This window comes from Duganella dendranthematis (assembly GCF_012849375.1).
Classification (GTDB): Bacteria; Pseudomonadota; Gammaproteobacteria; order Burkholderiales; family Burkholderiaceae_D; genus Rugamonas; species Rugamonas dendranthematis.
In genome coordinates this window covers 3,938,674-4,165,347 of sequence record NZ_CP051684.1, presented here as the reverse complement: position 1 = coordinate 4,165,347, position 226,674 = coordinate 3,938,674, and the positions used below count along the sequence as shown (strand labels likewise).

224 protein-coding genes, 2 tRNA genes, 1 other RNA gene and 3 pseudogenes (2 of these 230 cut by a window edge) are annotated in these 226,674 nt (G+C 62.3%); 96 read left to right on the top strand and 134 right to left on the bottom strand.

The window, feature by feature from the left end:
* The 16 genes from HH213_RS19075 to gyrA all read right to left on the bottom strand — a co-directional run.
* Nucleotides 1–413 carry the beginning of an MBL fold metallo-hydrolase gene (locus tag HH213_RS19075; RefSeq protein ID WP_169113275.1) on the bottom strand. The gene continues 898 nt to the left of window position 1, outside the view, so the window shows 413 of its 1,311 coding nt (coding positions 1–413); the start codon lies at nt 411–413; the stop codon falls past the left edge of the window.
* 55 nt (nt 414–468) lie between these two features.
* Nucleotides 469–789: a ComEA family DNA-binding protein gene (locus HH213_RS19070; RefSeq protein WP_169113274.1), complete on the bottom strand. Its 321-nt coding sequence runs from the start codon at nt 787–789 to the stop codon at nt 469–471.
* Between the two features lie 105 nt (nt 790–894).
* Nucleotides 895–1,761 carry a hypothetical protein gene (locus HH213_RS19065; RefSeq protein WP_169113273.1) on the bottom strand — a complete coding sequence of 289 codons (867 nt, stop codon included), beginning with the start codon at nt 1,759–1,761 and terminating at the stop codon, nt 895–897.
* Nucleotides 1,762–1,860: 99 nt separating this feature from the next.
* Nucleotides 1,861–2,784 carry a D-glycero-beta-D-manno-heptose-7-phosphate kinase gene (rfaE1, locus tag HH213_RS19060; protein WP_255458128.1) on the bottom strand — a complete coding sequence of 308 codons (924 nt, stop codon included), beginning with the start codon at nt 2,782–2,784 and terminating at the stop codon, nt 1,861–1,863.
* Between the two features lie 12 nt (nt 2,785–2,796).
* On the bottom strand, nt 2,797–4,164 hold the full coding sequence (locus HH213_RS19055; RefSeq protein WP_169113272.1) for a UDP-glucose dehydrogenase family protein: 1,368 nt from the start codon (nt 4,162–4,164) through the stop codon (nt 2,797–2,799).
* 83 nt (nt 4,165–4,247) lie between these two features.
* Nucleotides 4,248–5,423: a lipopolysaccharide assembly protein LapB gene (lapB, locus tag HH213_RS19050; RefSeq protein WP_110846855.1), complete on the bottom strand. Its 1,176-nt coding sequence runs from the start codon at nt 5,421–5,423 to the stop codon at nt 4,248–4,250.
* Nucleotides 5,424–5,447: 24 nt separating this feature from the next.
* Nucleotides 5,448–5,750: a LapA family protein gene (locus HH213_RS19045; protein WP_169113271.1), complete on the bottom strand. Its 303-nt coding sequence runs from the start codon at nt 5,748–5,750 to the stop codon at nt 5,448–5,450.
* Nucleotides 5,751–5,858: 108 nt separating this feature from the next.
* The gene (locus HH213_RS19040; protein WP_072787195.1) at nt 5,859–6,164 is read right to left on the bottom strand and encodes an integration host factor subunit beta; all 306 of its coding nucleotides are present in this window, start codon (nt 6,162–6,164) and stop codon (nt 5,859–5,861) included.
* Nucleotides 6,165–6,174: 10 nt separating this feature from the next.
* On the bottom strand, nt 6,175–7,851 hold the full coding sequence (rpsA, locus tag HH213_RS19035; protein ID WP_110846857.1) for a 30S ribosomal protein S1: 1,677 nt from the start codon (nt 7,849–7,851) through the stop codon (nt 6,175–6,177).
* 76 nt (nt 7,852–7,927) lie between these two features.
* Nucleotides 7,928–8,596, bottom strand: coding sequence for a (d)CMP kinase (cmk, locus tag HH213_RS19030; protein ID WP_169113270.1), 669 nt, complete (start codon nt 8,594–8,596; stop codon nt 7,928–7,930).
* A 5-nt stretch (nt 8,597–8,601) separates the two neighbouring features.
* Nucleotides 8,602–9,915, bottom strand: coding sequence for a 3-phosphoshikimate 1-carboxyvinyltransferase (aroA, locus tag HH213_RS19025; RefSeq protein WP_169113269.1), 1,314 nt, complete (start codon nt 9,913–9,915; stop codon nt 8,602–8,604).
* Between the two features lie 107 nt (nt 9,916–10,022).
* A complete protein-coding gene (locus HH213_RS19020; protein ID WP_174864418.1) occupies nt 10,023–10,937 on the bottom strand; it encodes a prephenate dehydrogenase in 915 nt (304 codons plus the stop codon).
* Nucleotides 10,938–12,047 carry a histidinol-phosphate transaminase gene (hisC, locus tag HH213_RS19015; protein ID WP_169113268.1) on the bottom strand — a complete coding sequence of 370 codons (1,110 nt, stop codon included), beginning with the start codon at nt 12,045–12,047 and terminating at the stop codon, nt 10,938–10,940.
* A gap of 17 nt (nt 12,048–12,064) precedes the next feature.
* Entirely contained in the window at nt 12,065–13,138 is a 1,074-nt protein-coding gene (gene pheA / locus HH213_RS19010; RefSeq protein ID WP_169113267.1) for a prephenate dehydratase, read from the bottom strand.
* 4 nt (nt 13,139–13,142) lie between these two features.
* The gene (serC, locus tag HH213_RS19005; protein ID WP_217363453.1) at nt 13,143–14,240 is read right to left on the bottom strand and encodes a 3-phosphoserine/phosphohydroxythreonine transaminase; all 1,098 of its coding nucleotides are present in this window, start codon (nt 14,238–14,240) and stop codon (nt 13,143–13,145) included.
* Nucleotides 14,241–14,396: 156 nt separating this feature from the next.
* Complete coding sequence (gyrA, locus tag HH213_RS19000; RefSeq protein WP_169113265.1) at nt 14,397–17,027, bottom strand: DNA gyrase subunit A; 2,631 nt, start codon at nt 17,025–17,027, stop codon at nt 14,397–14,399.
* Between the two features lie 403 nt (nt 17,028–17,430).
* Between gyrA and ompA the strand changes: the two genes are divergently transcribed.
* The 5 genes from ompA (at nt 17,431) to HH213_RS18975 (ending at nt 22,117) form a co-directional block, all read left to right on the top strand.
* On the top strand, nt 17,431–18,144 hold the full coding sequence (gene ompA, locus HH213_RS18995) for an outer membrane protein OmpA (RefSeq protein ID WP_110846864.1): 714 nt from the start codon (nt 17,431–17,433) through the stop codon (nt 18,142–18,144).
* Between the two features lie 154 nt (nt 18,145–18,298).
* The gene (gene ubiG, locus HH213_RS18990; protein ID WP_161057884.1) at nt 18,299–18,994 is read left to right on the top strand and encodes a bifunctional 2-polyprenyl-6-hydroxyphenol methylase/3-demethylubiquinol 3-O-methyltransferase UbiG; all 696 of its coding nucleotides are present in this window, start codon (nt 18,299–18,301) and stop codon (nt 18,992–18,994) included.
* A gap of 14 nt (nt 18,995–19,008) precedes the next feature.
* Nucleotides 19,009–19,698 (top strand): HAD family hydrolase, encoded by a 690-nt coding sequence (locus tag HH213_RS18985; protein ID WP_169113264.1) that lies wholly within the window; start codon nt 19,009–19,011, stop codon nt 19,696–19,698.
* 228 nt (nt 19,699–19,926) lie between these two features.
* Nucleotides 19,927–20,916 carry a hypothetical protein gene (locus HH213_RS18980; protein ID WP_229263062.1) on the top strand — a complete coding sequence of 330 codons (990 nt, stop codon included), beginning with the start codon at nt 19,927–19,929 and terminating at the stop codon, nt 20,914–20,916.
* 106 nt (nt 20,917–21,022) lie between these two features.
* The gene (locus HH213_RS18975) at nt 21,023–22,117 is read left to right on the top strand and encodes a hypothetical protein (protein ID WP_169113262.1); all 1,095 of its coding nucleotides are present in this window, start codon (nt 21,023–21,025) and stop codon (nt 22,115–22,117) included.
* A 3-nt stretch (nt 22,118–22,120) separates the two neighbouring features.
* Here the strand turns inward: HH213_RS18975 and HH213_RS18970 are convergent.
* A pseudogene (locus tag HH213_RS18970) lies at nt 22,121–23,391 on the bottom strand (O-acetylhomoserine aminocarboxypropyltransferase/cysteine synthase family protein).
* A 136-nt stretch (nt 23,392–23,527) separates the two neighbouring features.
* Between HH213_RS18970 and HH213_RS18965 the strand changes: the two are divergent.
* The 3 genes from HH213_RS18965 to HH213_RS18955 all read left to right on the top strand — a co-directional run bounded on the left by HH213_RS18965 (nt 23,528) and on the right by HH213_RS18955 (nt 25,448).
* A complete protein-coding gene (locus tag HH213_RS18965) occupies nt 23,528–24,400 on the top strand; it encodes an RNA polymerase sigma-70 factor (RefSeq protein WP_169115256.1) in 873 nt (290 codons plus the stop codon).
* A gap of 87 nt (nt 24,401–24,487) precedes the next feature.
* On the top strand, nt 24,488–24,952 hold the full coding sequence (locus tag HH213_RS18960) for a carboxymuconolactone decarboxylase family protein (RefSeq protein ID WP_169113261.1): 465 nt from the start codon (nt 24,488–24,490) through the stop codon (nt 24,950–24,952).
* Nucleotides 24,953–24,974: 22 nt separating this feature from the next.
* A complete protein-coding gene (locus tag HH213_RS18955) occupies nt 24,975–25,448 on the top strand; it encodes a hypothetical protein (RefSeq protein ID WP_169113260.1) in 474 nt (157 codons plus the stop codon).
* A 354-nt stretch (nt 25,449–25,802) separates the two neighbouring features.
* Here the strand turns inward: HH213_RS18955 and ssrA are convergent.
* Both ssrA and HH213_RS18945 read right to left on the bottom strand, forming a co-directional pair.
* Nucleotides 25,803–26,162, bottom strand: a transfer-messenger RNA (tmRNA) gene (gene ssrA / locus HH213_RS18950).
* Nucleotides 26,163–26,330: 168 nt separating this feature from the next.
* Nucleotides 26,331–26,828, bottom strand: coding sequence for a hypothetical protein (locus HH213_RS18945; protein WP_169113259.1), 498 nt, complete (start codon nt 26,826–26,828; stop codon nt 26,331–26,333).
* Nucleotides 26,829–26,998: 170 nt separating this feature from the next.
* On the opposite strand from HH213_RS18945, the gene HH213_RS18940 reads away from it, so the two are divergent.
* From HH213_RS18940 to HH213_RS18930, 3 genes are read left to right on the top strand one after another with little or no spacing between them, the layout of a single operon-like run.
* Nucleotides 26,999–27,643 carry a TetR/AcrR family transcriptional regulator gene (locus tag HH213_RS18940; RefSeq protein ID WP_110846871.1) on the top strand — a complete coding sequence of 215 codons (645 nt, stop codon included), beginning with the start codon at nt 26,999–27,001 and terminating at the stop codon, nt 27,641–27,643.
* 26 nt (nt 27,644–27,669) lie between these two features.
* Nucleotides 27,670–27,969, top strand: a complete 300-nt coding sequence (locus HH213_RS18935) for an antibiotic biosynthesis monooxygenase family protein (RefSeq protein WP_169113258.1) — start codon at nt 27,670–27,672, stop codon at nt 27,967–27,969.
* 20 nt (nt 27,970–27,989) lie between these two features.
* The gene (locus HH213_RS18930) at nt 27,990–28,298 is read left to right on the top strand and encodes a hypothetical protein (protein ID WP_169113257.1); all 309 of its coding nucleotides are present in this window, start codon (nt 27,990–27,992) and stop codon (nt 28,296–28,298) included.
* Between the two features lie 6 nt (nt 28,299–28,304).
* Here the strand turns inward: HH213_RS18930 and pncB are convergent, their stop codons facing one another.
* The 3 genes from pncB to HH213_RS18915 all read right to left on the bottom strand — a co-directional run bounded on the left by pncB (nt 28,305) and on the right by HH213_RS18915 (nt 31,099).
* Complete coding sequence (gene pncB, locus HH213_RS18925) at nt 28,305–29,507, bottom strand: nicotinate phosphoribosyltransferase (RefSeq protein ID WP_169113256.1); 1,203 nt, start codon at nt 29,505–29,507, stop codon at nt 28,305–28,307.
* A complete protein-coding gene (locus HH213_RS18920) occupies nt 29,504–30,403 on the bottom strand; it encodes a cysteine hydrolase family protein (RefSeq protein WP_169113255.1) in 900 nt (299 codons plus the stop codon). Before HH213_RS18920 ends, pncB begins: the two co-directional genes overlap by 4 nt.
* Nucleotides 30,404–30,487: 84 nt before the next feature.
* Nucleotides 30,488–31,099: an FMN-dependent NADH-azoreductase gene (locus tag HH213_RS18915; RefSeq protein WP_110846876.1), complete on the bottom strand. Its 612-nt coding sequence runs from the start codon at nt 31,097–31,099 to the stop codon at nt 30,488–30,490.
* Between the two features lie 100 nt (nt 31,100–31,199).
* Here HH213_RS18915 and HH213_RS18910 point away from each other — a divergent pair, with 100 nt between their 5' ends.
* Nucleotides 31,200–32,336, top strand: coding sequence for a LysR family transcriptional regulator (locus HH213_RS18910; protein ID WP_169113254.1), 1,137 nt, complete (start codon nt 31,200–31,202; stop codon nt 32,334–32,336).
* On the opposite strand, the gene HH213_RS18905 is transcribed toward HH213_RS18910, so the two are convergent.
* The 5 genes from HH213_RS18905 to HH213_RS18890 form a co-directional block, all read right to left on the bottom strand.
* Nucleotides 32,314–32,631, bottom strand: a complete 318-nt coding sequence (locus tag HH213_RS18905; RefSeq protein WP_169113253.1) for a chaperone modulator CbpM — start codon at nt 32,629–32,631, stop codon at nt 32,314–32,316. The genes HH213_RS18910 and HH213_RS18905 overlap by 23 nt on opposite strands.
* Before the next feature lie 2 nt (nt 32,632–32,633).
* Nucleotides 32,634–33,590, bottom strand: a complete 957-nt coding sequence (locus HH213_RS18900; RefSeq protein WP_169113252.1) for a DnaJ C-terminal domain-containing protein — start codon at nt 33,588–33,590, stop codon at nt 32,634–32,636.
* A gap of 89 nt (nt 33,591–33,679) precedes the next feature.
* On the bottom strand, nt 33,680–34,300 hold the full coding sequence (locus HH213_RS18895) for a reverse transcriptase family protein (RefSeq protein WP_229263477.1): 621 nt from the start codon (nt 34,298–34,300) through the stop codon (nt 33,680–33,682).
* Nucleotides 34,252–35,064, bottom strand: coding sequence for an RNA-dependent RNA polymerase family protein (locus tag HH213_RS30205; RefSeq protein WP_229263061.1), 813 nt, complete (start codon nt 35,062–35,064; stop codon nt 34,252–34,254). The genes HH213_RS18895 and HH213_RS30205 overlap by 49 nt, the downstream gene beginning before the upstream one ends.
* 218 nt (nt 35,065–35,282) lie before the next feature.
* Nucleotides 35,283–35,624, bottom strand: a complete 342-nt coding sequence (locus HH213_RS18890; RefSeq protein WP_169113250.1) for a beta/gamma crystallin-related protein — start codon at nt 35,622–35,624, stop codon at nt 35,283–35,285.
* Between the two features lie 102 nt (nt 35,625–35,726).
* Here HH213_RS18890 and HH213_RS18885 point away from each other — a divergent pair, with 102 nt between their 5' ends.
* Nucleotides 35,727–37,091 carry an MATE family efflux transporter gene (locus HH213_RS18885; RefSeq protein ID WP_169113249.1) on the top strand — a complete coding sequence of 455 codons (1,365 nt, stop codon included), beginning with the start codon at nt 35,727–35,729 and terminating at the stop codon, nt 37,089–37,091.
* Between the two features lie 126 nt (nt 37,092–37,217).
* A complete protein-coding gene (locus HH213_RS18880) occupies nt 37,218–39,434 on the top strand; it encodes a S9 family peptidase (RefSeq protein WP_169113248.1) in 2,217 nt (738 codons plus the stop codon).
* A gap of 63 nt (nt 39,435–39,497) precedes the next feature.
* Here HH213_RS18880 and HH213_RS18875 read toward each other — a convergent pair whose 3' ends face one another.
* The gene (locus tag HH213_RS18875) at nt 39,498–39,698 is read right to left on the bottom strand and encodes a CsbD family protein (RefSeq protein WP_110846884.1); all 201 of its coding nucleotides are present in this window, start codon (nt 39,696–39,698) and stop codon (nt 39,498–39,500) included.
* Nucleotides 39,699–39,763: 65 nt separating this feature from the next.
* The gene (locus HH213_RS18870; protein WP_169113247.1) at nt 39,764–40,399 is read right to left on the bottom strand and encodes a class I SAM-dependent methyltransferase; all 636 of its coding nucleotides are present in this window, start codon (nt 40,397–40,399) and stop codon (nt 39,764–39,766) included.
* A gap of 117 nt (nt 40,400–40,516) precedes the next feature.
* Between HH213_RS18870 and HH213_RS18865 the strand changes: the two genes are divergently transcribed.
* Both HH213_RS18865 and HH213_RS18860 read left to right on the top strand, forming a co-directional pair.
* Nucleotides 40,517–41,344 (top strand): HDOD domain-containing protein, encoded by an 828-nt coding sequence (locus tag HH213_RS18865; RefSeq protein ID WP_110846886.1) that lies wholly within the window; start codon nt 40,517–40,519, stop codon nt 41,342–41,344.
* Nucleotides 41,345–41,487: 143 nt separating this feature from the next.
* Entirely contained in the window at nt 41,488–41,766 is a 279-nt protein-coding gene (locus tag HH213_RS18860; RefSeq protein ID WP_110846887.1) for a flagellar protein FliT, read from the top strand.
* A gap of 52 nt (nt 41,767–41,818) precedes the next feature.
* Here the strand turns inward: HH213_RS18860 and HH213_RS18855 are convergent, their stop codons facing one another.
* Both HH213_RS18855 and HH213_RS18850 read right to left on the bottom strand, forming a co-directional pair.
* On the bottom strand, nt 41,819–43,024 hold the full coding sequence (locus HH213_RS18855; RefSeq protein ID WP_169113246.1) for an aspartate aminotransferase type Ic: 1,206 nt from the start codon (nt 43,022–43,024) through the stop codon (nt 41,819–41,821).
* 99 nt (nt 43,025–43,123) lie between these two features.
* Complete coding sequence (locus HH213_RS18850; RefSeq protein ID WP_169113245.1) at nt 43,124–44,827, bottom strand: type IV pilus assembly protein FimV; 1,704 nt, start codon at nt 44,825–44,827, stop codon at nt 43,124–43,126.
* A gap of 153 nt (nt 44,828–44,980) precedes the next feature.
* Between HH213_RS18850 and fumC the strand changes: the two genes are divergently transcribed.
* Nucleotides 44,981–46,378 carry a class II fumarate hydratase gene (gene fumC, locus HH213_RS18845; RefSeq protein WP_169113244.1) on the top strand — a complete coding sequence of 466 codons (1,398 nt, stop codon included), beginning with the start codon at nt 44,981–44,983 and terminating at the stop codon, nt 46,376–46,378.
* Here fumC and HH213_RS18840 read toward each other — a convergent pair.
* Nucleotides 46,375–47,286 carry a hypothetical protein gene (locus HH213_RS18840; protein ID WP_169113243.1) on the bottom strand — a complete coding sequence of 304 codons (912 nt, stop codon included), beginning with the start codon at nt 47,284–47,286 and terminating at the stop codon, nt 46,375–46,377. The genes fumC and HH213_RS18840 overlap by 4 nt on opposite strands.
* A gap of 193 nt (nt 47,287–47,479) precedes the next feature.
* Between HH213_RS18840 and HH213_RS18835 the strand changes: the two genes are divergently transcribed.
* Nucleotides 47,480–47,698, top strand: a complete 219-nt coding sequence (locus HH213_RS18835; RefSeq protein ID WP_110846892.1) for an RNA-binding S4 domain-containing protein — start codon at nt 47,480–47,482, stop codon at nt 47,696–47,698.
* A 140-nt stretch (nt 47,699–47,838) separates the two neighbouring features.
* Nucleotides 47,839–48,132, top strand: a complete 294-nt coding sequence (locus tag HH213_RS18830; RefSeq protein ID WP_169113242.1) for a hypothetical protein — start codon at nt 47,839–47,841, stop codon at nt 48,130–48,132.
* A gap of 15 nt (nt 48,133–48,147) precedes the next feature.
* Here HH213_RS18830 and bufB read toward each other — a convergent pair whose 3' ends face one another.
* The 6 genes from bufB to HH213_RS18800 all read right to left on the bottom strand — a co-directional run bounded on the left by bufB (nt 48,148) and on the right by HH213_RS18800 (nt 52,091).
* The gene (bufB, locus tag HH213_RS18825; RefSeq protein WP_169113241.1) at nt 48,148–49,869 is read right to left on the bottom strand and encodes an MNIO family bufferin maturase; all 1,722 of its coding nucleotides are present in this window, start codon (nt 49,867–49,869) and stop codon (nt 48,148–48,150) included.
* Between the two features lie 23 nt (nt 49,870–49,892).
* On the bottom strand, nt 49,893–50,144 hold the full coding sequence (locus HH213_RS18820; RefSeq protein ID WP_169113240.1) for a BufA1 family periplasmic bufferin-type metallophore: 252 nt from the start codon (nt 50,142–50,144) through the stop codon (nt 49,893–49,895).
* Nucleotides 50,145–50,310: 166 nt separating this feature from the next.
* Nucleotides 50,311–50,502 (bottom strand): YjfB family protein, encoded by a 192-nt coding sequence (locus tag HH213_RS18815; RefSeq protein ID WP_110846895.1) that lies wholly within the window; start codon nt 50,500–50,502, stop codon nt 50,311–50,313.
* A 52-nt stretch (nt 50,503–50,554) separates the two neighbouring features.
* On the bottom strand, nt 50,555–51,100 hold the full coding sequence (mobB, locus tag HH213_RS18810) for a molybdopterin-guanine dinucleotide biosynthesis protein B (RefSeq protein WP_169113239.1): 546 nt from the start codon (nt 51,098–51,100) through the stop codon (nt 50,555–50,557).
* Nucleotides 51,101–51,171: 71 nt separating this feature from the next.
* Nucleotides 51,172–51,351: a hypothetical protein gene (locus tag HH213_RS18805; RefSeq protein WP_169113238.1), complete on the bottom strand. Its 180-nt coding sequence runs from the start codon at nt 51,349–51,351 to the stop codon at nt 51,172–51,174.
* 68 nt (nt 51,352–51,419) lie between these two features.
* Nucleotides 51,420–52,091: a general secretion pathway protein GspB gene (locus HH213_RS18800; protein ID WP_169113237.1), complete on the bottom strand. Its 672-nt coding sequence runs from the start codon at nt 52,089–52,091 to the stop codon at nt 51,420–51,422.
* Between the two features lie 84 nt (nt 52,092–52,175).
* Here HH213_RS18800 and HH213_RS18795 point away from each other — a divergent pair, with 84 nt between their 5' ends.
* The 3 genes from HH213_RS18795 to HH213_RS18785 are packed head-to-tail and all read left to right on the top strand — an operon-like array spanning nt 52,176 to nt 53,292.
* Nucleotides 52,176–52,601, top strand: coding sequence for an ArsR/SmtB family transcription factor (locus HH213_RS18795; protein WP_110846899.1), 426 nt, complete (start codon nt 52,176–52,178; stop codon nt 52,599–52,601).
* Nucleotides 52,508–52,948: an SRPBCC family protein gene (locus HH213_RS18790; RefSeq protein ID WP_169113236.1), complete on the top strand. Its 441-nt coding sequence runs from the start codon at nt 52,508–52,510 to the stop codon at nt 52,946–52,948. The genes HH213_RS18795 and HH213_RS18790 overlap by 94 nt, the downstream gene beginning before the upstream one ends.
* Nucleotides 52,945–53,292 carry a GFA family protein gene (locus HH213_RS18785; protein ID WP_169113235.1) on the top strand — a complete coding sequence of 116 codons (348 nt, stop codon included), beginning with the start codon at nt 52,945–52,947 and terminating at the stop codon, nt 53,290–53,292. Before HH213_RS18790 ends, HH213_RS18785 begins: the two co-directional genes overlap by 4 nt.
* A gap of 3 nt (nt 53,293–53,295) precedes the next feature.
* Here the strand turns inward: HH213_RS18785 and HH213_RS18780 are convergent, their stop codons facing one another.
* The 3 genes from HH213_RS18780 to HH213_RS18770 are packed head-to-tail and all read right to left on the bottom strand — an operon-like array spanning nt 53,296 to nt 55,626.
* The gene (locus HH213_RS18780) at nt 53,296–54,909 is read right to left on the bottom strand and encodes an ExeA family protein (RefSeq protein WP_169113234.1); all 1,614 of its coding nucleotides are present in this window, start codon (nt 54,907–54,909) and stop codon (nt 53,296–53,298) included.
* Between the two features lie 25 nt (nt 54,910–54,934).
* Complete coding sequence (locus tag HH213_RS18775; protein WP_229263060.1) at nt 54,935–55,459, bottom strand: hypothetical protein; 525 nt, start codon at nt 55,457–55,459, stop codon at nt 54,935–54,937.
* A complete protein-coding gene (locus HH213_RS18770) occupies nt 55,441–55,626 on the bottom strand; it encodes a hypothetical protein (protein ID WP_169113233.1) in 186 nt (61 codons plus the stop codon). The genes HH213_RS18775 and HH213_RS18770 overlap by 19 nt, the downstream gene beginning before the upstream one ends.
* A 258-nt stretch (nt 55,627–55,884) precedes the next feature.
* Between HH213_RS18770 and HH213_RS18765 the strand changes: the two genes are divergently transcribed.
* From HH213_RS18765 to HH213_RS18715, 11 genes are all read left to right on the top strand, one after another.
* Nucleotides 55,885–56,982 (top strand): GIN domain-containing protein, encoded by a 1,098-nt coding sequence (locus HH213_RS18765; protein ID WP_169113232.1) that lies wholly within the window; start codon nt 55,885–55,887, stop codon nt 56,980–56,982.
* A 210-nt stretch (nt 56,983–57,192) separates the two neighbouring features.
* Nucleotides 57,193–58,062, top strand: a complete 870-nt coding sequence (locus HH213_RS18760) for a glucosamine kinase nucleotide-binding domain-containing protein (protein WP_169113231.1) — start codon at nt 57,193–57,195, stop codon at nt 58,060–58,062.
* Between the two features lie 4 nt (nt 58,063–58,066).
* A complete protein-coding gene (nagA, locus tag HH213_RS18755; protein ID WP_110846906.1) occupies nt 58,067–59,164 on the top strand; it encodes an N-acetylglucosamine-6-phosphate deacetylase in 1,098 nt (365 codons plus the stop codon).
* A gap of 5 nt (nt 59,165–59,169) precedes the next feature.
* Nucleotides 59,170–60,183: an SIS domain-containing protein gene (locus HH213_RS18750; protein ID WP_110846907.1), complete on the top strand. Its 1,014-nt coding sequence runs from the start codon at nt 59,170–59,172 to the stop codon at nt 60,181–60,183.
* 158 nt (nt 60,184–60,341) lie between these two features.
* A complete protein-coding gene (locus HH213_RS18745) occupies nt 60,342–61,505 on the top strand; it encodes an ABC transporter substrate-binding protein (protein WP_229263059.1) in 1,164 nt (387 codons plus the stop codon).
* Entirely contained in the window at nt 61,505–62,359 is an 855-nt protein-coding gene (locus HH213_RS18740) for a carbohydrate ABC transporter permease (RefSeq protein ID WP_169113230.1), read from the top strand. Before HH213_RS18745 ends, HH213_RS18740 begins: the two co-directional genes overlap by 1 nt.
* Nucleotides 62,356–63,159, top strand: a complete 804-nt coding sequence (locus HH213_RS18735; RefSeq protein ID WP_169113229.1) for a carbohydrate ABC transporter permease — start codon at nt 62,356–62,358, stop codon at nt 63,157–63,159. Before HH213_RS18740 ends, HH213_RS18735 begins: the two co-directional genes overlap by 4 nt.
* A complete protein-coding gene (nagZ, locus tag HH213_RS18730; protein ID WP_169113228.1) occupies nt 63,156–64,673 on the top strand; it encodes a beta-N-acetylhexosaminidase in 1,518 nt (505 codons plus the stop codon). The genes HH213_RS18735 and nagZ overlap by 4 nt, the downstream gene beginning before the upstream one ends.
* A 92-nt stretch (nt 64,674–64,765) precedes the next feature.
* A complete protein-coding gene (locus HH213_RS18725; protein ID WP_169113227.1) occupies nt 64,766–66,061 on the top strand; it encodes an MFS transporter in 1,296 nt (431 codons plus the stop codon).
* A gap of 4 nt (nt 66,062–66,065) precedes the next feature.
* Complete coding sequence (locus tag HH213_RS18720; protein ID WP_169113226.1) at nt 66,066–67,193, top strand: ABC transporter ATP-binding protein; 1,128 nt, start codon at nt 66,066–66,068, stop codon at nt 67,191–67,193.
* Nucleotides 67,194–67,239: 46 nt separating this feature from the next.
* Nucleotides 67,240–68,547 carry a tetratricopeptide repeat protein gene (locus HH213_RS18715; RefSeq protein ID WP_169113225.1) on the top strand — a complete coding sequence of 436 codons (1,308 nt, stop codon included), beginning with the start codon at nt 67,240–67,242 and terminating at the stop codon, nt 68,545–68,547.
* A 76-nt stretch (nt 68,548–68,623) separates the two neighbouring features.
* Here HH213_RS18715 and HH213_RS18710 read toward each other — a convergent pair whose 3' ends face one another.
* Together HH213_RS18710 and HH213_RS18705 are read right to left on the bottom strand one after the other, a co-directional pair.
* Entirely contained in the window at nt 68,624–69,814 is a 1,191-nt protein-coding gene (locus HH213_RS18710; protein WP_229263058.1) for a glycoside hydrolase family 18 protein, read from the bottom strand.
* A gap of 19 nt (nt 69,815–69,833) precedes the next feature.
* Nucleotides 69,834–70,589, bottom strand: coding sequence for a GntR family transcriptional regulator (locus tag HH213_RS18705; protein ID WP_110846915.1), 756 nt, complete (start codon nt 70,587–70,589; stop codon nt 69,834–69,836).
* A 364-nt stretch (nt 70,590–70,953) separates the two neighbouring features.
* Between HH213_RS18705 and HH213_RS18700 the strand changes: the two genes are divergently transcribed.
* Both HH213_RS18700 and HH213_RS18695 read left to right on the top strand, forming a co-directional pair.
* Nucleotides 70,954–73,722: a TonB-dependent receptor gene (locus HH213_RS18700; protein ID WP_229263057.1), complete on the top strand. Its 2,769-nt coding sequence runs from the start codon at nt 70,954–70,956 to the stop codon at nt 73,720–73,722.
* 90 nt (nt 73,723–73,812) lie between these two features.
* Nucleotides 73,813–74,649, top strand: coding sequence for a cupin-like domain-containing protein (locus HH213_RS18695; protein ID WP_110846916.1), 837 nt, complete (start codon nt 73,813–73,815; stop codon nt 74,647–74,649).
* Here the strand turns inward: HH213_RS18695 and HH213_RS18690 are convergent.
* Nucleotides 74,646–75,500, bottom strand: a complete 855-nt coding sequence (locus HH213_RS18690; protein ID WP_169113223.1) for an NAD(P)-dependent oxidoreductase — start codon at nt 75,498–75,500, stop codon at nt 74,646–74,648. The genes HH213_RS18695 and HH213_RS18690 overlap by 4 nt on opposite strands.
* 95 nt (nt 75,501–75,595) lie before the next feature.
* Here HH213_RS18690 and HH213_RS18685 point away from each other — a divergent pair, with 95 nt between their 5' ends.
* Complete coding sequence (locus tag HH213_RS18685; protein ID WP_174864417.1) at nt 75,596–76,516, top strand: LysR family transcriptional regulator; 921 nt, start codon at nt 75,596–75,598, stop codon at nt 76,514–76,516.
* A gap of 2 nt (nt 76,517–76,518) precedes the next feature.
* Here the strand turns inward: HH213_RS18685 and HH213_RS18680 are convergent, their stop codons facing one another.
* Both HH213_RS18680 and HH213_RS18675 read right to left on the bottom strand, forming a co-directional pair.
* Nucleotides 76,519–77,427: an NAD(P)/FAD-dependent oxidoreductase gene (locus HH213_RS18680; RefSeq protein WP_169113221.1), complete on the bottom strand. Its 909-nt coding sequence runs from the start codon at nt 77,425–77,427 to the stop codon at nt 76,519–76,521.
* A complete protein-coding gene (locus tag HH213_RS18675) occupies nt 77,403–77,855 on the bottom strand; it encodes an Rrf2 family transcriptional regulator (protein ID WP_169113220.1) in 453 nt (150 codons plus the stop codon). The genes HH213_RS18680 and HH213_RS18675 overlap by 25 nt, the downstream gene beginning before the upstream one ends.
* 98 nt (nt 77,856–77,953) lie before the next feature.
* Between HH213_RS18675 and HH213_RS18670 the strand changes: the two genes are divergently transcribed.
* A complete protein-coding gene (locus HH213_RS18670) occupies nt 77,954–78,913 on the top strand; it encodes a glycosyl hydrolase (RefSeq protein ID WP_169113219.1) in 960 nt (319 codons plus the stop codon).
* Between the two features lie 3 nt (nt 78,914–78,916).
* Here the strand turns inward: HH213_RS18670 and HH213_RS18665 are convergent, their stop codons facing one another.
* The 8 genes and pseudogenes from HH213_RS18665 to rpsP form a co-directional block, all read right to left on the bottom strand.
* Complete coding sequence (locus HH213_RS18665) at nt 78,917–81,691, bottom strand: M16 family metallopeptidase (RefSeq protein ID WP_169113218.1); 2,775 nt, start codon at nt 81,689–81,691, stop codon at nt 78,917–78,919.
* A gap of 88 nt (nt 81,692–81,779) precedes the next feature.
* Nucleotides 81,780–82,109 carry a DUF3579 domain-containing protein gene (locus tag HH213_RS18660; RefSeq protein ID WP_110846923.1) on the bottom strand — a complete coding sequence of 110 codons (330 nt, stop codon included), beginning with the start codon at nt 82,107–82,109 and terminating at the stop codon, nt 81,780–81,782.
* A 164-nt stretch (nt 82,110–82,273) separates the two neighbouring features.
* Nucleotides 82,274–83,239, bottom strand: coding sequence for a CobD/CbiB family protein (locus tag HH213_RS18655; RefSeq protein ID WP_110846924.1), 966 nt, complete (start codon nt 83,237–83,239; stop codon nt 82,274–82,276).
* A gap of 54 nt (nt 83,240–83,293) precedes the next feature.
* Nucleotides 83,294–83,964, bottom strand: a pseudogene (locus tag HH213_RS18650) (CoA pyrophosphatase).
* An 82-nt stretch (nt 83,965–84,046) separates the two neighbouring features.
* The gene (rplS, locus tag HH213_RS18645; protein ID WP_110846926.1) at nt 84,047–84,430 is read right to left on the bottom strand and encodes a 50S ribosomal protein L19; all 384 of its coding nucleotides are present in this window, start codon (nt 84,428–84,430) and stop codon (nt 84,047–84,049) included.
* A gap of 87 nt (nt 84,431–84,517) precedes the next feature.
* On the bottom strand, nt 84,518–85,264 hold the full coding sequence (trmD, locus tag HH213_RS18640; RefSeq protein WP_110846927.1) for a tRNA (guanosine(37)-N1)-methyltransferase TrmD: 747 nt from the start codon (nt 85,262–85,264) through the stop codon (nt 84,518–84,520).
* Between the two features lie 29 nt (nt 85,265–85,293).
* Nucleotides 85,294–85,857, bottom strand: a complete 564-nt coding sequence (rimM, locus tag HH213_RS18635) for a ribosome maturation factor RimM (protein WP_169113217.1) — start codon at nt 85,855–85,857, stop codon at nt 85,294–85,296.
* 18 nt (nt 85,858–85,875) lie between these two features.
* Nucleotides 85,876–86,124, bottom strand: a complete 249-nt coding sequence (rpsP, locus tag HH213_RS18630; protein WP_072787273.1) for a 30S ribosomal protein S16 — start codon at nt 86,122–86,124, stop codon at nt 85,876–85,878.
* A 221-nt stretch (nt 86,125–86,345) separates the two neighbouring features.
* On the opposite strand from rpsP, the gene HH213_RS18625 reads away from it, so the two are divergent.
* Complete coding sequence (locus HH213_RS18625) at nt 86,346–86,774, top strand: NINE protein (protein WP_169113216.1); 429 nt, start codon at nt 86,346–86,348, stop codon at nt 86,772–86,774.
* 27 nt (nt 86,775–86,801) lie between these two features.
* Nucleotides 86,802–87,746, top strand: a complete 945-nt coding sequence (gene panE / locus HH213_RS18620) for a 2-dehydropantoate 2-reductase (protein WP_169113215.1) — start codon at nt 86,802–86,804, stop codon at nt 87,744–87,746.
* On the opposite strand, the gene HH213_RS18615 is transcribed toward panE, so the two are convergent.
* Nucleotides 87,729–87,947: a hypothetical protein gene (locus HH213_RS18615; RefSeq protein WP_169113214.1), complete on the bottom strand. Its 219-nt coding sequence runs from the start codon at nt 87,945–87,947 to the stop codon at nt 87,729–87,731. The two genes, panE and HH213_RS18615, sit on opposite strands and share 18 nt — an antisense overlap.
* Before the next feature lie 79 nt (nt 87,948–88,026).
* Between HH213_RS18615 and HH213_RS18610 the strand changes: the two genes are divergently transcribed.
* Nucleotides 88,027–88,614, top strand: a complete 588-nt coding sequence (locus HH213_RS18610; RefSeq protein WP_169113213.1) for a glycine zipper 2TM domain-containing protein — start codon at nt 88,027–88,029, stop codon at nt 88,612–88,614.
* A gap of 39 nt (nt 88,615–88,653) precedes the next feature.
* Here HH213_RS18610 and HH213_RS18605 read toward each other — a convergent pair whose 3' ends face one another.
* The 8 genes from HH213_RS18605 to ugpQ all read right to left on the bottom strand — a co-directional run bounded on the left by HH213_RS18605 (nt 88,654) and on the right by ugpQ (nt 97,537).
* Nucleotides 88,654–90,444 (bottom strand): acyl-CoA dehydrogenase, encoded by a 1,791-nt coding sequence (locus HH213_RS18605; protein WP_169113212.1) that lies wholly within the window; start codon nt 90,442–90,444, stop codon nt 88,654–88,656.
* A gap of 76 nt (nt 90,445–90,520) precedes the next feature.
* Nucleotides 90,521–91,453, bottom strand: a complete 933-nt coding sequence (locus HH213_RS18600; protein WP_110846934.1) for an electron transfer flavoprotein subunit alpha/FixB family protein — start codon at nt 91,451–91,453, stop codon at nt 90,521–90,523.
* Between the two features lie 12 nt (nt 91,454–91,465).
* Nucleotides 91,466–92,215 (bottom strand): electron transfer flavoprotein subunit beta/FixA family protein, encoded by a 750-nt coding sequence (locus HH213_RS18595; protein WP_110846935.1) that lies wholly within the window; start codon nt 92,213–92,215, stop codon nt 91,466–91,468.
* 173 nt (nt 92,216–92,388) lie between these two features.
* Nucleotides 92,389–92,646: a sulfurtransferase TusA family protein gene (locus HH213_RS18590; RefSeq protein WP_110846936.1), complete on the bottom strand. Its 258-nt coding sequence runs from the start codon at nt 92,644–92,646 to the stop codon at nt 92,389–92,391.
* Nucleotides 92,647–92,858: 212 nt separating this feature from the next.
* Nucleotides 92,859–95,468: an alanine--tRNA ligase gene (alaS, locus tag HH213_RS18585; protein ID WP_169113211.1), complete on the bottom strand. Its 2,610-nt coding sequence runs from the start codon at nt 95,466–95,468 to the stop codon at nt 92,859–92,861.
* 71 nt (nt 95,469–95,539) lie between these two features.
* The gene (locus HH213_RS18580) at nt 95,540–95,962 is read right to left on the bottom strand and encodes a hypothetical protein (RefSeq protein ID WP_169113210.1); all 423 of its coding nucleotides are present in this window, start codon (nt 95,960–95,962) and stop codon (nt 95,540–95,542) included.
* 94 nt (nt 95,963–96,056) lie between these two features.
* Nucleotides 96,057–96,689 carry a helix-turn-helix transcriptional regulator gene (locus tag HH213_RS18575; RefSeq protein ID WP_169113209.1) on the bottom strand — a complete coding sequence of 211 codons (633 nt, stop codon included), beginning with the start codon at nt 96,687–96,689 and terminating at the stop codon, nt 96,057–96,059.
* A 95-nt stretch (nt 96,690–96,784) separates the two neighbouring features.
* Entirely contained in the window at nt 96,785–97,537 is a 753-nt protein-coding gene (gene ugpQ / locus HH213_RS18570; RefSeq protein ID WP_169113208.1) for a glycerophosphodiester phosphodiesterase, read from the bottom strand.
* 25 nt (nt 97,538–97,562) lie between these two features.
* On the opposite strand from ugpQ, the gene HH213_RS18565 reads away from it, so the two are divergent.
* The gene (locus HH213_RS18565; RefSeq protein WP_169113207.1) at nt 97,563–98,291 is read left to right on the top strand and encodes a M48 family metalloprotease; all 729 of its coding nucleotides are present in this window, start codon (nt 97,563–97,565) and stop codon (nt 98,289–98,291) included.
* A gap of 50 nt (nt 98,292–98,341) precedes the next feature.
* Nucleotides 98,342–99,571: a CaiB/BaiF CoA transferase family protein gene (locus HH213_RS18560; protein ID WP_169113206.1), complete on the top strand. Its 1,230-nt coding sequence runs from the start codon at nt 98,342–98,344 to the stop codon at nt 99,569–99,571.
* 105 nt (nt 99,572–99,676) lie between these two features.
* Here HH213_RS18560 and HH213_RS18555 read toward each other — a convergent pair whose 3' ends face one another.
* Nucleotides 99,677–100,006 (bottom strand): hypothetical protein, encoded by a 330-nt coding sequence (locus tag HH213_RS18555; RefSeq protein ID WP_169113205.1) that lies wholly within the window; start codon nt 100,004–100,006, stop codon nt 99,677–99,679.
* A 208-nt stretch (nt 100,007–100,214) separates the two neighbouring features.
* Here HH213_RS18555 and HH213_RS18550 point away from each other — a divergent pair, with 208 nt between their 5' ends.
* Nucleotides 100,215–102,674: a sensor domain-containing protein gene (locus tag HH213_RS18550; RefSeq protein ID WP_169113204.1), complete on the top strand. Its 2,460-nt coding sequence runs from the start codon at nt 100,215–100,217 to the stop codon at nt 102,672–102,674.
* A 15-nt stretch (nt 102,675–102,689) separates the two neighbouring features.
* Here the strand turns inward: HH213_RS18550 and HH213_RS18545 are convergent, their stop codons facing one another.
* Entirely contained in the window at nt 102,690–103,904 is a 1,215-nt protein-coding gene (locus tag HH213_RS18545; RefSeq protein WP_169113203.1) for an MFS transporter, read from the bottom strand.
* A 94-nt stretch (nt 103,905–103,998) separates the two neighbouring features.
* Between HH213_RS18545 and HH213_RS18540 the strand changes: the two genes are divergently transcribed.
* Complete coding sequence (locus tag HH213_RS18540) at nt 103,999–104,913, top strand: LysR substrate-binding domain-containing protein (protein ID WP_110846949.1); 915 nt, start codon at nt 103,999–104,001, stop codon at nt 104,911–104,913.
* A gap of 45 nt (nt 104,914–104,958) precedes the next feature.
* Here the strand turns inward: HH213_RS18540 and HH213_RS18535 are convergent, their stop codons facing one another.
* From HH213_RS18535 to HH213_RS18520, 4 genes are read right to left on the bottom strand one after another with little or no spacing between them, the layout of a single operon-like run.
* Nucleotides 104,959–105,831 carry a hypothetical protein gene (locus HH213_RS18535; protein WP_110846950.1) on the bottom strand — a complete coding sequence of 291 codons (873 nt, stop codon included), beginning with the start codon at nt 105,829–105,831 and terminating at the stop codon, nt 104,959–104,961.
* 14 nt (nt 105,832–105,845) lie between these two features.
* Nucleotides 105,846–106,616: a hypothetical protein gene (locus HH213_RS18530; RefSeq protein ID WP_169113202.1), complete on the bottom strand. Its 771-nt coding sequence runs from the start codon at nt 106,614–106,616 to the stop codon at nt 105,846–105,848.
* Between the two features lie 2 nt (nt 106,617–106,618).
* Nucleotides 106,619–107,119, bottom strand: a complete 501-nt coding sequence (locus HH213_RS18525; RefSeq protein WP_110846952.1) for a hypothetical protein — start codon at nt 107,117–107,119, stop codon at nt 106,619–106,621.
* A gap of 26 nt (nt 107,120–107,145) precedes the next feature.
* Entirely contained in the window at nt 107,146–107,439 is a 294-nt protein-coding gene (locus tag HH213_RS18520) for a DnaJ domain-containing protein (protein ID WP_110846953.1), read from the bottom strand.
* Between the two features lie 134 nt (nt 107,440–107,573).
* Between HH213_RS18520 and HH213_RS18515 the strand changes: the two genes are divergently transcribed.
* From HH213_RS18515 to HH213_RS18500, 4 genes are all read left to right on the top strand, one after another.
* Nucleotides 107,574–109,340 (top strand): glutamine--tRNA ligase/YqeY domain fusion protein, encoded by a 1,767-nt coding sequence (locus HH213_RS18515; protein ID WP_169113201.1) that lies wholly within the window; start codon nt 107,574–107,576, stop codon nt 109,338–109,340.
* Between the two features lie 138 nt (nt 109,341–109,478).
* Nucleotides 109,479–111,305, top strand: coding sequence for a CHASE domain-containing protein (locus HH213_RS18510; protein WP_110846955.1), 1,827 nt, complete (start codon nt 109,479–109,481; stop codon nt 111,303–111,305).
* Between the two features lie 109 nt (nt 111,306–111,414).
* Nucleotides 111,415–112,074 (top strand): glycine-rich domain-containing protein, encoded by a 660-nt coding sequence (locus HH213_RS18505; RefSeq protein WP_169113200.1) that lies wholly within the window; start codon nt 111,415–111,417, stop codon nt 112,072–112,074.
* Between the two features lie 70 nt (nt 112,075–112,144).
* Nucleotides 112,145–112,351, top strand: coding sequence for a hypothetical protein (locus tag HH213_RS18500; protein WP_161053940.1), 207 nt, complete (start codon nt 112,145–112,147; stop codon nt 112,349–112,351).
* A 69-nt stretch (nt 112,352–112,420) separates the two neighbouring features.
* Here HH213_RS18500 and HH213_RS18495 read toward each other — a convergent pair whose 3' ends face one another.
* From HH213_RS18495 to HH213_RS18485, 3 genes are all read right to left on the bottom strand, one after another.
* Complete coding sequence (locus tag HH213_RS18495; protein ID WP_092278423.1) at nt 112,421–112,660, bottom strand: hypothetical protein; 240 nt, start codon at nt 112,658–112,660, stop codon at nt 112,421–112,423.
* Nucleotides 112,661–112,921: 261 nt separating this feature from the next.
* Nucleotides 112,922–113,173 (bottom strand): hypothetical protein, encoded by a 252-nt coding sequence (locus HH213_RS18490; RefSeq protein WP_169113199.1) that lies wholly within the window; start codon nt 113,171–113,173, stop codon nt 112,922–112,924.
* 140 nt (nt 113,174–113,313) lie between these two features.
* Complete coding sequence (locus tag HH213_RS18485) at nt 113,314–114,201, bottom strand: NAD-dependent epimerase/dehydratase family protein (RefSeq protein WP_110846959.1); 888 nt, start codon at nt 114,199–114,201, stop codon at nt 113,314–113,316.
* A gap of 135 nt (nt 114,202–114,336) precedes the next feature.
* Between HH213_RS18485 and HH213_RS18480 the strand changes: the two genes are divergently transcribed.
* The 5 genes from HH213_RS18480 to HH213_RS18460 all read left to right on the top strand — a co-directional run bounded on the left by HH213_RS18480 (nt 114,337) and on the right by HH213_RS18460 (nt 119,345).
* A complete protein-coding gene (locus tag HH213_RS18480) occupies nt 114,337–115,362 on the top strand; it encodes a CDP-6-deoxy-delta-3,4-glucoseen reductase (RefSeq protein WP_169113198.1) in 1,026 nt (341 codons plus the stop codon).
* Nucleotides 115,363–115,427: 65 nt separating this feature from the next.
* Nucleotides 115,428–116,666: an MFS transporter gene (locus HH213_RS18475; RefSeq protein WP_110846961.1), complete on the top strand. Its 1,239-nt coding sequence runs from the start codon at nt 115,428–115,430 to the stop codon at nt 116,664–116,666.
* Complete coding sequence (locus tag HH213_RS18470; protein ID WP_169113197.1) at nt 116,663–117,328, top strand: DUF1345 domain-containing protein; 666 nt, start codon at nt 116,663–116,665, stop codon at nt 117,326–117,328. The genes HH213_RS18475 and HH213_RS18470 overlap by 4 nt, the downstream gene beginning before the upstream one ends.
* 7 nt (nt 117,329–117,335) lie before the next feature.
* A complete protein-coding gene (locus tag HH213_RS18465; RefSeq protein ID WP_169113196.1) occupies nt 117,336–118,877 on the top strand; it encodes a dienelactone hydrolase family protein in 1,542 nt (513 codons plus the stop codon).
* Nucleotides 118,878–118,967: 90 nt separating this feature from the next.
* The gene (locus tag HH213_RS18460) at nt 118,968–119,345 is read left to right on the top strand and encodes an HPF/RaiA family ribosome-associated protein (RefSeq protein WP_110846963.1); all 378 of its coding nucleotides are present in this window, start codon (nt 118,968–118,970) and stop codon (nt 119,343–119,345) included.
* A gap of 21 nt (nt 119,346–119,366) precedes the next feature.
* Here the strand turns inward: HH213_RS18460 and HH213_RS18455 are convergent, their stop codons facing one another.
* Nucleotides 119,367–120,146, bottom strand: a complete 780-nt coding sequence (locus HH213_RS18455) for a helical backbone metal receptor (RefSeq protein WP_169113195.1) — start codon at nt 120,144–120,146, stop codon at nt 119,367–119,369.
* A 107-nt stretch (nt 120,147–120,253) separates the two neighbouring features.
* On the opposite strand from HH213_RS18455, the pseudogene HH213_RS18450 reads away from it, so the two are divergent.
* Nucleotides 120,254–121,221: pseudogene (locus tag HH213_RS18450) on the top strand (GGDEF domain-containing protein).
* A 5-nt stretch (nt 121,222–121,226) separates the two neighbouring features.
* Here the strand turns inward: HH213_RS18450 and HH213_RS18445 are convergent.
* Nucleotides 121,227–121,844 (bottom strand): DUF5610 domain-containing protein, encoded by a 618-nt coding sequence (locus HH213_RS18445; protein WP_110846966.1) that lies wholly within the window; start codon nt 121,842–121,844, stop codon nt 121,227–121,229.
* A gap of 63 nt (nt 121,845–121,907) precedes the next feature.
* Here HH213_RS18445 and sbcB point away from each other — a divergent pair, with 63 nt between their 5' ends.
* Nucleotides 121,908–123,350 (top strand): exodeoxyribonuclease I, encoded by a 1,443-nt coding sequence (sbcB, locus tag HH213_RS18440; protein WP_110846967.1) that lies wholly within the window; start codon nt 121,908–121,910, stop codon nt 123,348–123,350.
* A gap of 121 nt (nt 123,351–123,471) precedes the next feature.
* A complete protein-coding gene (locus HH213_RS18435; protein ID WP_169113194.1) occupies nt 123,472–124,857 on the top strand; it encodes a serine hydrolase domain-containing protein in 1,386 nt (461 codons plus the stop codon).
* Nucleotides 124,858–124,866: 9 nt separating this feature from the next.
* Here the strand turns inward: HH213_RS18435 and pyrF are convergent, their stop codons facing one another.
* Complete coding sequence (gene pyrF / locus HH213_RS18430; RefSeq protein ID WP_110846969.1) at nt 124,867–125,688, bottom strand: orotidine-5'-phosphate decarboxylase; 822 nt, start codon at nt 125,686–125,688, stop codon at nt 124,867–124,869.
* A 108-nt stretch (nt 125,689–125,796) separates the two neighbouring features.
* Here pyrF and HH213_RS18425 point away from each other — a divergent pair, with 108 nt between their 5' ends.
* Together HH213_RS18425 and HH213_RS18420 are read left to right on the top strand one after the other, a co-directional pair.
* On the top strand, nt 125,797–126,558 hold the full coding sequence (locus tag HH213_RS18425) for an SDR family NAD(P)-dependent oxidoreductase (RefSeq protein ID WP_110846970.1): 762 nt from the start codon (nt 125,797–125,799) through the stop codon (nt 126,556–126,558).
* Between the two features lie 303 nt (nt 126,559–126,861).
* Nucleotides 126,862–127,254: a VanZ family protein gene (locus tag HH213_RS18420; RefSeq protein WP_110846971.1), complete on the top strand. Its 393-nt coding sequence runs from the start codon at nt 126,862–126,864 to the stop codon at nt 127,252–127,254.
* Here HH213_RS18420 and HH213_RS18415 read toward each other — a convergent pair.
* On the bottom strand, nt 127,208–127,423 hold the full coding sequence (locus tag HH213_RS18415; protein WP_146235912.1) for a hypothetical protein: 216 nt from the start codon (nt 127,421–127,423) through the stop codon (nt 127,208–127,210). The two genes, HH213_RS18420 and HH213_RS18415, sit on opposite strands and share 47 nt — an antisense overlap.
* Before the next feature lie 138 nt (nt 127,424–127,561).
* Here HH213_RS18415 and HH213_RS18410 point away from each other — a divergent pair, with 138 nt between their 5' ends.
* On the top strand, nt 127,562–127,957 hold the full coding sequence (locus HH213_RS18410) for a hypothetical protein (protein ID WP_169113193.1): 396 nt from the start codon (nt 127,562–127,564) through the stop codon (nt 127,955–127,957).
* A 6-nt stretch (nt 127,958–127,963) separates the two neighbouring features.
* Here HH213_RS18410 and HH213_RS18405 read toward each other — a convergent pair whose 3' ends face one another.
* Entirely contained in the window at nt 127,964–128,866 is a 903-nt protein-coding gene (locus HH213_RS18405) for a TraB/GumN family protein (protein WP_169113192.1), read from the bottom strand.
* Nucleotides 128,867–128,980: 114 nt separating this feature from the next.
* Nucleotides 128,981–129,820: a substrate-binding periplasmic protein gene (locus tag HH213_RS18400; protein WP_169113191.1), complete on the bottom strand. Its 840-nt coding sequence runs from the start codon at nt 129,818–129,820 to the stop codon at nt 128,981–128,983.
* Here HH213_RS18400 and HH213_RS18395 point away from each other — a divergent pair.
* Nucleotides 129,811–130,818, top strand: coding sequence for an LLM class flavin-dependent oxidoreductase (locus tag HH213_RS18395; protein WP_169113190.1), 1,008 nt, complete (start codon nt 129,811–129,813; stop codon nt 130,816–130,818). The two genes, HH213_RS18400 and HH213_RS18395, sit on opposite strands and share 10 nt — an antisense overlap.
* Nucleotides 130,819–130,928: 110 nt before the next feature.
* Nucleotides 130,929–132,074, top strand: coding sequence for an MFS transporter (locus HH213_RS18390; RefSeq protein ID WP_110846975.1), 1,146 nt, complete (start codon nt 130,929–130,931; stop codon nt 132,072–132,074).
* On the opposite strand, the gene HH213_RS18385 is transcribed toward HH213_RS18390, so the two are convergent.
* The 5 genes from HH213_RS18385 to HH213_RS18365 all read right to left on the bottom strand — a co-directional run bounded on the left by HH213_RS18385 (nt 132,071) and on the right by HH213_RS18365 (nt 135,343).
* Nucleotides 132,071–132,520, bottom strand: a complete 450-nt coding sequence (locus HH213_RS18385; protein WP_229263056.1) for a hypothetical protein — start codon at nt 132,518–132,520, stop codon at nt 132,071–132,073. The genes HH213_RS18390 and HH213_RS18385 overlap by 4 nt on opposite strands.
* A gap of 8 nt (nt 132,521–132,528) precedes the next feature.
* The gene (locus HH213_RS18380) at nt 132,529–133,353 is read right to left on the bottom strand and encodes a hypothetical protein (RefSeq protein ID WP_169113188.1); all 825 of its coding nucleotides are present in this window, start codon (nt 133,351–133,353) and stop codon (nt 132,529–132,531) included.
* Nucleotides 133,353–134,144, bottom strand: coding sequence for a hypothetical protein (locus tag HH213_RS18375; RefSeq protein ID WP_229263055.1), 792 nt, complete (start codon nt 134,142–134,144; stop codon nt 133,353–133,355). Before HH213_RS18375 ends, HH213_RS18380 begins: the two co-directional genes overlap by 1 nt.
* A 48-nt stretch (nt 134,145–134,192) precedes the next feature.
* Entirely contained in the window at nt 134,193–134,702 is a 510-nt protein-coding gene (locus HH213_RS18370) for a DUF6160 family protein (RefSeq protein WP_110846978.1), read from the bottom strand.
* Nucleotides 134,703–134,833: 131 nt separating this feature from the next.
* Nucleotides 134,834–135,343 carry a DUF6160 family protein gene (locus HH213_RS18365; protein WP_110846979.1) on the bottom strand — a complete coding sequence of 170 codons (510 nt, stop codon included), beginning with the start codon at nt 135,341–135,343 and terminating at the stop codon, nt 134,834–134,836.
* Between the two features lie 436 nt (nt 135,344–135,779).
* On the opposite strand from HH213_RS18365, the gene HH213_RS18360 reads away from it, so the two are divergent.
* The 6 genes from HH213_RS18360 to HH213_RS18335 are packed head-to-tail and all read left to right on the top strand — an operon-like array spanning nt 135,780 to nt 141,379.
* Nucleotides 135,780–136,547: a C39 family peptidase gene (locus tag HH213_RS18360; RefSeq protein ID WP_110846980.1), complete on the top strand. Its 768-nt coding sequence runs from the start codon at nt 135,780–135,782 to the stop codon at nt 136,545–136,547.
* A gap of 38 nt (nt 136,548–136,585) precedes the next feature.
* Complete coding sequence (locus tag HH213_RS18355) at nt 136,586–137,596, top strand: transporter (RefSeq protein ID WP_169113187.1); 1,011 nt, start codon at nt 136,586–136,588, stop codon at nt 137,594–137,596.
* The gene (locus HH213_RS18350) at nt 137,596–139,194 is read left to right on the top strand and encodes an OmpP1/FadL family transporter (protein ID WP_169113186.1); all 1,599 of its coding nucleotides are present in this window, start codon (nt 137,596–137,598) and stop codon (nt 139,192–139,194) included. The genes HH213_RS18355 and HH213_RS18350 overlap by 1 nt, the downstream gene beginning before the upstream one ends.
* 16 nt (nt 139,195–139,210) lie before the next feature.
* On the top strand, nt 139,211–139,753 hold the full coding sequence (locus HH213_RS18345) for a DUF2059 domain-containing protein (protein WP_169113185.1): 543 nt from the start codon (nt 139,211–139,213) through the stop codon (nt 139,751–139,753).
* Nucleotides 139,750–140,730 (top strand): AraC family transcriptional regulator, encoded by a 981-nt coding sequence (locus tag HH213_RS18340; RefSeq protein ID WP_169113184.1) that lies wholly within the window; start codon nt 139,750–139,752, stop codon nt 140,728–140,730. The genes HH213_RS18345 and HH213_RS18340 overlap by 4 nt, the downstream gene beginning before the upstream one ends.
* A complete protein-coding gene (locus HH213_RS18335; RefSeq protein WP_169113183.1) occupies nt 140,702–141,379 on the top strand; it encodes a cyclic di-GMP-binding domain-containing protein, MshE-related in 678 nt (225 codons plus the stop codon). Before HH213_RS18340 ends, HH213_RS18335 begins: the two co-directional genes overlap by 29 nt.
* On the opposite strand, the gene HH213_RS18330 is transcribed toward HH213_RS18335, so the two are convergent.
* On the bottom strand, nt 141,360–141,602 hold the full coding sequence (locus tag HH213_RS18330) for a transcriptional regulator (RefSeq protein ID WP_169113182.1): 243 nt from the start codon (nt 141,600–141,602) through the stop codon (nt 141,360–141,362). The genes HH213_RS18335 and HH213_RS18330 overlap by 20 nt on opposite strands.
* Nucleotides 141,603–141,914: 312 nt before the next feature.
* Nucleotides 141,915–143,537 (bottom strand): M28 family peptidase, encoded by a 1,623-nt coding sequence (locus tag HH213_RS18325; protein ID WP_169113181.1) that lies wholly within the window; start codon nt 143,535–143,537, stop codon nt 141,915–141,917.
* Between the two features lie 96 nt (nt 143,538–143,633).
* Here HH213_RS18325 and gluQRS point away from each other — a divergent pair, with 96 nt between their 5' ends.
* On the top strand, nt 143,634–144,545 hold the full coding sequence (gluQRS, locus tag HH213_RS18320; RefSeq protein WP_169113180.1) for a tRNA glutamyl-Q(34) synthetase GluQRS: 912 nt from the start codon (nt 143,634–143,636) through the stop codon (nt 144,543–144,545).
* A 42-nt stretch (nt 144,546–144,587) separates the two neighbouring features.
* On the top strand, nt 144,588–146,081 hold the full coding sequence (locus HH213_RS18315; RefSeq protein ID WP_169113179.1) for a CYTH and CHAD domain-containing protein: 1,494 nt from the start codon (nt 144,588–144,590) through the stop codon (nt 146,079–146,081).
* A 1-nt stretch (nt 146,082) separates the two neighbouring features.
* On the opposite strand, the gene HH213_RS18310 is transcribed toward HH213_RS18315, so the two are convergent.
* The 3 genes from HH213_RS18310 to HH213_RS18300 form a co-directional block, all read right to left on the bottom strand.
* Nucleotides 146,083–146,475, bottom strand: a complete 393-nt coding sequence (locus tag HH213_RS18310) for a hypothetical protein (RefSeq protein WP_169113178.1) — start codon at nt 146,473–146,475, stop codon at nt 146,083–146,085.
* A 36-nt stretch (nt 146,476–146,511) separates the two neighbouring features.
* Nucleotides 146,512–147,108, bottom strand: a complete 597-nt coding sequence (locus HH213_RS18305; RefSeq protein ID WP_169113177.1) for a LysE family translocator — start codon at nt 147,106–147,108, stop codon at nt 146,512–146,514.
* A gap of 101 nt (nt 147,109–147,209) precedes the next feature.
* On the bottom strand, nt 147,210–148,166 hold the full coding sequence (locus tag HH213_RS18300; protein ID WP_110846991.1) for a LysR substrate-binding domain-containing protein: 957 nt from the start codon (nt 148,164–148,166) through the stop codon (nt 147,210–147,212).
* Nucleotides 148,167–148,263: 97 nt separating this feature from the next.
* On the opposite strand from HH213_RS18300, the gene HH213_RS18295 reads away from it, so the two are divergent.
* Genes HH213_RS18295 through HH213_RS18280 form a run of 4 tightly spaced genes read left to right on the top strand, consistent with a single transcriptional unit; the run spans nt 148,264 to nt 152,472 of the window.
* Entirely contained in the window at nt 148,264–148,974 is a 711-nt protein-coding gene (locus HH213_RS18295; RefSeq protein ID WP_169113176.1) for an HAD family hydrolase, read from the top strand.
* A gap of 54 nt (nt 148,975–149,028) precedes the next feature.
* Nucleotides 149,029–150,570, top strand: coding sequence for a hypothetical protein (locus HH213_RS18290; protein WP_169113175.1), 1,542 nt, complete (start codon nt 149,029–149,031; stop codon nt 150,568–150,570).
* On the top strand, nt 150,567–151,112 hold the full coding sequence (locus HH213_RS18285) for a DinB family protein (RefSeq protein ID WP_110846994.1): 546 nt from the start codon (nt 150,567–150,569) through the stop codon (nt 151,110–151,112). The genes HH213_RS18290 and HH213_RS18285 overlap by 4 nt, the downstream gene beginning before the upstream one ends.
* 16 nt (nt 151,113–151,128) lie before the next feature.
* Entirely contained in the window at nt 151,129–152,472 is a 1,344-nt protein-coding gene (locus HH213_RS18280) for a DUF3422 family protein (RefSeq protein ID WP_169113174.1), read from the top strand.
* Here the strand turns inward: HH213_RS18280 and HH213_RS18275 are convergent.
* Nucleotides 152,462–153,295 carry an alpha/beta hydrolase gene (locus HH213_RS18275; RefSeq protein WP_169113173.1) on the bottom strand — a complete coding sequence of 278 codons (834 nt, stop codon included), beginning with the start codon at nt 153,293–153,295 and terminating at the stop codon, nt 152,462–152,464. The genes HH213_RS18280 and HH213_RS18275 overlap by 11 nt on opposite strands.
* 195 nt (nt 153,296–153,490) lie before the next feature.
* On the opposite strand from HH213_RS18275, the gene HH213_RS18270 reads away from it, so the two are divergent.
* Both HH213_RS18270 and HH213_RS18265 read left to right on the top strand, forming a co-directional pair.
* A complete protein-coding gene (locus tag HH213_RS18270; protein WP_229263054.1) occupies nt 153,491–154,237 on the top strand; it encodes an alpha/beta fold hydrolase in 747 nt (248 codons plus the stop codon).
* On the top strand, nt 154,234–155,076 hold the full coding sequence (locus HH213_RS18265; protein WP_169113171.1) for an alpha/beta hydrolase family protein: 843 nt from the start codon (nt 154,234–154,236) through the stop codon (nt 155,074–155,076). The genes HH213_RS18270 and HH213_RS18265 overlap by 4 nt, the downstream gene beginning before the upstream one ends.
* 6 nt (nt 155,077–155,082) lie before the next feature.
* Here HH213_RS18265 and HH213_RS18260 read toward each other — a convergent pair whose 3' ends face one another.
* A complete protein-coding gene (locus HH213_RS18260; RefSeq protein WP_110847527.1) occupies nt 155,083–155,454 on the bottom strand; it encodes a MerR family transcriptional regulator in 372 nt (123 codons plus the stop codon).
* Nucleotides 155,455–155,523: 69 nt separating this feature from the next.
* Between HH213_RS18260 and HH213_RS18255 the strand changes: the two genes are divergently transcribed.
* Complete coding sequence (locus HH213_RS18255) at nt 155,524–156,768, top strand: NADH:flavin oxidoreductase/NADH oxidase family protein (RefSeq protein ID WP_110846999.1); 1,245 nt, start codon at nt 155,524–155,526, stop codon at nt 156,766–156,768.
* A 9-nt stretch (nt 156,769–156,777) separates the two neighbouring features.
* On the opposite strand, the gene HH213_RS18250 is transcribed toward HH213_RS18255, so the two are convergent.
* The 12 genes from HH213_RS18250 to HH213_RS29900 all read right to left on the bottom strand — a co-directional run bounded on the left by HH213_RS18250 (nt 156,778) and on the right by HH213_RS29900 (nt 177,901).
* Nucleotides 156,778–159,096 (bottom strand): glycoside hydrolase family 95 protein, encoded by a 2,319-nt coding sequence (locus HH213_RS18250; RefSeq protein ID WP_169113170.1) that lies wholly within the window; start codon nt 159,094–159,096, stop codon nt 156,778–156,780.
* Nucleotides 159,093–160,640 carry a GH39 family glycosyl hydrolase gene (locus HH213_RS18245; RefSeq protein WP_110847001.1) on the bottom strand — a complete coding sequence of 516 codons (1,548 nt, stop codon included), beginning with the start codon at nt 160,638–160,640 and terminating at the stop codon, nt 159,093–159,095. The genes HH213_RS18250 and HH213_RS18245 overlap by 4 nt, the downstream gene beginning before the upstream one ends.
* Before the next feature lie 2 nt (nt 160,641–160,642).
* A complete protein-coding gene (locus tag HH213_RS18240) occupies nt 160,643–163,504 on the bottom strand; it encodes a glycoside hydrolase family 31 protein (RefSeq protein ID WP_169113169.1) in 2,862 nt (953 codons plus the stop codon).
* A 19-nt stretch (nt 163,505–163,523) separates the two neighbouring features.
* Nucleotides 163,524–165,173: a GH35 family beta-galactosidase gene (locus HH213_RS18235; RefSeq protein WP_169113168.1), complete on the bottom strand. Its 1,650-nt coding sequence runs from the start codon at nt 165,171–165,173 to the stop codon at nt 163,524–163,526.
* 23 nt (nt 165,174–165,196) lie between these two features.
* Nucleotides 165,197–168,184 (bottom strand): TonB-dependent receptor, encoded by a 2,988-nt coding sequence (locus HH213_RS18230; protein ID WP_169113167.1) that lies wholly within the window; start codon nt 168,182–168,184, stop codon nt 165,197–165,199.
* Between the two features lie 347 nt (nt 168,185–168,531).
* Nucleotides 168,532–169,674, bottom strand: coding sequence for a sugar ABC transporter permease (locus HH213_RS18225; RefSeq protein ID WP_169113166.1), 1,143 nt, complete (start codon nt 169,672–169,674; stop codon nt 168,532–168,534).
* Complete coding sequence (xylG, locus tag HH213_RS18220; protein WP_169113165.1) at nt 169,671–171,191, bottom strand: D-xylose ABC transporter ATP-binding protein; 1,521 nt, start codon at nt 171,189–171,191, stop codon at nt 169,671–169,673. Before xylG ends, HH213_RS18225 begins: the two co-directional genes overlap by 4 nt.
* A gap of 112 nt (nt 171,192–171,303) precedes the next feature.
* On the bottom strand, nt 171,304–172,308 hold the full coding sequence (xylF, locus tag HH213_RS18215) for a D-xylose ABC transporter substrate-binding protein (RefSeq protein WP_169113164.1): 1,005 nt from the start codon (nt 172,306–172,308) through the stop codon (nt 171,304–171,306).
* A gap of 77 nt (nt 172,309–172,385) precedes the next feature.
* Nucleotides 172,386–173,165: a D-xylose 1-dehydrogenase gene (gene xylB / locus HH213_RS18210; RefSeq protein ID WP_229263053.1), complete on the bottom strand. Its 780-nt coding sequence runs from the start codon at nt 173,163–173,165 to the stop codon at nt 172,386–172,388.
* An 85-nt stretch (nt 173,166–173,250) separates the two neighbouring features.
* Nucleotides 173,251–174,465, bottom strand: a complete 1,215-nt coding sequence (locus tag HH213_RS18205; protein WP_110847528.1) for a XylR family transcriptional regulator — start codon at nt 174,463–174,465, stop codon at nt 173,251–173,253.
* Between the two features lie 125 nt (nt 174,466–174,590).
* On the bottom strand, nt 174,591–176,471 hold the full coding sequence (locus HH213_RS29905) for a WD40/YVTN/BNR-like repeat-containing protein (RefSeq protein ID WP_217363452.1): 1,881 nt from the start codon (nt 176,469–176,471) through the stop codon (nt 174,591–174,593).
* The gene (locus HH213_RS29900) at nt 176,471–177,901 is read right to left on the bottom strand and encodes a GDSL-type esterase/lipase family protein (RefSeq protein ID WP_217363451.1); all 1,431 of its coding nucleotides are present in this window, start codon (nt 177,899–177,901) and stop codon (nt 176,471–176,473) included. Before HH213_RS29900 ends, HH213_RS29905 begins: the two co-directional genes overlap by 1 nt.
* Before the next feature lie 141 nt (nt 177,902–178,042).
* On the opposite strand from HH213_RS29900, the gene HH213_RS18195 reads away from it, so the two are divergent.
* Entirely contained in the window at nt 178,043–178,291 is a 249-nt protein-coding gene (locus HH213_RS18195) for a hypothetical protein (protein WP_169113162.1), read from the top strand.
* Here the strand turns inward: HH213_RS18195 and HH213_RS18190 are convergent.
* Together HH213_RS18190 and HH213_RS18185 are read right to left on the bottom strand one after the other, a co-directional pair.
* Entirely contained in the window at nt 178,269–179,903 is a 1,635-nt protein-coding gene (locus tag HH213_RS18190) for a glycoside hydrolase family 43 protein (RefSeq protein WP_169113161.1), read from the bottom strand. The genes HH213_RS18195 and HH213_RS18190 overlap by 23 nt on opposite strands.
* Entirely contained in the window at nt 179,900–181,141 is a 1,242-nt protein-coding gene (locus tag HH213_RS18185; protein WP_229263052.1) for an MFS transporter, read from the bottom strand. The genes HH213_RS18190 and HH213_RS18185 overlap by 4 nt, the downstream gene beginning before the upstream one ends.
* 163 nt (nt 181,142–181,304) lie before the next feature.
* On the opposite strand from HH213_RS18185, the gene HH213_RS30200 reads away from it, so the two are divergent.
* Nucleotides 181,305–181,856: a PEP-CTERM sorting domain-containing protein gene (locus tag HH213_RS30200; protein WP_169113160.1), complete on the top strand. Its 552-nt coding sequence runs from the start codon at nt 181,305–181,307 to the stop codon at nt 181,854–181,856.
* Here the strand turns inward: HH213_RS30200 and HH213_RS18175 are convergent.
* The 6 genes from HH213_RS18175 to HH213_RS18150 form a co-directional block, all read right to left on the bottom strand.
* Nucleotides 181,833–182,486 (bottom strand): NrsF family protein, encoded by a 654-nt coding sequence (locus HH213_RS18175; RefSeq protein ID WP_169113159.1) that lies wholly within the window; start codon nt 182,484–182,486, stop codon nt 181,833–181,835. The two genes, HH213_RS30200 and HH213_RS18175, sit on opposite strands and share 24 nt — an antisense overlap.
* Complete coding sequence (locus tag HH213_RS18170; protein ID WP_217363450.1) at nt 182,479–183,063, bottom strand: sigma-70 family RNA polymerase sigma factor; 585 nt, start codon at nt 183,061–183,063, stop codon at nt 182,479–182,481. Before HH213_RS18170 ends, HH213_RS18175 begins: the two co-directional genes overlap by 8 nt.
* Nucleotides 183,064–183,082: 19 nt before the next feature.
* Nucleotides 183,083–184,336 carry a protein-disulfide reductase DsbD family protein gene (locus HH213_RS18165; RefSeq protein WP_217363449.1) on the bottom strand — a complete coding sequence of 418 codons (1,254 nt, stop codon included), beginning with the start codon at nt 184,334–184,336 and terminating at the stop codon, nt 183,083–183,085.
* Nucleotides 184,333–184,893, bottom strand: coding sequence for a peroxiredoxin (locus HH213_RS18160; protein ID WP_110847015.1), 561 nt, complete (start codon nt 184,891–184,893; stop codon nt 184,333–184,335). The genes HH213_RS18165 and HH213_RS18160 overlap by 4 nt, the downstream gene beginning before the upstream one ends.
* Before the next feature lie 419 nt (nt 184,894–185,312).
* Entirely contained in the window at nt 185,313–185,678 is a 366-nt protein-coding gene (locus HH213_RS18155) for a hypothetical protein (protein WP_169113158.1), read from the bottom strand.
* Nucleotides 185,679–185,688: 10 nt separating this feature from the next.
* On the bottom strand, nt 185,689–186,387 hold the full coding sequence (locus HH213_RS18150) for a hypothetical protein (RefSeq protein ID WP_169113157.1): 699 nt from the start codon (nt 186,385–186,387) through the stop codon (nt 185,689–185,691).
* A 154-nt stretch (nt 186,388–186,541) separates the two neighbouring features.
* Between HH213_RS18150 and udk the strand changes: the two genes are divergently transcribed.
* The 10 genes from udk to HH213_RS18100 all read left to right on the top strand — a co-directional run bounded on the left by udk (nt 186,542) and on the right by HH213_RS18100 (nt 198,281).
* Nucleotides 186,542–187,183: a uridine kinase gene (udk, locus tag HH213_RS18145; RefSeq protein WP_110847018.1), complete on the top strand. Its 642-nt coding sequence runs from the start codon at nt 186,542–186,544 to the stop codon at nt 187,181–187,183.
* A gap of 253 nt (nt 187,184–187,436) precedes the next feature.
* Nucleotides 187,437–189,893: a TonB-dependent receptor gene (locus HH213_RS18140; RefSeq protein ID WP_169113156.1), complete on the top strand. Its 2,457-nt coding sequence runs from the start codon at nt 187,437–187,439 to the stop codon at nt 189,891–189,893.
* A gap of 25 nt (nt 189,894–189,918) precedes the next feature.
* Nucleotides 189,919–190,956 carry a LacI family DNA-binding transcriptional regulator gene (locus tag HH213_RS18135; RefSeq protein ID WP_110847020.1) on the top strand — a complete coding sequence of 346 codons (1,038 nt, stop codon included), beginning with the start codon at nt 189,919–189,921 and terminating at the stop codon, nt 190,954–190,956.
* Nucleotides 190,957–190,989: 33 nt separating this feature from the next.
* Complete coding sequence (locus HH213_RS18130; protein WP_169113155.1) at nt 190,990–191,745, top strand: SDR family NAD(P)-dependent oxidoreductase; 756 nt, start codon at nt 190,990–190,992, stop codon at nt 191,743–191,745.
* Between the two features lie 19 nt (nt 191,746–191,764).
* Nucleotides 191,765–193,759 (top strand): DUF4962 domain-containing protein, encoded by a 1,995-nt coding sequence (locus tag HH213_RS18125; protein ID WP_169113154.1) that lies wholly within the window; start codon nt 191,765–191,767, stop codon nt 193,757–193,759.
* Nucleotides 193,760–193,771: 12 nt separating this feature from the next.
* A complete protein-coding gene (locus HH213_RS18120; RefSeq protein WP_169113153.1) occupies nt 193,772–194,716 on the top strand; it encodes a sugar kinase in 945 nt (314 codons plus the stop codon).
* A gap of 35 nt (nt 194,717–194,751) precedes the next feature.
* The gene (locus HH213_RS18115; protein WP_110847024.1) at nt 194,752–196,023 is read left to right on the top strand and encodes an MFS transporter; all 1,272 of its coding nucleotides are present in this window, start codon (nt 194,752–194,754) and stop codon (nt 196,021–196,023) included.
* 13 nt (nt 196,024–196,036) lie between these two features.
* Nucleotides 196,037–196,789 (top strand): GDSL-type esterase/lipase family protein, encoded by a 753-nt coding sequence (locus HH213_RS18110; RefSeq protein WP_169113152.1) that lies wholly within the window; start codon nt 196,037–196,039, stop codon nt 196,787–196,789.
* Nucleotides 196,786–197,556, top strand: a complete 771-nt coding sequence (locus HH213_RS18105; RefSeq protein WP_169113151.1) for a polysaccharide lyase family 7 protein — start codon at nt 196,786–196,788, stop codon at nt 197,554–197,556. The genes HH213_RS18110 and HH213_RS18105 overlap by 4 nt, the downstream gene beginning before the upstream one ends.
* Nucleotides 197,553–198,281 carry a ribonuclease activity regulator RraA gene (locus tag HH213_RS18100; protein ID WP_169113150.1) on the top strand — a complete coding sequence of 243 codons (729 nt, stop codon included), beginning with the start codon at nt 197,553–197,555 and terminating at the stop codon, nt 198,279–198,281. The genes HH213_RS18105 and HH213_RS18100 overlap by 4 nt, the downstream gene beginning before the upstream one ends.
* Before the next feature lie 412 nt (nt 198,282–198,693).
* Here the strand turns inward: HH213_RS18100 and HH213_RS18095 are convergent, their stop codons facing one another.
* The 3 genes from HH213_RS18095 to acs form a co-directional block, all read right to left on the bottom strand.
* Nucleotides 198,694–199,359, bottom strand: a complete 666-nt coding sequence (locus HH213_RS18095) for a hypothetical protein (RefSeq protein WP_169113149.1) — start codon at nt 199,357–199,359, stop codon at nt 198,694–198,696.
* 2,163 nt (nt 199,360–201,522) lie between these two features.
* Nucleotides 201,523–201,612: transfer RNA gene (locus HH213_RS18090), tRNA-Ser, on the bottom strand.
* 119 nt (nt 201,613–201,731) lie between these two features.
* Nucleotides 201,732–203,720, bottom strand: coding sequence for an acetate--CoA ligase (gene acs / locus HH213_RS18085; protein ID WP_169113148.1), 1,989 nt, complete (start codon nt 203,718–203,720; stop codon nt 201,732–201,734).
* Nucleotides 203,721–203,928: 208 nt separating this feature from the next.
* Between acs and HH213_RS18080 the strand changes: the two genes are divergently transcribed.
* The 5 genes from HH213_RS18080 to HH213_RS18060 all read left to right on the top strand — a co-directional run bounded on the left by HH213_RS18080 (nt 203,929) and on the right by HH213_RS18060 (nt 207,958).
* Entirely contained in the window at nt 203,929–204,546 is a 618-nt protein-coding gene (locus HH213_RS18080; RefSeq protein ID WP_169113147.1) for a TIGR00645 family protein, read from the top strand.
* 16 nt (nt 204,547–204,562) lie between these two features.
* Nucleotides 204,563–206,092, top strand: coding sequence for a fumarate hydratase (locus tag HH213_RS18075; protein WP_161043769.1), 1,530 nt, complete (start codon nt 204,563–204,565; stop codon nt 206,090–206,092).
* Complete coding sequence (murI, locus tag HH213_RS18070) at nt 206,092–206,919, top strand: glutamate racemase (RefSeq protein ID WP_169113146.1); 828 nt, start codon at nt 206,092–206,094, stop codon at nt 206,917–206,919. The genes HH213_RS18075 and murI overlap by 1 nt, the downstream gene beginning before the upstream one ends.
* 107 nt (nt 206,920–207,026) lie before the next feature.
* Nucleotides 207,027–207,102 (top strand) — tRNA-His (locus HH213_RS18065).
* Between the two features lie 280 nt (nt 207,103–207,382).
* The gene (locus HH213_RS18060) at nt 207,383–207,958 is read left to right on the top strand and encodes a Panacea domain-containing protein (RefSeq protein ID WP_169113145.1); all 576 of its coding nucleotides are present in this window, start codon (nt 207,383–207,385) and stop codon (nt 207,956–207,958) included.
* Between the two features lie 505 nt (nt 207,959–208,463).
* Here the strand turns inward: HH213_RS18060 and HH213_RS18055 are convergent.
* Both HH213_RS18055 and HH213_RS18050 read right to left on the bottom strand, forming a co-directional pair.
* Entirely contained in the window at nt 208,464–209,198 is a 735-nt protein-coding gene (locus tag HH213_RS18055; protein ID WP_169113144.1) for a hypothetical protein, read from the bottom strand.
* Between the two features lie 87 nt (nt 209,199–209,285).
* Nucleotides 209,286–209,690, bottom strand: coding sequence for a hypothetical protein (locus HH213_RS18050; RefSeq protein WP_169113143.1), 405 nt, complete (start codon nt 209,688–209,690; stop codon nt 209,286–209,288).
* A gap of 186 nt (nt 209,691–209,876) precedes the next feature.
* Here HH213_RS18050 and HH213_RS18045 point away from each other — a divergent pair, with 186 nt between their 5' ends.
* A complete protein-coding gene (locus tag HH213_RS18045) occupies nt 209,877–210,053 on the top strand; it encodes a type II toxin-antitoxin system HicA family toxin (protein WP_169113142.1) in 177 nt (58 codons plus the stop codon).
* 68 nt (nt 210,054–210,121) lie between these two features.
* Nucleotides 210,122–210,538 (top strand): type II toxin-antitoxin system HicB family antitoxin, encoded by a 417-nt coding sequence (locus HH213_RS18040; RefSeq protein WP_169113141.1) that lies wholly within the window; start codon nt 210,122–210,124, stop codon nt 210,536–210,538.
* 875 nt (nt 210,539–211,413) lie between these two features.
* On the opposite strand, the gene HH213_RS18035 is transcribed toward HH213_RS18040, so the two are convergent.
* The gene (locus tag HH213_RS18035) at nt 211,414–212,202 is read right to left on the bottom strand and encodes a DNA adenine methylase (protein ID WP_174864460.1); all 789 of its coding nucleotides are present in this window, start codon (nt 212,200–212,202) and stop codon (nt 211,414–211,416) included.
* Nucleotides 212,203–212,389: 187 nt separating this feature from the next.
* Here HH213_RS18035 and HH213_RS18030 point away from each other — a divergent pair, with 187 nt between their 5' ends.
* Nucleotides 212,390–212,779 (top strand): hypothetical protein, encoded by a 390-nt coding sequence (locus HH213_RS18030; RefSeq protein ID WP_169113139.1) that lies wholly within the window; start codon nt 212,390–212,392, stop codon nt 212,777–212,779.
* 19 nt (nt 212,780–212,798) lie between these two features.
* On the opposite strand, the gene HH213_RS18025 is transcribed toward HH213_RS18030, so the two are convergent.
* From HH213_RS18025 to HH213_RS17940, 18 genes are all read right to left on the bottom strand, one after another.
* Nucleotides 212,799–213,224 (bottom strand): DUF1353 domain-containing protein, encoded by a 426-nt coding sequence (locus HH213_RS18025; RefSeq protein WP_169113138.1) that lies wholly within the window; start codon nt 213,222–213,224, stop codon nt 212,799–212,801.
* Nucleotides 213,221–213,928 (bottom strand): hypothetical protein, encoded by a 708-nt coding sequence (locus HH213_RS18020; protein WP_169113137.1) that lies wholly within the window; start codon nt 213,926–213,928, stop codon nt 213,221–213,223. The genes HH213_RS18025 and HH213_RS18020 overlap by 4 nt, the downstream gene beginning before the upstream one ends.
* Before the next feature lie 61 nt (nt 213,929–213,989).
* Entirely contained in the window at nt 213,990–214,514 is a 525-nt protein-coding gene (locus HH213_RS18015; protein WP_169113136.1) for a glycoside hydrolase family 73 protein, read from the bottom strand.
* Nucleotides 214,511–214,906: a hypothetical protein gene (locus HH213_RS18010; RefSeq protein WP_169113135.1), complete on the bottom strand. Its 396-nt coding sequence runs from the start codon at nt 214,904–214,906 to the stop codon at nt 214,511–214,513. Before HH213_RS18010 ends, HH213_RS18015 begins: the two co-directional genes overlap by 4 nt.
* A 60-nt stretch (nt 214,907–214,966) precedes the next feature.
* Nucleotides 214,967–215,425, bottom strand: coding sequence for a hypothetical protein (locus HH213_RS18005; RefSeq protein ID WP_169113134.1), 459 nt, complete (start codon nt 215,423–215,425; stop codon nt 214,967–214,969).
* Nucleotides 215,426–215,600: 175 nt separating this feature from the next.
* On the bottom strand, nt 215,601–216,614 hold the full coding sequence (locus tag HH213_RS18000; protein ID WP_169113133.1) for a hypothetical protein: 1,014 nt from the start codon (nt 216,612–216,614) through the stop codon (nt 215,601–215,603).
* Between the two features lie 12 nt (nt 216,615–216,626).
* Complete coding sequence (locus tag HH213_RS17995) at nt 216,627–216,929, bottom strand: hypothetical protein (protein WP_169113132.1); 303 nt, start codon at nt 216,927–216,929, stop codon at nt 216,627–216,629.
* 9 nt (nt 216,930–216,938) lie between these two features.
* Nucleotides 216,939–217,577, bottom strand: coding sequence for a hypothetical protein (locus HH213_RS17990; RefSeq protein WP_169113131.1), 639 nt, complete (start codon nt 217,575–217,577; stop codon nt 216,939–216,941).
* An 8-nt stretch (nt 217,578–217,585) separates the two neighbouring features.
* Nucleotides 217,586–218,149: a YmfQ family protein gene (locus HH213_RS17985; protein ID WP_169113130.1), complete on the bottom strand. Its 564-nt coding sequence runs from the start codon at nt 218,147–218,149 to the stop codon at nt 217,586–217,588.
* Between the two features lie 2 nt (nt 218,150–218,151).
* Nucleotides 218,152–219,267: a baseplate J/gp47 family protein gene (locus tag HH213_RS17980; RefSeq protein WP_169113129.1), complete on the bottom strand. Its 1,116-nt coding sequence runs from the start codon at nt 219,265–219,267 to the stop codon at nt 218,152–218,154.
* Between the two features lies 1 nt (nt 219,268).
* Nucleotides 219,269–219,703, bottom strand: a complete 435-nt coding sequence (locus HH213_RS17975; protein WP_169113128.1) for a phage GP46 family protein — start codon at nt 219,701–219,703, stop codon at nt 219,269–219,271.
* The gene (locus HH213_RS17970) at nt 219,700–220,353 is read right to left on the bottom strand and encodes a phage baseplate assembly protein domain-containing protein (protein WP_169113127.1); all 654 of its coding nucleotides are present in this window, start codon (nt 220,351–220,353) and stop codon (nt 219,700–219,702) included. The genes HH213_RS17975 and HH213_RS17970 overlap by 4 nt, the downstream gene beginning before the upstream one ends.
* Nucleotides 220,354–220,362: 9 nt before the next feature.
* The gene (locus tag HH213_RS17965) at nt 220,363–221,424 is read right to left on the bottom strand and encodes a phage baseplate assembly protein (RefSeq protein WP_169113126.1); all 1,062 of its coding nucleotides are present in this window, start codon (nt 221,422–221,424) and stop codon (nt 220,363–220,365) included.
* Nucleotides 221,425–221,459: 35 nt separating this feature from the next.
* Nucleotides 221,460–223,001, bottom strand: a complete 1,542-nt coding sequence (locus HH213_RS17960) for a DNA circularization protein (RefSeq protein ID WP_169113125.1) — start codon at nt 222,999–223,001, stop codon at nt 221,460–221,462.
* Nucleotides 222,998–225,328 carry a hypothetical protein gene (locus HH213_RS17955; protein WP_169113124.1) on the bottom strand — a complete coding sequence of 777 codons (2,331 nt, stop codon included), beginning with the start codon at nt 225,326–225,328 and terminating at the stop codon, nt 222,998–223,000. The genes HH213_RS17960 and HH213_RS17955 overlap by 4 nt, the downstream gene beginning before the upstream one ends.
* A 102-nt stretch (nt 225,329–225,430) precedes the next feature.
* Nucleotides 225,431–225,778 (bottom strand): phage tail assembly protein, encoded by a 348-nt coding sequence (locus HH213_RS17950; protein WP_169113123.1) that lies wholly within the window; start codon nt 225,776–225,778, stop codon nt 225,431–225,433.
* A 2-nt stretch (nt 225,779–225,780) separates the two neighbouring features.
* Complete coding sequence (locus HH213_RS17945; protein WP_169113121.1) at nt 225,781–226,149, bottom strand: phage tail tube protein; 369 nt, start codon at nt 226,147–226,149, stop codon at nt 225,781–225,783.
* 59 nt (nt 226,150–226,208) lie between these two features.
* Nucleotides 226,209–226,674 carry the 3' end of a phage tail sheath subtilisin-like domain-containing protein gene (locus tag HH213_RS17940; RefSeq protein WP_169113119.1) on the bottom strand. It continues 1,016 nt past the right edge of the window, so 466 of the gene's 1,482 nt are visible here — the last part of the coding sequence; its start codon lies beyond the right edge, outside the window — the gene reads right to left on this strand; the stop codon is at nt 226,209–226,211.

Below are 226,674 nucleotides of genomic sequence, written 5' to 3'. Positions count from 1 at the left end.
TTCAGGCCTTCGGCGCGGATCTGGAACATGGAGTCGACATCGGCGTCCAGCGCGCGGCGTGGGATTACTTCGAAGGCGCCAATGCTGACCGGCGTATCCACCGCCAGCGGCTGCACGTCGGCAAAGCCTAGCGCGCGTATCATCGCGAACAGTTCGTCGAATACGCAGTACAGGTAAATCGGCGTGGCGCGGTCCAGCAGGTCCAGGCTCTCCATCGAGCAGTGGTCGTCGTGGAAGTGGGAGATGAAAACCGCGTCCGGCCGCAGCTGGCGCACCTGCGCCAGGTCGAAGCGCGCGTCCGGAAACGCGTGGCAATTCCGGCTGAACGGATTTTCAAACACCGGATCGAACAGGATCTGCGTGGCGCCGCTTTCAAAGACGTAGCCGGCGTGGAGGATGCGGGAGATTTTCATAGCCCGCATCATCTCATGTGCCGCGCCCGGCGTCATCCGGTGCGCGGCCTGGCTGTTACTTGGTAGACTTGGCGGGGGCGCTGGTGGCGGCCTTGGCCGGGGCGCCGTCCTTCGATTTGCCATTCACCTGCAAGCCAGCTTCCGACAGGCGGATGGCGCTCTTCTCGCCGACGCCTTTGACGCGCTGCTCAAAGTCGGCCCAGTCCTTGAATTCGCCTTTCTTGCGCTCTTCCAGGATGGCCTTGGTCTTGGCCGGTCCCAGACCGCGGATGCTGTCCAGCGCGGCCTCGTCGGCCTTGTTGACGTCGACCTGGGCCCAGGCCAGCGTGATGCTGGCCGCCAGCGCGGCCACCGCCAGTATCAGTTGCTTGATCATGATGTCTCCTTGGTTATCTGCAAGCGCGACCATCGCAGCTTGCACCGACCATAACGGCAGCGCCACGCCAGCGTTGACGCGCCCGCCTGAGCCAGATCAAGCCGCTTATTTTTCAAACGTATAGCCGCCCGCCATATACGGCGTGAACACGGCGTCGTTGACCTGGGTGTCGATCTTGACATCGGTCGCATGCATGCGCCAGCTCCTGGGATTGTCGTTGTCCAGCATCAATCCACCCATGCCGCCCACCTCGAACGCCTGGGCGGGAATGAACGATCCGCCGCTCGACATACAATAGGTGGAGTCGCTGCCCAGCGTGCCCATCTTCTGGCGCCAGACATCGCAGCTAGCGCCCTTGATCACGCGCCGTTCGCCGGTGCGGGTCGCCGTGACGCTTTCCATGATCTTCACCTGCGCGGCCATGGCGGGATTTTGCGCCATGCGCTTCATGATCTGCTCCAGGCTCTGGGTCGGCTTGGGCGGGATCGGCGCATCGGCCTGGCCGTTGCGGCCGCAGTCGCCCTTGGCGATTTTCTTCACCAGGTCGATCATGCAAATGCGGCCGGACGAGCGCAGCGTCGCATTCGACACCACTTCGCTCATCAGCGTGCAATCGCCCGGATGCACCAGAAAGGTGGCGCCCGTTTCATATTCAATGCGGCGGTTGGCGGTGGCGTAGACTTCCTGCCGGTGCGGCCACATCAGCACGGGCCATTCCGTCACCGGCTTGGCGGACGGATTGTGCCTGGCGCAATCCTGCACACTCTGTTTCAGCGAGGTGAGCAGCGCATCGTTGCCGTCGCCCAGGTTGGCGTAGCCATCCAGCCGCGCGTAGTGCACCGTCACCGGCTTGCCGCTACGGTAGGTCTGATGCGGCGAGGTGGCGGACGCAATCGTGCGCTCCTGCACGGTGTCGGCTAGCGCCTGCTGCGCCAGCAAGGCCCACAGCAGCAATATCCCAAAACGGCCCATCGCCTGCTCTCCTCTTGATGTTGGCAAATAATTATCACATCAAATAGAAAAAAGCCCCGCACGGTTCTCACCGCTGCGGGGCCTTGACTGCCAGACCGATCAGGACGCGAACAATTCCTCGCGCGTGACGGTGGCCGTGCCCAGCTTGCCGACCACGATGCCGCCCGCGCGGTTGGCGGTTTCCACCGCCTCCTGCCAGCCTGCGCCCGTGCCCAGCATGCAGGCCATGGTGGCGATCACGGTGTCGCCGGCGCCGGAGACGTCGAACACTTCGCGCGCCTGCGCCGGCATGTGGAACTGCGCGCCATCGGTGTACAGCGTCATGCCCTCTTCCGAGCGGGTCAGCAGCAGCGCGTCCAGCTTCAGCTCCTTGCGCATGGCTTGCGCCTTGGCGGTCAGCTGCTCTTCGGTGTTCCACGAACCGGCAATCAGCTTGAATTCCGATTTGTTCGGCGTCAGCACCGTGGCGCCGGCGTAGCGGGTAAAATCGTCGCCCTTCGGATCGACCATCACCACCTTGCCGGCGGCGCGCGCGGCGGCGATCATGTCGGCCACTGCCACCAGGCTGCCCTTGGCATAGTCCGACAGCACGATCACGTCGTAGTCCGGCAGCAGCGTCTTGAACTGTTCCAGCTTGTCGCGCAAGACGGTGTCGGTTGGCGCTTCCTCGAAGTCGATGCGCACCATCTGCTGCTGGCGGCCGATCACGCGCAGCTTGATGATGGTGGAAATCGCCGCGTCGCGTTTCAGGTAGCTGCGAATGCCGCCGCCTTCCAGCAGCTGCTGCACTTCGTCGCCCGCCTCGTCGGCGCCGACAATGCCCAACAGGCCGGCCTGCGCGCCCAGCGCGGCGGCATTGCGCGCCACGTTGGCGGCGCCGCCGAGACGCGCTTCGCGGCGGGCAATGCGCACCACCGGCACCGGTGCTTCCGGCGAAATGCGGCTGACATCACCGAACCAGTAACGGTCCAGCATGACGTCGCCCACCACCAGGATGCGTACTTTATCCAGATTCGTCGTCACATTACGCCTCGTTCAGCTGCGGGTCAGGATGGAACGGCCGATGCCGTGGTATTCAAAGCCCGCTTCCACCATGGCTTCCGGTGCGAACAGGTTGCGGCCGTCGAAAATCACCGCATGCTTGAGCAGCGTCTTGATCTTGACGAAGTCGGGGCTGCGGAACGCCTTCCACTCGGTGACGATCACCAGCGCCTCGGCGCCGCTCAGCGCGTCGATCGGACTGCTGGCAAAGCGCACGCGCGCCAGTTCGTCCGCGCTCAGGTCCAGCGCCAGTACGCGTTTGGCTTCTTCCATCGCCACCGGATCGTATACCGCCACCGTGGCGCCGGCGTCCAGCAGCTGGCGCACCAGCACGCGTGCCGGCGCTTCGCGCATGTCATCGGTATTCGGCTTGAAGGCCAGGCCCCAGATGGCGAAATGATGGCCGCTCAGGTCTTCGCCGAAGCGCTTGACGACCTTCTGGCCCAGCACCAGCTTCTGCTTGTCATTGACCGCTTCCACCGCGCGCAGGATCAGCAGATCCTGATCGTACTGGCGCGCCGTGCGCTCCAGCGCCTGCACGTCTTTCGGGAAGCAGGAACCGCCATAACCAGCGCCGGCGTACAGGAAGCTGTGGCCGATGCGCGGATCGGAGCCGATGCCGTGACGCACCGCTTCGATATCGACGCCGACGCGGTCGGCCAGGTTGGCCAGTTCGTTCATGAACGAGATGCGCGTGGCCAGCATCGAGTTGGCGGCGTACTTGGTGAATTCGGCCGAGCGCACGTCCATCCAGAAGGTGCGTTCGTGATTGCGGTTGAATGGCGCGTACAGCTTCTTCATCATCGCCGCAGCTTTTTGGCCTTCCGGCGTTTTGTCATGGCCGATGACGATGCGGTCCGGACGCATGAAGTCCTCGACCGCCGCGCCCTCTTTCAGGAATTCCGGATTCGACACCACCGAGAAGGTGGCAGCGACGCCGCGCGCGGTCAGCGCCTCTTGCAGCGCCGCCTTGACGCGGTCGCCGGTGCCGACCGGCACGGTGGACTTGTCGACGATGACCTTGAAGCCGGTCATGTGCTGGCCGATGTTGCGCGCGGCCGCCAGCACATATTGCAGGTCGGCCGAGCCATCTTCGTCGGGCGGCGTGCCGACTGCGATGAACTGCACATCGCCGTGCGCCACCGAAGCGGCGACGTCGGTCGAGAACTGGATGCGGCCGGCGGCACGGTTGCGCGCCACGACTTCCGCCAGGCCCGGTTCGTGGATCGGGATGCCGCCGCTGTTGAGCAGGTCGATTTTGCGCTGGTCGAGGTCCAGGCAAAACACATCGTTGCCCAGCTCCGCCAGGCAGGCGCCGGTGACCAGGCCGACGTAGCCGGTGCCGATAATCGTGATTTTCATAGTTTGCAGTCTTTCGTCACCGTCGTTCCCGCGTCGGCGGGAACCCATACAGAGCATGGATTCCCGCGTGCGCGGGAATGACGTCAGTTCATAACATTTAATTCTTCGGTGCGGCGCGGCGGGTAGGTCTCCCAGCGGCTGCAGCCAGGGCACTGCCAGTAGAACTGGCGCGCCTTGAAACCGCAATGGCTGCACTGATAGCGCGCCAGTTTCTGCGTATAGCTGTGCACCAGGTTCTTCACCATCGACAGCTCCGATACCAGGTTCGGCGGCGCATCCATCAGGCGCGCTTCGAGCAGCTTGTCGAGGCCCAGCAGCGTCGGCGTGCGGCGCAGCTCATTCGAAATCAGCTGCTTGGCTGCGTCCATGCCGTCCAGCTCCAGCACCGCCTTGTAGACCACCTCGATCAGATCGATCGACGAGGCCTGTTCCAGATAAGACTTCAGCAGGTTGACGCCTTCCTGCGGGCGGCCGACCTTGCGGTAGCCGTCCATCAGCCGCTGCGCCACCAGCGCTACGTGCGGCACGCTGATTTGCTCGACGCGGCGCCAGGTCATCAGCGCGCCTTCGACGTCGCCCTGCACCAGCTGCGCGTCGCCGGTCAGCATGGTGGCGCGGACGTTGACGCGGTCGGCCTGCAGCGACTTCTCCAGCAGCTCCAGCGCCTGTTCCGGATGCAGGTGCACCAGCGCGTCCTGCGCCAGCTCGCAGTAGAACTGCGCGATCTGCTTCTGGCGCGAACCGGCGCCGGCTTCCTGCAGACCGATGGCCGCTTCGATGGCGCGCGGCCATTCCTTCTCGCGCTGGAAGATCTCCAGCAGCGCGCGGCGCGCCTGCACGCCGTACTGCCCTTGCAGCATGGTGTTGAAGGTTTCTTCGGCGCGGTCCAGCAGGCCGGCCTTCAGGTAATCCATGCCCAGTTCATACTGCGCCTGCTCCTGCTGCAGCTGCGGCAGGTCGGGACGCGCCAGCAGATTCTGGTGCACGCGGATGGCGCGTTCGGTCTCGCCACGGCGGCGGAACAAGCTGCCCAGGGCGAAGTGCATGTCGGCCGATTCCGGGTCCAGCTGCATAATTTCGATGAAGGCGTCGACCGCCTTGTCCTGCTGGTCGTTGAGCAGGAAGTTCAGGCCCTTGTAATAGCCGCGCGGCAGCGTGCGCGACTCCGAAATCAATTGACGTATATCGACGCGTGCCGCCAGCCATCCGAGGGCGAAGAAGACCGGGATGCCCAGTAACCACCAGAGTTCAAATTCCATGTGCTTGTGATTGTGCGAGTGCTGTTATTCGGTAGTGACGCTGTCGGGCTGCGGCTGGCGGGTAACCTGCTGGGCCGAGCTTTGCAGCGTGTTGATGGTGGTTTTGTGTTTATTGGTTTCGCGGCGGTGGCGGAACACGGTCGGCGTCAGCGCCAACACACCCAGCGCGGCGCCGGACACGAAGAAACCGAGCAGCATCAGCACCAGCGGGCCGCGCAGCTCATAGTGCAGGAACAAATGCAGGTCGACTTCCTGCGTGTTCTTCAGCGCGAAGCCAAAAAACAGGATGAAGATGACAAAACCAATAAGGGTGGAGATGAATTTCATCAGCCGTTGTCCTGTGGAGTGGTGTACGAGGGTGCCAGTATCGCACCTCGGGCAACAAAAAAAAAGCGGCATCCATCGGACGCCGCTTTTACTTAACTATGGAATGCTTCAGTCCTCGATGATCGGTTGCCCGACCATCGCGTCAACCCGTTCACGCAACTGCTTGCCCGGTTTGAAGTGAGGCACCCTTTTCTCGGGCACCATCACTTTATCGCCCGACTTCGGATTGCGTCCGATGCGCGGTGGCCGGCTGTTGAGGGCAAAGCTGCCAAAACCGCGGATCTCGATGCGTTGACCAGTCGACAAAGCGTTGGTCATCGCATCTAGAATGGTCTTGACGGCATATTCCGCATCCTTGGCCACCAGCTGAGAATAACGCTCAGCCAGGCGGTTGATCAGTTCGGACTTAGTCATCGACTAGTTCTTAGTTCTTGTTGTCCAGCTTGGCTTTCAGCAGTGCGCCCAGGCTGGTGGTGCCCGAAGCGGCGCTGCTGTCCGAAGCGATCGATTTCATCGCTTCAGCGGTGTCAGCCGAGTCTTTCGCTTTGATCGACAGCTGGATCGAACGTGCTTTACGGTCGATGTTGATCACCAGAGCTTCGACGGAGTCGCCGACTTTCAGGTGGGTGCCAGCATCTTCCACGCGGTCACGCGAGATTTCCGAAGCGCGCAGGTAGCCTTCAACTTCTTCCGACAGTTGGATCACGGCGCCTTTAGGCTCAACCGATTTAACGGTACCGGTCACCAGCGAACCTTTGTCGTTCATGGCGGCGTAGTTGTTGAATGGATCGCCTTCCAGTTGCTTAACGCCCAGGGACACGCGCTCACGCTCAACGTCGATGGCCAGAACGATGGCTTCCAGTTCGTCACCTTTCTTGAACTTGCGTACGGCTTCTTCGCCGGACTCGGTCCACGACAGGTCGGACAGGTGCACCAGGCCGTCGATGTTGCCAGCCAGACCGATGAACACGCCGAAGTCGGTGATCGATTTGATCGCGCCGCGGACTTTGTCACCTTTCTTATGGGTCACGCCGAAGTCGTCCCATGGATTGGCTTTGCACTGTTTCATGCCCAGCGAAATACGACGACGCTCTTCGTCGATTTCCAGAACCATCACTTCTACTTCGTCGCCCAGTTGGACAACTTTGTTTGGAGCGACGTTCTTGTTGGTCCAGTCCATTTCGGAAACGTGTACCAGGCCTTCGATGCCTTGCTCGACTTCTACGAACGCGCCGTAGTCGGTCAGGTTCGTCACTTTACCGAACAGACGGGTGCCTTGTGGGTAACGACGGGACAGACCGGTCCAAGGATCGTCGCCCAGTTGTTTCACGCCCAGCGAAACACGGTTTTTCTCTTGATCGTACTTCAGGACCTTGGCGGTGATTTCCTGGCCAACGGTCAGCACTTCCGATGGGTGACGCACACGACGCCATGCCAGGTCGGTGATGTGCAGCAGGCCGTCGATGCCGCCCAGATCCACGAACGCGCCGTAGTCGGTGATGTTTTTCACGACGCCGGTTACCACGGTGCCTTCTTTCAGCGTTTCCATCAGTTTCTGACGCTCTTCGCCCATCGAAGCTTCGATGACGGCGCGACGCGACAGAACCACGTTGTTACGCTTGCGGTCCAGTTTGATAACTTTGAATTCGAGGGTCTTGCCTTCGAATGGGGTGGTGTCTTTGACCGGACGGGTGTCGACCAGCGAACCTGGCAGGAAGGCACGGATGCCGTTGGTCAGAACGGTCAGACCGCCCTTGACTTTGCCGTTCACGGTACCGACGACGATCTCGCCCGATTCCATTGCTTTTTCCAGTGCCAGCCACGAAGCCAGACGCTTGGCTTTGTCGCGCGACAGGATGGTATCGCCGAAACCATTTTCCAGCGATTCGATGGCCACGGAAACGAAGTCACCTACTTTGACTTCCAGTTCGCCTTGGTCATTTTTGAATTCTTCAACAGGGATGAAAGCTTCCGATTTCAGGCCTGCGTTGACGATCACGAAGTTGTGATCCAGACGAACGACTTCAGCCGAAATAACTTCGCCCGAACGCATGTCTTGACGCGACAGGGATTCCTCGAAGAGGGCTGCAAAACTTTCCATATTAGACATTGTATTTCCAGGTTACCAGTAAGGTACGCGGTATGCGCCTTCAACTGGGTTAGGTTAATAAAAGGTACTACTTGGTGCTACCGGCATACCATTTCAAGACCTGGGCGACCGCTTCATCAGCGTTCATTTCCGAGGTATCGAGCACGTAAGCCCCCTCCGCCGGGACCAGCGGCGCGATGCTCCGTTTCGTATCACGGTCGTCGCGGGCCTGCAAATCCATCAGGAGGTCTTCCATATTAGCAGAAAAACCCTTGTCTATCAATTGCTTATAACGGCGCCCCGCGCGCGCCGCAACGGACGCCGTCAAAAACACCTTCAACTGGGCGTGCGGAAAGATCACCGAGCCCATGTCGCGGCCGTCGGCGACCAGCCCCGGCGCCTTGCGAAAACCCAGTTGCAGCCCCGTCAGCGCATGGCGCACGGCCGGGAAGGTCGCGATCTTGGAGGCCGTGTTGCCGACCTCTTCCGCCCGGATCGCGTCGGTGACGTTTTCATGCGACAAAATGATGTCGCCGCCCTGGAAACTGCAATGCAGGTGCTCGGCCAGCTTGGCCAGCGCGTGCTCGTCGGCCAGGTCGGTGGCACGGCGCAGCGCCGACAACGCGGTCAGGCGGTACAGCGCACCGGAATCCAGATAATGGAAGCCGAGCTGGTCGGCAACGCGGTGAGCGACCGTGCCCTTGCCGGAAGCGGTCGGGCCGTCGATGGTGATGACTGGAATCTGGGAAGTTGGCATATCAGTTATTTTGCAATTTTCGCAAACGCGGTGAAATATTCAGGAAACGTCTTGTTCACGCATTTCGGATCGTTGATGCGGGTCAACGCCCCCTTGCGGGCAGCGCCGTCCAGCGACACCAGCGAGAAGCACATCGCCATGCGGTGGTCGTCGTAAGTGTCAATGGTAGCAGGCGACAGCGCGGCCGGCGGCGTGACCTTGATGTAGTCCGCGCCCTCTTCCACGATGGCGCCGACCTTGCGCAACTCGGTCGCCATGGCGGCGATGCGGTCGGTTTCCTTGACGCGCCAGCTGGCGATATTGCGCAGCGTCGACGGGCCGTCCGCATACAGCGCGGCGATGGCGATGGTCATGGCGGCATCGGGAATGTGATTGAAGTCGGCGTCGATGGCCTTCAGCGGGCCGTTGGCGCTGGCCTCGATCCAGTTGTCGCCCATGGTGATCTGCGCCCCCATCTGCGCCAGCGCGGCGGCGAAGCGGACGTCGCCCTGGATCGAGTTATTGCCCACGCCCTCGACCCGCACCGGACCGCCGCCGATCGCGCCGGCCGCCAGGAAGTAAGACGCTGACGACGCATCGCCCTCAACGTGGATGGTGCCGGGCGACTGGTAGACCTGGCCGGGCTGGATGGTGAACGATGCCCAGCCATCCTGCGCCACCTGCACGCCGAAGCGGCGGATCAGGTTCAGCGTGATTTCGATGTACGGCTTGGAAATCAGCTCGCCGATAACGTCGATGGTGATCGCGTGGTCCTTGGCCATCAACGGCGCCACCATCAACAGCGCGGTCAGGAACTGACTCGACACATCGCCGCGCACCGACAGGCGCTGGGTGGTGATCTTGCCCTGCTTGATGTGCAGCGGCGGGAAGCCTGGGTTGCCGGTGTATTCGACGTTGGTGCCGGCGGCGTTGAGCGCATCGACCAGATCGCCGATCGGACGCTCGTGCATGCGCGGCACGCCATGCAGCGTGTAGTCGCCGCCGATCACGGCCAGCGCGGCGGTCAGCGGACGGATCGCAGTGCCGGCGTTGCCCATGAACAGATCGGCCGATTTATTCGGCAGCACGCCGGCCACGCCGGTCACGTGGTGGATGGTGCCGGTGGCGGTCTGCTCTTCGGTCCATTGCACGCCGAGCGAGCGCAGGGCGGCCAGCATGACGGCGGTGTCGTCCGACGCCAGCAGATCGACGATGGCGACCTGCCCTTGCGACAGCGCCGACAACAGCAAGATGCGGTTGGAGATGGATTTCGAACCCGGCAAGCGCACCGTGCCTTCAACGTGGGCGACCGTTTGCAGGTCGAGGTATTCGTGAGTCATATTGTTCCTTTAGCGCCAGCACCGTCATTCCCGCGCGTGCGGGAATCCATGCTGAGCGCGCGTTCTGTAGGCTCCCGCCTGCGCGGGAGCGACGGCGGCTAACTTCTTTATCCTGCTTTATCCGGCGACTGCGGCGCCTCGGCGGCTTCTATCGCCGTGATCCATTGGTGACGCGCATGCTGAGCGTTGCTGTAAACACGCTCCAGCGCGGCTCCGTCGTGGGCAGCCAGGTGCGCGCGCAACTGCGTCAATTGTGCCATGTACGCGTCCAGCTCCGCCAATAAGGCCGGCTGGTTGGCCAGGCTGATGTCGCGCCACATCTCCGGCGACGAGCCGGCGATGCGCGTGAAATCGCGGAAGCCGCTGGCGGCGTACTGGAACAGCAAATCCGCATGCGGCTTGTTGGCCACATCGTCCACCAGCGCGTACGCCAGCAAATGCGGCAGATGACTCACCGCCGCAAACACCTTGTCATGCTCTTCGGGCGTCAGGCGATGGATCAGGGCACCGCAGGCACGCCACGCAGCGGCCACGCGCTCAATATCCGCCTCGCTGTTTTCTGCCAGCGCAGTCAGCACCACTTTCTTGCCGATGTACAGATGGTCGATGGCGGCGTCGGGACCATTGGTCTCGCGGCCGGCAATCGGATGGCCGGGCACAAACTGCGCGACTTTGTCACCCAGCGCCTGGCGCGCGGCAGCCACCACGTCCGACTTGGTGCTGCCGGCGTCCGTGACGATGGCGCCTGCCGCCAGATGTGGCGCAATCGTCGCCAGGATCGCTGCGGTTTGCGCCACCGGCGCGGCCAGCAGCACCAGGTCGGCGCCATGCAGCGCAGCGGCCAGCGATGGTTCGCCAGTGACGCCGATGCTGTCGATGATGCCCAGCTCCAGCGCCCGCGCCATCGACGCCGCCGAGCGGCCGACGCCGACAACCTGGCGCACCGCACCGGCTTTTTTCAGCGCCAGCGCAAACGAACCGCCAATCAGGCCTACGCCAAATATAACGACTTTGTTCAGCATTTACTCCGCCAACGCGACCGTCAGCGCCTCGATGAAAGCTTCGTTCTCTTCCGGCAGGCCGATGGACACGCGCAGCCACTCCGGCAAGCCATAGCCGCCTACCGGACGCACGATCACGCCCTGCTTCAGCAACGACAGATTCACGCGCGCGCCGGCGCCGGCGTCGTCGCCGACCTTGACCAGCACAAAGTTACCGAACGACGGCACGTACTGCAGTCCCAGCTTGTCGAACGCCGCCACGTATTGCTGGTAGCCGGCGGTGTTGTTCTCTGCACCCTTCTGCAGGAAGTCCTTGTCGTTCAGCGCCGCGATGGCCGCAGCCTGCGCCAGCGAGTTGACGTTGAACGGCTGGCGCACGCGGTTCAGCAGATCCGTCAGCGCCGGCTGCGCAATCGCAAAGCCCACGCGCAGACCGGCCAGGCCGTACGCCTTCGAGAAGGTGCGCGATACCAGCAGGTTGGGATACTTCTTGACCCACTCCGCCGACTCGAACTGGTCTTGCGGCGCCAGGAATTCGTTGTACGCCTCGTCCAGCACCACCACCACATGCGACGGCACCTTGGCCAGGAAGTCCTCGATCTCGGCGGCCGGAATAAAGGTGCCGGTCGGGTTGTTCGGGTTGGCGATGAACACCAGGCGCGTGTCGTCGCGGATCGCCGCCAGCATTGCCGCCAGATCGTGGCCATAGGCCTTGGCCGGCGTGACGACGTGCTGCGCGCCGACGCCCTGCGCCGCCAGCGCATAAATCGCGAACGAATACTGCGAGTAGACGATCGACTGGCCACGTTCCACCAGCGCGTGCGCGGCGATTTCCAGAATGTCGTTGGAACCGTTGCCCAGCGTGATCCAGTCCGCCGGCACGTCGTAGCGTTTGGACAGCGCGCCTTTCAGGTCGAAGCCGTTGGCGTCAGGGTAGCGACCCAGTTCCGCCACGGCGTCGGCCATGGCCTGTTTGGCCGATTCCGGTACGCCGAACGGATTTTCGTTCGAGGCCAGCTTGATGATGTTGGCTTCATTCAGGCCGAATTCACGCGCGACTTCCGCGATCGGTTTGCCGGCTTGGTAAGGAGCGATAGCGCGGATGTATTCCGGGCCGTAGTTCTTGGTCATGGTGTCTCTCTTTATTATCAGGTCAGGCTGACCGGGTAGGAACCCAGCACCTTGAAGAAGGCAGCGTTGCTCTGCAATTCGGCCAGCGCGCCGGCCACCGCAGGATCCTGCACATGGCCTTGCACGTCGACGTAGAAATAGTATTCCCAGGTGCCGGTGCGCGCCGGACGCGATTCAAAGCGCGTCATCGACACGCCGTGCTGCGCCAGCGATCCAAGCAGGCGGTAAATCGAACCCGCCTTGTGCGGCGCGGCCAGCGCCAGCGAGGTGCGGTCCTCACCCGACGGGCCGGCCTGCAGCGAACCAATCACCGCAAAGCGCGTGCGGTTGTGCGGGTCGTCCTGGATGTTGGCCTTGACGGTGCCCAGGCTGTAACGCACGCCGGCGCGTTCGCCGGCAATCGCCGCCAGCTTGTGGTCGTCGCGCGCCATGCGTGCCGCTTCGGCGTTGGAGGAAACGGCGATGCGTTCGAGGTCCGGGTAGTTATTGTTCAACCAGATCTGGCACTGCGCCAGCGCCTGCGCGTGGGCGCAGATGGCGGTCACGCCGTCCATATTGCCGCTGCCGGTCAGCAGGCTGTGACGCACGGCGATCGACACTTCGCCGCTGATGGTCAGCGGCGTATGCAGCAGCAGGTCGAGCGTGCGGCCGATCGCGCCTTCGGTCGAATTCTCGACCGGCACCACGCCGAATTCGGCGGTGCCGGCTTCGGTGGCGCGGAACACTTCGTCAATCGAGGCGCACGGCAGCACATCGACGGCGGTGCCGAATTGTTCGTACACCGCCTGTTCGCTGTAGGTGCCGGCCGGGCCGAGGAAGGCCACGGTGACGCGCTTTTCCAGCGAACGGCAGGCGGACATGATTTCGCGCCAGATGGTTTGCAGTTCGGCGTTGCCCATCGGGCCGGGATTGCGGTCGGCCACGCCGCGCAGCACCTGGGCTTCGCGCTCTGGACGGAACACCGGCGCGCCGGTTTCGGCTTTGACATGGCCCACTTCCTGCGCGACTTTGGCGCGCTGGTTCAGCAGGTCGAGGATTTGGGCGTCGATCGAATCGATCCGTTCGCGCAAGGGTTTGAGTTTATCGTTCATGGAATTATCGGCCAGCGAATTCGTTCAAGTAGTCTACGAGCGCTTGCACGCCCTCGATAGGCATCGCGTTGTAGATCGATGCGCGCATACCGCCGACGGACTTGTGGCCCTTCAGTTGCAGCAGCCCGCGCGCTTTGGCGCCGGCCAGGAATGCTTCGTTCTGGCTCTCGTCCTTCAGGTAGAAAGGCACGTTCATGCGCGAACGGTTGGGCAGCGCCACGCGATTCTGATAAAAATCGTCGACGTCCAGCGCGGCGTACAGCAGCTCGGCCTTGGCCTTGGCGCGGCGCTCCATCTCGGCCACGCCGCCCTGCGCTTTTAGCCACTGGAACACCAGGCCGGCGATGTAGATGCCATAGGTCGGCGGCGTGTTGTACATCGATTCGTTGTCGGCCACCAGCTTGAAGTCGAACGCCGACGGACAAGCCGGCAGCGCGTGGCCCAGCAGGTCATCGCGGATGATGACGATGGTGACGCCGGCCGGGCCGATGTTTTTCTGCGCGCCGGCGAAGATCACACCGTACTTGGCGACGTCGATCTCGCGCGACAAAATATGCGACGACATGTCGGCCACCAGCGGCACGCCGGCCAGGCGCGGGTCGGCCGCATCCGGCACGCCGCCGTCAAAGTCGTACTCGACGCCGTCGATGGTCTCGTTGGTGCACATATGCAGATAAGCCGCGCCGGGCGTCAGCTGCCACTTGCTCTGCGGCGGCACCGACGTCATCGACGACGCGGCGATGTTCACGTTGGCGTACTTGCCGGCTTCCTTGATGGACTTGCCCGACCACGAACCGGTGTGAATGAAATCGATGGTTGCGCCGGCGGGCTTGTGGCCCAGCAGGTTCAACGGGATCAGGGCGTTCTGCGACAGTCCGCCGCCCTGCATGAACAAGATCTTGTAATTGTCCGGTACTGCCAGCAGCTCGCGCAGATCGCGCTCGGCCGCCTTGTAAATCGACATAAACTCCGGTCCGCGGTGGCTCATCTCCATCACCGACATGCCGCTGCCGTGCCAGTCCAGCATTTCGGCGGCTGCTTGCGTCAGCACTTCCTTCGGCAGTACGGCTGGGCCGGCGGAAAAGTTATAGATGTGAGTCACGTTGCATTCCTTTTGCAGCCCGTCGTTCCCGCGCAGGCGGGGACCCATGCTGCGTATGGATTCCCGCCTGCGCGGGAATGACGGTATTAATAAAACGGGGCCAGTTCTATTGTCGCGCAATAGTCGTGGCCCCGCTGGCTACTCACAGAGTGAGTTTTACTCCGTCGCTGAATCCGGGCCTGGTTCCAGCTCGACTTCGTCGATGTCCGTCTCGACCACGCGCTGCAGGCCGGACAGCTTGGTGCCGTCTTCCACCGCGATCAGGGTCACACCCTGGGTCGCGCGGCCCATCTCGCGGATCTCCGATACGCGGGTGCGGATCAGGACGCCGCCGGTGGTGATCAGCATGATCTCATCGGTCGGTTCCACCAGCGTTGCCGCCACCACGCGACCATTCCGTTCGGAGGTCTGAATCGCGATCATGCCCTTGGTGCCGCGGCCATGACGGGTGTACTCGGTGATCGGGGTACGCTTGCCGAAGCCGTTCTCGGTGGCGGTCAGCACCGACTGCTGCTCGTTCTCGGCTACCAGCAGCGCAATCACGCGCTGGCCTTCGTCGAGGTTCATGCCACGCACGCCGCGGGCGTTACGGCCCATCGGACGCACGTCGTTCTCGTCGAAGCGTACGGCCTTGCCGGCGTCGGAGAACAGCATCACATCGTGCTCGCCATCGGTCAGCGCGGCGCCGATCAGGAAATCACCCTCGTCCAGGTCGACCGCGATGATGCCGGCCTTGCGTGGATTGCTGAAGTCTTTCAGCGGCGTTTTCTTCACGGTGCCCAGGCTGGTGGACATGAAGACGTAGTGGTCTTCCGGGAAGGTGCGGTTCTCGCCCGACAGCGGCAGAATCACGGTGATCTTCTCGTTGTCCGCCAATGGGAACATGTTGACGATCGGCTTGCCACGCGAGTTGCGCGAGCCTTGCGGCACTTCCCACACCTTCAGCCAGTACAGGCGGCCGCGGTTGGAGAAGCACAGGATGTAATCGTGCGTGTTGGCGATGAACAGCTGGTCGATCCAGTCCTCGTCCTTGGTGGCCATGGCCTGCTTGCCGCGACCGCCGCGTTTCTGCGCACGGTACTCGGAGATCGGCTGCGCCTTCATGTAGCCGGTGTGCGACAGGGTCACCACCATGTCCTGCGGCGTGATCAGGTCTTCCGTGTTCAGGTCGCTGGCGTTGTGCTCGATGTTGGAACGGCGCGGGTCCTTGGTCGGATCGCCGAATTCGCCCACGATCGACGTCATTTCGTCGGTGATGATGGTGGTCACGCGCGACGGCGTGGCCAGGATGTCCAGCAGGTCGGCGATTTCCGCCATCACGTCCTTGTACTCATTGACGATCTTGTCCTGTTCCAGGCCAGTCAGGCGTTGCAGGCGCATTTGCAGAATCTCTTGCGCCTGGTCGTCGGACAGCTTGTACATACCGTCGGCCTGGATGCCGTAGTGCTTCGGCAGATGTTCCGGACGGAACGCTTCGATACCGCCGACGGTGGTGCCTTCGCCGGTCCGGGCCAGCATCTCGCGCACCAGCGACGAATCCCACGAACGGTCCATCAGCGCCGATTTCGCCACCGGCGGGGTTGGCGCGGCCTTGATCAGGGCGATGAAATCATCGATATTGGCCAGCGCGACCGCCAGGCCTTCCAGCACGTGGCCGCGTTCGCGCGCCTTGCGCAGCTCGAACACGGTGCGGCGGGTGACCACTTCGCGGCGGTGCGACAGGAAGCACGACAGCATTTCCTTCAGGTTCAGCAGCTTGGGCTGGCCATCGACCAGCGCCACCATGTTCATGCCAAAGGTGTCTTGCAGCTGGGTTTGCTTGTACAGGTTGTTCAGCACCACTTCCGGCACTTCACCACGCTTCAGCTCGATAACCACGCGCATGCCCGATTTATCGGACTCGTCGCGGATGTCGCTGATGCCTTCCAGCTTCTTGTCGCGGACGTTTTCGGCGATGCGTTCCAGCAGCGATTTCTTGTTGACCTGGTACGGCAGTTCGTCAACGATGATGGCGGTGCGGCCGCCGTCCTTGCCGTACTCTTCGTAGTGGGTCTTGGCGCGCATCACCACGCGGCCACGGCCGGTGCGGTAACCGTCGCGCACGCCCGAGACGCCATAAATGGTGCCGCCGGTCGGGAAGTCCGGCGCCGGGATCAGTTCGATCAGCTCGTCGATCGAGCATTCCGGATTGTTCAGCACGTGCAGCGCGCCGGCAATCACTTCATGCAGATTGTGCGGCGGGATGTTGGTGGCCATACCCACGGCGATACCCGACGAGCCGTTGATCAGCAGGTTGGGAATGCGGGTCGGCAGGACGGTCGGTTCTTTTTCCTTGCCGTCGTAGTTGGGCTGGAAGTCGACCGTGTCCTTGTCGATATCGGCCAGCAGTTCGCTGGAAATCTTGTCGAGACGGCACTCGGTGTAACGCATCGCCGCCGCGCCGTCGCCATCGACCGAGCCGAAGTTACCCTGGCCGTCAACCAGCATATAGCGCAGCGAGAAGTGCTGCGCCATGCGCACCAGCGTGTCGTAAATCGAGGCGTCGCCGTGCGGGTGATACTTACCCATGGTCTCGCCCACCACACGGGCGCACTTGACATAGGGGCGATTCCACACGTTGTTCATTTCGTGCATCGAGTACAGGACGCGGCGGTGTACAGGCTTGAGGCCGTCACGCACATCCGGCAAGGCGCGGCCCACGATCACGCTCATGGCGTAATCGAGGTAGCTCTTGCGCATCTCTTCTTCGAGGGAAATAGGGATTGTTTCTTTTGCGAATTGATCCATTGGCCGGTCGTTTACTGTGGTTTATTAAGCCTCTCCCAAGAGACAGGCAAGCGGTCGATTTTAGCATGCGCGCAAGGCAACTAGCGCATTTCCGCGCCGAGGCCGTATTCATGCGGTGTAGCGCACACTGCGCGCACGTAACAAGTTGTAATATTCATGACACATTACTCAATTATTATCGACAATCACGTTGCAACAAAACAACATTTTGGTCGAACGCGAAAAGCCGCCATGTTGGAGCTTTTTTTACGACCCAAGTCGCTTGTGGCAAAATGGACGAGAAGTCAATTGCTTGATTCGCAAGCGGGAAATGAGTGTGACGCCCCTGCGTGGTAGAATTCTTCCCACGCAACACAAAGTCGCGCAGTTTTCTGCGGATATCACCCCCGAAAGGAAGAAAAATATGAAAAAACTGATTTCGATGCTGGCTATTTCGGCTGCATTTGCCGGCTCGGCTATCGCGCAAACTGCGCCGACCGCCCCTCCGTACGCGCCAGTGACCCAGGACATCAAAGCGTCGACGCCGAAGAGCGCCTACGTACAAGATGCCCGCGGCATCATCGCCCGTGACCCGTTCGGCCTGTGCTGGCGCACCGGCTACTGGACCCCGGCTGATGCCGTGCCAGGTTGCGATCTGCCACTGTGCGTTGAGCCAGAGAAGCTGGAAAACGGCAAGTGCGTCGCACCTCCGCCACCAGTTGCACCAGCCCCTGCGCCAGCACCGGCCGCTACCCCAGCACCAGTGCCAGTACCAGTGCCAACCGCACAAAAAGTCAGCTTCGCAGCGGATGCGTTCTTCGACTTCGACAAGGCCGTCCTGAAACCAGAAGGCAAAGCCAAGCTGGACGACGTGACCTCGAAACTGGGTTCGATCAACCTGGAAGTCATCATCGCTGTCGGTCACACCGACTCGGTGGGTTCGGACGAGTACAACCAGAAGCTGTCGGTACGCCGCGCTGAAGCTGTCAAAGCCTACATCATCTCCAAAGGCGTTGAAGCTAACCGCGTGTACACCGAAGGTAAAGGCGAGAAACAGCCAGTTGCAGACAACAAAACTGCAGAAGGCCGCGCTAAAAACCGTCGCGTAGAAATCGAAGTAGTCGGCACCAGCAAGTAATCGCTGACCGCCGCAAGGAAAGCCCCGCTCCGGCGGGGCTTTTTTTTCGCCCCTAACGCAGAAAGCGCAGAAAGGGGTCTGACCCCGTACGGGGTCAGACCCCGGCCAAGCGCAGTGCGGGGTAAAATAGCGCATCCCATTTGCACACAAACACATGAACGCCGACCCATTAGAACTGCAAAAATTCGCCGAACTCGCCCACCGCTGGTGGGATCCGACCTCCGAGTTCCGCCCGCTGCACGAAATTAACCCGCTGCGCCTGGAATGGATCAACGCGCGCGCGTCGCTGGCCGGCAAGAACGTGATCGACATCGGCTGCGGCGGCGGCATTCTGACCGAATCGATGGCGCGCAAGGGCGCCACCGTCACCGGCATCGACCTCGGCGAAAAAGCCCTGAAAGTGGCCGACCTGCACTCGCTGGAATCCGGCGTGGCCGTCCGCTACAAGCTGATCGCTGCCGAAGACATGGCCGCGCAGGAGCCCGGCCAGTACGACGTGGTCACCTGCATGGAAATGCTGGAACACGTGCCGGACCCGGGCGCCATCGTGCGCGCCGCCGCCGCGCTGGTCAAACCGGGCGGCCACCTGTTCTTCTCCACGCTCAACCGCAATCCCAAGGCTTATCTGTTTGCCGTGATCGGCGCCGAATACCTCCTGCGCATGCTGCCCAAGGGCACCCACGATTACGACAAATTCATCACGCCGTCCGAGCTGTCGCAGTACATCCGCAGCGCCGGGCTGGAAGTGGCCGGCTTCAAGGGCATGGGCTACAACCCGCTGACCAAGATTTATTCGCTCAACGATGACACCAGCGTCAACTACCTGGTGGCCGCCCGCCGTCCGCTTTGATTGTTGATATGACCATGACCACACCTGCCGCGCCACGCGCCATCCTGTTCGACCTCGACGGCACGCTGGCCGACACCGCGCCCGACCTGGCCGCCGCCGTCAACCTGCTGCGCAGCACGCGCGGACTGGAACCGACCGCTTACGAGATCCTGCGTCCGACCGCCTCGGCCGGCGCGCGCGGCATGATCGGCGCCTCGTTCGGCCTGACGCCGGACGACGACGGCTACCTGGCGCTGCGCGATGAGTTCTTCAGCAATTACGAAGCCGCCATCGCGGTCCACAGCCGGCTGTTCGACGGCATCCCGGAACTGCTGGCAGGCATCGAGGCGGCCGGGCTGCAATGGGGCGTGGTCACCAACAAGTCGAAACGGTTTACCGACCCGCTGCTGCCGCAGATCGGCCTCGGCCACGCAGCCTGCGCGATTTCCGGCGACACCGCGGCGCACGCCAAGCCGCACCCGGCGCCGCTGCTGGAAGCAGCCAGCCGCCTCAAGCTGGCGCCCGAACAGTGCTGGTATGTCGGCGACGACCTGCGCGATATCCAGGCCGGCAAGGCCGCCAATATGCTGACCATCGCCTGCAGCTGGGGCTATTGCGGCACCACGTCGCCGGAAAGCTGGCAGGCCGATTACCTGTTCCGGCAGCCGGCCGAGCTGCTGGCGCTGATCCAGGCGGCGCTGGCCGGCGACGCATTGGCGGCCTGAACTGTTGGTTTGGCGCCGCCGCAGCGCAGCGCACCATTGATTTTTATTGCCGTACGGACATAGTTGGCGTAGTCTGCTGCCATGACTGCGTAGCACTACTTATTTCCTAAAAGCCAAGACCCCGCTGATCGGAAAAAGAGACAGTCGCCGACACTCAACTTTTTCCGATGGTGCAAAATGGATTTTCCTGAGCAGGCTGCCCAACTCCCGCAGCCCTATGCTGGTTCATTGACAGACTCCTTCGCCACCCTGCCGCAGCGCACCACCGCGCCGCAAAGCTGGATGGTCCGCGTGGCCGACGCCAAATATCACTGGTATGACCTGATTGCCGGCTTTGCCGAAAAGCCGGACATCCGCGATCCCATCGGCCGCTACATGCGCCGCATGCAGTTCGAGCTGGAGGCCACGGCGGAAAAGCGCCATGTGTTCTTCGCCGTCACCCGCCCGCGCGTGCGCTTCGACATCGCCGGCGTGGTGCAATGGGGCTTCTTCTCGCTCAAGCTGACCTTGCCGCTGCTGATGGGCGCCGAGCAGACCAAGGAATCCATCACGGTGGAACTGAAGGTGCCGTTCGCGGCCACCATGAAGAAGCCGACCGTGATCCTGACCGAGAACTTCATCAGCCTCAACTGGGGCGGCCTGGTCGAAGTGTTTTCCGTGCACGACTTGCTGCAAACTTACGCCCACACGCTCAAGCTGCCCAGCAAAGTCAGCTACGTCGGCCAGACCCGCGATCCGGACGGCCGTCTCGGCAAGGGCCGGCTGGGCGCCATGCACAAGCTGCGTGCCCAGTGCGGCATGGAGTACGACACGCTGATCCTGGTGCTGGGCGTCGAGGTCGAGGTCAATTGCGCCGACGGCGACCCGGCCGCGCTGCCGCACAATGAATACGCGCTGCCGGCCGACATCCTGCACGCCGAGCGCGTGGACGTGATCGAAGCGGCGCTGATCCGCTACTTCGAGGGCAGCGCGCCGCGCCTGCGCCCGCTGGACGAGCGCAAGGCCCGCAGCGAACGGCTGGCGGCGGTGCAGGTGGCCAACAATCTGGCGCAGTACACCATCGATCTGGAATTGCCGGAAACCGGCTTCTATAATTATGTAAGCTCGGAGTTTGTCACCTCGGCCAAGCGCCATATATTGAGCTGCTTCATCGCCGACGGCCAGGCCCAGGTTGCGTCGATGCCACTGCCGGCGCCAGTGAAAGGCGGCAAGTCCTGAGTAGTGTTACATTGGATAGATTCTTGATGCGCCGACACATTTCCGCATGGAAATATCAGATCGGAAGCACTATAATCACCGGACTATGACACCACGGAGCGCGCAAATGAGCAATGACGACGACGATTATCCCGATCCGTCGCCGGAAGAGCTGGGCATAGGCGCGCTGTTCGAGGAAGCTCCCGAACCCTTCCACGACCTGCTGGCGCCGCCGCCGGACGACATGGAAGAGCTGCTGCCGCTGATGCCGCAACGCACCGCCGCGCCGCAGACCTGGGTGGTCACCGTGGCCGACGCCAAATTCCACTGGTACGACCTGATCGCCGGCTTCCCGCCGGTGCCGGATATCCGCGACCCGGTTGGCCGCCATCTGCGCCGCATGCAGTTCGACCTGGAAGCCACCAGCGAAAAGCGGCTGCTGTATTTCGCCATCAGCCGCCCGCGCGTGCGCTTCGACCCGTCGCGCAATACCAGCTGGGGCTTCTTCTCGCTGAAGCTGACGGTGCCGCTGCTGGTGGGCACGGAAGAGAAAAAAGACACGCTGACCATCGAGCTGACGGTGCCGTTCGCCGCCACGCTGAAAAAGCCGACCGTGGTGCTGACCGACCAGTTCATCACGCTCAACTGGGGCGGCCTGATCGAGGCGCTGTCGATCCACGACCTGCTGCAGCAGTACGACAACCCGTACACCTTCGCCAGCGAAGTGCAGTACGTCGGCCAGACCAAGGACCCGCTGGGCCGGCTGGCGCGCGCGCGCCTGACGCCGGTGCAGCGCGTGCACCAGCGCCAGAGCGAAGACAACGACATGCTGCTGCTGATCCAGCGCATGAATGTGGAAGTGATGTCGGCCGACGGCGATCCAGCCGAGCTGGACGTCAACCAGAATCCGGTCGCCACCGACATGCTGCTGAAGGACCGCATCGACGTCATCGAATGTGCGCTGATCCGCTACTTCGAAGGGCCGGAAATGCACGGCCGCAGCGACAAGGAAGCCGATATCCGCAAGCAGCGCGTGGCCGAAGTGGCGCTCAGCAATAACCTGGAAAGCTTCCGCATCGACTTGCGGCTGGAAGAAGCCGGCAAGTACCATGACCTCCACTCGCGCCACACCAGCGTCTCGCGCAACCACGTGATTGATTGCCGGGTGGTCGACGGCAATGTCATCGTCGAGCGCGTGCCGGTGCCGGAAAAGAAGAGCTAAGGCTTACACCGCCGCCAGTGCCTGTTCCAGGTCGGCCAGCAGATCGTCGCTGTGCTCGATGCCGATCGACAGGCGCACCGTATCCACCGTCACGCCCGCCTTGGCCAGTTCTTCCTCGTTGAGCTGGCGGTGCGTGGTCGAGGCCGGATGACAGGCAAGCGACTTGGCATCGCCGATATTGACCAGCCGCGTGAACAGTTGCAACGCATCCTGAAAGCGCGCGCCGCCCTCCACGCCCCTTGCACGCCAAACGTCAGCACACCGGACGGCCGTCCGCCCAGATATTTGACGGCCAGCGCGTGGTCCCGGTGGTCTTCCAGCCCGGCGTAATTGACCCACTTGACCTTGCCATGCTGTCCAAGGAACTGCGCCACCTTGCGCGTGTTGTCGACAATCCGCTCCATGCGCAGTGCCAGCGTCTCGATGCCTTGCAGGATCAGGAAAGCGTTGAACGGTGACAGCGCCGCGCCGGTATTCCGCAGCGGCACCACGCGCGCGCGACCGATGTAGGCAGCCGGGCCCAGCGCCTCGGTGTAGACCACGCCGTGGTAGGACACGTCCGGTTCGTTGAGGCGCTTGAAACGCTCCTTGTGCTCGGTCCAAGGGAACTTGCCGGAATCGACAATCGCGCCGCCGATCGAGTTGCCGTGGCCGCCCAGGTATTTGGTCAGCGAATGCACCACGATGTCGGCGCCGTGCTCGATTGGCCGCAGCAGGTACGGCGTGGCGACCGTGTTGTCGACAATCAGCGGCACGCCGTGCGCGTGGGCGACCGCGGCGATGGCCGCGATATCGGTGATATTGCCCAGCGGGTTGCCGATCGATTCGATGAACACCGCCTTGGTGCGCGCGTCGATCAGCGCGCCGAACGAGGCCGGGTCGCGGGCGTCGGCGAAACGGGTGGTGATGCCGTACTGCGGCAGCGTGTGGGCGAACAGGTTGTAGGTGCCGCCATACAGCGTGGCGGCGGCGACGATGTTATCACCGGCTTCGGCAATGGTCTGGATCGCGTAGGTGACGGCGGCCTGGCCGGACGCCAGCGCCAGCGCCGCCACCCCGCCCTCGAGCGCGGCGACGCGCTGCTCCAGCACATCCTGGGTCGGATTCATGATGCGGGTGTAGATATTGCCCGGCACTTTCAGGTCGAACAGGTCGGCGCCGTGCTGGGTGTCGTCGAATGCATAGGCCACGGTCTGGTAGATCGGCACCGCGACGGCACGGGTGGTTGGATCAGGGCTGTAGCCGCCATGGACGGCGATGGTTTCGAGTTTCATATTGTCTCCTTAGTTGGCCTTCCCAAGGTAGCGCGAAGGCGGCGGCCTGACGACGAATGATTCCAAAAAAGCAAATGCGCATTCCGGATAAGGTAAGCTGTCACAGATTGACCGCCTGGCGCGTCTAAGGTTCATGATGACTGACTCCTCGCTATTTGCGGCACTGCGGCCGCGCCTGTTTTCCATCGCCTACCGCATGCTGGGCACCCGCGCCGACGCCGACGACGTGGTGCAGGACGCCTGGCTGCGCTGGCACGGCAGCGACCGTGCGCAAGTGCAATCGCCGGAAGCATGGCTGGTGACCATCGCCACCCGGCTGGCAGTCGACCGCCTGCGCGCGCGGCTGAGCGAACGCAGCACGTATGTGGGCTGGTGGCTGCCGGAGCCGATCGTCGAACTGGACGAGCGCACGCCAGAAAGCAGCGCCGAGCTGGCCAGTGAGGTGTCGATGGCGTTCATGTGGGTGCTGGAGCGTTTGTCGCCGGAGGAGCGGGCGGCGTTTCTGATGCGCCAGGTGTTTGAACACGAGTACGCCGATATCGCCGACATGCTGGGCAAGAGCGAAGCGGCGTGCCGGCAGATGGTGCACCGGGCGCAGCAGCGCGTGCAGCAGCAACAGCCGCGCTTTGCCGTGCCGAGGGAACAGCATCAGGCGCTGCTGGGACGCTTCATGGCCGCCGCCCAGAATGGCGATCGCGCCGCCATGAAGACCCTGCTGGCCGACGATGTGCAACTGGTGGCCGACGGCGGCGGCAAAGTCAATTCCTACCTGCGCGTGCTGCACGGCGCCGGCCGCGTGGCGGGATCGTTCTGGTCGCTGGAACATCAATATCCGCAGCAAGTGATGTACCGGCAGGCGCGCATCAACGGTGAACCTGGACTGCTGCGCTACGTCGGCGGCAAGCTGGAGTCGGCCCAGTCCTTCCTGATTGACAACGACCGCATCATCGCCGTCTTCATCGTCCGCAATCCGGACAAGCTGGCGGGTGTGCCGCAGACTATTTTCTAAAAGCTGTCACAAGCGGTGCAGGTGGCGCGTCTTACAGGATATGACAGGCGCATGGTGTGCCTGCCGCATACTGTGAAAGGCGTCATCATGACCCAAGCTGCCCGCATTCCCTTCTTCCAACTCGCCCCTGCCAATCTGCAGGCCATGATCGCGCTGTCGGCGTCGGTCAAGAAAAGTTCGCTGGGTGCCCGGCTGGTGGAACTGATCAACCTGCGCGTGTCGCAGCTCAACGGCTGCGGCGTGTGCATCGACATGCACTGGCGCGACCTGATCAAGCAAGGCGCCGAACCGCGCCACCTCAACGCCGTCGCCGGCTGGCGCGAAGCGCCGTTCTTCAGCGCACTGGAACGCGCCGCGCTGAACTGGGCCGAAGCCGTCAACGCCCTGCCCCATCGCCAGCCCAGCGACGCCGATTTCGCCGAACTGAAAGAACATTTCACCGACAACGAAATCGCCGAACTGAGCTACGCAATCGCCGTGATCCGGGGTTGGAACGTCATCAACGCCAGTCTGCACAATCAGATCCCGGAAGTGCCGGCGCCTGGGTTCTAATTGAGAGAATCAAGCTGTGGTTGTGACCGATCAAAACAACCCAACCGCAGCCTTTTACTATCAGTCGATGGACAAGACTCCTTGCTCGTTCGCTCTGGTAGCCGTCATGCAAAATTCTTGGGATTTCTCTGTGTATGACCCAAACTGTCCTCAGGTCAGTCCAGATATCTCCACGCCGTTCCGTTTAGCGGCGGTGCAATTTGAGGACGCCGTTCGTCATGACTTCAATGAGAACGGTGCCTTCTTCCGACCTGACGGCTCACTCATCTTTCGTAAAATTGGTACGCCAAGCAATGTTCTATTCTCGGCCAGCGAGCTAATTGGCGTCAACAACAGTGGTTTTTCCCACAATCATCCTGGGGGCCATTCTTTTTCAATGCAGGATGTGCGGCATGCAGTGGAACTCGACCTGATTGAATTGCGCGCCGTTGCACCGCACTGGCGCTATATCATGCATCCAGCCGAAGCATGGCCCGACTGGGAAGCAATCGAGTAGTCTGTCAAAGACGAGACGCCCTTTGCCATCGATGAAATCAACGCTATGCTGAAAGCAAACCAGCTCCGGCACCAGCATCTTCAGATTGAGTTACATCATCATTCCAGGCACAAGTTAAATGATTCCACTTTGGACTCAGGGCGCAAACCGCCTCCCGGCGGTTTTTGAGTCAGACGAATCGGAGAGGCTTTGCGCTTGCAAGCGCAAAGCCGCTTCGCGGGCGGCTCGCATGCGAGCCGAATTCCCCGCTACGCCCCGCGTCCCGCGGGTTCGATCCCCGCCGCATGCGCTAACGGCGGAATAAAAAATAAAAGGCCCGAGCGCAAGCGCGGGGCCTTTTGTTTTTTATCCGAGTGGTGGAGCCGGCGGGAATCGAACCCGCGTCCGCAAGCACTCTACAGACAGTTCTACATACTTAGCACTATCATTTAATTTAACCTGTACAGCACGGATGTGCACGTTCTGGACAAGCGATTCACCTTAGATTTAGCGCTGCTTCAAGTGACCCGTCACAGCGCGATTCCCTGTAAATGACTCCTTGACTTTTAACGGTCCGCCCCAGGGAAGAAGCGTTTAGGAGCTAACAGCCCTTAGGCTGCCAGTGCGTACGAGTTATCGTTTGCAGTTATTGATTTCTGGGTGTATTTACGAGGTAACCAGGCCTCGGTATGCCCTGCTCTGCTTTGCAACCCACGTCGAAACCAGGTCGGCCCCACAGAACTTCTATTCTACAGCACTTTGCAGTCCCCCGCCATGGACGTCAAACGCCCGTCATATTCGGGCGTTATGATGCACACAGTTCTCACATAGAACGACTTATTAGCGCCCTCGGGCTGCTACTACCGGCGCCGGCGGTCGGGAAATATACCGGCACCAACACTCCTAGATGACCTTGACCAGCAGCGTGGCGATGCCCAGCATGCTGGTCAACATCAAGCCAACCAGCCACCTGAAGTGCACATCGACATTGCTTCGCACTTGGTCGATCTTGGCTTCAATGAGCCGGAAATTCTCCTGTGTTTCGCGGCGCTGCGCCTCCAGGCGGTCCTCCAGGCGGTCGACGCGAGCGTTAACTTCGCGTCGCAATTCAGCGATGCGCTCGTTGACTTCCTTCCGAAATTCCGTAATGTTTTCAGTGGTTTGGCGACGTAATTCCGTAATATTTTCAGTCGTCTCCCTGCGCAATTCTGCAATGCTTTCATCAACCAAGCGATGCAACGCATCCATCCGCTGGTTGGATTCGCGGTACATGATGTCGATCCGGGCATTGGTCTCCCGGAATCCGTTGCCCATCTCGCTTCTAAGGGTGTCATTGGCGTTGTCCATGTCCTCATCCTCGCGAGCACGATTAAGGTTGTCAAGCTGAGCCGGTGCGTTCATGGCCTCTCTCCCTGGTCTAGCGTCGAGCTTAGGACGGCAATCTGCTCTGTGCCTGATCTAGCGCAAAGGTGCGATTGTTGTTGCATTGCAGCACACCGTAGCCGGATTTGTGAATCTGGCGTGCGCACTGGATTAGAATGACATTGTCATCACTTCAGCACACCACTGCCATGCCCGATGCCGCCGCGATCGCTGTTCCCAGTCCCAAGAAACGGGGCCGCCCGCAGAAAGGCGAAGGCGGCGGCCTGCGCGCGGAGCTGATCGAGAAGTCGGCGCTGCTGTTCCGCACCAAGGGCTATGACAACACCACGGTGCGCGATATCGCCGCCGCCGCCGGCATCCAGGCCGGCAGCTGGTTTTACCATTTCAAGAGCAAGCAGGAGATCCTGGCGGCGATCATGGAACAGGGCATGCAGCGCTCGCTGGCCGAAATCGAGGCCATCGCCGCCCTGCCGCTGGCACCCAGCGCCATGCTGCACCGGCTGGTCGAAGCCCATCTGCACACCTTGCTGGCGCCCGACCACCATTTCATCGCCGTGCTGCTGTACGAGTGGCGCTCGCTGGACGACGCCTCGCGCGAGCGCATCACGGCGCTGAAGGACCGCTACGAGGCGGTGTGGGACCGCGCCATCGCCGAACTCCACCATTCGGGCGACTGGGCAATGCCGTCGCAATTCGACCGGCTGCTGATTTTCGGCGCGCTCAACTGGACCGTGCAGTGGTACAAGCCCGGCAGTGGTGCCGATGTGCGTGAGCTGGCGCACCAGGCGATGCGTTTCATCCTGCGCACGCCTGCCGCAGTTCAGGCACAATAGGGCATCATCAACTGCCAGGACTGTCCATGATTTACGAGATCGCCGAGATCACCATCAAGCCCGATACCCACGCCGCGTTCGAGGCGGCCGTCACACAGGCGGTGCCGATTTTCAAGGCGGCCAGCGGCTGCCAGTCGATGCGCCTCGACAAGGGCATCGAAAGCCCGGATACCTATCATCTGGTGATCGGCTGGGCGACGCTGGAGCATCACACGGTGGAGTTTCGCGGCAGCCAGGGCTTTCAGGACTGGCGCGCGCTGGTCGGCGGTTTCTTCGCCCAGCCGCCCAAGGTTGAGCATTTCAGCACGGCAATCGCCGGTTTTTAAAACAATAACAGGAGGCCATTATGTCCCGCACGATTCATCGCAATTTCCCGCAAGTATCTGATGCCGAGAGCGCCCGCAGCGCCCTGCTGTCCAACGGTTTCCCCCAGTCCAGCGTGCAGCTGACCAAGCATACGCCGCTGCCGACTGACGTCGCCACCAGCATGGTCGGCAATCTGCTCGACTCGCTGACGCCCGGCGGTCCCGCCGCAGCCGCAGCCGCCCGTCAACACGCCGGCGCCGGCGCGATGCTGTCGATCGATGTCTACGACGATGATGAAAGCGCCAAGGCAGACAGCATCCTCAGCGGCTTTGGCGCCACCGAGGCCTGATCCAACTCACCCGGCAGGCGGCAGCGGGTGATGAAACACCTGGCGCAGGTAGGCCAGGAAGGTTTCATCCTTGCACAGCGTCTTGCCGGGGGAATCGGATAATTTGGCCACCGACTGGCCATTGGCCTGCACCAGCTTCATGACGATATTCAGCGGCGCCAGCCCGACGTCGTTGGTCAGATGGGTGCCGATGCCGAAGCCGGTCATGATGCGGTCGGCGAAATGACGGTACAGCGCAATCGCGCTATCCAGGTTGAGACCGTCCGAAAACACCAGCCGCTTGGTGCGCGCGTCAATGCGCAGCGCTGCATAGTGGGCGATGGCTTTTTCGCCCCACACCACCGGATCGCCCGAGTCGTGGCGCAAGCCGTCAAACAATTTTGCAAAATACAGGTCGAAGTCGTCGAGGAAGGCATCCATGCCGACCACGTCGGTCAACGCGATGCCAAGGTCGCCACGGTATTCCTGCACCCACGCCTCCAGCGAGGCTTTCTGGAAGTCGCGCAGCCGCACGCCAAACGCCTGGAACGATTGCATGTATTCATGCGCCATGGTGCCGATCGGGATCAGGCCGAACTTCATGGCCTGGTAGACGTTGGAGGTGCCTTTGAAATATTCCGGCACTTCGCGCGCCAGCCGCTGCACCACTTCGTCATGCCAGACGCCGGAAAAACGCCGGCGTGTGCCGAAGTCCGACAGTTCAAACGGGAAGTGGCGCGCCGGCTCGGCGCCGAAGGCTTTCAGCTTGGCGATCTTGGCGGTCAGCCGGGTCCGCCCTTCCGCCATCGCTGCGGCCTGGTCGAAGCGGCGGAAATACAGTTCGTTGACGATGTACAGCACGTAAATTTCAAAGCCCATCACGTGCACCTGCGGACCCGCGGCGTGGATGCTCAGCGTGTCGCCGTCGGCGCGCACGTCGATGAATTTGCGCTGGAAGCGGAACACGGTGAGGAAGTCGACGAAGTCGCTTTTCATGTAGCGCAGCGAACGCAGGTAGCTGAGTTCCTCATCGCGGAAACTCATCGAGCACAGGTGATCCAGTTCGCGCTCGATGTCTTCCACCAGCTCCGTCAGCGGAAAAGTTGGCGTGTTGCGGCAGACGAATTCGTATTCGGTGTGCGAGTTCGGATGGCCATGCAGCAGCGCCTGCCACATCGTGAATTTGTATAAGTCGGTTTCCAGCAGGCTGCGGACGATCGGCGCTTTCATGCAGACACCGCCTCGGCGCTGCCCGCGTTATCCAGCAGTTCCGGCAGCACGTCGGCGGCGGTCATCAGCTGCACGCCGCGCACCTGCATGGCCTGCAGGAAGGCCTGGTACTGGGCGTCGAAGCCGGTGACCGGGCTGATGCAGTCGGTGATCAGCACCAGCTTGGCCAGCGAAGCAGGGCCGTACTCGGCAGCAAAGTAATCGGCGATGTGCTCGACCGTGGCCTTGACGCAGTGACTGCCGGCCTCGCCCGCGACGTAGATGCGGTCGGCCTCGGCCAGGCCGCGCACAAAGCGGGTGTTGAACTGGGTGTCGGGATCGTCGGCGTCCGGCACTTCGGCCTGCACCGCCGAATAGTGTTCGGTCCACGGGTTGGAGCCCTTGGCCAGCTTGGCAACGATGCCCAGCGCCGCTTCTTCCCAGTGACCGTAGGCGGCGCGCACGTCGGCGTGGACATTGTGGCCCCAGCTGCCGATTTCGCAATGCACCGGCCATACCATCAGTTTGTAGCGGCCGGCCGCTTCCAGCCGGTCCAGGTAGTTCAGCGTGATCGGCAGGCCGCCCGGATGGCGCGGCAGGTAGCGCTGGGCGCGGACATCGGCGGCGCTGATTTCGGTGAACGGCGCCACCGGCGCGCCATCGGCGGCGATCCAGTAGGTCGGGTGGGCGATGTCGAAGCGGTGGTGCGAATCGAGCGTGACGCTGATGGCGCTCAGGCCGGCGCGGCCGCGATTGATCAGGCCGGCGACGCGCAGCATGTCCTGATGCGCGCCTGGCACCGGCAACGATGGCGCCAGCGGCTGGCGGCTGACCGGGTCGGTCGGCAGGTAGCCGGCGGGCAGGTCGCAAAAGTCGTTTTGCGGGTCGATCAGCAGCAGATGCAGATTGCGTTTCATGTAGGGCTCCAAGGCGAGAGGCCTTCATGATACAACAAGCCCCACGGCGCCGGGCGCGGTGGGGGCTTGTTGGGGAGACGACGCTTAAGCGGCGATAGCGTCGATCTCGGCGCGGTTCTTGGCCAGCGCGTTGGCGACGGCTTCTTCGCCCATTGCCACACCTTCAGCGACGATAAAGGTGACGTCGGTCAGGCCCAGGAAGCCCAGCACTGCACGCAGGTAGGTGGTGATGTGATCATAGGCGGCGGCAGGGCCTTCGCTGTAGACGCCGCCGCTGGCGACGAACACCACGACTTTTTTGCCGGTGACCAGACCTTCGATGCCGTTGGCGCCGTATTGGAAGGTGCGGCCAGCGCGCGCCACGTGGTCGATCCACGCCTTCAGGCCGGAGGTAACAGAGAAGTTGTACATCGGCGCGCCGATGACGATGGTGTCGGCAGCCAGCAGTTCGTCGACCAGTGCGTCCGAAGTCTTGATCGCGGCGGCCTGCTCGGCGTTGCGCTGCTCGGCCGGGGTGAAGTAGGCGCCGATGACTTGTTCGGTCAGGTGCGGCAGCGGATTGGCGGCCAGGTCACGGGTGACCACGGTGGCGGCCGGATTGGCGGCGGTCAGTTTGGCGATGTATTCGCCGCCCAGTTGGCGGGTCAGGGAACCGGTGCTGCGCACGCTGCTGTCGATGTGGAGGATGTTGGCCATGATGGTGTTTCCTTTGAGTGGGAGTTGCAGCCATCATAAAGCGATTATAATATCGATGAAATGCGGTTTATTTCAATCCTACTTATCGAGAAAATCGATTATGCGTGATCCCGGCCTTCCCTCCCTCGACCAGCTGCGCGTGTTTATTGCCGTCATCGACCATGGCGGTTTTGCCCATGCGGCGCGGGCGCTGCACCGTACCCAGTCGGTTATCAGTTATACCATCGCCAACCTGGAAGAGCAGCTGAATGTGGCGCTGCTGGACCGCAGCAAGCGCAAGCCGACGTTGACCGAGGCCGGCAAGGCGCTGCTGGCCGACGCCCGCGCGGTGTCGCTCAAGGTGGACGGCATGCGCGCCCGCGCCAAGGCGCTATCGGCCGGGCTGGAGGCCGAGGTGTCGCTGGTGGTCGATGTGATGTTCTCCACCTGCAAGCTGGTGCGCATCCTGCACGCGTTCCAGAAGGAGTTTCCGACCGTGTCGATGCGGCTACGCACCGAGGCGCTGGGCGCGGTGACCGAACTGGTGGCCGACGGGACCTGCCGCATCGGCATCAGCGGCTGGATGCCCGGCACGCCGGACGTGATCGAGCGCCAGGCTTGCGGTTTTGTGACCATGGTGCCGGTGGTGGCGCCCGACCATCCGCTGGCGCAGATCGAGGGCATCGTGCCGACCGCCGTGCTGCGCGAACACACGCAACTGGTGCTGACCGACCGCAGCACGCTGACCGCCGGCCAGGATTTCGGCGTGCTGGCGCTGCGCGACTGGCGCCTGGGCGATCTCAGCTCCAAGCATGCGCTGCTGCGCAACGGCATTGGCTGGGGCAATATGCCGGTCGAGTTCGTGCAGTGGGATCTGGACGCCGGCCGCCTGGTGCAGTTGCAAATCGCAGAGGGCAGTTCGTTCAGTTTCCCGCTGTATGTGATCCGCCGGGGCGACGAGGAGCCGGGCCCGGCCACGCGCTGGCTGATGCAACAATTCCTCGAACTGGACCAGCCCGGCATACCGGTGCCACTGAATGCGCGCGAGGCCGACGAGCTGGCTGCGGCGGCGGCTCATGCCGCACACACGCCCCACGGCGCCGGCGCCTACGTCGGCGGCGCGCCACATGCGTATCACGCGCTCGCCGACCGCCAGCCGCTGGCCGACCTGCCGCGCCCGCCCAACGCCGCAGCGCCGGCCGGCATGGCGGTGGCCGGCATGGCGGTGGCCGCGCCTATTGCACTCCGGCGGCGCTAAGCTTGCCGCGCAGGCGGCGGATTTCTTCCGACAGATCGACCACCAGCGCCGCCACATCGTCGTTGGCCTCAAACGCCCGTTCGATCTGGCATAGCCGGCGTGCCCGCACCAGGTCGGCGCTGGTGAAGCGCCAGACGGTGCTGTGCTCGGCGCTGGCGCGTTCGTCCAGCAAAATGCCGGTGCGCACCCGCGCCACCACCCAGTCCGGTTCCACGGCGCAGGCTTGCGCCAGTTCTTCCAGCGTCAGCGCGGCGTCGCCATCGATCACCACGGCTGTCACGATTGTGCTTGCCATGTTCATCCTCCCGCGCGCGGGTTGAAGGCCAGCTCGCGCGCCATCGTTTGATACAGTTCGCGGGCCTTGTCGCTGGTGGCCGGCGGCAGCACCACCTCCAGCAGCAGATACAGGTCGCCCGCTTCCTTGCCCGGCAGGCCGCGCGCGCGCAGCCGCAGCTTGCGTCCGCTCTGCGACGCCGCCGGCACCGTGACATTGACTTTGCCGGACGGTGTGGTCACCTCGATTTCGCCGCCCAATGCCAGTTCCCACGGCGCCACCGGCACCGTCTGGTAGACGTCGCGGCCGTCGAGGCGGTAGCGCGCATCGGCGCGGAACTGGATTTCCAGATACAGGTCGCCCGGCCCGGCGGCGCCCGGCTGACCCTGACCGCTGAGGCGCAATTGCTGCCCGGCGGTCACGCCTTTCGGGATGTTGACGCTGAGGTTGCGCTCGCGGGTGACGATGCGGTCCTGGGCGTCGCGCTCGGCCACCATCAGGCTGATGGTGCGGGTCGCGCCCTGGTAGCTGTCGCTCAGGTCGATGGTCAGGGTGGCGTGGCTGTCCTCGCCGCGCTGCGGCGCCTGCTGGCGCCGGCGGCCACCGCCACCGCCGCCGAAGTTGGCGAACAGGTCGGAGAAAAAGTCGCTGTCGACGCCGCCGAAGCCGCCCTGCCCCGCACCGCCGGGACCACCTGCGCCGCCACCGCCAAAGCCACGGCCCCAATCCGGCGGCGGACGGAATTCCTGACCAGCGCGGTATTGATGACCACGGCCCAGTTCGTCATAAGCGCTGCGCTTTTCGGCATCGCCCAGCACGCCGTAGGCTTCGTTGATTTCCTGCGTTTTGGCCTGGGCGTCCGATTCCTTGCTGACGTCCGGATGGTATTTACGGACCAGCTTGCGGTAAGCCTTCTTGATCTCGTCCTCGCTGGCCGTTTTGGCCACGCCCAGGGTCTGGTAATAATCCTTGTATTCCACGTTGCGCACTCCAGTTATCGCTTTAGCCTGAGTGTACCCGTAAACGCGCCACCGCCGCGCCTCTCTTCAGGTACACCCCGATGTGCCGCCTAGGACCAAACGATGGCGTCCGCCAGCCGCTGCAAGCGCGTTGCGCGGTTGGCGTTGACCATGTTGACATACGAAATCCGGCCGGCCAGGTAGGCGCGGAAGTCGGTGCGGCCTTCGCGGTTCTGTGACGCCGGTCCGTGCCGCACGCAGTTGGTCAGCGTAGCTTTCAGTTTATCGTACTCGTCGCGGGCAATGTTGGGATGGCGGTTGATGACGACGCCCGTCACCTGCTGGCGCGTGCCCTCGCGCATCAGCCGGGTCTTGCGGGTGTTGACGCGGAAACCTTCTTCCAGCGCGATGGCGGCGACCTGGATGTGAAAACGTTCCGCAGCGCGGGCGAAATCGTGATCGCCGGAAAACACCAGGTCGTCGGCGTAGCGGCTGTACGACGCGCCCAGCGATTGCGCCAGCGCTGTCAGGCGAATGTCCAGCCGGTAGGCGCACAGGTTGGCCAGCGCCGGCGAGCATGGCGAACCTTGTGGCAGGTGCGGCGATTTCAGCGCCTGGCGTTCGCTCCACGTCACGGCCTCGGCAACTTTGCGATCGCGCCACGCACCGTTCGGCGTGCGGTTCACGCACAGCCGCGCCAGCAGGCTGGCCACTTTATCCGGGTAGCCCAGTTTTTCAAACAGCGCGACGATGCGCGCATATTGGATACTGGGAAAAAACCCTTCAGGTCCATGCGGACGACGGTTTGGCGGCCGGCATGCAAGGCGGCGTGCGTGACGCTCGACCGGCCGCGCCGGAATCCGTGGGCGGCCGCATGCGGCGGCGCCAGGTCGAGGATCTGGCGCAGGATTGTTTGCTGGATGCGCCGCAGCCGCGCCTTGGGAATTTCGATCAGGCGCAGGCCGCCGCTGCGCTTGGGCACCCAGCGGTAGTGGTAGTGCTGAAGCCGAGTCTGCTCGTCGCGCGGCACCCGCCATTGGTCGGCCAGCCAGGCTAGTGCGCCGACCGGTTCGTCCAGCCACGCGGCCAGCGCACCGACGCTGTGCAGTGGCGGCAGGCCGAGCGCAGCCAGCCAGTCGGCTTGCGGCGGGCGAATTGGCGGATCGATGCAGTAGCGGCGCACCGGCGGCAGGTCGGTGACCAGCGGCGCGCTGTCGAAATCGGCATCGGCGTCGTCCTCGGCATCGTTGGCATCGGCGTCGCTTTGCGCGCGCGCTGGGACCAGCAATTGCAGCAGGATGTCGGCGATTTCCTGTCGGCTGAAGTAGTGAAAGTTGTCGCCGGTGCGTTCGAGCAGCGCCGCGCACACTTGCGGCGCCCATGGCTGCGGCGCGTCGAACACGCGGGTGCAGGCGGCAAGCTGGCTGGCCAGGCTGGCCTCGGCGGCGAGCATTGTGTCGGCCAGTGCCAGCAAAGTCAGTTTCTCAATGGCCATGCGCGGTAGTAGGGGCGGAGCGCCTTCAACGAGTCTCGTGATGCGTGAGCTATCTTGCGCGCTAGCGCAACGGGGCTCAGGCGGTGAAGTGCTGAACAATAAATATCCCACGGGGTAACCCCGCAGAGGCTGTTCCTGCACGCGGCAAGAACAGGCCGGCTTGAAAGATCCGCCCCGCCGCCACAGTAACGGAGATTTATTTAAAAATCAACAGCGCCTCAGCGGGCGCCCGCCTTGGCGCGCTTGGCGTCCACTTCGCGCACCGACGAGATCATGTTGTCGAAGCCCTTCAGCTCGGCGTATTCGCCTTCCGGCAAGATCCGGCATTGGCCCTTGTAGTGCTTTTCCGCGCAGACTTCCCAGGTGCCCTTGTGCACGATAACGCTGGAGGTTTTGTCGTTGAAACCTTGCAGATCGAGGTCCGGCACCGCCTCGTGCAGCGTGATCGCCGGCCCGCCCAGATTGGCCCGCGTGTACAGCGTGATGTCGCCGGCCCAGGCGGCCGCGCCGGCGGTGCAACAGGCAAGCACCACTGTGGCGGTGGCGAAATATGGGGGCATGGCGTCTCCGGAATCAGGCTGAGTGAACATGATAGCGCGCAAAAGTGTTGGCAACCCAGTAAAATTGTACGATTCTGTAACCTCTTTATTTCCTCCTCGCCGATGCCGCATACCTTTACCTTGTCCAATATCCGCCGCGAAAGCGCCGCCCTGTGGCAGCTGGCCTGGCCGGTATTGATCGGCCAGCTGGCCACGGTCGGCATGGGCGTGGCCGATGTCGCCATGACCGGCCACACCAGCGCCGACCAACTGGCGGCGGTGTCGCTCGGCGCCTCGGTGTGGGCCATCGTGCTGGTCACGGTCAGTGGCGTGATGATGGCGATTAACAGCATCGTCGCGCACGATGTTGGCGCCGGCGCGCTGGATAAAATCCCGCACGCGGTGCGGCAGTCGCTGTGGAAGGCGCTCGGCGTCGGCCTGGTGGCGATGCTGCTGGCCAATCTGGCGACGCTGGTGTTCGACTACCTGCGCCTGGCGCCGCATGTGCAGCGGCAGGCGGAGCTGTTCGTTCACATCATCAGTATCGGTCTGCCGCCGCTGGCCGCCTACCGCGCGCTCTACGGCTACAGCACCAGCATCAACGAAACCAAGCCGGTGATGGTGATCGCCATCCTCGGCCTGCTGTTCAATGTGTTGGTTAACTGGCTGCTGGTGTTCGGCCACTGGGGCTTGCCGGCGCTGGGCGGCCTCGGCTGCGCCGTATCGACCGGCCTGTGTATGTGGCTGATGCTGGGCGCCATGCTGCTGTGGATCCGCCGCGCGCCGGCCTACCGCGCCACTTATCCGTTCAGCCACTGGGAAGGCCCGCAATGGGCCGCGATCAAGCCGATGCTGCGCCTTGGCCTGCCGATCGGCATCACCTATTTTGCCGAAGTCAGCGCCTTTGGCCTGGTCAGCCTGCTGGTGGCGCGCTACGGCGTGGTGGAAATTTCCGCCAACCAGATCGCGCTGAATTTCAGTTCGCTGACCTTCATGGTGCCGCTCAGCTTTGGCATTGCGCTGATCACCCGCGTCGGCCAGGCGGTCGGTGAAGGTGATCCGGTGCGGGCGCGCTTTGTGGCGTGGGTCGGCGTAGGCATGTCGCTGGCGTTCGGCGTGCTGTCGGCGCTGCTGATGGTGACCTGGCGCCACCAGATCGCCGCCGCCTACACTTCCGACCTGGCGGTGCAGGCGCTGTGCGCGCATCTGCTGGTGTTCGCGGCGCTGTTCCAGTTGTCGGACGCCACCCAGGTGGCCACCTCCAGCGCGATTCGCGGCTACAAGGTGACGCGCCAGCCGATGCAGATCCAGTTGCTGGCGTTCTGGGGCTTCGCACTGCCGCTCGGCTGCTGGCTTGGACTGGCTCACGACATGGCGGCGGCCGGCTTCTGGATCGGCCTGACCATCGGCCTGACGGTGGCGGCGGTGCTGCTCAGCTGGTCGCTGCACCGCCTGTCGCTGGCGCGTGTCCGGGCAGCACGGTCCTAGCCGGCCGTCCAGGCGGCCCGACGCCGAAGGAAAAACGGTTTTCCGGCGCGGATTCCCAATCTTGCTGTCTCGCCACAGGCGTGTGCGTCTGGTATCGTCTTGGATTCTGCCAATTAGAGAGAGACCATGCGATTCATTCTTTGCTTCCTTGCCCTGCTGGCCGGCGCCAACGCCTCCGCAGAAAAACTGACCCTGGACCGCATACACAACGATCCGTCGTTGAGCGGCCCCGGCGTGCGCAACCTGAAAGTGTCGCCGGACGGCGCCCGCGTCACCTTCCTGCGCGGCCGTGACGACAACCAGTTCCAGCTGGATCTGTGGGAATACAACCTCAAGGACAAAACCACGCACCGCCTGGTCGACTCCAAAGTGCTGGTGCCGGAAGAAAACCTGTCGGACGCCGAGAAGGCCCGCCGCGAGCGCGCCCGCACCGCCAGCCTGAAAGGCATTCTGAGCTACAGCTGGTCGCCGGACGGCAAGCGCCTGCTGGTGCCGATCGCCGGCAACCTGTACCTGATCGATGTCGCCAAGCCGGACAGCGCGCGCATGGTCGCTTCCGGCAACGTGCTCGATCCGAAGATTTCACCGCTGGGCCGCTATGTGTCCTTCGTGCGCGACCAGAACCTGTTCGTCATCGATCTCAACACCGGCAAGGAAAAGCAGCTGACCAGCGACGGCAAGGGCACCATCCACAATGCCGAAGCCGAATTCGTGGCGCAGGAAGAAATGGCGCAGACCACCGGCTACTACTGGGCGCCGGACGATTCCGCCATCGCCTACAAACGCTACGACGAAGCACCGGTGCCAGTGGTGCGCCGCTTTGAAATCTTCGCCGACCGTACCGAAGTGGTCGAGCAGCGCTACCCGGCCGCCGGCGATCCGAACGTGCTGGTCGAGCTGAAAATTGTTTCGCCTGAAACCGGCGCGATCCGCGACGTCGAACTCGGCGCCAACAAGGACATCTACCTGGTGCGCGCCGACTGGAGCGCCAACAGCAAAGCCTTGCTGTTCCAGCGCCAGAGCCGCGACCAGAAGAAACTGGAACTGGTGTCGGTGGATGCCGCCACGCTGGCGCAAAAAGTGCTGATCACCGAAACCTCGCCGACCTGGGTCAGCATCTTCGACGACCTTCGCTTCCTGTCGGATAACAAGAGCTTCATCTGGTCGTCCGAACGCGACGGCTACAAGCACCTGTACTTGTACGACCTGGATGGCAAGCTGAAGCACGCCATCAGCAAAGGCAAGTGGGGCATCGACCGCCTGCTGGCGCTGGACGAGAAAAACGGCCGCGTGTTCGTGCAGTCCAACCGCGACGCTGTCATCGACAGCCAGACCTATGCGCTCAAGCTGGACGGCAGCACCGCCGACAAGCCGACCCGCGTGACGCAAGGCGACGGCTGGCACGATTCGTCCTTCGCCCGCAACGGCGAAGTGTTTGTCGACACCTATTCCAGCCCGGACACGCCGCCGCAAGTCAGCATCCGCAAGCCGGACGGCGCCATGATCGAATGGCTGGAACACAACGAACTGAACGCCAGCCATCCATACGCCAAGTATCAGGACGCGCACCTGAAAACCGAATACGGCACGCTGAAAGCCAAGGACGGCCAGACGCTGTACTACTCGATCATCAAGCCAAGCGGCTTTGACGCGTCGAAAAAATATCCAGTGTTCCTGTCGACCTACGGCGGCCCGCACTCGCAGCACGTGTCGCGTCGGTGGGGCAACTTCTTCGACCAGTACATGGCGCAGCAAGGCTTTGTGGTGTGGCGTCTGGATAACCGTGGTTCGTCACGTCGTGAGCGCGCCTTCACCGACGCCAACTACCACCAGTTGGGACGCGTGGAAGTGGAAGATCAGCTGACTGGCGTTGAGTGGCTGGGCAAGCAGAGCTTCGTGGATGCCAAGCGCATTGGCGTGTTCGGCTGGAGCTACGGCGGCTTCATGACCTTGCGCCTGCTGGCGGAAGCGTCGGACAAGATCGCCATGGGCGTATCGGTTGCTCCGGTGACCGACTGGTCGCTGTACGACACCCACTACACCGAGCAGTTCATGGGCACGCCGAAAGAAAACGCGGCTGGCTATGAATACAGCGGCGTGTACTCGCATCTGGATGGTCTGAAATCGCCGCTGTTGCTGATGCATGGCATGGCGGACGACAACGTGCTGTTCACCAACACCACGCGCATGATCGACGCGCTGGTCAAGCGTAACGTGCATTTCGATCTGATGACCTACCCAGGCGCCAAGCACGGCATCTCCGGCCGCGCGCCGCAGCGCCATGTGTACGGCAACATCGAGGCCTTCTTCAAGAAGAACTTGCAGCCCGAAACATCGAAGTAATCGTTAATAGCAAACAGAAAAAAGCCGCTGAGATCAGCGGCTTTTTTTTCATCGCAGGCCCGATTAACGGTTGCCCTTGTTGATGTCGTTCACGGTATCTTTGACGGCTTCTTTAGCGTCGCCGTAGCCCTTTTGGACTTTACCTTCAGCCTGTTTGTTCAGGCCCTTGGCTTGCTGCTCGGAGCTGCCGACCAGTTTACCGGCTTCTTCCTGAATTTTACCGCCGACGTCTTTCAGAGTACCTTTGACTTGATCCTTGTTCATGATGAACTCCTTCGTAGCTAGTGACACAACCCAGTGTTGTGTGCATGGGTTCTACTATAGGCTGCTCAAGTCGATGCTTCCGTGCGCTGACGAACGCAGCGCCACACACTGGCCAACCAAGGCTGTTGCTCACGCGGCAGACCACTTGGACGGTAGTAATGTTGGACCTCAGCAAAGCCTGCTTCGGTCAGGTAACGCAGCCAGGTTTCATAGTCGTAGTAGCTACCGTAGCGCGGGCCGTTCCAGCCTTCACTGTTATCTCCACGCGGATTCGAGCTGAACAACACGCCGCCGGTTTTCAACGACGCGTGCAAGTCACGCAGCACCTTGGGCAGCGCCGCGCTGGGCACGTGGAACAGCGAAGCATTGGCGTAGACGCCATCGAAAAACGCCGCCGGCAAATCGAGTTCAACAAAATCCTGCTGCCACACTTCGCAGCCACTGTAGCCGCGCGCCATCTCGACAAACTTGGCCGAGCCATCGATGCCGATCGGCTCATGCCCCATCGTCTTGAACGTCTTCAAATCGCGGCCTGGCCCGCAGCCCAGGTCCAGCAAGCGGTACGGTGCCGGCGCCTCGATCGCCTCCAGCAAAGCCGCAATGTTCTGACTCACATCATGATCGATGGTGCCAGCGAAGAACTGCTCGGCGGTCCGCTCGTAATGTCGCAGCGTGGTCTGGGTAATGGCTTCAATTTTCATTCGGCGAGTATACCGCCATACTGAAAAGCGACGAAAGCCGCCAAATCCCTTCTGCTATACGAAGTTTCCCTATATAGTTAGCTTATAGCAACGCAATTAACACCGAGGAGATTAAATATGAAACTTGATGCCCTGTTCCAGAATCCAACTGCGTTGCCGACCGCGCCTAAAGTCGTGGAAGAGCTGATCAGCAGTTTCGACAAGGCCAGCGTCTCGACCGAAGAGATCGCAAAGAAATTGTCGACGGACCCGGTACTGAGCGCCAAGCTGCTGCGTCTGGCCAACTCGGCCTACTACCACGTCTCGCGCAGCATCGGTACCGTCGAAGACGCCGTGCTGATGCTCGGCTTCGTCACCGTGCGCACGCTGGTCATCAGCTCCGGCCTGGTCAGTGGCTTCAAGACCGTGCCCGGCCTCGACCTGAAGCAATTCTGGCGCTACAGCCTGCACACTGCGGTGTCGGCTAAATGGATCGCCAAGAAAACCAAGGAAAACACCGACCTCGCCTTCACCATCGGCATGATGCACGCTATCGGCCAGCTGGTGATCCACTCGGCCGCGCCGGAACAGGCGATGGCGCTGGATAAAGTCGCCGGTCCGATGGACGCCCGCCGCCTGGACGCCGAGCGCGCCTCACTGGGCTACACCTTCGCCGACGTCGGCGCCGAACTGGCCAAGCGCTGGAAATTCCCGGTCGCGTTCTCGGAAACCATCGTGGCCTTCCCTGAACCACATCACAATGGCGAACTGAACCGCCTGGCCGCCGTGGTTTCGCTGGCCGCCTGGCGCGCGCGCGTGGCCCAGGCCGAACTGACCGACGAAGAGATCGCCGCCTGCTACCCAACCGACCTGGCTGAAGAACTGGGCCTGGACGACAACGCCCTGATCGACGACATGCCGCCGCCGGATGAATTGAGCGCCGGCCTGGAAGAACTGGTCAAATAAGTAAACTTTCGACATCAAAATCCGCCTGTTTAACCGCAGGCGGATTTTTTTTCACTTTTTTTTTCAAAAAGCCCTAAAGTTCCCGCTCAAGGCGACGTTAATCAGGACATGCGGTACTCCGCGCTAACTAGCCAGGTGGAATTATGACCTCTTCCGAAGTCCTCTCGATGTACGAAAACATTGCCGGTTTGACCAATCAAATGGCTGCCGCTGCACGCATGGGAGATATGGACCGCCTGAGCCAGCTGGAAGGTCAGTGCGCTACTGAAGCACGGGCTGCCAGCACCGGCGTGACGGCGCTGAACGGCGGCCAACGCCTGCGCAAGATCGATCTGCTGAAACAAATCCTGGCCAACGACCGCGAAATCCGCGACGTGACCGATCCATGGATGAACACCATCCCCGGCATGGCCCGCCAGTAAGCGTAGCCGCCGCCCCAATAAAAAAGCGCCTCGTAAGGCGCTTTTTTTATGCTCAGCTCGCTAACGCAAGCTTGAGCGACAATGCAATCCCCTGCGCCGCCTGGTTGATTTCCGCCAGCGACGGGAAGCTCGGCGCGATGCGGATATGACGGTCCAGCGGATCGAGGCCATACGGGAACGCCGCGCCAGCCGGCGTCAGCACGATGCCCGCCTCCTTGGCCAGCTCCACAGTGCGCTTAGCGGCGCCATCCGGCGTAATCAGATCGATGAAATAGCCGCCGTCCGGATGCGTCCACGACACGCCCGGCACGTCGCCCAGCAACGCCTGGAACTGCGCCAGCACGGCGTCAAACTTCGGCTTCAGCAGTTGGCGATGCTGTTCCATCAGCGCTTCCACCGTCGGCAGGTCTTTCAGGAAGCGCACATGGCGCAGCTGGTTGATCTTGTCCGGGCCGATGCTGCGGATGCCCGACAGCTTGGTCCACCAGGCGATATTGGCCGGCGAGGCTGCCAGCGCCGCCACGCCCGAACCTGCCCAGCTGATCTTGGACGACGACGCGAACACAATCGCCCGGTCCGGATTGCCGGCCGTCTCGCACGCCGCCAGGATATTGGCCACGGCCACATTTTTTTCACCCAGATGGTGGAAGCGGTAAGCGTCATCCCACAGCAGGCGGAAGTCCGGCGCCGCCGTCTTCATCGCCGCCAGGCGCTGCACCACCTGATCCGAGTACACCACGCCGCCCGGATTGCTGTACTTCGGCACAATCCACATGCCCTTGATGCTGGCGTCTTCCGCCACCAGCTTTTCCACCAGATCCATGTCCGGACCATCGGCATTCATCGGCACATTGATCATCTTGATGCCGCGCGCTTCGCAGATGGCGAAGTGACGGTCATAGCCCGGTACCGGGCACAGGAAGGTCACCGGATTCTGCACCCATGGCGCATGGCCGGGCACGCCGTTCAGCAGGCTGTAGACAATCACATCGTGCATCAACGACAGGCTGGCGCTGCTGTCAACTACGACTTGCGCGGCCGGCACGTCCAGCAGCTCGGCGAACAGCGCGCGCGCTTCCGGCAGGCCGATGGTGCCGCCGTAGTTACGGGCATCGGTGCCGTCGGCGGCTTTGTAAGTCGGCAGCGCTTCGGCCAGGGCGTTGGAAAGGTCCAGCTGCTCCGGCGCCGGCTTGCCGCGTGACATGTCGAGTTTGAGGCCGAGTTGCTTGAAGGCCTGATAGTGTTCTGCTGCGCTCATGGGACTCTTTCAATGGTGGGAAAATAGCGCCAAACACTATACCCCAGATCGTTTGAGTGAAGACAGAGCTTCCAGCAATAAGCTTATGCGTTTAACGCATTACGAAGCCACCGATTCGGCTGTCGGTGCATGCGCAGGCTCGGCGGCTGGCGCAGCGTCGGCTGGTTTCTTCTTGCGGAAGCCCTGCCAGATTTGCAGCGGGCCACGGCCGGATTTTTTCTTGCGCCACCAGAGGAAGCCCGCGCCCAGCAGCGCCAGTAGGCCGACCGCCCCGGCCACCAGCGGCATGGTGTAATCGGTCGGCGCCTCGGGCGGCTTTTCCTTTTTATACTTCAGCTTGGGCAACACGCGGATCTTCTTGACTGGCCCAGCCGGCACACTGGCTGCCTCGCTGGACGCGGCGGCCGAAGCAGCGGCCGATGCCGCCGCACTGCCCTCCGCCCCTGTAGCCGCCTGCGCCGCATTCATCTCCGTGCGACCCTGCGCCGACAAGCTGGCCGCCGCCGAAGCACCGTGCGACGCTGCGCCAGGCGGCGAAGACGTCGCCTTGATTGCCGGCTCGCCGTGCGCCGCCCCCGCAGTTGCGCCGGATGCCGCCAGCGCCGCCGACAGTGCAGGCGCCTTTGCCGCAGCCTGTGGCGCGCTTGCTGCCGTCGCAGGCGTTGTCGCCGCGCCATGCGCCGCAGCTGCCTTGCCCTGCTGCGCACCCGCGCTGATAGCTGCTGGTGACGCGCCACCCAGCGCACCCTGCAAGGCTTTCATCTTGCCTTCCAGCTCCAGCAGCTTGCTGGACAGCTCGGCGTTATGATTATCCAGCGCCACGCATTCCTTGGCACTGATGCCGCTCGGCGCGCAGGAAACCGGCGCCGGCCGCTTGACGCCTTTGGGCAACGGCAGCGGCGCCAACGGCAACAATGCCTGCGCCACACCGACCGGCACCTCGGCCACCTCCTCGCGTGGCGGCGTCTTCAGGACCTTACCATCCGCGCCGACCCACACGCCGGCGATCCGCCGCGCCTGCCCCGCTGCTTTAACCTCGCCCGGCACGCCAGTTTCCGACTCATGCACCGACGGCAACGGCGCCGGCTTGCTGCGATCCCGCGCTGGCGCACTCGACGCTGCACCGGCCACCGAATTGGCCGCCTGCCCGGCCACCTGCGCCGCAGCCGTCGACGCGCCGCTCGCGACACCGCTGGACACAGCCGCCTCGGCGCCGGCCGGCTTCGCCACGCTACCCGTCGCGGCCGAAGCCCCCGTCGTCGCGCTGGGGGCCGTCTGCGGCGCCGTCCGGGCCGCTCCGCTGCCCGCCAACCGCGCCGCCCTGGCTTGCGCCGTAATTTGCTCCGCCTGCGCCGGTGTCATCGCGCTGGCTGGCGGCACGGCAGGCGCAGGCGGCGCCACCACCACCGGCGCCGGCGGATTCGGATCCTTCTGCAACCACACCGTGGCCAGCCGCACATCCTGCTTGCCCGGCACGCCCAGCTCTACATACAAATGCACATAATCCGCATCCACCGCCCGCGTGGTCGTCACATGCAATACCGACCTGGTACCACGCCGCTCCACCTGCAAGCGCACCGACGCCAGCGCCGGATTCATGGTCACATTGGCGCCGCGATACACATTGCCGTCCGCCAGCCGCACCTGCAAACCCGCCACCTCCTCCGGCGTCAGCGCCACCAGGTCGATATCCACCGCCAGCGGCTGGCCGATATACGAGCGCGGCGCGATATCCCCCAGCTCGGCGGCAGAGACGCCCAGCGTGGCGCCGGCCACGGCCAGGGCGCAAATCGAAGTTAGCAAAGACTTAAGCGGCATCATCCAGGATCGCGGTCAGGCGAGAATTCAAAAGGTATAACAGCTATAACGGCGGAAATTCCCAATTTTGTAGCCCTCGGTTAATTTTTGCAAACTGCGCTACACTCAAATACCTTCTTTTACTACCAAGGATTCACCATGAGCACCCGTAGTGAACGTGACAGTTTCGGCCCGATCGACGTTCCCGACGCCCAACTGTGGGGCGCGCAAACCCAGCGCTCGCTGGAACATTTCCGCATCTCCACGGAGAAAATGCCGCTGGAACTGATTCACGCGCTGGCCAGCGTCAAACGCGCCGCCGCCCGCGTCAACCTCGACCTCGGCCTGCTGGACGGCCCGAAAGCCATCGCCATCACCCAGGCCGCCGACGAAGTGCTGGCCAACCGCCACCCTGGCGAATTCCCGCTGGCCGTGTGGCAAACCGGCTCCGGCACGCAGTCCAATATGAACATGAACGAAGTGCTGGCCAACCGCGGGTCCGAGCTGATGGGTGGCGTGCGCGGCGAAGAACGCAAGCTGCACCCGAATGACGACGTCAACAAGGGCCAGTCGTCCAACGACATCTTCCCCACCGCCATCCACGTCGCCGCCGCCCAGGCGCTGGCGCATAACGTGCTGCCGGCCATCAAGCAGTTGCGCGACAGCCTGCACGCCAAGGCCGAGGCCTTCGCCGACATCGTTAAAATCGGCCGCACCCACCTGCAGGACGCCACCCCGCTGACCTTGGGCCAGGAATTTTCCGGCTACGTCGCCCACCTCGACTTCGCCACCCACGCGATCGAAGCGGCGCTGCCCGGCGTGCTGCAACTGGCGGCCGGCGGCACAGCGGTCGGCACCGGTCTCAATTCGCATCCAGAGTACGCCACCCGCATCGCCGCCGAGCTGGATCATGCGTTAAAGCTGCCGTTCAAGACCGCCGACAACAAATTCGCCGCGCTGGCCGGCCACGACGCCCTGCTGTCCGCCCACGGCGCGCTGAAAACGCTGGCCGCCGCGCTGATGAAAATCGCCAACGACGTGCGCTGGATGGCGTCCGGCCCGCGCTCCGGCCTGGGCGAGATCAGCATCCCGGAAAACGAGCCGGGCAGCTCTATCATGCCGGGCAAGGTCAACCCGACCCAGTGCGAAGCGCTGACCATGCTGGCGTGCCAGGTATTCGGCAACGACGTTGCCATCACCATGGGCGGCGCCTCCGGCAACTTTGAGCTGAACGTGTACAAGCCGATGATCGCCCACAATTTCCTGCAAAGCGCGCGCCTGCTGGCCGACGGCATGCGCAGCTTCGAGGAACATTGCGTCCATGGCATCGAACCGAATCGCGGCCGCATCGAGGAATTGATGGAACGTTCGCTGATGCTGGTCACGGCGCTGGCGCCGCACATCGGCTACGACAAGGCCGCCACCATCGCCAAGCAAGCGCAGCATGAAGGCACGACCTTGAAAGAGGCGGCGCTGGCGCTGGGCTACGTCACCGCCGAGCAGTTCGAGCAGTGGATCGTGCCGCTGGCCATGACGCGGCCGGGCGCCAAAGGCTAAAAGCCGTAGGAGTAGCGCACGCCCATGAGCGCGTCCGCGGGCGCGTTGGCGTCATGACCGGGATTGACGCGCCACATCAGCGCCCCGGTCAGCCGCCCCTTGCTGCCCTCGCGCCCGAACAGGCGGGTGTAGCTGAATTCCAGGTCGCGCTCGGTGGCGGTAGGCCGCAGATTCAACACTGGCACACCCAGCGCCAGCGCGCCCGGCGCGGGCGCCAGATTGATCGCCGCGCCGCCGTATTCCAGCGTACCGGTGCGCACCCGCGCCGGAATCGATAAGGTAACCGCCAGCCGGTCGTTGTCGGCCAGCCACTGGCGCCGCACATAGCCGACGCTGTACGCCACCGTGCGCACCGACGACACCTGCGCCAGCAGGCTGTCCGGGCTGCCGATGCCCTCGGTCTTGCCATACGACGCCATCGCCATCAGCGCGCTGCGCGACGTCAGCGCATAGCCTAGCGACAGCGAGGTGAAGGTGGTGGTTGGACGCGTGTTCAGCATCATCGACATGCTCTGCTGCATGCCCGGTGCCCCGCCCGCCTCGCGCAGGATGCCGAGCGTCAGGATGCCAGTGCCGCGCCCCATTTTCTTCTCGAAGTCGGCGCTGCTGAGCCAGCGCTTGCCGCGCTCGTTGAGCACCGGTCCGAGCGGATCGAGCAAGCTCAGATTGTCCGGCAGCGCGCCGAAATGCAGCTGCGGCATGCCAGTCACCGCACTGAAACGGCGCGTGCCGGCCTGCTGCAAGGTCTCGGCCAGCGCCGTCTGGCGGTCGGCCGAGTCGAAAAGCAAAGTCGCGCTGGCGCGCGGTTCATACCAGGGGAAAGTGGATAGCGGCGTCAGCTGATCAGCCGCCAGAGCGTCGGCGCCGAGCAGGCTGGCTGTTGCCAAGGTCAAAGAGAACTTATTCATGATGCAACTCGCTGGAAGGTCGTTGCGCTCTGCCTGAAAAAGCAGCAGTTACCTCAGAATAGCAACTTCTTTTCTACCTAGCAATCGGATTGACGTTGCGTCGATAGGGTAAACTGCGCGCCTGTCGGAATGCCGCTACACTAGACTTAAGCGGGGGCAGCACCACCTTCACATCATGGCACCAGAGGATAAAATGCAGAAAGTAAGTTTCGAATTAAACGGCGAGTTTGTTGAGCTGAATCAGTTATTGAAACTGGTTGGCCTGTGCGACAGCGGTGGCGCCGGCAAGATGATCGTCGCCAGCGGCGACGTCAAAGTCGACGGCAAAAAGGAATTGCGCAAGACCGCGAAAATTCGCGCGGGCCAGCAAGTGCGCGTGGGCGACATCCATATTACTGTGGTTGCAACGTAATATTACTTGCATTATGGAAATTATGATGTAAGCTTTAAACTGCGCTGGCGCAGGCTTGATCTTGCGCAAGCCGGTTCGCCCCGGCCTCGCTATAGTAGGCGGGCTTGTCATTTCAACCAGTTCGCCTAAAGGGGGATGTCATGGACGGTCAGCAACCACTCAGCCCCACCCAGGAGAGCTTGCTGGGCGACTTGCGGCAAGTGATCGAAAATGCCGAAGAACTGCTGAAAAACACCGACCAGTACCATGGCACGCTGTACCAGGTGGCCCGCAATAAGCTGGCCGATGCGCTGCAAAATGCCACCGCCGAACTGGCCCGGTTCGAGGACGTGCACATCGACCGCATGATCGAACTGACCGCCGTGGCCGCCCGCCTGCACCGCGATCTGACCGGCGAAGCCCAGTTGCTGCGCGCCTTCAAGCGCGACACCTGACGCGGACAAACCGGACTAAGTCACCAGCACTGCTTGCGCCAGCCATTGCTGCAACGTAGCTGCCACATCAAACGCCTCGTCCAGTTCAAACGCTGCATCTAGCGCGGCGCCAAAAGTGCCGCCCTGCGCAAGTATCTGCAAGGCGGCGTGCGCCGCTGCGTCCAGCGGCAGCACGACGGACTGCCACTGCGGTCGCGCCACCAGCGCCTGGCTGGGGGCCGCCATTTCTTCCGGAAACGCCACATCGCTGCCCGGCTGGTGCGCCAGCCACAGCGGCACTATCGCCCACTTAGACGCCAGCAACTGCACTGCCGGATGCAGACGGAAGGTGGTCTCTTCGATTTGATCCGGCGCGATGGCCGCCAGTTGCGCGGCGCTGAGGCCGTCCGCCTGCGGTGCATAGTGCGCACGATGCAAGGCCCATTCCAGCGCGGCCAGGTCTGGCAGATACGGCAGCTGGGCCGCATGCGGGAAGTCGCGCAGGAAGGTGGCGAAGCGCGCGCCGAAGTGGTTCAGATCGGGATTGTCGGACGGTTGCGCGCGGCCATAAGCGCGCGCCAGGCCGCCGAAGAATTCGTCGCCCACCAGCGCCAGCACCACCGGATAGGTGGCCGCCAGCGTCTTGTACCAGGTGGCGCTCTGGTTGCCGCGATACAGCGCGAAGCGATGTTCGCTGTCGGCGGACTTGAACTGCGCCAGCGCCTGAGCACTCAAATCGTCGTCCAGCAGCGCGCCGGCAAACAATTGCTGCGCATCCGCCAGCATGCTGTTGCCGTCGCCAGCCTCGACAGCGGCGGCGGAACCAGCCAGGATGGCGGGCACAGTGGGCACGGTTGGCGGCGCTGCGGCGGCGGCCGGCGGTGCGGCAACCCCGCCCGGTAGCGTTGCCAGCGTGGCCGGTGATCTGGCCGGCGCGGCGGCGCGGGCATGCAACGCTGCGGCGCGGTCCGCCTCGGTCAACAGCACGTCCAGCGACGGCAGATCCGTATCCCACTCAATCAAGGTCGGCACGGCACCGAAACGCTGCAAAGCTGCCTCGTACAATTGCCAAACCGGCTCGGCCACCCGATCGCCATGGTGATCAATCACCGCCTGCGGCGTCACCAGATGCCCGGCCAGATGCATCTCGCCCACCACACCCGGTGGAATCGCCAGCATGGCCGCCAGCGCATCCTCACCGTGATTGCACTGATTCACATACAAATTATTAATATCCAACAACAGGCCACACCCAGTGCGCGCCGCCAGTGCTGCCAGAAACGCCGCCTCACTCATCGCATCCGCATGGAAGCGCACATACGTGGACACATTCTCTAGCAATACCTGCCGCCCCAACGCCTCCTGCAACTGGTCCACGCGCGCGCACATCAGCGCCAGCGCTGCCTGATCCAGCACCAGCGGCAGCAAGTCATTCAGCTGACGATCCGCCACCGCGCCCCAGCACAAATGCTCGGACACCAGCACCGGCTCAACCCGCTCAACCAGCGCCCGCACGCGCGCCAGATGCTCATCTGAAAAACCGCGCGCCGAGCCCAGCCCCAGGCCAACGCCATGCAAACTCACCGGATAATCGCGCCGCAGCTGCTCCAACACATGCCAGTCCCAGCCGCCCGCATCGAGATAATTCTCGCTATGCACCTCCAACCAGCCGGCGCGCGGCCGATGGTCGAGGAATTGCCGGTAATGCGGCGCCCGCAAACCGACGCCGACGCCCAGCGCGGCCGCTGCGCGCGCCATATCCGCCGACGCCGGCATCCGTCTTACTTGGCAGGCGGCGTGGTCTTGCCGCCGGCCTTCTCGCACGTACCCTTCGGCACATATTTCCACTCGCCCGGCGCGCTATCGGTCTTCGACTGGCCGGCGCAGGAATGCGCGCTGCTGGCGCAATCGTTTTGGCCAGCCTTGGCTACGCCGTAGCATTTTTCCTTGTCATCGGCCGCAGCAGCCGGGGCTACCTGCGCCGCGCACACCGTCGCCAGCGCCGCTGCGATCAAGGCTTGACGTTTGTTCATGCTGAATCTCCTGAATTAAAAATAAAAACACCAGCAGCCTACCAGCAATATGGCGGCTCCGCATCTGGATCATCACGAGGGAAAGAAGGCGTGCGCAAACACGCGCCGCGCAGCAGGATCTGCGCGGAACAACGAGGCGGCGCAGGACGCGTCCGCCGGCGGCCGGTCAGGCCTTGGTGTTAATCGTGTTGCCGAGGTGAGACGGCAGATTCGGCACAGGCGGAATCGCCTCGATCAGCGCGCTGGCGCTGGATGCCTGGATGTCCTGAGCTTTTTTCAATACAGCAACGCCGACCGCCTGCTTGGTGCCAGTGTCAGCCATCGTGGTTGAAAGTTGAGCAATACCGGTAACGTCCATACGTACCTCCATTAATAGCTATCCCTAATTAACGGAGGCCGCACCGGCAACTTTAGCCCTGCACTGAAGTTTTTTTCAGATGCGTTAGCAACCAGGCCAGCACCTCGGCCGGCTGATTCAGATCCAGCCACGCCAGGTTGGCGCGTAAGCCATCCGGACGCGGATGGTCGGCCGCCACCGCCACCACCCGCTCGTCGTGCGGATACAGCGGCGCCCGGCCGTTTTCCAGCCGGTGCACTTCCAGCTTGTCGATAGGATACGTCTTGAAGCCTTCCAGCAACGTCAGGTCGGCCGGCGACATGCGCGCCAGCTGTTCGTCCAGCGTCGGCTCGGGCGCGTCACGCAGCTCATGAATGATGGCGTAGCGGAACGGCGAGCCGACCATCACCTCGGCCGCGCCGGCGGTGCGCAGGCGCGCGCTGTCCTTGTGCGGCGGCTCGAACTGTAAATCGTGGTGGCTATGCTTGATGACATTGACCTTCAGACCCTGCGCCGCCAGTTGCGTCAGCAAATGTTCCAGCAGCGTGGTCTTGCCACTGCCCGATGTGCCGACCACTCCCAGCACCTTGCGCGCGAACGTGGGACTTACTTGATGCATTGCCTTACCTCACCATCCTATTGATGCTCGTCATTATACGCAGCAACAGTTGGCGGGCGCAGCAGGGCCGATTACTCCTCGACTTTGATGCTGCTAGGTTGGCGCGCGCCGGCCAGCACGATCAGGCCGAAGCAAATCAGCAGCAGACTGATGCTGCTGGGTTCAACCGACTGGACCACCTCGGCCGCGTGGGCGCGCGGCACGTAGGCCACGGCGGCGATCAGGAATGGCAGGCACTTCATTTGTTTCATGATTTTTCCTTTTGCTGAGTTCACAACAATAAGAAAATATCATTTTTTTATGACAGGCGGATTACGATTCAATAGGGAATGCGATAACGGTAGCCGCGGAAGTTGAAGACGGCCTCTTTCGGCTGCAATTTCTCCAGCAGCAGGCCGGGCGCGACTTCCTCGCCTTCATGGCGCAGAACCTTATCGACCAGCAATAAACGGTCGGCGGCGTTCTTGGAATAGATGTAGCCGCCCACCGCCACCGGCGGAATCGCGCGCTGGATCGGCTCCGGCAAGTCGCGCAGGTTGACGACCGGCTCGTCGGCGGCGGTCACCGCCACCGGCTTGGCCGGCGCCGCTGAGGACGTCGGCGGGATCGCGGCGGCCGCCGGAGGCGCCGTCACCTGCTGCTCAGGAACGGCCGCGCGCGCCAGGTTGGCGACCGACTGAGGCAAGTCCGCCGCCGGCGCCGGCAGCGGCGTGGGAGCGGCAGGCACAGCGATTGGCGCGGACGCTACCACCGGCAGCTGTGCAACGGCGGCCGCAGGCGACGCCGGTACCGGCGCAGACGGCCGCCACACCAGCACCAGCAGCACACCGATCAACACCGCCATACCCAACACCGTCCACAGCATTGGCTTGCTAAAGCGGGCAGGCGCCGCGCCCTCCGCCGACTGCAGGGTCGGCGCGTGCAGGGTCGGCGCGCTGCCCAGCTGGCGTTCAGCTTGCGCCTTCTTCAGCGCTTCCAAGATATAAGACATAGCAGTAACCGAGGTGAATATCGCACCATCTTAACGTAAGCCCGGCGCTTGACAAAGCCGCGCGGCCGGAGAATACTTAACCACATGGTTAAGCATAATGATCAACAACTCGATCTGGTGTTCGCCGCGCTGGCCGATGGCACACGGCGGCGCGTGCTGGCGCAGCTGGAACAGGGTAGCCACACCATCAGCGAACTGGCGCAGCAGCACGCGATGTCGTTGCCCGGCTTCATGAAGCATCTCGCGGTACTGGAAGCCGCCGGCCTGATTGCCCGCGCCAAAGAAGGCCGTATCGTCCGCTGCTCGCTGGAAACCAGCACCATGCAGCAGGCCGCGCAGTGGATTACCCATTACGACCGCTATTGGAACGCCCAACTGGACGCGCTGGGACGCTACCTATATCACCAGGAGGAAACATGCAAACAAGCACCGGAGAGGTCCGCATCGTCCGACACTACGCCGCCAGCGCCGACCAGATCTGGCGCGCCTGGACCGACCCGCAAGCGCTGATGCGCTGGTTCGGGCCGTCGCCGGAGACCATCGCCACCCTGGCGGAAATCGACCTGCGCGTGGGCGGCCGCTATCGCATTGCGTTTCAATCGCCAGACGGTGAACAGAATCAAGTGGCCGGTGAATATCTCGAAGTCCAGCCCCAGCAACGCCTGGTGTTCAACTGGGCATTTCATACCACGCCAGAGCGGGTGTCACGCGTGAGCATCACGCTGACCCCGGTAGCCGATGGCACCGAGCTGACATTTGTCCACGACCGATTCGTCGACAGCCAGGCGCGCGATAACCATGAACGCGGCTGGCGTGCATTCTTCCAGCAACTGCATCACTATATGGAGGCACTATGAAATACACCGGGAGCTGCCATTGCGGCAACATCAAATTCGAGGCGGAAGGCGAAATTGCCTCCGCCCTCGCCTGCAATTGCTCGATCTGCCAGCGCAAGGGATCGCTGCTGTGGTTCGTGCCGCGCACGCAGATGCAACTGCTCACGCCGGAAGAACATGCCAAGGCTTACCTGTTCAACCAGCACAAGATCGCACACCGCTTCTGCCCACACTGCGGCATTCACCCCTACGCCGAAGCGACTGCGCCGGACGGGACGCCGACGGCGGCTATCAACCTGCGCTGCATCGAGGGGATCGATCTGGCGGCCATTCCCGTACATCATCACGACGGCCGCGCAATCTGACCATTACCGCAGCCGGGGTTCCTGCACGCCGCCCAGCTGATACAGGCGGATAAAGGTCTTGGGCCCGGCCACGCCGTCGGCCTTCAGGCTCTGCGCGGTTTGGAACTCGGTCAGGCGCTTGCGCAAGTCCGCGTCCAACGGCTGGTTTTCCTGTGGTTTTTTCAGATCGTAAATCTGCGACAAGCGCTTGGCCAGCCAATCGACATCCGGCCCCTGGTCGCCGCTGCGCACCTCGTCGCGCCAGGCCTTGGGCGCGCGCCAGAAGGTGGCGAACTCGCCGTCATAGCGCGCCGCCAGGGCGTCAACGCTCAAGGTCTGCGGCTTGCCGCCTGCCGCGACGATGGTGGCGTTGCCCTCGTCCAGCGCAGTCAACAGCACGTAATTGGGCGCGGCGGGATCGTCGTGCAGCTTCAGCATCGTCGGACGGTCCAGCAAGCGCACGTCCTCGAGGCTGCCTTTCGCTTGCAGACAACGCAGATTGGCGCGCGCCGCCGTCTGGCACGGATCGCCGGTTGTCAGCGTCAGACCCCACAGCCCGGCCAACTGGCGCAACGCGGCGGCACTGTCGGTCCCAACCGGCGCGACCACGGCGACAGGCGCAGGCGGGACAGCCGCCGGCGCCACCGCCGGCGTCGCCGCCTGCGCATGCGCCAGCACGGAACGCGCCTCGCGCGACGCCAGTTGCCACGCCAGCGCGCTGATCACCACGCCGCCAAGCACGCCCGCCGCCACCAGCGGCCAGCGCGCGCCAGCGCCGGGACGCACGCCGGCGCCCATGCCGGCCGCCACCGCATCCGGCCCGGCAAACACCTCACTGGCGGCGCGCTTCAAAATCGTCCGCGTCACCTGCGGCTGGTTTTCCACGTATGCCCCCAGCAATGCCCGGTCGCACAGCAGATTAATCCTGCGCGGCACGCCCTTGGTCAGCGCATGCACCAGCCCCATCAGCTTGCGCGGAAACGGCGCAATCGCCGTTGCCCCCGCCACTGCCAGCCGGTGCTCGATGTACGTTCCGGTCTCCGCCTCCGACAGCGAACCCAGGTGATAACGCGCAATCACCCGCTGCGCCAGCTGCTCCAGCTCCGGCCGCGCCAGCATGGTGCGCAACTCCGGCTGGCCGATCAGAATAATCTGCAACAGCTTGCGCTCGCTAGTCTCCAGATTGGTAAGCAGCCGCAGCTGCTCCAGCACCTCGGCCGACAGATTCTGCGCCTCATCGATGATCAGCACATTGTTGCGGCCCTGCGCATGGCTCTCCAGCAGATACGCATTGATCGCATCCACATACGTCTTGACGCTGACCGCGCCCGCTCCCTGCGGTGGCAGCACCACGCCAAACTCGTCGCAGATCGATAGCAGCAACTCCTCCACCGACAACTTGGGATTGAAGATGTAGCCAAGCTTGCAATTGTCGGGAATCTGCTCCATGAAGCAGCGGCACACCGTCGTCTTGCCGGCACCGATCTCACCCGTCAGCAGCACAAAGCCGCCTCCCGAGCCGATGCCATACAACAAATGCGCCAGCGCCTCGCGATGGCGTTCGCTCATGAACAGATAACGGGGATCGGGCGCAATGGAAAACGGCGATTGCTTCAGATTGAAAAAATGCGTGTACATGAAAACCTTGGGAGTGCGCGGTTCCCTATTTTAGCTGTTGTCGGACCGGCGGCGGCTGCACCGGCGGCAACGGCTTGAATTTGGCGCAGTAAATTTTGGCCTTGGTATCGAAATACACGATGCGGCTGGCCGGCTTGGCCTCGCGCACCGGATTGGCCGACGTGTCGATCACCGTGTAATGCGTGCCGACTTGCTGGATGATGGCCTTTTCCAGGTTTTCCGGCGTGGCCTCGGCCACCGCGCCGACAAAGATATAGGTACTGGTATCGTCGCTGACCATCACCTCGGAAATTTCGGTGCCCCACAGCGAAGCGCCGGCGGTACGGAACCAGTAAGCGCCGCCCTCGTGCTTGTACCAGTTGCCAAAATGCTTGACCAGGTAATTGTAGTAGTACAGGTTATCGGTATGGTCGCGGCACAGCAGGCCGTTGCCGACGATGGTACCGAAGGTGGTCGGCACCGATTGCGCGCCGGCGGTCACGCACAGCAGCGCCAGCGCAAACGCCGGCAGCAGACGGCAGCCCCAGCGCATTACGTCTTGGACAGCCACGCGCGGTTGGCGCTGATGCGCGCCTTGGCCGTGGCCGGCAATGCTTCATAACAGCCGGGATACTGTTTCAAGGAATGCTCTTTGATTTCCTTCTGCAAGCCATTAATCAAAAAAACGTACAGCACACCACCATCGTTGGTACTTCGGGTTCCCAGGTATTTAATCATGTGTGCTCCTTTTTTCACCCGCGCACGCCGGTCTCATCGGCATATTGGTGCATCCATTATGACATTACGGCCGCAGCGGGGCCACACAAACAGTATCGGCCGTGCGCGCCAGATATTAAGCCGCAATGCGCGCTGCAGTTCAGCCCCGGATTTTTGCACCTGATCCCACGCTTTGGCGCATCCATCCCATGCAGCGCGACGGCGCCTGTCCTTTGTCATATTGTCCAGCCTTCACCACCTTACCCACCGAGACCACACATGAAGACGCTCCGACACGCCGCGCTGGCCAGCACCTTGCTCCTCACCGCTGTCACCGCCCCCGCCCTGGCCGCTGACAAGCAGGACAATAGCTACGGCACCGAAACCCGCACCGTGGCCGCGTTCAGCAACATCAACCTGATCGGCCCGTTCCGCGTAATCGTCACGCCCGACGCCGGCAACGGCATCGAACTGTCCGGCCTGCGCCGCCAGTTCGCCGAGATCGAAACCAGCGTCAACGGCGACACGCTGACCGTGCGTCAGCCGCGCCAGCAGCGCAACGGGTGGCACTTTAATTTCAGCTTCGGCAAGGACAACCAGCGCGAGATGACCATCCGCATCAGCGCCGCCAACCTGAAAAGCCTGCGCAACGCCGGCAGCGGTGACGTCGAGCTGCAACGCTTCCAGGGCCAGCAACTGACGCTGGTGTCGGACGGCCCCGGCGATATCCGCGCCAGTGGCAAGGTCGGTGGCCTGAGCGTGACCGCCAACGGCAGCGGCGACCTCGACTTGCGAGCGCTGCAGACCGGCAACCTCAATGTGCAAATGAACGGCCCCGGCGACGTCGAAGCCAGCGGCGTCACCCAGGACCTGAACGTGGTGGTCAACGGCTCCGGCGACCTCGACATCGGCGACATCCACGCCAACCGCGTCAGCGCGGCGCTGCACGGACCGGGCAACGTCGCCCTGCGCGGCAGCGCCCGGGAAATCCGCGCCGAAGTGCACGGTTCCGGCGACCTCGACGCCTGCACCCTGAGCACCGAATCCGCCAGCGCCGTGTTGCGCGGCCCGGGCGAAGCGTGCCTGGCCGGCCACATCAAGAAACTCGACGCCGAAGTGCACGGCTCGGGCGACCTCACCGTGCGCGGGCTGGAAGCGCAAAGCGTGCGCGCCCGCCTCACCGGCCCCGGCAACATGATGCTGTCCGGTGCCACCGCCACGCTGAGCGCGCAAGTCAGCGGTTCGGGCGACCTCGACGCGCGCCAACTGTCCGCCCGTCAGACCGACGTCAGCGTTAACGGTCCCGGCAACGCCGTGGTCGCGGTGGCCGACAAAGTCGACGCCACCCGTACCCATCTGGTTACCTACCAGCGCTAAATTGGCATGCCAAATGCCACACCGGCGGCAAGCGCGCAAAATCATTTTTAACGCGTAAAAACAACCACTTACCGGATAATTACAATAGAACAACAACAGTCCACTTCGATATTTTCTAATACCAGTTAAATACCTGTTGACAAGCTGGTTTTGGCTAACCTATAGTGCCCTCATCGCGGGCCACTCCGGCCACAGCTTTCTCAGGTAAACATGATCGAATTTTTCATCGGCGTTGATGGCGGCGGCAGCGGCACCCGGGTACGCCTGGCGGGCGCAGATGGGGTCCAACTCGCCGAGGGCGCCAGCGGCCCGTCCGGTCTGATGCACGGCATCGCCAAGGCCTGGAGCGCTGTCGCCGACGCCGCCGCGCAAGCCTTCCGCGCGGCCGGCCTCGACTTGCCAGAACCAGCGCGCATCGCCATCGGACTCGGCCTGGCGGGCGTGCATAACAGACAATGGGCGGCGGAATTCGTCGCCGCCAATCCCGGCTACGCCCGCGTAGCGCTGGAAAGCGACGGCCATACCACCGTGCTCGGCGCGCACGCCGGCCAGCCGGGCGCCATCATCGCGCTGGGCACCGGCAGCGTCGGCGAAATCAAACTGGCCGATGGCCGCCATGTGGAAGTGGGCGGCTGGGGCTTCCCGGCCGGCGACGAAGCCAGCGGCGCGTGGATGGGGCTGCGCGCCATCAACCACGTGCAGCAAGTGCTGGACGGCCGCCTGCCGGCCGACGCCTTCGCCACCGATGTCGCCCGCGCGTGCGGCGGCGAGCGGGACGCCATCCAGACCTGGCTGGCGCAAGCCACCCAAACCAATTACGCCCAACTGGCGCGCGTCGTCCTGCAACACGGCGACAGCAACGCCGTCGCCCGCGCCATCCTGCTGGCCGCCGGCCACGAAGTGGAACTGATGGCCAATGCGCTGGACGCCAGCGGCAAGCTGCCGATCGCCCTGTGTGGCGGCCTGGCGGCGCCGCTGCACCCGTACCTGCCTGCCGCGCTACTGCCGCGCCTCGTCGCGCCGCAGGGCGATTCGGCCGCCGGCGCGCTGCGCCTGATCCGCCAGCGCTTGAAGGACTGAGACCATGCACGACGCAATCAAAGGCAATATCCTCACGCCAGCCGGCTGGGTCCACGGTGAAATCACCTTCGACGAACGCATCGCCGCCATCATCGGCGGCAGCGTCGATCCGGCGCTGAATGAAGAACTGTATATCCTGCCTGGCTTTATCGACCTGCACGTGCACGGCGGCGGCGGCAAGGACGTGATGGAAGGCGGCGACGCCGTCCACACCATCGCCGCCATCCACGCCAGGCACGGCACCACCAGCATGCTGGCCACCACCATGACCGCGCCGGCGGAAGACATCGACCTGGCGCTGCGCGGCATCGGCAAGGCCGCCGTCCAGCGTGGCAAAGGCGAAGCGCGCGTATTGGGCGCCCATCTGGAAGGTCCGTTCATCAATTCCGGCAAGCTCGGAGCGCAGCCGCCGTACGCGCGCTCCGCCACGCTGGCCGATGTCGAAAAACTGGAACAACTGGCGCCGCTGCGCGTGATCACCGTGGCGCCGGAAATCGAAGGCCATCAGGGTCTGGTCAAAGAACTGTCGGACGCCGGCATGCGGGTGCAGATCGGCCACACGCTGGGCACCTACGAAGACGGCGTGGCCGCGCTGGCGCAAGGCGCGCGCAGCTTCACCCACCTGTTCAACGCCATGCCCGGCCTGCATCACCGCGAACCCGGCATGGTCGGTGCGGCGCTGGCGCACGGCACTTTCGCGGAGCTGATCCCCGACCTGCTGCACGTGCATCCGGGGGCGATCCGCACCGCGCTGCGCTGCATCCCGAATCTCTACTGCGTCACCGATTCCACATCCGCCACCGGCATGCCGGACGGCGAATATATGCTGGGCCGTCATAAAGTCATGAAGTGCATGGGCGGCGTGCGCCTGCCTGATGGCACGCTGGCCGGCAGTACGCTCACCATGGACCAGGCGCTGCGCAACCTGGTCGGACTCGGCCTCGATCTGGCGGATGCCTCGGCACGGGTCTCAACGTATGCGGCCGATTATCTCGGCCTGCAAGAGCGGGGCCGCCTGGCCCCCGGCGCATTCGCCGACTTTGTAGTGCTCGACCGTGACCTGAACCTCAAAGCCGTCTATATCGAAGGAGAATTGCTGTGACCTCAATGATGTTGAAAGAAGCCCTGTCCGCTGCGGATTGCGTCGCCACGCAACTGGCGCATGATGGCGAACAATACGCGGAGCTGGGCCGCAAATTGAGGAGCACTTCCTTCTCGACCGCGCTGACCATCGCGCGCGGCAGCTCGGACCACGCCTGCGCTTACGCGGCGTACCTGATCATGGCGCGTCTGGGACGCGTGGTGGCGTCGCTGCCGATGTCGCTGGTGACGCTGAACAAATCACCGCTGATCACGCGCGACACGCTGGCCATCTCGATCTCGCAATCCGGGCAGAGCCCGGACGTGGTGGAGCCGATCCGCTACTTCCGCGACGGCGGCGCAACCACCATCGCGCTGGTCAACGATATCGACTCGCCACTGGCGCAAGCGGCGGAATATGCGATGCCGCTGCGAGCCGGCAAAGAACAAAGCGTGGCAGCCACCAAGAGCTTCATCACCAGCCTGGTGGCCAGCGCACGCCTGGTCGCCGCATGGCAGAACGATCCTGAACTACTGGCCGGCCTGGAGGCCCTGCCAGAATCGCTGCGCGCAGCGACCACCGAAGACTGGACGCCGGCGATTGAAGTGCTGGCGCCGGCGCGCAACATCATGGTGGTGGGACGCGGCATCAGCTTCCCGGTGGCGCTGGAAGCGTCGCTGAAATTCAAGGAGACTTCGGCGCTGCAGGCGGAAGCGTTCAGCGGCGCGGAGATCAAGCACGGTCCGATGGCGCTGATTGAAGAAGGCTACCCGCTGGTGATCTTCGCCACGCGCGGCCCGACCCAGGCCAGCCTGCTGGCGCTGGCGACCGAGATGCGCGGCCGCGGCGCGCGCGTGCTGCTGGCGGCGCCGGCCGATGTGGCGGAACGCGACCTGACCTTGCCGATTGCAGCCACGCCGGATCTCGATCCGATCGTCGCGATCCAGGCGTTCTACGTGATGGCGGCAAAGCTGTCGGCCGCGCGCGGCATGGACCCGGACCAGCCGCGCCACCTGAGCAAAGTCACCAAGACCAACTGATGATTGCGTCCGGGCGACCCCGCAAGCAGAAGGGGTCTGACCCCGCACGGGGTCAGACCCCGGCATATCGCCGTGCGGGGTGGCTGCTGGCACTAGCAGGCCTCCTCGCAAACCCTGCAAACGCCGCCCCGCAAAAAATCGAATTCTGGACCTTCAGCATGAAGCCCAAATTCACCCCCTACTACGAAACGCTGGTGCGCAATTACGAAGCCGCCAATCCCGGCGTCAAAGTGGAATGGGTCGACTTTCCGTGGGATATCATCCAGACCAAACTGGTCACGCGCATTGTCGCCGGCACGCCGCCGGCGCTGGTCAACCTCAACGTCCCGTGGGCCGACGAATTCGCCCGCGACGGCCTGCTCGCGCCAGTCGACAAGCTGCTGGGAGAAGCCCGCCCGCGCTACCTCGCCAGCACGCTGCAAGACCTGACCTTCAACGGCAAGACCTACGGCTTCCCGATGTACAGCAACGTCGCCGTCATTGCTTACAACACGCAGATCTTCAAAGCCGCCGGTATTCCGCATGCGCCGCGCGAGCTGGACGAACAACTGCTGTTCGCCCGCCAGATCGCCGCCCGCACCGGCAAGGCGGGCCTGTGCCCTGCCCTGTCCAAGATCGACGGCCTCATGATGCAGCAAGGTCTGGCCGTCATCGCCAATGGCAAAGCGGTGTTCAACTCCCCCGGCCACGTGGCACTGATCCGCAAGCTGGCCGAGACCTATAAGGCCGGCGGCCTGCTGAAAGACGCGCTGTTCGCCGAAGATAACTTCCCCGCCGCGATCGACGCCTACAAGGGCGGCCGCCTCGGCATGCTGCTGGCGCCGCCCACCGCCGTCAAGCGCATCGAGAGCGACGCCAAGGACATCTATGCCATCACCGACGTCGCCCCCGCGCCACTCGGCCCGACCGGCATCGCCGATGGCGGCTGGCTGATTCACTACGCGGTGCCCAAGAACGTCGACGCCAAACTGCTGCCAGCCATCGGCAAATTCGCCCGCTACCTGACCAACGACGCCAATCAGCTGGCGTTTGCCAAACAGGCCAGCGTCTATCCGGCGATGGCGCAGGCGGCCAATGATCCATTTTTCACTACCGTACCGTCCAACGCCGGCGCAGCCGAGAAAGCCGTCGCCGCAGGCGCCGTCTCGATGCCGCATTCGCACACGCTGTATGTGGCCGGAATCACCGACTACGATGAACTGCGCCGCTATCTGGTGAAAGCCGTCGAAGCCGGCGTCACCGGAAAACAGGACATCCAGCAAGCGCTTGACCAGGCAGTCGCCATCTGGAACAAGAAACTCGCCGCACAGGGAATCCGCTGATGCGCAAGCTGACCGCATGGCTGTTCCTCGCGCCGGCGCTAATCCTGCTGGCCATCTTCTCCTTCTGGCCCGTCGCCTTCGGCTCCCTGCTGGCCTTCACCGACTACAGCCTGATACGCGAAACGCACTGGGTTGGCCTGGACAACTTTCGCTACATCTTCGACAACGAGATGTTCGTCACCGGCCTGAAAAATTCGCTGCTGTTCCTGCTGATGGTGCCCTTCGTGCAGATCGGCGCACTCAGTCTGGCGGTGCTGGTCAACAACCAGCTGCCCGGCATCCGCTACTTCCGCGCCGCTTTCTACGTGCCGGTGGTGACCACCGTCTCGGTGGTCGGCATCATGTGGGGCTTCATGTTCCACGAACAGGGCGCGCTTAATTACGTGCTGAGGGCCTGCCACCTGGTCGGCGCGCCGGTCGGCTGGCTGTCCAATGACACCCTCGCGCTGTTCGCCATCATGTTCGTCACGCTGTGGCGCGGCCTTGGCTGGTATATGGTGATGTACCTCGCCGCCCTGCAAGCCGTCCCCGCCGACATGCAGGAAGCCGCCATTCTCGACGGCGCCAACCGCTGGCAGCGATTCTGGAAAATCACCGTGCCGATGCTGCGCCCGACCATCATGATCTGCTCCGTCCTGTCGGTGCTGGCCGCGCTCAAGGCGTACCAGGAAGTCGACGTACTGACCCAGGGCGGCCCGATGAACTCCACCTTCACCGGCCTGTATTACGCCTACGACCAGGGCCTCAAGCACCTCAAGCTGCCGCGCGCACTGGCCGCCAGTTTCATCGTCTCGCTGTTCTGCATCGGCATCGCCCTGGTGTGCCTGCGCTATCTCAAACCCAAACACCGATGAAGACCATCGCCCACTACCTGCTGCTGTGCGCCATCGCGCTGGTATGCGTATTCCCGTTCTGGTGGACGCTGGTCACCGCGCTCTCCACCGAAGGGAATATCTTCGCCTTCCCGCCCACCTTCTGGCCGAAAGCGCCATCGCTGGACAACTTTATCGAAGTATTCCGCGCCATCCCAATGTGGAGCTTCTTCCGCAACTCGGTCTTCATCGCCGCCTGCACCGTGTTCTGGAAACTGCTGCTGTGCTCCGCCGCCGCTTATCCGCTGGCGCGCATGCAGTTCAAAGGCCGCAAGCTGATATTCGGCTTGATCCTGGCCACGCTGGTGCTGCCGTCGGAAGTCAACTTCCTGGTCAACTTCATCACCGTCACCAAACTCAGTCTGGTCGACACCTACGCCGGCGTGATCCTGCCCAATGTCGTCAACGCCGTCAGCATCCTGCTGCTCAAGCAGGCGTTCGAGGAAGTCCCGCAAGACCTGATCGACGCCGCCCGCGTGGATGGTGCGTCGGAATGGATCATCTTCAGTAAAATCATGCTGCCGCTGATCGCGCCATGGCTAGCCACGGTCGGCATCCTGACGGCGGTGGAAGCATGGAACGAATACATCTGGCCCTCGATCGTCATGAGCAAGCCGGATGAATTCCCGCTGTCGGTCGGGGTGCTGTATTTGCGCGGCACCTTCGGCAGCAGCACGCGCGTGATCGCCGCCGGCACCGTGCTGACCATCCTGCCCACGCTGGCAGCCTTTTTATTTACCCAACGATTCTTCATGCGCGGCATGGACGGAGCAGTGAAATGACAACTCAAAACGAACTCAGCGCAGTTAATCGCAAAATAGCCGGCCAACTGATCATGATCCGCTTCCCCGGCACCGTGCTGGATGCGGACACCGCCGACTTCCTCAAGGCGAACGGCATCCGCGCCGTCTGTCTCTTCCGCGGCAACATGACCGACTCCGAACAACTAGCCAAGCTGACCGCCGACCTGCGCGCCGTCATGGGCCAGGATGCGCTGATTGGCATCGACCAGGAAGGCGGCGCCGTGGTGCGCTCGACCTGGGTGCCGGCGCCGCCAGCCGCCATGGGCCTGGGTGCCGCCAACGACACCGACCTGGCCTATCGCACCGGCGCCGCCGTCGCGCGCGCCGTCAAGGCGCTGGGCTTCAACTGGAACTTCGCACCGGTGCTGGACCTGAACAACAACCCGCACAACCCGGTCATCGCCGAACGCTCTTTCGGCGCCGAGCCGCAGCGCGCCGCCGAACTGGCGATGGCGTGGATGGCTGGCAGCCATGCGGAAGGCGTGGCGTGCTGCGTCAAGCACTTCCCCGGCCACGGCGACACCAACGTCGACTCGCACCGCGACCTGCCGACCGTAAACAAGCCGGTCGAAGAACTGAACCGCCTGGAACTGGCGCCGTTCCGCATTGCCTCCGGCGCCGCACCGGCCATGATGACCGCGCACATCGTCTACCCGACGCTGGACGCCGACAATCCTGCCACCATGTCGCGCCGCATCCTCACTGGCCTGCTGCGCGATGAGTGGCAGTACAAGGGCATCGTCATCACCGACGGCATGGACATGCACGCCATCGCCGGCCGCTATGGCGTCGGCAACGCCGCCGTGCGCGCGCTGACCGCCGGCGCCGACATGGTGATGGCGTTGGGCACCACCGAAACGCAGAACGAAACGCTGGACGCCATCGCCGCCGCCATCGCCTCGGGCGAACTGTCGCAAGCGGACATCGCCACGCGCCTCGACCGCCTGTCGGCGCTGGCCCGCGCCTACCCGTGCAAGCCACGCTCGTACAAGGAAGACGCTGCTGACCGCGACATCATGGCCGAAGGCTGGCGCCGCAGCCTGACCGCCTACGACGGGCCATCCGGTGCGCCGCAACGTCCGGCCGCCGGCGACAAGGTGCGCCTGGTCGCGCGCCAGGACGTGGTGAGCGACGGCGTCTCGGAAGCCGGCGTGCCGGCCGGCGTAGTGGCCGATTCGCTGCGCAAACTGTACGACGTGGAGCTGGTCACCTTCGCCGACGCCGACACCTTCGACTGGAGCGCGCTGCCGCAGGACGGTCGCTACACCATGCTGGCTTCCACCTCGCGCCTGCGCTACGGCCAGCACGCGCGCGACACCTGGCGTCCGGACCTGCACCTGGCGCTGTGGAATCCGTATCAGGCGCTGGACATCGCCGCGCCGGCGCTGATGACCTACGGCTTCGCCCAGCCGGCGCTGGACGCCATCAACGGCTGGCTGTCCGGCGAGCTGCAAGCCACCGGCAACGCACCGGTGCCAGGCTTTACCAAATAAACCAACACCGTCGCTCCCGCGCAGGCGGGAGTCCATACTCAGCATGGATTCCCGCCTGCGCGGGAATGACGGGCTGGAGGAGATAACGCTTCATGAGCATCGATTCGATCCGCAATCCCAAGCTGTGGGTACCCAGCCTGTATCTCGCGCAAGGCCTGCCCTTCTTTGCCGTGGCCATCGTGGCCAACCAGATGTTGAAGAGCATGGGCGTGCCCAACGACGAGCTGAATCACTGGACTGGCTTGATCGGCTTTGCCTGGGTGTTCAAGCCGTTGTGGAGTCCCTTCCTGGAACTGGCGCCAAGCAAAAAACTGGTGGTGACCTTCTTCCAGGTCTTCGGCGGCTTGTGCCTGGGCGGCGTGGCATTGGCGCTGCAAGCGCCGTTCTGGTTCGCCGCCTGCATGGCGATGCTGGCACTGGTCGGCATTTCCGCCGCCACCCACGACATCGCGTGCGACGGTTTGTACATCACCAGCCTGGATGAAAAAGACCAGGCCAAGTACGCCGGCTGGACCGGCACCTTCTTCAACGCCGCCAAGTTCTTCACCACTGGCGCATTGCTGCTGCTGGCCGGGCACTTTGAAAAGACTATCGGCGTGGTGCCGGCATGGACCATCTGCTTCTGCATCCTGGGCGGCATGATGATCGCACTGGGTCTGTACAACAGCTGGTCGCTGCCGCTGGCGAGGAACACCGTCAGCGCCGGCACCAACGCCGCCTCCATCGCGCGCACGCTGCGCGAGGTCATCGTCGAATTCTTCAAGAAGCCCGGCATCTGGGTCTCGATCGTCTTCATCATCCTGTTCCGCGCCGGCGAGGCGCAGGTTCAGTCGATCGGCCCGCTGTTCCTGCGCGAGGCGCGCAATCTCGGCGGCCTGGGATTGAGCACCGCCGAAGTGGGTGCGGTGTACGGCACCGTCGGCACCGTGGCGTTCCTGGTCGGCTCCATCGCCGGCGGCTACTTCACCTCGTGGCTGAGCCTCAAGCGCGCCATCCTGTGGCTGATCCTCGCGGTCAACCTTCCGAATGTCGCCTTCTATCTGCTTTCCCACTACCAGCCGACCGACCTGTCCATCATCGCCACCGCGCTCAGTGTCGAAATGTTCGGCTACGGCTTCGGCTTCGTGGGCCTGATCCTGTACATGATGCAGGTGGTCGCGCCCGGCAAATACCAGACCGCGCATTACGCCTTCGCCACCGGCATCATGCAGCTTGGCCTTGTACTGTTTAAGCTGTTCAGCGGCGACATTCAGATCGCGCTGGGCTATCAGCACTTCTTCATCTGGGTGATGGTGTGCGCGATTCCGGTCGCGGTGCTGTCGCAGGTAATTCCAATGGCCGCGCGTCCGCAGCCCCCGGCCGCGCCGGCCGAAGGACAGGTGGTCTAAGCACATGGCCAGCGTCAGCCTCAAAGGCATCGTCAAGCACTACGACAAAACGCCGGTCATCCACGGCATCGACCTCGATATCGCCGACGGCGAATTCATGGTCTTCGTCGGCCCGTCCGGCTGCGGCAAGTCCACGCTGCTGCGCATGATCGCCGGCCTGGAAACCATCAGCGACGGTACGCTGCACATCGGCGGCGTGCTGGCCAACGACATCGCGCCGGCGCAACGCAAACTGGCCATGGTGTTCCAGTCCTACGCGCTCTACCCGCATATGACGGTGTTCGAGAACATGGCCTTCGCCCTCAAGCTGGCAGGCCGCAAACCGGGCGAAGTGCAGGCGGCCGTCGAACGCGCCGCCGCCATCCTGCAAATCACGCCGCTGCTGAAGCGCAAGCCGAAGGAACTGTCGGGCGGCCAGCGCCAGCGCGTGGCGATCGGCCGCGCCATCGTGCGCAAGCCGGAAGTATTCTTGTTCGACGAACCGCTGTCCAACCTCGACGCCAGCCTGCGCGTGCAGATGCGGGTGGAACTGAGCCGCCTGCACGGCGAACTGAAAACCACCATGATCTACGTTACCCACGACCAGGTGGAAGCAATGACGCTGGGCCAGCGCATCGTGGTGTTCAACGGCGGCCGCATCGAGCAAGTCGGCACGCCGCATGAACTGTACAACGCACCGGCCAACCTGTTCGTGGCCGGCTTCCTCGGCACACCGAAGATGAACTTTATCCCCGGCGAGATCGTCGCGGCGGACGACACCTACGCTTCGCTGCGTTTGTCCGGCGGCGGCGTGGTGAAGGTCGCGACGGTTCAAGGCGTGAGCGTCGGCGACCAGGTCACACTGGGCGTGCGCGCCGAACATCTGTCCATCGCCTCGCAGCAGCAGGACAACGTGATCGACGTCGGCATCGGCCATGTGGAGTACCTCGGCGACCAGTCGATTGCCTATGCCACGCTGGCCGGCCTGCCGGAGATGATCGCTGTCAAGCAGCCTGCCGAAGCCGCGCCGCTGCATGCCGGCGGCCGCGCGCGCGTACACCTGCCGCCAGCCCGTTGCCTGCTATTTAACAGCAGCGGCCAGGCGCTGCGCCGCGACACGGTTGAATTCGGAGTTTCAGCCGGTTTTGTGTAACAATACGCGGGTTTACATTCCCAATGTGTTTGATTGAAGGATAACCATGTCCCACTCCCGTCTTGCTCGTATTAGCCTGCTCCTGGCCGCCATCGGCCTGAACGCCGCTCCCGCCATCGTGGGCATGGCCCCAGTCCACGCCGCTGAAGAAAAGAAAGCGCCGGAAGCACCGAAAGACGCCGTTCGCCCTGAGATCTTCAAACTGATCGATCCAGCACAGATCAAGCCTCTGCTGGATGCCAAGAACTTCACCGAAGTCCAGACCCGCATCGACCAGTCGGCCGCCATGCCGAACATCACCCCATACGAAGACTTCGTGCTGAACCAGATGCGCGTGCAACTGGGCCAGGCATCGGGCAACCACGAGATGACTGTCAAGGGTCTGCAAGCGATGATCGAGTCGGGCCGCCTGAAGCCTGAAGACAAGCTGCGTTTCATCGACGCTGTCGCCGGCATCTACTACAGCAACCTGAAAGACTACGACAACGCCATCAAATGGTTTGAGCGTTATGGTACCGAATCGGGCGACAAGAACAAGCAGCGCCAGTTCATCGTCCGTTCGTACTTCCTGAAGAACGACTTTGCTGCCGCCAAGACCGAAGCGCTGAAGGATATCGAAGCCGCCAAGGCCGCTGGCACCGCGCCGTCGAAAGACACCCTGAACCTGCTGGGTAACGTCGGCATCAAGACCAAGGACACCGTCCTGTATCTGCAAGCCGTCGAAGAGCTGACCCGCTACTACCCGACCGAAGATTACTGGAACGATCTGCTGAACCGCACCCGCGGCAAGAAGACCTACAACAACCGTCTGGACCTGGACATGGACCGCATCAAGTCCGTGGTCGCACCGTCGAAGATGGAAACCGAAGACTATGTCGATCAGGCACAGTTGGCCGTGCTGGGCGGCTTCTTCACCGAAGCGAAAACCGCGATGGACAAGGCCTACCCAGGCGCCATCCCGGCCGGCAAGGACAAGAAGGAACTGGACAGCATCCGCGCCAGCGCCAACAAGGGTGCAGCGGACGATGCGAAAAACATCGAAAGCGGCATCGCAGCGGCGCAGAAGTCGAAAGACGGCGTTGGCCTGGTCAATCTGGGTTACATCTTCGTGACCATGGGCCAAGGCGATAAAGGCATCGACCTGATGAAGCAAGGTATCGCCAAAGGCGTGGCCAAGAATCCTGACGACGCCAAGCTGCGTCTGGGTTACGCCATGATCATCGCCGGCAAGAAGGACGAAGGCGTTGAAGTGCTGAAGCCACTGGCCACCGGCACCGATCCGCGCGCCGACCTGGCACGCTACTGGATCATGTACGCGACCGGCCCGAAAATCGCACCGGCCGAAGCCAAGTAAGCTTTTCCCCCAACCGCTGCGCAGCGGTTGGGGTCTGACCCCATGCGGGGTCAGACCCCGCGTGGCCCTTCGGGGTTCAACGCATGCCGTCCGATAGCGCTTGCAGCAACCGCCCGTCGCTATCGGCACTCAACTCCCAGAACATCGCACCGCGCAAGCCCTGCTGCTTGATATAGCGCGTCTTCTCCCCCAGTGACACCGGATCTTCATACGTGATCCACACCTGCTCCGCCGCGTTATACAGATACGGCACGCGCGCCGACGCATTCCAGTAGCGCTGATATCCCGCCCCACGCCGCAGCACCTGCCCATAGCCATACGAATTGCCGCCCTCGATGCCATCGGTCACGCCGCCCTGGCAAAGCTGATACTGCCCGTCGCCATCCGGCCCCGCCGCGCAGCCCTTCCAGCCGTAGCCGTAGAACGGCACGCCCAGCACCAGCTTATCCTTCGTTACGCCGGCGTCCAGATAGCGCTGCACAGAACGCGATGCATAAAAGCCGTTGGCCGTCGCCGGGTCCCTGGCGTCCGCGTACAGCGCCGCATGATGGCCGGTGCTTTTCTCCCATGGCATGTGATAGTCGTACGCCATGATATTGATCCAGTCCAGGCTCCGCGCCAGCTCCTTCACCCACGCGCCATCGCCGACATAATTGCCGTTGCCGCCAGCGGCGATGGTGATGGTGTAACGCTTGCCATCCTGCTTGCCCGCCTTGTCGAACGCCGCGCGCAGTTCGCGCGCCAGCACCACGAAGTTCTGTTTATCCTCAGGCCGCGCGCACACTTCGCCCGCCACGCAAGGCACGCCGGCCTCGCCGGGATATTCCCAATCGAGATCGACGCCATCCAGCCCATAGCGCCGCATCGCCTGCAATGACGACGCGATAAAGTTGGCGCGCGCCGGCGCCGATGCCGCTACGTTGGAAAAGCGGTTTGACCAGTTCCACCCGCCGACCGAAATCACCACCTTGAATTGCGGATGCTGCTGTTTCAGCGCCACCAGCGCGCGCAGGTTGGCGCCGTCGGCCGCTTCGTCGCGCCACGCCAGTGCGCCGTTGAGCGGCTGCTGGCACGGCGCCACATCGTTGATGGCTGGATCGGCATTGCCATGCTTGCCGTCCCAGCACAGGTCCACAAACGCATACAGCGCCATGGTCAGCTTGGCGGCATCCACCGACGACACCGGAAACGTCTCGTGCTTCCAGCCCGGATAGTAGCCGACGACTTCAGACGCCGCGACAGAAGTCACCGGCAACGCAGCCAGCATGGCCGCACTCAAAATCAAATTAGCTCGCATTCAGTTCCGCCACAAAGTCATACATATCGCCACGGAAGTAGGAGCGGCAGAATTCCACCGCGCGTCCGTCGCGCAAAAAGCCCAGGCGTTCCACCGCCAGGCCGGCATCGCCCTCCTTCGCCTGCAACAGCGTGGCCTGCTCGGCGTTCAGCAGCAGTGCCGACAAACGCTGCAACGCCCGCACCGGCCGATTGCCGGAGCGTTCCAGCGCGTCGTACATCGACACGTCCACCGCATCCAGCGACGGCAGGCAGGATGCCACGATGGTCGCGTACTCAAGACACATCGGCACCTCGTCCGCATAGCGCATGCGGTTGAAGCGAAATACGCGCGAACCGGGGCTGAGCCGCAGCCGCATCGCTTCGTCCGGCGTCACCGTGCCTTCGGAGCGCTTCAGCCACACGCTGCGCGGCGTGCGTCCGCGCGCCCGCATGTCTTCGGAAAAAGAAGTCAGCTTGGCGAAGTTCTTTTCGATGCGGGTATTGATGAAGTTACCGGAGCCGGGCCGGCGTATCAGCACCCCTTCGCTGACCAGGCCATCGATGGCCTTACGCACCGTGATGCGCGAAATTTCCAGGTCGGCCGCCAGTTGGCGCTCGGCCGGCAAGGCGTCTTCGGGCTTCAGCAAATGCAGTTCGATAGCCGACCGCAAGGCACGCTGGAGACGTTGATACAGAGGCAGGTTACTGGTCTCATTGAGGTGCTGCTGGATGTGTACCAGTGGACTCGTTTGATCGTTTTTCATGACGATAAGACATCCTCTCTATCATTGTTCGACGATAATACCAAAAAAAGACCAGCAGAAATCCACGCCCTCCCGCCGCTGCTGCAAAAATTTTCATCATTACGGCATACACCCTTTAGGTAAAGGCTTTATTTGTGTTGCAACGGCGCACAAACGGCATCCATACCACCCGCGATCCGGTATTACCACGTTACTTAAAAGCCACTTTGTATGCTGCATACAACATAACAAAAAAGAATTTTAAAGTGGTAGTGATCTGGTATTGAAACGCGAGTATATTGGCGTTGGATTGGTTTTAAAGGTGAACAAGAAACACATCAACAATCAAGCGGGCTCGGCGGAGCCTTCATCAACGGGAGGGAACATGTACCACAATTCGAATAACATCAAAATGTCCAAACTAACGCCCATCGCGACCGCAGCGGCCATCCTGACGCTGAGCGTCGCGATGAACGCACAGGCGCAGCAGGCAGCGACCGACAAGGAGCCGGAAACCGTGATCGTCAGCGGTATCCGCGGTTCGCTGCAACAATCGCTGTCGGTCAAGCGTAATGCGTCGAGCAACGTCGACGTGATTACTGCGGAAGACGTCGGCAAAATGCCGGACAAGAACGTGGCCGACTCGCTGCAACGCGTACCGGGCGTGAACATCTCGACCTCCGGCGCAGGTTCGGGCGGCTTCGATGAAAACGACCGCGTCTCGATGCGCGGCACCGCGCCTTCGCTGACCCAGACCCTGATCAACGGCCACGCCGTATCGACCGGCGACTGGTTTGTGCTGGACCAGGTGGGCGGCGCCGTCGGCCGTTCCGCATCGTACTCGCTGCTGCCGTCGGAAATCGTCGGCCAGGTAGTGGTCTACAAAGCACCGACCGCCGACCAGGTGGAAGGCGGTTCGAGCGGCTCGATCGACATCAAGACCCGTCACCCGCTGGACTTCAAAAACGCGATTTCGATGGAAGCCACCGTGCAGGCGGTGTATTCCGACCTGGCGGAAAAAACCGATCCGCAATTCAGTGGCCTGTTCAACTGGAAGAACGAAGCCGGCACGCTGGGCCTAATGGTGCAAGGCTTCTCGGAAAAGCGCTCGCTGCGCCGCGATGGCCAGGAGTTGCTGCAATGGACCCAGGTTGCACCGACCAACGCCGCCGTGAAGACCAATCCGGACCTGGCCAACGTCTGGTTCCCGCGCCTGATCGGTTCCTCGCTGTTCCAGCAGGAGCGCAAGCGCAAAGGCGGTTTGATCGACCTGCAATTCAAGCCTAGCCGCGACTTCTCGCTGGAAGCGACCTACTTCCGTTCGAAGATGGACGCGTCGAACTACAACACCAACTACATGACCGACATGAACGGTTCGGGCATGCTGGGTTCCGGCGTCGCGCCTGATCCGGGCTACGTGATCCGCAACGGCACGCTGGTGTCGGCATCGTTCACCAATAAAGGCACCGCTGCTGCGCCGCTGCGTTATGGCATCGTCGACAACATCGTGCGCGAAGGCGCTTACGCACAAACCGAGTTCTTTGACCTGGACGGTAAATGGCGCGCCACCGACCGCCTGGTGTTCACCGCCAAAGCCGGTTCCACCAAAGGCAAAGGCGTGACGCCTAGCCAGGGCGTGTTTGAAGGTGACGTCAACAACTCCGGCGCCAGCTACCAGCTGAACGGCCTGGGTTCGCCGGCCACCGTCAAATTCCCGAACATTAATACCGCCGTCTTCACCGGCACCCCGCTGGACTGGGTGTTCGGCGTATCGCCTGCCAGCACCGACGACAAAGAGACCTACGGCCAGATCGACGCCGCCTTCCAGCTGGACTCCGGCCCGCTGCGCGAGCTGAAATTCGGCATCCGTGGCACCCACCACACCCGCTCCAACTTCGAAGTGGCGCAAGGTCCTAATTGGGCCAACACCGACGTCGGCGGCACCAGCACCAACCCGGCATGGAACGGCACCACCTACCCTGGCAATTTCGGTAGCGACCTGGGCGGCGACTTCCCTAAAAACGTCTGGGCGCTGGACCCGGCCATCCTGCAAGCGTGGGGCGACCTGCACTCCAACCGCGATGTCAGCCGCACCTACTACCAGGACATGTTCAACCTGAAGGAAAACACCAAGGCGTTCTACGTCCAGGGTGAACTGGAAGGCGAAGGCTGGAGCGGTAACGTCGGCCTGCGCATCGTGCGCACCGAAGGCACCTCCAACGGCTATCAGATCCTGCCTAACCAGCCGGCCGGCGGCAACCTGCCAGCCTATCCGTGGGGCGGCTTCGTCAAGCAAACGGCGATCGACAACAACACCACGATTCCGCTGCCTAGCCTGAACCTGAAGTTCGACCTGCGCTCCGACCTGGTGGCCCGTCTGGGCGTCTCGCGCACCATGACCCGTCCCGACTACGGCGCATTGGGCGGCGCCGTGCTGCTGACCGACGAAACCCACACCGGTAACGGCGGTAACGCGCAACTGAAGCCCGTCAAGTCGACCAACCTGGATGCGTCGCTGCAGTGGTACTTCGCACCGCGCGCCCTGCTGTCGGCTGGCCTGTTCTACATGGACCTGAAGGACTACGTGGGCTATGGTTCGAGCGTCGGCAACTTCCTCGACACCCGCGCTTCGCAAGAGCAGAACAAGGCGGTCTTCGCGGACTACACCATCACCTCGCCGATCAACGTCGGCGCCAAGGTGAAGGGCATGGAACTGGCAGCGCAAATTCCGGTGGGTATGGGCTTCGGCATCGACGGCAACGTCACGCTGACCGATTCGCACCTGGACTTCGGCGCCTGCCCGGCGATGCAATTCTCGACCTCCGGCGATCCATGCGACATGCTGGGCGCTTCGAAGACCACCGCCAACGGCGGCATCTTCTTCGAAAACGACAAGTTCAATGCCCGCTTAAGCTACGCATGGCGCTCGTCGTTCCTGGCTGCGCAGGACCGTGGCACGCCGCTGTATCAGGATTCGACCGGCACCCTGTCGGCATCGTTCAACTACAACATCAGCAAGAACATCGTGCTGACGCTGAGCGGTCAGAATCTGAACAACCCGATCCTGAAGAACTACATCTACAACAAGGATCAACCGGCGCGCTTCTACGCCAACGGCGCGCAGTACTACGCCGGTCTGCATATCAAGTACTAATCTAGTACTCATCAGCTTCATTGTGTAGTCTGTGCCCGCCTTGGCTGCCTCCCCGGCCCTGGCGGGCTTTTTTATGCCATCATACGTCGCATGAACACCCCCATCGAATACCACGACCTGAACCCGGCGCGCTTCTTCAGCGAAGTAGCGGCCAGCTATCGTCCTGCCATCCTGCGCGGCTTTGTGCGCCACTGGCCGGCCGTGCGCGCCGCGCAGCAGTCGCCGGAAGCGCTGTGCCAATATGTGCTCGCACTGGCCAGCGATGTTGAAATAGACGCCGTGATGACGCCGCCCGCCGAGCGCGGACGGCTGTTCTACAAGCCGGATATGCAAGGCTTCAACTTCGTTCGCAACAAGGTGCCTGTGGCGCGCGTGATCGAGCAGCTGGCGCGCTATTCGCAATTTGACGCGCCGCCTTCGGTGGCGGTGCAAAGCGCCTTGATCGACGACTGCCTGCCGCGCTTCGCGCAGGAGAATGTGGCGCCGGCGCTGCCGCCGTCCACACGTCCGCGCCTGTGGCTAGGCAATACCATCACCACACCGGCGCACTTTGACGAATCGTCCAACCTGGCCTGCGTAGTCAGTGGCGCGCGGCGCTTTACGCTGTTCCCGCCAGCGCAGGTGGACAATCTGTATATCGGTCCGCTGGATTTTGCGCCGACGCCGACGCCGATCAGCATGGTCAATTTCCGTGACCCGGACTACGCGCTGCACCCACGCTTCCGCGACGCGCAAGCGGCGGCCCTGGTGGCGGACCTGCAGCCCGGCGACGCTCTCTATATCCCCACCTTCTGGTGGCATCATGTGCAGTCCACCGGGCCACTGAACATGATGGTCAACTACTGGTGGAAGAATGGGCAGGCGGTGAGCAGCGCCAGCCCTGCCTTCGATGCGCTGCTGGCCGCCCTCAAAGCCCTGAATCCCTAGCGCTTGCGGCGGATGGTCGCCGCCACCGACCAGTCGCGGTCCTGCAAGCCCTGCGCCATCGCATCCTGCATATTCTCGCGCACCTGCTCCGCCACCGGCAGCAGCGCGCCCTTAGCTTCAGCCGCCGACAGGGCCAGGTTGACGTCCTTGAGGCCCAGCGGCAGCTTGAAGCCCGGCTCGAAAGTGTTGGTGGCGATGAAGCCGCCGTAGCGCTGATAGCTCGGCGCCGCAAACAGCGTATTGGTCAGCACATCCAGCAGATCGGCCGCAGGCACGCCATAGCTCTCGCTCAGGTAGGCCGCCTCGCCCATCGCCGTGAAGGCCTGCGCGATCATCATATTGCCGGAGATTTTCACCACGTTGGCGCGCTTGGGATCTTCGCCCAATAGCCATGTCTTGCGGCCCACCGCATCCAGTAGCGGTTGCACGCGGGCGATGGCCTGCGGATCGCCCGCCGCGAGCACGTTCAACTGCGCCGCCGCAGCCGCCGCAGGCACGCCGAACACCGGCGCCGATACATAGGCGATGCCGGCCTCGCGATGGCGCGCAGCCAGTTCGTCCACCAGCGCCAGCGAAATCGTCGCCATCATGATGTGGACGCAGTTTTTGTTGGAACCGGCCAGCGCACCGCTGTCGAGGATCACACTGCGCACCGCATCGTCGTTGGACAGCATGGTCATCACCGCATCGGCCTGAAAGGCGTCGGCCGGGGACTCCAGCACCGTGACGCCGTCGATGGCTTGCGCCGCCGCGCGATTGCGGTTCCACACGCTGACGCTGTGGCCCGCCCGTACCAGATTCGGCACCATCGCCGCGCCCATGCTACCTATCCCGATAAAGCTGACTTTCATTGCATACCTCCGATACTTGGTGAGTCAACCAGTATGCGCCACCGGCGCCGCGCACGGTAGTGGACCGGTGCGTACAAATGTTATACGCTGAACGTATGACCACCTCGTCCAACGCCGCCGACCGCATAGAGCTGATGCAGACCTTTGTCCGCATCGTGGAAGCCGGCAGCATGTCCGCCGCAGCCACGCAGCTGGGCACCACGCAACCCACCATCAGCCGCCGTCTGCAAGCGCTGGAACGCATGCTCGGCCTGCGCCTGCTGCAACGCTCCACCCATGCCATGCAGCTGACCGAGGATGGAGAACGCTGCCTGGCGCACGCGCGCGAACTGCTGTCACATTGGAGCGCGCTGACCTCCGACGTACAGGACGCGCGCGAAGAACCGGCGGGACTGCTGCGCATCGTCGCACCGCACGCCTTCGGCCAGCAGCAGCTGATTGGGCCGCTGAACGATTTCCTGCTGCGCCATCCGCGCGTGTCGGTGGAATGGCTGCTGCACGACCGGACGCCGGACTTCATCGCCGAGAATATCGACTGTGCCATCCGCGTCGGCGAAGTGAGCGACCCATCGGTCATCGCCATCAAGCTAGCGGACGTGCCGCGCATCGCGGTCGCCGCGGCTGCACTACTAGCCGCTCGGCCGCTGCCCACGCATCCCGAGCAACTGGCTGCCCTTCCCTGGCTGGCCCTGCGCACCTTCTACCGCAACGAGATCACGCTGCACCACGCCAGCGGCGCAAGCCACCAACTGACGCTGCAACCGCGCCTGAGCACCGACAGCCTGTTCGCCGTCCGTAACGCCGCCGTGCAGGGCATGGGCGTGTGCGTGGTGTCTTCATGGGCGCTGCGCGACGAACTGGCGCAGGGCACGCTGCTGCATCTGGCGCCGGAGTGGCAAGCCACGCCGCTGCCGATGTACCTGGTCTACCCGCACGCGCCGCACTATCCGGCGCGCTTGCGCAGCTTTATCGACCATATGCGCGCCGCCATGCCGGCGATTCTTTCAGACCTCTGACGTCAGGCTGCAACGGGCAGTCCGAACACCAGCGACTGGTGCGCGGCGACGCCGGCCATCGCGCCATCCGCCACCGCAAACGCGACGCTGCCGGCCATGCGCGCCGCATCGCCGCAGGCATACACGCCGGCCACGCTGGTCGCCTTCATCATATCGGTGCGCAGGTAACGGCCCATCGGCCCGTCCTCCATCTCGCAGCCCAGCAGCTCACCCAGCGGACTGGCGCTGTGCAGACGGCTCAACACGAACAAGCCATCCAGCACCAGCGCGCGGTGATCCGTCAGCGTTACGGTGGCCGTGCCGCTGACTGCCTGCACCCGCGTGCGTTCAATCGTGACGCCGCGCGCCGCCAGTTTGGTCAGCTGCTCCTCGTCCGGCTCAAAAGCGCCGTTGAGGAAGAAGGTCACCTGACCCCAGTCGGGCAGCATCATCGCGTGATGCCAGGAGTGCGGGCCAGTCGCCAGCACGCCGATGCGACCCTGATTCAATTCGTAGCCGTGGCAGTACGGGCAGTGGAACACGCTACTGCCCCAGCGCTCGGCCAGGCCGGGAATCGAGGGCAGTTCGTCGGCCATGCCGGTGGCCAGCACCAGCCGCTGCGCATGGACCGCGCTGCCATCGCTGAGCGTCACGCGGAAGCCATCTTCGTGCTTCACCGCCTGCGTGGCCAGGCCTTCGCGCCAACTCACCGTGCGATACTTCATCAGCTGCGCGCGGCCGTCGGCAGCGATGGCCGCGCCTTCGCGCCCATCCTGCCCGAGGAAGCCGTGCGAATGGCTGGCGTAGCGGTTGCGACGCTGGCCGGCGTCGATCACCAGCACGCGGCGGCGGGCGCGCGCCAGTTGCGTGGCGGCCGACAGTCCGGCGTAGCTGCCGCCGATAACAATCACGTCGAATTCATCGATGCCCATGCTGCACTCCCTTGTGATGTGTGTTGAAGCTGGCGGAGCTCGGCCAGCGTTACGTCTTTAAACCGGGAGATCAGCAATGCTTCCGCCTCATCGAAGGCGCTGCCCAGCGACTCATTGACGGCGCGCTCCACCAGGCATTGCGGCTGTTCGACGCGATTCCCCATCGCGAACACGGTGGGCGAGCCGACCGCTTCGTAGATATCGTGCAGCGTGACTTCGTGCAGGTCGCAGGTGATGCTCCAGCCGCCGCCGTGCCCCTTGTCGGAACCAACGTAGCCGCGCTCCCGCAGCCCCGCCAGTACGCGCCGCACCAGCACCGGATTGGTGTCCAGGAAGCCCGCCAGTTCTTCGGATGTAAAAGGCCTGTCGCCGTGCGCCATGTGCAGCAGCACGTGCAGGATGGAGGAAAGTTTGCTATCTCGTCTCATGTAACTAATGATAGTACATAACCACAAAACGTGCACGCAACTCGCTAAACTGAGGCCATGCCATTGATGGCGACGGCGCGCGGCGGTACATTGAAGGCATGCGCTACCTCTCCCTCCTCCTGCTTACCCTCGCCCTCAGTTCCGCCAGCGCCGCGCCGCGCGACGCCAGAACCCAAGCCACCTACGACTATCTGCTCGGCATCTGGGGCAAGAAAATCATCGCCGGCCAGTCCGACCTGACTTGGCGCGACGATGTCGATATGGCGCAGCGGGTGCACGACGATACCGGAAAGTACCCGGCGCTGATGGGATACGATTTCATGAACTACTACGACGCCAGCGAAGCCGATGGCCGCCACCAGACCGAGGAAGCTATCGCGTGGTCGCACAAGGGTGGACTGGTGAGTTTTCACTGGCACTGGCGTATGGAGAACGGCAAGTTCTACACCAAGGAGACGCCCTACGCCATTCCGGCCGATCAGGACTGGCGCAGGATCGATGACGCCATCGACCGCATCGCTGTCGAATTGAAGCGGCTACAGGACGCCAACGTGCCGGTGCTCTGGCGCCCGCTGCATGAAGGCTCCGGCGGCTGGTTCTGGTGGGGACGCCCGCGAAGCGACGGCGTGGCACCGGCCACCGCCTACATCGCGCTATGGCGTCACATGTACACGCGCCTGACGCAAACGCACGGCCTGCACAATCTGATCTGGGTATGGAATGGACAAGATCCGGCCTGGTATCCGGGCGATGATGTGGTGGACATCACTGGCTACGACATCTACGACAAGACCTACAGCGCGGCGTACCGCAAGGCGCAGCAGCACGCCAAGCCGATTGCGCTGACCGAAACCGGCTACATTCCCGATCCGGCGCAAAGCGCTGCCGCTGGCGAGTGGTGGTTGTGGTTCATGGTGTGGAATGATGCCGCCGGTGCTGCGGGCGTCACCAGCCAGGATAACTTCTGGACTGGCGAGTACCACAACACCGGTGCGCATAAGCGCAAGGTCTACAACGATCCGCGCGTGATTACGCTGGACCGTTTGCCGAAGTTCTGACGCTTACTTCGCCGCAGCAGGCGCCGGAGCCGCAGCCGGTGCACCTGCCTTGGCCTCGTCGCCCGACATCGCGACCGACAGCTTGGCCGGATCGACCGCCTTGCGGAAGGCAGCGTTAACCTGCGCCAGCGTGGCCGCATTCAGCTTGGCTTCAAACTCCTTGCTCCAGCTGAAGGTGCGGCCCAGATACAGGTTGCGCGCCCAACCGCCGGCCAGCGCCGTATCCTTGGCGCGGTTCTGCTGACGCATTTGCAGCAGGCCCGATTTGGCGTTGACCAGCTCCGCCTCGGTGAAGCCATCCTTCAGCACCCGGTCCAGCTCTTCGCGGATCGCGGCTTCCAGTTTCTTCAGGTTTTGCGGCGCGGCGATAGCGGCGACGGAGAAGCTGCCGGCACGGTCCAGCGAACCCGGACGCAGGTCGCTGCCGCCGCCATAGGACAGGCCGTCCTTCTGGCGAATGCGATCCATCAGACGCGATTTCAAGCCGCCACCGCCGAACATGTAGTTGGCCAGTTCCAGCGCCGGATAATCCGCGTCGTTGGAGTTCAGGTCCACGTTCAGGCGCGCGGTGTAGAAGCCGTTTTCCTTGTCCGGCGCATTCAGCATCACATGCAGCGGCGCCTTGTCCACATTGGTGGTCAGCACCGGCGCATACGACGCCTTGCTGTTCCAGCCGGTGAAGTTGTCGGCGATGGTCTTGCTCACCGCAGCCTTGTCGAAATCGCCGACGATAGCCAGTTCGCCGTGACTGGCGCCATAGAAATTGCGGTGGAAGGCAATCACGTCTTCCAGCTTGATCGCCTTGAGCGCGGCCAGTTGCTCATCAATGCTCATTGAATTGCGCACGTCACCTTGCGGATAGTGGTTGAAGTGCTGCTCGATGGCCTGGCTGGCCAGCACCTGCGGCTCGCTGCGAGACGCTTCCAGGCCGACGATCCACTGCTGGCGCAACTGCTCGAATTCCGTCGGCGAGAAGCTTGGCTCTTTCAGCACATGCGCCGCCAGACGCAGGGCTTCGTCCAGGTTAGGACCGGTGGTCTCGAAGCGCTGCGGGCCGCCGGTGATCTTCAGCTTGGAGAAGGCGTCGGCCAGTTGTTCGCGGCTGTATTTGCTGGTGCCGCGCATCAGCATCTCGCTGGTGAAGGCGGAGACCACCGAGGTGTTGACCAGGTTTTTCTCGTCGCCCCAGTTCAGTTGCAGTGTGACGGCCACCGTCTCGCCGCGGTTCTTCTTCGGCAGCAGCGCCACTTTTAGGCCACCGATGGTGTTGATTTCGGTGCGGGCGTTGATGTTGTCGTTGGTCGGGTCGAAGACTTCCGACGTCAGCACATTCTCTTTGGCCTTGAAGCCTTTCATCGCCTCTTCCACGCCCGGTGCGGACGGGATCTCGGCGCGCTGCGGATTGTCTTCCGGGATGAACTCACCCACCACGCGGTTATCGCGCTTCAGGTAGCGGGCGGCGACATCGGCCACTTCCTTCGAGGTGATGCTCGGCAGCTTGTCGCGGCCCTGGAACAGCAAGCGCCAGTCGCCCAGCGAAATCTCTTCCGACAGCGTCACGCCCACGCGCTGCGGATTGTTGAGCGACTTCTCGATGCTGTTGGCGAAGTTGCGGCGGGTGCGTTCCATCTCCTCTTCGGTCGGCGGCGTCTTGGCGAAGCTCTCCACCGCTTCGATCAGCGCATCGCGCACCGGTTCCAGCGGCTGGCCGGCCTTGACCACCGCGCCGATGATTTGCAGGCCTGGCGCATAGCCGGTCTCGCCGAAGCTGAACACCTGCGCCGCTTTGCCGCTTTCCACCAGCTGCTTGTGCAGGCGGCCGGTCGGCGTGTCGCCGAGGATCTCGGACATGAAGCTCAGCGCATCGCTATCCTGCTGCAGCGCGCTCGGAATCTTGTAGCCCAGCGCGACGATCTGCACGTCACCCTTGCGGCGCACGATGAAGCTGCGCTCGCCATCCTGGGTCGGCTCGACGGTCCAGAAAGGCGGCAGCGCGCGTTTGGGTTTCGGGATGGCGCCGAACGATTTGGTAATCCATTGCAGCGTTTGCGCCGGATCGAATTTGCCAGCCACCAGCAGCACCGCGTTATCCGGCTGGTAGTAGGTGTGATAGAAGCCTTGCAGGTTCTCGATCTTGACGTTCTCGATGTCGCTGCGGTTGCCGATGGTGGAACGGCCGTAGCTATGCCAGTCGTAGGCCACGCTCTGCATGCGCTTCAGCAGCACCGCGAACGGGCTATTCTCGCCGCTTTCGTATTCGTTGCGGACCACGGTCATTTCCGAATCCAGGTCCTTGCGCGCGATGTAGGAATGGACCATGCGGTCAGCTTCCATGTCCAGCGCCCATTTCAGGTTCTCAGGACTGGCCTGGAACACTTCGTAGTAGTTGGTGCGGTCGTTGGCGGTGGTGCCGTTGAACTCCATGCCGCGCGCGGCGAATTCCTGCGGGATGTTCTTGTTCTTCGGCGAGCCTTTGAACATCAGGTGTTCCAGCAAGTGCGCCATGCCGGTTTCGCCATAGTTCTCGTGGCGCGAGCCGACCAGATACGTGACGTTGACGGTGACGGTGGGCTTGGAAGCATCCGGGAACAGCAGCACCTTCAGGCCATTCGGCAACCGGTACTCGGTAATGCCTTCGACTGACGGTCCCTTGACCACGCCGGCCGGCAATGCCGCGACAGGAGCGGCGGCGGCCCAGGCGGTTCCGGTAGCGGCGAAGGACATTCCGCACAGCAGAAGGCTGGCGGCGGCGACGTGTTTCAGACGGCTGTTGTTCATAGTCTCTCAGAGAAAAAACATAGGAACGTGCAGCATACGCCGGTGCCGTCGGCGTGGGTAGTACCTTAAGGAAAAATTAACTCTGCGCTTATTTTTTCTCTGGCAACAGGCAGGCGTCGACCACTTGCAGATCGTTATCCTTGGCGAACGAGAGGACGAAGTGATAGGCCAGCGGTTCCAGGTCGCGCAACTTGCCGTTGACGACGACGGACTTGACGCCATTGACCACGGTTGGGGTCACATACGGAGAAAACTGCAGGTGGGAATCGCGGCCGCCGCCGGTGCCTTCCGGCTTGAAACAGGCCATCACGCCACACAGGCGCTCAGCCCAGTCACTGGGACGGAACTGGCGGCCATTACTGGTCTGGCCAACGATGAAGAACGAATCTTGCTGTTCTGCCGGTTTTTGAACTGACATAGGCGCGGCTGCTTCTGCGTAGAGAGGAAGGGACTTACGTATTATATCTTATAGAAGACCTAAAAAAGTAAGACCTTGATACGTAAGGACTTTTTCCTGATACTTCCTACTTTGGTGCAGAAATGGTTAATTCCTGCACCAGAGCAATACCGCTATTGTACCCGTTAAGGCGATGCTCCGAGCCACCAGGCGCTCGACAACAGCAATAACAGCATCATCCACAACAACAGTGCGCGCCACACCAGGCCGACGGTGCTTTGCAGCGAACGGATGTTGGGCTCGTCACCCGGCATCACGTCCGGTTCGATCTCGATATCGACCGTGGTGGCGTCCACCATCTGCGCCTTGACGGCGTTTTCCGCCGGCGTGCCGAGGCGCACGCCCATGGCGCCACCGCCGGCCGACAGGATGATGCCGATCGCCTCGTTGGACCAGCGATGGGCGAAATTGCGCCAGGCGTAAATGGCATCCTCGAAGTTACCGACCACGGCGAAGGCGACGGCGGTCAGGCGCACCGGAATCCAGTCGATCCAGTAAAACGCGCGCGAGGCAAACTGGCCGAAGGCTTCGTTGCGCATGTGCTCAGGTTCGTTCCAGGCGCGCGCCAGGTGTTCGGCCACGCGGTACATCACCGCCCCCGCCGGGCCGAGCGGCATCAGGAACCAGAAGAACACGCCGAACACATTGCGGTGCGTGGTCACCAGCGACTTCTCAACGGCGATGCGGGCGATTTCCGAGACTTCCATGCCGACCGTGTCCAGCTTGGTCCATTCGGCCAGCAAGGCGCGCGCAGCGGCTTCGTCGCCGGCGTTCAGCGCCAGCTGGATCGAGGTGAAATAGTGGCTGTAGTGGCGGAAGCCCAGGGTCAGATAGACGATCAGCACGTTCCAGGCGAAGGCCGCCAGGAACCAGTCGTAATGCCGCAGCACCCAGTAGATGGCGGCGGTCGGGATCATCAGGATGGCCATCATCAGGAACCAGCCCATGCGGCCGTGGGTCGAGTGGCCGGCGTTGAACCAGGTCTCCATCCGCAACGCCAGGCTCTTGATTTCGGCGTAGATCGGATTGTCTGCGCGCAGCGGCTTCATCTGCTCTATCAGCAGCGCGCATAAAATGGAAAGAAAAGTCATTAAACGTCCTTTTGCATTGGCATAGCCTTAATGCCCGCTACGATAGCGTAGTTCTTAGTCTGCGCGCAAGAAATGGAACAGGTTGCGCAGCATGCCGGCCGTCGCGCCCCAGATGTAATAACCTTCGTACGGCATCGCATAAAAGCTGCGGCGGCCATTCGGCAGCTCGGCCGACAGGCGCTGGTGGTTGGCGCCGTCCATCAGGAAGGCCAGCGGCACCTCGAAGATGGCGGCCACCTCGGACGGGTCGGCCACCACGTCAAACGGCGGCTGCACCAGCCCCACCACCGGCGTCACGCAGTAGCCGGTGCCGGTCAGGTAATCGGGCAGCGCCCCAGGATCTCGACATGGTGGCGCGCCAGGCCGATCTCTTCTTCCGACTCGCGCAGCGCGGTGTCGACCGCGTCGCGATCGTATTCCTCGGCGCGGCCGCCGGGAAAGCTGACCTGGCCCGGATGGTCGGTCAGGTCGGCGTTGCGCTGGGTCAGCAGCACCGTCAGTCCATGGGCGCGCTGCACCAGCGGAATCAGCACCGAAGCCGGCGTCGGCGCGCGGCCGGCGCGGGCCGGCAGCACGCGTTCGCTACCTTCCGGCGACCACACCGCGGGCGGCGCGGCAAAACGGGCGCGCAGCCAGGCCGGCGCCAGGCGCTCCGGCAGGATGGCGGGTTCGCCGGCGATGGCGTCTATCGGCAGTTGCTGGGGATCGAAAGGTGGCTGGGCCATGCGGGACTCCTTAGAAGCAAAAAGGCGCCAGTGGCGCCTTTTATCGGGCGCCTGCGGGCGCCCTTTCCAAACACAACCGATATTACGCGGCTGCTTTCGCCGCTGGGCGACGGTTTGGCAATTTTTCTTTGATACGTGCCGATTTACCGGAACGATCACGCAGGTAGTACAGCTTAGCGCGACGTACGTCACCGCGGCGTTTCACTTCGATCGAAGCGATCAGCGGGGAGTACAGTTGGAAGGTACGCTCAACGCCTTCGCCGGACGATATTTTACGAACGATGAAGTTCGAGTTCAGGCCACGGTTACGACGGGAGATGACCACGCCTTCGTAAGCCTGGGCGCGCTTGCGGGTGCCTTCGACTACGTTAACGTTAACGATCACGGTATCGCCAGGAGCAAAATCAGGAATGCTTTTGCCCAGACGAGCGATTTCTTCTTGCTCGAGTTGTTGAATCAGGTTCATTTTTAATGACTCCATAAACCATCGTGCTGGCGCGCTATGCGTGTTGCCACGCTTGCCCAGTAGAGGATGGGGTTATAACAAGCAGGCTCAGAGGCCTGCCAAAAATTGCTCGTCGCGCTTGGTGAGCAGTCCTGCCTCACGCGCTTTGATAAGCAAATCCGGTCGCTTGCGCGCGGTCGCTTCCAGCATGCGCTGGCGGCGCCATTTTTCTATCTCGGCGTGGTTGCCGCCCATGAGTACCGGCGGCACGCCCACACCTTCATACGTTTCCGGCCGCGTGTAGTGCGGCGAATCCAGCAAGCCGTTGACGAAACTGTCTTCGATGGCCGAGGCATCGGTGTTCAACACGCCGGGAATCTGGCGGATCACCGCATCCATCAAGGCCATGGCCGGCAACTCGCCGCCGGACAGCACGAAATCGCCGAGGCTGATTTCTTCATCGACCACCCGGTCCAGCAAGCGCTGGTCCACTGCTTCGTAGCGGCCGCACAGGATCACCAGACCGGGCTCCTGCTTGAGCTGCATCACGCGTTCGTGCGTCAACTGCTTGCCCTGGGGCGACATGAACAAGACGCGGGGCGCGGGCAGACCGGCATCGGTCTGGCGTTGCTTCGCCGCGTTGAGCGTCGCTTCCAGGGGTTTGGCCAGCATCACCATGCCGGGGCCGCCACCATAGGGGCGGTCATCCACGGTACGGTGATTGTCGGTGGTGAAATCACGCGGATTCCACAGCGACAGGCCACATTTATTCTGTTCAAACGCGCGCCGGGTCACACCCGACTGCGTAATTGCGGCAAACATTTCCGGGAACAGGGTTACGACATCAAATTGCATGGCGAACCGCCCTCAATGTTTTGCACAGCTTAGTAATCAAGGCCCCAGTCGACAATGATCTTCTTGGCTTCCTTGTCCACCTTGTTGATGAACGCGTCGACAAATGGGATCAGGCGCTCTTGCGCCGCAACTTCTTCTGGCTTGGCGTCTGCGGCTGCGGCTGGCGTAATGCGCAAGATCGACTGCGGACCGTTGCTCATCATGTCAGTCACCGTACCGAGGTGCTCACCTTGCAGATTCTCTACTTCCAGACCGATCAGATCAGTCCAGTAAAACTCATCGTCGGACAAGACCGGGAAGCGGCTTTGCGGAATGAAGACAGCGGCGCCTTTCAGCGCTTCCGCCACGTTCCGGTCAGTCACGCCGACCAGCCGCGCCACGACGTCGCCGCCATGCAGTTTGACCTGCAGGACTTCCACATCGGACAGCGCCGGCTTATCCAACCACCAGGTTTTGACCTTGAGGAGTGCATCCGCATCTTCCGAGAAAGGACGAATCCTGACCCAGCCTGCAACGCCGTAAGCACCGAAGACAAAGCCTACCTGTGCCAGATCGTCGGGGATTTGCACCCCGGATGCATTCTTATCGGTCAAACCGGTAACCAGACTTGCTTAGGCTGCTTTTTTGTTCTGAGCAACCAGGCGAGCGACGGTTGGCGACAGTTGTGCGCCAACAGCTTGCCAGTGAGCCAGACGGTCTTCGGTGATGCGCAGGGCGACTTCTTGACCCGAAGCCATTGGGTTGTAGAAACCAATGCGCTCGATGAAACGGCCATCGCGACGATTACGCGAATCGGTTGCAACGATGTTGAAGAAAGGACGCTTTTTTGCGCCACCACGAGCTAAACGAATAACGACCATAATATTTCCAAAAAATTTGTGCTAGGACGGAAAAAGCCGCAAATTATAGCAAGCTTTGCCGCGAGGCAGCAAGCGTTAATGAAATAATTGGGCATGTTGGGGTAATCAAAGATTATCCCTTGTTCCGGCACTCGGGGCAATAGGCTTACCCGTAAAAAAGGCGTGCCGGGGGGCGTATTATGCCTGATACTGCTGGATTCCCGGCTATCGGATCGACAATCATGACCGTTTTGCACCAGCCCCGTCACAAAAACAAGACACTTGCCGCCCTGCTGGCCTTCCTGCTGGGCGGCCTCGGCGCACAGCGGCTGTACTTGCGCGGCTGGCGCGATCCGTGGCTGTGGGCCCATCTGGCCAGCTTGCCGGCGGCCTGGCTGGTAGCACAGATCGCGCCGCAGGCGGATGGCTTCTACAAGCTGCTGCCGATCATCGTCTCCGGCCTGGTTGGTTTCCTCGAAGCGCTGATAATAGGCGTAACGCCCGACGACAAATGGGACGCGCGCCACAACGCCAGCTCCGGGCGGCAGTCGGACACGCACTGGCCGGTGGCCGTGGTGCTGGTCGCCAGCATGATGATCGGCGCCGGCGGCCTGATCGCCACCCTCTCCCGCCTGTTCGACCTGCTCTACACCGGCGGCGCTTATGGCTAACATCGATTTGATACGCGGAGTTCAATCATGAAATTTCTGGTGGTCGGCGCTGGGGCGCTGGGTGGGTATTTTGGCGGACGCTTGCTGGCGGCCGGCCAGGACGTGACGTTTCTGGTGCGCGCTGGCCGAGCGGCGCAGCTCACGCAGCACGGACTGCGCATCAGCAGCCCCAAGGGTGATCTGACACTGCCGGCGCCGCCGCATCTGCTGTCGCAGCAGCTCACGCAGAACTATGACGTGATCATCGTCGGCTGCAAGGCCTACGACCTGGACGCCACCATGGAATCCTTCGCCGCCGCAGTCGGCCCGAACACCGCCATCCTGCCCGTGCTAAACGGCATGGCGCACCTGGAACGGCTGGCCGCGCGCTTCGGCAAGGAGCGCGTGCTGGGCGGCCTGTGCCTGATTTCCGCCACGCTCAACGAGCAAGGCGACGTCCAGCATCTGAACGACACCCACGCACTGGTATTCGGCGAACTCGACGCCACCGCCTCGGCGCGCGTGGCCGCGATTGAAAACGCCATGGCCGGCGCCAATTTCGACGCCCGCGCCAGCAGCGTAATCCGCCAGGAAATGTGGGAGAAGTGGATCTTCATCACCTCGCTGGCCGGCGCCACCTGCCTGCTGCGCGGCAGCGTCGGCGACATCGTTGCCGCCGGCCAGACCGACGTCACGCTGGCCTTACTGGAAGAATGCAACGCCATCGCCACCAGCCACGGCTTCCCGCCCCGCCAGCACCCCAGCGAACGCGCCCACGGCATGCTGACGGCGGCCGGATCGCCGATCACCGCATCCATGCTGAAAGATTTGCAACGCGGGAGCGCGATCGAGGCCGATCACATCGTCGGCGACATGCTGGCGCGCGGCCAGCATCACGCCGCACCGACGCTGAAAATCGCCTATGCTAATTTAAAGACCTACGAAGCGCGCCGCGAGCGCGAACGCTCGCTGCGCTCAATGAAGGCTGAGTGACGCCATGGAACGCAAGGTCGCGGTCAGCCGCGCCGCAGGACGCACGCCGGCTGCCACTGCCCAGGCCAGCACCCATTGACCTGCGCGAATCTCATCGGCCATGCTGCTGGCCTTCAGCAAGCGCTGCGCGGCCTGGCTCATACGAACGATGGCATACGCTTCGCGGTCGACGCGCGCGGGATGGATGGTGATTTGTTTCATGCTGACCTCACTAAGAATACAGCTTGTACGCAAGCAATATCGTATTGGATTCAATCAGCATCAAAAAAAGGAGAACCACATGACCCAACGCACCCTGATGGCCGGCCTGCTGCTGGCCGCCCTGTCCGCTAACGCTCAGGCACAAAGCCCAAAGCAACATTTCGATTCCGACACCAAACGTATCGCCACCCGCTATGCGGACGACAAGAAACTGTGCGGCGACGAGCGCGATTCCAGCCAGCGCATGCAATGCCTGCGTGACGCCAAGACCGAATACGACAAGGCCATGGCGCAAGCGCGCGACCAATACAAGAACGCAGGCAAGCCAGGCGCGTGCCATGAATGCGGCAAGGTGACGTCCGTCGTAGTGGGTGAAAAATCTGGCGAAGGCAGCGCGCTGGGCCTGATCGCCGGCGGCGTGGCCGGCGCCCTGTTGGGCAACCAGGTCGGCAGCGGCCACGGCCGTCAATTAGCCACCGTGGCGGGCGCCGCCGGCGGCGCCTATGCCGGCAAGAAGATTGAAGAGAAAGCCAAATCCAGCAAACTGTGGACCGTGCACGTCAAATATAACGACGGCCGTCAAGCCGCCTTCAACTTCGACCACGATCCAAAAATGCTGAGCGGCGACCGCGTGCAAAACGCCAATGGCACGCTGGTGCGCCGCTGATCAGCCGGGCGAGGTTTTCGCCCGTTCAAGACGCAGCGCTCAGAACTGCTCGATGTCCAGCGCCAGCACGCCGGCGCTGCCGTCGGTGATCGAGCTGCGGATGCCCGATGCTTGCGACAGGAAGTGGTCAGCAAAGAAGCGCGCGGTGACGATCTTGGCTTTGTAGAAGCTGGCGTCGCCATCGCCGGCGTTCAGCTTCTGCTGCGACACCAGCGCCGCGCGCGCCATCTGCCAGCCGCCCAGCACGATGCCGGCCAACTTCAGATACGGCACGCTGCCGGCGAACACGCCCTTGATGTCGGACTTGATGTTGGCCACCACGTACTCCACCACCGCTTCCAGCTCGGTCGCACCCTGCGCCAGGTGCTGGCGGATGGCGGCGAAATCGGCGCCGTCCAGCTTGGCCAGTTCCGCTTCGGTGGCGTGCACTTGGGCGATCAGTCCCTTGGCGATCTTGCCGCCGTCACGCACCGTCTTGCGGCCGATCAGGTCGTTGGCCTGAATCGCCGTCGTGCCTTCGTAGATGGTCAGGATCTTGGCGTCGCGGTAGTGCTGCGCCGCGCCGGTTTCTTCGATGAAGCCCATGCCGCCGTGGATCTGCACACCATCGCGCGTCACGTCCTGCGACAGCTCGGTCGACCAGCCCTTGATGATCGGCACCAGGTACTCGTACACCGCCTGGTTGTGCGCCCGCGCCTCGGCGTCGGCGCCATGGTGCGCCTGGTCGTACAGCGAAGCGCCTACATAGGCCAGCGCGCGCGCCGCCTCGGTTTGCGAACGCATATTCATCAGCAGGCGGCGCACATCCGGATGATGGATGATCGAAACGCCGGACGGCGAACCGGTCAGGTCACGCGATTGCACGCGGTCCTTGGCATACGCCAGCGCATGCTGATACGCATGTTCCGACAGGCCGATGCCTTGCAGGCCGACGCCAAAGCGCGCCGCATTCATCATGATGAACATGTATTCCAGGCCGCGATTCTCTTCGCCCACCAGCGTGCCGATGGCGCCGCCGTTGTCGCCGAATTGCAGCACCGCAGTCGGGCTGGCCTTGATGCCCAGCTTGTGCTCGATCGACACGCAATGCGCATCATTGCGCGCACCCAGCGAACCGTCGGCGTTGACCAGGAACTTCGGCACGATGAACAGCGAAATACCCTTCACGCCCGGCGGCGCATCCGGCGTGCGCGCCAGCACCAGGTGGACGATGTTGTCGGTCATGTCGTGATCGCCATACGTGATGAAGATCTTGGTGCCGAACACTTTGTAGGTGCCATCGCCTTGCGGCTCGGCGCGGGTGCGCACGGCGGCCAGGTCGGAACCGGCTTGCGGCTCGGTCAGGTTCATGGTGCCGGTCCATTTACCGGTCACCAGGTTTTCCAGGTAGATGGCTTTCTGCTCGTCGCTGCCGGCCGTCAGCAGCGCTTCAATCGCGCCATCCGACAGCAGCGGGCACAGGGCGAACGAGATGTTCGCGCCGTGCAGCATTTCCACGCATGGCGTGCCGACCAGTTTCGGCAGGCCCTGACCGCCGAAGTCGGTCGGGTGTTGCAGGCCTTGCCAGCCGGCGTCGGCGAACTGGCGGAAGGCTTCCTTGAAGCCCTTCGACGTCACCACGCCGTTTTTGGTCCAATAGCTCGGCTCCTTGTCGGCCGCATGGTTCAGCGGGGCGATTTCGGCGGCGACGAATTTCGCGCTTTCTTCCAGCACGGCTTCGGCGGTTTCCGGGGTGGCGTCTTCACAGCCCGGCAGTTCGCTGACCGCTTGCAGGTTGGCCAGTTCGTTCATCACGAACAGCATGTCTTTGATGGGTGGTTGGTATGGCATCTCGTCTCTCCAAGAAAAAGGCCACGGCAATCCGGCGTTCCGGATCAGCGTGGCCTCAGGTGTGCTTTATGCGCGCTTAGCCCAGTTCGGCTACCAGTTGTGGCACGACATCGAACAGGTCGCCTACGATGCCGTAGTCGGCAACGGAGAAGATCGGCGCTTCCGGATCTTTATTGATGGCGACGATGGTCTTCGAATCTTTCATACCGGCCAGGTGCTGGATCGCGCCGGAGATACCGACGGCGATGTACAGGTTAGGCGCAACAATCTTGCCGGTCTGGCCGACTTGCCAGTCGTTCGGCACGAAGCCGGCGTCGACGGCAGCGCGCGAGGCGCCCATGGCGGCGTTCAGCTTGTCCGCCAGCGGTTCCAGCACTTTAAACGCTTCGCCCGAACCCATGCCGCGACCACCGGAAACGATGATCTTGGCGGCGGTCAGCTCAGGACGATCCGACTTGGCCACTTCGCGGCCGACGAACGACGATTTGCCCGAATCGGCAACCGCCGTCACGGTTTCCACCGCAGCCGAACCACCGGTGGCGGCAGCAGCGTCGAAACCGGTCGAACGCACGGTGATGACTTTGACTTTGTCGTTCGACTGCACGGTGGCGATGGCGTTACCAGCGTAGATCGGACGCTCGAAAGTGTCCGGCGCATCGACCTTGGTAATTTCCGAAATCTGCGCCACGTCCAGCTTGGCGGCCACGCGTGGCAGGATGTTCTTGCCGTAGGCGGTGGCTGGCGCCAGGATGTGGCTGTAGGCGGCAGCGATGGCCAGCGCCTGCTCGGCGACGTTTTCAGCCAGGCCGTCGGCGAAGTGCGCGGCGTCGGCGTGGATGACTTTCGAGACGCCGGCCACGGCGGCGGCAGCGGTTGCCACGGCGCCCGCGTTGGAACCGGCCACCAGGATGTGCACATCGCCGCCGGCTTGCGCCGCTGCGGTCACGGTGTGCAGGGTGCTGGCCTTCAGGCTGGCGTTGTCGTGTTCTGCGATAACTAATGCGACCATGTTCAGATTCCTTTAGATAACTTTAGCTTCGGTGCGCAGCTTGGCGACCAGGGTAGCGACGTCCGGGACGATGATGCCGGCGGAGCGTTTCGCAGGCTCGGCGACTTTCACGGTTTTCAGACGCGGAGTCACATCGACGCCCAGGTCTTCCGGCTTGGTCACATCCAGCGGTTTCTTTTTCGCTTTCATGATGTTCGGCAGCGTCACGTAGCGCGGCTCGTTCAGGCGCAGGTCGGTGGTGACGATGGCCGGCAGGGTCAGCGCCAGGGTTTCCAGGCCGCCGTCCACTTCGCGGGTGACGGTGACTTTACCGTCTTCCAGCGTGATTTTCGAGGCGAAGGTCGCTTGCGGCCAGCCCAGCAGCGCAGCCAGCATCTGGCCGGTCTGGTTGGAGTCGTCGTCGATGGCCTGCTTGCCCAGGATGATCAGCTGTGGCTGCTCTTTGTCGGCCAGCGCTTTCAGCAGCTTGGCCACGGCCAGCGGTTCCAGTTCGGCGGTGGTTTCCACCAGGATGCCGCGGTCGGCGCCGATCGCCATCGCGGTGCGCAGGGTTTCCTGGCACTGCGTCACGCCGGCGGACACGGCCACCACTTCGGTGACTTTGCCGGATTCTTTCAGGCGGGTCGCTTCTTCCACCGCGATCTCGTCGAACGGGTTCATCGACATTTTGACGTTGGCGATATCAACGCCGGTGCCGTCGGACTTCACACGCACCTTGACGTTGTAGTCGACCACACGTTTGACGGGTACCAAGACTTTCATAGCTGTGCCTTTGGGAAAAGATGAATTCGGGACTAAATAATGTGGGCTAGATTATATGAGAAATCTGCCCCGCACAAGAAATCAAAGCACGATCGTGCTATTTTTCGCTAGTAGAAATCGTCTAAAAAATAAATCTTCCAGACGAAATTCTTGGGGAGAAAATGCAGCGGCTGTTATTTGCGCTGCATCAAAAAGACAAACTCACGGCCAGTCTGGACGTGCGACAACAGGGTATTACCGGTTTGTTTGCTGAAAGCCTGGAAGTCACGCACCGAGCCAGGATCGGTCGCCATGATGCGCAGCACTTCACCGCTCTGCAATTCCGAAAGGGCTTTCTTGGCCTTCAGAATCGGCAGCGGACAGTTCAGACCGCGCGCATCCAATTCCTTGTGGAATTCGATGGTATCGTTTTCTAGTATTGTTTCGCTCATCAAGAAACCCGCTCGTTTGTGGGGAGGTGTCGCCATACTACTCCTTTTTAGAGGGGATGACGCGCTGCACCAAAATAGTTCGTTGTACGTTGCAAGTTCGCAACGCAAGCTGGAAAGTATACAACAGTCCGCCCCAGACGACAACGGCCTGCTGGCGACACCAAGTCGCACGCAGGCCGCATTAACACAGCTTTACAGCCGGATTTGCAACTTTACAGGCGGGAGCCGATCCACTCGGCAACACCTGCCAACGCACCCGGCAGACCGCTTGGATCGGTACCGCCGGCTTGCGCCATATCGGGGCGTCCGCCGCCTTTGCCGCCCACTTGTTGTGCAACGAAGTTGACCAGTTCACCGGCCTTGACCTTCGAGGTGGTGTCGGCGGTGACGCCGGCAATCAGACTGACTTTGCCGTCGTTGACCGAAGCCAGCACGATGGCGGCCGTCTTCAGCTTGTCCTTCAGCTTGTCCATGGTCTCGCGCAGGCCGGTCACATCGGCGCCGTCCAGCGTTGCCGCCAGCACCTTGATGCCGTTGACGTCGACCGCTTGCGCAGCCAGCTCGTCGCCCTGGCCGGCAGCCAGTTTGGACTTCAGCGCCGCCAGTTCTTTCTCCAGCGATTTGACCTGGTCCTGCACGGCGCCGATCTTGACGATCAGCTCGTCCGGATTCGATTTGAGCGCCGAGGCCGCTTCGTTCAGCTTGCGGGCCATACCCTGCACCAGCGCCAGCGCGCCTTCGCCGGTCACGGCTTCCACGCGACGGATGCCGGCAGCAACGCCGCCTTCCGCGATGATCTTGAACAGGCCGATATCGCCGGTGCGCTGCACGTGCACGCCACCGCACAGCTCTTTCGAGGTGCCGATGTCCAGCACGCGCACTTCGTCGCCGTACTTCTCGCCGAACAGCGCCATGGCGCCGTGCTTGACCGCGTCGTCGAACGACATGTGCTGCGCCTTGGTGGCGTGGTTTTCCAGGATCTCTTTGTTGACCTTGGCTTCCACTTCAGCGATCTGCTCGGCCGTCAGCGGCGCGTTGTGGCTGAAGTCGAAACGGGTTTTATCCGGATCGACCAGCGAACCTTTTTGCGCCACATGGCCGCCCAGCACTTCGCGCAGGGCTTTGTGCATCAGGTGGGTCGCCGAGTGGTTACGGATGGTGCGGCCACGCTTGTGCAGGTCCACCTGCGCGGCGACGATCTCGCCCACTTTCAGCGAACCCTGGGTCAGCACGCCGTGCTGGCCGAACACGTCGGCCTGAATCTTCAACGTGTCTTCCACGGTGAACAGACCGCCAGCGGCTTTGATTTCGCCCTGGTCGCCAACCTGGCCGCCGGATTCGGCGTAGAACGGCGTGGTGTCCAGCACCACGATGCCCTGCTCGCCTGCTTTAAGTTCCTGCACCGATGCGCCGTTGGCGTACAGCGCGATCACTTTCGCCTCCACGCTCAGGTCATCGTAACCGATGAACTTGGTTTTTTCGCCGCTGTATTCAACGTTGGCGGCCATCTTGAACTTGCCGGCGGCGCGCGCGGTTTTCTTCTGCTGCTCCATCGCGGCGTTGAAGCCGTCTTCATCCAGCGTGATATTGCGTTCGCGGCAGATGTCGGCGGTCAAATCCAGCGGGAAACCATAGGTGTCGTACAGCGTGAAGGCGGTTGCGCCGTCCAGCTTGCTTGGATCCTTGGCCAGCTGCGCTTCCAGGATCTTCATGCCGTTTTCCAGCGTTTCGCCGAAGCGCTCTTCTTCCGCCTTCAGCGTGGCGGCGACGCGCGCCTTGGCTTCTTTCAGCTCCGGATAGGCGGTGCCCATCTCGATGTCCAGGTCTTCCACCAGCTTGTAGAAGAATGGCTTGGTCTGGCCCAGCTTGTGGCCGTGACGCAGCGCGCGGCGGATGATGCGGCGCAGGACGTAGCCGTGGCCTTCGGCGCCAGGAATGATGCCGTCGACGATCAGGAACGAGGCGGCGCGGATGTGGTCGGCGATCACGCGCAGCGATTTCGATTCCAGGTCGGTGGCGCCGGTTTCGCGCGCGGCGGCCTTGATCAGGTTCTGGAACAGGTCGATCTCGTAGTTCGAGTGCACGTGTTGCAGCACGGCGGCCAGGCGCTCCATGCCCATGCCGGTGTCCACGCATGGCTTCGGCAGCTTGTGCATCACGCCCGCTTCGTCGCGGTTGAACTGCATGAACACCAGGTTCCAGATTTCGATGAAGCGGTCGCCGTCTTCCTCGGCCGAGCCCGGAGGACCGCCCCAGATGTCGGCGCCGTGGTCGTAGAAGATCTCGGTGCACGGACCGCATGGGCCGACGTCGGCCATCTGCCAGAAGTTGTCCGACGCGTAGCGCGAGCCCTTGTTGTCGCCGATACGGATGATGCGCTCTTTCGGCACACCGATTTCATTGGCCCAGATGTCGTAGGCTTCGTCATCTTCAAAGTAGACGGTGACGGTCAGCTTGTCGGCCGGCAGCAGGTAGACCTTGGTCAGCAGTTCCCACGCGAAGTTGATGGCGTCGCGCTTGAAGTAGTCGCCGAAGCTGAAATTGCCCAGCATTTCGAAGAAGGTGTGGTGACGCGCGGTGTAGCCGACGTTTTCCAGATCGTTGTGCTTGCCGCCGGCGCGTACGCAGCGCTGCACGCTGGTGGCGCGCGAGTACGGGCGGCTGTCCAGGCCCAGGAACACGTCCTTGAACTGCACCATACCGGAATTGGTCAACAGCATGGTTGGGTCATTGCCTGGCACCAGCGGGCTGGACCGGACAATGGTATGACCCTTAGATTCGAAAAATTTGAGGAACTTCTCGCGGATTTCAGATGATTTCATGTCGTTATGAGGTAAATAGCTGGCTGGTGCAAAAGAACGATTATGCCACAGCCAGCCCGTACTTCCCCCAACTAACGCGTCGCCAGCCTGACTACCTGCTCGGTGATTTCGCCGCTGGCGAGGTTGCGTTGCGGCACGGCCATCAGCACCTCGCCGCCGGCATCGTCGTTCTGATCGAAGTCGATCCGCACCTGCAGCTTGCGGTCCAGCGCCACAAAGGTGTTGGGCCGGATGGCCACCATGCGGTGCGGCCCCAGCTCGTCGATTTCACCGTACACCGCCGTGCCGCCGCCGCGCAGGTGCAGCGTCTGGCCGTTGTCAAGCGTATAAGACCCGCGGAATTGGCGCATTTGCCAGTCCTCCATGCGATAGCGGTGGTCCGGCAGATCGATGCTCAGGCGCGGCGCCGGGACGGTGACGCTCTCATCGCTCTGCTGCGCTTGCGCGCTCATGCTGGCGCACAGCGCCAAACCCAACAGCCATTGAATTTTCATTTCCCCACTCCCTGTCTTGTTGACTTCTCTTGTTGATGTGACACCGCCAGCCGGCAGCGTGTCACAAGTCTAGGCAGCGATAGCGGCAGATACATCACTCGAACGACTGAGCACACAACGATGCGGCCGGCACGCCATGCAGCATCGACACCAGTTCACCCTGGCGGCGCGTACCGGTCTTGCGGAACAGCTTCTGCAGATGGGTCTTGACGGTGTGCAGGCTGATGTCGAGCGCGGCCGCGATGTCTTCCAGCGCTTCGCCGTGCGCCAGCGCCTGCGCCACGCCGGCCTCGGCCGGTGTGAGGTCGAACAGCTGCATCAACAGCTGGCGCGGCAGGCGGTGCGCCTCGGGGTCGCCGGCCATCACAATCGCGCAGGCCGGCAGCGCGGCCAGCTCTTCGGGCGGCAGAAACGGCACCACCGTCAGCAGCAGCGGCTGGCGATTGCGACGCGGTAAACTGAGGGCATGCAGATGCGCTGTATCGTGTGGCGAAGCGAGTACGGCGGCGACCAGCTGCGCCAGCGACTTGTCGCCGCAGACGGCGTCCTGCAACAGCTTGTCGCCGTGCAGGCGCAAGGCCGTATCACGTTCCAGCAGCGCGCCGGCGGCGGCGTTGGCGTGCAACAGGCGCAACTCCGCATCGACCAGGAACACCGCAATGTCCATGTGATTCAAGGCGGCGTCCAGATACGTGGCAACCGCATAGGACGTTAGCGCAAGCTGCATGTCCTCCCCTTCGACATTCTGAAATCAGCATAGAGCCGATCGCCGGAATGTCTACCCGGATTGTCACGCGAATGGAAAATAATCCTGTTGGAGCCTCAGGCGAAACTGGGGCCGATCAGGTCGATGCGGTCGGTGCAGAAGCCGTCCACGCCCCAGGCCAGGATTTCGCGCGCCCGTTCGGGATCGTTGACGGTGTAGCAGAACAACCCGTAGCCGGCGGCCTTGATCTGCGCCGCCAGCTCGGTCGTCAGGTGCTTGTGGTTGGTGTGGATGGCCACCACGCCTAACGCCTGCGCCTGCTGCTGCCAGTCGGCGGGGATGGTGTCCAGCAGGTAGCCGCGCGGCAGTTCGGGGGCGCTGTCGCGGGCGGCGGCCAGGGCGTCGTAGCTGAACGACGACAGCAAGGGATAGCCGGCCGAATCGCCGGTGACCAGTTCGGCGGCGTAGCTGTCGCGTGTGACCTTGGCCACCCAGGCGCCGGTGGCCGCCTCGAAACCGTCGGCCGGTTTGATTTCCACATTCATCCAGATGCGCTGCGCCTTGCAGAAGTCAATGAACTGGGTGTAGAACGGTATCGGCTCGTCGCGGAATTCAGCGCCAAACCAGCTGCCGGCATCCATATTGGACAGGTCGACGGCGTCGGTGCCGGCCACGCTGCCCTGCCCGGCCACGGTGCGGCCAAACTCCGGATCGTGCACCACCATGCCGATACCGTCGCGCGACAGCATCACGTCAAACTCGACGGCGTGGAAGCCGCGCGCCAGGCCGGCGCGCAAGCCGGCTACGGTGTTTTCCGGCGCCAGCGTGCCGCCGCCGCGATGGGCAACAATTTTGGGATAGGGCCACATGGTTGCGCCTTTGATGATGATGAGGATGGCAAAGTTATCACAAATTATCATGCTGCTGCTAGCGGCAGCGGCCTGCCGGGCCGCCGAACCGACGCAGGAGGAGATCATGGCCCGCGCCGCCGCCATCTATGCCGGCCGGCTGGCAGAGCACGCCATTGACCTCGACGCCGATTTCACCGCCCGGGTGCGTCGCATCGCCGGCGGGCTGATCGCGCAGGCGCAGCGCGACTATCCCGACACCGCGCAATGGGCCTGGGAAGTCCACACCACCGCCACCGCCGAACAGAACGCCGACTGCATGGCCGGCGGCAAAATTCTGGTCAGCCAGGCCTATGTCGAGCGCCTCGGCCTGAGCGACGCTGAACTGGCCATGCTGCTGGCGCATGAAATCGAGCACGCCGCGCTGTATCATAATTTGCTGGAATACCAGGCGGCGCTGCGGCTGGCGCCGGTCTGGTCGACGCGACCGTTCGCCGAACTGGAATACGCCGTGGACAACGACCGCAAGCTGATGGCGCTGCTGGCCGACACCAACTACGCGCAGGAGCAGGAAGCCGACCGCGAAGGGCTGCTGCTGGCCTGGCGCGCCGGCTGGCCGGCGGCGCAGCTGAGCGGCTATTTCCGCAAGATGATGCGCGCCAGCGAGTCGCCCCGCTTCGGCCGCAGCGATTACCCTTCGCCGTCCCAGCGCTGGCGGGCCGCGCAGGCGGTGGCCGCCGGCTTGCAAAAAAACCACGTGCAGCCGAACGACTGAGCCACTACACTAGCGGCCTGATTGTTCGTACTCATAAGGTGAAACACATCATGACAGCTCCAAAAGCGCTAGGCCATATTCGCGTGCTCGACCTGAGCCGCGTGCTGGCGGGACCGTGGTGCTCGCAAAATCTGGCCGATCTCGGTGCAGATGTGATCAAGATCGAACGTCCCGGCAACGGCGACGACACCCGTGCCTGGGGTCCGCCTTACGCGCGCGACGCCGACGGCAACAACACCACCGAAGCTGCATATTATTTGTCCGCCAATCGCGGCAAGCGCTCGGTGACGGTGGACATCGCCAGCGCCGACGGCCAGCAATTGCTGCGCGAACTGGTCCGCCAGTCTGATGTGGTGCTGGAGAACTACAAGGTCGGCCAGCTGAAACGCTACGGCCTCGACTACGATTCGCTGAAAGCCATCAAGCCCGACCTGGTCTACTGCTCGGTGACCGGCTTCGGTCAGGATGGTCCGTACGCGCACCGCGCCGGCTACGACTTCCTGATCCAGGGCATGGGCGGCCTGATGTCGGTGACCGGCGAGCGCGACGACCTGCCCGGCGGCGGCCCGCAGAAAGCCGGCGTGGCGCTGACCGACCTGATGACCGGCATGTACGCCACCATCGCCATCCTGGCGGCGCTGACGCACCGCGACCGCACCGGCGAAGGCCAGTACATCGACATGGCGCTGCTGGACGTGCAGGTGGCGATGCTGGCCAATGCCGGCAGCAATTATCTGAACAGCGGCAAGCCGCCCAAGCGCTGGGGCAATGCGCATCCGAACATCGTGCCGTACCAGACGTTCCAGTGTGCGGACGGCTACATCATCGTCGCCACCGGCAATGACGGGCAGTACCAGAAGTTTGTCGAGGCCGGCGGCCGCGGCGACCTGGCGTTCCACGAGCGCTACGCCACCAATCCGCTGCGCGTGCAGCACCGCGACGAACTGGTGCCGCTGCTGGCCGAGATGGTGTTGCAGCAGCCGCGCGATTTCTGGATCGCTACGCTGGAAGCGGTCGGCGTGCCATGCGGCCCGATCAACGACCTGGACGACGTCTACCGCAATCCGCAAGTGGCAGCACGCGGCATCGTGATGGAAGTACCGCATCCGACCGCCGGCACCACCAGGCTGGTGCGCAGCCCGATGCGCCTGTCGGTCACGCCGGCCGACAACGCCGTCGCCCCGCCACTGCTGGGCCAGCACACCGACAGCGTCCTGCGCGACCTGCTGGGCCGCAGCGACGACGACATCGCCACCCTGCGCGCGAAGGGCGTGCTGTAGCTCACCGCTAGCGGCGCAATCGCTCACGCTCCTGATCCGCGCGATTTTTTACACTTTTTCTATGGTCCATGATTTATCAGGCCCCGTACTGGCGGCCTGCTCCCTTCAGACACTCATGTCACGCTTAAGTTCCTGAATCTGGCTGTGCATGTGACTGACCGCGCCTTTCATCTGGCCGGACAAGGTCGGGATGTAGTTACAGATGCGTTTGGCGCGCTCGGCCAGCAGGTCGAGGTCGCGCACCAGCTTGCGCACGCGGGCTTCTTCCGCCGCCTGCAAGATCTCGCGCGCGTCGTCGACGTGCTTGTCCATCAACTCCAGGCAATTGCGCAACTCGCGCGGCAAGCCAGGTTCCGCCGAAGCAGCCTGCGCCGCCAGCCGGACCGCGCGCTCAACAAAATAAAACCGGTGCTGGATATCGTTCGGATGCAGCATGATGGTCTCCTGTAATATGGCGGGCACAAAGCTGCCCGTGCGGATGAGACCAACACCGCCCCCGGCAGTTGCGCCGATCAGCCCGGACACTGACGCAGATCAGCCCGCAATCAAATAAACCTGTCGCCACGCCCCAGCCAGCCGTACTTCATGCGGCCACATCCTTCTGCTAATATCAGGCAACCCGTCCTCACCTGAATGCCCCGACATGGAACTACCTCCGCAGCCCGCTTCCACCCGCGCCCCCAAGCGCGAGCGGACACAGCAGGGAAGACTGGCTAGCAAATCGCAAGGTAGTGCGTTCGACCAGATGTTCGGCGACAGTCCTTATTTTGCCTTTGTCATCAGCGAAGCCGGCCGCCTGCTGGCGTGCAACGCCCACATGCACTCACTGCTTGGCCCGTTTGCGGACGACGTCCCGGCCGCGCAGCTGTACGCCGGCTGGGTACTGCCGATGCTGCAAAGCGAAGCACTGCCCACCGCCCGCATGCGCGGCCACTGGCGCGGCGAAGTCGAGCTGGTGGGCCACGACGGCAGCAGCCATCCGGTCACCCAGACCATCGAATGGCGTGCGAATGCGCAGCCGCCCTCCTACCTGTGCCTGGCTTATCCGCTCGACGATTACGACGTCTACGAATCGCGGCTGCGCTTCAAATACCTGTTCGAAGCCCATCCCCAACCGATGTGGGTGTACGACCTGGAAACGCTGCGCTTCATGGTGGTGAACGCTGCCGCTGTAGCCCAGTACGGCTACACGGAAGCGGAATTCCTGCACATGACGATCCGCGACATCCGCCCGCCGCAGGAGGTGGAACGGCTGGAGCAGAACCTGGCGGCGACGCCGCGCAAAGGCGCCGACCAGTCCGGCGCGTGGACCCACGTGCGGCGCGACGGCAGCCGGCTTAAGGTGGACATTTCCTCGCACGCGGTCACGCTGGCCGGCCGGCCGTGCCGCCTGGTGTTCGCGCACGACATCACCGAACGCCTGCGGCTGCAAGCCGAACTGCAACTGCGCGGCCGCGCGCTGGAGGCCAGCGTCAACGCCGTCGTCATCACCCAGCATACGGCCGATGGCGACCGCGTTGAATACGCCAACCCGGCCTTCTCCCAGCTGCTGGGCCATGCGCCGGAGAACGTGCTGGGCCAGCAACTGGAAACGCTGCTGGGCCTGCAAGCGAACGACGATCATCAGCAGGCAGTACACGCCGCCATGCTGTCACACCAGGAAGTGACGCTGCTGCTGCACATCCGCCACCGCGACGGTGCGCAACTGTGGACCCAGATGCACGTGGCGCCGGTGCCGGCGACCGACGACGCCATCGGCCGCCACGTGTGCGTACTGACCGACATGACCGCCATCCTCGATTATCAGGCGCAGCTGGAACACCAGGCCAACCACGACGCGCTGACCGGCCTGCCCAACCGCGTCCTGCTCAGCGACCGCATGGCGCAGGCGATCACCTTCTCGCAACGCTTTGGCCACAGCCTGTGGCTGGTCGCCATCGATCTCGACAACTTCAAGCTAACTAACGATCACCTCGGCCATCAGGCCGGCGACGAACTGCTGCGCGCGGTCGCCGACCGCCTGTGCGCCTGCGTCAACGAGGGCGATACCGTGGCGCGCCTCGGCGGCGATGAATTCCTGCTGCTGCTACCGGTGGCCAACCAGCGGCCGATGGCCAGCCTGCTGCAATTGGTGCAGCAAGCGGTGGCGGCGCCGTTGACCCTGGCGCAGCAAACGGTCGCCGTCACCTGCAGTATCGGCGTCAGCGTTTTCCCGGCCGATGGCGCCGAGCCGGAGCAGTTGCTCAAGCACGCCGACATCGCCATGTACCGCGCCAAGGAAGCCGGCCGCAACCAGGTGCAGTTCTACGAAGCGGCCATGCATGCGCGCGTCGCCGAACGGGCCCTGATCGAAGCCGAACTGCGTCACGCGCTGGCGCGCGAGGAACTGAGCCTGGTCTATCAGCCCAAGCTGGATCTGCGCAGCGGCGCGGTGACCGGCATGGAGGCGCTGCTGCGCTGGCAGCATCCGACGCTGGGGTCGGTGTCGCCGGCCCGTTTCATCGGCGTGGCGGAAGAAACTGGCATGATCGTCGCGATTGGCCGCTGGGTATTGCGCATGGCCTGCACCCAGGCGATGGCATGGCAGCAGGCTGGCCTGCCAGCGCTGCGGGTGGCGGTCAACCTGTCGGCACGACAGTTCCGCGATCAGGCGCTGCTGGAGGAAGTGCGCGCCGCGCTCGACGACAGCGGCCTCGCACCGCAATACCTGGAGCTGGAGCTGACCGAAAGCCTGATGATGCACAACGTCGACGAGGCGGTGGCGGCGATTGAAAACCTCAAGCAGCTCGGTATCGCCCTGTCGATCGACGACTTCGGCACCGGCTATTCCAGCCTGGCCTACCTGAAGCAGTTCCCGGTCGACTACCTGAAAATCGACCAGTCCTTCACGCGCGACATGCTGGATGAGCCAAGAGTGGCCGCCATCGTGCGCTCGGTGATTGCGCTCGGCCATAGCCTGGGCTTCAAAGTGATTGCCGAAGGCGTGGAAACCGCGCCGCAGCTGGACTACCTGCGCAGCAACGACTGCGACGAGATCCAGGGCTACTACTTCAGCCGCCCGCTGATGCCGGACGCCTTCGCCGCCTTGCTGCGTTCGTCCTAGCGGCCAAGGCCAGCGTCAGCGCTCGGCCTGTACCAACGGCGCCAGCGTGCGCAAGCGCAGCGCGACCACCAGCGCCAGCAGCAGCGAGCAGGACAGCACCGCCACCACGCCCGGCCACGCGGCGCGGCCCCACATGATGCCGGTAGCCGAACCCACCACGCTGGAGCCGAGATAGTAAAAGAACAGGTACAGCGCCGACGCCAGCGCCTTGTTGCTGGTAGCGCGCCGTCCTACCCAGCTGCTGGCCACCGAGTGCGTGGCGAAGAAGCCGAAGGTGAACACCGCCACGCCCGCCAGAATCAGCGGCAGCCAGTTGGACAAGGTCAGCAGCAAACCGCTGAACATGATCACGGCCATCATCCACAATACATTGCGGCGGCCGTAACGGTCGGCCAGGCGACCGGCCCACACCGAGCTGTAAATCCCCAGCAGATAGAAGAACGACACCGCCCCCACCACACTCTGGCTCAGCGAAAACGGCCCGCCCAGCAGCCGGTAGGCGATGTAGTTATACAGGCTGACAAACGCCCCCATCAGCAGGAACGCCAGCGCGAACAGCCACGGCAATCCCTGATCCGACAGGTGCTGTTTGAAACCAGCCGGCAGCGCGCGCCAACCGCCGCTGGACGGCGTGAAATGGCGCGACGGCGGCAGGCTGCGCCAGAATTCAAACGCCGCGTAAATACCAGCCACGCCGACCGCCGCCAGCGCCAGCCGCCACGAGAAATGGTCGCTCAGCACCGAAGTGATCACTCGCCCCGCCATGCCGCCAAAAGCGCTGCCGCTGATGTACAAGCCCATCGACAGCCCCAGCGAAGTCGGTTCGATTTCCTCGCCCAGGTAAGCCATGGCGATGGCCGGCATGCCGCCCAGCACCACGCCGAGCAAGGCGCGCATTACCAGCAGTTGCGGATAGTTGTGGGCGAACGCGCACAGCAGCGTCATCACGGCGGCCACCGCCATCGCGGCCACCATCAGCGGCTTGCGGCCGAGGCGTTCCGAAATGGCGCTCGAGGCCAGCAGCGACACCGCCAGTGCGCCGGTGGACACCGACAGCACCATGCTGCTCTGGGCCGCCGTCAGCGCAAATTCATGCGACAGCAGGGGCATCAGCGGCTGCACGCAGTACAGAAGTGCAAACGTAGCGAAGCCGCCGAAGAACATGGCGCGGTTGCTGCGTTTGAATTCGGGACTGCCGAGGGCAATACGGGGCATGGTGGCGGATAACATGATGATCCTGCGAGGGTCGATGACTTCATCTTAGGATTGCGTCACTAAGCTGTCCAATATATATTTGAGGCGTTAGCTATACTTTAAAAAGATAATGGAACTCCGTCACCTGCGTTACTTCGTTGCCGTTGCCGAAGAACTAAGCTTCACCCGGGCCGCCGAGCGGCTGCATATCGGCCAGCCGCCGTTGAGCCACCAGATCCAGATGCTGGAAGCCGAAGTGGGTGCCCAGTTACTGGAACGCAGCAAGCGCTGGGTGCGTCTGACCGAGGCCGGCAAGCTGTTCCTGGAAGATGCGCGCCGCGTGCTGGCCCTGTCCGAGCAAGCGATGCAGACCGCGCGCCGGGCCGAGCGCGGCGAGGCCGGCGAGTTGCGGGTTGGCTTCACCTTCTCCACCCCGCTGACGCCGCTGTTTGCGGCGGTGATCAACCGCTACCGCCAGCGCTATCCGGGCGTGCAGCTGACCTTACAGGAGATGTCGACCATCGGCCAGATCGAGGCGCTGGCTGCGCGCGAACTGGACCTGGGCCTGGTGCGGCCGCCGGAACTGACGCTGCCGGAATCGGTGGAACTGACCATCCTGCGCCGCGATCCGCTGGTGATGGTGCTGCCGGTCGGCCATCCGCTGGCGCAGAAGCAGAGCATTGCCGTCAGTGATTTGAAGGGAGAGCCGCTGGTGATGTATCCGGAAAGCGCCGGCACCGGGATTCATCCGCAGATCAACCGGCTGTGCCGCGAGGCCGGCTTCAAGCCGACCATTGCGATGGAGGCCGGCGAGGCCTCCACCATCATCGGTCTGGTGGCGGCCGGCTGCGGCGTGTCGGTGCTGCCAAGTTCGTTCGACATCATCCGCATGAACGAGGTGTGCTACCGGCCGATGGCGGACGCCGAGGCCACCACGGCGCTATATCTGGCCAAAAGAAAGGATGCGATCTCGCCGCTGGTGGCGGCGTTTGTGGAGGTGGCCGCCGAAGCCAGCCGTCATTCCCGCGCAGGCGGGAATCCATAGAACGCATGCTCAGCATGGATTCCGGCGTTCGCCGGAACCACGAGCCTACGAGTAGTCCGCGTCCAGCTCGGAGCCGGCGTAGTTTTCCAGTTCGGCGAACAGCGTTTTCATCGCCGTGCGGCCCTTGATGTTTTGCAGTACGGTGCAGCTCTGGCGATAGCTGTCGATGCGCTCCAGCAGCACCGGATGATGCTGCACCGGCACCTTGGCCACCAGCTCGGCCCAGCCGGCCTCGTAGTCCGGCTTGTTCTTGCGCACCGATTTGACGAAGCGCTCGAACTCCTTCTGCCCCGTGCGCGCCACCACCCGGCCGCCGCCCTCGACCGCAAAGATGATCGCCAGCGCAATCACGCCTTCCGCGTTGAGGTCGGCATCACTGACCGGGCCTTCGGTGTTGTGACGGCGCAGCCAGCCGGCCAGCCGCACCACCGCCTGCACTTCCTTGCGCTGCTTGAACTGCACCGCGTAGCGCGCGCTGCCGTTCCAGTTCTGGTTGGGATCGGCCTGGCAGATGTCGACGAACTTGTCGCGCAGGCGCCGCGCGGCATACACCGGATCGGTATCGTACTCGCCGACCAGCGCGTCTTCCGGCAGCGTCGCCAGTTCCTTGACCATGCGGAAGCCGACCTGGAACGCATACTCGGCGCCCTCCTCGATCAGCAGCCCCAGCGCGGCCTCGTCGTCATCGTCGGGGAGTTCGTGGTCCAGCCCCAGCGACACGCAGCCCACCGTCAGCTGCATGGCCTTCTGGATGCCGTCGGCGGTGCGGTCGTTGGTGAACTTCTCGGCCACCATGGCGGTGATGCCGGTCAGTTCATCGGCCAGTGCGTAGGCGGCCTCATCGTCCGGTTCGACCGCGAATTGCTTGATCGCGCGCGTCAGGCGCGGCAGGTTTTCTCTTACGATTGCTGGCAGCATCGATCAACCACCGATCACGAGAAAATGTTGGTGCCGACCGAACGGCGCGACGCCTTGGCGACACGCGTGGACGGCACTTGCTTGCGCAAGCGGTACAGCAATTCCTTGGTCGAGCGCTGCAGGATGGTCGGCTCGGCGTCCGGATCATCGTCATATTCGGCGTCGGCCAGGTCGGCGCTGTGGCGGAATTCCGGGAACAGCTCGAACAGCGCGCGGTCCCAACCGTCTTCCGACGCCTGCGCCAGCGCAATCGCCAGCGGCACCACGTCGTTGTCGGAGGTGGTCTGGCCGGTCAGGTACGGGCCCTTGGAGATGATCTCTCCGGCCACTTCCAGGATTTCCTTCGGCGCCATCGAGAACAGGATGGCGAACGCGGTCGAACCATGGTCGGTGGCCGACGCGGCCGCCAGCAGCTCGTTGCGGCGCTCTTCGTCGTCGGTGGAAAACACCACGCCGTGGATGTGGGTGAACAGCGCCTCGGCGATGCGCTCCGGATCGTCCTCGATCTGGTCGTCCGGCCAGGTGGCGGCGATGAAGGCCAGGCTGTCGGCCCACGCCTTCGGCGGCACCAGCAAGGTCGCCAGCGACATCTTGCCGCCGTCAAAGCCGGCCATGTGCAGCGCCGTCACTTGCGGCGGAATGTTGTTGAGCACTTCCACCACCGCCAGGTCGCCGAACTGGTCGGCGGCGTCGGCAAAAGCTTGTTCGGCGTGGCTCAGCGAGCCGGCCAGCACCAGTTCCGTCACTTGCTTGCTCAGGGCAGGCAGATTCGAATTATCGGACATGCTTATTCTCCATCCCGGTCGAACATTTGCGCGAAGTCGTCGGAAGCGGCGTCTTCGTCGTCGATATCGTCGCCATCGTCATTGGCCGACAGCTGGTCCAGCGATTGATCGTCATCGTCCCACTTGCGCGGATTTTTATGCAGGAAGGCGGTGATGATGGCCTGGCGCGCCAGGTCCGGCATGCTTTCGGCAATCGCCGCGTACATCTTGGCCGCCTCTTCGCCCTTGCACTCAGCCATGGCGAACACGCGGGCGGCGTCGCCGAACTCGTAGTCTTCGGCCTCGGCCAGCAGGCCTTTCGGATTGCTGAACTCGATGTGATCGACCAGCGCGAACGCCAGCATGTTCACATCTTCAATGCCGCCGCCCTGGGCGTACTCGCCCACCAGCGCGTCCACCATGCGCTGGTAGTTCTTGCGGTCCGGCGGATCGCCCAGGATGCCTTCGATCTGGCCTTCCAGCTCACGCGATTGATAGGCGAACTCAGGGTGTACTTTTCTCATTGCTTGCTTTCTTGCTAAATAGGTAATTACGCGACGGGCAGCGTGGTGCCCTGCAGCGCGAACAGCGAACGCCACAGCTGATAGGCTTCGGCTTCGGCGTCGATGATGATGCGGTGGTTCAGGCTCTGGTTGTATTCCTCACGCTTGGCCGGGTCCGACAGGATCTCGTACGCCTTGGTGACAGCCTTGAAGCGCGCATCCGCGCCAGGTTCGGGATTGCGGTCCGGGTGGAAGCGCATGGCCAGGGAACGATAGACCTTTTTAATCTCATCTTCGCTGGCGTTCGGCGCGATACCCAGTGTGTTGTAGTAATTTTCCATTTGGAAACTCCGGGCCGTGATGCGGTGACAAACCCACCGCAAATTAATCGATCATTATACCGCGCCGCCATATCCCCACTGGCAATACGGTAAAATGCAGCAATATAGAACTTTTGCGTAATCCAAACTTCCAGATGAGCAACGACAAAAACAGCCCAGCGCCAGCACTACCCTCCAATTTCCTGCGTGCCATCGTCGAACACGACCTGGCCGCCGGCACCCACGACCGCGCCGGCCTGCCGAGCGTGATCACCCGCTTTCCGCCGGAGCCGAACGGCTACCTGCACATCGGTCACGCCAAGTCGATCTGCCTGAACTTCGGCCTGGCGCGCGATTACCATGGCCGCTGCAACCTGCGGTTCGACGACACCAACCCGGCCAAGGAAGAGCAGGAATACGTCGACACCATCATCGACAGCGTCAAATGGCTGGGCTTCGACTACGACTATCCCAAGGCCGACGGCTCGGTCGAACATCACCTGCACTACGCGTCGGATTACTTCGACCAGCTGTACGCCATGGCCGAATGGCTGATCGAGCAGGGTTACGCGTACGTCGATAGCCAGTCGGCTGACGATATGGCGGCCAATCGCGGCAATTTCAACACGCCGGGCACCAATTCGCCGTTCCGCGGCCGTCCGGCCGCCGAATCGCTGCAGATCTTCCGCGACATGAAAGCCGGCAAGTACGCCGACGGCGAGCACATTCTGCGTGCCAAGATCAGCGAAGATGCGATGGCCTCGCCGAACATGAATATGCGCGATCCGGCGATCTACCGCATCCGCCACGCGCACCACGTGCGCACCGGCGACGCCTGGTGCATCTACCCGATGTACGACTACACGCACCCGATTTCGGACGCGCTGGAGAACATCACCCATTCGATTTGCACGCTGGAATTCCAGGATCACCGCCCGTTCTACGACTGGCTGCTGGCGACGCTGTCGAAAGGCGGCTTCTTCACGCTGCCGGTGCCGAACCAGTACGAATTCTCGCGCCTGAACCTGACCTACGTGGTGACCTCCAAGCGCAAGCTGCGCCAGCTGGTGGAAGAGAAAATCGTCGACGGCTGGGACGACCCGCGCATGCCAACCATCGTCGGCCTGCGCCGCCGCGGCTACACGCCGGAAGCGCTGCACCTGTTCTGCGACCGCATCGGTGTCACCAAGGCCGACGGCTGGATCGACATGAGCACGCTGGAAGGCTGCGTGCGCGAAGACCTGGACCCGAAAGCGCCACGCGCCACCGCCGTGCTGCGTCCGCTGAAACTGATCATCGACAACTATCCTGAAGGCCAGAGCGAAGAGTGCACCTCGCCGGTCCACCCGCACCACCCGGAAATGGGCGTGCGCACCTTCCCGATCTCGCGCGAGCTGTGGATTGAAGAGGAAGACTTCATGGAAGTGCCGGTCAAGGGCTATTTCCGCTACTACCCGCCGATCGGCGACAATCCGGGCAGCCGCGTGCGCCTGCGCCATGGCTATGTGACCGAGTGCACCGGTTTCGACAAGGACGAGAACGGCAAGGTCATCGCCGTGCATGTCAAATACTTCGAGGATTCCAAGTCCGGCACGCCGGGTTCGGACACCTACAAGGTCAAGGGCAACATCCACTGGGTGTCGACCGCCGCCGCCGTGGAAGCCGAAGTGCGCCTGTACGACCGCCTGTTCACCGACGCCCAGCCTGACGCCGGCGGCAAGGACTTTATCTCGCTACTGAACCCGAACGCCAAGGAAGTGGTCACCGCCTACCTGGAACCGGGCATGGTGGCCGCGCAAGCCGACCAGCGCTACCAGTTCGAGCGTCACGGCTACTTCGTGGCCGACCGCGTCGACTCGCAGCCAGGCAAGCCGGTGTTCAACCGCATCGTCACGCTGAAGGACAGCTGGGTCGCCAAATAAGCCGCCTGCCCTTCGCTAAGACGGCGCCCGCGTGGCGCCGTTTTTTATTGACCCGGAAGTAACTAAACGTCAACGATCATAAGCTTTTTGCAAAATTGCTTGACGAGGTGAACTGTTGTTTTCTATAGTCAAAAGACTATGGCCTTCGCCCACAAACAGCTATTCCCCGCTTCCCGGCCGGTTTGGTGGGCGGGCGTGCTGTTGTCGCTCGGAATCGGCGGCTTGTTTTACCTGGCCGCGAATCGCACCATCGAGTACGACGCCGGCGAGCGTTTCCGGCATCAGGCGCAAAACGCCCAGTACAACATCAATTCTCGGCTGAACGCCTACACCGACGTCCTGCGCGGCACAGCCAGCTTCTTCCACGCCTCGGACAATGTCGACCACGCCAGCTTCCACCGCTATGTACAAGGCTTGAATATCGCCAGCCAGTTTCCAGCGCTGGACAACATCAACTACGCCCGTTACCTCACCGATGCCGGACGCGCCGCCTTTGAGGCGACCGCCACCGGCGACCAGACGCTTGGCTATCCGGCGCGGATCAGCATTGACCCGGCGCCGCAGCGCCCCGAATACTGGGTGCTGACGATGATCGAACCGCTGGCCGAGTTCCGCGAAAAGATCGGCCGCGACATCGGCTGGCGCAGCCCGGTGGCGCAGGCGCTGCGGCACGGCCGCGATTCCGGCGACCTGAGCGCGTCGGGCCTGCCGATCGACAGCATCCACCAGCCGCAAGGGGCCGGGCTGGCGCTGCGCCTGCCGGTCTACCGCAGCGGTGCGCCGCTGCAAACGGTGGAACAACGGCGTGCGGCCTACATCGGCTCGGTGGGCATCGGCTTCTCCGTGCCGCGCCTGGTGCAGGCGGCGCTGGAACAGATGCAAGTGCGCGACACCCGCCTGGTGCTGGTCGATGTCAGCGACGGCGTGGCGTCCCGTCCGCCGCCGCAGCTGTTCGACAGCAATCCGGCCGGCGCGGCGGCGCGCGTCAGCGACCTGTTCAACGTGGTGCTGCCGATCGATTTCCACCACCGCCACTGGAACGCGCATTTCAGCGCCCCCAAGGCCGCCTGGTACAGCCGCTTCGACACTTGGCTGCCGTGGCTGGCGATGCTGTGCGGCTTCACCGGTTCGCTGCTGTTCTACCTGCTGTTCCACACGCTGTCGTCGTCGCGCATGCGGGCCGTCAAGATGGCCAAGGAAATGACGCGCGAACTGCGTACCAGCCAGGCCCGGCTGCAACAGTCGCACCACAAGCTGCGCCGGCTGGCTGCGCACGCCGACCACATCAAGGAAGAAGAACGCAAGCGCATCGCCCGCGAAATCCACGACGACCTGGGCCAGAACCTGCTGGTGCTGCGCATCGACGTCGACCTGCTGACAACCCGCACGCGCCACCGCCATCCGCGCCTGCACACGCGCGCGCAGCGCATGCTGAGCCAGATCGACAGCAGCATCAAGAGCGTGCGCCACATCATCAACGATTTGCGTCCCACCGTGCTGGACCTGGGCCTGAACGCGGCGGTGGAATGGCAGATCGCCCAGTTCCGCACGCGCTCCGGCATGGTCTGCGAGTTGATCGACCATAATATCGAAATCCATATCGATGACCAGCGCGCCACCGCCTTCTTCCGCGTGCTGCAGGAATCGCTGAGCAACATCCTGCAACACGCCCACGCCAGCCTGGTGCGGGTCGAGCTGGTGCAGGCCGGCGGCATGCTGTGCATGACCATCAGCGACAATGGCATCGGCGTGCGCGACAGCAGCCGCAACAAGGTCGGCTCGTTCGGCCTGGTCGGCATCGAAGAACGCATCAGCCTGCTGGGCGGCACCTGCTCGATCAGCGGCACGCCCAACGGCGGCACCACGGTGGCGATTGCGGTGCCGGTCAGCGATGCCGCGCGCGTGGCGCCGCAAGCGCAGTCGCCAGCCTCGTCGCCGTCCTCCGCGCGCGACATGGCGCTGTGAGTTTCCTTTCAAATATTGATTAACCTCAAGGAACAGCTGTCTCCTGCGGGCAAAATTAAAGGCATTCCCAGCCTTTTCAACCCGCATCAATACAGCAAAGGAAATTCTGATGAATGCCCAAAGCACGCACGCTATTGCCGCCCTGGACCTGGAGCCGATCAAAGTCAAGCTGATGCACGAAGAGTCCGGTGAAGGCTGGACGCTGGAACGCGCCAACGCGGTCGAGTTCGAGTACCGCCGCTTTCTGTTCCTGATGAAAAAGTATCCGCACGAGCAGACCGCGCCGCTGGTCGATGTCGACACCTTCTGGCACTACCATATCCTGGACACGGTGAAATACCACGCCGATTGCGACGCCGTGTTCGGCCACTACCTGCACCACTTCCCCTACATCGGCCTGCGCGGCGAGGATGACGAGGCGGCCCACATCCGCGTCGGCCAGCGCATGAAGGAACTGTACGAGGATACGTTTGGCGAAGATTATGTGCGCGCCAGCGTCGCCGCATTTGCGCATTCGGGCGTGCTGGTGGAAGACATCGCCCACTCCGGCGTGCTGGCCGCCAACGTGGCGCACTCGGGGGTGCTGGCCGGCGATATTGCCCATTCCGGCGTACTGGCGGCCGACGTGGCGCACTCGGGCGTACTGGCCAGCGACATCGCGCATTCGGGCGTGCTCAACACCAGCGTGGTAGCCGCCGAGGCAGCTATTGTAGCGGCGCAACAGTCGAGCTTCTACAGCCTGCGTCCGCGCCTGTCGCAGCCGCTCTGATACACAAAAATCAGGCGACCTGCTGAAATAAGTGGCATACTGGGGCGTCTACAGATGATCGGAGTGCATCATGGCCGTCAATACCATCGCCCCAAGCAGCAACACCGCGATCCAGCAAGCCGTCCCTACCCGCCAGCCTGAACAGGTAAAACCGGTGGACCAGCCCGCCGAACGCGTGGCGCAGACACCACCACCGCCGCCGCCTCAGGCCGCCGTGGCGCCCACCGTCAACACCAGTGGCCAGCGCATCGGCACCACCATCAGCACTTCCGCCTGAAGCTGACCGGGCTAAAAAAAACGGCGCGTTACCTGAGGGTACGCGCCGTTTTCTTTTGGGTGTCCGTTATCAGGACGCCATCATTTCGCGCAGTTCGCGAATGCTGAAATCGCTAATCTCATGCATGCGGATCAGGATGGTCGCGCCGATCGGCAGCGTGTTGTGGCGGATTTTGGAAATGACCGGTGGGGCCACTTCCAGTGCGCGGGACAGAGCTGCATCGTTTTTCAGTTGCAGTTTCTCAATGATCGCGTCCAGCACGCGGTTCGGGTTGTAGGTCGGCGACGCCGTGATTTCTTTGAGGGACATAGTGATTTAAGTAAGTTCGCTGCCGTCTTTAGCAAAAAAACGACACATGGGTAAGAAAAATTTTTAGCTCAATTACCATTGAAGCACGAGAAACCACGAACATTTATGCCGCGTTTTAGTGCTTAACCGAGATAATACATGCTTTCGTTACAAAAGGGCTAACTCAACAAAGCTTTCTGTGAGATTTAGAGAGATTCTAACCCTATTTTGTGTGGTAGTGACGATTTATGTTGTAAAAAGAAGTATCAAACAATGTAAAGATCAGCTTGGACGGGCGACACCGGCGGCAAGGAAGCACCATTCAACTGCCATCAGCGTGGCCAGTTGGGCGATCGTGCCTGGGAAGAACAACGTGGAAGAGGAGGAATGCTCAGCATGGTGGACACTGCAATGCCAGCCGAGCTGGCGCCGGATTTCTTCCGGCACCGGAGGTGGGCAATGGCCAAAATCCCGCTGGCGCTGCAGCATGTAGGCGCGGACTTGCTCCTTGGTCGGCTGCAAAGTGGCTAACATGCGCGCACTCCTTCGTGGAAGATGGCTAACAATATCTTAACATGTGATGATTTATTTGATATGCATCAAACAAGCCATCTTATAATCTTGACACAAAAATGCCACAATAAAATTGCAACAGCTTAATTTTTATTGCTTCTTTACATATCTTTACACTCTGGCAGCGCCAGGGTTGCGGCTACCGTCGGGTAGCGCAGGCGCACGCCCAGTTCACGCTTGATGCGATCGTTGCGCAAGCGGCGCGACTCCGACATGAACGACAACAGCGCCGGCGACACCACTTTCTGCAACTCCGCGCGCGGCAAGCGCGGCGGGCGCGGCAGCCTGAACGCATCGGCCACCGCATCGAAATATTGCGCCATCTTCATGTCACTGTCATCCACCGCATGATAGGTACGGTTAGGTAGCGCACGATACAGCGCACGAACGATGATCGCGGCCAGGTCGTCGGCGTGGATGTGGTTGGTGTAGACGTCATCCGCCTCGATCAGCGCAGGCGTGCCCTGCTGCAAACGCTTGAGCGGCAGACGGTCGGCGCCATAAATGCCGGGCACCCGCAGCACCGACAGCGCGGTGCCGGTGCGCCGTGCCCAGCGCCGCAAGGTACGCTCGGCATCGACCCGGCGCAGCGCGCGGGCGTTGCGCGGCGCCACCGGCCGGCTTTCATCGAAGAGCGCACCGCCGCAGTCGCCATACACGCCGGTGGTACTGATATACACCACCCGGCCGCCGGCCGGCAGCACCGCCGTCAGGTTGCGGGTGCGGGTGTCGAGTACACCGTCGGCCGGCGGCGGCGCCAGATGCACCACCCACGGCGCCAGCCCGTCCAGCCGCCGCAAGGTCGCAGGCTGATCCAGGTCGACCACCAGCGGCACGGCGCCGGCCGCCCGCAGTTCGGCGCGGCGTGCCGCCTGGCTGGTGGTGGCAAACACGCGAAAATGGTGGGACAGCAAGGGCAGCAGGCGCATGCCGACATCGCCGCAACCGACAATCAGCAGGCGCGGGCGGTTAAAGTTGGAAGTTTTCATGCCGAGATTGTAAGGACATATGCCAGGCAGCGGTGAAACAGTTGACGTCCCCAGCCAGTCATCGCGGCCGCCAGCCGAACCCGCCGACTGAGGTAAAATAAGGGGTTTCCTGCCTATAGCCCAGCTCCCTATCGTATGACGTTTCACATCACTGTACAGCCCAGCGGTCACCAATTCAGCTGCGAAGAAGACGAAACCATCCTGAGCGCCGCCATGCGCGCCGGCGTCGGCCTGCCATATGGCTGCAAGAACGGCGCCTGCAGCTCCTGCAAGGGCAAGGTGCTGTCCGGCGACATCACCCACAAGCCGCACCAGGAACGGGCGTTGCCGAAGGACGAGGAAGCCAAAGGCATGTCGCTGTTCTGCTGCGCCCTGCCGCACAGCGACGTGGTGATCGAAGCGCGCGAAGTGGCCGGCAGTGACGACTATCCGATCCGCAAGATGCCGTCGCGCGTGGCGACGCTGGACAAAGTCGCGTCCGACGTAGTCGTCATGACGCTGCAGTTGCCGGCCAATGAAACGCTGAAATTCCGCGCCGGCCAGTACATCGAATTCATGCTGAAGGACGGCAAGCGGCGCAGCTACAGCCTGGCCTCGCCGCCGGAGCAAGGCCAGCCGTTGGCGCTGCACATCCGCCACCTGCCGGGCGGCCTGTTCACCGACCAGGTGTTCGGCACCATGAAAGAAAAAGACATCCTGCGCTTCGAAGGCCCGATGGGCACCTTCTTCGTGCGCGAGGACAGCGCCAAGCCGATGGTGCTGCTGGCCTCCGGCACCGGCTTCGCGCCGATCAAGGCCATCGTCGAACACCTGCGCGCCAAAGGCTCGACCCGCCAGATGACGCTGTACTGGGGCGGCCGCCGTCCGCAAGACCTGTACATGGACGCGCTGTGCCGCGAGTGGGCCATGAGCATGCCCAACTTTAAATACGTGCCAGTGCTGTCCAACCTGATGCCGGAAGACCACTGGGCCGGCCGCACCGGCTATGTGCACCAGGCGGTGATGGCCGACCTGCCGGACCTGTCCGGCCACCAGGTGTACGCCTGCGGTGCGCCGGTGATGGTGGAATCGGCCAAGACCGACTTTGTCGCACAGTGCGGCTTGCCGGAAGAAGAGTTCTACGCCGACGCCTTCACCTCCGAGGCCGACCTCAACAAGTAACAGCATCCAACCTCACAGGGCTTTCGGGATGCAGAGTCCCCAGGCTCTGCTCCTAGAAAGCCGCAATGTCAGACAGCACTTCCCGCAACGGTTTCAGCGTCCTGCGTCACCGCAACTTCACCCTCTACCTCTCTGCCCGCACGCTGGCCACGCTGGCGGTACAGATGCAAAACGTCGCCATCGGCTGGCAAGTCTATTCGATGACGCACAACCTGTTCGACCTCGGCCTGATCGGGCTGGCGCAGTTCCTGCCGTTCCTGCTGCTGATCCTGCTGGCCGGCCACGCGGCCGACCGCTACGATCGCCGCAACCTGATCGCGCTGGCGCTCGGCGCCCAGCTGCTGTGCGGACTGATGTTGCTGGCCTTCACCTACACCGGGCTGAGCGCCGTGTGGCCGGTGTTTGCGGTGCTGGTGGTGTATGGCAGCGCGCGCGCCTTCATGGGGCCGGCCACGCAGGCGATTCTGGTCAACCTGGTGCCGCAGGAAAGCTTCAGCAAGGCGGTGGCGCTGAGTTCGTCCAGCTTCCACGTCGCCGTCATCATGGGGCCGACCCTGGGCGGCCTGTTCTACCTGGCCGGGCCAAAAACGGTATATATGATTTCCTCCACGCTGCTGTTGCTGTCGGTGGTCATGATGTGCCTGGTGAAGTCGGTCAAGCAGGCCAGCGCCAGCGGTCCGGCCTCGTGGCACACGGTGCTGGAAGGCTTGCGCTTCGTGTGGAACAAGAAAATCGTGCTGGGCGCGATTTCGCTCGACCTGTTTGCCGTGCTGTTCGGCGGCGCCACCGCGCTGCTGCCGGCGCTGGCGCATGACGTGCTGCACATCGGCCCCAGCGGCCTCGGTGCGCTGCGCAGCGCGCCGGGCATTGGCGCGGCCTTGTGCTCGATCGTGCTGGCCTTCTTCCCGATCACGCGCCGGGTCGGCGCCTGGATGCTGGGCGGCGTGGCGGTGTTCGGCGCCGGCACGCTGGTGCTGGGATCGACCACCACCTTCATGGTGGCGCTGGTGGCGCTGTTCCTGATGGGCGCCGGCGACATGATTAGCGTCTACGTGCGCCACCTGCTGGTACAGTATGAAACGCCGGATGAAATCCGCGGCCGCGTCAGCGCCGTCAACTCGGTGTTCATCGGCGCTTCCAACGAGCTGGGCGAATTTGAATCCGGCATCACCGCCGGCTGGATGGGCCTGACGCGCGCGGTGCTGTTCGGCGGCGCCGCCACCCTCGGCGTCGTCGCTGCGTGGACCGTGCTGTTCCCGGTGCTGTCGCGCATGGACCGCTTCCCACACGAGGACAAGAAATGAGTTTGCGCATCCGCTGGCCCAGCCTGATCCACAGCCGCCCTCACCTGAGCCTGGCGATCGTCTGCGGCCTCATCGCCGCCCCCTTGCTGCCGGGCCACTGGCCGTGGCTGACGCGGGTGATGGCCTGCTGGGACATCCTGGTCTGGGTGTACATCGCCACCATGGGCTGGATGATGGCCAAGGCCGACCAGCACGACATCAAGCGCGCCGCCTGCCGCCAGGATGAAAAAGGCCCGGTGATCCTGGCCGTGCTGTCGCTGGCGGTGCTGGTCAGCCTGGCCGCCATCGTCCTGCAGCTGGCCACCACCAAGAACCTGCCCGACGAAGCGCTGGCCTTGCGCTACACGCTGGCGGTGCTGACGCTGGTCGGCTCGTGGTTCATGGTCGGCATCATGTTCTGTTCGCATTACGCCCACCTGTATTACATGGACAACAGCGACGACAAGGCGCTCGGCTTCCCGGACGACGACGTGGTGCCGAATTACTGGGAGTTCCTGTACTTCTCGTTCACCATCTGCGTGGCGGTGCAGACCTCGGACGTGACCGTGCGCACGCGCCAGTTGCGCAAAGTGGTGCTGGGCCAGTCGGTGCTGTGCTTCTTCTACAACCTGGCCGTTCTCGGCCTGTCGATCAACCTCGCCGCCTCACTGCTGAACGGTTAAACCAACTATGCGCAAAAGTCTGCTGATTCTGTTGTTCGGTCTCGCTGCCCAAAGCAGTTTCGCCGCCGGCCCCGCCTTCCCGGGCGGCCCCGGCCCGTATGCGGTGGGGCTGCGCATCGCGCAGCTCTACGATCGCGCGCGCGCCTATCCGGACAAGATCGATCTCGTCACCGGCCTGCCGACGTCCGGCGAGCGCGCGCGTCCGCTCCAGGCATTGATCTGGTATCCGGCCGAGAAACAAGGCGCCGCCATCCGCTACGAAGACTACCTGCGCACCGGCGCCACCGAGGAGCAGTTCAAGCGTCCGGAAGCCGAGGCAAGCGGCGCGGTCGCCAGCTACATGCAAGACAACTATCCGAACCTGGACGCCCAACAAAGCAAGGCCGCGCTGGCGCAGACCATGCTGGCCCGGCGCGATGCCCCCGCACTCGCCGGCAAGTTTCCGGTGGTGATCTACGCGCCGGGTTCGAGCGCCGCCGCCTACGATAACGCCGACCTGTGCGAATACCTCGCCAGCCAGGGCTACCTGGTGATTGCCAGCGCCAGCATCGGCATGCACACGCGCAGCATCAATCTCGACATCGACTCCGCCGAAGCGCAGGCGCGCGACATCTCCTTCCTGCTCGGCTACGCGGCGACCTTGCCGCAGGCCGACGACAGCCACGTGGCGGCCATCGGCTACAGTTTCGGCGGGCTGGCCAACGTGCTGGCCGCCGCCAGGGACGACCGCATCTCGGCGCTGGTGTCGCTGGACGGCTCGGTGCGCTACTTCCCGGCCATCGTGCAGCAGGCGGCTTATGCGACGCCCGAGCGGTTGGCGCTACCCATGTTGTACCTGGGCGGCAAGCCCTACACGGCGGAGCTGATGAACCGCGTCAAGCAAGTACCGACCTACAGCCTGATGAACCAGATGAAGTTCTCGGACCTGTACAACGTCACCATGTACACCATGACGCACGCCGCCTTCCAGTCGGAATCGCTGCGCCTGGGGCCGGAGCTGCGCTTTGACGAATACTCGCGCGAAGAAGCCACGCTGGCGCATGGCTGGATGGGCCGCTACGTGCTCGCCTTCCTGAATGCCTACCTGCGCAACGATGCCGCCGCGCTCGCATTCATGAACAACAAGCCGGCGGCCAACAATGTGCCCGCCCACCTGCTGGCGGTCGATGCGCACCACGCCGAAGGCGCGCCGCCGACCCTGGCCACCATGGCCGCCCGGTTCGCCAAACACGGCCACAAGGATTTGGCCGGCATCTACCGCGACATGCGTCAGCGCGACGCCGAATTCAAGCCGGACGAGCGCAGCCTGATTGCCTGGGGCGAAAAATTCCTCGACGTCAATCGCTACCCCGAAGCCATTGAAATTTACCAGTTGAGCACCAGCCTGTATCCCGACAGCGGCCGCGCCGTGTTTTATCTCGCCATGGCTTACGACCGGCATCACGACAACGCCCTGGCGATCGACGCCTATCAGCGCGTGCTGGGGTTCTGGCCCGACATGGCGGAAGCCAAACAAAGCATCGCGCGACTGAAGACGGCGGCGAAATAGCATCCAGATCAAGTGGACGTTAAGCAATTAACGCCCACTTAAGCCTGGAAGGAGTAAGATGGTTTCGTAGTCAAACAACAGGAGCAAGCTATGCAAATCCAAGTGAATACCGACAAAACCATCACTAATCACGCAGGTCTGGACGAACATGTTCAAACCGTCGTAGGCAATGCCCTCCACCGCTTCGGCGAACAAATTACCCGTGTCGAAGTCCACCTGAGCGACAACCTTGGCCAGAAATCCGCAGACGGCGACAACCGCTGCCTGATGGAAGCCCGCCTCACCGGTTTGCAGCCGATCGCGGTCAGCGACCACGCCGCCACCTTGCATCAGGCCATCAGCGGCGCCACCGAAAAACTGAAGCGCTCGATCGAAACCGCTGTGGGCAAGCTCAATGCCCATAAACGTCATGCCGATGGCACCGGCGCCGTCTCGGCCGCCGTAGTGGCCGAAGCCGAAGAAGAGTAATTGCTGCCGCGGGGCCGGCGCTTAAGCCAGCGCCAGCTCCCGCAAGTAGCGCAGTCCCTGCAGCGACCTGCTGCCATACCAGGACATCATTTCCCCATCCACCAGCAGCACCGGTTTGCCGATCTGGCGTTCCAGCATCTCCGCATGCGCTTCGGTGAAGCGGTACGGCTCGCTGGACAGCAGCACGCCATCGATTTGCGCAATCAACTCGCTCGACCAGCGGAACGCCGGATAGCGCTCCTCGCCCAGTTCCGGCACGCTCCAGCCGATTTCCTCCAGCATGCGGGCGATATAGGTATCGCGTGAGATCGTCATCCACGGGTCCTGCCACACGCAGTACAACATGGTTTGCGGCGGTCCTTTCGGCGCGGCCTGCAGCAGCGCGTATTCGGCCTCGAACGCGGCGCACCAGTCGGCGGCCTGCTGTTTGCGGCAAAACACGCCGCCCATCAGGCGCGCCAGCGCGACGTTGTCATACGGCCGCAGCGGATGGGTGACGATGATATTCGGCACGAATTCGGCCAGCGCATCGGCAGTCGGCTTTTCGTTTTCGTCAATATTGAGCACCACATGGGTCGGCGCCAGCGCGCGGATCTTGTCCAGGTTGACGTCCTTGGTGCCGCCGACCTTGGGAATCTGCTGCACCACGTCCCACGGATGGATGCAGAAACCGGTCCGCCCCACCACTTGCGCGGCCAGGTCCAGGTCGCACAGCAACTCGGTAATCGACGGCACCAGCGAGACGATGCGCGCATCCGGATCGGGCTGATGGGCGACTCCCAGCGCGTCAAGGTAGCTCATGTTGTTTCCAGTTGGTTGCAATGCCGTTATTGAACCACGCCTCTAACGTTTTCGGATATGATAATTCCAGAACTAATGATTGCCTTTTGGCATCCTGCGAGACATCCTTGAAACAAATCAGCACATTCGGCTCATCGAGCTATCGGATCAGCGACTTGCAGCTGCTGCGCAACTCCGACGACGACGCCGTCATCGCCAGACTGCTGGCCCATTGCCCCATCATGTCGCTGGATGCCGGCGAGGCGATTGCCGAGTCCAACCGCGCGCGCCTGTACATCCTGCTGCGCGGCGCATTGTCGGTGGCCAGCGACACGCGTTCCGGCATGGCCGACGGCACCATCAGCAAGATCCTGCCGGGCGAAAGCGTGGGCGAACAGTCGGTGCTGGATGAGGAAGCCAATCTGTCCACCACCACCGCGCTGGAGGAAAGCGAAGTGCTGGTGGTCGAGGCCGACATCGTCTGGCAACTGATCGATCAATCGAATGTGCTGGCGCGTAACCTGCTGCGGCTGCTGTCGTTCCGCATCCGCGCCGCCAACGCGCAGCTGCGCCGGCGCCAGAAGCTGGGCGAATTCTACCGCCAGCTGTCGATGATCGACGGCCTGACCGGCTTGTACAACCGCGCCTGGCTCAACGACCTGTTGCCGACCATGGTGGCCACCGCGCACGGCTCCAACGCGCCGCTGGCGCTGATCATGATCGACCTGGATCACTTCAAGAAATTCAATGACGCCCACGGCCACCTGGCCGGCGACGAAGCCTTGCGCGCGGCGGCCCAGGTGCTGAGCGGCGCGCTGCGGCCGACCGATTTCGCGGTGCGCTACGGCGGCGAAGAAATGATGGTGTTGTTGCCGGACACCAGCGACAAGGTGGCGGCGTCGGTGGCTGAGCGGCTGTGCGAGCGCATGCGGCAAGCCAAGGTGTTCACCGACATGCGCCTGCCGCTGCCGCACATTACGGCCTCGCTGGGGTGTCGGTGCTGCGGCCGCAGCAAAGTGAGCACGATCTGATCGCGACCGCCGACGCGGCGCTGTACCGTGCCAAGGAACTGGGCCGCAATCAGGTCGCGGCCTGAGCCGATCAGGCCGCAGCCTTGTCGGTAGCCGTGGCGCTGGCGGCCGTGTTGCTGGTGCTGGCGCCGGTCGCAGCGGTATCAGTTTTCGCCTGATGCGCGGCGATGAAATCGTCATAGCCCTTCTGCACCAGCTCATAGGTCTTGTCGATATTGGACGAAATATCGCCATTCAGCGCGTTCAGCCCCTGCAGCACTTCGCGCGCCTCCTTGAAGCCGCGTTCCATGCCCGATTTGATCGTATCCATGAACTTGTTCAGCAATTCACCCTCGTCTTCGCCGGGGTGTTGCTGCTTGTAGGCTTCGAAAAACCCGGTCGACAAGGATACAATGCGGCCGGCGGTGCCTTCCGGGGTATTATCCTGCGACGCGGCATTCTGGATGGCGTCATCGCCGAAGCCGTCCTTCTTGAGCGCCTCGTTAATGCCGGTCAGCGCAGTTTTCAGCACCACCGACATCTGGTCGTTCGAGGAACTGATCGACACCGACAAGGAAGCCTGTACGATGGAGGCATTCAGATCGGCCTTGGCCTTGGCGGCAACCGACACCGGCTTGTCATCCTTGGCCTGGACCTGGGTGGCGGCATTGGTGGTGTTGCTTGAAGTCAGCGAGACGGGAGTAGCCATAATGTTGCTCCTCAGTGTAGATGCCTAAATTATCGGCAGTTTTTTAAATTTCTGTAGCACCTTATGACAAATCAGACATTTCTCTGGCACGACTACGAAACTTTTGGCGCCGTTCCGCGTCGCGATCGCCCGGCGCAATTCGCCGCGATCCGCACCGACGCCGAGCTCAACGAGATCGGCGATCCGATCATGCTGTATTGCAAGCCAGCCAATGACTTCCTGCCAGATCCGCAATCTTGCTTGATCACCGGCATCACCCCGCAGCAATGTCTGGAATGGGGCGTGGCCGAACATCAATTCGCGGCGACCATCGAGCAAGCCTTCTCGCAGCCGGGCACCATCGGCGTCGGCTACAACACCATCCGTTTCGATGACGAAATCACCCGCTTCATGTTCTGGCGCAACTTGATCGACCCGTATGCACGCGAATGGCAAAACGGCTGCGGCCGCTGGGACTTGCTGGACGTGGTGCGCATGACCTACGCGCTGCGGCCGGAAGGCATTCAGTGGCCGACCAAGGAAGACGGCAAGCCCAGCTTCCGGCTGGAAGACCTGGCCAAGGCCAACGGGCTACTGCACGAGGCGGCGCACGATGCGCTGTCGGACGTGCGCGCGACCATCGCGCTGGCGCGGCTGATCCGCCAGCACCAGCCGAAACTGTTCGACTTCTGCTTCGCGCTGCACAAGAAAGACCGCGTGGCCGACGAGATTGGCATGCATCTGGCCACCAACCTGCGCCAGCCGTTTCTGCACGTGTCCGGCATGTTCCCGACCGAGCGCGGCTGCATCGCCCTGGTCTATCCGCTGGGCACGCATCCAACCAACAAGAACGAAGTGATTGTCTGGGATTGCACCTACGATCCGAGCGAGCTGTTCACGCTGGACGCCGACACCATCCGCACCCGCATCTTCTCGCGCGCCGACGCGCTGCCGGAAGGCGTGACGCGCTTGCCGGTGAAAAGCATCCACCTGAATAAATCGCCGATGCTGGTGTCCAACCTGAAGACCCTGTCGCCGGCGATGGCGGCCAAATGGGGCATCGATCTGGAACAGGGCAAGGCGCACGCGGCGATTGCGGCGGCCGGACGCGACCTCGGCGCGGTGTGGGAAGAAGTATTCCATCGCCCGCGCAGTGCGCCGCTGGACGTGGATGAGGATTTGTACAACGGCTTCATCAGCAAAGACGACCGCCGCCTGCTGGACACCTTGCGGCGCGAATCGCCGGCGCGGCTGGCGGTGGCGTCCCCGGCGTTTGGCGACGCCCGCCTGGCCGAGCTGCTGTTCCGCTACCGCGCGCGCAACTTCCCGGAGACCTTGTCGGAGACCGAAGTCGAGCATTGGGAACAGCACCGCGCCGCGCGCTTCTACGAAGGCGTGGGCGGCAGCCGCACCATCGATGACTTCTTCGCCCAGATCGACGAACTGCAGCAGCACGCCGACGAGCGCGCCGAGCAAATCCTCGGCGACCTGTACGAATACGCTGAGATGGTAGCGCCGGCGCAATAAGTCCGGCCAGCCCGGCGATTTGCGGCCGGGCACGCCATTTTCACCATCCATCGCACGCCGCTGGCTGGAGATTGCCCCCTGAACATATGATGTCCTTACATTATTATTTCAGGGGGATACCATGCAACTGCTCAAAGCCGCCAACGCCGCCATCTTGCTCACCTCGGCGCTGATACCGGCTGCCAGCGCCGCCACCAGCAACGCCGAGGTCGAGGTCATCGATGCCGAACTGACGCGGCTATTCCCAGGCAATCGGCCTGGCGCCGCCGTGCTGGTGATCAAGGACGGCGTGACCCTGCTCAACAAGGGCTATGGCCTGGCCAACGTCGAATTGAACGTCCCTATCCGGCCCGACCACGTGTTTCATGCCGCCTCGGTGGGCAAGCAATTCACGGCGGCCGCGATCATGAAACTGGTCGAGGACGGCAAGCTGAATCTGCAAACGCCGATCCGCCAATATTTCCCCACCGTGCCGGTAGCGTGGAACGACATCACCGTCGAACGCTTGCTGCAGCACACCTCTGGCATCGCCAACGTCTTCACCGACGCCGGCTTCCGCAAGCAGGCATTCGAAGAACACACGCCGCAACAGCTGCTGGACCAGGCCATCGCCACGCCGTTGCTGGCGCCGCCGGGCACGGCCTACGCCTACTCGTCGGTCAATTACACGCTGCTGGGGATGATTATTGAGCAGCTGTCCGGTGAAAAATACGACGCCTACCTGGCGCGCCAGTTCTTCGTGCCGCTGGGCATGACGCATACCTATTTCATCCACACTGCCGGCCTGATCAAGGATATGGTCACGCCCTATGAACGCGGCCCGCAGCTTGCCGTGCGCTGGAACAGCAGCCTGCTGTTTGGCGGCGGCAGCTACGCCTCCACCAATGCCGACCTGGTGCGCTGGACCGTCGCGCTGCAAGGCGGCGCCGTGCTCAAGCCGGCCAGCCTGAAGGCGATGAACACCCAGGCTACGTTGCAGAACGGCGGCCGCGTGCCGTACGGCTACGGCATCCGCCCGTACACGCTGGCCGGCCAGCCTTACCTGCGCAGCAGCGGCGACGTCCAGGGTTTCCATGCCGAAGTGGTGTACATCCCGCAATCGAAGGTGATTGTGTCGATGATGAGCAATAGCGACGACTCGCCGCAATTCGGACTGCCCTCGACTGCGCGCCGCATCGCCACCATTGCTGCCGGCAGTGCGCCACCGCTGCCGACTCCAACGCCGCAGACGCTGGCGGACGGCGTGCTGCAACAGCGCGCCGGCGTCTACACGCAGGGCAATGAACGCTACACGTTCCAGGTCAAGGATGGCCGCTTGCAGGTGCGCTATCCGGCGGATGGCAGATGGCTGCCGCTGCTGGCGCTGTCGCCGACCGAGTTTTATTACGAGGCCAACAGCAATTTCCGCATCCGCTTCGGCAGCGACGCGGATGGGAGGGCGACATCGCAATGGTTCGACATCGCCCCGCTGGACGGCGATGCCGATCCAGTCTTCATCAAGCAGTAAGAGGACTGCTTAGCCGCGATGCTGGTTGATGGCGCTGCGGGTTTCTTCCGCCACGCGCCGCGCGGCCATTGCGAAGTCTTCGCCCGCTTGCGGCGCCGCGTACAGGATGGCGCGCGACGAGTTGATCATCATGCCGGCGCCGCTGGCCGTGCGGCCCGAGGTGACGGTGGCCGCAATATCACCGCCCTGCGCGCCGATGCCCGGCACCAGCAGCGGCATGTCGCCGACAATCGCGCGCACCTGCGCCAGCTCTTCCGGGAAGGTGGCGCCGACCACCAGCGCGCACTGGCCGTTGCTGTTCCACTTCTCCGCCACCAGGCGCGCCACGTGCTGATACAGCGGCTTGCCGCCGACGTCCAGGAACTGCAAATCCGAACCGCCCGCATTCGAGGTGCGGCACAGGATGATCACGCCGCGGTCGCTCCATTCCATGTACGGTTCCACCGAATCCGACCCCATGTACGGATTGACGGTCACCGCATCGGCGCCGTAACGGTCATAGGCTTCGCGCGCGTACTGGCGCGCGGTGGCGCCGATGTCGCCGCGCTTGGCGTCCAGGATCAAGGGAATGTGCGGATAATGCTCGCGCACGTAGGCGCAAATCTGCTCCAGCTGGCCTTCCGCGCTCAACGCGGCGAAATAGGCGATCTGCGGCTTGAACGAGCATGCCAGGTCGGCGGTCGCGTCAATGATCTCGCGGCAGAAGTGGAAGATGCCTTGCGGGTCGTTCTGGAACTGGGCCGGCAACTTGGCCATGTCCGGGTCCAGGCCCACGCACAGCAGGGAGTCGTTGGCCGTCCAGGCGGCGGATAATTTGTTGATAAAAGTCACGACGGCTCCCTAATGAAAAATGCAAACCCTCTATTGTAACCTGACCATGGCGGGCTACTAAAACAGCCTGTTAAAATTTGCCATCTCCACCTCAGAAAGCACATTCCCATGAAATTAACCGATAAAGTCGCGATCGTCACCGGCGCCACCCAGGGCATCGGCCTGGCCTGTGCCCAGCGCCTGATCGCTGAAGGCGCCAAAGTCATGCTGGTGGACATCAAGCCGGAAGGCGCCGACGCCGCCACGGCGCTGGGCGAACAGGCGCGCTTCTTCGCCGCCGACGTCAGCCAAAAGGCCGATGTGGACGCGATGGTGGCTGCCACCCTCGCCGCCTTCGGCCGCATCGACATCCTGATCAACAACGCCGGCGTCACCCACGCCGCCAACTTCCTCGACGTCTGCGAGGAAGATTTCGACCGCGTCCTGCGCATCAACCTGAAGTCGATGTTCCTGTGCGGCCAGGCGGTGGCGCGGGTGATGGCCAAGCAGCTCAGCGGCAGCATCATCAATATGTCCAGCGTCAACGCCGAGCTGGCGATTCCGAACCAGGTGCCCTACGTGGTGTCGAAAGGCGCGATCAACCAGCTGACCAAGGTGATGTCGCTCAACCTGGTCGAGTACGGCATCCGCGTCAACGGCATCGGTCCCGGCACCATCCTGACCGAACTGGCCAAGAAAGCCGTGATGGCCAGCCCGGAATCGCGCAACACCATTTTGTCGCGCACGCCGATGGGCCGCTGCGGCGAGCCGGAAGAAGTCGCCTCGATCGCCGCCTTCCTGGCCAGCGACGACGCCAGCTACATGACCGGCCAGACCCTGTACGTGGACGGCGGCCGCCTGGCGCTGAACTACACGGTCCCCGTCAAATGACAGAGTTATGCCCTAGCCTGATGTCTGGTATCTGAAAGAACAATTAGACACATATCTTGCGACGCCGCATAATAGCTCCTGTCTCCACTATTCTCCTCCAAGAAAATAGTTTTAAGCCCGCTCAAGTCAGCGGGCTTTTTTTTTGTTCAGCGAAATTGTTCGCTGTCATAACGGCGTCACAAACGCTGCCTATACTGGACACATCTTAAGTACATGCAACCGATAGGCATGACTGAAGAAAAGGTGCACCGGGGTCCGGTGCACCACTCCCGTTTTATTGCAGTGCATGGTATTGTCTGCCCCATGTTCAAGCAAATCTTCCTTACCCCTTCCCACGCCCGCCTCCGCTACTGGACCGCCATTGCGCTGTACCTGCTGATCCTGATTCTCGGTTCGATTCCCGGCGCGCGCCAGGACATCGGCGAAGTCGCTTCCGGCGTGGTGCTGCATTCGCTGGCTTATGCCGGCCTGACCTTTTTAATTTTTACCGGCGGCAGCGGCACAGCGTCGCAACGCGCCGGCAAGGCGGTGCTAACCATTGCCCTGATGGGCGCGATCGACGAGTGCGTGCAAAGCCTGTTCCCGTACCGCCACGGCGCGGTGTCGGACTGGATGGTGGACTGCACGGCAGCCATGCTGACGGCCGGCTTCATGTGGGCGCTCTGGAGTCGCTATCGCAGCCTTCCGGCTGACTGATTTCGCCGGTCGATAACTTCACGTCCATCCGCAACTCTTGCAGCTGCTCGGCCTTGGCCACGCGTACCAGGCCGTGCAGTGCATGCAGGAAGAAATGCCGGCTGCGGGTATCGCTGCAGGTGGCATCAATTAGCTCTTCGATAATAGTATCTGTCACGCGTGTCAACATATCGATATCCTTTCAAGTGATACCGAACAATTATTGCGTGCAGGTAGCATGTTTCAATTGATGTACATCAATAGTAACCGAAGGTATAGGAACGATGCGGCCCCGCGCCTCTCTGAAGATATTTCGAGGGAGGTAAACATGAAGAACTCAACAGGATGGATGATCGCGCTGTGCATGCTCAGCGCAACGGCCTGCGCCGACAGGACCAATCAAAGCACGAGCACCGCCAGCGATGCGGCGCCGGTCAGCACCGGCTCGATGATGGCCGGTCCCACACCCCAGCAAGCGCAAACCAGCTACGGCGTCGTGCAGGCTATTGACCAACTACAGCGCCAGGATGCCGGCCTCAGCGCTATGGGCACTGCCGGCGCGGCAGCGGCCGGCGGCAGCATGGGCGCGCCGACCGACAAGGTCTATCGCGTGATGCTGCGCATGGATGACGGCAGCAACCAGATGGTGGTGGAAGAATCGATGCCGAGCTACAAGGTCGGCGACCGCATCCGCTACAGCAACGGCAGCGTGCGGCCGTACTAGTACAGCTTAGTACAGCTGCTCGACCTGATAGCCGCGCCGCTTGAGCAACTGCGGCAGGCCGTCATCGCCCACCAGATGCAGCAGGCCGACGCCGACAAACGCCACCTGGTCCTGCTGCATGATGCGTTCGATGTTGGCCGCCATCTCCGGATTGCGCTTGCCGAGCAGCACGCGATTCATGAAGCCGGCGGAAATGCTGTCGCCGCTGGTGGCGTTATGCCAGGCGGCCTGGATGCCGGTGCGGTCGGCTGCATTCCAGGCCTCGACCAGCGCCTGCGATTTTTTCAGCGAATCGCCATCGGCCAGGTCGGCCAGGTTTTCCAGCAGATACTGCTCCTGCTGCTGTGCGTCCAGCGCGTCGAACAGGCTCAGTTGATAATCTGCGCTCTCCAGCTCCCGCACCGTCTTGTCCTGCTTTTGCGCGGCCGCCAGCAAAGCGAACTCCACCGCCTGGCTGCGCTGGTAACCGTTCTTTTCCATTTCCGCGCCGACCAGCAGGTTGGCGATCAGCCAAGGCTTGTACTGCTGCACCGTCGACAGCGCAATGCCGGCACGCGCTAGCGCCTGCACGGTCTTGTCCAGCGTGGCCGGGGTCAGATGATTCTGGATGGAGTCGCCTTCGGGATAGCGGCCATGGCGCGCCAGCGCCACCTGGAATTGCTTGTCTTCGCGGATATCGAGTTCGATCACCAGCGCCGTGGAATCGAGCAGCGCGCGCGACGCCACTGCGTCCAGCGGATAGAAACCGTCACGCCCCACGTGGATGGTGCCGTACAGATAGCTGGTCTTGCCGTCATGCGTCACCCGGAACAACTGGCCGCGATGCTGGAGCGACGTCTCCAGCGTGCCGGCTGCAAAAACGAGCTGGCAGCAAGCCAGCAGGAAAGCGAACAGAATTCCCGGTTTCATAATATTTACATTGGAATAAAAGAGAATAAGACGGGCGCCTTATTGATTCCAATAGTAATTCAGTGCCGGGCACTGCCAGAAACTATTTTTTAAAACCGTCGGAAAAATAAAACATTATTTAAGGCTATTTTGATAATTGCTGATTATTTTGCTCACACTTCCTTCTTTAATCAGCTTTTCAATTGCCTTATTCACCTCATTTACCTGCACCTGGCCCTTGGCAGACACCGCACACTGGGCCTTGTAGCTCTTTACCACCAATGGCGGATAGATCGATAGTTTCTCGCCAACCTTAAGATAATAATCAAGCGTGTTTTTCTGGGTAATAGCATAATGCAAACGGCCGGCCGCCATTTTCCGCAGATTGCCTGATGACGAATGACCATCATCGCGAATAAAACCCTGGCCTAACGCCTTATCGAATTCGGGATAGTAATATCCCAAGATTGTCGCCACCGGTTTTCCGGTAACATCCTGAAGAATATGCGGCTGCGGCACGGTGGTATCACTGACCAGCACTTCCGACACCGGGAAGAAGCCGCGCGTCCATTCAAACTGGCCCGGCAGCCAGGCCGGCAGGTACAGGCAGACCAGATCGGCCTGCCCGTTTTCCAGCGCCATGGCGATACGCTTGCGCGGCAGCAGCAGGAAACTGGCCTCGCGGCCCAGCTTGCCCGCCAGCGCCTCACCCAGCTCCTTGTGAAAACCTGCGGTCAGATGATTATCGCGAAAGCCCGCCATCGGCATCTCGGTGCCATTGTCGACCGCCACCACCAGCGGCGGCAATGGCGGCATCGCGGCGGCGGTTCCCATCGTAACGATCACTGTAATCAGGGCGTGGCCTGCACGCTTGGCCCAATCTGTGTATGCTTGTCTATCCATCTTGAAAGGATTATACCCACACACTTTCAATGGGATTGTCATTACCAGAAAGATTACCGCCCATGATTCCATTTTCGATCCTCGATCTGTCCCCGATTGCCGAAGGCAGCAACCCGACAGCCTCGTTCCATAACACGCTGGACCTGGCCCAGCACGGCGAACGCTGGGGCTACAACCGCTACTGGCTGGCCGAACACCACGGCATGCCGGGCATCGCCAGCGCCGCCACGGCGGTGGTGATGGCCCATGTGGCCGGCGGCACCAAGACCATCCGCGTCGGCGCCGGCGGCATCATGCTGCCCAATCATTCCCCGCTGGTGATCGCCGAACAATTCGGCACGCTGGAAGCGCTGTTCCCCGGCCGTATCGACCTCGGCCTCGGTCGCGCGCCCGGCTCCGACCAGACCACCGCGCGCGCGCTGCGTCGCAACCTCGAAACCGACGCCGATGCCTTCCCGAAAGACGTGCTGGAATTGCAGGACTATATGTCCGACAATCCGCGCCAGCGCGTGCTGGCCGTGCCGGGTAAAGGCGCGAAAGTGCCGATGTGGATACTCGGCTCCAGCACCTTCGGCGCGCAACTGGCCGCGCATCTTGGCCTGCCGTTTGCCTTCGCCTCGCACTTTGCGCCGCAGATGATGCAGCAGGCGATGGCGCTGTACCGCGCCAATTTCCAGCCGTCGGCACAGCTGGCCAAGCCTTACGTCATGCTCGGCTTCAATGTGTTCGCGGCCGATACCGATGAAGAAGCGCACTTCCGCGCCACCTCGATGCAGCAGGCGTTCGTCAACTTGCGCACCGGCCGCCCTTCGCAACTGCCGCCGCCGAAAGCCGGCTACCTCGACACGCTGGGCATGCCGGAACGCGCGATGCTGGATTCGGTGCTGTCGTGCACCGCCATCGGTTCGCCGGCCACGGTCAGCGCCAGACTACAGGACTTCATCGCCCGCACCGGCGCCGACGAACTGATGATCACCTCGCAAATCTACGAGCACGCGCAGCGCCTGCGTTCGTACGAAATCACCGCCGAGGTTCACCAGACACTGAAGCGCGAGCAGGCCGGACTGTAAAGTGCTCGCGCTCAGCAGGAAATGGCCGGGGCCGTTAGAATGTCGGCCTTTCCAAATTTCCGGAGCCTGACGTGAGCGAATCCAAAGCCCATCAAGACCTATCCCCCGGCATGGTCTGGCTGTTCGCCATCGCGACCGGCCTGATTGTCGCCAACCTGTACTACGCGCAAACGCTGATCGGTCCAATCAGCCGCGCCACCGGCCTCGATCCTGGCGCCGCTGGCCTGATCGTCACGCTGACGCAGATCGGCTATTGCATCGGCCTGCTGTTCATCGTGCCGCTGGGCGACTTGCTGGAGAACCGCCGGCTGATCTTCATCGCCCTGCTGGTGACGGCGGCAGCCCTGCTGGCGGCCTCGGTGACCAGCAGCGCCAACCTGTTCCTGTTTGCCGCCTTGTGCATCGGCCTCGGCTCGGTGGCGGCGCAGATTGTGGTGCCGTTCGCGGCCCATCTGTCGAATCCTGAAACGCGCGGCAAGACCGTCGGCAAGGTCATGAGCGGCCTGCTGATGGGCATTATGCTGGCGCGTCCGGTGGCCAGCCTGGTGGCCGATGCGCTGGGCTGGCATGCGATCTTCGTGCTGTCGGCGATGACCACGGCGGCGCTGGCTTTCCTGCTGCGCGCCAAGCTGCCGCAGCGCCAGCCGCACGGCGACATGCATTACTTTGACCTGCTGGCTTCGATGTGGCATCTGCTGAAAGCCACGCCGGTGCTGCGTCGCCGCGCCGCGTACCAGGCCTGCATGTTTGGCGCCTTCAGCTTGTTCTGGACGTGCGTGTCGCTGGAATTGACCGGACCGTACTTCCAGATCAGCCAGACCGGCGTGGCGATCTTTGCGCTGGTCGGTGTGGCGGGCGCGATTGCGTCACCGATTGCCGGCCACCGCGCCGACCAGGGCAAGAGCCGTTCGACCACCATGATTGCGCTGATCCTGGGCGTGCTGGCGTTCGCCATGCCGCTGGCGATCCACAGCAGCCGCCTGGTGGACCTGGGCGTGCTGGTGCTGACCTCGATCATCCTGGACATGGGCGTCTCGGCCAATCTGGTGACCGGACAGCGGGCGATTTTTGCACTGCCGCCGGAAATCCGCAGCCGCCTGAACGGGCTGTACATGGCGCTGTTCTTCATGGGCGGCGCGATCGGCTCGTCGCTGGGCGGCTGGATGTTTGCCGCGCACGGCTGGACCGGCGTGTTGTGGACCGGCCTGTGCTTCCCGCTGATCGCGCTGTGCGTGTTCGCCACCGAAAAGCGTTAATGCCCCCAGAACCGCACCTGTCCCTGTAAGGACACGGTGCCGTTGATATTCAGGCTGCCGAGGTTCCCCGTCACCGGCGCGCTCGGATCGTTCTGCACGCTCAGCGATTCGAAACCGAAGTTCGTGTAGCGCACATAGCCCGGCAGCCCAATCGCAATATAGTCGCCACCGCCATCCGTGCGCGTCTGCACGCCCAGGCTGACGGCGAACATGTCCACCGTCCCGCGCACATTCTTGAACACGATGTAGCGATTCTGCCCGCCGCCGCTGAAGCCCAGCGACAGGCGGCTATCGCTGACCGCCCCCACCAGCGTCGGATCGTTCAGCACCACATGCGCCGCAAAGCTGATGCCATCGCCGCCGCGCACCTGCGACAATTCCTGGTCATCCAGCGCCCGCAACTCCCCCGCCTGCGCCACGCCCATCCCCATCAGTAAGCAAAGCAAGCCGCGCTTCATTGCTTGAACTTGATATCAAGATACTGGATCTGAATCGATCCAATGCGCGACGAGCCCAGATCCACCGTCGGCTGTCCCGGACTGACAAACGAGATATTGTCGACCGCAATGCTGCCCGCCGGCGCCTGGCCATTGCCATAACGCGCATCCGGCCAGTCGATGCCGATATGCAAACGCGGGCCCGACTCATCATTCAACGCATTGATTACCGCCGGCTGCGACGCCACATTGGCAATCGCCCACGTGCCGCCATCCGCACCGCCGATGTGGATGCCGCTCAATACCATCGCCTCGGTCGCGTCATCGCGCCCGCGCGGCTGGAACGACAGCTGCCCGATGTCCAGCTTCAGCGCCGCGCCAAACGCGATGCCGTCATTCACCTGTGGCGTGGTGAACTGCAGGCCGCCGCCCGTCAGCACCATATCCTTGACCACCACACTGCCCTGCTCGCGCACCACGCCATTGGCGCCGACGCCCCAGTCATACGCCATCTGCCAGCGCTGCTCGCCATTCGCGTTGACCGGAAAGGCGATGTTGATCACATCCGCCAGCCCCGGCGCACCGGGCACGATATCCAGCCGATACGGATCGGAAAACGGCAACAGGCTGTCGCTGCGCGACGCTGCGAATTTTTCCGCATACAGGCTGGCGCCGGTCGGCGTGGTGTAGGTGACGCGCGCATCGCCGCTCATCGCAAAGCCGTTCAGGTCGAAGCTGACGCCATCGCGCCCGCGCACCGACGACAACACGCTGTCGCTCAGCGGCTCCATCGCGCCGGCGGACGCAACCACCATCAACAACAAGCCAGGCAGCATCCGCATCAACGCCCCTTCGGCAAGTTGGGCGGCGTGATGCCGCTGGTGTTCAGCGCCTGCAATTTATCGCGCCAGTTCAGCCACACGCCGGCCTGCGCCGGATCGGACGCCGGCAAGCCCGCCGCTGTCGGAAATTGCACGGCCGTCTTCAGCATGGAGACCCAGAAATCCCGGCTGCCGCCGCTGGCGTCGCCGGCCGTCACGCCGCCCAGCTGCGCCAGCGACAGGCACGAGCCGCTGCACGCACCATCCCAGCGCTTGCCACCCAGGGCGTCGGTGCGCGAGTCGAGCACCAGCGCGCTGCCGTCGGCCGCCGTGCCGGTCACGCGCATCGAGCCGGACAGGGTCTTGATCTGCAAACCGATATCGCCGCTGATCGACTCAAAGCCAAAGCGCATGCCGATCGCCTCGCGCGAAGCGCCATCGGCCGCGTTCTTGTACACAAATTCGAAATAGGGATTGCTGATCTGCACCAGGCGCTGCGCGTCGGTGCCGTCGCTGCGGCCGAACTGCATCAGCGAGATGTCGAGATCGGCGCCGCCGCCGTTGCGCGGCGCGTAGGCGTACTGGCCCAACCGCATATTGCGCAGGTTGGCGCTCAGCGAAATATCCGCCTCCAGCGCGACCTTGCTGAAATCGTATCCGCCCAGGCTGGTATTGGTCATCGTGACGATGCCCTGTCCGTGAATGCTGGACAGTTCGTCTTCGCTCATGGGCTGCATCTGGGCCGTGGCCGCGTGCATGCCGCACAGCAGGGCCAGGCCCGGCAGCAGCCGGCGCAATGGAGGAAAAATCATGGAGGAAAACAGCGGCGGCTCCGGTAGGAACCGCCGTCGCTCAGCCAATTAGTGAGCGAAGATCCACACGGTGGTACCGCGCATATCGATCTGGTTCATGGCGACCGAGCCGAACGAAGCGGCGCTGTTGCCCATCTTGATCGCGTCGACCGACACGTTCAGGTAGTGACCATCCGCCACCACGCTTTGCGGGATGGCGATCTGCACCACGTCACCGCCGGTGGCTGGGTTGTAGAAGGTGCCTGGATTGGTCACGCCCGCGGCGCCGGCAGCCTGCAGGAACGAGGCTTTCGACAGGATGTCGATGTTGGCCGCGATCAGGCCGTTGACCTTGATGCCGTTGAACGATACCGAACCACCGCCCAGACCGTTGGCGTCCAGCGCATCGGTATCGGTGTACGTGAAGGAATCGATTTTGATGTTCAGGTTGGCGGCGATCGACACGCCATCCTGGCCGCTGACGGTGCTCAGTTCAGCGTCCTGGATCGGGGTCATGGCCGACGCCGAGAAGGCCAGGGTTGCCAGGGCTGCTGCGACTGCGGTTTTGATGATTTGCATGGAATCAGTCTCCTAAATATGTATGTTTGGGTTATGTTTTTTGGTTACCGCGACAACCATGTTAGGCCGCCGTTACTGCCAGCGCCATGACGCACCAAGCCAAGCTACATGCGTCACGAGCCGCCGCGCGATTAGTGCGCGAAGATCCAGACGGTGGTGCCGCGCATGTCGATCTGGTTCATCGCGACCGAGCCGAACGAGGCAGCGTTGTTGCCCATCTTGATGGCGTCAACCGACACGTTCAGGTAGTGACCATCGGCCACCACGCTTTGCGGAATGGCGATCTGCACCACGTCGCCGCCGGTGGTGGCGTTGTAGAAGGTGCCTGGATTGGTCACGCCGGCGGCGGTCGCCGCTGCCAGGAAGGAGTTGCGCGACAGGATGTCGATGTTGGCAGCGATCAGGCCGTTGACCTTGATGCCGTTGAACGACACCGAACCGCCGCCCAGGCCGTTGGCGTCGAGCGCATCGGTGTCGGTGTAGGTGAACGAGTTGATCTTGATGTTCAGGTTGGCGGCGATGGAGACGCCGTCCTGGCCGCTGACGGTGCTCAGCTCGGCATCCTGGATCGGGGTCATGGCCGAGGCCGAGAAAGCTGCGGTGGCGAGGGCGGCGGCCAGAATGGTTTTGATGGTCTGCATGTGGGTATCTCCGGTTGTGGTTGGTTTTTTTCGTAAAACTCTTAATATTTGACTATTAATTAAAAACAATCTTATGAGTCGTTGCCGCCACGGGTCCAGTTCGTCGCGCTGACCGCCAAAGCCAACCGCTTGGCCCCGGGAGCCAGCAGAGCGACGCGGCGGTTGCTGCACTGTTGCGCGCGATAGCATAAGTTGCAGAAGAAAACCTAGAGTCACATTTCTAAAAAAGTAGCTGCGATGGCAAGCCCAAACATGCGTTAATAAATTACAAAAATGAAAAGACGAGTTGCCGCTTAAATAAAGCACGACCGTACTAATCTAGAATAACGGAGACAGCATGAACACAACAACGGGGCGCCCGACGCCTCTGGGCGGAGCGCACGCCAGCGCTACGCAAGCCGACACGTTTTCGCGCGCCCGCGTAAGAGGCTAGCCCATGCTGATGCTATTGCTGGGTGTGGTCGCCGTGCTGATCGGCGGCGCCGGTGTCATGTCGCGACACGAACCGCAGGACCGGCCCAAGAGCCAGTTCGAGATGCCGCAAACGCAGTTGGGCGGCGGCGGCTACGTGCAGTCGGTGCAGATGGAGCCGTTCTCCGAACTCAAGTACAAACACATCGTCCGTCAGGCGTTCGACTACAGCTGCGGCTCGGCGGCGCTGGTCACCATCCTCAACTACCACCTGGGCGTGATGGTCAACGAGCAGCAAGCCATGGAAGGCATGCTGGACAAGGGCGAGAAGGACAAGATCATCGAGCGGCGCGGCTTTTCGCTGCTCGACATGAAGCGCTACGTCGGCTCGATGGGCCTGTCCGGCGCCGGCTTCAAGGCCGAGATCAAGGACTTGCAGACACTGACCGAGCCGGCCATCGTGCCGATCGACTATGCCGGCGCCAAGCACTTCGTGGTGCTGCGCGGCATCCGCGACGGTGTGGTCTACCTGGCCGATCCCTCGGCCGGCAACATCGTGTTTTCGGTCGAAGAGTTCGCCCGCTGGTGGGACAAGAACACCCTGTTCATCATCTCGCCGGCCAAGGGCCAGGCGCCGCTCGGCCAGCTGGCCCTCAACGACCAGGAACTGGGCGTGGTCGACATGGACCGCGTGACCGGCAAGGGCCGGCAGGAAGCGCTCAGCAACAGCGCCCTGCTGCTGATGCGCGCCGTCAATTCCGGCGCGGCCGGCACCTGGATGCACCGTAACTAACCCCTCCCCAGCGCACTCACTCTCACAAGGAAGCCGATATGATGTTCCGTACCACTGCTATTGCCGTCGCCGTTGCGCTGACCGCGACCTCTGCCCTCGCCCAACAAACGCCCCCTGCGGCCACCGCCACCACCGCCGATGCGCGCGACGCGCTGGCCAAGAAGGAAGGCGAAGGCGACCAGAGCGCGCTGCTGAAACAGACGCTGACCGCCGTCGACAAGCAATACTCGCTAATCCGCACCGGCCAGATCGCGCTGAACTATGACCTCAGCTACAGCTACGTCGGCGAAGAGCGCATCGTCACCGACATCGCCAACGGCAACGCCACGCTGTTCAACATCGAAAACAACAACTCGCACACGGTCACCAACACGCTGTCGGCCGACTACGGCCTGCGCGACAACCTGACCACCAACGTTACGCTGCCGCTGATCTCGCGCTATGCCGACACGGCGGCGCGCAGCGGCATGTCCAATTCGCTCGGCGACATCAGCGCCGGCGTGCGCTGGCAGCCGTTCGAGGCGCGCCGCGACACGCCGAATCTCACCGTGGTCAGCAACGTCCGCCTGCCGACCGGCCGCAGCCCGTTCAAGATCATCGCCGGCACCGGCGAAGCGACCGGCAGCGGCGTCGGCGCGCTGACGGTCGGCCTCAACGTCAACAAGATCGTCGACCCGGTCGCGCTGTTCGGTTCGCTCAACTACACGGTCAGCGCGCCGGCCAAAGACCTGTGGCAGATCAACGGCTCGCGCATCCTGACGCGTGTGCAGCCCGGCAGCAGCTTCGGTTTCGGCGTCGGCTTCGCCTATGCGCTGTCGTACGGCATCTCGACCACGGTGTCGTTCCAGGAAGCGATTTCGGCCGGTTCCAAGCTGCGCTTTGCCGACGGCCTGGAGGCCAAGACGCACATGCAGACTTCGGGCATCCTCAACCTGGGACTGGGCTACCGCATCTCACCCAAGACCACGGTCAATTTCTCGGTCGGCATCGGCGTCACGCCGGATTCGCCTAACCTGGTGGTCGGCATGAACATTCCGCTGAGCCTGTAATGATGCGCCGTCTCGCCATCGCCGCCGCCGTGGCCTGCGCGTTTGCTGCGCCGGTCCATGCTGCGCTGACCGAAAACCTGACCACCAGCGTGGTGGCCATGGCGATGGGCAATGCCGTGACGGCCGATCCGCCCGGCATCCAGTCGATCCACTTCAACCCGGCCGGGCTGGCGCGGCTGACCGGCGACAGCGAAAGCATCCACAACTTCGTGGCGTCGATCCGCACCAGCGCCAGCTTCACGCCCGGCCAGGGTTTCGACGTCGGCGGCTGGCGCGACGATCCGCTGTCCAACACCTCCACCGGACCGGTGCGGCAGATCATGTACGTGCCCGGCTACGGCATGCCGGGCTGGCGCTTGCCGGCGGTGGCCGTGCCCGGCATCGGCATGGCGTGGAACAAGGCCGGCTCGCCGTGGACCTTCGCCACCGACAGCTATATGGCGCAGGCGATGAGCCTGGACCGCACCACCGATCCCAACGATCCTGGCCAGTACCAGGGCCGGCAGTTGCAGATCCAGCGGCTGGTGTACGCCGCGCCGTCGGTCGGCTACAAGTATTCGGACACGCTGCGCTTCGGCGTCTCGGTGCCGATCGCGCACGCGGCGTTTGTGGTCGACACCAACATGCGCTTCCCCAACGAATTGCTGGGCGTGTTCGGCCAGCTGCAAAAAGGCTGGTGTCCGGAAGACGGCGGCAACATCATCGACGTGTTCGGCTTTGGCGTGTGCGGCGGCGGCAAGGACGGCATGGTCAGCCCGTTCAAGAAGGCGGCCAATATGCGGGTGGAGCTGACCGCGCCGTTCGACCCCACCATCAACTTCGGCGTGCTGTGGGAACCGTCGCCCAAGCTGGCGATCGGCGCGGTCTACCAGGGCGGCTCGAAAACCCACTACACCGGCAACTACGTGTTCACCACCGATCCAATGTTGCGCAACTTTGTACGCGGCATGAACGCCAGCCTGCTGGGACCGATCGCCGGCGCGGTGCTGGGCTTTCCGTCGTCGATTCCGGCCGAGCAGAAGGGCAATATGAGCGCGACCATTCCTTTCCCTGCCCACCTGCAAGTCGGCATCAAGCTCAAGCCGGTGAAATACATCCAGCTGAACGTCGACGCCAGCTATGCCCGCTGGAGCGAATGGGATGCGCTGCGCTTCCAGTTCGACCAGAGCGTCAAGCTGCTGGAGGTGGCGCGGCTGTACGGGATTCCGGACTCGGGCAAGCTGGTGATCCCGCGCGGCTACAAGAGCGTGGTCAACTTCGCTTACGGGCTGCAACTGAATCCGATCGACCGGCTGTCGATCCGGCTCGGCTTCGAGCCGCGCAAGAGTTCGGTCCCGACCGACAAGATCGATCTGCTGGCGCCGCTGCCGGACACCCGGCTGCTCAGCGCCGGCATCGGCTTCAAGCTGAACAAGAATACCGACATCAACATCACCGGTTCGTACATGACCGGCAAGTTCAACGCACCGGCCAATACCAGCTGCAATATGAACTGCAACACCTTCCTCAACATCATCTACAACCCGTACGCGGGACAGGACGTGCGCGGCGACATCCACGTCCGTTATTTTGGCTTTGAAATCAACAAGCGTTTCTGATCTGGAGGAGCACATCATGAGAAAAATAAAACATCACCTGGCCTTGCTGACGTTGAGCGCGGCTTGCCTGCACGCGCACGCGGCGCCGGTCTCGGCGTCCAAGCAGGCGCTGGTGGACCACGTGCTGAAGCTGTGGAACATCGACAACATCGGCCAATCGATGCTGCAAGTGCCGGTGGCCGACGCCGTGCAGCAGGCGCGCGCCATGCTGCAAGGACGCGCCGCAGCGGACAAGCGCGACGCGGCCATGACCGACATCGTCGGCGAAGCCAAGCAGTTCATGAACGAGGCCACGCCGATCACCCGCGCCAGCGCGGACAAGCTGATTCCCATCACCATCGCGCCGATGCTGGCCGAACGCTACACGGAAGAAGAGCTGAAGCAGCTGATCGCCATCCTGGAGTCGCCGGTCAAGAAAAAGTTTGAAGCCATGCTGCCGGAAATGCAGAAAACCCTGGGCGAAGGCGTGGCGACCGACACCCGCGCGGTAATCGATCCCAAGCTGCAAGGGTTGAAAGAAAAAATCGGCCTGCGCCTGCGCGCTGCGGTCACGCCATGACGTACTCTTCCGCCCTGCATCTGGTGCGCGGCGTGAAATCACGGCTGGCGCAGTCCGGCGTGCAGGCCGATGCGCTGTTCCAGCAAGCCGGCCTGGACGAAGGCGACGGCCTGGCGTGCGATGCGCTGACGCTGTCGGACAAACTGAGCCACCTGTGGGAACTGCTGGTGGCGCAGTCGGGCGATCCGCTGATCGGCCTGAAAATCTCGGCGCCGCACCGGCTCGGCTGGCTGGGCGTGATGGGCCACATCATGCTGGTGTCGCCGACGGTGCAAAGCTCGATCGAGCGCTTCCAGGGCCACACCCGCGTTGGCCTGCTGCTGCCCGGTGCGCGGCGCGAGGTGCCGCAGCAGCGCTACGACTTCGTCTGGTGCGTGCTGTTGCGCTCGCTACGCTGCGCCGCCGGCCGCGACGACGTGGCGCCGGTGGTGGTGGAATACGCGTTCCCCGAACCGGCCAACGCCCGCGCCTATGAAGACACCTTCGGCTGCCCGGTGCGCTTCGCCATGCCGCACAACGTCATGGAATTTTCCGATACCGACCTGGTCGCCGCGCTGCCCGCCACTCCGCCGCTAATCAACGGCGGCGGCGAACAGGTACTGGCCTCGCTGGCGGCGGCCGAACCGCCAACCTTCAGCGCCAAGGTGCAGACCTTGCTGGCCAGCCTGCTGCCGAAAGGCCCGCCGCACCGGGACGACGTCGCCGCCCAGATGATGATGAGCGAACGCACCTTGCAGCGCCGGCTGGCCGAAGAAGGCACCAGCTTCACCAACCTGGTCGACGACACCCGGCGCGAACTGGCGCGGCAATCGCTGAGCGCGGGCGAGCTGTCGCTGAAGATGCTCAGCTTCCAATTGGGCTTCTCGGAGCCGAGCGCATTTTACCGGGCATGCAAACGCTGGTTCGGCATGGCGCCGTCGGACATCCAGCATAAAAAAGGAGACAGCCATGGGATGGCTAACAAACAATCAGAATAAATCGCTGCTGGGTCAGCTGCTGGTCAAACAGAAGCTGATTACCGAGGACCAACTGGCCAGCGCGATCGCGCTGCAACGGCAGACCGGCCAGCGGCTGGGCGACATCTTCGCCGAGCTCAACCTCATCACCCACCAGCACATCGAAGACGCACTGCGCAAGCAACGACGGCTGCGGTTGGCGGCAGCCATCGCCACCTCGCTGCTGGCGCCGATGGAGACCTACGCCGCCACCGCGTTGCCTGCGGCAGCCATGAGCTCCAGCGCCCCCGCTACCCGTGCGCTGCGCGCGCTGAGCGAAGAAGAACTGGGCGACACCTCGGCGCAGGGCTTGAGCGACGACCTGGTCAACGCCGTCAAACACGCCAGGAGCAACAACCTGGAAGTCGTGGGCGACATCAGCAAGCTACTGAATCCGGTGCTGGGTTTCCTCGAAGCCGACACCAGCATGAAAAACGTCGTCTACGACGCCAGCAGAGCCGCCGCCACGCTCAACAAGGACGGCAGCCTGACGCTGAACCTACCGTCATCGATCGGCGAAATCGCCTTCAACAACATCCGCGTGCGTGGCACCGAAGGCAGCAGCTTCGGCAGCATCTCGATCAAAGGCATCGACCTGACCGGCACCACCATCACCCTCGGCTTTCATTAGGCGCGATGGAGAGCTGCATTCCCATATGATCGACGACGGCGAGCAGCATTTTTAACGATGTTGTCTCGCCTTCAATACCGAAGGCGAGCCACATTTGGCGCAAAGTGACATCCAGTTCAGCCGCATTACCGTCAGACAGAACGCTGCGCAACAATTCAGTCGCGTAGGCGTGATCTGCTGCCAGTAGCTCCGCCATCGCCGTATCATGGTCCCGGTCTCTCATATCGTGCCTCTTTGTTTCCAATCCTGCCAGTGTGAACAGGCGCGGGCTACAGAGATCCGCAACTCCTACACGCCATCCCGGCAATAATGGTGATCGCCAAAATTGCCGCCCACAAGCCGATTCAGGCGGCGCGTAATGCTTACGCGCGCTTGCCTGTCGCGCAGACGCGATAGTCAGACGCTCACTTCGTCCTGGCCGCTGGGAGACAGATAATGCCTGATCCTGTAGCTCATTTTTGTTCATGCACGATACGGTGTCAATCCTGACACCGTATCCGCTGCATGAACTCAGCTACTTAGGCACATCAACAGATCACTTCGCGTTGCGCGGGACGGCGAAGGCGTCGCCGGCTTTCCACTCGGGGAGCTTGGCGGCGTTGGCGATCAGGCGGCCGAGGTTGAGCGTGTATTGGGCCGTCTGCACCATGCCCGACAAGTCCCAGCTCGCATCGTATTCGTCGCTGACCTGGTGGTAGCGCTTGCCGTAGGCCTGCGCCTTGGCTTTCGCCGCTGCCGGATCTTTGATGTAGTCCCGGCCCGATTCGATCGAGAACGCCGGCACGCCATTTTTCGCAAAGTTGAAGTGGTCGCTGCGGAAATAGCCACCGGCGAGATCCGGCTTGGCGGCCGCGATCTGCATGCCCATCGCTTTGGCTGCCGTCTCGGCCAGCTTGCCCAACTCGGTACGTTCGCTGCCTTGCGTGCCGATGTCGCGCGTGGCGCCGACGAAGTTCAGGCTGTCCAGATTCAGATTGGCCGCCGTCCTGGCCAATGGCCACAGCGGCGACGAGGCGTAGGCGGCGCTGCCCAGCAATCCCTGCTCTTCAGCCGCTACCCACAGAAACATCTGGCTGCGCTTGGCCGGCACGCGTTGCGCTTCCGCCGCCATCGCCAGCAGGGCCGCCGAGCCGGAGGCGTTGTCTACCGCGCCGTTGAAAATCGTGTCTCCCGTATCGCCCTGCTTGCCCAAGTGATCCCAGTGCGCGCTGTAAATAACCACTTCATCCTTCAGCTTGGGATCGGTGCCCGGCACCACTGCCGCCACGTTAAATTGTTCGACCTTGCGCACCGCCGCCTTCATTTCGCCGTTCAGCCTGGCGGCCAGCGGTACCGGCTTGAAGTCCTTTTTCTCGGCAGCCGCGCGCAATGCATCCAGATCCTGTCCGGCCGCAGTGAACAGCGCGCGCGCCGTGTCGTCCGTCATCCAGCCTTGCAGCTGGGTTCCCAGCGTGCCGGCCGCCAGCTGGAAGCGCTCGACGCCCGACCAGCTGTTCTGGATCACGCTCCAGCCGTACGACGCCGTCGGCGTGGTATGAATCAGCAGCACACCGGCCGCGCCCTGGCGCTGTGCTTCTTCAAACTTGTAGGTCCAGCGGCCGTAGTACGTCAGGCCCTTGCCGTTGAAACGGTTCGGCTGCTCGGCGGTCGGCTGCGGGTCATTGACCATCATGACCAGGATCTTGCCTTTGAGGTCCATGCCCTTGTAATCGTTCCACTGTTCATCCGGTGCGGTGATGCCGTAACCGACGAACACCAGGTCCGCATTGAAGCTGTGCACTGCGGTTGCATCGCCTGGCGAAAACACCCAATCCTTGCCGAAGGAAATGTCGAGCGGCTTGCCGCCCGCTTCCAGCTTCAGCGTGCTGTCGGCCGGCTGCGTCTTGACGCCCGCGATCAGCACCGGCTGGCGGAAGCTGTTGCCGTTGCCCGGCTTCAGTCCCAGCGCCATGGCTTGCGCTTCCAGATACGCCACCGTCAGGTCGCCGCCGCGTTGACCGGTGCCGCGGCCTTCCAGCAAATCGCTGGCGAGAAACTGCAGATGCGCGCGCAACGGCGCTTCCTGCACCACGGCAGTTTTGCCGGCGTCGGCAGCGTAAGCGGGAAATGCCAGCGCCAGGCTCATGGCCAGCGCGGATGCTACGTAGGAGGTCTTCATTGTTGTGATGTCCTGGTCAGTGGTGAGTGCGGTTTTTCCGCGCGCACATTGTATGCGATTTGCAATCGCAACCGACCACCGCGTTAGAATGGCGGCATGACTGCACGCACTTCCTACATCGGCCGCTTTGCGCCGTCGCCTACCGGCCCTCTGCACATCGGTTCGCTGGTGGCGGCCATGGCCAGCTATCTCGACGCAAAAGTCCATCACGGACAATGGCTGGTGCGCATCGAGGACGTCGACGTCGGCCGCAACGTGCCCGGCGCTGACGAACACATTCTCGCCTCACTGCGACGCTGCGGCATGCACTGGGACGGCGAGGTCACCTGGCAAACCCAACGCTATACGCTGTACCAGCAGGCCATGGAGCAACTGGGCGACCTGGTCTATCCCTGCGGCTGCTCGCGCCGCGAAATCGCCGATTCGCAGCTCAATCTGACCGGCCAGCAAGCGCAGGCGCTGATCTACCCCGGCATCTGCCGCGACGGCCTGGCGCCGGGCAAAGTCGGCCGCGCGTTGCGCCTGAAAGTGCCGCAAACGCCGCACTGCGTGCTCTCCTTCGAGGACCGCTGGGCCGGCCATTACAGCCAGGATCTGACCGCCGAGGTCGGCGACTTCGTGCTGCACCGGGCTGACGGCTACTGGGCCTACCAGCTGGCGGTGGTGGTGGACGACGGTGCGCAAGGCATCACCGACATCGTGCGCGGCGCCGACCTGCTCGATTCCACGCCGCGCCAGCTGTATTTGCAACAGGTGCTGGGCCTGCCGCAGCCGACCTATCTGCATGTGCCGGTGGTGGTCAACGACGTCGGCGAAAAGCTGTCCAAGCAAACCGGCGCGCAAGCCTTCGATACCGGCGCCGATCCGCAGGTTCTGCTGCGCGACGCCATGCTGCCGGCCGCCCGCTTTCTCAGCCTGGATATACAGGCGGAAACGATCGATGCCTTCTGGCGCGACGCCACGCCTGCCTGGGCGCAACTTCTGCAAACCCTGCCGCGCCAGCCTTGAAACGGTGCGCCGTATCTCATCATTTTTTCGTACACTGAACCGATGGAAGTCGAACTCAAACTCCTGCTGGCGCCGGAACACAACGAGCAAGTACAGCATCATCCGCTGCTCGGCGAGCCCACGCGCGTGCAGCAACTGACGGCGCGCTATTTCGACACGCCCGATCTGCACCTGCTGCGCCACGGCGCCGGCCTGCGCGTGCGCAAGGTCGATGGCGAATGGATACAGACCATGAAGGCCGGCGGCAGCGTGCAAAGCGGCTTGCATAGCCGCAATGAATGGGAAGGCGTGGTCGACCGCTCGTGGCCGCGTCTCGGCAAGCTGCGCAAGCTGATCGGCGACGATCCGCAATGGCTGGCCGTGCTGGACGAGACCAACCTCAAGGAGCGGCTGGAGCCGCTGTTTCTGGTGGACGTGCAGCGTCACATATGGGATCTGGAAATCGACGGCAATCGCATCGAAGTGGCGCTGGACGTCGGCCACATCGAGCGCAAGACGCAGCGCGTGCCGGTCAACGAAATCGAACTGGAATTGAAGGACGGCGATCCGGCCGGGCTGTACGCGTTTGCATTGCAGCTACTGGAAGACATCCCGCTGCGCATCAGCAACATCAACAAGGCCCAGCGCGGCTACCAGCTGGTGCGCGACACCGGCCAGGCGCCATTCCGCGCAAGGGCGCTGGAGCTGGACGCCGACGCCACGCTGTCCGATGCGCTGCCGGCGGTGCTGGGCAACTGCCTGGAGCACATCCAGCGCAATGAACAGGCCGTCATCGACAGCGACGATCCCGAAACGCTGCACCAGATGCGCGTCGGCGTGCGCCGCCTGCGGTCGGCCATCAAACTGTTCGACCCGGTGGCGCCATGTCCGCCGGCACTGCAAGAAGACATCAGCTGGCTGGGCACGGTGCTGGGCGCCGCGCGCGACTGGGACGTGATGCTGACCTCCACGCTACAGCACATCGACGCCTCCCCCGGCGGCCAGCACAGCCTGATGGAGTTGCAATCGCTGGCGCAGCAGACCGCGCAAGCCAAGCGGCGCGAGGCTGCGCAAGCCTTGCTGTCGCCGCGCTACACCAAACTGATGCTGACACTGGGGTCATGGATGCTGCAAACCGCGCCGTTGCTGAATGGCTCGGCCGCGCAGTTCTCGCGCCAGACCTTGCAGCAACTGCACAAATCGCTGCTGAAGCGCGCGGCCCGCATGAACGACAGCGATCCGGCCAGCGCGCACCGCACCCGCATCGCCGCCAAGCGCGGCCGCTACGCGCTGGAGTTCTTCCACGCGCTGTATCGCGACAAGGGCACGCGCACCTATCTGAAAGCGCTCGCCGCCGCGCAGGAAGAACTGGGGCAGCACAACGATCTGGTGGTGGCCGACCGCCTGCTGCAAGAACTGGCGCAGCAGCACCCGCCAGCCGACGGCGCGATCCAGTTCGCGCGTGGCTACCTGGTGGCGCAGCAGCTGATGCAGCCGGCCGACCTGAATGCCATCAGCAGCCGCCTGCACGCGCTGCGCTTGCCGCACACGCGCTGAATCAGCGGCGGGACGGCTTGGAGGTCACGGTCCAGCTCAGCGTGCCCTTGCACTTGGCCTGCTGCACGGCGGCTAGAGCATCATCCGCTTCGGTGCTGGCCTGCGCGTATTCCTTTTGGCCGGAGATCTTGAAGTGCAGCGCCGGCAAGGCCGAACTGGCGGTCTTGGACAGGGTCGGCGCAAAGCCGCGCTCCGTCAGGATCTTGCGGCAGGCGTTCATGCCGGTCAGCTCCTCCCCTTCCAGCTCGATGCTGAAGATCCAGCTTTCCACATAGCCGCGCGCGGCGCGGTCTGCTTCCGGCAACATCAGGTTGGATGGCACGGTAATGGCGGCGGCGCCGGCGGCGGCAGACAGCAAGGTGGCGCTCAACGCCAGCGCAATTCGACGATACATGGGCACTCCCTAAAAATCCGGTAAAACGCTATGGTATCAGGCCAGCAGCGGATACAGGGTGGCCACCAGCGCCAATGCCATTACCACGTTAAAGATGCGCACCGAGCGCGGATTTTGCAGCACCCGGCGCATGGCCACGCCGAACAGGGCCCAGCAGCCGACACAGAAGGTGCCGATCACGCCAAACAGGCCGGCCAGCAGGCCCGCGTCGCCCGCGCCGAAGCCTTGCGGCAGATAAGTGGTCAGCGCCGTCAGCGACATCACCCAGGCCTTGGGGTTAATCCACTGGAAGGCAGCGGCGTTCCAGAAGCCCATCGGCTTGGACAGCGCGGCCTCGTTGGTGGTCATCGGCGCCGCGTGCGCCAGCTTCCACGCCAGCCAGAGCAAATAGATCGCGCCGCCGTATTTGAGGATGATTTGCAGCATAGGCACCTGCTCGAACACCGCATGCAGTCCCAGTCCCGTGGCAAAAATCATGAAGGAAAAACCGCAGGTAATGCCGAACAGATGCGGCAGCGAACGTACAAAGCCGTAATTCAGGCCGGAGGCCAGGATCATGGTGTTGTTCGGGCCGGGCGTGATGGAGCTGACGGCAACAAAGGTACACAGGGGCAGCAACAGTTCGGGCGACATGACGGTATCCGTTCGTAAGGTGTGCTTGCATTGTACGGTGAAGTGTACTGGCATTGACCAGTACACTTTCACAAACAGTCGCCACCACTGTATAGGCAACTTTACCGGTACGCGGCCGGACGCTTGCGCAGCTGCTTGTAGAAGCTCTCCAGTTCCTTGCGCACCAGCTCCTGGCCGTTTTCGATGACGAAGTCCTGGAACGAGGCGGCCACCTTGGGAATCGGCTGGTCGGTCAGGTGCATGATATGCCAGTCCGCTTCCACCGGATTGTGCGCCATCGGCAGCATGGCCAGCAAGCCGGTTTCGAATTCCAGTCCGCAGGCGTGGACCGACAGGAAGCCGACGCCCAGCCCTGCCGACACCATGCGCTTGATTGCCTCGTTGCTGGACACCTCGGAGCCGAATTCCGCCGCGTGGCCTTCCTCGCGCAGCAGCTTTTCCACCGCCGTGCGCGTGCCCGAGCCGCGTTCACGCACCAGCAGGTTCGCCGCCATCACGTCGTTGAGCGTGATTTTTTTCTTCTTCATCAATGGATGCGACGGGCTGGCGACAAAAGCCATCGGGTGGCGCGCGAAGCGGGCCGCGTTGGTGCGCAGCTCGCGCGGCGGCGTGCCCATGATGGCCAGTTCGATCTCGTGCCGCGCCAGCATGTTGATGATCTCCGTGCGGTTGCCCACCTGGAGCTTGAGGCGCACGTCCGGCCGCTTGAGCGTGAACGGCACCAGCAACGGCGGCAGCAGGTGCTCCGCCGTGGTCACCGCGCCGATGCGCAGCGTACCGGAGGTGACGCCCTGCAGCGCCGCCAGTTCGTCCGTGGCCTGCTCCCACAAACGCAGGATGCGCTCGGAGAAGTCGGCCATCACCTCCCCCGCCGCCGTCAGCTGGATGTTGCGGCCGTCCTTGCGCGTCAGCGCCATGCCGGTGATCTCTTCCAGCGTGCGCAATTGAAGCGAGACCGCCGGCTGCGTGAGGTGCATGGCGTCCGCCGCGCGCGACACGCTCTCGTGCCGCGCCACCAGGACCAGCGACTGCAACTGGCGAAAACTGACGTGATGCATAAGCATTCCTTATTAATTATCCAGAATCTTTAATTTTTCTTTTGCCGATTGTACCTCTATATTGAAGCCTATCTGACATCATTAAGGGGAGCGTGGCATGAGCATCGACGTGATCTTCCTGGGCCTGGACGGCGTTTTGTTCGACACCGAGGCCCTGCACCTGGCAGCCTGCAACGCGGCGTTTGCCAACGCCGGCCTGTCTCTCCGATGGACGTTGCCGGCGCTGCGCGCAGCCGCCGCCAGACATGGCTACGCCCGCGCCATCGGTTCCGCCGTCGCCACGCCGCCCCTGTCGCGCGACAAGCAGCGCGTGGCAGAACTATTCCAAGACAAGCACCGCGAGTTTCATCAGGCGATCCTGTCGCGTCCACCGCAGGCGCAAGCCGCCGCGCTGACACTGATTGAAGACGCGGCAGCCGCCGGCTGCAAAATCTGCATCCTGACCGACCTGCCGGCGCCCGCCACCGGCGCGCTGCTGGAGCGTTACTTCGGTGCCGACGTCACCAGTTTGTTCAGCGTGGTCGCCGGCGCCGCCAGTTTCGACGGCCCGGCCGGCACCGGCCCGTATGCCTACGCGCTCAACGCCATGGGCGTGCAGCCGCAGGACGCCATCGTCATCGACACCGCCGTGCCGGCCCTGCGCGCCGCCGCCGATGCCGGCCTGTGGACCGTCTCGGTAGCGCCTTACGGCACCGACGTGGTGCGGCCACGCCAGTTCATCACCTTCGACGCCCTGCATGAATTGCAGGCCAGCCCGTACACGCCGGATCAGCAACGCCCGGCGCCGGGCCTGCACAAGGCAGCCTGAAAGGCCTCCCTTCGCGGAGGTTTCAACGCTGCCAAACCGGCCTATAATCAGGTTATGACAACGATATCCTCCCTCAACCGGACCACGCCAGCCGCCGCCACTTCGGCCGCCGCAGGCGTCAACACGTCCGCGTCCACGTCCAGCGCCACCGGCAAGGCAGGCAATGGTTCATCCACTGTAGTGTCGCTGGGTGCCAACGGCGCGGCGCCGGTGTCGACCAAGGCGCTGGTGTGGGAAAACCGCACCCGCAGCACCTCCGCCACCCTGATGGCGCAGAACATGGACAACGAATCGCTGGCCGGCCGGCTCAAGGGCCTGGGCAGCGAGCTGCTGAAACAGGTGGCCTACGACGGTGCGAACTTCTCGCAAACGGCGCAGGTGGCGCCCGGCGGCACCCAGGCCGATACTTACGACATGCTGGTGTCGCCGTCGCAGGTGTCGCAGCACGGCATGGGCGACAACCAGATTTCGCTCAGCATCACCACACGCAGCGGCACCAAGGTGGAACTGAAGCTGGATGCCGGCGACGGCAGCATCGCGGTGGAAGCCACCGTGGACGGCGACCTCACCGAGACCGAGCGCAAGGCGCTGGGCAAGCTGTCGGACGCCTTCCAGAAATCGATCGACGGCCTGACCGAAGACCCGCCGCGCATCGACCTGGCCGGCCTGACGCAATTCGACAGCAGTGCGCTGGCGTCGGTGGACCTGAAGGGCCAGGTCAAGATCAACGCCAAGGACACGCAAACGCTGGCATTCCACGCCGATAACAGTCAGCGCACGGTCAGCTTTAACGGTCCGGCGGGCAGCGCCAAAATCGGCGTGGACCTGAGCCAGTCCGCCAGCTGGGGCAGCAAGGAACAGCAGGCCATCGCGTTGAAAAATTATCTGGGCCAGGTAGACGAAGCGGGTGCGCGCGGCCGTGGCGACAGCACCATGATCGCCATGTTCAAGGACGCCTTCACCGGCATGAACAGCGACTACGGCACGCCGCCCGCCGCCGCGCCGCAAAGCATCGCACTGGAAGACCAGGACCGGGCCATGACCACCGGCCTGGCCGACTTCACCGCCTCATTCGCCCAGACCGAGGTGCCGTCCAATCCCGCGCGCCCGTCGGAGAAGGATACGTTCTCCTACGAGCTGTCGCAGAAGACCAGCATCACCGGCACCTCGCAGATGAATCGCGGCATCTCGCAACAGCAGCAGTCGCACCTCAACGCGCACTATCACGCGCCGGTGAAAGCCGGCGCCGTACTGGCGCTGACGTTGGCGCCGCAATCGCAGAACTACAAGTACATCACCATCGACGACACGGCCAGCAGCAGCACCAGCATCGGCTACGATCAGGGTGTGCTGACCACGGCCACGCTGGAGAAGCACGCACACCACTTGATGGGCGTAAAGCAGTTCAGCCTTGGCAAAATGCAGAGCAACCAAAGCACGCCATCCGACAACTCGCTGACGCGCGACCTGGTGAACACGCTGGAGCCGGAGCGCGTCGGCGAGCCGAGGCTGAACGGATCTCAGCGCACGCAAATGCTGGAAGCGCTGAACAGCCAGATCTTCCTGCAATCGAACCCTAACCTGATTACTGCATGACGACACCCGCGTACTTCGCCCTGCTGGCCCGTTACAACGCCGGGATGAACCAGAACCTGTACGACGCCGCAGCCAGGCTGCCGGCAGGCGAATTCACGGCCGACCGGAAGGCGTTCTTTGGCTCGCTGGCCGGCACGCTGAATCACCTGCTGGCGGCTGACACCATCTGGCTCAAACGATTCAGCACGCACCCGGCGCAGTTCCCGGCGCTGCAAGCGACGCAGGCGCTGGCCCAGCCTTCCGGCCTGACATACTCCTTCGGCGACGATCTGTCCGCGCTACGTACCTACCGCGCCACGCTGGATGCCATCATTACTGACTGGATACCGCAGATCAGCGACGCCGACCTGGCCCACACCTTCGAGTACCGCAGCACGCGCGGTGACGTCTACCGCAAGGAGTTCGGACTGGTGCTGCTGCACTTCTTCAATCACCAGACCCACCATCGCGGCCAGGCCAGCACCTTGCTGACGCAGGCCGGCGTCGATATCGGCGTTACCGACTTGCTGCTGTGGGTGCCGGACATACCACCCATTATTTAGTTTTTTAAGGACCTTCATGTCGCTCGCCTATCGCGCCAACGCCGATTTCGCCAAGCTGAATCATCCGATGCGGGTACCGCTGTCTGCGGAGATTCATTCGCGCCCGTTCCTGCATTTGCAGGCGCCGGAAAGCCTGACGCACTTCGCGCTGTACCTGCAACAGGACCAGCCCTCGCGCCTGAATCACCGCGCCAGCCAGCACCAGATCCTGGAGCAGCTGTGCCTACACTATGGCGTGGCGACACCGCATCCTCAGGCGCGCTACTTCTTTCATGATTTCGGCCGCTTCCGCCTCAAGTGGGAATGCCACACCGAGTTCGCCACTTACACCTTCGTCGAACCCGGCGAGCCAGGCCTGGACTGCCGCGCTTCGTTCGAGCGCATGCCGCTGCAGCACGTGCCGCAGGAATGGCTGGCGGGCCTGAACGGCAAGATCATCGTCGCCGCCCACGTCCTGCTGTGCAAGGACGACAGCAGCGACGACAGCTTCGCCGAAGGCATCCGCGATCTGTTCCAGGGCAAGTCGCTGGTGGGCAGCAGCACCGGCGGCAATGCGGAAGTGTGGACCGACTTCCTGATCCAGCCGGATGGCTTCAGCCGCTTCGTGGTGCGCGACCAGCGGCTGCGCGAATTCCAGCCCGGCCGCCTGGTCGGCCGCCTGCTGGAAATCGAGACCTACCGCATGATGGCGCTGCTCGGCCTTCCGCAGGCGGAAGCCACGCAGCCGGACCTGAGCAGCATCGAGAACGAGCTGGCGACGCTGACCGCGACGCTGGTCAACGATGCAGGCAACGAGGACCAGGATCTGCTGGCGCGCATTACCGGCCTGGCTGCACGGGTGGAGAAAATCTCGGTCAACAATGGCTACCGCTTCGCCGCCTCGCAGGCTTACTTCAACCTGGTACAGGCGCGCATCACGGAGCTGCGCGAGATCCGCATCGAAGGCACGCCGACGCTGGCGGAGTTCATGGGTCGCCGCCTGGCGCCGGCGATGAACACCTGTACCTCGGTGGCGCAGCGGCAGGAAGCGCTGGCCAAGCGTATCGCCCGCAGCAATGACCTGCTGCGCACACGCGTCGGCATCGAGCAGGAACAGCAGAATCGCAGGATCCTGCAATCGCTGGACGCGCGCGCGGCCCAGCAACTGCGCATGCAACAGGCGGTCGAAGGCCTTTCGGTGGCGGCTATCTCGTACTACACATTGGGATTGGTGGGCTATGTGGGCAAGGCGCTGAAGGCCGGCAGTGTGCCGGTGAATCCGGACCTGGTGACCGGCATCGCCGTGCCACTGGTGATCGGCGCCGTGTGGCTAGGCCTGCGCCGCCTGCATCACCAGCTATCAGGCAGCGCTAAGCACTGAAGCGGCTCACCAGGAAACTGGCGATGCGCGTCTGGGTCGATTCCAGATACGGGATATTCAGGTGATCGGAGTCCGGCACGGTTTCGTCGGCGTGCAGCGTACCCAGTTTCTGCACCAGCATGTCGGTGTGCGAGTGCGGCACAATGTCGTCCACCGCCGCACGGAGCACATAGGCAGGCGCCTTGATCTGCTCCGCATACTTCACCGACTCGAATTTATGCTGGAGGAAGTAGTCCACCGGCAGCGTCTTGAACTTGCGCTTGGCCAGCGCCAGGATCGAATCGTAGGGCGTGATCAGCACGATGGAATTGGCATCGCGCTCCATCGCCACCTGCACCGCCACGCCGGAACCCAGGCTGCGGCCGACGACGGCAATCCGCTTCGGATCAACGTGATGGCGCTCGCTCAGCCAGTCGAACAGCATGCGGCCGTCTTCGACAAAGTGTGCTTCGGCCGGATCGCCGTGCGAATCGCCGTAACCGCGGTAGTTCACCGCCAGCACCGCCATGCCGGGGAACAGCTTGCCGGCATCGCGCGCCACCCACGACACTTCTTCCGAACGGCCACCGAAGTAGACCACGCCCGGATGCGGCCCCGCCACCGGCGGCGTCATCAACCAGCCCGACAGGCGCGTTCCGTCCTTGGCGCGCACCACGATAGGCCGGGTGCGGTGCCCAGAACTGTAAGGCTTCAGCACTTCACGCCTGCTGCCCAATGGATTAAACAGTATCCGCTTTTGATTGGCGGCCACCGCTGCGGTCAATCCCATCCAGAGCACACTGACGATGCCTGCCAGGCCCGCGACTTTTTTAGAATGATTCATAGTTCCTACTCTACTCTTGTCCCACGATGCCGCCATACGCGTATCGTACAAAATTTGCAGCGGCGTGGTATAGACCACACATGGAGGCGATTGTCTCTTTCTCAAGGTAGATAGCGCAACCCGGTATAATCTGCGCTTCGCTTTTTTCATGATTCGCTGACAATGAAACCTGCTGTCGTCCTGCTGCATAGCTCCATGAGTTCCAAGTCCCAATGGCAGTCGCTGACCGCGCAACTGGGCGATGACTACCGCTGCATCGCGGTCGATTTGCAGGGTTACGGCGCTTCGCCCTTCCCGGCCGACGCCGGCGCCGATTATGTGCACACACTCGCGCACGAGGTGGACGCGGTGATCGCCGCCATCTCGTCGCGGCTGGAACCGGGCGAAGCGTTTCACCTGGTTGGCCATTCCTTCGGCGGCGCCTGCGCGCTGCGCATGGCGCGCCGCATGCCGCAGCGCGTGCAGTCGCTCACGCTGTTCGAGCCGGTGGCCTTTCACCTGCTGCCGGCAGCGCATCCGGCCAAGGCGGAAATCGTCGGCGTGGTCGAGCGCATCAAGGCCAGCGCCACCGACCGCGACGCCACCCGCATCTTCATCGACTACTGGAACCGCGCCGGCGCCTTCGACGCTGCGCCGGAAAGCGCGCAAGCCAAGATGGCGGCGCAAATCGCCAAGGTCAAGCTGGACTTCCAGGCACTGCTGGGCGAACCGGCAACGTTGGACGATCTGTCCATGTTGACAATGCCGTCGCTGGTGATGGCCGGCGCGCGCAGCCCCGCCTCCACCCGCCTGCTGGTCGAACAACTGGGCGTGTCGCTGCCCAACGCCAGCGCGCTGACCACGCCGACCGCCCATATGGGACCGATCACGCATGCCGATGTGGTGAATCCGCTGATCGTCAACTTCCTGAGCGGCGCCGAAGTCGTCGCCGAGCAGCCATGATGCGCCGCCTAGCATCCACCGTCGCCGCTATCGCCATGAGCGCTTCCACCTTCTTGGCGCACGCCGGAGAACACAACGTCACCATCGCGCCGGACGTCAGCGGCGCCTGGGTCACCCCGGACGGCGCGTGGGATGGCCGCACCGTGCTGTTCCTGCACGGCTTTGCCGACGACATGAACGGCGCCGGAGACCTGAGCAAGCGCATGTCGGCACGGCTGGCGCAAATGGGCATCGCCTCCCTGCGCGTAAACTTCCGTGGCGAAGGTGACCGCAACCGCAGCGACATCGAATCGACGCTGGACTCGCGCCTCGCAGACACTGAGGCGGCATATGCCTTCCTGCAGAAGCAGCCGGGCGTGCAGCCGGCGCACAGCGCGGTGCTGGGTTGGAGCCTGGGCGCCACCACCGCCATCGTCACCAGCGGCCGGCATCCACAGTGGTTCCGCAGCATGGTGCTGTGGTCTTCGCCGAGCGGCGACCAGTGGCAGCAGATGGCCTCCTCGCCGCTGGCGCAGAAAGCGCTGCGCGACGGCGTCGCCAGCGAGGACGTCAAGGGCTGGAAACGCATCACCACCAAGCGTGAGTTTTACGAAAGCTTCCGTGGCGTGAACCTGGACCAGTCGTTGCCGAAATATCCGGGCGCCTTTCTGACGATACGCGGCAGCGGCGACTTTCTGCCGCAAGCCGATGCGCAGATGCTGAAACTCGTTGGCGGCAAGCCTGCGGAAGCAGCACTGATCGGCGGCGCGGACCACATCTTCAACGTCTTCGCGCCAGGCAGCAGCGCTGCGCAGCGCGTCATGGACCTCACCGCCGACTGGCTGGCGCGTACGCTGTAAGCGCGCTCACAGGCTCGCAGGGCATTCGCGCTTCTCCCACGTCGCCTGAATTTTCTGTTTGGTGTCGAGCAGCGCCGCGCGCTGCTCGACCAGGGCCTGCATCATATGGTCGATATCCACAAGACGGGCATCGAGATTGCGCATCAAGCCTTCGTGCAGCGCCGATCCCTCCAGCGCAACCACCGCGCGGATGGCTTCCAGCGTAAAGCCAAGCTGCTGCCCTACCTGAATAACGTGAAGGCGCTCCATCGCACCCTCGTCATATGCGCGGTAGCCATTTTGACCACGCTGCGCCTTGGGCATCAGGCCCGCCTTCTCGTAGTACCGGATTGCCGACGCCGCAATACCTGAACGTTCGGCCAATTCGCCTATCTTCATTTTTCGCTTGACCTTAAAGTGAACTTCAATCTTAGCATGCCTCATCTCCTTCACTCATCTGGACGTGACATGCTGTTTTCTCCACTCTCCCTGCCAAACGGCAGCATCCTGCGCAACCGCCTCGCCAAAGCCGCGATGGAAGAAGGCATGGCCGATGCCGGCCAACTCCCCGGCGGCGCCATTCACCGGCTGTACCAGCGCTGGGCACAAAGCGGCGCGGCCCTGCTCATCACCGGGAATGTGATGATCGACAGCCGCGCCTTGACTGGCCCCGGCACCATTGCGCTGGAAGCGGGCACGCCGCTGGCGCCGTTCGCCACATGGGCACAGGCAGCACGCCAGCATGGCGCGCAGATCTGGATGCAGATCAGCCATCCGGGCCGGCAGGTGATGGCCAATCTGGGCGGCCTGGCGTGGGCGCCGTCCGCCGTGGCGCTCGACCTGGGCAAGCACAGTAAATTGTTTGCCCAGCCGGTCGCCATGACTGCGGCCGACATCGCGGAAGTCATCCGGCGCTTTGCCGATACCGCATCCGCCGCCGAACAGGCGGGTTTCAATGGGGTGGAAATCCATGCCGCCCACGGCTATCTGCTGTCGCAGTTCCTGTCGCCGCTGACCAATCGCCGCGATGATGAATGGGGCGGCAGCTTGCGCAACCGCGCGCGTCTGCTGCTGGAGGTGATCCGTGCGATCCGGGAGCGCGTGGCGCCGGGCTTCAGCGTCGCCGTCAAACTGAATTCCGCCGACTTCCAGCGTGGCGGCTTTTCGGAAGATGATGCGCGCGAGGTGGTACTGATGCTGAACGAGCTGCCGGTGGATCTGATCGAGCTGTCTGGCGGCAGTTACGAGAGCCCGGCGATGCAGGGCCGCACAGCCGATGGCAGAACGCTGGCGCGGGAAGCCTTCTTCCTGCAGTTTGCAAAAGAACTGGCCACCGTCGCGCGCATGCCGTTGATGACCACCGGCGGTATCGCACGCCAGGTGATCGCGGAGGAAGTGGTCAAGAGCGGCGTGGCCATGGCGGGCATTGGGACGGCGCTATCGGTCGTGCCGGACTTGCCGCATCAATGGCAGACCGGTGCCACGCCATCGGCGACAACACCGCCGCTCAACTGGAAAGACAAGGCAATGGGCAGCCTGGCGGCGATGGCGCTGGTCAGGCGGCGGCTGCGCGCCTTGAGCGATGGCAGCGCGACGAACGACGCCGATGGCGAACGTTATAATCCGCTGTTCACGCTGATCATCGATCAGCTACGTGCCGCCTTGCAGGCAAGGCGTTATCGCAAATGGCGCTCGCGGACCGCGCCAGTTTGAGCGCCCGCGCTACAAGCCTGCGCCGAAACGCTTGCTCTGCCCAGGCTTGAGATCGAGCGACACGACCTTGTCGCCATAGCGTACCTTGCCGGCCCCCTCACCGGCGACACGGCGAATGGTGGCAGCGGTCAGTTTGCCGTTGGCCCAGTCCAGATCGACCTCGTAGCCACCGCGTGCGCGCAGTCCTTTGACCGATCCGTTGCGCCATGCCGTTGGCAACGCCGGTAGCAGATGGATTTCGCCTGTCTGCGATTGCATCAGCATCTCGCACATGGCAGCGGTTGCGCCGAAATTGCCGTCGATCTGGAATGGCGGGTGGGCGTCGAACATATTCGGATAGGTGCCGCCCGCGTTATTCACTTCCGTGCCCTGGCCGCTTTGCTGTGCGGCGCGCGCGCCGGGTTTGGCCAGCTGGCCGCGCAGCATTTTGTAAGCGTGGTCGCCGTCCAGCAAGCGTGCCCAGTATGCGGTCTTCCACGCCATCGACCAGCCGGTTCCCGCATCACCGCGTGCCGCCAGGGTTTTGCGCGCGGCATTGGCCAATGCCGGCGTTTGCGTCGGCGAGATCTGGCGGCCGGGGAACAGGCCAAACAGGTGCGAGACGTGGCGGTGTGTGTCGCCTGGCGTGTCGAGCACTTTGTCTTTTTTCTCGTCCATCCATTCCAGCAACTGGCCCCAGCTGCCGATGCCCGGCGTGGCGAGCTTGTCGCGCATGGCGGCGATGCGGTTGCCGTAAGCGGTGTCGCCCAACGCGTCGGCGGCTTCCACGGTGTTGTTGAACAGATCCCAGATGATTTCCTGGTCATAGCTGACGCCATCTTCAATCGGGCCGTGTTCGGGCGACCAGCCGAGCGGCGCGACCAGGCGGCCGTCCGGCAGCTCTTTCAGATAGTCTTCCCAGAAGGCGACGGCTTCCTGCATCATCGGGTAGGCGACCGTGCGCAGGTAGATCTTGTCTTGCGTGTAGGCGTAGTGTTCCCAGAAGTGCTGCATGTACCAGGCGTTGCCGGTCTTGTTCCACACATAGCCCATCGCGCCGAATGGATTGGATTCGGTGCGCACGGTCCAGCCGCGCACTGGCTTGCCTTTGGCGCTGACGAAGGTTTCTTCGCGCTGCACCGCTTCGCCGCTCAGGTCTGGCTGCGACATCTGCACGGACTCCGGATGGGCGATGGCTTTGGCGGCGGTGTCGGCCACCAGCTGGCGATAAACCGGTGCCATGCCCTGCACGAAGTCGAGGAAAGGTTTGGCGTGCTCGGACAGGTTGGCCGGCTCCGCAGGCCAGTAGTTCATCTGGATATTGATGTTGGTGTGGTAGTCCGAATTCCACGGCGGTGTGAGGCTATTGTTCCACAGGCCTTGCAGGTTGGCGGGCAGTGAGCCGCGAGAACTGGAGATCAGCAGGTAGCGGCCGTATTGGAAGAACTGCGCTTCCAATTCGGGATCATTACCTTCGGCCGTGTAGGCCTCGATGCGCTTGTCGGTCGTCAGCGCGCGACGGGCCGGCGCGGCAGCGCCGAAGTCCACGCTCACGCGGCCAAACTGCGCGGCATAATCGCGTTGATGCGCCGCCAGCAGCTTCGCCCACGCGCCAGATGCGGCGCTGGCCGCAGCCACCTGTGCTTCCACGCGCGGCAGCGGCGGCTCGCCCTGAAAGCGGCGGGAGGCGTCGTTGGCGTAGCTAGTGGCGGCGCCGAGAATCAGCGTGATCGCATCGCTGCCGGTAAAGGTGATCTTGTTGCCCGCCACCGCCAGCTTGCCGCCCTCGTTCAGCACCTGCACCTGGCTGGCGTACTTCAGCGCATTCGGCAACGCGCCTGTCGCTGTGATGCGATCACCCTGCGCGCTGATCTGCGCATCATGCATATCGGTCAGTTCAATGGAACCAGTGTACTGACCGCGCTTGCTGGCAGTCAGCCGCACAGCAATCACCTGCGCCGGATAACTGGCCAGCGCCTCGCGCTTGAACTGCACGCCATTGTGCGTATAGCTCACCGTGTGCACGCTCTGCGAAATATCCAGCCGGCGCGCATACCCCGTCGTCCCCTGCTGATGCCCCGGCAGATTGATGTAGACATCGCCAAACGGCTGATACGCCCCCATCGCCTGGGTGTCGCCAGTCCACAGGGTGATGTCATTGAACTGCAAGCGCTCCCGCGCCAACTGCCCGAAAATCATCGCGCCGATGCGGCCATTGCCGATGGGGAGCGCTTCCTTCTCCCAGCCCGCCGCCGTATCCGGCGCCGGCTGCGCATAATGCAAGGTCAGATCCGGCGCGGCCGACGCGCCAGCCGCGACAAAGGCGGCAATCAACAGCGCAGACTTCATTGCGGATTTATCTTGATCAGCACCACATCATTGACGCGCATTTTCACCTTTACGCTGGCCGCGCCGGATGCCGGCACGCGCACAGTGCTGGTCTGCGGACGGTCTGTCGTCAAGGCCTGCAAGCGCTCCACCTGCTTCGGCGTCAGCGTCTTCGGCGAACCCATTTTCAGATACGCCGTATGCGCATCATTCGCCTCAAAGCCGGTGCGGTACACATTGACCGAATACGCGCCAGGCTTCAGCCCTTTCAGATCAACACTGACCTGCTGACTGTCACGCGTCGGCTGCACCGTGGTGTAGAAACCGCGATTGCTGCGACCCTGCTTCGGCGTCTGGAAGTCCCACGCCAGCACCTGCACGCCACGGCCATCCTTCGCCGCATAGCTTTGCACATCGCCCGTCTTGACCGCCGTATCGCCGAGCTGATTCAGATATTTGTAAGCGAACCACGACGGCTTGCGTATCCCCTGAGGATTCATCAAACCAAAGCCACCCTCGAACGGCGCGGTCGGCGGCCCCGGCTCCTCGAACAGATCGCTATAAGTCCAATAGCTCATACCCTGCGCAATGCCCTCGGTGGCTTTGAGCTTGCTCAGAATGTACGGCGCGCTGATATACGAATCGTGTACCGGATCGCGCGGTGTATAGCTGGTGCTCCACTCGGTGAAGTACAGCGGCATCTCCGGATGGCCGGCTTCCGCCATCTCCTTGCGCACCTTGCGCACATCGCCGACGATAGCATCGGGCGATGGCGACAGCTTGGTATCTTCCTTGCCGCTCTCGTCGAGGAAGCCGCCGTCCACGCCATAGGTGTGCGTGGTGACAAAATCCACCACTGAGCCGGCAGACTTGGCATGCGCCAGGAACTCCGGCACCCACGCCGCACCCGCTGTCGACGGACCGCCGACGCGCAGTGCCGGATCGATGGCCTTGATGGTGCGCGACGTGATGTCGAACAGCTCGAAGTACACCTTCTGGTCCGCCTTCTCCCAGAAGCCGTCCAGATTCGGCTCGTTCCATACCTCAAAGAACCAACTGCGCACCTCTTCCTTGCCATAGCGTTCCTGTGCGTGACGCACAAACGCATCCACCAGCGCTGCCCACTTCTTCGGATCGGGATGCGAGGTGTTGCCTTTCCAGTAGAAGATGCTCAGGTCAGAGCTGCGCATCGCCAGCGGCGTAAAGCCCAGCTCCACAAACGGCTTGATGCCGATCTTGAGCAAGCGGTCGTACAGATAATCCAGCTTGGTCCAGTCGTACACCGGCTTACCGTCCACCTCCTTGTAGGTGCCCAGCACATCGTGGAAGATGGCATGGAAGCGAATGTAGCGGAAACCCAGTTCGTCCTTCGCAGTCTTGAGCTGCGCCAGGCTGTCGTCGCGTATCAGCGTGCCCGGATAATCCGAACCCACCGACAGATCGGCGAAGCGGTCGCGCGGCGAACCGGCATCGGCGGCATCCACCACGATATGGCGATCGGCGACTGGCGCGGCGATGGCCGACGCACCCAGCGCAAATAAAACAGCTGCGGTCAAAGTCTTCATGTTCAACGCTTCACAGTAACGGTTTTACCCTCGTAGCTGACCGTCTTGTCAGCCACGTCGAAGTTGTCGGTGCTCGACACGCCAGGCTTGATGAAGCGCACCTTGAACTGGCGCTTGGCGACCATGCCCTTGTACTGGCCCGCGCGCTCGCCGATGGTGACCACGCCGGTCCTGTCATTGTAGCTGAGCGGGATGCGGCTGGCCTCACCGCGCAGATACGCGTTGCTGACGCCATCATCTTCATACAGGCTGAATTTGCCGTCGGCGCCGGTGTAGACCACCAGCGTAATCGGCGCATCCGGTTTCTCATCCACATACTGCGTCAGCGGGCCGACCGGCACGATGGCGCCGGCTTTCACCAGCACCGGCATGCGCGTCTCCGGCGCCTTGATGGTGGCCGTGGTGCCGCCCTTGTGCAATTCACCAGTGTACAAGTCGTACCAGTTGGCGCCCTTCGGCAGATACACGCTGCGTTCGCGCGCGCCGTACACGTACACCGGCGCCACCAGCATGTTGTGGCCGAACAGGTACTGGTCGTTGATGTTCTTCACCGCGTCGTCCTGCGGGAAGTCCATCACAAGGCCGCGCATGATGGAGCCGGACTCGTAGTGCGTCTCGGCGGCGGTCGAATAAATGTAAGGCATCAGGCGATAGCGCAGCTGGTCGTACCAGACCATCGATTCGCGCATCGGCGAACCGGCCGGCGAAATCTCGTTGATCTCGCGCTTGACCACTTCACCGTGGGAACGGAACAGCGGCGAGAACGCGCCAAACTGGAACCAGCGCAGATTCAGCTCGCGCCATTCCTTGATGTCCTCCGGATTACCCTGCTTGATGCCGGTGCTGCGATTCTCCTGCGCCGAGCCTACCTCACCGACCTGGAAACGCGTCTCCTGCGCATAGCCGCCGATGTCGTGCGTCCAGTTAGGAATGCCCGACATCGAAATGCTCACGCCCGCCGAAATCTGGTCATACAGATTGTTCCAGCGGCTGGCCGTGTCGCCGCTCCACACGGCGGTGGCGTTACGCTGGATGCCGGCAAAGCCGGAACGCGACAGGATGAACTGGCGCTTCTCCGGTTGATCGTTCTTCAGGTGCGAATAAAAGCCTTCCGTATGCACCAGGCTATACGGATTGAAGGTGATCTCGCCGCCGCCATACACGGTAGGGCCGATCAGCTTCTTGAAGTCCGCAGGACGCGTATTCGACAGCACATCCGGCTCGGTGTTATCCATCCACCAGGCGTCGAAGCCCAGGTCCACCAGCTTCGGTTTCATCTGGCGGTAGTAGATGTCGCGCGCCTCCTTGGTGTACGGGTCGTAGTGGCTGTTCTTGTAGCCAGGGCCGACCCAGTCAAGCGCGCCGTCCTCCACGTTCTTGGTCCACATATACCCCTTGGACGCCAGCTCTTTGTAGTTGTCGGTATTGGCGTAGAACTTGCCCCAGATCGAAATCATGATGCGTGCGTTGGCCTTGTGGACTTCATCCACCATCGCTTTAGGATCAGGGAAGCGGGCCTTGTCGAAATCGTGCGAACCCCAGCCGTTCTCCGGCCAGTAGAACCAGTCCTGCACCATATTATCGACCGGCCAGCCCTGCTTGCGGTACTCGCGCAGCACGCCCAGCAACTGCTCCTGCGTTTCGTAGCGCTGGCGCGACTGCCAGAAGCCATATGCCCACTTGGGCATCATCGGCGCCTGGCCGGTCAGGTGACGGTAGCCGGCGATGACGTTATCGATATTCTCGCCGCTCACCACGTAGTAGTTGATGCCCTGCGCGACTTCCGACGAGAAGGTCAGCGAGTGACGCTCGTCCTGCGGCAGCGGATCGTTGTGGGTGATGGCGACCATGCCGCCACTCGGCTTCCACTCCAGGTGCAGCTTGACCGGCTTGTTGGACTCGAACTTCACCTCAAAATTGTGATACCACGGATTCCAGCCCTGGCGCCACACGTCCATGATCTCCTTGCCGTCCAACGACAGCTTGGCGTAATCCGATGAATACAGCTGCATCTTGTGCACGCCCGCTTTCGGCGACGCCATCGCGCCATCCCACACCACCTTCAGATTGGCGGCTTTCGGATCGACTTCCTTCGGCCAGTTCTCGGCCACGTCCTTCAGATACTGGTAGGCGATGTCCTTTTCCTGGCGCGTGAATACCAGCTTGTCACCGATGTAATAACGCGCGGTCAGGCCGCCGGCCTTGCCATCGGCATCAGTCAGTTGCAGGTCGCGGCTCAGCCACGCATACGGCTTGCTGTCGCCAAAGCGCGAGATCGAATTGTTGTCCCACAGGACGCCGTAGTTTTTATCAGACACCACGAACGGCACGGCAATCGCCATATTGTGCTGCATCAGCAGCACATCTTCGCCGTTGAGGTTCATCTGGTGATTCTGATGCTGGCCCAGACCATAGAAAGCGTCCTTGGTGCCGTAGTTGAAGCCCTGCTTCACCGCCAGGAACGGTTTGCCGTCGATATCCACCGGCGCCATGCTCTCCGCCTGTTGCGTCAGGAACGCTTTACCGGCGGCGTTAAAGAACTGCACCTGGCCGGTCGCCAGCGACACCGCCACCGAGATTTTTTTCGCCTTCAGCGTGACACTGTCCTTGCCCGATGGGGTGACACTGAAGTTACCGCTAACAGGTGCGGCCACGGTCATCAGCGATGGGGTCAGCGATTTGGCCGCCTGATCCAGCTTCACCACGTGGACGATATTATCGGCCATGACTTCCAGCCGCACTTCCCTGGCGGCGCCGGTGTCCGGTTTGATCACCACACCGGTGGCGGTTTTTTCAAAAGTGCCAGCCATCGCATGGCCGGCCGCAAGCACGGCTACAGCCGTGGCGATCGTCGTAAAGCGCATATCGTCTCCGTTCTTTTATTTAGTATGTACCAACCGTCACCTTCAACACCACCGGATTGCCGGTCAGGTTGAGGCCATAGTCGGTCTGGTCGCCGTTCCAGTTGCGTTCCATGATCCATTTGCCGGCGGCGTCGTAATGGCCTTCTTCAACCCGGCCCCACATGGACGACTTGCCTTCGGCTTGATCGATCTTCACGCGCGCGCGCTGGCCGATGATGATGAATTCATTGTCGCTGATCTGCGCGATCGATACGCCGCCGTTCGGGATCTCGGTCCCCGCCGGTACGTCCTTGATGTCCTTGAAGTATTCGCGCTCGCCGAACTGCCACTCGCGGAACGAGACGGTGGCCTTCCAGCCTTTCATGTCCACGGTTTGCGGCTCGCGGTCGTCGCCTTCGGCAACGCCGTAGGTGCGGCCTTCAAACGCCCACTTGGCCCACTGGCGCTCCATCGGACGGAAAGCGGCGTAGATTTTGCCGAACGGTTCCACCATGGTCTTGTCGATCGCCTTGTGACCGAGCGGGAAATTGCTGTAGTCCGCGTAGTCGATGCCGAACGGCGAGAAGCCGATCGCGCCCTTGCCCAGCACCAGATAGGTGTAGCGCACGTATTCGGCGGCGTTGCTCATCTCCGGCACCATCAGCGGATTGTCTTTGCGCTGGAACAGGCGCAGCGAGGCGTTGAATTTCTTCGAGTTGGGGCCGTAAATATCCGGACCCGCGAAATCGATATGCGGCGCGGCGGCGCGGTAGATATCGATCACGTCATAGGTCGGGCCGCCGCTGGCGAAGTTCTCATGCCACGGTTTGACCGGGTCTTCGGTCGAATCGCGCTGCGAGTTATTCACGTACATCGGCAGGTTGTAGACGGCGCGACCAGCCTTGGCGATTTCCTCGATATAGCTGGCGATGGAGTACGCGTGGAAGTATTCATCGGCGTAGTCGCCGTAGACCTGCTTCCATGTGCCGCTCTTGGCCAGCGGCACAGGGGATTTTTTATAGTCCAGCACCGCCTGCGGCACCGGTTGATTGAACTGTGCTTCGGCCTTCGGCGCATAATCACGCGCAAAGCCGTAGGTGCCCACTTCGTTCTCGACCTGCACCATGATCACGGTGCGCTGCGCTTCGTCGATCTTCTTAATGTGGGCCATCAGCGCCACAAAGGCCTTCTTGTCGGCCTTCAGCGTCTCTTCGCCCTGCGGCGACAGGCAATAGGTGATCTTGCCGTCCTTTGAAACCATGCGCGGGAAACGGGCGTTGTTGAACTTGACCCATTCCGGCGTATAGCTTGGACCGGTGTTCTTCCAGGTGCCGAACCACAGCAGCACCAGTTTGACTTTGTTCTTGCGCGCTTCTGCCACCAGCGTGTCGACGTAGCTGAAATCGAACTTGCCCTCTTCCCGTTCGATCTGTTCCCAGGCGACCGGGATTTCGAGGGTGTTGGCGTGCATGTCCTTGATCGCCGCGAAGACCTTGTTCAGGGCCAGCGGATAATTACTGGAATTCTGCGCCTGGCCACCGAGGATGACGAAAGGCGCGCCGTCCACCATCAAGGCGAAACGGCCGTCCTTCTTCACGATCTGCGGTAGCTGGGAGGCGGCGGCCGCCGCGCCAGCTGCGGCCATTAAAAAACTGAAACTGGTAACAAGCTGGCGGGCGGTTTGCTTCATCGTGATTAAGCCTTTTTCAGAGATTAGAAGTCGTAGCTCAGTTTAGCCACTACGCGGCGGCCGGTCTTGAACCATGCACGTCCCATCATACCGATATTCTGCTGCATCAGCTGCTTGTAGGTGGAGTCGGTCAGGTTCTGCGCTTCCACGCCCAGCGACACCTTGTCGCTGAATTTGTAGAACGCCGATGCATCCAGCTGGCCGTAGGAATCCGCCCAGGTAGGCAGCGCCCAGGCCACATTGGTCTGGCCGTAGGTCGGGCTGGCTGGATTGGAGTCCGTGCCGTCGCCGCCTTTGGTGCCGTTGACGTTCACGCCTTGCAGCGACTTCGAACGCCAGTTATAGGCCAGACGCGCCGACCATGGGCCTTTGTCGTACAACAGCGCCAGGTTATACGACTGGCGCGACAGGTTTTCCAGCGGCAGATTGCCGAAGGTGGTGCCGTTGGTGTCGCAACCGTTCAGGTTCAGGTTGACGTTGGTCGCGCTGTCGCCGCCGGTGCAGTATTTCGAGTACACCGGGTTGTACAGATCGCGCTTGCTGTCGACGAAGGTGAAGTTGGCCTGCACGCCCAGACCGGACAAGGCGCCTGGCAGTTTGTCGAAGTACTGCTGGTAAGCCAGCTCGATGCCGCGCGCATAACCACGGGCGCCGTTGACCGGACCGGTGGTGGTGAAGTTCTGCAGCTTGCCGCTGGTGTCCGGCAACTGGTAGTTGTACACCTGGTTGATGATGATGTCTTTCAGGCGCTTGTTAAACACCGCTGCGGTGAACGAACCGGTAGGCGCGAAATACCATTCCATGGTCACGTCGAGCTGCTTGGACGTGGTCGGACGCAGGTTAGGATTGCCGCTGCCGGTGCCGCTCAGGTCCACGCTGTTGACCGTGGTGACGCCGTTAACGGTGGTGGTGTTGGCCGTTTGCGACAACGTGGTGTAAGCCTGCAGCTGCGTGAAGTCCGGACGCGAGATCGCCGTTGCGGCGGCAAAGCGGAACTGCAGCGTGTCGGTGGCCTTCAGGCGCAGGTTCAGGCTAGGCAGCACATTGTGGTAAGTGTTGTCGAAGTCCTGGGCCTTCGAAAACGGCGAAATGGTCGGAATCGGCACACCCTGGGTTGGGCCGGTCGGCAGGTTCGCGGTGAACACGGTGTAACCATGCGCGGTCGAATCGGTCTTCACGTAGCGCAGGCCGACATTACCGTCGATCGGGTATTTCAGATCATCCCAGCCGAAACGCATCTGGCCGTAGAGCGCCTTGGTTTTTTCCGACTGGTCGTTGGTGCCGGCAGGATCGGTGCCGAAGGTGGCTGGCGTCCATGGCGCGCAGGTGTTGCCCGCTTCCGCGCACAGCAGATCGTGGTAGGTGTGCAGCGTGGCGTAGGTGCCTGGATAGCCCTGTGCCAGCGACACGTTCGGGAACACCACCGACGGCACGGACACGCTGCCGTTGAAGAAGTTATTGAAGCTATGCAGATTGGTGTTACCCGAGAAGCGCGGATCGCTCAGGTAAGCCAGATGCGAAATCTCGCCCTGCCATGGCTGGGTGATGGCAGCCCAGTTGTAGCTTGGGTTGCTGTTGGTGGTGGTGGCCGAACGGTCGGTAAAGCGCACGCCAAAACGCACGTCGCGCAGCACCGGATTATCGAAGTCGTATTTAACGTCGGTCTTCCAGGCGTTTTCCTTGGCCGTGCTGCGGTCCAGATGCTCCTGGGTGAAGGCCCAATAGTAGTTGTTCGGGTTGGCCAGGTAGGCGCGGTCCGAGGCGTCGAAGATCAGATTCGGCACGCTGCCGGTCAGGTCCAGCCTTTCCTTCGGCAGCTGGATGGCGGTAGCGACGGTGGAGTCGAAGCTGTTGGTCTTGGCCTTGATGTGCTGCAGGTCGGTGGTGACAGTCCAGCTGTCCTTGCGCCAGCGCAGATTCCACGACAGGTCGGTGGTGTCGGACTTGCGGTTGGCGGCGCGCGTGTCGTCGCCGAAGTTGATGCCGGCGCCGGTGGAATCGGTCAGGGTGCCAGTCTGCAGCGCGCCCTGCGCATTGAAAGTCGAATCAGGCGAGACGCGGATGTTGTACGGGCTCGATTGGGCGAAGATCGCCTGCTCGTCCCACTTCATTTCGTACTTCGATTTGAAGTACGTCAGGCCGCTCGACCACTCGTCCTTTTTCCATTGCAGCGCGCCGTAAGCACCTTCGCGCTTGCGGTTGAATTCCAGCGTGCGCCATTGCGCGCCTTTCGGCACGTAGACCGAATTGCCGTTGGCGTCCTTCAGTGGATAGTACGGCTCGACCTGGAAGGCGTCGGTGCGGGTCGCGCTTTCCGAGTAGGCCAGATCCAGCAAGGCGCCGACTTCACCGATCGGGGTTTTCCAGCGATCCGACACCAGACCGGAATACGATGGCGAGGTCTTGCCCTTCTTTAGTTCCGACCAGGTGCGGTCGGCCGAGATGGCGGCCTTGAAGCCTTTGTAGTCGAACGGCATGGCGGTGCGCAGGTTCACCAGGCCGCCGATGCCGCCTTCAATCTGTTCCGCCGATGGGTTCTTGTAGATGTCGACGCCGGACACCAGTTCTGGTGGCACGTCTTCGAAGTTCAGCGAGCGGCCGCCGTTGGCCGAGAACGAATCGCGGCCATTCAGTTCCGAGCGCACGTAGCTCAGGCCACGAATCGACACGCCCGAGCCCTCTACCGAAAAGTGCTCCGGGTCGCCCTTGGCCATGGTGCGGTCGATGGTCACGCCGACCACACGTTGCAGCACCTCGGTCACCGAGCGGTCCGGCAGCTTGCCCATGTCTTCGGCGACGATGGAGTCGACGATTTCATCGGAATTCTGTTTGATCTTCTGCGCCGATTGCAGCGCTGCGCGCTGGCCGGTCACGATCACCGCTACCGGCTCTGCAGCCGGCGCGTCATTGGTCTTTGGTGCATCGGTCGTCTGGGCCAGGGCTACGCCGCTCAGCATCATCGTCATCTGGGCCAGGCCCATCGCGATGGCCGTTTTTTTGAACTGTTTCATCTACACTCTCCAAAGTTATACGAATATGTCATGGCTCTTTGGCCACTTATTATTGGTATTTCTCGTCATCTGTGGGGGTTAAGGGAATCTGCGGGGTAAGGGAGCCCGCCGGCGCTGGACAGCGCATTAAACTGGTCGTCATTGATAAGGTCTCGCTCGTCTGTATTTTTTTATCGCTGCTGCCGGCCGGCGGGGTGCCACGGCGCGCGACTTTAGACCATTGTGCAAGTTACACAATTGAGTGGCAATTGCGAAAATCACCAATGCGCAGAATGATAATCAGCAATCGTCGCGAGAATCCTACAGATACGCGGCCCGGCTGCGCGGGCCGCGTTGAAAAAAAACGTTTAACGACGGCCCGAGCGCGTCGCCACATCCACCCACACCGCCAGCGTCAGGATCGCGCCCTTGACGATCATCTGCCAGTAGGTGTCGACGTCCAGCATCGACATGCCGTTGTCGAGCGACGCCATCACCAGCGCGCCAATCAGCGCGCCGTACACGGTGCCGGAGCCGCCGCGCATTGAAGTGCCGCCGATGAAGCAGGCCGCAATCGCATCCAGCTCCCCGGAGGTACCGGCCGATGGCGAACCCGCCGCCAGCCGCGCGGTGTTCAGCAGCCCAGCCAGGGCGCACATCAGGCCCATGATCCCGAAGATCCACAGCTTCACCGCCTGCACGTTGATGCCGGACAGCCGCGTAGCCTCCATGTTCGAGCCCACCGAGTAGATGCGGCGGCCGAACACCGTCTGCGTCGCCACGTAGCTGAAGATCCCCAGCAGCACCAGCAGCATCAGCACCGGCAGCGGAATGCCTTCGTATTCGTTCAGCGTGGTCACAAATGCGAACAACACCACGCCAATCGCGGCAAGGCGCAAGCCATGACGCCATAAGGCAGGCACCGGCAGATGGTGGCGTGCCAGGTTCACTCGCTGGCGCCAGATCAGCACCGCCGCCAGCACGAACAAGGCCACGCCCAGCGCCACGCCAATCTGTGGCGGCAGATAGCCCTGCCCCAGCTGCACCAGCGAATCCGACACCGGCGCCACCGTCGCGCCATCCGTCACGCCGAGCACAATGCCGCGATACGCCAGCATGCCGCCCAGGCCCACAATGAATGACGGGATGCCGGCATACGCCGTCAGCCAGCCATTGAACAGACCAAGCACCAGGCCACACGCCAGCACCACCGCGATGGTGGCCGCCACCGGCATATGGTGCGTTACGTCCAGCACCGCCGCAATGCCGCCCAATAGCCCGAGCAGCGAGCCGACCGACAGATCGATCTCGCCGGCGATGATGACGAAGGCCATGCCACACGCCACCACGCCGGTCACCGCCATCTGGCGCATCAGGTTGGACAGGTTGCGCGGCGAGATGAAACCGCCGTCAGTCTTGAAGCTGAAGAAAGCCCAGATCACGGCGATGGCGATCAGCAGCGCCAGGATTTTGTACTGCGTGAACAGCTGTTTGATTTTTGTTGGATTCATTGATGTATCGCTGCCGACAGCAGCATTTCCTGAGTCAGATTCTGATTGACGAAATCGCCGCGCAATTCCCCTTCGCCCATTACCAGCACGCGGTCGGACACGCCCAGCACCTCGGCCAGTTCCGACGACACCATGATGATGGACATGCCCTGACTGGCCAGCTCCAGCATCAGCTTGTAGATTTCGAATTTGGCGCCGACGTCCACGCCGCGCGTGGGCTCATCGAGGATCAGCACCTTGGGCCGGGTCAGCAGCATCTTGGACAGCACCGCCTTCTGCTGGTTGCCGCCCGAGAGCGAGGTAATTGACAGGAAGGGGCTGGCCGTCTTCAGGCCGAGACGCGCGATTTCCTCGCTCACGGTTTTCAGTTCAGCCTCGCGGTCGATGCGGCTGAAGCGCGAGTAGCGGCCCAGCACCGACAGCGTGATGTTCTGCCCCACATCCAGATCGCGCACGATGCCGTGCTGCTTGCGGTCTTCCGGCACCAGCGCCAGGCCGTTGCGGATCGCCTTCAGCGGCGTCGACGTATCGATCTTCACGCCATCCAGCCACACCTCGGCCTCGCTCACGCCGGGATAGGCGCCGAACAGCGCCGACACCAGCTCCGTGCGGCCTGCGCCGACCAGCCCTGCGATGCCAAGGATCTCGCCCTTGCGCAGCTGGAAGGAGACGTTCTTCACTTTTTTACGTTCCGGCTTGTCGACGTCGTAGCAGGTGACGTTGCGTGCCTCGAACGCGATGTCGCCCTGCGTGCGCTCCAGCTGCGGATACAGCTGGTTCATCTCGCGGCCGACCATCTGCGCGATGATCTGCCGCACATCCATCTGCTGCATCGGCGTGGTGGCGATGTGTTTACCGTCGCGTATCACCACGATGGTATCGCAGATGGCTTCCACTTCATCCAGCTTGTGCGAGATGTAGACGCAGGCCACTCCCTTGGCCTTCAGGCCGCGGATAATATCCAGCAGCACCTGGATTTCCGCCGCCGTCAGCGACGACGATGGCTCGTCGAGAATCAGCAGCCTGGCGTTTTTGTTGAGCGCCTTGGCGATTTCAATCAGCTGCTGATGGCCGCCGCCGTAATTCGACACCGGCAGCACCACGTTGACGTCATCCAGCTTGAGTTCTTTCAGCAGCGCTTCGGCGCGCTGGTTCATGGCCGCATAATTCATGCGGCCGCCCGGCAGCGTGATCTCGTTGCCGAGGAAGAGATTCTCGGTCACCGACAATTCCGGCACCAGCATCAGCTCCTGGTGGATGATGACGATGCCGGCCGCTTCGCTTTCACGTATCGATTGCGCCTTCAGCGGCGCGCCGTTCCACAGGATTTCGCCGTCCCAGGTGCCGTGCGGGTAGACGGCGGACAGCACTTTCATCAGGGTCGATTTGCCGGCGCCGTTCTCGCCGCACAAACCAATGCACTCGCCCGGACTGACCTTCAGGTCAATACCGTCGAGCGCAGGCACACCGCCAAATTTTTTGACGATGTCCTTCATTTCTAGCAAATAGCCGGACATGGGGATTCTCGAAAGGTGACAGGCGGAGCGTATGCAGCATGGATTCCCGCCTGCGCGGGAATGACGCGCCACCGTCGCTCCCGCGCAGACGGGAGCCCATAGAACGCATACCTTACTTGGCCGCCAACTGGGCCTGGGTATAGAAGCCGTCTTTTACGACCACGTCCACATTGGCCTTGGTCAGCGCGATCGGTTTCAGGAATACCGAATCGACTTCCTTGAAGCCGTTGTTGTACTTGGCGTTGAAGGCCGGCTTTTCGCCGCGCACCAGCTGCACCGACAGCTTGGCCGCTTCCGACGCGATCAGCTTCAATGGCTTGTACACGGTCAGCGTCTGCGTACCGGCGATCACGCGCTTGACGGCCGCCAGATCGGAGTCCTGGCCCGACACGGCGACCTTGCCGTCCAGTTTTTGCGAAGCCAGCGCCTGGATCGCGCCGCCGGCGGTGGCGTCATTGGAGGCCACTACGGCGTCGATCTTGTTGCCGTTGGCGGTCAGCGCGTTTTCCACGATGGACATCGCCTCGGACGGGCTCCAGTCCTTGACCCACTGCTTGCCGACGATCTTGACGTCACCCTTGTCGATCAGCGGTTGCAGCACCTTCAGCTGGCCTTCGCGCAGCATCTTGGCGTTGCTGTCGGTCGGCGCGCCGCCCAGCAGATAGAAATTACCCTTCGGTTTCGCCGCCAGCACGCCCTGCGCCTGTAGCTGGCCGACCATATTGTTATCGAACGAGATGTAAGCGTCGATATCGGCGTTGAGGATCAGACGATCGTAGGAAATGACTTTGATCTTGGCCTTCTTCGCTTCGCGGATGGCGTTGGTCAGCACCGTGGCGTTGTATGGCACGATGACCAGCACGTCCACGCCGCGCGAGATCAGGTTCTCGATCTGGGCGATCTGGCGCTGCTCGCTGGCGTCGGCCGACTGCACAAACACCTTGGCGCCCTGCTGTTCGGCGGCGGCCACGAAGTAGTCGCGGTCGCGCGCCCAGCGCTCCAGCCGCAGGTCATCGATCGAAAAGCCGATCTTCGGGTTTTTGGCGTCGGCCATGGCGTTACCGCCTGCAAAAGCCATCATCACGGCAATAGCCGCCGTGCTCAGTAATTTCTTCATCAATTAAGTCTCCAATTATGCTGCCGAGTTCTATGCCCAACTAAACACTACACCGCGCATTGCACCGCTATGTTACATCACGCGCCGTACCAACCCGCGTCCACATAGTATTCGCGTCCCGAACAGCGCGCCGCACTGTCGGAGGCGAGGAACAGGGTCAGTGCCGCCACGTCGGCGATTTCCACCCGGCGCGGCAGGCATTGGCCGGCCAGCATGCGCGCCTCCTCGTCCGGCGTATGCCACAACGCTTCCTGGCGCGGCGTCCGCACGCCGCCTGGAATCACGCTGTTGACGCGGATGTTGTCGCGGCCAAGATCGCGCGCCATCCCGCGCGTCATGCCCTCGATGCCGGCTTTGGCGGTCATGTACAGGGTCAGCTCCGGCAAGGCCAGGTGCCACGAGATGGAACTGAAATTGAGGATCACGCCGCCGCCCGCCGCGCGCATGCCCGGCACCACGGCTTGCGCGCAGAAGTACAGGTGACGCAGATTGACCGCCATGCGGTTTTCCCAGTACGCCGGCGTGACGTTGGCAATCTCGTGGCGGTCGTCGTTGGCGGCATTGTTGACCAGGATGTCGACCGCGCCGATGGTCTCGAAGATCTGCGCCACCTTTTGCAGGTCGGTCAGATCGCACGGCACGAAGGCCGGCGGCGCAGGCAGCGCAGCCAGGCTGGCCGCCAGTGCGCGCGAATCCTTCTCGGCGATGTCAAGGAAGGTGACTAGCGCGCCCTGGCGCGCAAACGCCTCGACGATACCGGCGCCGATGCCGCTGCCGCCGCCAGTGACGACCACGCGCTTGCCGGCGAGGCTGGGATAGATGGCCTGCTCACGCGGCGTGTTGTAATTTTTTTCCAAGGTCTGTTCTCCAAAATAGCTGGAGGATTCTGACCCGCCTAAACATAAGCCGCAATTACGAAAATCACCAATCGCGGCAATGATATTACGCCGCCAGCTCCGGCGGCGGCAGCGCCGAGCCGTCATCGACGATGCCCATCATGGCGCGATCCTGATAAGTGCGCGGCGTGCATCCCAGCTCGCGCTTGAATACCGCGTGCATATACTGCACCGACGTGAAGCCGCAGCACAACGCCACTTCGGCGATGCTGCGTTCACCGCGCGCCAGCATGGACGTCGCCGCATCGAGCTTGAAGCGCAGGATCACATCATGCACGCTGCAATTGAGCTCCTGCCGGAAGTAGGACTCCAGCGACGAGCGCGAAATGCCGACATACTCCGCCACCTGGTGCGTCTTGATGCCCTGGCAGGCGTACTGGCGAATGAAGTGGCGCGCGCGCATCACGTGCGGATGCTTGGGCGCTTCGTGCTGGGTGGACGCCAGCACATTGATGCCGACCGGCGGCACCAGCACCCGCGTGCCGCTCATGCGCACGCCGTGCAGCATCTGGTCCAGCAGGTGGGCGGCGGTGCGGCCCATCTCCTGCGCGCCCTGGATGACGGAACTCAGTGGAATCCGGGTCAGCATGCGCGCCAGCGGATCGTTGTCGATACCGATCAGCGCCACCTGCTCCGGCACCGCGATGCCGGCCATGATACAAGCCTGCATCAGCTGGCGCGCGCGCGCATCCGTCACAGCGATGATGCCGACCGGCTTGGGCAGGCTATGCAGCCACTGGATCTGCTGCTCCACCGCCGCATCCCACGACGGCGCGCTGGTGCCCAGGCCGCGGTAGATATGCGGCTCCATCTTGTCCTGTCCCATCAGCGTGCGGAAGGCGTGTTCACGCTCCTGCGCCCAGCGGTTGGTCTGCGCTTCCGGCAGCGAAAACATGGCGAAGTGGCGCAGGCCGGCCTCGATCAGGTGATCGCGCGCCATTTTAATCAGCTTGAAATTGTCGGTGGCGACATAGGGCACGTCGTCCGGATAGGCGGCCTGATTCTCGTACGAGCCGCCCACCGCCACCACCGGCACGCGGCTGCGCGTCAGGGCCTCGGCCACGGCGGGATCGTCGAAGTCAGCGATGATGCCGTCGCCCTGCCAGCTCTCGATGCCGGGCAGGCGCAGGCGGAAGTCCTCTTCCAGGAACAAATCCCAGCTGGCGCGCGTGGAACTCAGGTACGCGGCGATGCCCGCGATGACCTCGCGGTCGAAGATTTTGTTTGCATTGAACAGTAGCGCAATCCGGTGTGACTTCATCTGCATCTCTACTACCCCGCTCCAGGACGAATTTGGCCGTCTTGATACTACAGCCCGCCCGCGTGGTGCAGATATGAAAAATTTCGCTTCATCCATAACGAATTTGACTAAATACCTTAAGGAAATTACGTTTTCGGCTTACCGAACACAATGCCCCGGCCCGCTGTGCTCATATAGACAACACCAAAGGTGTTCATATCGCCTACGACGAACTGGGCGTCGCCGGGGCCGCCATATTGATGTTGGTCGTCATTGATGCGCAGCCAGCTGGCGCCGCTGTCGATGGAGCGGAACACGCCGCGCACGCCGCCAACCTCGCCCCAGATGTAGACCGTGGGGTCGCTGGCCCCCGGCGCGGCCTTGCCGAAACCGACCGCCGCCGCATAGCTGACGCCGGGCAAGCTGGCGAAACTGGCGCCGGCATCGGTGGAGCGTGCCAGGCCACCGTCGTACAGCGCCACCCAGACGTCGCCGCTACGGCCCGGCATGGCGCGCACGGTTTTGGAACCGCGCGCCGAGGCCAACCGCGCTTTTGTTGGCGCGAAGCTGGCGCCGCCATCGGTGCTGACCAGCAGTCGGTCACCAGCCAGTGCATAGAATTTGCGGGCATCAACGGGATCGGCGACGGCGCGGCCTCGCTCCGTATGCAAACCCGCGACCTCGGACCAGGTCGCGCCCTCGTCGGCAGAGCGGTAGCAGGTGCTGGACTTTTCCGGGCAGTGCACGATGACCTTGCCGTCCGCACTCAGCGCCACCTGGCCCTGCGCGCCCTGCATGCTGGCGGTCTTCGCCCACGTCACCCCCATGTCTTTCGAGAGATACATCGCTTTGCCGGCGCGCACCACTACGTTCGGATTGCGCGCGGCATAATCCAGTCCCCAGGTCGTGCCCATGGTCGGCGTGTGGATCGGCGAATAATGCGTGACGTCGGTATGGCGGAAGCCATCGTAATCGCCGATCGCCGAAATGACCGGGCCGCCGGGAATGCTGACTAGGTTCAGCGGCACCGATTCTTCCAGGCCGATGTCCTCGAACTTCCACACCGGCTTGTCGCCGTGGATGTCATCGGAGACGAACACACCGTTGCCGGACACCGCCATCAGCCGCTGGCTGTCGAACGGATCGAACTCGATGCTGGCGGTCCAGTGGATGAAGCTGCCGGCAATCCAGCTAACGCCGTTGGAATCGATCTGCACGCCCTTGGCGACGATGCTGTTCCAGCTGCGGCCGCCATCCACGGTTTCGTAGAACTGGTCGCCGATGCCGCCGCGCATGTCGTAGTGCGAGATGGTCGACACCACCATGCGCAGCGGATTGCGCTGATCAACGGTGATGCCGGTATAGGCGGCGTTCAGCGGCGGCGAGATATCCGCCCACTTGCCGCTGGCGATGTCGTACTGCCACACGCCGCCCTCCTCCAGCCCCTCGTCCTTGGCCTTGTCCGCATGCGGACCGGCGCCTTTGGCGAAGGTCAGCACCAGTTTGCCGTTCGCCACCACCGCGCGATGCGGCATCAGCTTTTGCGGGCCGCCGGTCATGGCGCGGAAAGTCTGGCCGCCGTCGGCCGATACATACATATTTTCGCCGAAGCGCGAGACGCCGACGTAGATTTTGCCGTGATCGAGCAGCACCAGGCTGATGCCGTTCTGGTTGTTGGTGGTGGTGATGTCGAGCCCAGTCAGACGATGCCAGCTTAAACCCTCGTCGGTGCTCTTGAACAGGCCGTTGGCGCGGGTGCCGACGTACAGGATCTTGCCGTTGTCCGGATCGACTTGCAGCTTTTCGCCGTTACCGCGCCCCATGCCGTTGCCGTGTACCTTGAACTGGCTGGTGACGTCGATGCGCTTGAAGGTGTTGCCGTAATCGTCGGACTTGAGGACCGCGCTGGCGCCGCCGTTCAGGTAGGCGACGCCGGCGGTCATGTAGAGCTTGTTGGGCGATGACGGGTCAATCGCCAGCGATTCGATGCCGAGCAGACCGGTGTCCTTATCGGACACCCAGTCCATCAGCGGAATCCAGCGTTTTTTTTTACGTCCCAGCGATAAGCGCCGCCGACATCGGTGCGGGCGTAGATCAGGCCCGGCTCGGTCTTGCTGGTGATCAGGCCGGAGACAAAGCCGCTGCCGCCGATCGAGACATTATCCCACGCATACTTTTCCGCGCCCGGCAGCAACTGTTGCAGCGTTGGCGCCATGGCCTTGGCCCAGATCTCGTAACCCTTCTCGTTCGGATGCAGCAGGTCCGGCATGATGTCGCGCGACAGCGTGCCGTCCGCTTGCAGGAAAGCCTTGCCGATGTCGAGGAAGAACACCTTCTGGTTGTCGGCATAGCCGGCGATGATGGCGTTGACCTGCTCGTTAATCCGGCGCAGATTGTCGTCCGGCTTTTCGCCGCGCGGGAAAATCGCCAGCAGCAGGATCTTGGTGTCCGGCAGGCGCTGCTGCAATTCCTCGATATTGCGCTTGATGCCAAGGGCCGTGGTCTTCGGATCTTCCTGGCGATGGCCGGTGTTGTTGGTGCCGAACATCAGCACCGCGACTTTCGGCGCCAGGCCGTCCACTTCGCCATGCTGCACACGCCACAGTACGTTCTCGGTGCGATCGCCGCCAAAGCCGAGGGCGATGCCGTTCAGCGGCTTGTAATAGCGGTCCCAGACCGGCACGCCGCTCTTTTCCCACCCCTCGGTAATCGAGTCGCCGATGAAGACCACTTGCGCGCTCTTGCCCAGCTGTTTGACGTCGGCCAGCTTTTTCTCGTGGCGCGTGGTCCACCAACTGATCGACCATGACTCGTTCAATTTGTCCGGCGTGACCGAGACGGTCTTGTAATCGGGGCATGCAACGTTGGGCTTGCCGCTCAGCTGATACTTGACGTTGGCGATGGAGACCTTGCCTTTGCCGGTGCCGTTCAGCTCGAACGGCTGGGTAATCTGGCTGAAATCGTCGCCTTCGTGGTAGAAGCAGCTGGCCGACATCACCAGATGCTGCCAGCCCTTGCCCTCTGCCGCGCGCGCCGGGATCACATACGGCACGCCGCGCTCGCATTGGTCGCCGCACTTGACGCGAAAACTCAGGCCGCCTTCGGCCAATTCATCCACTTTGAGATCCAGCGCCAGCACGCCCTTGTCCAGATAGGGCCGCAGGTCAACCGGCTCGCCGCCCTGCATGCGCAGGCTGGCGTACCAGGCTTTGTTGAAATTCAGTGTGAGCGCATCGTCCTTCTTCGCCTTGGCCGACTTGCTGGCGGCGACCACGCCATTGTCGGCCTTGGGAATCTCGGCCGCAGCGCCCGTCATCGTCTTGGCGGAGTCGAAATCCGAAATGACGATACTACCGGACGCCAGCGGCTGGCCGGTATACACATTCAAATCATTGGGCGCCGCCGCGAAAGCGGACGACGATAGCACAGCCAGGGTAGCGGCAAGGCGGATATTCATGGGGATGTCTCACGTATTTTTATGCGCACCATTGTGCGATGCCCCGCCACGCACCGCAATTACGAAAATCACCAATCGGCACAACAATATTGAACTTGTGCTCGCAATCGGCGGTCTAAACCACCATGACGCCTTGCAGAGATGCGTACTAGCATCGCCAGTCTACGCACCACCATCGTAGTCACCGGCGTCAGCAGCGTCCTGGCTGCCGTTCTCGGTATCTCGGCATTCAACGCCGCACTCTACTCCAACATGCTGGCCGCGCTGAGCGCCGGCAAGGAAATGGCGGAAACCCAGGCAGAAGTCAGGCGGATCGTCGCCGAAACCGCCATCCTCCTCAAGCGAGCACAAGAAGAGAAAAAGCCGCCTAAACAGCCGCCTTCGGATTGATGCAGTACGCCCGTTCGCGGTACTCGAAGTAATCAAAGTCCGCATGCAGTGCCGTGCCCGCCATATCCTGGCATGCCACGCCCACAAACGCGCCGGTAAAGTTCGGCATGCCGGGGGCGTTGGCCTCGTCCGACAGGATGCTGGCGTCAAACTGCTGCGCCAACCATTGCCACGCGCCGTCACCCAGCCGGTAGCCAAAGTACAGGCGCTCCTCATCCACCTCCACCCGCAACTCCACCGGCAAGCCCGGCGGCAACGCAATCGGCGCGGTAAACGTATCGGTCTGCACATGGTTGGGCAAACTGCTCATCACCCGCAAGTGCTTGCCAAGCACCTCATCGTGCGAGATGTACAGGTAGTGGAACTTGGACGCATTGTAGTAACACACCAGCCCCGCCTGCTGCTGGTAATGCTCCGGCTCAAACTCCACTACCGTCGACGCACTGTAGCAATGCGCCTGCTGCCGCCGCGCCACCAGCGACTGGCGGAACGTGCTGCCGATACTCTCGCGGCCATACAACCGCAAATGCCCCGGCCGCGCCGTCAGACTGAACAACTCCTCCGGCCATGGCGTGCGCAGCCAATGGAAGGCTATCGGCAGCTGCGACGCATCAAACTCCTCCCGCACCGGGTCATCGGCAAAACGATGCTCCGGCAAGCCTGGCGACGCTGCCTGCAACTCCGGCGTGCCCTGCCCATCTAGCGTGCGCAACCAACCGTCATCGCCCCACACCACTGACTGAATCGCCGTCTCACGCCCCAGCGTGCAAGTGCCGCGATTGCGTAACGGCCGGCCGCACAGATACACCATATGGGTCTGGCCATCCTGCGTCTCCACCAGATCCGCATGGCCGGCGCGCTGCAACGCCACGTCGGGCCGGTGACGTGAACTCAGCATGGTCTGATCCGGATGCAACTCATACGGCCCGTTCAGATTGCGCGAGCGCGCCATTGTCACGCCGTGATTCCAACCGGTGCCGCCCTCCGCCGTGAGCAGATAGTAATAGCCGTTACGCTTGTACAGATGCGGCGCCTCGGTCAGCCCATGCGCCGTGCCCTTGAAAATAGTCTGGCGCTGGCCGATCAATCGTCCCTCGGAATACTCCTGCGCCACAATGCCATTGAAGCGGTTGCTGCCCGGCCGGTGATCCCACAGCTGGTTCAGCAGATACTTGCGGCCATCGTCATCATGAAACAGCGACGGATCGAAGCCGCTGCTGTTGAGATACACCGGCTCCGACCACGGCCCCTCAATTGTCGGACTGGTCACCAGATAATTATGAAAATCGCGCAAGGACGCGCTGCCCGAGGCGCCGCCGGTGGAGGTGCGGCCATAACGCTTCACATCCGTATAAATGAGCCAGAACAAGCCGTCCGCATACGTCAGGCAAGGCGCCCACACGCCGCATGAATCGGGGGCGCCCAGCATATTGAGCTGACTGGCGCGCGTGAGCGGCCGTGTCAGCAAACGCCAGTTGACCAGATCGCGTGAATGGTGAATCTGCACGCCGGGATACCACTCAAACGTGGACGTCGCAATGTAGTAATCATCGCCCACGCGCACGATGGACGGATCGGGGTTGAAGCCCCGCAGGATGGGATTTTGAATCATGAAGTTTTCTCTCGCACCAAAGTCCACAGCAGCAGCGCCGCCACCAGGTCCAGCACCGCCAGGCTGACGAAGAACGGCGTATAGCCTACGGAGGCCATCAGCCCGCCGATCATCAGCGAAAAAATCAGCAGTCCGAAATTGCCGAAAGTGCCGCACATGCCGGCCACTGTCGCCACCTCGTTGCGGCGGAACAGATCGGACGACATCGTGATCACCGTGACCGACAAGGTCTGGTGCGCAAAGCCGGCCAGGCTAAGCAAGGCAATCGCCGCATACGGACTATCGACAAAGCCGACAAACGCCACGCCCATCATCATGCACGCGCCCAGCGTGAAGGCGCCGCGCCGCGCATTGATCAGCCGCACGCCGCGCTTTTGCAGCGCCAGCACCACCATCGGCCCGAACAGGCAGCCCAGATCCGCCGCCAGGAAAGGCAGCCAGGCAAACATCGCAATCTGCGCCAGGTCGAAATGGCGCACCGTGGTCAGGTACAGCGGCACCCAGAACGACAGCGTGCCCCACGCCGGATCGGCCAGGAAGCGCGGCAGCGCGATGCCCCAGAAATTGCGCATCTTCAAAATGCTGAGAATGGACGGCCGCTTGCCGTCGCCTTCGAGATGCTGCTCCTGCCCGGCCGCGATATGCTGCGCCTCCTCTTGCGACAGGCGGCGATGGCGCGCCGGCGCGTCATACAGCAGCAGCCACGCCGCCACCCAGACCAGGCCCAGCGCGCCGGTGATCACAAACGCCGACTGCCAGTTGTAATGCAGGATGGCCCACACCACCAGCGGCGGCGCCAGCATCGAGCCGAACGAAGCGCCGATGTTGAAAATCCCGCCGGCCATGCCGCGCTCCTTGGCCGGGAACCATTCGGATACCGCCTTCATGCCGGCCGGATTGGCCGAGCCTTCCGCCAGCCCCAGCATACCGCGCAGCACCGCCAGCGTATGCCAGTTGGTAGCGAAACCATGCGCCATGCAGATCACCGACCAGGCAGCGGCAAACATGGCAAAGCCAAACTTCAGGCCGATCACATCGAGCACGTAGCCGCACAGCGGTTGCAGCATGATGGCGCCCTGGAAGGCTGCCGTGATATAGGAATATTCCCTGGTGCTGATGCCCAGTTCCGTCAGCAACGTTGGCGCCGCCACCGCCAGCGTGCTGCGCGTTAAATAGTTAATTACCGCCCCGAGCATGATCAAACTGATCATCCACCAGCGTAGTCCCCGTATTTTCATGATTGCGCAATCATTTTGTAATGGTTGCGACGATAACACACTCTTTTCGGAAATGATTACGGAATTAGCATCTGTCCTGGAAAAGTGTTTTCTTTTTCATAATTAAATGTAAAATTAACAAGCAGTCTAGGCAGTCTAACAACCAACTAACTAGGGGATTCCGATGAATAGGTTTGTACGTGTGGCCGCACTGGCTCTGTCTTTGCTGGCTGGCGCCGCCGCCCAGGCGATGACTTATAATTTTTCCTACACCTTTGGCGACGGCAATAAAGCCACCGGCTCGTTCGACGGCACCACCGTCGGTGACCTGGTAGTCGACCTGTCGCATATTTCGGTATCGGTGAACGGCGTCGCCTTCCCGCATAGCGGCTCGCTGAGTTCGTATTTCTTTACCCCGGAGGGCGACTGGGCGGGCCATGCTGTCGCGTCGTTCAACGCGGTGCACAATAACTTCGGTTTCTTCGATGACGACCCTTCCACTGGGGCAGCTACCCATGGCTTCCTGCTGGTTCCTTACGGCCCGCCTGATCATCTGGCACAAATCCTCGGCACAGCCGGCGAGCCGTCTGAATGGACTGTCCCGGCCAACTGGACACTGACGGCCGTCGTGCCGGAAGCGGAAACCTACGCCATGCTGCTGGTCGGCCTGGGCTTGATCGGCGTGGTCGCCCGCCGCCGCGCGCAAGCCTGGTCAGCGCAGCCGGTGCCGCTGTAGCAGCGGCACGGCAATCCAGCGCCGGCCCGCCAGCACTGCCCCGGCAATCAGCGTGAGGGAGGCGGCGAAGTGCATCATCAAATCCATCAACTCGCCCGCCACCGGGTGGCAGAACCCCAGGATAATCTGCGACATCGCCGCGACGCTTAGGCCAGCAATCGCCAGGCTCCTGGCGGGATACAGTGAACGTGTCCGTCGCAGTGCTGCGACCACGACCACCATCATCGGTATGCCGGCAATCATCATGAAGGTGTAGCAGTAGATCCCCTCGCCAAAGTGCCCGATGGGATCGCCTGAACTGGTGATTTGCAGCAGCTCTACCAGCAACCACGCCACCGAAAACGCGGCCAGCCATCGCCACTGCGCCTTGTGACCGGCGATGCTCAGCGCAAATGCGCTCTTCAAGGCGAATGCACCCAGGCCCAGCGACAACAGCATGCCCAAGCCCGCCCACAGTGCGCCGGGGTCAGACCAGTTCGCAGCTGCCGAGGGCATCGTCAACGAGGCCAGAAAACCGCATGGCAGCGCCACCAGCATCCAGCCCAGCGCCCGCTGCCACGGCGACGCGGGTCTTGTCACCGGAGTCGCGTCGCGGCTGAGGCGTTCAATCAGGGCATCATGGTTATTCATGGTCTGTGTTTCCATTTCGGCGAAGCGTAGTGAAAGCGCGGTTCAGCAAGGACTTCACCGCCGACAGCGTCATGCTGGTGGCCGTCGCTGCTTCAGTCAGGCTCAATTCAGATATATGCACCAGTTCGACCATCCGCCGTTGACGGTCGGGCAGACGGCTCAGCATGCCGTCGAGTTGCTGATGGGCCGCCATGGTGTCATGCGCCTCGGCGATCGATCCATCGGGATGCGCGAACACGGCCTCCTCGTCCAGCACTTCCCAGCCTTGGCGGCGGCCACGCGCGCGCAACGCGTCAATCGCGCGCGCGGAAGCAATCGCCGCCAGCCAGGGTAAAAACGGGCGGGCTGGGTCATAGGTGTGGCGCACCCGATGCACCGTCAGCAAGACGTCCTGTATCACGTCTTCCACGAAGGCGTCATCGTGATAGATCTTGCGCCTCACCATGCCGCGAATGATGGGAACGATCGCCTTCAGCAAACGGGCATAGGCAATTTGATCGCCATCCTGAGCCCGCACCATGAGCTGCGCCCAGGCAGCTCCTGAAGCAAGGCTCTCCGCTGGCGAGGTATCGATCAAATCTCGTTCCCAATGTTATTTACGACCGTTTTTTTGAGGCGTGCTGCAAGGCGGATATGACGATTTCCGGACTCAGAAGTTGCGGCAGCAGCGTGGGCTCGCCGCCGTCAGCTGGATAGACAACATACACCGGAAGTCCGCCTCGGCCGAACTGATTGATGGCCTGGTCAATATCGGGATTATATTTGGTTGAATCCGCGACCATGTAAATTGTTTCTGTTTGCGCCATGGCTTGCTTCACCGCCGAGGTGGATAACGCTGCCTTGTCATTCACCTGGCAAGTAATGCACCAGGACGCAGTGAAGTTGACGAAGATCGGCTTGCCACTTTTGCGTTGTGCCTCTACCGCCTGCGGCGTCCATGCGATTGGCGCTGCCGACGACATCGGTTTGGACGGGCCAGCGCTGGCGATAGCGCCATCAGCGCTGGTCTTGGGTAAATCGGCCAGAGGCACCGTCAGACCAACCAGCAGCACAATCGAAAAGCCCAGCAGCAACCGGTACGATCGTCCAGCCAGCAGACGCTGTTGCGCCAGTCCATAAATCCAGGCGGCAAAGCCCAGTACGACCGATGAAGCCAGCAACGTTCCCAGCGCGGAGGAACCTGCCTGCTGATCCAGCACCCACGCCAGCCACGCAGCGGCAGCCAGCATCGGGAAAGCCAGCACATGCTTGAGGACTGCCATCCATGCGCCGGGCTTAGGCAAAAGCCGGGCACAGGCAGGCACCAGGGAAATCGCCGTGAACGGCGCGGCAAAGCCGAGCGCGAGCGCCAGGAAAATCGCCATGCCCTCAACCGGCGGACGCACCAACGCCGCGCCGATCGCGCCAGCCATAAACGGCGCCGTGCAAGGCGTGGCAACGATAATGGCCAGCGCACCGGTCAGCGCCGCGCCAAGCGGCCCCGTTTGCGAGGCGCCAACGCCGCCGATGCGTTGCACCGAGAGGCCGACTTCAAATACGCCCATCAGATTCAGCGCCGAACCGAGCATGACGAGTGCCAGCGCCGCAATCAGCACGGGCGACTGCAACTGGAAGCCCCACCCGACCGCCGCCCCGCCAGCACGCGCCATCAGCAGCGCGCCACCGAGCAGCATCATGGTGACGACCACGCCGGCCAGAAACGCCAGGCCATCAATACGCACCGCCCTCGGGTCGCCGGTATGACGGATCACGCCGAACGCTTTCAGTGAAATCACCGGAAAGACGCACGGCATGCAGTTGAGGATCAGTCCGCCCAGAAAGGCGGCCGCAAGGGTGGTCAGCATGGTCATTTGGCGGTCTTATGCCAAGCTTCGACAGCGCTCATCGCTTTCTTGATGTGCAGTTCCGGGTTTGGATCGGTGTAGCTGAGCAGAATTTTGCCGTCCGGCGCAATCACGAACGAGGTGCGTTCGGACAGCGCTTTACCGTCCTTGGTGGTGAACTGGGTGTGATACAGCGCGGCAACCTTGGCGCCCGGATCGGCGGCAACGGCAAATTTGTCGCGGCATTCCAGCTTCGAGAACTCGGCAACGCGGTCGGCATTACCGGCCGTGACGCCGATGACGGTGGCGTTCAATTTACGGAAGTCATCCGTTGCCTCGGCGAACTCATGCGCTTCCAGGGTGCAGCCCTGGGTGAATGCGGCTGGGAAGAAATACAGCACCACAGGACCCTGGCGCAGTGCTTTGCCTAATGCGAACGTAGTCGGCTTGCCGGCCAGCGCCGCATCCAACTGGAAATCCGGGGCTTTCGCGCCTTCAGGCAGCGCCGCCAGCGCATAGGACGCCGAAAGCGCCAGGAAAGTTGAGAGCGTAGCTTGCGCCAGATAGGTCCCGAGACGTGCCATTGTGAACTCCTGTTGATGGATTAGTGACCATGTGATCATGGCCATATCGGAGGTTCGTCAACGGCAGCGGAAAAGTTTCGGTCACAGAAAAATAAATTTGGCTATTCACACCGAATACTGGCAGCGACCAGCTGGTGTCGAACGATCTTCTCGGCAGTTACACACTTCTTTATCATCATCGGAAGCTGATATACCAGCCGAGTCCCGTCTGCTGACTGATAATCACAGTAGAACCCCGATCCGGATATCGTTCTGGACACGTCAAGCTGAGTGAAGTCGCTGCCGCGCCTTGCATAAGAAGCCAGGACAGCCCATTCCAAGCATGGCGACACCTCTTGTGGAATTCAGAGGTCCTATTCTTGAAAATTAAGCAGAGTATGAGTTTGGCCTTGCGCAAAACATAAGCGCTCGGCGACTGATTAGCGTGCCGGCGGCGTCAAAGCCGCTTCCACCTGCCGGCGCGCGGGGCCGCTGCACAGCGCAGCCAATACTACCTCCTGCGAAAGCTCTCCCGCCTTCTGCTGGGCAGCCTCCGATAGCGGCTTGGCTGGTTTGGCCGGCGTGGCGGCCGATGCTGGCGCAGCCTTTTCCCGCGCCTGGCAAGCCGCGACGAATTTCGCCTTTAACTCGGCGCGCGAGCCAAACATATCGTTGAAGACAATCTTCAGGATACGCACCTGTGTTTCGGGCGGCGCGTCGGCCACCGCAGCCACGGCGGACGAGGGATCGCCCGCATGCACCGGCAATGCCAGCATCAACAGCAACCATCCAGCATATTTTTTCACATCAGCTCCTTCAACGCGGCTCGAACGATGTCAGTACCTTGCCATCCGCTGCGGGATTGAATACCAGTCTGTACGCATCGAGCTCCACAACAGTCCTGCCGTCGCGAATGACAGTCGTTATATCTCGGTTAGCGGTGACCACCCTTGCTTGTGAGACGCCAGCTGGCAAAGAATGCCGGATCTCGATGGGCATATCAAGATTGCGTGGCCAATACAGCGGAATGAAGGTGTAGTTATTGCCTTGATAAACAGTCTCGGAAAACGAGTGCGCTTCTTCCAATAAATTATGTTCAGCAAAACCGGTATGCAGGTTCGTCTTGTGTTGCCAAGGCACCATCACGACCACGATGGGATCGATACTGATCAACAAAATCCTGATGGGTGAGAAGTAGCGATCCTCCTTGTAGAAGTTCGTCCCTAACTTCTGCCAGCCTTCCTTTTTTTGAATCGCGACAATCAGTCGCTCGGCCTGCGGACCAACATCTTGGATGGCGTATCTTTTATCCCCTAAAAAATACGCGCTCTCTCCAGTGCTACCCGTCGGGCACATCGCACAACTATGCCGCGTGTATTTAGCCTCCACGAGTTTGCCTTGGGCATACGGCAGCTCTCTGTACCTGTCGTCCGGCTTCCACGACTCCAATGCGGCGCAGGCGGACAAGGCAATCGACAAGCATGCGGCTGCAAGGATATTCAAACGCACGTTCAAAAGCGCTCCCGTAAATAGATGAGGTGACTGCCCCGTGAAAGCATATCAGTTCGGCAATGAAAAGGGCGCAATCATGGTCAGTTCTTCATCATACGGTTCATTGGGGACCGGGCCGGTCTCTGTTAGTTCGGTCGCGGTTCCGGTATCATTCGGCATGAATACGATTTCCTTCCAACCGTTTATTATTGGCGTCGCAGGCGGTAGCGGCAGTGGCAAGTCCACTGTGTCCCAGAAAGTGCTTGCCGCGTTCGGCGCAGACATGGTCTCGGTCGTAATGCAGGACGATTACTACCGCGACCAGACCCACCTCAGCCCTGAAGTGCGTCCCCAGCAGAATTACGACCATCCCCAGGCCTTCGAATGGTCGTTGCTGGTGCAACACATCCAGGCGTTGCGCAATGGCGAAACGATCGAAATGCCGGAGTACGACTTCACGCTGCACAACCGCTCGGACCGTACCATCACCGTCAAACCGGCCCCGGTCATCGTGATCGAAGGCCTGTTTGCGCTGTATGACGCGGACTTGTGCGACATGATGTCGCTGAAGATCTATGTCGACACCGCCTCCGACATCCGCTTCATCCGCCGCATGCAACGAGATATCACCGAACGCGGCCGCTCGGTGGAAAGTGTCGTCGGCCAGTACCTGGAAACGGTGCGTCCGATGCACAAGCAATTCATCGAACCAACCAAGCGCAATGCCGACATCATCATTCCGCACGGCGCCAATGGCCCGGCAGTGGATATGATTACCACCAAAGTAGCCAGCGTTATCGGGCAGTTGAAACGGTCCTGATTTCGTTCATGTAAAAATGCAAAGAGCCGCCTCCGTGCGGCTCTTGTCTATTGGCGAGCACAAAAAACTGTTGACATCGTCACTCGTTGGTTTATGCTTACTGCATCGTTACAGTAAATCGATACAGTAAACCGATTCAGCCATACCCGGATTTTCGCCGTACGTTTCACCGCTATATTTTTTTCCCGATTTACTGTATCGATACAGTAAATCGTTGCAGTTCCAAGATGATAAATATAAGATAACGGAGACTATGATGACTGGACCAATTACGCCCGGCGCGTTGCGCCGCCGCCCCTCTTTCCGGCTGACGCCGCTCGCCTCCGCCGTGGCGCTGAGCCTGCTGGGCGCCCTGCCCGCGCATGCCCAGCAATCCGGCGATTCTGCACCAGTAGCGCCCGCCGCCGACCAGCTGAAGCTGGAATCGGTGGTGGTGACCGCCAACCGCCGCGTAGAAAAACTGGAAGACGTGCCGGCCTCGATCTCGGTACTGAGCGAAGAAGCCATGCAGCGCAACAACGTGCGCGAACTGGTGGACATCATCAATCTGTCGCCGGCGCTGTCGGTCTCGGTCGGCACCCAGGTCGGCACCAACAGCATCAATATGCGCGGCATCGGCACCACGTCGAACAACCTCGGCATCGAGGGCGACGTCGCCATCCTGGTCGACGACATCCCCTACGCCCAGACCCAGCAGGCGTTCAAGGACATGACCGACATGGCCCGCGTCGAAGTATTGAAAGGCCCGCAAAGCACGCTGTTCGGTAAGAGCGCGATCGCCGGCGCCGTGGTCATGACCACCAAGCCGATCGGCGCCGGCCCGATGCAGACCCGCGTCAGCGTCTACGACACCAGCGACCACGAATACCGCGTCGCCGCCTCGCTCAGCGGCCGCCTGACCGACACCTTCGGCATGCGTCTGTACGCCAGCAAGACCAACTTCCCCGGCATGCTGCACAACCTGACCAACGACAGCATGCAGAACGGCTCCGGCGCCAAGACCTTTATGGCCAAGCTGCAATGGAAACTGTCGAACGACCTGGACGTGCTGATCACGCCGCGCTTCGACCATTCGCTGGCCACCGGCAACACTGCCGCCATCACCTCGATTGGCGACGGCGTCGGCTACCTGTACAACAAGAACTACACGGCGCTGTCCAATACCGCCGTGCTGCGCGGCATTCACGTCAGCCAGTGGAACCGCGAGATCCGCAACGACTCGCCGACCGGCCTGGAAGCGACCGACCGTGCGCTGGGTGTGCGCGTCAACTACGCCTTCCCGGAGAGCTCGCCGCTGGCCGGCCATTCGCTGACCTCGATCACGTCGGTGGACAACAACCTGTCCAACGACTTCCGCGACAACGACAACATCGACCTGATCTCCACCTACTACCAGGTCAACGCCGCCGGCAAGCCATCGGGCATCGCCGAGTCGCCGATGATTAACGGCACGCTCGAGAGCAAGACCTCGACCCAGGAATTCCGCCTGACGTCGCCGGACAGCGGCAACTTCCGCTACCTGGTCGGCCTGTGGGCGGCGCGTAACACGCTGTACCGCACCTATTTGCGCGGCAATGCCTTCGTCAAGGAAACCAACTACACCAACTACGACACCAACTCGGGCAGCCTGACGCACGCGATCTACGCCAACACCAACTGGGATTTCGCGCCGAAGCAAAGCCTGAGCGCCGGCCTGCGCTACAACCACGAGGCCAACGACTACTCGTTCCACACCATCGACAGCCTGTCGTCGACTGCTGCCAACAACGTACACACCGGCGAGAACCTGTACGTGGCGCCGCAGAACAAGGAAAACGCCGTCACCGGCAAGGTCGGCTACACCTATCACCTGAACGACGAGATGATGGTGTACGGCACCGCCTCCACCGGCCACAAAGGCGTGGCCTACGACATGACCAGCGGCGCCAACAACGTCAACGTATTCGCCCACCTGCCGCTGGCGCCGGAAAAAGCCACCAGCTTCGAGGCCGGCTTCAAGGCCAACCTGTGGAACAACCGCGCGACCTTGAACGCGGCGATCTTCCAGACCCGCTTCCGCGACTACCAGACCTCGGCCACCGAACGCTTCACCGACGGCAGCCAGGCCAGCGTGCTGTACAGCATTCCATCGCTGCAGACGCGCGGCTTCGAGGCTGACGCCACCGTGCTGGCCACCCGTGCGCTGCTGGTCAACGCCAGCATGGCCTACACCCGCGCCGTGGTGCGCGACTGGACCCAGGGCCCGTGCTACAGCGGCGCCACCGACTGCACCATTCCCAACCAGCTGGTACCCGGCTCCTTCCTGCGCGACGCCAGCGGCGGCATGATGCCGAACGCGCCGAAATGGAAAGCCAGCATGGGCGGCGAATACACGCTGCCGGCGGTGTCGTGGATGCCGTACGTGGCGGCGATCAACGCCCAGTGGCGCACCCAGGCCAAGGTGCAGGGCGCGATCAGCCAGGACCCGTCGTTGCAGCGGCCCGGCTATGGCATCTTCGACCTCGGCGCCTCGATCAAGGACGCCAAGGGTAAATATAAATTGTCGTTCGGCGTCAAAAACCTGTTCGACCACCATTATGCTGTCGGCAACGTCGGCTCCTTCCTGAACTTCAAGAAGGCCACCGGCGGTTCCGATATCAGATCTTACGGCTGGCAACCCGCCCGCGACGCGTTCCGTTACACCTCGATCCGGCTGGACGTGGCGTTCTGAGCGCATAACACTCAACAAGGAAATCATGAGCGAACCAAAAATTCAGGATGTAGCGAGACTGGCCGGCGTATCGACCACCAGCATCTCGAATTTTCTGAACAACCGCATGGAGCAGATGCGGCCCGACACCCAGCGCAAGATCCAGCAGGCGATCGAACAGCTGGGCTACCGGCCCAACAACGCCGCCCGCCAGCTGAAAACGGGTGTGGCTTCCATGGTGGGACTGCTGGTGCCGTCGCTGGCCAATCAGTTCTTCGGTTCGCTGGCTTGCGCGGTGGAGACGGCCGCCGCGCGCCACCACTGCCACGTGATGACCTTCAGCACCTTCCGCGATCCGGAGCGGGAACGTGCCGTGATGGCCGACCTGCTGGCCTATGGCGCGCAGGGCATCATCACCGGCTCGGCGCTGAACGACACCGACCACCTGGTGGCGATGACGGCGCGCTGCCCGGTGGTGGCGTTCGACATCAAGCGTTCCGATGACAGCCACGAGCGCATCACCACCATCTCGGTCGACAACGTGGCGGCCACCACCAAGGCGGTGGAACACCTGGTGGCGCTGGGCCACCGTGCCATCGCGCTGGTAACGCCGCCGCCGTTCACGCTGAACCGCCAGGACCGCGTGAAGGGCTTCCAGCAGGCGACGGCGGCGGCCGGTGTCAGCGGCGAGCTGGTCATCGCCGACGCCACCGATGCACCGACCGACCTGCACGGCGACACCCAGCTGTTCGAGCTGGGCCGCAGCGCGGCGGCGCGCCTGCTGTCGGCCGCCAGCAAGCCCACGGCCGCCATCGCCATCAACGACATGATGGCAATCGGCATCGGCATCGGCCTCAAGCAACTGGGCAAGCGGCTGCCGCAGGATTTCTCGCTGATCGGCATCGACGATATTTTCTTCTCCGCCGCCAACGACCCGCCGCTGACCACGCTACGCCAGCCGATCCAGGCCATGGCCGACGCGGCGGTGCAACGCATCCTCGCGCCGAACACGGCGACGGCGGGCGGCGAGCTGTTTGCGCCGGAACTGATCGTACGGGCGTCCACCGCGGCGCCACCCAAGTAGTCCACTCAACCTTTTACCTGAAAGAACATAGCCATGGAACTTATCGGAAAACGTGCACTTGTGATGGGCGGCGCCTCGGGCATCGGCAAAGCCAGCTCGCTGGCACTGGCGCAGGCCGGCGCCGACGTCGTACTGACCTACTGGAGCAGCGCCGACGAAGCGGCGGACGTGGTGGCGCAGATCCGCGCGCTCGGCCGCAACGCCCAGGCCATCAAGGCCGACCTGACCGATGACAAGATCGCCGAACAGGTGTTCGCCGAAGCGGAAGGCGCCATCGGCGAGATCGACATCCTGTTCGCCAACATCGGCGGCCTGATCCAGCGCTGCCGCGTGTCGGAAATGCCGCTGACCTTGTGGAACGAGGCGCTGAACCTCAACCTCACCACCACTTTCCTGATCAGCCAGGCGGCGCTGAAGCGCATGGAGCCGCGCGGCCGTGGCGCCATCATCACCATGTCGTCGCTGGCGGCGTTCGACGGCGGCGGCCCGGGTTCGGCGCACTATGCGGCCTCCAAGGCGGCGATTGCTACCTTCACCCGCGCGCTGGCCAAGGAAGTCGGCCCGCTGGGCATCCGCGTCAACGGCGTCTCGCCGGGGTTGATCGCCACCCGCTTCCACGACACCTTCAACACGCCAGCCAACCGCCAGGCCATTGCCGAACGCACACCGGCGCGCCGCGAAGGCATGCCGGAAGACGTCGCTAACGTGGTGGTGTTCCTTGCCTCCGAACGCGCCGCCTTCCTGGCCGGCGAAATCATCCAGGTCAACGGCGGCCTCGGCCTCTACTGATTCCCTTCCGGAGCCATCGATGAATCACACCTTCACACGGCGCCGTTTCCTTGGCGCTGCGGCCCTCTCCTTGCCCGCGTTTTCGCTGACCAGTGCGCTGGCGCAGGATGCGCGCGAGTCGCTGGGCACCATGCAGGGCAAAGTGACTGGCGGTCCGCATCCGCTGGAAACGCTGATGCAAGCGCACCCGGCCGCACTGCGCGCCGAACTGCGCGGCGTGCACCCGCGCGTCTACACCACCAAGGCCGGCCTGGATGACCTGCGCCAGCGCGCCAAGGGCAGCCAGCGCGCCGAATGGCAAAAGGGCCTTGCCGGCCTGATCGCCATGCGCGAAGCGCCAGCCGCCGCGCCGGCGCAGAAACGCCGCGCGCAGAACAACACCGCCATCGGCATCATCGGCGCGGCGCTGGCCTACCAGATCGAAGGCGACACCAAATACCTGGAAGCGGCCAAGCGCTACATGGACGCAGCGGTCAGCTATGAAGTCTGGGGCTACACCTTCAGCAAGCCGGACATCGACCTCGCCGCCGGCCATCTGCTGTACGGTCTGGGCGCCGGCTACGACCTGCTGTACGACGCGCTGACCGAGGAAGAACGCAAGCGCTACCGCGACAAGCTGATTCGCCAGGCCGGCATCCTGGCCAGGCACTTTTCGCCGAAGCCGGGCAAGTCGTACTCGTACAGCCAGAACCACTGCTTCATCCCGATCGCCGGCCTGGCCGTTGCGGCGTATGCGGTGTGGGACGACACCCCGGAGGCGGCACAGTGGGCGGCGCTGTCACGCGCCATCTTCACGCGCGTGCTGGAAGTCGCGTCGCCGGACGGCTACTTCTACGAAGGCGTGGAATACTGGATCTTCTCCATGCCATGGATCATCCACGCGCTGGACGCCTTCGCCCACGCCGCCGGCGACGACTTGTACGACACGCCGGCGCTGAGCAAGGCGCACCTGTACATCGCCCACTCGATCACGCCGAACGGCCAGGACATTTACGACTTCGGCGATGCCTTCGAAGGCCCGATTACGCGTTCGCGCGTCGGCGAAGAGCCGGCACGCACGCACCCGGGCAGCAAGCTCAACTCCAACTACAACCTGCTGTACCGCCTGGCGGCGCGCTTCAAGAATCCGGAAGCGCAAGGCGTGGCCGACTGGATGGCTTCCCTGGGCCACGTCTGCGCGGAAGATTTCTGGACCCTGCTGTGGCGCGATCCAGCGCTGAAATCGTCGCCGATGTCGGCCATGACGCCGCACCACCATTTCGAAGACCTCGGCACCGTCTACTGGCGCAGCGACTGGACGCCGAAGGCCACCGCCTTCGCCTTCCGCGCCGGTCCGCCGGAAGGCCACCACGTGGCGCACGTGCTCGACAAGCTGCCAGACTGGCACCTGGAAATGGGCCACTCGCATCCCGACGCGGGCAGCTTCATCCTGTTCGGCGGCGGCAGTTACCTGACCGGCCCGATGGGCTACGCCGGCATCCCGAAAAGCAACCTGAGCAACACGCTGCTGATCGATGACCAGGGCCAGGCCAACGAAGGCGGCGGCCACGACGCCTTCCGCGACTATCCGTACGCACGGCTGGACAGCATCCGCATCGCCAGCGCCAAACTGGAGCGTGACCGCGCCGACATCGTCGCCGACCTGGCCGGCGCTTACCGCCCGGAACTGGGCGTGGAAAAGCTGCAGCGCCGCTTCAGCTACGCACGCGGCGTGTGGACCGTGACCGATACCCTCAGCGCCAGCAAGCCGGTGATACTGACGGCGCAGGTACACGGCGACCGCGCCATCACGCAGACCGGCGCGCACAGCTTCGTCGTGCCCGGCCAGCCGGCATCGCTGAAAGTGGATGTCGCCACCGCCGGCGTCAAAGCCATCATCGCCCCGGGCATCGTGGTGGCGGCAGGCCCGCCGGGCAACGTCGACAAGGGACCGAAGGAAGAACGCGGCTCCGTGTTGCGCTTGTCCCTGCCGGCAAGCAAGGCCGCCACGCTGACCACCACACTGAAGTTCTAAGGAGCCTCACGCATGCAGATACCTGATGTAGTCACCATGGGCGAAGCGATGGCCTTGATGATCGCCCGTCAGCCCGGCTTGCTGGAGGAGGTGAGCGAATTCGAACGCGCCACCGCTGGCGCCGAGCTGAACGTGGCGGTGGGACTGAGCCGGCTAGGTTTTAAGGTCGGCTACATCAGCAGCCTGGGGCAGGATAGCCTGGGCCGGCATTTGCGCTCGTTCATGATGGCCGAGGGCCTGGACCTGCGTAATCTGCGCACGGACGAGCGCTACCCCACCGGCTTCATGCTCAAGCAGATGGTGGCCGACGGCAGCGATCCGCAGGTGGAGTATTTCCGGCGCGGTTCGGCCGCCAGCCATTTGTCGCTGGACGATCTGCCGGCGGCGGGGAGCGAATTCCAGCAGGCGCGTCTGCTTCACCTGACGGGTATTTCGCCGGCTCTGTCGACCGGCTGCGGCGAGCTGGCGCTGGCATTGGCGCGGCAGGCGCGCGCGGAGGGGCGGCTGGTCAGCTTCGATCCCAACCTGCGGCCGCGCCTGTGGCCGTCGCGGGAGGAGATGATAGCCAGTATTAATGCGCTGGCCAGCCAGGCGGACGTGGTGATGCCCGGACTGGCCGAAGGACAGCTGCTGACCGGCTGCCACAACGCCGCCGGCATCGCCGACTGGTATCTGGCGCGCGGCGCGCGTCACGTGGTGGTCAAGTTGGGGCCGCGCGGCGCCTATGCCGCCAGCGCCGACGGTGGCAGCTGCATCATTCCCGGCTTGCCGGTGCGCGAAGTGGTGGACACGGTCGGCGCCGGCGACGGCTTCGCGGTCGGGGTCATCAGCGGCCTGCTCGACGGCCTGCCGCTCAGCGAGGCGGCCGCGCGCGGCAACGCCATCGGCGCGCGCGTGGTGCAGTTCCGCGGCGACTGCGAAGGCCTGCCCACCCGCGCACAACTGGCTTCCGCCTGACACGCCTGCCCCACAAAAATAACGGAGACAAAGGCATGAAAACAATCAAAGGTTTGCGCTGGCTGGTGATCACACTGGTGGCCATCGCCACCATCATCAACTACATCGACCGCTCGGCGCTGGCGGTGATGTGGCCGGGCATCGCGGCCGATCTGGGCATGGACAAGCGCGACTACGCCAACATCATCACCGTGTTCCTGATCGGCTACGCGGTCGGCCAGTCGCTGTTCGGCAAACTGTTCGACGCGCTCGGTACGCGCATCGGCTTCCTGCTATCGATCGTGGTCTGGTCCGGCGCCATCGCCCTGCACTTCGTGGCGCGCTCGGCGCTGTCGTTCAGCCTGTTCAGGATCATGCTGGGCGTCGGCGAAGCCGGCAACTGGCCCGGCGCCACCAAGGCCATCGCCGAATGGTTTCCGGTGCGCGAGCGCGCGCTGGGGCAAGGTATCTTCGGCGCCGGCGCCTCGCTCGGCTCGGTCATCGCGCCGCCGCTGGTGGCTTTCCTGTATGCCTACGTGGGCTGGAAGACCACCTTCATCCTCATCGGCGGCCTGGGCTTCATCTGGATCGTGCCATGGCTGATCGTCTACAAATCCGGCCCCGGCACGCATCCGTGGATCAGCGAAGAAGAGCGCCAGTACATTCTGCACGGCCAGCAGCAAACGGTGCAGACAGTGCAGAACGAATACGTGCCCACGCTGGGCCAGTTGCTGCGCCATCGCCAGAGCTGGAGCGTGATCGCGGCGCGCTTCTTCATCGATCCGGTGTGGTGGCTGTTCGTCAGCTGGCTGCCGCTGTACCTCAATGAAAAATTCCACTTCGACGTCAAGCAGATCGGCATGTTCGCCTGGGTGCCGTACGTTGGCGCGGCGGCTGGCGCGCTGTCCGGCGGCTGGCTGTGCGGCAGCCTGCTGGAACGCGGCTGGTCGGTCGACCGCGCCCGCAAGCTGGTGATCGCCATCGGCCTGCTGCTGATGCTGCCTGCCCTGCTGCTCAGCGCCGCCGCGCAGACGCCGCTGCTGGCCGTGCTGGCCATCGGCGTGATCCTGTTTGGCTTCCAGGCTGCCATCACCAACATCCAGACCCTGCCCAGCGACTTCTTCTCCGGCAAAACCGTCGGCACGCTGGCCGGACTAAGCGGTACGTCGGCGGTGCTAGGCGTGATCATCTGCATGCAGCTGGTGCCGGAACTGACCACCGGCGGCAACTACACCCCGTTCTTCATCCTTGGCGCGCTGCTGCTGCCATTGGTATTTGTGTCAATCTGGCTGGGCGGCGCCGTGGTGCGCGTGCAGCCGAATAACTAAACAGGAGACCACCATGAATTTCTATAAAAGCCTGCTGCTGGCGCTGCTGCTGACCAGTAGCCAATTCACCGCCTACGCCGCCGGTCCCAAGCTCAGCGCCTCGGAAGCGTTCGAGAAAAAGGACGACGGCACCTTCCTCAAAAAGCATGAAGCCATTCTCGCGCGCGGCAAAAGCGGCCCGGTCGGCCTGCTGTTCCTTGGCGACTCCATCACCGAGCGCTGGAAGATTGCCCCGCATATCTGGGACGCCTACTACGGCAAATATCAGCCAGCCAACTTCGGCATCGGCGGCGACCGCACGCAGAACGTCATCTGGCGCATCGAGCACGGCGAGCTGGACGGCATCTCGCCCAAGGTTACGGTGCTGATGCTCGGCACCAATAACAGCCTCGACTACACGGCCGAGGAAATCGCCGCCGCCGACCGCAAGATCGTCGAGATGATCCGCGCCAAGCTGCCGCAGACGAAGATTCTGCTGCTGGGCATATTCCCACGCGGACCGCGCGATCCGAAAGGCGCGCCGGTGACCGAGGCTGGCGTCGCCGAAGCGGCCAAACGCATGCAGACCATCGACGCCGTCAACCAGGACCTGGCCAAGCTCGATGACGGCAAGACCATCCGCTTCCTCAACATCAACCACGTGTTCCTCGGCCAGGACGGCCGCATCCCAAACACCATCATGCCCGACCAGTTGCACCCCGGCGCCGCCGGCTACCAGCTGTGGGCCGACGCCATGCAACCCACCCTGGAAGGAATGCTGAAATGAGAACCGCCCTCCACGCCGCCGCCCTGTCGCTGCTGGCCACGATAGCGCTGCCCGCCGCCGCGCAAAGCTACACGCCGCAGGCCGCGCTGCAAAAACTGTTCGCGGTGGAAGGCAACTCGCCCTATCCATCGCCATACGTCGGCACGCTGAACTTCAGCGCGCTGACGTCGAAATACGATTCCGGCCACGGCCACGGCTACCGCAACGAAATCAAGGTCACCGACAAGCAGCGCCTCAGCGCCGCGCAAACGCACGAACACTTCGCCGCGCGCGTGACGCCAACGCTGCCCGCCGGCGCCAAGACCATCGTCGCCCAATATCATGTGGAAGGACTGGACACCATCCTCAAGGTCTACGTGCAGGACACGGCCGACAAACAGGGACTGGACGGCAAGGCCGGCAACGGCGTGTTCGACATCCTGGTGCGCATCCTCGGCACCGATGGCAAGGAAGCGACCACCGCGCTGGGCACCGTGCATTCGGGTGAAGGCTTCGACCTGGACATCGTCTTCAACGCCGGCGAAGCGCTGGTCACGGCGCGCACCGCGAGCGGAGGCGAATTGAAAACGCCGCTCACCCGCATCAAGGCGGACGACCGCCAGATCTACTTCAAGTTCGGCGACTACCTGCAGGCGCTCGATCCGGACACCGGCAAGCACACCACCGTCGCCGCCAAGTGGGACGAATACTACCGCCTGAACCACATCGACAGCAGCCTGGTCAGCTTCAGCCACACCATCTTTGAACGCACCGGAGTACAGCCATGACCATCACCGTATCGGCCGAAACGCTGGCGATCCTGAAAACCATCGCCACCTCGACATTGACCACACTGCTGTTCAAGCGGGGTTTCCGTAACGTCTTCCTCCAGGGCGCGCGACCGCTGAAGACAGGCCAGCGCATGGCGGGTCCGGCCTTCACGCTGCGCTACATCCCGGCGCGCGAAGACCTCGACGGCATCGACGCCTTCCTGGACCCGCGCCATCCGCAGCGGGTGGCGGTGGAGGAAATCCCGCCCGGCGCAGTGCTGGTGATGGATTGCCGGGGCGACGTGTCGGTGGCCTCGGCCGGCAGCATCCTGGCCACGCGCATGCAGGTGCGCGGCGTGGCCGGCATCGTCACCGACGGCGGCCTGCGCGACGCCAGCGGAATCGCCAAGCTGGAGATTCCGGCCTGGTGCTCCGGCCCCTCAGCACCGACCAACCTGATCCGCCACCATGCTTTGGACATAAACGCCCCCATCGGCTGCGGCGACGTACCGGTCTATCCCGGCGACATCATGGTCGGCGACGACGACGGCGTGGTCTGCATTCCCGCCCACCTGGCCGAGGAAATTGCCCGCGACGCGGTGCCGATGGAACGCTACGAAGACTTCGTACTGGAACAGGTGCGCGGCGGCGCCAGCATCATCGGCCTGTACCCGCTGACCAAGCCGGAAAACCGTGCGCTGTTTGAGGCTTGGCTGGCGACCACGGTGCCAATGGCAGGCTGAATCAATAAACGGTATCGCAAGGGTCGCCGGCCTAGTGGTGAGGAAGCGACCGGCGCCAACGCCGAGATTAGGAAAGAATACGCTCGGTAACTGGGAAAGATGGCGGTGGGATTTATCTTGACTAGGAGCCGCGTAGTTCAACAACATGGCGCAACGCGGGAAAACTAAAAAGCCACTGTAACAGACATTAAAGCGGCTTGGGATTTTTGATTTAGAGACAATTTATATTACGAAAGCGCCACGTATTCTAGTTGAAATTTCTCAAACCAAGATACCCTCAATTATAAACCGCTTACTTAATAATTATTTAAAATAAAAAATGATACTAAGCATTGAACAGCACAGTCCGCCATTGCCCCAAATCGGACCGTCGCCATTTTTACGGAACGCGCCCCAACGCGAGAGTCCATATTCATCCGGGACAACATATATAGTGCAGTCCATTGGACAACGTCTTTGTCGGCTTTATGCCTCGGGTCGCCAAGACTAGAAGCTGTTCGTTATTGACGATGTTATTCCTGAAGAGCCCTCTAATTGCACCTTCGTGAATGGATGATAACCAAGCCAAATGCTCATGCCCCACCCTGATAGAGATTGAACCAAAAATGCTTTTTTTAATTCTTGCTTCGGTATTTATCGAATGACCATCGGCAATCTCAATATCAAATCCAGACGCAGCATTTAAAGGCCCGAGGATGGGCTCCACAAATTGCAAGAAATCAACCAAGTAACTTTCTGAGGCATACCAAAGCACCAACTCTGTATAGGACAACGCCGCTATGTGTGCTCCTAACAGCAAATTAAATCCAAATTGGCCGTTGTTTTCTGCACTCAAGGCGTAGTATTTTTCGTGTCCTATTTTTTTAAGTTTGTTCTGAAAGACGCGATACCCAACGGAGCTACCCTTTCTGATGCCATACGGTCCACTAATATCGAATTCCTCGGGCAATGCACCGAAGGTCTCCTGCAGTGCGCTTAGGATACGTGACAGCAGCAGTTCCCGGTTCTCAGGCTCACCAATGGAATATAGCTTAATAGCCGTAATCTTCGGCAGGCGGTTTCTCTTGAGAAATCTCATTTAGTTCAGTTTCAAGGAAAATAAAGCCCAGCGCTTCAAGAAAGTCTGGTGTTGGCCGAACTTGGGAGCCTAAACTCAGCGCTCAAGACAGTTCGCTATTCTCAGAGCTTGGCGGCATTATTGTAACCGCGCCAGTATCGTTCGACATGCCACAACGTAATTCACCTAATGCAACGCGGATACCGTCAATGACGGGTTCACACTGGTCCGAGTTGAATTTCGCCTATCGAATTTCCCCCGCGGCAGGCCAAGTCTGCCTTTGCCCACCGATAGCGCCGCCCACCTCGTTGCTCATAGCCGCCACTGTCGGCTTCTGGCCGGTATCGACTATTAACAGCATTGTTCTCCAACAGCGCTTGGATCATTGTCCAATATGTGTCGGTGCAAGAACTGCGCAGTTGCGCTGTGATGCTCCTCAAAATCCAAACGTCGCTCAATCGCCCATTCTTTTCCACCATCTTGTGCTAGCACTTCATCTCTACTTAGGTAGCGGTCATCATCAACCTTCCAGCGCCAGAATGGCGAGTCTTTTGGATCTGACACACGAGTAATAATATTCTCTTTGTCTGAGTACAAATGTAGAGTAACCCAGCAATTACGGTCGTCATCAGCGAACCAAGATCCAGAGCCAAGCATTAACCAAACATGGGGCCCGCTAGAGCAATGCTCCATATGAGTTACAGTGAAATTAACAAAATTCTCTTCCCCATAATGAAGCGTCCCAATATATACAGGTACGGGTTGCTCGCAACCACAAGGGCATACTCTCATTTCAAGCTCTATTGGTTCTATGCACATTCTCTTCTCAATCTAGTTTCATCCGTTTGCTTGTGGGAGATAACAGCTAGTTTAATATGGTTCGGCCGGTACTAGCCGGCTCTTCGCTTGACCCCAGCAATATTGAAGCCACCCATCCAACTCTGTATGTTGTTTTTTCAAAATCCTTTCAGCCATAGCTTCCACGAAACCATCCGGACAAGTGCCATTAATTAGTTGCGATAGACACGCGCTAATAGTATGCTGAATTTCGTTCACTCGCCGAAGTTGCTGTGGATGCTCAAGATTGTCTGTGCCGACTTCATAACTGTTGCGGCCTGCGACAGTTAATTCAAAGCTCAGCCTCGCTAGAAAGCGAAGTTGACTCTCAAATGGCAGCCGACCAATCCATGCTGCCTCTTCAGGAATTATATACATAGAATATAAAGCTTTAATCAATCGTCCGTTCGTGGCCGTCAGGAGAATTTCGATTCATAACTGCCGGGTTTCCTGCTGTTCAATTCTCTGAAGCGGCCTATAATCTCGGCTCGAGGTAGCGGAATCCCTTGTGCTAGATTCTCAATGTATGGAATAAGCCACAATAATTTCGTGATTTCAAAGTGCTCGCGCCACTTTTGATCCAAGGCTTCAGTCGCGGCTACGGCGCAACCTACCGAGCCGAACCCCACGCCCTCGCTAAAAGCTATGGGATGTCGAACTGCATCAAAGCAAATATCAATATCATATGCCCAGGGGTACTTTGCCGAGTGTGCTAGCGACTTGGTACCGTGGCCAAGATTAAAATAAACTGCCATAGGTTATCAAAAAGATTTACATCATAAGGTCATAGGTCAAACTAGACATGATCGCAAGGTCCGGTTCTCGCCGAAGGCCGCCTTCAGGGGGTTCCAACGCAAGCACGTTCGGCACACGTAAACTTAATACGGCATTCGACTCGTTAACTATTGCATGCAAAGACGAAACACCGACTGCTTGAACCACTGCCTTTATCCCCACACATTGCCGAAGTTCCATTCGTTCTGCCATAAATCTGGTCTTCCACATTGAACTCGACTGAACCCGGCAATAATCGCGCGTTACGGCTGTCTCTAGCTTATAAAGCATACCATCTTGCTAAGAAAGAAAATGCGCGGATTTCCACACGGGAGTATGGGGCGCGCAGACTTGGGGATTATTGTGAGAAATGATGCTTTAAGGAATTTGCGCTTCGCGCTGCGCCTCCGGCGCGCCACCGCGCAGCGGTGGCAGATGGACGATTCGAAGCGGCTCGCCCCGGTAGGGGCGATGCCTTCGAATCCCCCGCGCAGAGCCCGCAGGGGCTCTGCTTCTCTCCGCCACGCACAAAACAAAAAAGCCACCCGAGGGTGGCTTTTTGCTTTGTGTCTTTGGCGGAGAGAGGGGGATTCGAACCCCCGATAGGTTTGACCCTATACACGCTTTCCAGGCGTGCGACTTCAACCACTCATCCACCTCTCCTGCATTTCCCAAACCACGGGAAGCGCCGAATTATAGCAAAGATTCCAGCGAGTACCAACATTATTTGCCGGTACGTCATCACACCAACTGGGATTCCCGCCTGCGCGGGAATGACGCGGTTACGAGGTCTCTTTCAGCTGTTCCAAAATTGCCGGATTCTCCAGCGTCGACACATCCTGCGTGATGGTCTCGCCCTTGGCCAGCACGCGCAGCAGGCGACGCATGATCTTGCCCGAACGCGTCTTCGGCAGGTTGTCGCCGAATCGAATCTCCTTCGGCTTGGCGATCGGACCAATTTCCTTGGCCACCCAGTTGCGCAACTCCAGCGCCAGCTTCTTGGCCTCGTCGCCCGTCGGACGCGCCTGCTTCAGCACGACGAACGCGCAGATCGATTCGCCCGTCGTGTCGTCCGGCTTGCCGACCACCGCCGCCTCCGCCACCAGCGGATTGGCCACCAGCGCCGATTCAATCTCCATCGTGCCCATGCGGTGACCCGACACGTTCAGCACGTCATCGATACGGCCGGTGATGGTGAAGTAGCCGGTGTCTTTGTTGCGGATCGCGCCATCGCCCGCCAGGTACATTTTGCCGCCCAGCTCTTCAGGGAAGTACGAGGTCTTGAAGCGCTCCGGATTGTTCCAGATGGTGCGGATCATCGACGGCCACGGACGTTTCACGACCAGGATACCGCCCTGCCCGTTCGGCACGTCCACGCCCGCCTCGTCAACAATCGCCGCCATGATGCCCGGCAGCGGCAAGGTGCACGAACCCGGCACCATTGGCGTTGCGCCCGGCAGCGGGGTGATCATGTGGCCGCCGGTTTCGGTCTGCCAGAAGGTGTCGACGATCGGGCAACGCTCGCCGCCCACCTGCGTGTAGTACCACATCCACGCTTCCGGATTGATCGGCTCGCCCACCGTGCCCAGCAGGCGCAGCGACGACAGGTCGTAGTTTTTCGGATGTACTTTCGGGTCCACGTCCGAGGCTTTGATCAGCGAACGGATCGCGGTCGGCGCGGTGTAGAAGATGTTGACCTTGTGCTTGGCCACGGTTTCCCAGAAGCGGCCGGCGTTCGGATAGGTCGGCACGCCTTCAAACACCACTTGCGTGGCGCCGACTGCGGTCGGGCCGTAGGCGATGTAGCTGTGGCCGGTCACCCAGCCGATGTCGGCGGTGCACCAATAGACGTCGGACGGTTTCAGGTCGAACGACCATTTCATCGTCAGCGCCGCCCACAACAGGTAGCCGCCGCTCGAATGCTGCACGCCTTTTGGCGTGCCGGTCGAGCCTGACGTATAAAGGATGAACAGCGGATGCTCGGCTTCCACCCACTCCGGCTCGCATACTGCCGACTGGCCTTCGACCAGGTCGTGCAGCCACAGGTCGCGGCCTTCTTTGAACGCGATGGCGCCGCCGGTGCGTTTGTAGACGATCACGTCTTTGATGGTGTCGCAGCCGCCCAGTGCCAGCGCTTCGTCAACGATGGCTTTCAGCGGCAGGTGTTTGCCGCCGCGCAGTTGTTCGTCGGCGGTGATGACGGCCACGGCGCCGGCGTCGATGATGCGCTCCTGCAGCGATTTGGCCGAGAAGCCGCCAAACACCACCGAGTGGGTGGCGCCGATGCGCGCGCAGGCTTGCATCGCGGCCACGCCTTCGACCGACATCGACATGTAAATGATGACGCGGTCGCCCTTCTTGATGCCGCGCGACTTCAGGCCGTTGGCGAATTTGCAGACTTTTTCGTGCAGTTCTTTATACGTTACGTGCGTCGCCTGGCCGTCGTCCGCTTCGAAGATGATGGCGGTCTTGTCGGCGTTGCCGTTCGTCAGGTTGCGGTCGAGGCAGTTGTACGAGACGTTGAGCTTGCCGTCTTCAAACCATTTGTAGAACGGCGCGTTGTCTTCGTTGAGGGTTTTGGTGAACGGCGTTTGCCAGTCCAGATGTTCTTTCGCCAGGCGCGACCAGAAGCCTTCGTAGTCGGCTTCGGCTTCCGCGCACAGCGCGTTGTAGGCATCCATGCCGGACACGGCAGCTTGTGCTGCAAACGCCGCCGGTGGCGCGAAGACGCGGGATTCCTGTGGACCTTGTTGGGTGGTAGTGCTGCTCATGGTGTCTCCAAATGTTGTAATCGTTTGCTTAGCAACATAAACGGTATCGCTTACTGCGCCCTTACAGCCTGCTCATCCCCGGCGGAGGATGGTGTGCCGGACAATTTTACCAATAATTCAACGCAGCGATCGGATGCGGTCGCTCGACAGCGCGTGTAAAATGTCGGCAATCTTCATAGTCTGCACCATTTCCAGGAGTTTTGCCGTAATGACCGATCCTAAGCAGAAGCTGCGTCCGCTGCCCGCTTTTATTTTCATGACCCGCTGGCTGCAACTGCCGCTGTACCTGGGCTTGATTCTGGCGCAGTGCGTCTACGTGTTCCACTTCTGGGTTGAGTTGAAGGACCTGATCGGCGCAGCGATGGGCAATGCTTCGTCGCTGCAGCACATTCTGGAAGCGGTCGCGGTGCACGCGCCAGTGGCCGCCGACGGCGCCGCCGCCGTGGCGCCGGCGAACAAGCTGACCGAGACCACCATCATGCTGGTGGTGCTGGGCCTGATCGACGTGGTGATGATTTCCAACCTGCTGGTGATGGTGATCATCGGCGGCTACGAGACGTTTATCTCGCGCATGAATCTGGACACCCATCCAGACCAGCCGGAGTGGCTGTCGCATGTCAACGCTTCCGTGCTCAAGACCAAACTGGCGATGGCGATCATCGGCATTTCGTCGATCCATCTGCTCAAGACTTTTATCAACGCCAGCGTCTACGATGAAAAGACGCTGATCGCACAAACGGTGATCCACGTGGTGTTCCTGCTGTCCGCACTGGCCATCTCCTACACCGACCGCATCACTACGATGACGCACAACGAATCCCATTAACCCCCGCGAGAACATCATGACCATCATAAAGCAAGAAGACCTGATCGAATCCGTTGCCGCCGCGCTGCAGTACATCAGCTACTACCATCCAGCCGATTACATCGAGCACCTGGCCCGCGCCTACGAGCACGAGCAAAGCCCGGCCGCGAAAGACGCCATCGCGCAGATCCTGACCAACTCGCGCATGTGCGCCGAGGGCAAGCGTCCAATCTGCCAGGACACCGGCATCGTCAACGTCTTCCTGAAGATCGGCATGGGTGTGCGCTTTGAAGGCTTCACCGGCACCGTCACCGACGCCGTCAACGAAGGCGTGCGCCGCGCGTACAACTTCGACGACAACAAGCTGCGCGCGTCAATCGTGGCCGACCCGCACTTCGACCGCAAGAACACCAAGGACAACACGCCGGCCGTGGTCCACATGGAACTGGTCGAAGGCGATACCGTCGATGTCAAGGTCGCAGCCAAGGGCGGCGGCTCGGAAAACAAGTCGAAGATGATCATGATGAATCCGTCCGATTCGCTGATCGACTGGGTACTGAAAACCGTGCCGACCATGGGCGCCGGCTGGTGCCCGCCAGGTATGCTGGGTATCGGCATCGGCGGCACCGCCGAGAAGGCCATGCTGATGGCCAAGGAAGTGCTGATGGAAGATATCGACATGTTCGAGCTGAAGCAGCGCGGCCCGCAGAACAAGCTGGAAGAACTGCGCATCGAACTGTGCGACAAGATCAATGCGCTGGGCATCGGCGCGCAAGGCCTGGGCGGCCTGACTACCGTGCTGGACGTGAAGATCATGATGCATCCGACCCACGCGGCTTCCAAGCCGGTGGCGATGATCCCGAACTGCGCCGCCACCCGCCACGGTCACTTCGTGCTGGACGGCTCCGGTCCTGCCTACATGACGCCGCCACCGCTGTCGACCTGGCCGGACGTGTCGTGGGCGCCGGATACCGAGAAATCGAAACGCGTTGACCTGAACACGCTGACCAAGGAAGAAGTCGCCTCGTGGACGCCAGGCCAGACCTTGCTGTTGAACGGCAAAATGCTGACCGGCCGCGACGCCGCGCACAAGCGCATCCAGGACATGCTGGCCAAGGGCGAAGAACTGCCGGTGGACTTCAAGAACCGCGTGATCTATTACGTCGGCCCGGTCGATCCGGTGCGTGATGAAGTGGTCGGCCCAGCCGGCCCAACCACCGCCACCCGCATGGACAAGTTCACCGACATGATGCTGGAGAAAACCGGCCTGATCGCGATGATCGGCAAGGCCGAGCGCGGCCCTGCGGCGATCGAGTCGATCAAGAAGCACAAGTCGGCCTACCTGATGGCGGTGGGCGGTTCGGCTTACCTGGTGTCGAAAGCGATCAAGCAATCGAAAGTGCTGGGCTTTGCCGACATGGGCATGGAAGCGATCTACGAGTTCGACGTGGTCGACATGCCGGTCACCGTGGCCGTCGATTCGCAAGGCACGTCGGTGCACAACACCGGCCCGGCGGAATGGAAGACCCGCATCGAGCAGCTCAACGTGCCTGTTGTGACTGCCTGATGCACATCGCCCGCTCTCCCGGCTCCCCGATTGGGGTTTTTGATTCCGGCGTGGGCGGGCTGTCGGTGCTGCGCCACATCCGCGCGCAGCTGCCGCATGAAGATCTGATGTACTTCGCCGACTCCGGCCACGCACCGTATGGCGACAAGACCGAGCAGTATGTGGTCGAGCGCGCGCTGGCGGTGACGGACTTCCTGTTGTCGCACGGCGCCAAGGCGCTGGTGGTGGCCTGCAATACGGCCACCGTGGCCGCCATCAAGGCGGTGCGCGCCAAATATCCCGAGTTGCCGGTGGTGGGCGTGGAGCCGGGGCTGAAGCCGGCCGCTGCCGCCACACGCAATGGCAAGGTGGGCGTGCTGGCGACGGCGCGCACGCTCAAGGGCGACAAGTTCGTGCAACTGCGCGAGCAGATCAGCGCCGCCACGCAGGCCGAGTTCCTGTTGCAGCCGGCGGTGGGACTGGTCGATGAGATCGAAAAAGGCGATCTGGCCGCACCGGCCATCGCCGCCATGCTGGAACACTACGTGGCGCCGCTGCTGGACCAGGGTGCCGATACGCTGGTGCTCGGCTGCACCCACTACCCGTTCGTCCGCGCCGGCATCGAACGCGTGCTGCGCGATCACGCGCGCGGCGACGTGGTGCTGATCGATACCGGTGACGCCGTGGCGCGCCAGCTGGGCCGGCTGCTGGATGCGTCCGGCTTGCCGCATAGTGCGGATGGCGTCGCCACATTGCGCGGCTATACCACCGGCGATGCGGCTGCCCTGGCGCAGGCATTTGCCGACTTGCTGGACCTCAAGCCGGCGGTGGAAAAGGTTGATGTTTAGGTCATCATTAAGTTTCGAAAATTAAATTTGCAGGAATCGAAACTGGCTTGTATAATTCTGGCTCGTTGTTCAGCAGTAGTTGAACAGCGAGTAGTAGTAAGACAGTGGTGGCTGTAGCTCAGTTGGTAGAGTCCAGGATTGTGATTCCTGTTGTCGTGGGTTCGAGCCCCATCAGCCACCCCAAATTCCTTTTAGGAATCAGCGTGTTACGTACGCTAAAAATTTGCGATTGACGAATTTTCCGACTCAACTTGGGATTTTCCGATAGAGTGGAACTAAAAGCTGCCTCGGGCGGCTTTTTTTTCGTCGACCCGTGCATTGGCATACAGATGCACTCAGCTCTGGCTCCTACACTTGTGATCAAGCATCGTTGCCACCATCTAGATTGTTGCCGTTCAGCACAAAAGTAACTTTTGTTGTACTGTTTGCTCGACACGCGTCCCAATTTCGCTATACTTAAGTTATGAAAACTTCAATCTCACGCTCTCGACTGAAGAATGCCATCGTGTTCTTTTCAAAGAATACAGAGGCATGCGGGAAGATTAAGCTTTTCAAATTGCTCTACATGATGGATTTTGAGCACTTCAAGCAGACTGGCAAGAGCGTCACCGGGCTAGATTACGAGGCTTGGAAGTTCGGCCCAGTCCCAGCGGAACTCATGCGCGAATGGAAAACTTTGCGCGACGATCTCTCAGAAGCAATTGAAATCATACGGGAGCCTCAGTATGACTATGTACGTGAAACAGTACATGTTCGTGACGGGGTAGAGTTTGACGACGAAGATTTCACCCCCCGTCAACTGAAGATTTTGGACGCGCTCTGCAACCAGTATCTCGCCAATAAATCACAAAAAATGATTGACATTACTCACGAGCAGAACGGCGCTTGGGACAAGATCTGGGCGGATGGTGCTGGCGATCATCAAACGATACCCTATGAATTGGCCATTCCTGAAGGCGCAGCTAATCGGGAATTGATTCTTGAATCTGCTCGAGAATCGCGCGGCGCAGCCATCCCACCTGCAGAGGGCGGTTATTGATGCCGGCGCCAGGCGAAGTCTGGCAGCATGTAGCCTATTACGCCGACGCTGCAACCGGCCAACCGCTGACCAAGCATTTATTAGTTCTGGCAATTAGGCCAGATGGGGACATTGTTTATCGGCTACTTACAAGTCAACAATATAACCGACCCAGCGTGCCAGCTTGCACTCAAGATGGAGATCGTCCAGGCTATTACTTGGGCATCCCACAGCCCGGCGGAATTTTATGGAAAGAAACTTGGCTCGACCTTCGAGAAATGGAGGAGGACTATGATGCCCTCGCGTTCTCAAAAAAAGCAGCTACAGGCCAGCTCTCCCATATACACACCTTCTCCTCTGGTGAACTGTGTCCGGCGCTGCAATGTGCCGCCTACGCCCAAGATACGACCTCCGCGCAAAAGCGTCATATCATGCAAACTCGGGCTGACCTTGCCTGCACGTGAAGCAACAAGCACGATAGCGCAGACAACTCTCTTACGTTAAATCATCGGGCAAAATTCGCCGCCTAGGCAAATGTTTCCCGCAAGGCATTAGCCACAGCGCGATAACGTAGCGCGGCAGCCGGTAAATTTCTCTTAGTAACTATTGTGATACAGCAGCCCGCATATTCGGGCACATAAGCAGCATATAAGAATCTGCTTTCCGAAACCTCCTCAAGCACCAGTTCGCCATGGTCGTTTAACGAGCACTCGAACAAAGGCGCGTCTATTACGATCAGGGGAAACGCAAACTTGATCTGAGGAAAACTCTTAACTCCCGGCAATTCAGAAACAACTTTGACGCACGCCTTTAGCACGCTTATCGCTGCTCCGTAGGAGTGATCGGTTCCACCCAAGGCTTGTTTGACCGCGTACCCGCAACGATTCGTTTCTGGCAACAATCCCCTGATCACGGTCCCCCTTCGGAACTCCTCCCACATTGCCTCTTTCGCGTCCGGTGAAGATACGCAAAAAGAATGAAGCCTATTGTAATTTTCCAATACATCGTCCGCGACGAATACAACCCAAGGATGCGCCTTGGAAACCTTACACTCGATTACACAATTAATGTCAACGTAACCAATAAGATCGGGATCTCGCGCAAGTACATCTACTTCTCTAGATTTTCCTTCTTGGCCGTCAAGAACGATACTACTTTGCAGCACTTCGAAGCCAGCTCTACGAAACTCCTTAGCCACCTCCATCTCGAGCGGAAAGCCACTCTCTTCGATCCACTTTAGCACAGCAGAATTGAGGGTCATTATCAGGCCATTAAAATTAGATCAATCATGTTATCTCATCTTTGGACGAGATAGCCACCGATTGCCGGATTCTACCAAGCTTGACGCCTAAGTTTTGCGAGCGCCAGACTTTAGCTTAAACGGAGCGATCTCGGGCCGCACAGATAGCACCTCCAGATTTCGTATCCACCACATCTGCACTACCTGTCGCATTTTCTCGGTTTCGGGATCTCGAACGAGAATCCACCCCTCATAGATCACGCCATCGGCGTTCCAATCGAACAGCGCCGGATTGTTCAGATGTGCCACGGGCACACTTGTAACGTTATCGCTCAGTATCACCAACTGACTGTGGGTCCGGTACGCCATGCCTGAACCGGCCTGGAATCCATCCTCGCGGCGGATATAGCCTATCAAAGGCTCAGTCGCCATGAGATCTGCATAAGATAACTTAAGGCCATCGGCACGCATAAAGGTAACCGCCACCTTCTGCCCTTTCGGCTTCTCGGTCATGGGGCAGCCTCCAGGCGCAATAAAGGAATGAGTTTGACTGTACATTTATACAGTATATTTCGTGATTTAGTGCACAGCAAGGGCGTCAGAACACTGGAGAAAGATTAAACAAAAACGCTTAAATTTCAGTTGATTATTTAAACGTTTTTGTTTAATATCACTACATCGCAACAACATGGAGGTGCAGTGAAGCAGAGCGAGTTCGTGAGATGGCTCAGACAACAAGGAGCGACTTTCGAAGATGGAACGAATCACTTGAAAGTCTATCTGAACGGGCAAAAAACCATACTTCCGCGACACCCCGCCAAGGAACTTAAAACTGGGACCGTAGAAGGCATCAAAAAGCAACTCAAACTGAAGTGAGACAGGCCCGAAAGGGGCTTGTCCCACAGATCGCACCACCAGCATATCTCCCTATGGGAAGGAGTTTTATGAAGTATCCAGCACACTTTGAACCCGCCGAAGAGGGCGGCTTTGTCATTACCTTCAGGGATATTCCTGAAGCAATCACCCAGGCCGAGGACGAGGCCGAAGCAGCCGCTGAAGCTGCTAGCGCTCTTATTTCAGCTATGGATTTCTACTTTGAGGATCGGCGCGCTGTGCCCCCTCCTTCGCCCGCCCTCCAGGGGGAGCGCTTAATCTCATTGCCCGCCAGTGCGGCGTGCAAAATCTTGCTGCTGAACGAAATGGTCGCTCAGAAGGTCGGGCCATCTGAACTCGCACGCCGCATGGGAACATCACCTCAGGTGGTCAATCGCTTAGTTGATCTTCACCACCCCACAAAAATTGATACTGTTGAAGAAGCCCTTGAGAGCTTAGGAAAACAATTGGAACTTGTAGCTGCGTAGCACATAGGAGACCCGCTTTAGTGGGTCTTTTTTTTCATTCGGAACAAATTTATTAGCGTATCTCTCACCTCAGTAATGAAAAAACTGTCTGCAATCGATTGGGCCAAAATCATTTTGATAGATGTAATTTAAAAAAATTTGAAGCCGAATATAGATAGAACAGATTGCAAATAGAATAAACTTACATAAAATTCAAAACACAAAATGTAGTAATTAAAAACAGATCACAACTACATCTAGTACCAAATCCAAAATTTGGGGCAGGTGCGAACTAAGCAGCCCACACTTTGTTTAAGTCACTTTTGCTTGTTTTTTGCAAACAAAGTGGGGCAAATGCGTGGTTGCAAGCGAGGCCTGATTTCGCATCATCAAAAACTTGGTAATATAGATGACAGATGAGTAGCGCAAAAGGAACACGGCACCTAATCCCCGCCAAGAGACCCAGGTGCCGTGCCAGTCGCCTCACTAGAAAGGAGGAAGCGTTAATGACAATCAGACTGACTGTCAAGCGAGGGGAAAACTACTTTTCCCTCCGATGCAGCATCGCATCGGCGCTTGTAATTGCTATACCGCAATTGTTGCAATTTGCTAGCCAATATTTCAGCTAGCCTCGATGGCACTGAGAGGTTCCCCTCTCAGCGCCATTTTTGTAGCCGGATCCGGCTATTTATGGTTGAAGAATATCACATACCCTAAAAGCGCGTACATAATTTGAGCAATCGAAAAAAGTATGGTAAGCGACGGAACGTCAAAACGACGCGCTTTTAAAAACCGTGTCGCAAAAGTAGCACGCAAGTTTTGAAGCATCGATCACACTGGCGCATGATCGACGAATCGTCACACTGGAATCCACCGTGCAGACGTCTGCACAAAAATCAGAACAGCCCAACGGGATCCGCTTGCCTGTCCCAACTATAGATAATCAATTCCTGCCTTTCAACGGATTTGCCGCCGCCACCCACCGTGTAAGAAATGCCAGTGGTGTCCATCTGGAACGCAGCGAACGCTTTTCGGATATCGGGGTGATCGTTGATGCTCAAGATCGCCTTGCCCTTAAGACACGCCATCAGTTTGGCCATTCGCTCGTACTCGGAAAACGGGAAGTCGACACCATACCCCTCAGTTTCCCAATACGGCGGATCCAAATAAAACAGAGTGTGGGGACGATCATAGCGCTCCATGCACTTGTGCCAGTCCATGTTCTCAATGTACGCGCTTGCCAAGCGCAAGTGCGCGGCGGATAGATTTTCCTCAATGCGAAGCAGGTTAATCGGTGGCGCCGTGGTAGCCGTGCCCCACGTCTGGCCCTGCACCTTGCCGCCGAACGCTTGTTGCTGGAGGTAGAAGAAGCGTGCAGCGCGCTGGATATCCGTCAGCACGTGCGGCGGTGTGTCTTGCATCCATTTAAACACGTCGCGGCTCGACAGCGCATACTTGAACTGCCGGACAAATTCCTCCAGGTGATTTTTGACGACGCGGTAGAGGTTGACCAAGTCGCCGTTGATGTCGTTGATTACCTCCACGTCGGCGGGCGGCCGCATAAAGTACAGCGCCGCGCCACCAGCAAACACCTCTACGTAGCAGGAATGAGGAGGGAATTGGGGGATCAGGCGGTCAGCGAGACGGCGTTTTCCGCCGATCCATGGAATGATTGGTATTGCCACAGGTAAACCTTTAATTTTCATTTGTGCTAGACTTCTGCCGCCTCGCGCGAGGTGCAGAGCCTTGCTCGGTTCACTGCTTACTCAGTGGATTGAGGCCCGGACTTGCTGTTAGCGCAGCAAGTCCGGGCGCTCTGTCTTTTTTGAAGTTGACACAGCTATTCGGCTGATCACTATCGGGATTGAAAAAATGTCAAAATTTTACGTCACCGTTTTGCGGCCATCAGGAATCGACGGCTGCATCATCGATCTCGAAAAATTGCCGCCGGGCGCAAACTCGCACGAGGTTTCGGACCCGTGGATTCAAGGCGCCGACCTGACATTCTGGTTCAAGGAAGATCTCGACCGGTCAGCGCGGATAGTCCAGAACATTAAAAATCGCACGCTCGACGACGAAACACTGGACTTCATCTCAAGGCTCGCCAGCTTTTGGGAAAACCTGCCTCCCGCAGAAGAGGAGAAAGATGGCTTTTTAGCCGCCTCTAAGTCATTTGACTCAACTCGTTTCCTACGCACCAGTCCAGAAGTGGCGAAAGAAATGTGGGAGAGCATTTCCAAGATTGGCAAGCCGAAAGACTGAATGCAGACGTCTGCACAGCTTAAACAATACGCCCGTCTGTGATCGAATGGCCGCTGCTGCGACCGTCCTCCAACCAAGCAGCCCGGCCACCCACCACAACGCCCGCGTAAATCCCTGCGCGGCGCCAAGCGGGGATGCCCTCCACCGTCATAGCCTCCAGCAGCACCTTGTTTGCGGTAGCCTCGTCGCAGATTTCGTGATGGTGGAACAGCCAGTCATGGACTACCGCCGCACGGTGGCTGGTGTCACCGAACAGCCAATAAGCGAACGGAATGCGTGGCACGCTGGCGTAGTCGGTCAGGAACCCTGCCTCGATCTCGATTTCACGACCAAGAACGTCCGAGTAATAACGCAGCGGCGCTGTCAGGCGCCAGATACCACGCCCGCTACTGGCTGTGTCGTCCACGCATTCCACCTCCAGGGAATTGCGAAACGCGGCGGTCACTTCGCCACCTCACCATTCGCCGGGACCGCAGCGCCCGACTGCACCGCAGCTGCCACGCCCGGCAACGTATCCGGCGTTACCGGGGGCGGTGTCGCCGTCGATGCCGCCACGAAGCCGGGATACAACTTCAGGATAGCGGCGATGGTTTCAGCATTCAGCGGCGCCGTCACCGGATTGAAACACAGCGCCTGCCAGCCCTTCAGCCGGTCCGCATTCGCGCCATAGAGGCGCAGCCAGGTCCCAATGGGGATGTCGCGGCAGATGGTGCGCTCCGACGACTGCACGACCGTTTGCGCGACGCCCTCCTGCACCGCGCTGACGTTCTGCGGCACCAAGGAGCAGGCAGAAAGCACGACCAGCATGGACATCGCCAAAGCCGCCATGACGCTGACGCGCGCGAAGCCGGCCTCTGCAGCAGCTGGGCGCGGTGGCGGCGCCTGCGGAACGCTCGACGTACGGCCGCAGACAATCATCGTCCGCTCGACCGGGTCCGGCGGCGGCAGTGGCGTTTGAGCCGCCGCCGAAGCATCGGAAGCGGTTTTCATGTCGCGCAGCGCCAGACCAATCGTGCCGGTGGCCATGCCGATGTTGAACACGAGGAAATCGTGGCGCAACGACGGATCAAAGAAGGCCATCATCGCCCAGACGGCATAGCCGACGAAGCCCAGCAGGACGTGCAGAATCACTTTCTCTTTATGAGACATATTGGTACTCCAGATTGGTAAAAGAAAGCCGCTGGCGGGCGCGCAGCGGCTGTATGGGCGGTTAGCGTGGAGCGTCCAAGCCAACCAGGTTGTGACCGCGCAGCACCTGCAAGACCTTGTCCAGATAAGCGGGGTCGGTCGCATAGCCAGCAGCGGCGATCTGCATGGCGAACCACGCCGGCCGGGCCAGCGCCGCGCTGTTGCCGCACTTGGCCAGCACCTCGCGCGCGGATGGAGACGTCCAGTCCGGCGGCAGGAAGCAAGCCGCATAGCGCTTGTTCTTTTTGAGGAACGCCGCGTGATCTTCCACGCTGGCCTGCCACGTCGGATACATGCGCCACTTCGCCGGCACGACCACGGTGCGGCCGGCGACGTACTCTTGGCTGGCCATCTGCCAGGCCGGGCCGGGCCAGCTGGCGTCGGCCTTGATGTTGAACAGGTTCAGCGCGTTGATAGCGGGCTTTGCGGTGCCCCAGCCTGACTCCAGCGCCGCCTGCGCGATGACGAAGCTTGCCGGGATGCCGCTCTCCTTGGCCGAGGCGATGGCTGCCGGCGCCAACCGGGCGATAAAGTCGTCGGGCTTCATACGAGGTGCACTCCCAGCTTCGACAGTGCCAGCGCCACGGCGACGGCCAGCGCCGTGCGCGCCAGTTCCCACAGCCAGCGATTGCGCGATTTCAGTTCCGCCTCGATGCGGCGCGTCTCGGCCGCGGCGACGCTGTTAACCACCTGCGTGATGCGCGCGTCCAGTTGGCCGGCGAAGTCGTTCACCGTGCGGAACTGCTCGAACACGCGCTTGATCGTGCGGCGGTCCTCCGCGCGCTCAGCCTCCAGCACCGCCAGCTTGTGCATATCGTCGGCCACCTGCAGCAGCGCGGACTTTACCTCGCTGAACATCTCCTTCAAAAAACCCACTTCGGTTTCCACCCGCGCCAAGCGTTCTTGGTCGGAGTGCGAAGGGACATGGGTATCACGCATAACTTCCTTTCAATAGACAAAAAAATGCCGCCCGAAGGCGGCTGATGGGGTGATGCTTTGTTATTGCGGAATGCCCGCGAGGATTTCGTCGACCCGCTCGGGGCCTTCGAGGATGCCCGCGCCGGGGCCAGGATCGACCGGCGACGCCAGATAGGCAATCGCCATACGCACCGATACCAGATTCGGATCGGTCGGCTTATCCAACTGCACAGACAACTGGTACATAGCCCAGAATTCCTGAACCATCGGATCTTGAGATGCTTTGATCGCAATGCGTTCGGCCGGCTTAAACGCCATGTACAGCGTCATAGGTGTGAGCATAGGAAGAGCACCAACCAACGGTTCAGGTGTCGAGACAGCAGGGTTGGTCCACTTCCCACCGGAGAAGGTTGCGCCGTTCTCGGTTCCATCCGGCACCACCACAAACGCCTCAGCCAGCTCAGGGTGGAAAATTTCAGCCGGATCAGTCTCGGTGACATCAACGGCCGTACCGTTGACGTTTCTTGCGTAGGTGGTCATTGTTCCCCTCCAGTTTTCGATTTGAATTCACCGCACCAACCCTCGTTGCACATCGGAGGGAACTGCGCGCATATTCCGCCATTGGCCACAATCGGGGTCGCCGGATAACGACGGCAGAGCCCTTGACTTTCGCCACGCGGGAGAAAAAATTTACAAGCTTCACAGTGCTCCACGATCAGAACTCCACCGCGCACAGCCCGCTGCCGCCGTTGCCAGTGCTGCCGTTGCCGTACCCGCCCGCGCCGACAGTGACGGTGTAAGTCGTACCCGGCGTGACCACGAACGTTCCGTGCGCATATCCGCCGCCGGCACCGCCGGCGCCACCGTTTGCACCACCACCACCCCCACCTACGCCGCCATTCCCGCCGAGGCCTTGGGCATTCGAGCCACCACCACCCGCACCTGCGCCGCCATCGCCCGGCGCTGCTGCGAAGGCCGCACCACCGCCGGCACCCGGTCCACCACGATAACCTGCAACGGCCGTTGCGGTAGGCGTACCTGCGCCGCCGCCCGTAAAACCGTCAAAAGGGAAGCGCAACGTCGCGTTGATTGGATTGGTTGCGCCGTTGGAAGCTTGCGCAATGCCGCCGGCCGCATCAGGCCCTGCGTAGGTCAGCGTGCCAGGACCAAATGCAGATCCGGCGCCTCCTTTGCTGTTAACCAGCACGTAATCAGCCCCAGCGTTACCGCCAATCCCGCCACCCGCTCCCGCGCTATTCAAACCGGCGGCGTTTCCGCCACGGCCGCCGTCGCCCAGCTGCGACCCTGCCGCACCGCCGCCGCCGCCGCTAGAGGCATTTGTCGAGGAGCCGCCATTGCCGCCAGCAGCCTGAAATGCCCCGCCGGCTCCCGCGCCGCCGGTCGGAATGCCGCCCACATTGTTTGTGCCATATCCCCCCATTCCGCCAGTCGCCGAAATGAGCGCACCGAAGCTCGTAGAGCCACCAGTCGCTGCTTGTGCCGCAATGCCCACAGCACCAGCGCCACCCGCACCGACTACGCGCACACGAATCGATGTCACGCCCGACGGAACGACGAAGCTGTAAGTGCCGGGCGAGCCATACATACGGTATTGCCCGCCACCGAATATGCCCAAAAAGCCCGCTGGCACATTCTGGGTTGGCAGGGCGCCATTGATTGTCAGCGAACCCGCGATTGCGCCAGCCGCCTGCGTTGCTACTTGTCCCATTACGATCCTCCTTTACATGCCGTGGGCACGAACACTTACATTTGCAGTATCGCTACGTGCCCAAACCTTCTCTCCAGCAGACACAGCGATGCCGGTATCCTCCAGAACTCCATAAGGTTGAATTGCAACGTCGTAATCCACGTAATCCGCGCTTGACGGATTGGCGCCAGTACCGATAGACAGGCGCACGCGCACTTGAACCGCATTTCGATTCGCAAACCGGACGTTGATTGCCTGATTGGCCGCTACCGTACAAATCAGTGTGTCCGCACCGCCGGCTGGTAGGTCGGCAGAGCCCAGCTTTCCTGATGCCATAAAGTCACCTCAAAATTGTGAATAAAAATAGTTTGCCGATGCTTGTCCGGCAAAATTAAAGGCAAGGTTGCCGGCGCCGTCATTGATCAGCCCGGCACCGATGTTCAGCTTCGCAATGCTCCCGAATTGCGAGGGCACCACGCTGTTGAGCAAGAACACGTCCGCCGGCTTGTCGTAGGTCGCGCTGACCACGCTGTTATTGGGAATGTCGCCCTGTTGCAGCGGTGCGCCGTCGTCTCGCACCAACTGGCGCACGCCAGCACCGGCATCCAATGTGCAGGCTCCGGCATTTGGATGCGTGGCTCGGAAGCGAACTTGCAGCCCGTTGGGATACGCAGTGAGTGGCGGGCTCAAAACAACGACGTAGGCACCAGCCGCGCCCGTATCGAGCGCATAGTTGCCTGAGCGCGCTTCGATCAGATTCTGAATCGCGAGCAGCACCTGTCCATTCGAGCCTTTTGTGGGAGCCACCCCACCCGCCGTCACGATGCCCAGCAATTCAAGCATCACGGCGTTCAGAAACTCCGCTGGCACCACCGTGGGGTCAATGCCGCCGGCAACGCTACCGTCGGTGAAATAGCCGGCGACGCCCGGCGCTGATCCCGCCGGCAGCATAGGCGAGGCGCTTGGCACATCAATTTGATACATCTGTCACCTCAGTTGAAAATGAATTTAAGGAAGCCGTACGGCGGCGCCAGGCGCTGCATTTCCTGCTGCAGCAGCGCGGGACCGTAAGACCCGAACGGCATCGAGGGCAGCGCGTGCGCGGTGACGATCCACTCGAACATGCGGTCGACGTCACCGACGTGCGCGCCGGCACGACTCTGACCACAGCGAAACGGCGCATTGCCGGCCACCGTGATCGAGTAGCCAAGAAGCGCCGCGTAATCGGCAAAGTCGCCGGCCGCGATGCCGTTGGCGCCGATCAGCCGCGCCACCACCAGCGCCTGCCGCGCGGCGAAGGTAGCGGCCGGGCCGGCGCTGGTCGCCGTCAGCCCGAGCGTCGCCTCCCACTCGGGCAGCAGCTCCAGCGCGGTCTGCGGAAAGGCGTCGACAAGGAGGTTGTTGGCGCGCTGGTTCTGAGCCTCGTAGACCTTCGTCAAGCCGGCCAGCACCTTGGCCTGCACCGACGACACGTCGCGCGGCCAGATCCGGCCACGCGGCATCAGCGCCTGCAGCGCGCCGAGGTAATCGGCCGCGCTGAATGAAGGAGCAGCCATCTTCAGCCCCCGTAACTGATCGTGCCGACCACCGGCAGCTGGCCGAAGCCGCAGACAATGTCGGCGGTCGGCGTGACGGTGAAGGCGTTGCCGTTTGCCGCCGTGGCGATGGCGGACCAGAGCGCGCCATACGGAATCGTGCCGCCAGGCCGGCCCAGCGTGAGCAGCGTCGCGGCCACAGCCGCAGAGGCCGCAGACTGCACGCTTGGGGGCAGGCCCTGAATGGTCAGATCGACCGCAAGCGCGGTTGGCGCGGCGGCGTACACCAGTCCCACGACCGCCTGCACGCTGTAGAGGACATTGGCAACCACCAGCTGGTCGCCACTCGCTGGCAAACCACGCCTCTCGGCAGCGGCGACGCCGTCCGTTCCCTGCGGGAAGCCGCCACCGCTGGCGCGCACCTCATCAAACATCGTGAAGATCACCACCGTGCCCACGCCGAAGCCGTTCGGCACGCACCAGGCGCGGGTGACGCCGGGCACCGCTTTCGCCCAGCTCTCGTAATCGCTCAGGCCGCCGCCTTGTGGCGCCTGCTGATAGGCCGCCAGCATCCGGCTACGCAAGCTGTCGCTACCTTCCAGATCCGCGCCGCCCTTGATCTCCGCGCTCACAGCGCCTGTTGACTGGATGCCGGCGATGGACTGCGACAACGTCATCGTGGCGCCGACCGGTGTGTTACCAAACGCGCCGGCCAAGCCAGCCGGATCGGCTACAGCGGCGACCGGCACCGCGACCGTGCCGTCCGCCGCGACGACGGCCGCCGATGTAGAAACGAAGGCGACGCCATCGCTGCGCGCGAGGCCGGCGCCCACCGGGATCGACTTGCCAGCGGCGCCGCTGAAGGTGACGACACCTGCGGCGCTGGTCGGCGGCTGACGGAACACGCCTTTCAGCGCGGCCCAGCCTTCCAGAAATTCGTCGGTGCACGTGAATGGGACCGCCTGCTTTGCGATCCAGTCCAGATACCCGTAATGCATGTTGGCCAGCCCCGCCTGCGCGCGGCCTGTAATGCCCAAGTTGGAAAACCGCAATAGCGCGTCGGAGCCCTTCAGGCTGGCCGCGATGTCGCTGGCCACCGTCTCCTGCAGGCCGGATAGTGTTGGTCTTGCGTAGGGCATGTCAGTTGTTCCAGTTCCAGAAAAATTGCATTGAAGTCGGGCCGCCGGCTGGCTTGTGCGCCACCACATTGGCGCCCAGCATGCCGGCCGCCGTCCATTCGACCGTGATGTCGAAGCTACCGACGACCTCGTCATCGATCAGCCACTGCAACGCCTCGGTGATGTAGTCCTTCGCAAGGTTCAGCGTCTCGACGGTCTGCTTCGCGCGGCGCAGCAGCCAGAGACGCGAGCCGATGACGACGTCGCCATCGCCCCACCAGCCGCGCGGATCTTGCGAGCCGTCAGGGATGACGTCGTCGGCGCCGGCCACGCGGTCGGTAAACAGGCTGATGTAGACCGCCGTCAGCAGGTCGTTACCCGACGCCAGCTGCGCGCCGTCGAGCGCCCAGTCACCCATGCCCTGTTTCGGGTCCCAGATAATCGTTGTATCGCTCATTCGGTTTGGTTTGGTTTGTTGGTCTTGACGCTGTCCGATCCCGCCTTGACGCTGGCCACCGCGTGATCGTGGCCGTTGAACACGTCGCGCATCGCCTTCATCGACTTGTTGCCGTGGTCGGAGATGTCGCCCTTCGCTGTGACGCTCTGCTCCACCAGCACGTTCTGCTCGACCGTGGCGTCTTTCCTGACCAGCAGCGCACCGTCGATCACCACGTCACCGGTCGCGTGCACGGTCGGTGTGTCGAGCGTGACGGACGGCGTGTTGTGCACAAGGACCGGCAGCCCGGCACCGTCGATGACGATGCCGCCCTGAGTCAGGTAGACCGACTGGCCAAGGTTGTCGGAAATCGACACCTCACCGGGCTTGAGGTTGCGCATGCGGTAGGTCTGGTTTCCCGTGGCGATGATGACGCCGTCGCGGCGATTGCCCCCGGCGAAGATCAGGACCGCGTCGGAGTCCTCGGGCGGCATGGAGTTAAAGCCGTATTCGGACAACCTCGGGATGTCGTCAAACGTCTCGAACTGGCTCAGCCGCACCTGCTGCTTTTGCGCCGGCCCATCGTCTGCCCCGGTCTTGATCCTGCCGCGCCCCACCACCAGCAGCACGCGGCGGTACACCCTCTCGATGGCGGCATAAATCTCACTCATTGGGTTCTCCTATTGCTGCCCCAGTTCCGCCGGCCCCTGCTGCAGGAGAATCGGCTCAGGCGCGAACGCTTCAGGCGGCATGATCACCAGGTCGGCCGCCGTGCCCTCGGCGTCGCGCCGGTAAGTCACCTCGCTGATCAGCCAGCTGCGTTTGACGATCTTGAGGAATGGGATATCGATGTCCACCAGCGTGTTCGGCGTGTACAGCTTGCCGGACGAATCACGCCAGCTATCAGTGGTCAGGCGCAGTTGCGCCGCGCGGCCCCAGCGCCTGCTGCACTCCCACAGCGCACGCTGCTTCGCCACGTCCGATCCCATGTCTCCGCCCTCGGACACGATCACCCGGCGCCGATGCCGCTTGATGTTCGGATTGGTCACGGTCTCGACCGTGTTGCCGGCGTCGCCCGCGTCCTGCAGCACGTCCATCGACATGCGCACGACGAGGTATTCGGAAAACTGCTGATCGGCCGAAAACGCGCACGAGGCGCTGGTTACGTTCACGCCTTGCTGAAAGCCGCTTGCCGCCTTTGCCGTGCCCACCTGACTGAGCACCAGATTACCGTCCGGCCCTTCGTAAGCCAGCAGCGCGCTATACCGGCACACGCGCTCGATGATTTCGAAGGCTGTTTCGCCATTGTTCAGCACCATCAGGGGTATTGGGCCGCCAGCATCTCCCAGGCACGTGGCCGACAACGCGTATGGCTCGCACAGCTTCTGCGCCACGCCCAGCGCGCTCGACGCGGTGATCTGGCCGCCGGGCCATTCCGCCGCGCAGTCGACAAGGTCCTGACAGCGTCCGCGCCCAGCCGCCTGTATCGCGTGCTGGCCGGCATTGATCGTCGGGATAAACCGGTCGAGATAGCCACGGATTACCACATCGTCGCCAAGCAGTACATCGCAGGCGTCGCCGGCGTTCACGACCGTGGAGGCGCCCGCCAGCTCGCCGGCAAAGCGCTCCGTCATCGTGATGTCGAATTCGTTCGGGCAGCGCTCGATGCCAGCGGTGACCCGGATCGAATCCCAGCCAGACAGGCGCATACCTCCGACAACGAGAGTCAGATCGTCTTGCATCGTTTTTCCTTTGGACGGCCGTAGAGAGGCCCGATTTATCGCGCCAGCGCCTTGAACGTCGGCGGCATGAACGCCGGGTGGATAGGATTGGCTTCCGCGATCAACTGGTCGGCCCGCGCCGCATCCCGGTAGAGCCGCTGCGCCAGAAACAGCGCCGGCACCGAATGCGGCGTAGCGACCTGCACCATGCTGGCCAGGTCGGCCGCGCGCGCGGCGAGATCCTGCACGACCGCCGTACGGACGACGTGCAGCGCCTGATAGCTGTCGTCCTGTCCCTGATCGGCCGCCACTTGCATTTCATCGTCCAGCAGCTGCGTTACCTGCTGACGTACCGCGACAGCATCATCGCTGGACGACGGCTTGTAGCTCGCACTGGCCTTCGCCAGTTCGATCACGCCGGCACGGCGGAAAAGGTCCGCCGTTGCGCCAGCCATCAATGCGGCCGCCTGCGCGCTGGTCGGCGGCGCCACCGGGCTGACAGGGTAGACGGGCTTCCCAAGGCTAGCCGGCACGGCCGGCGCGGCTGCAGTCAGCCCGGCAAGCAATCGCAGTGCATCCGGTGGCGACGGCGCCGCTGCCGCCACCGCCGCAACAAGCGCATGCACCGCGTCGACGTAGGCTGATAGCGCCGTGGACACGGCTGGAGGCACCGCGCTGCTGGCATTGGCCGATGTGACGCTCGACGGCGCCGCAACGCCAGAGACAGCGGCGAGCGCCCCGGCGGTGCTGGACAGCTTGCTGGCCGCCACCGCGACCTTGGCGCGATTTGCAGCGCCCTGCGCCACCAGACTATCGACCGTCGTGGCGGCGCCTGACGAGCGCGTCGCGTTACTGCCGAACATCCGGCCGAACTCGCCCGGCATGGTCTGCACGAAGTGGTACAGGTTCGTCGCATCGTTGACCAGGCGCTGCGCGGAGCGTGCCCAGCTGGACACCGCCGACGTCGCCTGCCCCACCACGGACAGGCCCGACTTGAGTGCGCCGGCAGCGGTGCTGATCAGGTTGGCCTTGGCCGCCGCCTTGGCTTTCTCTGCGGCGGTGGAAACCGCAGATTGCGTATCCACTGTGGAGTTGGGGAAAATCCGCTTGCCCTGCTCTACGAACGAAAACGCAAGCTCGAACACACGCCCGCGATCCCAACGCTCAGCGCAGCCGACGCCGTCCGCAAGGCTGACGGTGATCCGGCCGAGGGTTGGATGCACAAGCTCCCCGCCCTCGACCGCGCCGACCTCCTCGCACACTTTCATCAGCTGGTCGCGCTGAGCGATCACGTCGTCACCGAAGATGTATCCGGTGAACGCGATGCGCCGCGCGGCGCGGCCAAGGTCCTCCACCCACACCGTATCGCGGAACGGATACTCATGGATGACGCTACGGCGCCCGAACTTCAGTTGGCCCTCCAGCACCTTGAACGGGACGCCACGGAAGGATGCCGGCCGCAGCTTGGACATCCACGAACCGGAATCACCGCCGCCGCCCGCGCCCACATCGGAGGCCAATCGGTTGGTGATGTTCTGGCCACTCGATACCGCATTTGCCAGCGACTGGGCGCCGCCGGTCAGTTGGTCAATACTCATGGTGTGATTCCCGTAGGCATGGAGTACGCAACGCGGACGGGCGTCGTCTGCCCTCCCTTCGTCTGCGCACTGGCTGTGACGCCGGCAGGCAGTCCATGCAGCGTCAGCGACATTTCTACCTGCTGTGGCCCGCCCGATTGCGGCGCGTTGTCGCGCGCCGAGCCCAGCTGGGCGGCGACGGCCTTGTTAATCATTTCTTCGCTGTAGGCCGCGCCATTGCCCTCATGCTTGATGATGCTGGAAATGAGCGGCGCCACCGTGGCGGGGTCATCAAGGTTCAGGCGCTGTTTAGCGCCGAACCCGGTGCGCTTAACCACATCCGAGATGTAAGCCCCGGTGTTGTTCTCCGATGGCGGTGCCCACTTGCTGATGATGCCCTCGATGGTGCTGAGGCCATGCACCTGCTGCTGGGCGCGCAGGTTCTTGATGGCGGCATCCAGCCCTGCCTGCGGCGTGGGGAACATGGCGTAACCCTTCGCGTCACGCGGCATATCGCCCCACTGACGCAAGTTGCCAGGGTTGTTGTTCCGCACACCCAGCGGCGCGGCAGCTTGCTGTGCAGACGTCTGCACAGTCGGCGCACCCGGTGCTGGCGTCTTGATAACACCAGACGGCGGGACCGGCGCCGAGGTCTTGGCGACAGTAGCCGGCGCCACCGCCGCCGACACCTGAACCGGCGCATTCGCCCATCCCTCGATGCCGAGGAACTTCAGCACCGACTTGGGTAGCATCGTAGCAACCGACTTCACGCCGCCGATCAGCCGATTAATCAGGCTCTTGCCAGCGTCGTACAGATCGAAGTCAAACAACCACTTGGACAGGCCATTCATGGCATCGGCCAGTATCTTGACCGGGTTGAATTCCCACAGCGCCTTGACGATGCCGTTCAGCCAGTTCTTCTGGAAGGCCGCTTTGATGCCCGCAAACTTCTCGCTGAAGTACGCCGTAATGTTGTCCCAGTTCTTGTAGATCGCGTAGACCGATGCCGCCACCGCGACGGCCCCGGCAATAAGCCAGCCTACCGGCGTGGCAGCGATGGCCGCGCCGACGCTCGCAAAGCCCATAGAAAGCCCTCCAAGCAACGATCCGACCACGGGAATACCCGCAGCCATTTCGGCCAGCGTTGCCGTGTATAGCGCCGCATTGGTCAGGCCTCGCACGATGGCGGGCACCAGCGACGCGTCGGTCGCCGCCGCCAGTAAGCCAAAGCCGCGAATCAACACCGGGACGGAGACGACGGCCAGCTTGCCGATGGAAAGGCCCAGGTCGATCACGCCAGCCAATAGGCCGGCATTCATCGCCAGCACGACGGCACCGGCAGCGTTCTGCCAGCCTCCGAACTTGTCGACCAGCGTTTCGATATCCGAGCAGAACTGGCGGACCTGCTCACCAATGGCTTTGAAGTCCAGACGCGAAATCCAGTCCGCCACGCCCTGCACAAACTCCGCGACCTTTGTCGAGATCAGTTCGCGGTTGGCGGCGACCCATGCGGTCAGCTGCTCAATCAGCGGACCGATCACCGGCTGCAGCTTCTCGCCAATCGTATTGCGCACGCCCTGCACTGCGATATCGAGGAAGCTCAACGACTCCTTGAACTTGACGGCGGCGGCCAGAGCCTCGCCCCCCATCACACCGCCGAGCGAGGCCACCTTGCGCTCATATTCCTCGATGGCCTGCGGCCCCTTGCGCAGCAGCGGCAAGGCAGCTTCGAGGCCAAAGGTGCGGGCGATGAGGCCCTGCACCTGCACATTCTTTGTAGCGGCAATCGCGCCGGCCAGATCGCGGAACCCGCGCGCCGCATCGATCGATCCGTCTTTCGTTTTGTGGATGCCAACGCCCAGGCGGTTCAACACCACCAGCGCCTGCTGATTGCGCCCATAGAGCGCGTCCTCCATCGTGTCACCCAAGCTTTTCAGGCCGCTCTCAAGCTCATGCGCACCCACCCCTGCCAGCGCGCCAGCACCACGCAGCGCCTGCAGCTTCCCGGCGCTCATATCCAGCATCGAGGCGCTGCGGGAGATTTCGGAACCCATGCGGCCCCACTCAGTCGCCAATGCCGCGATGCCGGCCAGCGTGCCGCCGCCAGCGATGATTCCCAGCGGACCGAGCAGCGACATCAGCTGCCCGCCCAGCTGGCGCACGCTCTTGACGGCGCCGCCGACGGCCGCGCCGACTTTGTCGAACCCCAGTTCCTTAGACAGCGCACCGGCCGCGCGCCGGATGTTCGTGATCGGCTGCGTGATGCGCGCCATGCCGGCGTTGATCCGGCGTACGACCGCAGTTGCGCGGTCAATGGCCGTGATCGTGATTTGAAAATTATTTGCCATCTTTAGACGCCTCGATCATCCGTAGAGCCTGCTCGTTCCACCACTTCAGCTCCGACCAGGTCAGGGACCACGCATCGCGCGGCCCCCACCCGTAATACTTGGTCAGCTCAGCGACGCATTCTCGCCAGTTGCCGGGGCGTCCTCGTTGAACCGTGCCAAAAAATCGGACGCTTCTTTCAGATCGCGCTGACACAAGCCCTCGGCTACCGCGCGCGGCACCTTGGCCACCAGCGAAATCAGGTTCAGCACCACGCCGATGTCGGTCGCCGACTTGGACGCCTTCTCCAGTTCACCAGCGTTCGGCTCGCGCAGGTCCAGCGAGTCGTAAGTGACGCCGTCGCTTTTGGCCGTTTTGCCCACGGTCACCGGCTTACGCAGGGTGATCGTGATTTCATCCGGGTTGACTGCTACGGCGCTGTCGTCGCCCTGCTCGTTGTTGTTGATGTCCATCTTTAAACCTCCTCGACGCTAAAACCTTCCCACTTCACTTCAAACGTGCCCTCGGCGGTTTTCACCTCCTGAGCTTCCACGGTCCACATGTTGCGGCCCAAAATCGTCTTGCCGTTGGCAAGCTCCAACGTGACCGTGACATTGGTCATCGCGTTGAAGGCTTTTACCGACAGGCCGCCGGCATCGCGCAGCGTTGCGCTGATCGAACCCTGCTTCGGCTTCTCGGAGTAGCCGTGCACACGGTCCTGACCGGTCAGCGTCTCGCGCGTGACGCCCGACGGGCTATACGCCAGGTCGCCGGCCAGCATGTAGGTCTGGCCGTCCACGGCGATGAATGCCGTGCCGGCCAGCCGATTGGTGGTATCTGCCATCTCACTTCCCTATAAAAAAGCCGCCCGAAGGCGGCGTGGTTGTCTGCTTGCGCGGACGATTACTGCAGGCGGAACTGGGCCAGCAGGGCGAAGATGCGCAGCTGGTTGATCAGCGTGCCCGGCCACAGCACATCTACGCGGTTCGGGTTCTGCGTGTTCTGCTGCACGATCAGGTTGGCCTTGAAGGCGTCGCCGTTCTGCACCACGCCCTGCTGCTCCAGTGCGCGGTATTGCGCGATCAGATCGGCGCGGATCAGGTTCGGCGTCACCACATTGGCGCCGGGGCCGAAGCGGGTGCCGTTGGCGGCCAGCTTCGAACGCGCATACTTGCTGGTGATCACGCTCTTCATCTGGCGCAGCACGTACGCCAGCGTGAACAGCGTCTCCACTTCCAGATAGCTGCTGTCGGCGTTGCCGGCGGCGTTCTTCTGGTAGGTGGTGATCAGGTTTTCGATAGCCACCGTACCGTCGTCGCCCACCGTAAAAGTCGAGATGCCGTCGAACAGCAGCGTGTTGCGGTCGGTC

Coding starts and splice junctions, on each gene's coding strand:
- HH213_RS19020 (WP_174864418.1), bottom strand. CDS start 10,937: ATGCTGAACAAAGTCGTTATATTTGGCGTAGGCCTGATTGGCGGTTCG.
- HH213_RS18975 (WP_169113262.1), top strand. CDS start 21,023: ATGAGCAATGACGACGACGATTATCCCGATCCGTCGCCGGAAGAGCTG.
- acs (WP_169113148.1), bottom strand. CDS start 203,720: ATGAGCAGCACTACCACCCAACAAGGTCCACAGGAATCCCGCGTCTTC.
- HH213_RS18695 (WP_110846916.1), top strand. CDS start 73,813: ATGAACACCCCCATCGAATACCACGACCTGAACCCGGCGCGCTTCTTC.
- HH213_RS18605 (WP_169113212.1), bottom strand. CDS start 90,444: ATGCCATACCAACCACCCATCAAAGACATGCTGTTCGTGATGAACGAA.
- HH213_RS18740 (WP_169113230.1), top strand. CDS start 61,505: ATGCGCAAGCTGACCGCATGGCTGTTCCTCGCGCCGGCGCTAATCCTG.
- HH213_RS18120 (WP_169113153.1), top strand. CDS start 193,772: ATGCAGATACCTGATGTAGTCACCATGGGCGAAGCGATGGCCTTGATG.
- HH213_RS18230 (WP_169113167.1), bottom strand. CDS start 168,184: ATGAAACAGTTCAAAAAAACGGCCATCGCGATGGGCCTGGCCCAGATG.
- alaS (WP_169113211.1), bottom strand. CDS start 95,468: ATGAAATCATCTGAAATCCGCGAGAAGTTCCTCAAATTTTTCGAATCT.
- HH213_RS18060 (WP_169113145.1), top strand. CDS start 207,383: ATGAAAACTTCAATCTCACGCTCTCGACTGAAGAATGCCATCGTGTTC.
- HH213_RS18380 (WP_169113188.1), bottom strand. CDS start 133,353: ATGCGGATGCTGCCTGGCTTGTTGTTGATGGTGGTTGCGTCCGCCGGC.
- HH213_RS17975 (WP_169113128.1), bottom strand. CDS start 219,703: ATGAGCGATACAACGATTATCTGGGACCCGAAACAGGGCATGGGTGAC.
- HH213_RS18310 (WP_169113178.1), bottom strand. CDS start 146,475: ATGTATCGTCGAATTGCGCTGGCGTTGAGCGCCACCTTGCTGTCTGCC.
- HH213_RS18000 (WP_169113133.1), bottom strand. CDS start 216,614: ATGGGACAAGTAGCAACGCAGGCGGCTGGCGCAATCGCGGGTTCGCTG.
- HH213_RS18465 (WP_169113196.1), top strand. CDS start 117,336: ATGCGCAAAAGTCTGCTGATTCTGTTGTTCGGTCTCGCTGCCCAAAGC.
- HH213_RS18265 (WP_169113171.1), top strand. CDS start 154,234: ATGATGCGCCGCCTAGCATCCACCGTCGCCGCTATCGCCATGAGCGCT.
- lapB (WP_110846855.1), bottom strand. CDS start 5,423: ATGGAATTTGAACTCTGGTGGTTACTGGGCATCCCGGTCTTCTTCGCC.
- HH213_RS18160 (WP_110847015.1), bottom strand. CDS start 184,893: ATGGCACGTCTCGGGACCTATCTGGCGCAAGCTACGCTCTCAACTTTC.
- HH213_RS18335 (WP_169113183.1), top strand. CDS start 140,702: ATGGGATGGCTAACAAACAATCAGAATAAATCGCTGCTGGGTCAGCTG.
- HH213_RS18565 (WP_169113207.1), top strand. CDS start 97,563: ATGGCAAAGTTATCACAAATTATCATGCTGCTGCTAGCGGCAGCGGCC.
- HH213_RS18425 (WP_110846970.1), top strand. CDS start 125,797: ATGAAATTAACCGATAAAGTCGCGATCGTCACCGGCGCCACCCAGGGC.
- HH213_RS18685 (WP_174864417.1), top strand. CDS start 75,596: ATGACCACCTCGTCCAACGCCGCCGACCGCATAGAGCTGATGCAGACC.
- HH213_RS18165 (WP_217363449.1), bottom strand. CDS start 184,336: ATGACCATGCTGACCACCCTTGCGGCCGCCTTTCTGGGCGGACTGATC.
- HH213_RS18125 (WP_169113154.1), top strand. CDS start 191,765: ATGAATCACACCTTCACACGGCGCCGTTTCCTTGGCGCTGCGGCCCTC.
- gyrA (WP_169113265.1), bottom strand. CDS start 17,027: ATGGATCAATTCGCAAAAGAAACAATCCCTATTTCCCTCGAAGAAGAG.
- HH213_RS18315 (WP_169113179.1), top strand. CDS start 144,588: ATGGAAGTCGAACTCAAACTCCTGCTGGCGCCGGAACACAACGAGCAA.
- HH213_RS18285 (WP_110846994.1), top strand. CDS start 150,567: ATGACGACACCCGCGTACTTCGCCCTGCTGGCCCGTTACAACGCCGGG.
- HH213_RS17980 (WP_169113129.1), bottom strand. CDS start 219,267: ATGCCCTACGCAAGACCAACACTATCCGGCCTGCAGGAGACGGTGGCC.
- HH213_RS18945 (WP_169113259.1), bottom strand. CDS start 26,828: ATGAACGCACCGGCTCAGCTTGACAACCTTAATCGTGCTCGCGAGGAT.
- ubiG (WP_161057884.1), top strand. CDS start 18,299: ATGAACGCCGACCCATTAGAACTGCAAAAATTCGCCGAACTCGCCCAC.
- HH213_RS18115 (WP_110847024.1), top strand. CDS start 194,752: ATGAAAACAATCAAAGGTTTGCGCTGGCTGGTGATCACACTGGTGGCC.
- HH213_RS18735 (WP_169113229.1), top strand. CDS start 62,356: ATGAAGACCATCGCCCACTACCTGCTGCTGTGCGCCATCGCGCTGGTA.
- HH213_RS30205 (WP_229263061.1), bottom strand. CDS start 35,064: ATGGCCATTGAGAAACTGACTTTGCTGGCACTGGCCGACACAATGCTC.
- HH213_RS18130 (WP_169113155.1), top strand. CDS start 190,990: ATGGAACTTATCGGAAAACGTGCACTTGTGATGGGCGGCGCCTCGGGC.
- HH213_RS18235 (WP_169113168.1), bottom strand. CDS start 165,173: ATGAAGCAAACCGCCCGCCAGCTTGTTACCAGTTTCAGTTTTTTAATG.
- HH213_RS18700 (WP_229263057.1), top strand. CDS start 70,954: ATGTACCACAATTCGAATAACATCAAAATGTCCAAACTAACGCCCATC.
- HH213_RS18010 (WP_169113135.1), bottom strand. CDS start 214,906: ATGCGTGATACCCATGTCCCTTCGCACTCCGACCAAGAACGCTTGGCG.
- HH213_RS18270 (WP_229263054.1), top strand. CDS start 153,491: ATGAGTTCCAAGTCCCAATGGCAGTCGCTGACCGCGCAACTGGGCGAT.
- HH213_RS18420 (WP_110846971.1), top strand. CDS start 126,862: ATGTTCAAGCAAATCTTCCTTACCCCTTCCCACGCCCGCCTCCGCTAC.
- HH213_RS19070 (WP_169113274.1), bottom strand. CDS start 789: ATGATCAAGCAACTGATACTGGCGGTGGCCGCGCTGGCGGCCAGCATC.
- HH213_RS18190 (WP_169113161.1), bottom strand. CDS start 179,903: ATGATTCAAAATCCCATCCTGCGGGGCTTCAACCCCGATCCGTCCATC.
- mobB (WP_169113239.1), bottom strand. CDS start 51,100: ATGCATCAAGTAAGTCCCACGTTCGCGCGCAAGGTGCTGGGAGTGGTC.
- HH213_RS18545 (WP_169113203.1), bottom strand. CDS start 103,904: ATGTTATCCGCCACCATGCCCCGTATTGCCCTCGGCAGTCCCGAATTC.
- HH213_RS18280 (WP_169113174.1), top strand. CDS start 151,129: ATGTCGCTCGCCTATCGCGCCAACGCCGATTTCGCCAAGCTGAATCAT.
- HH213_RS19065 (WP_169113273.1), bottom strand. CDS start 1,761: ATGGGCCGTTTTGGGATATTGCTGCTGTGGGCCTTGCTGGCGCAGCAG.
- HH213_RS18300 (WP_110846991.1), bottom strand. CDS start 148,166: ATGCATCACGTCAGTTTTCGCCAGTTGCAGTCGCTGGTCCTGGTGGCG.
- HH213_RS18965 (WP_169115256.1), top strand. CDS start 23,528: ATGACTGACTCCTCGCTATTTGCGGCACTGCGGCCGCGCCTGTTTTCC.
- HH213_RS18495 (WP_092278423.1), bottom strand. CDS start 112,660: ATGTCCCTCAAAGAAATCACGGCGTCGCCGACCTACAACCCGAACCGC.
- HH213_RS19040 (WP_072787195.1), bottom strand. CDS start 6,164: ATGACTAAGTCCGAACTGATCAACCGCCTGGCTGAGCGTTATTCTCAG.
- HH213_RS18255 (WP_110846999.1), top strand. CDS start 155,524: ATGCTGTTTTCTCCACTCTCCCTGCCAAACGGCAGCATCCTGCGCAAC.
- HH213_RS18355 (WP_169113187.1), top strand. CDS start 136,586: ATGATGTTCCGTACCACTGCTATTGCCGTCGCCGTTGCGCTGACCGCG.
- HH213_RS29905 (WP_217363452.1), bottom strand. CDS start 176,471: ATGGACTGGGTGTCCGATAAGGACACCGGTCTGCTCGGCATCGAATCG.
- HH213_RS18785 (WP_169113235.1), top strand. CDS start 52,945: ATGAAATACACCGGGAGCTGCCATTGCGGCAACATCAAATTCGAGGCG.
- rpsA (WP_110846857.1), bottom strand. CDS start 7,851: ATGGAAAGTTTTGCAGCCCTCTTCGAGGAATCCCTGTCGCGTCAAGAC.
- HH213_RS18500 (WP_161053940.1), top strand. CDS start 112,145: ATGGCCGTCAATACCATCGCCCCAAGCAGCAACACCGCGATCCAGCAA.
- HH213_RS18290 (WP_169113175.1), top strand. CDS start 149,029: ATGACAACGATATCCTCCCTCAACCGGACCACGCCAGCCGCCGCCACT.
- HH213_RS30200 (WP_169113160.1), top strand. CDS start 181,305: ATGAATAGGTTTGTACGTGTGGCCGCACTGGCTCTGTCTTTGCTGGCT.
- HH213_RS18435 (WP_169113194.1), top strand. CDS start 123,472: ATGCAACTGCTCAAAGCCGCCAACGCCGCCATCTTGCTCACCTCGGCG.
- HH213_RS18460 (WP_110846963.1), top strand. CDS start 118,968: ATGCAAATCCAAGTGAATACCGACAAAACCATCACTAATCACGCAGGT.
- HH213_RS19045 (WP_169113271.1), bottom strand. CDS start 5,750: ATGAAATTCATCTCCACCCTTATTGGTTTTGTCATCTTCATCCTGTTT.
- HH213_RS18080 (WP_169113147.1), top strand. CDS start 203,929: ATGACCGATCCTAAGCAGAAGCTGCGTCCGCTGCCCGCTTTTATTTTC.
- HH213_RS18345 (WP_169113185.1), top strand. CDS start 139,211: ATGAGAAAAATAAAACATCACCTGGCCTTGCTGACGTTGAGCGCGGCT.
- HH213_RS17955 (WP_169113124.1), bottom strand. CDS start 225,328: ATGGCAAATAATTTTCAAATCACGATCACGGCCATTGACCGCGCAACT.
- HH213_RS17965 (WP_169113126.1), bottom strand. CDS start 221,424: ATGCAAGACGATCTGACTCTCGTTGTCGGAGGTATGCGCCTGTCTGGC.
- HH213_RS18005 (WP_169113134.1), bottom strand. CDS start 215,425: ATGACCACCTACGCAAGAAACGTCAACGGTACGGCCGTTGATGTCACC.
- HH213_RS18595 (WP_110846935.1), bottom strand. CDS start 92,215: ATGAAAGTCTTGGTACCCGTCAAACGTGTGGTCGACTACAACGTCAAG.
- HH213_RS18135 (WP_110847020.1), top strand. CDS start 189,919: ATGAGCGAACCAAAAATTCAGGATGTAGCGAGACTGGCCGGCGTATCG.
- HH213_RS18520 (WP_110846953.1), bottom strand. CDS start 107,439: ATGGAAAATTACTACAACACACTGGGTATCGCGCCGAACGCCAGCGAA.
- HH213_RS18295 (WP_169113176.1), top strand. CDS start 148,264: ATGAGCATCGACGTGATCTTCCTGGGCCTGGACGGCGTTTTGTTCGAC.
- HH213_RS17970 (WP_169113127.1), bottom strand. CDS start 220,353: ATGAGTGAGATTTATGCCGCCATCGAGAGGGTGTACCGCCGCGTGCTG.
- HH213_RS18275 (WP_169113173.1), bottom strand. CDS start 153,295: ATGAATCATTCTAAAAAAGTCGCGGGCCTGGCAGGCATCGTCAGTGTG.
- HH213_RS18675 (WP_169113220.1), bottom strand. CDS start 77,855: ATGAGACGAGATAGCAAACTTTCCTCCATCCTGCACGTGCTGCTGCAC.
- HH213_RS18655 (WP_110846924.1), bottom strand. CDS start 83,239: ATGACTTTTCTTTCCATTTTATGCGCGCTGCTGATAGAGCAGATGAAG.
- murI (WP_169113146.1), top strand. CDS start 206,092: ATGCACATCGCCCGCTCTCCCGGCTCCCCGATTGGGGTTTTTGATTCC.
- HH213_RS18405 (WP_169113192.1), bottom strand. CDS start 128,866: ATGAAACCGGGAATTCTGTTCGCTTTCCTGCTGGCTTGCTGCCAGCTC.
- ugpQ (WP_169113208.1), bottom strand. CDS start 97,537: ATGTGGCCCTATCCCAAAATTGTTGCCCATCGCGGCGGCGGCACGCTG.
- HH213_RS18020 (WP_169113137.1), bottom strand. CDS start 213,928: ATGTCTCATAAAGAGAAAGTGATTCTGCACGTCCTGCTGGGCTTCGTC.
- HH213_RS18865 (WP_110846886.1), top strand. CDS start 40,517: ATGAAACTTGATGCCCTGTTCCAGAATCCAACTGCGTTGCCGACCGCG.
- HH213_RS18445 (WP_110846966.1), bottom strand. CDS start 121,844: ATGGCTACTCCCGTCTCGCTGACTTCAAGCAACACCACCAATGCCGCC.
- HH213_RS18175 (WP_169113159.1), bottom strand. CDS start 182,486: ATGAATAACCATGATGCCCTGATTGAACGCCTCAGCCGCGACGCGACT.
- HH213_RS18905 (WP_169113253.1), bottom strand. CDS start 32,631: ATGGCAAGCACAATCGTGACAGCCGTGGTGATCGATGGCGACGCCGCG.
- HH213_RS18105 (WP_169113151.1), top strand. CDS start 196,786: ATGAGAACCGCCCTCCACGCCGCCGCCCTGTCGCTGCTGGCCACGATA.
- HH213_RS18960 (WP_169113261.1), top strand. CDS start 24,488: ATGACCCAAGCTGCCCGCATTCCCTTCTTCCAACTCGCCCCTGCCAAT.
- fumC (WP_169113244.1), top strand. CDS start 44,981: ATGAGCACCCGTAGTGAACGTGACAGTTTCGGCCCGATCGACGTTCCC.
- HH213_RS18880 (WP_169113248.1), top strand. CDS start 37,218: ATGCGATTCATTCTTTGCTTCCTTGCCCTGCTGGCCGGCGCCAACGCC.
- xylG (WP_169113165.1), bottom strand. CDS start 171,191: ATGTCCGGCTATTTGCTAGAAATGAAGGACATCGTCAAAAAATTTGGC.
- panE (WP_169113215.1), top strand. CDS start 86,802: ATGAAATTTCTGGTGGTCGGCGCTGGGGCGCTGGGTGGGTATTTTGGC.
- HH213_RS17995 (WP_169113132.1), bottom strand. CDS start 216,929: ATGGCATCAGGAAAGCTGGGCTCTGCCGACCTACCAGCCGGCGGTGCG.
- HH213_RS18510 (WP_110846955.1), top strand. CDS start 109,479: ATGGCCTTCGCCCACAAACAGCTATTCCCCGCTTCCCGGCCGGTTTGG.
- HH213_RS18890 (WP_169113250.1), bottom strand. CDS start 35,624: ATGCCCCCATATTTCGCCACCGCCACAGTGGTGCTTGCCTGTTGCACC.
- sbcB (WP_110846967.1), top strand. CDS start 121,908: ATGACAAATCAGACATTTCTCTGGCACGACTACGAAACTTTTGGCGCC.
- HH213_RS18490 (WP_169113199.1), bottom strand. CDS start 113,173: ATGTTAGCCACTTTGCAGCCGACCAAGGAGCAAGTCCGCGCCTACATG.
- HH213_RS18875 (WP_110846884.1), bottom strand. CDS start 39,698: ATGAACAAGGATCAAGTCAAAGGTACTCTGAAAGACGTCGGCGGTAAA.
- HH213_RS18625 (WP_169113216.1), top strand. CDS start 86,346: ATGACCGTTTTGCACCAGCCCCGTCACAAAAACAAGACACTTGCCGCC.
- pncB (WP_169113256.1), bottom strand. CDS start 29,507: ATGAAAGCGCCGATCGTCCGCAGCCTGCTGGAAACCGACTTATACAAA.
- HH213_RS18600 (WP_110846934.1), bottom strand. CDS start 91,453: ATGGTCGCATTAGTTATCGCAGAACACGACAACGCCAGCCTGAAGGCC.
- xylF (WP_169113164.1), bottom strand. CDS start 172,308: ATGAAGAAATTACTGAGCACGGCGGCTATTGCCGTGATGATGGCTTTT.
- HH213_RS18940 (WP_110846871.1), top strand. CDS start 26,999: ATGCCCGATGCCGCCGCGATCGCTGTTCCCAGTCCCAAGAAACGGGGC.
- HH213_RS18260 (WP_110847527.1), bottom strand. CDS start 155,454: ATGAAGATAGGCGAATTGGCCGAACGTTCAGGTATTGCGGCGTCGGCA.
- HH213_RS17950 (WP_169113123.1), bottom strand. CDS start 225,778: ATGGACATCAACAACAACGAGCAGGGCGACGACAGCGCCGTAGCAGTC.
- bufB (WP_169113241.1), bottom strand. CDS start 49,869: ATGGCGCGCGCAGCGGCCGCGCTGGGCGTCGGCGTCGGTTTGCGGGCG.
- HH213_RS18580 (WP_169113210.1), bottom strand. CDS start 95,962: ATGAAAATTCAATGGCTGTTGGGTTTGGCGCTGTGCGCCAGCATGAGC.
- HH213_RS18225 (WP_169113166.1), bottom strand. CDS start 169,674: ATGAATCCAACAAAAATCAAACAGCTGTTCACGCAGTACAAAATCCTG.
- HH213_RS18815 (WP_110846895.1), bottom strand. CDS start 50,502: ATGGACGTTACCGGTATTGCTCAACTTTCAACCACGATGGCTGACACT.
- HH213_RS18400 (WP_169113191.1), bottom strand. CDS start 129,820: ATGGAATCATGGGCGGTAATCTTTCTGGTAATGACAATCCCATTGAAA.
- HH213_RS17985 (WP_169113130.1), bottom strand. CDS start 218,149: ATGGCTGCTCCTTCATTCAGCGCGGCCGATTACCTCGGCGCGCTGCAG.
- ompA (WP_110846864.1), top strand. CDS start 17,431: ATGAAAAAACTGATTTCGATGCTGGCTATTTCGGCTGCATTTGCCGGC.
- HH213_RS18475 (WP_110846961.1), top strand. CDS start 115,428: ATGTCAGACAGCACTTCCCGCAACGGTTTCAGCGTCCTGCGTCACCGC.
- HH213_RS18790 (WP_169113236.1), top strand. CDS start 52,508: ATGCAAACAAGCACCGGAGAGGTCCGCATCGTCCGACACTACGCCGCC.
- HH213_RS18760 (WP_169113231.1), top strand. CDS start 57,193: ATGATCGAATTTTTCATCGGCGTTGATGGCGGCGGCAGCGGCACCCGG.
- HH213_RS18725 (WP_169113227.1), top strand. CDS start 64,766: ATGAGCATCGATTCGATCCGCAATCCCAAGCTGTGGGTACCCAGCCTG.
- HH213_RS18765 (WP_169113232.1), top strand. CDS start 55,885: ATGAAGACGCTCCGACACGCCGCGCTGGCCAGCACCTTGCTCCTCACC.
- HH213_RS18350 (WP_169113186.1), top strand. CDS start 137,596: ATGATGCGCCGTCTCGCCATCGCCGCCGCCGTGGCCTGCGCGTTTGCT.
- HH213_RS18330 (WP_169113182.1), bottom strand. CDS start 141,602: ATGAGAGACCGGGACCATGATACGGCGATGGCGGAGCTACTGGCAGCA.
- HH213_RS18205 (WP_110847528.1), bottom strand. CDS start 174,465: ATGAAGTCACACCGGATTGCGCTACTGTTCAATGCAAACAAAATCTTC.
- HH213_RS18665 (WP_169113218.1), bottom strand. CDS start 81,691: ATGAACAACAGCCGTCTGAAACACGTCGCCGCCGCCAGCCTTCTGCTG.
- HH213_RS18750 (WP_110846907.1), top strand. CDS start 59,170: ATGATGTTGAAAGAAGCCCTGTCCGCTGCGGATTGCGTCGCCACGCAA.
- HH213_RS29900 (WP_217363451.1), bottom strand. CDS start 177,901: ATGAATATCCGCCTTGCCGCTACCCTGGCTGTGCTATCGTCGTCCGCT.
- rpsP (WP_072787273.1), bottom strand. CDS start 86,124: ATGGTCGTTATTCGTTTAGCTCGTGGTGGCGCAAAAAAGCGTCCTTTC.
- HH213_RS18305 (WP_169113177.1), bottom strand. CDS start 147,108: ATGTCGCCCGAACTGTTGCTGCCCCTGTGTACCTTTGTTGCCGTCAGC.
- HH213_RS18910 (WP_169113254.1), top strand. CDS start 31,200: ATGCGTGATCCCGGCCTTCCCTCCCTCGACCAGCTGCGCGTGTTTATT.
- rplS (WP_110846926.1), bottom strand. CDS start 84,430: ATGAACCTGATTCAACAACTCGAGCAAGAAGAAATCGCTCGTCTGGGC.
- HH213_RS17990 (WP_169113131.1), bottom strand. CDS start 217,577: ATGTATCAAATTGATGTGCCAAGCGCCTCGCCTATGCTGCCGGCGGGA.
- HH213_RS18780 (WP_169113234.1), bottom strand. CDS start 54,909: ATGTACACGCATTTTTTCAATCTGAAGCAATCGCCGTTTTCCATTGCG.
- HH213_RS18040 (WP_169113141.1), top strand. CDS start 210,122: ATGAAGTATCCAGCACACTTTGAACCCGCCGAAGAGGGCGGCTTTGTC.
- HH213_RS18590 (WP_110846936.1), bottom strand. CDS start 92,646: ATGAGCGAAACAATACTAGAAAACGATACCATCGAATTCCACAAGGAA.
- HH213_RS18820 (WP_169113240.1), bottom strand. CDS start 50,144: ATGAACAAACGTCAAGCCTTGATCGCAGCGGCGCTGGCGACGGTGTGC.
- HH213_RS18530 (WP_169113202.1), bottom strand. CDS start 106,616: ATGTCCGATAATTCGAATCTGCCTGCCCTGAGCAAGCAAGTGACGGAA.
- HH213_RS18365 (WP_110846979.1), bottom strand. CDS start 135,343: ATGCAGACCATCAAAACCATTCTGGCCGCCGCCCTCGCCACCGCAGCT.
- HH213_RS19055 (WP_169113272.1), bottom strand. CDS start 4,164: ATGAAAATCACGATTATCGGCACCGGCTACGTCGGCCTGGTCACCGGC.
- HH213_RS18140 (WP_169113156.1), top strand. CDS start 187,437: ATGATGACTGGACCAATTACGCCCGGCGCGTTGCGCCGCCGCCCCTCT.
- HH213_RS18660 (WP_110846923.1), bottom strand. CDS start 82,109: ATGTCAGTTCAAAAACCGGCAGAACAGCAAGATTCGTTCTTCATCGTT.
- HH213_RS18535 (WP_110846950.1), bottom strand. CDS start 105,831: ATGCTGCCAGCAATCGTAAGAGAAAACCTGCCGCGCCTGACGCGCGCG.
- nagZ (WP_169113228.1), top strand. CDS start 63,156: ATGACAACTCAAAACGAACTCAGCGCAGTTAATCGCAAAATAGCCGGC.
- gluQRS (WP_169113180.1), top strand. CDS start 143,634: ATGACTGCACGCACTTCCTACATCGGCCGCTTTGCGCCGTCGCCTACC.
- HH213_RS18360 (WP_110846980.1), top strand. CDS start 135,780: ATGCTGATGCTATTGCTGGGTGTGGTCGCCGTGCTGATCGGCGGCGCC.
- HH213_RS18410 (WP_169113193.1), top strand. CDS start 127,562: ATGAAGAACTCAACAGGATGGATGATCGCGCTGTGCATGCTCAGCGCA.
- HH213_RS18575 (WP_169113209.1), bottom strand. CDS start 96,689: ATGCAGCTTGCGCTAACGTCCTATGCGGTTGCCACGTATCTGGACGCC.
- HH213_RS18390 (WP_110846975.1), top strand. CDS start 130,929: ATGGTCTGGCTGTTCGCCATCGCGACCGGCCTGATTGTCGCCAACCTG.
- HH213_RS18915 (WP_110846876.1), bottom strand. CDS start 31,099: ATGGCCAACATCCTCCACATCGACAGCAGCGTGCGCAGCACCGGTTCC.
- HH213_RS18560 (WP_169113206.1), top strand. CDS start 98,342: ATGACAGCTCCAAAAGCGCTAGGCCATATTCGCGTGCTCGACCTGAGC.
- HH213_RS18480 (WP_169113198.1), top strand. CDS start 114,337: ATGACGTTTCACATCACTGTACAGCCCAGCGGTCACCAATTCAGCTGC.
- HH213_RS18525 (WP_110846952.1), bottom strand. CDS start 107,119: ATGAGAAAAGTACACCCTGAGTTCGCCTATCAATCGCGTGAGCTGGAA.
- HH213_RS18110 (WP_169113152.1), top strand. CDS start 196,037: ATGAATTTCTATAAAAGCCTGCTGCTGGCGCTGCTGCTGACCAGTAGC.
- HH213_RS18100 (WP_169113150.1), top strand. CDS start 197,553: ATGACCATCACCGTATCGGCCGAAACGCTGGCGATCCTGAAAACCATC.
- HH213_RS18030 (WP_169113139.1), top strand. CDS start 212,390: ATGTCAAAATTTTACGTCACCGTTTTGCGGCCATCAGGAATCGACGGC.
- HH213_RS17945 (WP_169113121.1), bottom strand. CDS start 226,149: ATGGCAGATACCACCAATCGGCTGGCCGGCACGGCATTCATCGCCGTG.
- HH213_RS18835 (WP_110846892.1), top strand. CDS start 47,480: ATGCAGAAAGTAAGTTTCGAATTAAACGGCGAGTTTGTTGAGCTGAAT.
- HH213_RS18540 (WP_110846949.1), top strand. CDS start 103,999: ATGGAACTCCGTCACCTGCGTTACTTCGTTGCCGTTGCCGAAGAACTA.
- HH213_RS18680 (WP_169113221.1), bottom strand. CDS start 77,427: ATGGGCATCGATGAATTCGACGTGATTGTTATCGGCGGCAGCTACGCC.
- HH213_RS18935 (WP_169113258.1), top strand. CDS start 27,670: ATGATTTACGAGATCGCCGAGATCACCATCAAGCCCGATACCCACGCC.
- HH213_RS18705 (WP_110846915.1), bottom strand. CDS start 70,589: ATGAAAAACGATCAAACGAGTCCACTGGTACACATCCAGCAGCACCTC.
- HH213_RS18395 (WP_169113190.1), top strand. CDS start 129,811: ATGATTCCATTTTCGATCCTCGATCTGTCCCCGATTGCCGAAGGCAGC.
- HH213_RS18555 (WP_169113205.1), bottom strand. CDS start 100,006: ATGCTGCATCCGAACGATATCCAGCACCGGTTTTATTTTGTTGAGCGC.
- HH213_RS18075 (WP_161043769.1), top strand. CDS start 204,563: ATGACCATCATAAAGCAAGAAGACCTGATCGAATCCGTTGCCGCCGCG.
- HH213_RS18720 (WP_169113226.1), top strand. CDS start 66,066: ATGGCCAGCGTCAGCCTCAAAGGCATCGTCAAGCACTACGACAAAACG.
- HH213_RS18515 (WP_169113201.1), top strand. CDS start 107,574: ATGAGCAACGACAAAAACAGCCCAGCGCCAGCACTACCCTCCAATTTC.
- HH213_RS18715 (WP_169113225.1), top strand. CDS start 67,240: ATGTCCCACTCCCGTCTTGCTCGTATTAGCCTGCTCCTGGCCGCCATC.
- cmk (WP_169113270.1), bottom strand. CDS start 8,596: ATGCCAACTTCCCAGATTCCAGTCATCACCATCGACGGCCCGACCGCT.
- HH213_RS18930 (WP_169113257.1), top strand. CDS start 27,990: ATGTCCCGCACGATTCATCGCAATTTCCCGCAAGTATCTGATGCCGAG.
- HH213_RS18370 (WP_110846978.1), bottom strand. CDS start 134,702: ATGCAAATCATCAAAACCGCAGTCGCAGCAGCCCTGGCAACCCTGGCC.
- trmD (WP_110846927.1), bottom strand. CDS start 85,264: ATGCAATTTGATGTCGTAACCCTGTTCCCGGAAATGTTTGCCGCAATT.
- HH213_RS18470 (WP_169113197.1), top strand. CDS start 116,663: ATGAGTTTGCGCATCCGCTGGCCCAGCCTGATCCACAGCCGCCCTCAC.
- HH213_RS18550 (WP_169113204.1), top strand. CDS start 100,215: ATGGAACTACCTCCGCAGCCCGCTTCCACCCGCGCCCCCAAGCGCGAG.
- HH213_RS18325 (WP_169113181.1), bottom strand. CDS start 143,537: ATGAAGACCTCCTACGTAGCATCCGCGCTGGCCATGAGCCTGGCGCTG.
- HH213_RS18050 (WP_169113143.1), bottom strand. CDS start 209,690: ATGACCGAGAAGCCGAAAGGGCAGAAGGTGGCGGTTACCTTTATGCGT.
- HH213_RS17960 (WP_169113125.1), bottom strand. CDS start 223,001: ATGAGTATTGACCAACTGACCGGCGGCGCCCAGTCGCTGGCAAATGCG.
- HH213_RS18015 (WP_169113136.1), bottom strand. CDS start 214,514: ATGAAGCCCGACGACTTTATCGCCCGGTTGGCGCCGGCAGCCATCGCC.
- aroA (WP_169113269.1), bottom strand. CDS start 9,915: ATGACTCACGAATACCTCGACCTGCAAACGGTCGCCCACGTTGAAGGC.
- HH213_RS18840 (WP_169113243.1), bottom strand. CDS start 47,286: ATGAATAAGTTCTCTTTGACCTTGGCAACAGCCAGCCTGCTCGGCGCC.
- HH213_RS18240 (WP_169113169.1), bottom strand. CDS start 163,504: ATGCGCTTTACGACGATCGCCACGGCTGTAGCCGTGCTTGCGGCCGGC.
- HH213_RS18870 (WP_169113247.1), bottom strand. CDS start 40,399: ATGAAAATTGAAGCCATTACCCAGACCACGCTGCGACATTACGAGCGG.
- HH213_RS18670 (WP_169113219.1), top strand. CDS start 77,954: ATGCGCTACCTCTCCCTCCTCCTGCTTACCCTCGCCCTCAGTTCCGCC.
- HH213_RS18195 (WP_169113162.1), top strand. CDS start 178,043: ATGCGTACTAGCATCGCCAGTCTACGCACCACCATCGTAGTCACCGGC.
- udk (WP_110847018.1), top strand. CDS start 186,542: ATGAATACGATTTCCTTCCAACCGTTTATTATTGGCGTCGCAGGCGGT.
- HH213_RS18250 (WP_169113170.1), bottom strand. CDS start 159,096: ATGAAGTCTGCGCTGTTGATTGCCGCCTTTGTCGCGGCTGGCGCGTCG.
- HH213_RS18485 (WP_110846959.1), bottom strand. CDS start 114,201: ATGAAAACTTCCAACTTTAACCGCCCGCGCCTGCTGATTGTCGGTTGC.
- HH213_RS18185 (WP_229263052.1), bottom strand. CDS start 181,141: ATGAAAATACGGGGACTACGCTGGTGGATGATCAGTTTGATCATGCTC.
- HH213_RS18745 (WP_229263059.1), top strand. CDS start 60,342: ATGAAGCCCAAATTCACCCCCTACTACGAAACGCTGGTGCGCAATTAC.
- HH213_RS18855 (WP_169113246.1), bottom strand. CDS start 43,024: ATGAGCGCAGCAGAACACTATCAGGCCTTCAAGCAACTCGGCCTCAAA.
- HH213_RS18455 (WP_169113195.1), bottom strand. CDS start 120,146: ATGAGCTACCTTGACGCGCTGGGAGTCGCCCATCAGCCCGATCCGGAT.
- HH213_RS18800 (WP_169113237.1), bottom strand. CDS start 52,091: ATGTCTTATATCTTGGAAGCGCTGAAGAAGGCGCAAGCTGAACGCCAG.
- HH213_RS18885 (WP_169113249.1), top strand. CDS start 35,727: ATGCCGCATACCTTTACCTTGTCCAATATCCGCCGCGAAAGCGCCGCC.
- HH213_RS18830 (WP_169113242.1), top strand. CDS start 47,839: ATGGACGGTCAGCAACCACTCAGCCCCACCCAGGAGAGCTTGCTGGGC.
- nagA (WP_110846906.1), top strand. CDS start 58,067: ATGCACGACGCAATCAAAGGCAATATCCTCACGCCAGCCGGCTGGGTC.
- HH213_RS18610 (WP_169113213.1), top strand. CDS start 88,027: ATGACCCAACGCACCCTGATGGCCGGCCTGCTGCTGGCCGCCCTGTCC.
- HH213_RS18245 (WP_110847001.1), bottom strand. CDS start 160,640: ATGAAGACTTTGACCGCAGCTGTTTTATTTGCGCTGGGTGCGTCGGCC.
- HH213_RS18770 (WP_169113233.1), bottom strand. CDS start 55,626: ATGATTAAATACCTGGGAACCCGAAGTACCAACGATGGTGGTGTGCTG.
- HH213_RS18860 (WP_110846887.1), top strand. CDS start 41,488: ATGACCTCTTCCGAAGTCCTCTCGATGTACGAAAACATTGCCGGTTTG.
- HH213_RS18795 (WP_110846899.1), top strand. CDS start 52,176: ATGGTTAAGCATAATGATCAACAACTCGATCTGGTGTTCGCCGCGCTG.
- HH213_RS18095 (WP_169113149.1), bottom strand. CDS start 199,359: ATGAGATTTCTCAAGAGAAACCGCCTGCCGAAGATTACGGCTATTAAG.
- HH213_RS18920 (WP_169113255.1), bottom strand. CDS start 30,403: ATGAAACGCAATCTGCATCTGCTGCTGATCGACCCGCAAAACGACTTT.
- HH213_RS18805 (WP_169113238.1), bottom strand. CDS start 51,351: ATGAAACAAATGAAGTGCCTGCCATTCCTGATCGCCGCCGTGGCCTAC.
- HH213_RS18415 (WP_146235912.1), bottom strand. CDS start 127,423: ATGTTGACACGCGTGACAGATACTATTATCGAAGAGCTAATTGATGCC.
- pheA (WP_169113267.1), bottom strand. CDS start 13,138: ATGAACGATAAACTCAAACCCTTGCGCGAACGGATCGATTCGATCGAC.
- HH213_RS18340 (WP_169113184.1), top strand. CDS start 139,750: ATGACGTACTCTTCCGCCCTGCATCTGGTGCGCGGCGTGAAATCACGG.
- HH213_RS18055 (WP_169113144.1), bottom strand. CDS start 209,198: ATGACCCTCAATTCTGCTGTGCTAAAGTGGATCGAAGAGAGTGGCTTT.
- HH213_RS18710 (WP_229263058.1), bottom strand. CDS start 69,814: ATGCTGGCTGCGTTGCCGGTGACTTCTGTCGCGGCGTCTGAAGTCGTC.
- hisC (WP_169113268.1), bottom strand. CDS start 12,047: ATGACCAAGAACTACGGCCCGGAATACATCCGCGCTATCGCTCCTTAC.
- HH213_RS18375 (WP_229263055.1), bottom strand. CDS start 134,144: ATGATTTTTCCTCCATTGCGCCGGCTGCTGCCGGGCCTGGCCCTGCTG.
- HH213_RS18615 (WP_169113214.1), bottom strand. CDS start 87,947: ATGAAACAAATCACCATCCATCCCGCGCGCGTCGACCGCGAAGCGTAT.
- HH213_RS18690 (WP_169113223.1), bottom strand. CDS start 75,500: ATGAAAGTCAGCTTTATCGGGATAGGTAGCATGGGCGCGGCGATGGTG.
- HH213_RS18505 (WP_169113200.1), top strand. CDS start 111,415: ATGAATGCCCAAAGCACGCACGCTATTGCCGCCCTGGACCTGGAGCCG.
- HH213_RS18985 (WP_169113264.1), top strand. CDS start 19,009: ATGACCACACCTGCCGCGCCACGCGCCATCCTGTTCGACCTCGACGGC.